Source organism: Flavitalea flava (genome assembly GCF_054461575.1).
On sequence record NZ_JBTLQH010000001.1, the window covers coordinates 288,358 to 519,043 of the forward strand.

The following is a 230,686-nucleotide window of genomic DNA, read 5'->3' on the forward strand; positions in this document are numbered from 1 at the left end:
GTTTTCCGGTCCAGCAGATTGAGTCCTCCGTAATAAGTCGCTACCCATAAATTACCCTTACTGTCCTCAAGTACCTTCTGTACATAATCGGAGCTGATCGAATTGGCATCTTTGGGGTCATGTTTCAAACGGGTGAACATGCCGGTCCGGGGATCGAACAGATTTAATCCCCCTCCCCAGGTACTTATCCATAACCGCCCTTGTCTGTCCTCCATAATATCCAGTACGGCATCGGACCCGATACTTTTTGTATTAAATGGGTCATACCTGAAATGCCGGAAACTTTTCTTTTCCCGGTCGAACAGATCCAATCCCCCGCCATCGGTGCCCACCCATATTTTGCCCTGACTGTCCTCACAAAATGATTTGACATCATTATAACTCAGACTTGTGGGGGAAGATCCTTGTCTGATCACCCCGAATTTTTCATTGCCCGGCATCCAGATATTGACACCGGCCCGGTGGGTGCCTACCCATAAATTCCCCTGATTGTCTTCGAATATGGCGGATATGGTTCGTTGGGACAGACTGAACGGATCACCCGGTTCATTCTGGTAACGATAAAAAGAATGGCTGCCGGAATTATATAATTCCAGTCCGCCATTGATACTGCCGATCCAGCAATTTCCTTTTCGGTCGACCCAGATACTCCTGACCAGGTTACTGCCCAGACTGGAAGGATCCTTTTCCTGATGCTGGAACGATTGAAAGGATCCGGTAAGCGGGTCGAACAGGAGTAGCCCTCTGTCTTCCGTACCTAGCCAAAGGGCACCCTGCAGGTCTTCCCGGATGATCCGGATTACTTTATTTCCTGCTTTGTCATTTTCATCCGTAGCATTTTTATAGGAACGGAACGTTTTATGCTCCCTGTCAAAAAGATTAAGCCCATTTTCGGTACCGATCCAGCATTGGCCCTTCCTGTCCTCATAAATAGTATTCACCCGATCGTCACTCAGGCTAAATTTTTCATCCTGGTCATGCCGGAAATGGGTAAAATTCTGTTTCTCACGGTTGAACTGATTGAGGCCCCCTCCGAATGTACTGATCCAAAGCTGCCCTTTTTTATCTTCATTTATACAGGTAATCAGGTTTTGACTTAGGCTTTGGGGATTGCCCGGATCGTGTTTGTAACGGACGAAATTATTCCCCGTTTCATTGAAACAATTTAACCCATTGAGGGTGCCGATCCATAAATGATGCTCCTTGTCTTCATAGATACAACGGATATAACCATCGCTGATACTGGTGGAATCTCCGGGATCGTTGCGATAAACGACCATTCCGTATCCGTCAAAACGATTCAGCCCGTCCCTGGTACCTAACCAGATGAAACCTTTACTGTCCTGGTAAATACATTCAATGGTGCTATTGGATAATCCTTCCCCGACGGTGAGGTGCTTAAAATGAAGTTCGGGCGCCTGAGATATCCCTGTACCCGGGAGCAGGAACAAGAGGCTGGCTATCCATCCGGTAAGGCAGAAGGCATAAACACGCTTTTTCATCCTTTACTTTTTGTTATTTACCCGTCGGATGGACGACGCATATGGCTTAAAAAATGTCTTCCTTCAAATGTAGAGCTAGTTTACCGGATGCAGAAATCGGGGATGGCGGGGAGGCCCTGACCGGCAGGCATTTTTCCCTGAACGGAATGATAGGCGTAAAAAAATGAACAATAGGACCAGTCTTAAAACGGTGTGCAGGGTAATTTGCCGGTACACGTTTAACTGGGTTCTATTATGCGCTATATTATCCGTTATTGTCTTTTATCCGTCTTATTTCAAACTGGTTTATTTCTTCCGGTATCCTCGCAACCTTTATCCCGGATGAAAACAAATTTTGACGAGGACTGGAAATTTAACCTGGGCCACGCGTCAGATCCGTTAAAGGATTTTAATTATTCACTGGTCTCTCTTTTCTCCAAATCCGGGAAAGGGGAGGGAACGGCGGTTGACCCTCATTTTGTGGACAGCACCTGGGAAACTATCCAATTGCCACATGACTGGGCTGTCCGCCTGCCCTTTGTCTATTCCTCCGATCCGGATGTCAAAGCCCATGGATACAAGCCGGTAGGCGGGCTTTTTCCGGCCTCCAGTATTGGATGGTATCGCAAACATTTTTCCATTCCGGCAACAGATTCCGGAAGCCGGTATTTGCTAAAATTTGACGGGATATTCAGGGATGCCAGGATCTGGATCAATGGCTATTATCTGGGAAATAATGAGAGCGGTTATGTCGGTGTATCCTATGATATTACCAATTATCTGAACTTTCACGGGGAGAACGTAATCGTGGTCCGGGCAGATGCCACCCAGTATGAAGGCTGGTTCTATGAAGGGGCGGGAATTTACCGTCATGCCTGGCTTTGCCGGTATAATGACCTGCATGTCGCGGAGAACGGCCTGTTTATTTATCCGGAAATGGAAGGTTATCCGGGAGCAAAAGGTTTCCCCGAAGGGAAAAGGCAAAAAGCCGCTTTTCATATTGAAACCACTGTCGAGAATTCCGGGACAAAAGATTCGGTGTGTTCCGTATTTACCTTTATTACCGGCCGGGAAGGAAAAAGGGTGGGAGAGGCCCGGGACCAGGTGGTCCATGTTGCACCCGGGGAACAGATTACCCTAAAACAGCTTATCCAGGTTAACGACCCTAAATATTGGTCCCCGGATAATCCTTACCTGTATAGGGTGGTTTCGTTGATAAAATCGGGAAACACCCTGATCGATAGTGTCTCACAACGTTCAGGACTAAGAAGTTTTCGTTTTGATCCGGAACTTGGATTTTTCCTGAATGGAAAAAAGGTAAAGATTAAAGGAGTGAACTGCCACCAGGATCATGGGGGGGTAGGCAGCGCAATGCCGGATTTTCTGCAATATTACCGGGTATCCCTTTTAAAAGAGATGGGGGCAAATGCCTATCGCACCAGCCATCATGCGCCCTCACCTGAGTTGCTGGATGCTTGTGACAGCCTTGGGCTGCTGGTGATAGACGAGCAGCGTCTGTTGAACAGCAGCCCGGAATACGCCGGACAGTTCGAACGGCTGATCCGCCGTGACCGCAGCCGCGCCTGTGTTTTCCTTTGGTGCATCGGTAATGAGGAAGGTTATGCCCAGACTAATAGTATAGGAAGACGGATCGCGCTTTCCCTCCTGGCCGAACAAAAGCGGCTCGATCCTACCCGGACCAGTACCTATGCTGCCGATCTTCCGAATGTTTATGCGGGGGTAAATGAGGTGATCCCGGTAAGAGGATTTAATTACAGGCAATTTGCCGTCGAGGCCTATCATAAAGAACATTCCGGTCAACCCGTGATAGGAACGGAAATGGGCAGTACGGTCACCACCAGAGGGCAATATGTGACAGATACGATCAGGGGATATCTTCCCGATCAGGATAGCATTGCTCCCTGGTGGGCGAGCAGGGCGGAGGAATGGTGGCCGCTGGCGGCAGAGAACTCCTGGTGGCAGGGAGGGTTTGTCTGGACAGGATTCGACTACCGTGGGGAACCTACTCCTTTCAAATGGCCGAATATCAATTCCCATTTCGGTATGTTGGATATGTGTGGCTTTCCAAAGAACATCTATTATTATTATCAGTCCTGGTGGACCGGTAAAGACGTACTCCATATATCCCCGCATTGGAACCGGACAGGAAAAGAAGGACAGCCTGTCGTAGTGAAAGTGAACTCCAATGCAGCCAGTGTGGAATTATTCTTAAACGGGAAAACCTACGGGAAAAAGGATATGGAAAAGAACAGGCACCTGGCATGGCAGATCCCCTATGAACCGGGAGTATTGGAAGCCGTCGCCTATAAAGACGGCAGAAAGATCAATGCCCGGGTGGAAACGACCGGTAAACCTTACCGCCTTAATATACAAGTTGTAAAGGAAACGCTCCTGGCGGATGGTGCCGACGGAACCCTTCTTAATATCGACGTTTTGGATAGCAGCGGGCGCGAAGTTCCCGACGCTGATAACGAGATCCATTTTTCACTTAGCGGAAGCGCCTCCATTCTTGGAGTGGCTAATGGCGATCCCAGTAGCCATGAACCGGACATTTGCCATGAAGGGGAATGGCGGAGAAAATTATTTAACGGAAAATGCCAACTGATCCTAAGGGCGGGTAAACAGCCTGGCATCATCGTGATTAAAGCAGAATCCGTTAACCTGGAGCCGGGTTCCGGTATTTTGCAAAGTTACCCTGTCTCCTCAGGCAGGCAGGCGGGATATTCGGACAATTAGAACTAAAAAAACGAACGATTGGAACAGGCCCTTTTATCAGGCTAAGGTAAATTGCCCGGAAACCAAAACGATTAAATATGAAAAAACGATTGCTCTGTAAGGCCTGCAAGGCCTTCCTAACCATTCCCGGCCAGATCTTCCCTGCCCTGTTTTTATTCATTTCCTTTACCGCTTCGGCGCAAACAATGATCTCCGGAAAAGTGACTTCCGGCGATTCTGCTCTGACAGGGGCTACCATTAAAGTAAAAGGCGCTGCAACCGCCGTTCAGACAGATAATTACGGGCATTTCCAGATCAACGCCCCGGCAAATGGAGTGCTGATCATCAGTTCAATTGGGTATACAACCCGGGAGGTAGGCGTCAATCATCGTTCTGCAATATCCATACAACTGGAGAACGCTGTATCCTCTTTAAATGATGTAGTCGTGGTGGGGTATGGCATCCAGCGAAAATCGGATGTTACCGGATCGGTAGTTTCCGTTAAAACAAAGGATATTGAAAAAACACCGGCCAACCGGATTGACGATGCTTTGCAAGGCAGGGTATCCGGCCTGGTGGTTCAGCATAACGATGCTGCTCCGAACTCGACGATTACGATCCGGATCCGGGGTGTCAATTCCATCAACGGAGGGAATGATCCCCTAATCGTGATTGACGGATTGCAGGGTGGAAACCTCAATACGCTCAATCCTTCGGAGGTGGAGTCCATCGAAGTGCTGAAAGATGCTTCCGCTACTGCCATTTATGGGTCCCGCGGCGCCAACGGCGTAGTGCTGGTCACCACCAAAAAAGGCCGGACGGGCCGGTATTCCCTTACTTATAATGGCCTGTACGGCAGTACGGAAGTGAGAAGAAAGTTAGCGCTTATGAATGCGGAGCAATATGCCACTACGGTAAATGCCAACAGGGCTGAGTTTGGTTTACCCGTCGTATTCGGCAATAATGACCTGACCTCTTTTAAGAATGGGGTTGGAACCGATTGGCAGGACGCCATATTCAGGAAAGGAACTAGCCAGAATCATACGCTCAGTATCACCGGAGGCAATGAAAATACAACGTATTATGTTTCCGGAAACTTACTGAAGACCAAAGGAATTATCCTGGCTTCCGGCTATGACCGGTATAGTCTGAGGTCAAACATTAATTCAAAAATCAATAAACGGCTGAGCGTTGGCGTGAATTTGTTCCTGGGCAGGGAACTGAATCATGCTACTCCCTTGAATGGCTTTAGTAATGGAAGTCCGGTGTTTTCCGCCTTGTTATGGGCTCCCACCAAAACGATCTATGATACTTCCGGAAACTATACCCTCCCTTCCGGAAATTATGGACCGCCTACCAATTACAATCCGGTCGCACTCGCAAAAGAACCTGTCAGCGATCATTATACCAATACCACGAATATCATATCGAATATCGATTATACCCTTCTTCCCGGCCTGAAGCTAAATGTATCCGGGGGGTATAAATTGTTGGATTTTCAGAACAGGGACTATGTCAACAGCAAGGCCACCAGGCAGCATGGGACCGAGTCGGCAGGTATTTTTGATTCGACCCTGGTTTCCCTGCAGAATACGAATATGATCAGTTATGAAAAGCAGATCAGGGATCATAAACTGAAGATCACGGGTATTATGGAACAGCAATACGAACAGTTTAATTCGAACTATGCCGGTTCCGTTGGTTTTTTGACGGATGTTTTATCCTACAACAACCTGGGGCTGGGCAATAATCCACAGATCCCTTCTTCGGCAGCGCGTAAGCGGTCTTTGTTATCCTATATGGGAAGGATCAATTATGGATACAAGGACCTCTATCTGTTAACGCTGACGGCCAGGGCAGATGCCTCTTCGGTATTCGGTGCCGATAATAAATGGGGATATTTCCCATCGGTGGCGGTGGGCTGGAATATCGCCAACGAAAATTTTATGCGGGATATCCGAACATTCAGCAGTCTGAAACTGAGGGCGAGTTATGGGATAGTGGGCAACCAGGCCATTTTACCCTACCAGTCCCTGGCGTCCATGAACAGCAGCATCCCTTATTCCGTTGACGGGAGTTCGTTAGCACCCGGTGTTGGACTGGGGGGGATCGCAAATCCAAATCTCAAATGGGAAAAGACCGCTCAATTAAATATAGGAGTGGATATGCAAATCCTGGAAGGCAGATTGGATTTTGTCGCTGATTATTATAATAAGAAAACCAGCGATCTGTTGTTGGCTGTCCCCACTCCTGCCGTTGCGGGCGGTACGGGAAGTGTATTGGAAAATGTGGGAGAAGTACAGAATAAAGGAGTGGAATTTTACCTGGGAGGTAAGCCGGTTATAGGCAAATTTTTGTGGGAGTCGGGGTTAACCCTGACGGTGAACAGGAATAAAGTGTTAGCGCTTACAGGCGGCCAAAAAGAAATCAGCCTGGGAAGCCCGGGCCTGCCGAATTTCGGCAATACAATCTGGATGCAGGTGGGGCAGCCTTTGGGACTGTTCAGGGGATTACAGATGAATGGGGTTTGGAAGAGCAGTGAGGCAGCTGCTGCCGCTTCGTTCGGAACGATCCCGGGAGCGCCAAAATATGTCGATCAAACCAAAGATGGTAAGATCACCAATGACGATAAGGGCAATATCGGCAATGCGATGCCGAACTATACCTTCGGATGGAATAACACATTCTCCTTTAAGGGTTTTGATCTCAATGTATTTATTCAGGGATCGCAAGGTAATAAGATCTACAATATTTCAAGGGTGCGTTTCGAGACCACCTCCAGTGATGCTGATGCCACAAGTATACGAATTTTGAACAGATGGTCGGCTTCCAATGAGAACACGGATGTCCCTTCGTTTTCCGGAAGCGCCAAATCCGAAGATCTGCAAAGTTCCCGCTGGCTGGAAGACGGTTCTTATATCAGGGTAAAAAATATTGCCTTGGGTTATACCTTCCCGCATCTGCTCGTCAATGCGCTTAAAATTTCGGGTGCCCGGTTATACATCGGCGCGACGAACCTGCTCACTTTTACCAAATACAGCGGATTCGATCCCGAAGCCAGTACAAGCGTAGATAATTTTGCAGGAGTAGATCTGGCAACCTATCCTTCACAGAAGTCATTTACCCTCGGCCTCAATATAAATTTTTAGGAAAACAATCCGAAGGCCGACAAACTCTTAAAAAGAATTGATATGAATCCCAATAAAAATAATATACTTTCCTCTTTTATCCTATTGGCGGTCTGCAGCTTGCTGCTGACCAATTGCGTGAAGTTAAAAGAAACACCTCCGGGACAATTGTCACCGGGCAATTTTTATAAGACGACGGCCGATTTTGACGCGGCTATTATTGGCGTTTACCAACCCCTGCACCAGGGCTATTCCGCTTTCGATTTTAATGCCCCGTTCATTTTGTGTTATGGGGCTGAAGACTGTACGACCCGCCCGCAGGCCACCGACAGTAAATTGTACGATGAGTTGAAGCCATCTTCTTCCAGCAGCGCACTTAATAATTGCTGGGATATGTGTTACAATGCCATTAACAATGCAGATGCCATCCTCGGCCATTTAAAAACGACCCAAGGCATTTCCCAGACTCAATTGGATGCCTATGAAGGACAGGTTAAGTTCGTCAGAGCCCTCTCTTATTTTTTCCTGACCCGATGGTTCGGTAAAGTGCCCATTATCACGGAAGCCAACCAGGCGACTGCTTCCACGACTCCGGAAGATTCCGTATCGAATATCTATAAGCTGATCGTGCAGGATCTCCTGGATGCCGATGCCAAACTGCCGGTTTCTTTCCCTGAAGGGGGAAAGGCTACAAAAGGCGCTGCAAAAGCTTTACTGGCAAAAGTCTACCTGACCATGGCGGGATGGCCGCTGCTGGATAATACCAACTATGCGCTGGCAAGAGATAAGGCTAAGGAAGTGATGGATATGGGGGTATATAAGTTGGTTGCTAATTTTTCCGATTTGTGGCATGCCAAAAATAAATTCACCAATGGCGAATTCATCTTCACCCTTTCGGGCATTTCAACTGCCAGTTGGATACAGGGCAGCCATCATCATGTTGCTACGAGGCCCGGTGCGGAAGGTGGCTGGTCCGATATGTTTACAGAAGCCCGGTTTTTAAATGTTTTTCCTGCTGGTCCCCGCAAGGATGCCTCTTTTCATACTGTTTTTGAAGATGGCACTCAATGGCAGAACGGGCCATTTCAGCAGCCCTATATCTCTAAATACCGGGATGCCGGAGCGGCGGCCGGTTTTACCGGGGCGATCGTTAAAAATGATGGAGATGGAGCTACCTGTTTGTTACGGTATGCGGACGTACTCCTGATCTATGCAGAAGCGGCAAATATGGCTGAAGGTGGTCCCTCTGCCTCGGCGCTGGAATCTATTAATAAGGTCAGGAGAAGAGCTAACGGGAAAGATCCCAATACACCGGATGCCGCATCCGATCTTCCCGGCGGTCTGTCACAGGCGACCTTCGATCAGGATGTTTTAGATGAGCGGAACTGGGAGCTGGCCTTCGAGCTTAACCGGTGGTTCGATCTGGTAAGAAGACAATTGGTCGTTTCCGTCAATAAGGATTTATATCCTTATGTGGACGCGCATAATATGCTCCTTCCCAAACCTGCTTCCGAGATAGCCCTGTTGAAAGGGCTGTTAAATCAAAACCTGGGGTATTAGGTGTCACGCTTACCCTATAAATGTGTCGCGTGCCGAACTCAATACTCTATGCGTTGCGGAACAGCCGGGAAGGTGATTTTCCACTCTTCGATTTTACCATGTATCAATTATGTATTAATTACCCTTCCATAACGATTGTAAAACCAAAAAGTATGAAAAAAGACCATTTAACCATTTGCCTTTTCCTTACTGTTTTATTTACTTCCTGCGAAAAGAACCTGAATTCAAGACCCACTGGTATGCCCCTTACTGCGGCCACGACCACCAGCGCGGCAGTTACTCCACTGGTTTCCGTATCTTTTGCCCGGGGAGCCGATGTTAGTTGGTTGCCACAAATGGAAGCCAACGGGTATGTCTTTAAGAACAACAGCGGAGTGCAGCAGGATTGTCTCACCATTTTAAAAGGGCTCGGTATCAATGCCGTCAGGCTAAGGACCTGGGTCAATCCTTCCTCCGATCCCATAAATGGCCATTGCAGTCAGGCGGAAACGATTGCCATGGCCCTGCGATGTCAGAACGCAGGACTGGCCATCATGATCGATTTTCATTATGGCGATACCTGGAATAGTGTGGGGGTGCAGAATCCCCCGGCAGCCTGGGCCAGCATGACCTATGCCCAAATGAGTACTGCTTTGTATAATTATGTTTTTAATTTCTGTACTGCGCTGAAGAATGCAGGAGTAACTCCTCAATGGGTACAGGATGGGAACGAGATCAATTCGGGAATATGCCATCCCGTAGGCAGCATCTCCAAACCGACACAGATGACGGGTTTACTGAATCAGGGGTATAATGCGATCAAGGCGGTTTTTCCCTCTGCCAAAGTGATCATACATGTGGCCCAGCCGCAGAACTCCGGAGCGCAGACGATGCTGGATACTTATAAAGCCAATGGCGGAAAATGGGACCTGACTGGATGCTCCTCCTATGCCAGCCTGGGCAATCAACCGGGAGTTCAGTCGGCTGTTCAGGCTTTGAACACCCGGTATGGCAAAGGGGTGATCATGTGTGAAATTGGAGGAAATGAAAATAAAGCGGCCAGCACAAAAACAGTGATCACCAACTGGCTCAATATGCCCGGAGGCAGCGGCGCCTTTTATTGGGAGCCGGAAGTATATGCTCCTTTCAGTACTTATGCGGCAGGTCAATGGGACCCTGCCACAAAAGAACCTACAGTAGCCCTTACTGCTTTTTAACCTTACGATATAACACTTTATCCTGGCGCCTTCCCATGGGGGCAGGCGTCAGGTTTTTTTGTTATATTCGGGGCGGATTTACCGTCATAAAAGGGCCTGTACACCATGAAACATTCCAATATATTCGATCTGATCCGGGTGGACGAATTCTCTGCCACCCCCAAATATCTCCAGCTAACCAATTCGATCTTAAAGGCGATCGAGACGGGAAAGATCGGTAAGAACGATCTTATGCCCTCCATTAATGAGTTGAGCTTCGAATTGGAAATCTCCCGGGACACCGCTGAGAAAGGGTATAAATACCTGAAAAAAATGGGAGTGCTTGGGTCCGTTCCGGGGAAGGGATATTTTATACAGAACGCCGAATTCAGACAGACCCTCAAGATTTTCCTGCTCTTCAACAAATTAAGCGGCCATAAAAAAATCATTTATGATGCTTTTATTTCTGCATTGGGAGAATATGCCGTCATCGATTTTTATATCTACAATAATGATTTCGGATTATTCAAAAAATTGCTGGCGGGCAGGAAGGAAGATTATTCACACTATGTGATTATTCCTCATTTCCTGGAAGGAGGGGAACATGCTTCTGAGATCATTAATACCATTCCAAAGGACAAACTGATATTACTGGATAAAAAGATCCCAGGTATCGAAGGAGAGTATGCAGCCGTTTATGAAAATTTTGAACAGGATATCTACAGTGCTCTGGAAAAGGCAAGAGAGCAACTGAGCAAATACCATACGATCAAGATCATTTTCCCCGGTTATACCTATCATCCTGTCGAGATCCTGAAGGGATGCAGCCGTTTTTGCCAGGAATATGCCTTTACCTATAAAGTCGTGCATAATATCTCCGAGGAGCCGATAGGTGAAGGGGAGGTGTATATTAATTTGATGGAAGAGGACCTTGTTTTATTGATAGAGCGGATCATCTCCCTGAAGCTGGAATTAGGCAAAAATGTTGGAGTGATCTCCTATAATGAAACCCCTTTAAAAAAGATCATTCTAAATGGCATCACTACCGTTTCCACGGATTTCCAGGAAATGGGAGCGATGGCCGCCCGCCTCATCCTGGACAATAGCCGGAGCCAGAAAGAAGTTCCTTTTTACCTCACGTTGCGGAATTCGCTGTAAGAATGAGCTTCAAGCCGCAAGCTTCAGGCTTGTAGCTTATTCCGCCGGATATCTTACGCCGATCTGTTTGCGTATCGCGTCCATCACTTTGGCGAGGGTCAGGCTGAACGCATGCGACATGGACGGGCTTTCCAGTAATCCTTTTTCCAGGCATTCCTGTACTTCCCTGATCTGGTATTCGAACCCGTTGATCATGGGCTCTACCGCAATGGCCTGAGCCTCTTCGTTGGGGCGGAGAAGGGTCAGCGAATCACATTTATACCAGGCAGTGGGCAGAAGGATCATTCCCTCCTCACCGGCAATCTCTGCCGTGATCGAAGTCTGGCAGGTAAAGCTGGAGGTGATGACTGCTGACCGTCCGTCGCGGTATTGGAGGATAGCATGGCAATCCTCGTCGGCGCCGGTTGGGGCCAGGCGTGCCGCAGCCTTGATAATATCAGGTTCTCCCATCAGCTGGAGGACGAGGAATAAGGGGTAAACGCCGATATCCAGCAGCGAGCCTCCGCCCAGTTCCAGGCTATACATGCGGTTGTCCGGATGATATGGACCGGAAAAGCCGAAATCGCCCCTTATATATTTTAATTTGCCCAATTGGCCCATTTGTATAAGCTCGAGGATCTTGTCCATAATAGGCAGGAAACGGGTCCACATGGCCTCCATCAGGAATACCCCGCTATCTAAAGAGGCCTTTACCATCATTTGAACCTGGCGGGCCGAGAGTGCCATTGGCTTTTCGCAGAGAACCGCCTTTCCTTTCTGAAGACAAAGCAAAGCCTGTTCTGCATGATACCCATGGGGTGTAGCAATATAAACGACATCGATGGCAGGGTCGTCTGCCAGTTGCTCATAACTGTCATAATAACGGGCTGCTCCGAATTTTTCGGCGAATTCCCGGGCTCTGACGGAATCCCTGGATGCAACGGCCTCCAGAGAGGCATTTCCTGCCAGCGTCAGGGCGACCGCAAACTTATTCGCTATCTTGCCGGGACCGATGATCCCCCATTTATAATTCTTCATATTGATAAAAAATCGAATAGTTAAAAAAAAAGCAACAATTTACCTTACCCTGCAAACTACAAACTATGCCCTATCTTCACAAAAAATTATTAGTATCTGATGCTGAAACCGAAAGCTTTTATTTTCGACCTGAATGGAACGATGGTAGATGATATGGAATTTCATGTAAAAGCCTGGTATAAGATCCTGAATGACGATCTCAAAGCCGGCATGAACTGGGAAGAGGTAAAAAGCCATATGTATGGAAAGAATGTGGAATTACTGGACCGGGTATTCGGAAAAGGTCATTTCAGCAAGGAAAGGGAGGATCAGATCTCGATAGAAAAGGAAAAAAGATACCAGGAAGCCTTTTTGCCTCATTTGAAACTGATTACCGGTCTTCCAGCCTTTTTGGAACGGGCGGAAAAAATGAACATCCCAATGGCGATCGGATCTGCAGCCATACCGTTCAATATCGATTTTGTACTGGATAACCTGGCGATCCGTCATTATTTCAAAGCCATCGTCAGCGCCGATGAAGTAGCTGTCAGCAAACCCCATCCCGAAACCTTTCTTAAAGCCGCAGAATGGCTGGGCGTATCACCCGGATCCTGCGTTGTTTTTGAAGATGCGCCCAAAGGGGTGGAGGCATCCTGGAAAGCCGGTATGCCCTGCGTCGTACTGACGACCATGCATACCAAAGAAGAATTTTCTAAATATCCTAATGTTATCGGTTATATAGCGGATTATACGGACAATTCCCTGGAAGATTTATTCGTTTGAACCTTCCGGGCCTGACATACTCCGGAACCTAACGATTAAATGGGTCAGCAACCGCCCGATGACCTTTGTTTTGAGCGTAAATCAGCCTTAATCTTTAGTATGAAGTATTTTGCCGGGGTCCTTTTATTTTTCCTGTCCTTAAATCTGCAAGCGCAGTTAAGGTATACCGTTAATGGAACTGTACGGGATAAAAATTCAGGAGAAGTGCTCATCGGGGCCACGGTCAGCTTGCTCGAAGTTCCCCGTTCCGCCATTACCAGTAACTCCTACGGTTTCTATTCCATAAGCGCCGCCGCAGGTAAATATACTATGGTCGTTAGTTTTGCGGGTTATGAACCGGACACCCTGCAGATCGAACTCGATAAGAACAAACTTTTACCGGTAGAATTGATTTCGGGAGGAATTCAATTAACCGAAGTTGTGGTGAGTGCGCGAAAACGTAATGAGAATGTGATTAAGCCGCTCATGGGCGTACAGAAACTGACGACCAATGAGATCAGGAACATACCGGTGCTTTTCGGAGAAAAAGATGTACTGAAGACTATTCAATTGCTTCCCGGGATTCAATCCGCTGGAGACGGCAACAGCGGGTTCTATGTCCGGGGTGGAGGAGCAGATCAAAATTTAATCCTGCTGGACGAAGCAACGGTATACAATCCGTCTCATTTATTGGGTTTCTTTTCTACGTTCAACTCAGATGCGATAAAGGATATTACCGTTTTTAAAGGTGGTATGCCTGCCGAATACGGAGGACGCCTCTCTTCTGTGGTGGATATTAAGATGAATGATGGGAATAACAAAGGATATCATGTGGGAGGAGGAATCGGTCTGATCTCTTCGAGGCTTAATGCGGAAGGCCCGATCGTAAAAGATAAAGGTTCTTTTTCCATAAGCGCCCGCCGGACCTATGCCGATCTTTTCCTCAAGCTTTCCAAGGATTCATCGGTCAATAGCAACAGTCTTTATTTCTACGATCTTAATGTCAAGGCCAATTATAAGATCGATGAAAAGAACAGAGTTTATCTTTCCGGTTATTTCGGTAGGGATAATCTTGGATTCGGCAAAACCTTCGGGATCGATTATGGAAATGCCACCGGCACGGCCAGGTGGAATCATGTTTTCAACAGCCGGCTTTTTTCCAATACTTCTTTAATATACAGCGACTATAGTTATAAGATCAGGATCAACTCCAATAACAACAATATCAATATCACGTCCAAGATCAGGGATCTGGATCTTAAGGAGGATCTGCAATATTATATAAATGCAGACAACAAACTCAACTTCGGATTTAACGCAATCCATCATACGATCTCCCCGGGTGTTATTTCTGCATCCGTTTCTTCCAGTTATAACTCATTGAACCTTCAAAATAAATACAGCCTGGAAAATGCTGCCTACCTGTCCCATGAATGGTCTCCGATGGATAAGCTGCATTTTAATTACGGATTGCGTTTGACCTCTTTTTCCGTTCTTGGCCCCGGAGATTTTTATACCTATGATGCTGAAGGAAATACAAAAGATACGACGCATTACGCGTCCGGGAAATTTGCAAAGACGTATTTTAACCTGGAACCCCGCTTCTCGACCAGTATACAACTGAATGAAAAAAGTTCGGTTAAATTGTCCTACATCCGCAATGTGCAGGTATTGCACCTTTTGTCCAATTCCACTTCGGCCAATCCGACGGATATCTGGATCCCAAGCAGCATCAATGTAAAACCCGAAATAGCGGACCAGGTGGCAATTGGTTATTACAGGAACTTCCGGGATAACCAGTATGAATTATCTTCCGAAGTCTATTATAAGAACATGCAGAACCAGATCGACTATAAAAATGGCGCACAGTTGATTGCCAACGAAACGGTTGAATCCGAACTGCAGTTTGGAAAAGGAAGGGCATATGGGTTCGAGCTGTTCTTCAAGAAAAAAGTGGGCAAATTGACCGGCTGGGTGAGTTATACCTTGTCCCGCACAGAATTGAAGATCGACGGGATCAATAAAAGTAACTGGTATCCGGCCAAACAGGACAGGACCCACGATATTTCCCTGGTGGGTATGTACCAGGCGGGTAAAAAATGGACCCTTTCCGCAACCTGGATCTATTATACCGGCAATGCGGTCACTTTCCCCAGCGGGAAGTACCAGGTGGCCGGGCAGACCGCTTTTTATTATACAGAAAGGAATGGGTATCGTATGCCGGCCTATCACCGCATGGATGTGGCGGCCACCTTGCAGGGTAAAAAAACGGCAAAATTCGAAAGCAGCTGGACTTTTTCTATTTATAACCTGTATGGGAGGGAAAATGCATACAGCATTACTTTCCAGAATGACCCCAAAGATCTGAGCCAGACACAGGCGGTCCAATATGCCCTGTTCCGGTTCATTCCTTCGGTAACGTATAATTTTAAATTCTAAGCGTATGAAGCGGACCTTATTTATGAAACGGACCTTCTTTTTATATTCCGGTATCTTATTTTCCTTATTGGCCTTTTTTTCCTGCAAGAAAATTATTCATGTAGACCTTAACAATGCTGCTCCGCAGATCGTTATCGAAGGCGAGGTCACCAATCTCCCTGAACCCTACCAGGTCCGCATCACAAAAACGGTGAACTTTTCTGCCAGTAATACCTTCCCTCCCGTAACGGGTGCACTGGTACAGATTACCGACAGTAATACCGGCCTTTCGGCCACCTTGGTGGAATCGGATCCCGGCGTTTATTCCACAAATTTACTGGCAGGAATACCTTTACATACTTATAATTTATTGGTGCAGGCGGAAGGGAAGGAATATAAAGCTTCCTCTGCTATGCCACAACTGGTGCCTTTTGATTCGGTTACTTTTGCCGTGAACACCGATTTTAATAATAAAAAGGTCATCAATGCGGTGGTGAATTTCCAGGACCCTGACGGATTGGGTAATTATTACCAGTTCACCGAATACCTCAACGACAAACTGGTTCCCAATATTTTTGTATTTGAAGACCGTCTTTCGGATGGGAGACATATCGAGCACCCCTTATTTAATGATAGTTCTTATATACAGAGAGGAGATACCATGCTGGTTAAAATGTTTTGTATCGACAAACCGGTCTTTGATTATTTTAATACCCTGATTCAGGTAACGGGTAGTGGAAATTTCCAGTCAGCCACCCCCGCCAATCCAAATTCAAATATCAGTAATGGTGCTCTGGGCTATTTCAGCGCCCATACCATTCAATCGCGAAGACTGCAGGTTTACTAAAACCAAAAGGGCTAAAGCTAACGCCTTAACCCCTTCCGGTATACATTGGGTTATCTGCCTTATGGCTGATAACTCTTGATCTTGTTGTATAAAGTTTTCCGGTCGATCTTCAGGATCTCCGCAGCCCGGGATTTATTATAATTTACCTGTTTCAACACATTCATGATCGTGTCGTATTCTGCCTGTGCGGCGGCGTTCTTCAGGTCTGTCTCCTTATGTATGCCCGTATGCTGATGCGGGGTGGTGAGCGGTTCTGGTCCGGGCTGATGATAGGCATGGGGATCTACGATCTCGGGTGGCAAAACCTTGGAATTGATCAGCCCGGAAGAGGTCAGCAAGGCTGCACGGCGGATCACATTCCGGAACTCCCTCAAATTACCCGGCCAGGAATACTGCAGGAAAATCTGCATGGTTTCCGGCTCGAACCCTTCTACATTTTTATTGAGTTCTTTATTGGATTTGGCCAGAAAGAAATCAGCGAACAGGGGAATATCTTCCCGGCGATAACGGAAAGCCGGTAAAAGGATAGAAAATTCATTAAAACGGTGGAAGAGATCTTCCCGGAATCTACCTTTGCGATAAGCCTCCTGGAGATTTTCATTGGAGGCTACGATGATCCGGACATCCACATCGGCTTCCTTGGTTCCCCCTACCCGTTTGAATTTCCTTTCCTGGATCACTCTCAACAGGGCTGCCTGGATCTCATAGGAAAGATTAGCTACCTCATCCAGGAAAAGAGTTCCTCCGTTAGCCAGCTCAAAATGCCCCTCTTTGTCGTTCAGGGCTCCTGTAAAAGCTCCTTTTACATGACCGAAAAGTTCACTGCCGGCCAATTCCTTGGAAAGTGTGCCGCAATCCATGGCGATAAAAGGTTTGTCCTTACGGCTGCTGAACTGATGGATTGTCCGTGCTATTACTTCTTTTCCGGTACCGCTCTCGCCGTAAAGAATGATACTGTAATTGGTCGGGGCTACCAGCTCTATCTGGCGGTATAATTCTTTGGTAGCGGGAGCCATTCCCACCAGGAATTCATCCTCTGAGGAAGGACGGCTGCTTTTTTTGATGTTGTAGGGCGAAGCCGATTTTGAATTACCGCCCTCCGATGAAGCCGAAGCAGGCGTTTCCATGGCCCTCCCGATCACGTTCAGTACTTCTTCCGGTATCAGGGGTTTGGTGATATAATCGAATGCGCCGGCTTTGATAACATCTACTGCAGTTTTAATATCCGAATAGCCGGTAATGATAATGACGATGGCATGCGGGTCAATTGCCTTGATATCCCGGAGTACTTCCCGGCCTTCTTTATCTCCCAGGCGAAAATCACAAAGAACCACATCGAATTTGGACTCCTTGAAGCGGGCGATGCCTTTATTACCGGTATGGCTCGCTTCTGTCTCAAATCCCTTTTTTTGCAAAAAACGGCTCAATAAATTACACATATCCATATCATCATCAATGATCAGAATTCGCTTCATAAGTGATTTTTTCTTAATTAAAATTACTGGAAAAAGGTTATTCAGGGTTTAATCGATCCAAATATCTATTCATATATTGTTAAACATCTTGCCAAATTAAAAACAACGGGACTTATCGTAGGGAGGGTCCTGAATGGGGCTAAATTTCCCCAAATTGGGGTACAGGGGTCCCGGTTAAGCCGGTAATTTGCTCTTTGCCAGTCAATTAATGGGCAAACATCTATTTTTTGGCGGTAATAAACGCGGAGCGGATTATATGGCAATAAAATTGTAACTCATTTTAGCGAACGAATTGAATTTTTATAACGATGACTAAGTGGAAACCAGTATTATGACAGATATTTGTAAAGTTTTGATCGTAGATGATGAATTGGATATTTGTTACCTCCTCAGCGGTATGTTGAAACAAAGGAATTTTAATGCGGGCTTTGTGAATTCTATATCCGATGCCGTTATAGCGCTCCAGACCGATACACCTTCCCTCTTATTCCTGGACAATCATTTGCCCGACGGATTCGGATTGGATTTTATTCCTTACATCAAAAAGAATTATCCCGAAACCAAGGTCATTATGATAACCGCTCATGATAGCGCCGCAGAAAGAAATACGGCATATAAAGGCGGAGTGGACCTTTTTATTGCCAAACCACTGAATCGTAAACTGATCAATGACGCCATCGATAAGCTCCTTAATACCGATCCCACCGGGAAATTGCAGTACAGTTTGTAGATAATATTACTCAGCTATCTCTTCTTTTCCTTTCCTGGCGGCCATTTTTGCCGCCTTAACTTTCTGGCAGAATTTTTTATATATACAGGTAGAGAAATTACATAACATTTAACAATTTAAATTTTATTCAAATGGGAAATCTCCTTTACCTGATCGCAGTTATCCTGGTAATAGCATGGGCAATCGGTTTTTTAGGATATCATGCCGGTGGCATTATTCATATTCTGCTGGTCATCGCTATCATTGCCGTATTATTAAAACTTATACGGAGGGCTGAATAACCCGCTAAAAAAATCGTTAACCGGCGAAAAAGATCGTTAAAACGAATAAAATGGAAAATTGGAAACCAGCTTGAGCTGGTTTCGATTTTTTACTTTTATGCAAAATTCAGGGTGATTATAAAGGAAGCTCCTTTTCCTTTTTCACTTTCAATGTTGATCAAACCCTTATGATTGAGTATGATATTTTGCGTGTTGGTAAGTCCAAGACCCGTACCCTTTGGTTTATTGGTAAAATAAGGTTCGAAAATTTTGGACAATCCGTCCTTGTCGATTCCGGGGCCATTATCGGTGATCGTTATTACGCACTTGCCTTCCTTGGATTCCGTTTTAATTTGTAAAATTCCTTTTTCCGGCTCCATGGCTTCAATGGCATTAACGATCAGATTCAAAAAGGCGATCTTGATCTTTTCTTTATCCACGGATACGTCACAAATATCATTTGTATAATTCTTGGTAACAATAATATTATTGAGTTTGATTCTGTCTTCTGCCAATTCCAGGGTTTCATCCAGCAATAGATTGACCGACTCTTTGGTATAGCTCAGTTCCGTGAATTTTGTGGAATTCAGCAGGTCGGTGATGAGGTGGTTAATCCGTACACTATTCCGGCTGATCATATCCAGCATTAATCCCAGTTCCCCTTCCGTTCCCGGCTGTTGATTTTTAGGCTGTTCGGATTTTAGCTGGTCTACGGCCAGATTGATATTGGTAAGGGGGTTGCGTATTTCGTGGGCGATTGTCCGGGCAATCCGGCCGGTGGCTGCGAATTTTTCTATACTCCGCATCTGGATCAATTCTTTATTGGCTTTAGCCAGTTGAAGGATACGCTCTTTTAATTGTTCCTGGTATCCAAAAACCTTTTCATCGGCAATCCTTCGTGCTTTATTTTCCCTGGAATAGGTAAGGAAACCGTAAATGACCATCAGGAAAGCCAGGACGAGAGAAGTGATAATAATGGTATTTAACGCATAATAACGGGAGGCCATTTCATCCGATCTGACCTTGAGCCGCAATTGTTCCGCGTAGCGCAGATCGGTAACGGTGGACCGGATCCGGTTCATGATCTCTTTATCAAAAAAACTTTTTATCTGCAGGAGATCCGTCCATTCATAATGATTGCGGGAAAAATCCCTCACCGCATTGTCCATGAGCTCGTATTTTTTGTTGATCAGCCCATCCAATGTAGTTAATGTCGTTTGTTGTAAGGGATCTCCCTTTGTTTCTTCCTTAAAGAGATTAAAAATGGAGTCTACTTCCTGTTTACTTTCTGCATAGGGTTGCAAAAATCCTGTATCCTTCATCAATACATATCCACGGATCCCCGTTTCGGCATCTTTAAGAGAAGATAACAAGGCCTGGGTATGGATGATCACTTTATTTGAATGCTCTACCAACCTGGCTTGCTGAAGGAGCTCCGTATTGGCATACAGGGTCAGCAGGTAGGAGAGAAGCAACAGGGAAAATGCCGTCCCATAACCAACACGGATACGTAGATCAACCGCGAATTTTTTAATAACCCTTTTCATCCGGAATATTTATATTTTCAAGGGGGCGTCCTTTCTCAAATGTATGACAATCGCTTCATGGTCCTTCAATAATTCTTTGATCACTACCCTATGCGTGTAGTGGGTCGGTATCCGGCAAACCTTACGCAGATTGGGGAAAATCTTTCTCAGTACCTGAGGTTTTAAAAATGACAACCGGACAAATTATCGGAGCCGGACGCTGATCCCGTATAGGTTTGGAAGATAATTGCCTTTATACCCAAAGATGGCAAGGAATTTTAACTAAGAATAAAGGATCAGGACCATTTTAATCATAAATCTATTATTGATAGACTTGATAAACTTATTGATAAACCTAAAAAAAAACATATGGATAACTCAAAATTAGTATTAGGATTTATCGCCGGTGCAGTTGTAGGCGGCGCATTAGGGGTCTTACTGGCTCCGGATAAAGGGAGTGAGACAAGGAAAAAGATAAAGGAAAAGGGTTTCGACATGACAGACTCTCTCACCGATAAGTTCAATGAGGTGACTGACAAATTCAATGAAGTGGTTGACGGTGTAAAAGAAACCTTTACCAAGGCAAAAGGCGAGGCAAAGAGGGCAATGCCCTGATCAGTTTTAAAATTTGATCGATTTCCATCAAATGAGTTCCGGCAGCCATCAAAAAACAACTATGGAAGAACAGAAAAATGATATAGAACTGTTATTGTCAGATGCAGGTGATTTTGTGGAGACCAGTGCAGCTTTATGGAAATTAAAGACGGTGGATACCCTGACCGACTCGGTATCCACTTTGGCATCTGGGTTGGGCATTATCGGTATTATGGGGCTCTTTGTACTTACAATGAGTATTGGCTTTGCGTTATGGATAGGGGACTGGTTGGGAAAGAGCTTTTATGGTTTTTTTATCATTGGAGGGCTGTATGGTATTGTCGGACTCATTTGTTATCTCTATCGGGATCGTTGGCTTAAGGAGCCCGTTACCAATATCCTCATTCGTAAAATGTTAAAGTAAAACAGGATGAATAAAATTACGAACGTAGAAGAATTGAGAGCGGCCATACGTAAATTGGAAGACCAGCACTATATCGACAAGCAGTTTATGACCAAACGGGTCACTAAATTAGCGGATGATTTGAAACCTATTAATCTGGCAAAAAAACTATTCAGCCAGGCCTTCAAAGCTTCTGAAGTCAAGTCGAACTTACTCAATATGGCTGCCGGAATGGTTACCAGTTTCCTGGTTAAAAAATTCTTTAAGAAAAAAAGCAAACTTATCTGATCAGGTAGTGATAAGTTAAATTAAAGGTTCAGCTTACTTTGTTTTTTTATCCTTTTCCTGTTGTTTGGAAATCAGGTAATCCGAAGGTGTCATACCAAACTGTTTTAAGAAGTTCCTTCCAAAATTTGTTTGGGAACCATAACCAACTTTGTCGGCTATTTCATAGATCTTATATTTATTTTCCAATAACAGTTCAGCGGCTTTTTTCAGCCGGGTAATATTGACCAGTTCGTTTGGCGTGAGATCGGAAATTGATTTTATTTTCCGATATAAAGTTGGCCTGCTCATATTGACCAGTCGTGCCAATTTTTCCACATCCAGTTCATGATCCTCCAGGTTTTGATGGATCATTTCATTCAGATTTCCCAAAAAGAGTTCATCTGCTTTTGAGTGGGCCATACTTTTTATATGTACAAGGGGGGATCCGGCAAAATACTCTTTTATTTTGGCGCGGTTTGCCAGCAGATTGGCAATCTGTACAAGCAGGTATTCGGGGGAAAAGGGTTTTTCAATATAGGCGTCTGCCCCGATCTCCAATCCTTCTATTTTTGACTGCAAGGAGGTTTTTGCTGTCAGCAGGATAACCGGAATGTGACTGTAATCGAAATTGGTTTTCATTAAACGGCATAATTCAAACCCATCCATTACCGGCATCATTACATCGCTGACCACCAATTGGATGATCTCCTCCCGGAGTATCCTGAAAGCTTCTTCTCCGTTCTGCGCTTTAATTACCGTGTAGAGCGGGTTTAATTCCTGCTCCACGAACTCCAGTATTTCTTCGTTGTCATCCACTAATAAAATAACAGGATTCATAGTTTATTCATTGATTTTTGCCTGATGATTTAATGCCGTATCCTGGTTTACGGGCAGGATAAGCGAAAAACTATTCATGGAAGGGTCGGTATGTTTAAGTTCCAGGATGCCTTTATGCAACTGGGTAAGGGAAAGGGAAAGGGCCAGCCCTATGCCGGTTCCTTTTTGTTTTTCTGTTTCTTTAAGCCGGAAGAACGGTTCGAAGATCTTTTCACTCATTTCGGTTGGAATAAGATACCCGTCGTTTTTAATGTCAATCGTAAAACAGGAAGGATCCGGGAAGTAAGGCAACAAACTAACGGTTACCCTGCTTCCCGCGTATTTTATAGCATTACTGAACAGGTTGGTCAGGATCTTATTGAAGGCTTCGATGTCAATGGCAGCGAATAGCGGATTGGCCGGCAATTTTAACCCAAGACTGATATTTTTTTGTTCCGCCAGTGATTTAAAACTCAGCCAGGTATCATCAACCAGCTCGGAAATATTGGCCTGTACGAAATTGAGGCGAAAGCCTTTGATCTCCGTTTGCCTGAAATCGAGTAATTGATTGGTCAGATCGATTAGCCGGTTGGTATTTTTTTCCATGATCCGGAGGCTTTCCTTAACCTCGGTTACGGCTCCCAATTTCTTCATGATTTTTTCCAGAGGCCCTTTGATCAGCGTTAGCGGGGTCCTGATCTCATGGGCTACATTCGTGAAAAATTCTATTTTGGCCTGGAAAATCTCTTTTTCTTTGGCCGTTTCCAGGTGTTCGATCTTTTGCCGGCTCTTTTCTTCCTGCCTGCGGTGATAGTTCCGGATGAGGTATAAGATGATCAAAAGAAGGGTCAGGGTGTACAAACCGTAAGTGAGGGGGCTTGCCCACCAGGGTGGCCGGATCTCTATGTTCAGACTGGTTTCCTTTTCGTTCCAGGCTCCGCTGCTGTTGGTAGCTTTTACCTTAAATATATAGGAGCCTGGCGACAGTTCCGTAAAATAGGCTTTACGGTTTGTTTTGAGGTAGGTCCAGTCTCTATCCAATCCTTCCATTTTATAGGCATACTCCGACATTTCCGGGGCCGTATAATCCAGGGAGGCAAAATCGATACTAAAGGTGGATTGATCATGAAGCAGGACTATCTTTTCAGTATAGATTATTGCTTTTTGCAAGGGAGAACCTTTTTGGGCTATCGGCAGTTCCTTATTATTTACCTGGAATCCGGTGATATAGACGGGGGGTAAAAAAGTATTTTTTATAAATCCGTCGGGATGGAAGCTGATGAGCCCTTTTACGCTTCCAAAATACATAGTGCCCTGCTGATCTTTGAATGCCGAACTAAAATTGAATTGATCGTTCAACAGCCCATTTTCCTTGGTGTAGGTGATGAGTTTTTCCGTTTGGGGATTAAAACATAACAATCCTCTTGATGTGCTTATCCATAAATTTTTCTTTCCATCTTCCAGTATGCTGAGGATAAAATCGGTTGGGAAACCGTTGCGGATGGTATACTGTTTAAAATCATGGGTAGCCGGCCGGTATTTGCACAGCCCGCCTTCAGTGGCCAGCCATAGGTTTTTTTGGCTGTCTTCGAAGATGCTGTTCACCCGGTCGCTGCTGATACTGTTCTTATTTTTGGGATCGTGTCTGTAATTCGCTCCTGTTTTTGTCCCGGTATTAAAAATATTGACACCGTTGCCGTAAGTTCCCGCCCAAACAGTTCCGTTATTGTCCTTCAACAGCGCCGAATACCAATTGTTCTGCGGCATTCCGGGCAGAGGTTCGAAATTATCCCGGATCCGGTTATAGCTATAAACTCCACGGGTGGTACCAAGAAGAATATCTCCGGCATCGGTCCGGTAGATACAATATATGAAATTGCTTTTCAGGGAGTTGGCCCCCTGATCCTGAGAATAATGACGGATAACTTTTCCCGTTCTTATATCGAGGACATCCAGGCCATGTTCAAAAGTCCCTATCCATAATTCATTTCCATCGACCAGCAAACCATGAATGTTGCTATAAGATATGCTTCCCTTTTCACCCGTTGGTTGAAAATGAGTGAAGACACCGGTGACAGGATTTAATTTGTTCAGCCCGGCATCTTCGGTGCCTATCCATAAATTCCCTTCCCGGTCCTGGTGTATTTCACGGATAACGTATCCGCTAAGGGAATTCTCGCCGCTTTTCTGAAAGAATTTTGAAAAGGAATTAAACGGTTTGGGATAATAATTCACCCCCCCGAAATAGGTCCCTGCCCATATCCCTCCTTCCCGGTCCTTACAGAACGTATAAACCGCATTATCGGAGATCGAGTAGGGGTCCAATTGGCTTTTCCTCAGATTGGTAAGTTGTCCTGTTTCCAGGTTGTATATATAGATACCGGATTCTGTGGCAATCCAGCATTCCTTTTCCGAAGTCTGCACGAAATTCCGTACAAAAATGGTTGTTTTATCCGGATTATAGGTGAGGATATCGGTATAGGTGGAGTTGGATACGTCGAATCGTTTCGCGCCGTGAATCGAAGTTCCGGCCAGGATGGCACCGTTCTCCGTACTATAGATCTTTTCAATCCAGGTATTGGTTGTTTGCGGTGAATGACTGAAAAGATTAAAAGGAATAAATGAATTATGGACCGGATCATATTTTTGAAGGGACCCGGCACTGGTTGAAACCCAGAGAGACTGATCAGTGGATTGACAGATCGATGTGGCTTCAAAAAAAGAATCCGTAGGGTAATAGTTCAGCCCTTTGTTTGACGGAGAATATTTACAAAGAGTAAATCCGGAAATAAACCACAGATTACCGGACGCATCTCCATGGATATCCCTGATCTGTCCATCCGCGGTTCCCGGGAGAAGGATGAAATTTTCTTTGGTGGCGTCATGCCGGTACAAACCCTTTTCCGTTCCTGTCCATAGGGTTCCCTGGGAGTCTTCATAAAGGCAATGGATGAAATTACTGCCGATACTTCCGCTGTCATCAGGGTTATTTCGAAAAATTTTAAAGGAATAACCATCGAACCGATCCAGACCATCCTTCGTACCAAACCATAGGAACCCTTTTTTATCCTGCAGGCTGCATATGACGGCATTATTGGAAAGCCCGTTTTCCACCTGAAAATGGCGGAAATAATAAGGCTGTCCGTATGCCGCCCCGAACGGGGTCAGCATAATGACGAGCAAACAGAGAACTGGTATAAATGGATTACGCTTCATTCGGTTAAAAGAGAGGCAATAGGTTAGCAATCATTGAATTTTGCATGTTTTTTAAAGAACCGGAATTCGGAAAATGTTAAAGTTGAGATTTTTTGATGAAACTATGATACGAAACGGGAGGGAAGATAGAAATATTATACTCAATTTTAACGGTAATTAATTGACTTAACGATTTGCTATATGAGAAGTACCAGCCGGATTTCGCTTACCAGCGATTCAACTAACCTGTCGGTTTTGTTTTTTTCCCTGAGCCAATATGTTTCGGCTCATTGCATCATCAATTATTTTTTAGACGGAAGCCTGACCAGTTATAAGGCGGAACCACCGGGGACGGGGTCAATTCCTGTTATGGATACGGTCCTTGTACGAATCTAAGCAGACCTGATCCGGGAGGCCCCCGGTTTTTTCAGGGCCCGCCTAATAAGCGTTGTTATGACATTTAAAGAATTTTAAACCCAAATTAACGCTATATGAAAAAAACAAAAAAAGAAAAAGGAATAAGGGGCGCGCTGGTTGCGCTATTATTCACTTTTCTGTTCGTTTGCCCGGCTATGGCCCAGCAAACAACGTCGCTTGCCCAACACCCTGTCAAAGGAATAATAAAGGATAAAGAAGGTAAACCGGTAGCGGCCGCAACCATTTCAGTCAAGGGAAAAAAAGTAGCCACCAGTTCGGCTGAAGACGGTTCTTTTTTGATCTCAGCTGTGCCGGGCGATCTGTTGGTTGTTTCCTCGGTAGGGTTTGAGAAATATGAAATAAAGGTCAATACGAAATCATCCGTCCTGGATATCCGGCTGACTACGAAATCGGATGCCTTGAATGATGTAGTCGTAGTCGGGTATGGAACGGTAAAAAGAAAGGACCTTACCGGGTCTGTTGGAGTGGTAAGGGTCGAGGACGCTAAAAAAACGGCTACCTATGATGTGGCCAAAATGTTGCAGGGGCAGGTCGCCGGAGTGGAAGTGCAAAGCTCCGGGGAACCGGGTAGTTTTGTGCAAATAAAAATAAGAGGGGCAAGTTCCTTCACCAACAATAATCCGCTGTTTGTTATAGACGGGGTAATTACTACCGCTCCTTTTGATTTTGCTACCTCGGATATCGAGACTATACAGATCTTAAAAGATGCTTCTGCGGCGGCCATTTATGGGTCGAGTGCACTTGGTGGTGTGGTTATCATTACTACCAAAAAGGGGAGGAGCGGCCCGTTAAAAGTAAGCTATAACGGATATATGGGTACGCAAACCATCCCAAAACATATCGCAGTTACGGACCGGGTCGGCTACCAGAAGATCACCTCTGCGGCCGAAGTTAACGCCGGTCTGACCATTGCACCGGGAAATGATCCGTCCAATCCTGCTTTTATCAGTAAGGTCAACACCGACTGGCAGAAGGAATCTTTACGGACGGGTATCGTAAGCGATAATAATCTTAACCTCTCCGGCGGCAATGAATCGGCCGCTTACAGCGTCAATCTGGGCTATTTTGATCAAACCAGCGTGTACAGGGGCCCTCAATCCTACAAAAGATATAGTATCAATGCCAACCTTACCGGTAAAAAAGGCATTTTCAGTTATGGAGCAAAGATTGCGTATACCCAATCGCATAAAGTGAACCCCAATAACGGCGTACAATATCATGCCGTATTCGGGGGAAATGTAACCGGTGTATTGACAGCCATACCCACCATGCCCGTTTATGACTCCAATCGTTTGAGAGGATATGGCGGGAGTGATAATGTTACCCAAAGGGCGATTACGCTGAATGTTGTAGGGATGAACAATATCGTTACGGATTACAGCGACAGGAACAGGATGCTTGGGAATTTTTGGGGAGAGCTGGAATTAGTCAAAAATCTGAAATACCGGGTCAATGTAAGTTATGACAGGTTTGATTTCAAGAACTTTCATTTCGAACCAACCTATGACCTGGGTTTCTATTACCTGAATACGAATTCCTATATGTGGCAGCAAACCGGATCGGGTTATACTTCCCGCATCGAGAATCTGCTTACCTATAATTTGCAGACCGGAAAACACAGGGTAGACTTGCTGGGCGGATATGCCTACGAAAATAATTACGATGAAAATATTGCAGCCTCCGCAGTTGGTTTACCGGAACCCTATTATTATACCTTCAACTCGGTAGCAGATCCTACGGCAAAAGGTGTGGGTAGTTATACAGGAACGAATACGAAGGTCTCGTGGTTCGGCCGCATCAATTATAATTTCGATGACCGGTATCTGCTGACGGCGAATTACCGTAATGATGCATCCTCCACCTTCAGTCCAGCCTTCCGCAGAGGGAACTATCCATCCGTTGCGGCAGCCTGGAATATTCACAATGAAAGAGTTTTTCACCTGCCCGTTTTGATCAGCACCCTGAAATTGAGAGGAGGTTATGGAGTGATAGGACGGGAAGGCAACCGGTATGCCTATGATTCTTACGTGAATACGGCGGCCAGCTATGTATTCGGTAATACGCTGGCTCCCGGTACCACAACCATTGCTATCGTCGATAACCTGATCAAATGGGAAACCAAAACGACAACCAATGTGGCGATCGATATGGGTTTATTCAACAACGCCCTTTCTTTTACGGCCGAATATTATCGTAATAAGTCAACAGACCTGCTGAACAATATCAATACCACTTTATACGTGGGATCCGTTCCTGCATCCATTTATACCAATGCCGCTTCGGTACAGAACAACGGTTTGGAGTTTACGGCGGCTTATCACGGCAGCAGCGGAAAGGTTAAATACGATATCAATGCGAATGTCTCCACGGTAAATAATAAGGTATTGAAATTGGGTGGAACGAATAACCCTGTATATGGATCCGGAAGTAAAACGGAAGTAGGCAGATCGATAGGGGAAATTTATGGCTGGCAAACGGAAGGTTTGTTTCAGACTGCTGCCGATGTTACCAGTCATGCCACCCAGGTCGGCGCCGCACCCGGCGATATTAAATTCAGGGATATCAGCGGAAGGGGGGCCGACGGAAAACTCACCGGCAAACCGGATGGAAAGATCACGGATGACGACAGGATCTACCTGGGAAATTCCATTCCCAAGTTGTATTATGGTTTTAATTTCAATGCGTCTTACGCCAATTTCGATCTGTCGGTTTTCCTGCAGGGGAGCGCGGGCAATAAGATTTTTAACGGAGTATACCGCGATCTTATGATCGAACAATATAGCAATCATTCCGTCGACGCGCTAAATTACTGGACACCTTCCCATACCAATACCAATATTCCCCGGCCGGTGATCTACGACCCCAATGGGAATGGAAGGGTATCCAACAGATTCATAGAAGATGGTTCATACGTGAAATTGCAAAATGCACAGATCGGGTATACCATTCCTTCTTCCGTGCTTGCAAGGACTAAGGCTTTTACCAGTGTTCGTTTTTACCTGTCCGGGCAGAACCTGATCACCTTTACCAGATACAAAGGGTATGACCCGGATTTTAATGCAGTGAATAATGCCGATCCGGCCCGGGATGGACTTTTCAGCCGGGGATATGATTATGGCTCCTTCCCGAATACAAGGTCTTTAATGGTTGGCTTACAGGTTGGGTTCTAATTTGTTCATGTTTAATTCTTTTGTATGAAAAAATATATAATAAAACTGTTTTTTGGAGCTGCATTCATCAGCGTCATTCCTGCATGTACCAAAAAATTAGAACAGGTCAATCCCAATGCGCAAACTTCGGCCACTTTCTGGAAAACGGCGGATGATGCGCTTCAAGGGGTGAATGCCGCTTATGGAAGTTTGTTGATCGATGGTGCCTATATGCGCTTCACTCCTGCCTTATTGGATGTCCGGGGAGACGATGTCAAGAGTAACAGCCCCTGGACTGCTCTTGCGAATATCGGCCGTTTTGCCTTGGGCGTCAGCGATCCTGCCGGTTATGGATGGGCGTATGGTGCCTATTATGAAGGAGTATCCCGTTCGAACCAGGTATTGGATTATGTTCCGGCCATTGCCATGGATGCCGGTCTGAAGGACAGGATACTGGGACAGGCTTATTTTCTGAGGGGATTGTATTTTTTCCACCTGGTTAATTTTTTTGGAAAGGTGGCCTTACCGATGCATTATATCAACAGCAAGGATAAGTTGATCGTGGCCCAATCCTCCGAGGCGGACGGGTGGAAACAGGTAGAGGCGGATTTCAAACAGGCTGCAGACCTGCTGCCCGTATCTTATAAGGCAGTTACAGGAGCGGATAATAACCAGGTCGGCAGAGCGACCAAAGGTGCGGCCCTGGCTTTTCTGGGAAAGGCCTACCTGTTTAATAAAGACTTCGCCAGTGCAGGGGCCCAGTTCAAGGCTGTGATGGACCTGGGAATCTACAGTCTTGTCGCCAACTATAAAGACAATTTCCGGGATGGAGATGCATTTGAGAATAATTCGGAATCGGTTTTCGAAGTTCAGTTCTCCCGGGATGCAGGCGGAAAGGATCTGGGATGGGGCGGAGCTCCTGCAACAGGATGGGGTAAGACATCGGCAAGGGCCATTACCTTCGCCCCACGCAGTTTCGGATGGACCGATATCCAGCCTACCCGTTCGGTATATGATGAGTTTCAATTGGAACAAACAACAGGCGGTGCGGTAGATCCAAGGATCGATGCAACGCTTTTTTATAACAAACCCGGCGGAGAGCCGATGTATCAGACGACCTTCTTCGACCGGTATGGCAGTAATGCCGGTGACCTGAATGACCTGTTCTGCCGCAAATATGAGAATGGGGATGGAGACAGGGCGGACGAATTCGACTGGCGTTCGGGGATCAATGAGCGGATTATGCGGTATGCCGATGTTTTGCTGATGTATGCGGAATGCCAGAATGAAGGGAACCAGACAGCAGATGCGGCAAAGTATATACAGCAGGTTCGGACGAGAGTGAACCTGCCTGATCGTGAGGCTGAGTTTGCCGCATATACCCAACAGCAATTGAGGGATCAGCTTGCACATGAAAGATTGCTTGAGTTCTGCCTGGAAGGCCATCGTTTTGACGATATCCGCCGCTGGGGCTGGTTAAAGGATCCGGCGAAGCTGGCTGTTCTGAAACAAAGGGATCCGGAATTCAATTCCTATCAGCCGGGCAGGGAATATTATCCCATTCCCCAGAGTGAGCTGGATAATGATCCGGCGTTTACACAAAATGACACCTATTGATCCATTTACCTTTATATTTTTTTATGATCGGCTATCCGGACAACAACGAACAGGTATGAAAAAAACAGGAATATTTACGGGGATAGCATTGATGGTTATGGTGTCCTGTTCCAAATCAGGCGGAGCTCCGGGTGGGAATAGCGGAGGAGGGACGGATACCATACCCGTTCCTGTTTTTGATATCAATTCCATTCACGATACTTATGGGGAGATGGCCGATTTCTCCTATCATCTTCAATGGGGCAGTTATAACGTGCACGATCCCTCGGTTAAGAAATTCGGAGATACCTATTATTGTTATAGTACGGATGTAGGTTTTGGAACTACCGTGCCTGCGGGAATTCAGGTCCGCAAATCGAAGGACCTGGTGCAGTGGCAGTTCGTTGGGTGGGTATTTAACGGGGTTCCCGCCATGGGCGCACAATTCATTACTTCTTCCGGAGGAACTCCTTTTCAGGCCCTTTGGGCTCCTTATGTGACCAGGGTCAACCAGGAATACAGGTTGTACTATTCCTTATCCTCTGCGCTCCCCCGTTTGAGCGTTATCGGTCTGGCTACGGCTTCCAACCCGGAAGGCCCCTGGACGGAAAAAGGATTGGTGGTCGTCTCCAAAAATGATAATACCATGCAGACCAATGCAATTGATCCTACGGTTCTGATTGCTCCTTCCGGTGATCAATACCTGTACTATGGGTCGGCCTGGGATGGTATATACCTGTTAAAACTGGATCCGGTTACGGGATTGGCCGCCAGTAATGGGGATAAAGGCAAACGGATCGCCAACAGGGGGTTCACCAATGGCACGTATAATGGGAATATCGAAGGGGCCGAGGTCATCTACAATAAAGAACTGGGGAAATATTATCTCTTCATTGCTTATGACTGGCTGCAGACAAAATATAATGTCCGGGTCTGCAGAGCTGATAACCCCGAAGGCCCCTATACTGATTTTGACGGCGTTGATGCCAATACGAATACGGACCATAGTCCCATGATCCTCGCGCCTTACCAGTTCACCGGTCATGGCGGATGGCAGGGAACGGCGCATTGCGGTGTATTCGACGATGGCATTGGTCAGTACTATATGGCTCATCAGGGCCGCCCCGCAGTGAACAGTTATTATATGGATCTGCATGTGCGGAAAATTTTCTGGACAACGGATGGCTGGCCCATTGTCTCTCCCGAGCGTTATGCCTGGGAAGATAACAGCACAGTGGCAAAAGATTCCATCCCCGGAAACTGGGACAGGATCCAATTGAACTACCGGGTAGTACCTGGTTATGGAAACGAGCAGGTTCTCCCCGATATGCAGCAGGCAGTGGCCCTGAAGATCGGCGCTGACGGAACCCTGAATGGAGACCCAGGCAGTAAATGGGTGTATACGGCTCCCTGGTTGATAATGAACTGGAGCAATGGCGTTACGGATAAAGTAATGGTGCAGAAAGGAAGGGACTGGGAGAATGCCAGGAGCAGTATGGTCTTTTCCGGGTTAAACAATACCGGTGTTGCCGTCTGGGGAAAAAAATTGAAGTGAAATGAAAAAACGAAAGAATAGAAGTGAAAAAAATTGGTTGACTTTTTAAGAAAAATTCATGAAGAAGCGTAAATTAATCAGTTGTGTCCTTACGGCCTGTTTGTTCTTTTCCGTTGGTCATACACAATCCAGGACGATTACCGTGAAAGCCGGTCAGCCTGGGGTGTCCATCGAACCAACACTTTGGGGCGTTTTTTTTGAAGACATTAACATGGGAGCCGATGGAGGGATCTATGCCGAGTTGGTCAAGAATCGTTCTTTTGAATTTGCCAAACCGCTGATTGGCTGGAAAAGATTGGGGGAGGGGGTGACCGAAGGAGATCTGTTGGTGCTGAACCGGGGACGGGAGCATACGGCCAATCCACGTTTCCTCAGGGTAACGCTGCATGGAAATGGGAAAAAAGACGCCGGCGGAAAACCCGATACGGCAGACAAGGCAAATTGGGTGGGGATCCAGAATGAAGGTTTTCGGGGGATGGGTATAAAAAAGGGGGGGCAATATGATTTTTCTCTGATGGCCCGTCTCTCCTCGGGGCATGTAACCCTGCATATTGAGCTCGTAAACGGGAAAGGTGAAATTTTGGGAGGCGATTCATTGGTTCTTGCTTCCGTGGAGAATAATTGGAAAAAGCAGGGGGTTCGTTTTATGTCCAGCGCCACTGAACTTAAGGCCATGATGAATGTCTGGTTCGAAGGCGATGGGGTGGCTGATGTGGACATGCTCTCTTTGTTCCCGGAAGATACCTGGAAAAAGCGGCCCGGCGGCATGCGGGCAGATATGATCCAGCTGCTGGCAGATATGAAACCCGGTTTTATTCGTTTTCCAGGGGGCTGTATCGTTGAAGGCCCCGACCTGGCCACCCGTTACCAATGGAAAAAAACCATTGGCCCTTTGGAAGAACGTCCCCTGGTCGTCAATCGCTGGAATTTTGAATTTGCCCATCGTCCTGCCCCGGATTACTATCAGACCTTTGGCCTCGGATTTTTTGAATATTTTCAATTGGCAGAGGATATTGGCGCCGAACCATTGCCGATCTTAAATTGCGGGATGGCCTGCCAGTTTAATACCGCCGAACTGGTACCCATGGAGGCATTGGATCCTTATGTCCAGGATGCCCTGGACCTGGTTGAATTTGCCAATGGAGGAACGGATACCAAATGGGGAAAGGTCCGGTCGGATATGGGCCATCCCGAGCCTTTCCATCTGAAGATGATGGGGATCGGCAACGAGAATTGGGGACCGCAGTATATAGAGCGGTTGAAGGTCTTCACGAAGGCCCTTAAAACAAAATATCCAGCTATAAAACTGATCAACAGTGCGGGTACTGACCCGGACGGAGAGCGGTTCGATCACCTCAACCGGGAATTACGGGCCATGCAGGCCGATATTATCGATGAACATTATTACCGCAGACCCGAATGGTTCTTCCGGAACGCCCGGCGTTATGACAACTATCCACGGAACGGTTCCAAAATATTCGGAGGGGAATATGCCGCGCAAAGTGATAAAACAGTGAGCGTAAATAATAAGAACTGCTGGCTGACTGCCTTGTCCGAGGCAGCCTTTATGACAGGTTTGGAAAGAAATGCGGATGTCGTGAGCATGGCCTCTTATGCACCCTTATTTGCGCATACTGATGCCTGGCAGTGGACCCCGGACCTGATCTGGGTAAATAATCTGGAGTCCTTCGGTACGCCCGATTATTATGTACAGAAATTGTTCTCGCTGAATAAGGGCACCCGGGTAGTCCCCATTATCCAAAATAAAGAAGTAATAGCCGGACAGGATAGTTTGTATGCGGCAGCCTCCCTGGATGAGAAAACAAATGAACTGATCATCAAACTGGTGAACGCCTCGGGTAAGGAGCAAAACTATCCGGTCGTTTTGGAAGGAGCCCGGAAATTAGCATCAGAAGGATTCCTGACCATATTAAAAAGCGATGAGCTGTATAACGTTAATTCATTTGCAGAACCGAGGCGTATTGCTCCCGAAGAATCGGTGATTCCTGTAAAAGGGAAAAAAATCGATCTTAGACTGGCGCCCTGGTCACTCAACGTATTGCGGATAAAGTATAAATAAGCAAACATGAAGAGCCGTCCTGAAATCCTGCCGGTATGGGTTACGCATCCGGTGTCCGTTACCTGGGTAGTATTCCTTATCCAAATGTTTTTTACGAATACCGCTGTAAAGGCCCAGCAACAGATACCCGTTCATGATCCGGTGATGATCAGGCAGGACAGCGTCTATTATGTTTTCGGGACTGGCTTTGGGATCAGCGTCTGGTACTCTGCCGACCACAAGGATTGGCATAAGGAAGAACCGGTTTTTGCATCTGCCCCTGCCTGGGCGACTGCAGCCGTGCCCGGTTTTAAGGGCCATATCTGGGCACCCGATATCAGCTTTTATAACGGCAGTTATTATTTATATTATGCCGTTTCTGCGTTTGGAAAAAATACTTCCTGTATTGGATTGGCTATGAATAAAACGCTTCACTCCGCCTCCCCGGATTATCATTGGGAAGACATGGGTAAGGTGATTCAATCCGTTCCCGGACGTGACCGCTGGAATGCGATCGATCCTAACCTGGTAGTAGATGAAAAGGGAATTCCCTGGTTGACTTTTGGATCGTTCTGGGACGGGATCAAACTGGTCAGGCTGAAGGAAGACCGGAGATCGGTAGCCCAGCCTGAAGAGTGGTACTCGGTTGCCGCCAGACCGGAGAACAGGAATACACCGGATACGTCTGCAGGGGATGGGGCAATCGAAGCTCCGTTCATTTTCAGGAAGGAAAAATATTATTATCTCTTTGTATCCTTCGATTACTGCTGCCGGGGTGAAAAAAGCACCTATAAAATGATGGTGGGCAGGTCTGAAAAAATTCAGGGGCCTTATTTGGACAGGGAAGGAAAGCCTATGACATTGGGGGGCGGTTCCCTGGTATTACAAGGCGATAAGAATTGGTATGGTGTGGGACATAATGCGGTCGTATCTTTTGAGGATGGGGATTGGCTGGTATTTCATGGGTACGATGCAAAGGATAGCGGAAAATCGAAATTACGGATGGAAAAATTAAATTGGGCAACCGGATGGCCGGTTGTGGTTACTGATTTTCATTGATATTGGTTAGAATCTTTGGTATATTTAAGTATTCCTGGTCCACCGAAAAAAGCCAATATGAAAAAATACCTTAACCAATCAGTGAACGCGCCTATGAAACGGCGGAAATTCGTAGAAATGGCTGCATCGGCGGCACTTGCCTTTACGATTATTCCCAGACATGTACTTGGCGGAAAGAACTTTGTCGCACCCAGTGATAAAATTACCCTGGCCTATATTGGTTTAGGGACACAGGGGATCCGGGAGTTATTACCTCTTCTGGCTGTTTCTCAATTTCAGGTGATTGCAGTTTGTGACCCTAACCAACAGGCTATTGGATATAAGGATTGGGGTAGGGACGGTCTTAGAAACGAGATCCGCACAGCCATAAAGATGCAAGATTGGAGTTCCGGAGGAGATCAGCTTATTCCCGGGGGAAGGAATAACGGGAAATCGATCGTCGACAGTTATTATGCCAATATACGGCCGGAACAAAAATTCAAAGGTTGCGGAGCGTATGCAGATTTCCGGGAACTTTTTGCAAAAGAAAAAGACCTGGATGCGGTAAAGATCATGACACCGGATCATCTGCACGGAGTCATTGCCACAGCCGCCATAAAAAGAGGTAAACATGTTTTGATGCATAAGCCACTCTCCAACCGGTTGATGGAAGGAAAGAAATTGATTGAGCTGGCCCGGAATAAAGATAAGGTTATCACGCATTTGATCCCCTGGGATTCCAACGGATCAATGGAGACTGTAATGTCGTGGATAAACGGAGGAGCCATCGGTAAACTAACGGAGGTCCATAACTGGACGAATCGCCCGGTCTGGCCTCAATACCCTACGATTCCTACCGATACGCCGCCTGTTCCGAACGGTATGGATTGGGATCTATGGCTTGGCCCTGAGGCAGATCGGCCCTATCACCCGGCATATACCCATATGGTATTCAGAGGATGGTATGATTTCGGGGGAGGGTCAATGGCGGATATGGGTCATTATAGCCTTTGGACGGTTTTTAATGCCTTGCAATTGGAAGCACCCCTCGTCATTGAACCTAATTTAAGCCATGTTTGCGGTATGCGGGATCCTGTACCCTATCAGATCCATAATGATTTTTCTTTTCCGATGGCCAGTTCTGTACGCTTTAAATACCCGGCCAAAGGTTCCAGACCTGCTATAGATTTGTGCTGGTACGATGGGGGTATGAGACCTTCTGTACCTAATGAATTAATGGAAGCCGGCAAAGAGCTGCCTCCCGAAGGGATGTTATTTGTAGGCGATCAGGGTAAAATACTGACAGGGTTTAACCTTGAAAATGCCGAACTCCTTTCCGGGAAAAAAATGAACGGAATGGAAAGTCCGAAACCTGACCTTCGCAACCAGGTGGAAAAGGGGGCTGAAGCCTTGCGACTATTCACCGATGCCTGTAAAAGCGGTAAACAATTTCCCGGCAATTTTATGGAGGCGGATGCGCTTACGGAAGCGGTAAATTTATACGCTGTAGCCCTTAGAAGTGGCCGGTTGTTAAAGTACGATTCGGCGAATTCAAAGATTACCAATGTGCCGGAAGCCAATAAATATCTTTCCCGTGAATACAGAACCGGTTGGGATCCGGCATCAGTTTAACTATAAATTTTCATTGGTCTTTCCAGACCGGTTTTTTATTGGTCTTACCAGCCTGTAAACTTTTAAAAGATTGTCTATGAAAAAAATAAACAGGAGATCCTTTATTGGCAGGGCAGCTTTGGGTGTAGGGGCCGCCTGGACCATGGCGCAAATGCCGGCAGGATTGAATGCTGCGCCGGTTGCCGCCTTCAGCAATATGCCTGTCGGATTCCAAACCTTCCCAATCAGGGATATCCTGGCAAAAGATTTTGCAGGCACTTTAAAAATGATGGCAGGTTTTGGATACAAACTGGTGGAAATGTGTTCTCCCAAAGGGTATGCAGATATTGGTTTCGGTCCCCTTGTGAAAATGACAGCCGCTGACATGCGCAGCATTATTGGCGATGCCGGTCTTACCTGCCCCAGTTGCCATTTTGGTTTTGAAGAACTTACCGGCAAATTGGACGAGAAGATCGAATTTAGCCGGCAATTGGGTCTTAGCCAGATGATTTGCTCTACTTTTTGGCTGCCGGCAACCTCCACGCTGAAGGATTATCAGTCTGCGGCAGATAAATTGAACAAAGCTGCGGAAAAGATAAAACAGGCAGGCATGCAGGCAGGTTTTCATAACCACGAATTTGAATTTTCCAAACTGGATGGCCAGCTTATCTATGATGCACTGATGAACACCTTCGACCCGGATCTGGTTAAAATGCAATTTCAGACAGAAGTCATCAACCTGGGATTTAAGGCCTCGACCTATTTTGAAAAATACCCGGGACGGTTTATTTCTGCCCATCTGTCGGATTGGACCCCGGAAAAAAAAGAGGTCCCGGTTGGTCAGGGAATCATTGACTGGAAAGAATTCTTTAGTGCCGCTAAGACCGGAGGTGTAAAGAATTTTTTCGTGGAAATGAACCTGGATAAATTTAAGGATAGTGCTGCCTATATTCATGGGTTGTAGTCCTGGTGGCAATCCTGGTTGCATTCTTAGTTGTGGCGTGTTGATTAGCAAGGAGATACGGTAATTTGTCTCCTCATTCCCCCATTTTAGCTAATAAATTTTTTAATGATTTCCGGAATTTATTTTATCCGGGACTAGTTCTTTTATTGATATTAAGTGTTTTTACTATAAGACTAAATAGTTTTCTCATGTGAATTATAACGAAGCCGGCGGGTTGTTCTCAACCTGCCTTTCTTTTTTTAGTTTTTAATACCGAATTTTGCAGGTATTATGACATTTTCCTCCTTTCAAAAATTCACAGGTAGTCTCCCGGATCAGGAAGAAAAGATGCCCTTGTTGTTCGTTGGGCATGGTTCCCCCATGAACGGGATTGAAGATAATGAGTTTAGCCAGCGCTGGCAGCAGATGGCAAAAGAAGTTCCTCAGCCCGAAGCAGTACTGGTTGTCTCGGCTCATTGGTTCACCAGGGGGACACATATTACGGCCATGGACCATCCCTCGACTATTCACGATTTTGGAGGATTTCCTCCGGCCTTGTCCGAAGTGCAGTATCCGGCTCCCGGCAATCCGCAACTGGCAAAAGAAACCGCCACCCTTTTCCAGCCCACGCCGGTCGGCCTCGATCATGAATGGGGCCTTGACCATGGCACCTGGTCAGTTGTCAGGCATATGTATCCAAAAGCAGATATCCCCGTTCTTCAACTAAGCATCGACTTTACCAAGGGTGGAAATTATCATTATGAGCTCGCCAAACAACTTTCAACTTTACGCAAAAAGAAGGTACTCATCATCGGGAGTGGAAATATGGTACACAATTTGCGGCTTATTTCCTGGGAGATGATCCGGGGTGGTGGATACGATTGGGCGATCGCGATGAATGAAAGGTTAAAAAAGCTGATACTCGATGGCGATCATGCAGCCCTGGCGAATTTCGAAGGGCTGGGAAAAGAAGGGAAATTAGCCATACCAACTCCGGAACATTATTTACCCTTATTGTACATTTTAGCCCTACAGGAAAAAAACGAAACGATCGCTTTCTTTAATGACAAGGCGATCGGTGGCTCACTGACCATGACTTCGTTAAAGATTGGTTAATCTGAGCAAGGTGAAAAACCGCATTAACCGTTGAGATAGCTCCTAAACTGATGAAAATCAGTCAAATAATTTTTCCTGTGATCAACCTGTAATACCCGATTTATTATTGCCTGTTAATGAATTGTCGTTATCCGCGTCAATCAGTTTAGGGTAATGTACGGTACACCCCCCGGTACATTACCCTTTTTTTGTACGGGGTTTTTAGCAAAACTTAACCCCGTACAAAAAATCTAACGATGGGCCTTCCGGCCAATGGACCCGTGGTCCATTTTGGGCTTTACACGGCAATATGAAATTTACTGCCCATACGAAAAATCTAATGATGGACCCCTGTCCGGTGGGACCCGTGGTCCACCCTTTTGCCCACGCGCGGTTTTTAGCAAAACTTAACGTGCTAAAACACTTCTCCGAGATTTACGAAAAAGCCCCTGGATCCATTGGTGCCCCAGCCGTAATCGATGCAAAGATTGGTGCGGGAGAATTTATTCAGACTGATCCTTATGCCGGCTCCATACCCGGGAATAAGATATTCGAAACGACCGGATGCAGGTTCAGAGAAGGTCTGGGTATTGACGAAGGCTACGCCACCCAATAAACCGTTTGGGGTTATTCCGAACCGGTATTCCGATTCCAGGTATAACATATTCCGGCTTCGGTACCGTCCCTGGATATACCCTCTGGCCATATTGTTATAAGCATCCCAGCCTGTGCCCGGTAAAAGAAGGTAAGGAGGATTGCCTCCTCCGGGTGTAAGCCAGTCATAACTCCAGAAAGCCAGCACATTATGCGTGCGGCCGGGAAGCCGGATGAACTTACGCAGGTCCAGGATAAGGGATTGCCAATTGGCGTCGCTGCCCAGGAAGGTAAAATTCGGCCGGTAACTGATACTGGCATAGTTCGCGTTTTCAGGATTGATCTGATTCCTTCGGGAATCATACAAAAAATGAAGGGAAATTCCGGAAGAGACGGATGTCGTGGTCAGCCCATATTGCTCGAAATCTGTTTTTTTTCCTGCAGGAGGATCTATTTCCCGGATATTCCAGAATAGATCCAGGTCATAACCCAATCCCAGGTAAATGTCTTTGGCAACCGTTTTCATAATGGCCTGATGCAGCTTTAAATAGGTATAATCGATATTATAGCCGCTGTCGGTGGCTGTTCCTCCGCCCAATCCGTAGGTGAGGGAAGGGTATTTCAGATAACGCCAGTCCGTTACAATATTATATTTGTTTCCTTTCGTCCAGATATCAGCCTGAATGGGGAAAATGATCTGTTTATATTGAGAATAGGTAATGCTGGTCAGGACACTGGAAAGATTCGCCTGCGATTGCTCGCTGGTATAGAATGCAAAATTAGAACTGACCACCGCTGCAAAACCCGTTTGCAGCGTATAACCGGCTACCGGAAGGGCGGAGATATGTAATTTCCCTGTTTTTTGCCGGAGGGTATCGGATCTTTTACTGGCCCTGTTCTTTAAAAAAGACCGCCCAAGATCAACCAGATCGATCTGGTCATTGGGATCGTAGGAAAAGAGCCGGAATTTTTCGGAAGGGGGTTTGGTCCCCTTCCGGTTTAGGATGGAAGACAGGGAATCCTGGGCGGTGGCCGCCAGGGAAAATAAAGCCAATACGGATAACAGGAAATGTATATTCAGGATTCTGCTCAACTGTTGTATTTAAAATATTCTTCAGCGGAACTTCGTGGTCGAACACCGTTCGACCACGAAGTTCGCAGGGTTTGTTTCACTCCCCTGGGGCTGAGTTCACGAACCAGGTAACCCGGTTAATGCGGATAGGCTGAATGGCGGTGTTTTTAAAAGCGTAGGTTCTGAACCCGGCAATTGGTTCATGGGTTAGCTGGAAGGAGTAGGAGGTCAGTGAATTCCGTTACAACATTACGGTATTTTTTCTGCAGGCGTTGTCTGCCTGTAAAAAATTAAAAAAGGTTTAATTTCTGTCGTCTTCTTTCAGCTCGATATAGTCGTTCAGTTTATGCAGCTCGAGTATAGTGGTTTTGCCGTCATCGCTTTCCCGGTACATGGGTACGAATTTTCCATTGGACAGTATCTCCTCATATGTATAAGATGTTCTTTTCTGAACGAGGTTGGAATATACATCATCAAATCCCCTTATCAATACATATAATTCTACGTCGGCAGACTTCATATCCTCTACACTTAAACCCTGAAGCGGGCTATGCTCGTCGATGGGGTGTACGACGGTCCAGTTCATGGGCAAACTCTCCACTTTCGACCGTTCCAGGGCGAGATCGTAATATTTGTAGGTTGGCGACCCGTTCTCCTGTACCTGCAAACCGAGATTGACCCTGATTTCCACATCCGTCAGGGTGTGGTTGTTTTTAAAAGAGGCAAAACGGAACATAAGGGCCTTTCCTCCTTTGTATGGGCTGATAAGGGCTTTTTTGCTAAAGGTTACATAGGCCCTGGGACGGGCGAATCGTCCAAAGATCAGACCGGTAGCGAGCGCAAAGGAGAGGAACCCATTCATGCTTTCGATGGCCGCTATAAAATTTGCCCAATCCCCAATGGGGTTCACCCGCCCATATCCGACTGTGGTAAAGGTTTCCGTACTGAAAAAATAGACCTCCTTGAATTTTCCCCAGGGAGATAAAGCTACCATTCCTTGCAATTGTTCGGGGCCCGCCAGAAAATAGAGCCCGGTATACAGCAGGTTAATGGTAAGATAGAACAAGACGATAAGGCAGATAAATTTCCACCTGGGCATCGTCAGCATATGATGATAAATGCTGTAGCGGTTCAGGAAAGGCATTCCTTCTTTGCGCAGGTTGAACGTTCCGTCACGGTTTATAAAACGCCCTCCATAGCTGGAAGCATTACTGCCAAAGCCAGTATCGTTATTCGTCTTTAAAAATGGATTGATCCGCTTACCTAACGCCATATTCCTGCGAAATTAATTATATTAAATCAGTTCACCGTAAAGCATCATACAAAACTTCTACCGGATGCAACGCATGCCTGCCGGTTGCGTCTTTTATCTGGTGCCGGCAACTGGTTCCGGGGGCGGCAATGATAATATCTTCAGCCTGCTGACGAATAGTTGGCAGCAATACCAGTTCCCCGATCTTTTGAGACAGTTCATAATGCTCTTTCTCATAACCAAAAGAGCCTGCCATGCCACAGCACCCCGAAGGAATGGTTCCCACGGAATAGTTTTCCGGAAGAGAAAGCATTTTAACGGAGCCTGCTACGGAAGACAAGGCTTTTTGCTGACAATGGCCATGTAATTTGATCTGTCTTTTTTCTTTGGTGAACTGATCCGGACGGATATTTCCCCGATCTATCTCCCTGGCGATAAAATCATCTATGAAATAGCTGTTCCTTGCCAATTTACGTGCTGCTTCCAGTTGTTCATCAGTCGCCAGGTCGGGGTATTCATCCCTGAACGTAAGGATAGCTGAAGGTTCGATGCCGATCAGCGGGGTATCTTCCGAGATCAGCTCCCTTAACAAACCGATATTTTTATTGGCGATTTTTTTAGCCTGACGTACCAGCCCCTTCGATAGCCATGCTCTTCCGCTTTCGGTATGTTCGGGTATAAGGACTTCGTATCCCAACTTTTCCAATAAAAGAATCGCTTTTATCCCTGTCTCCGTATCATTGAAATTGGTGAACTCGTCGCAGAAGAGATATACCCTTTTCTGCGTTTCCGCACCTGTTGTAGTTTTACCATTTTCTATTCCGGACGGCAAAGAGGGATGATGCTTTTTAAACCAACTCTTCAGCGTTGTTTTGTACAGCAACGGCATCGAACGGTCCTGCGCGAAACCTGATATTTTTTTGACTAACCGGCCGGTTACCTTATTGGTCATGATAAAATTATACAGACCGGGCGCCATGGCCCCCAGGCTAGCCGACCGGGCAAAATTAGCGATCAGTCTGGACCGGAAAGGGACCCCGTTGGCATCGTAATAATGCTGCAGAAATTCTGCTTTTAATTTGGCTACATCCACATTTGAGGGACATTCCGATTTGCAGCCCTTACAGCTCAGGCAAAGATCCATCACTTCATAGATCTCTTTATGATCGTAGCGGTTGACCTTTCCGGAATGCGTTAGGAACTCCCGCAGGATATTGGCCCTTGCGCGGGTAGTATCTTTCTCATTGCGGGTAGCCATAAAAGAGGGGCACATCGTCCCTCCGGATAAATGGGTCTTGCGGCAGTCACCGGAACCATTACATTGTTCGGCATGCTGCAGGATATCCTGTTTGGCAAAACGGAAAAGGGTAGGAAAGGCCGGGGTTTGTTGTCCGGGGGTATAGCGGAGCATGGTATTCATCGGCGGGGTATCTACGATCTTGCCCGGGTTGAAGATCCCTGCAGGGTCCCAGGTTCGTTTGATTTCCCTGAGCAATTGGTAATTTTTTTCACCTACCATTTGCTGAATGAACTCTCCCCGCAAACGACCGTCACCATGCTCGCCGCTTAACGAGCCTTTGTATTTTTTAACCAGGGTGGCGATCTCTTCGGCAATGGTCCGGAAAAGTCGATTTCCTTCCACCGTCTTTAAATTCAGGATTGGGCGAAGATGAATTTCCCCGCTGCCCGCATGGGCGTAATGCACGGAATAAAGATTATATTTTTTCAGAATTTCATTAAAGTCCCGGATATAGGCCGGCAGGTCCTGAACGTCCACGGCAGTGTCTTCGATGACGGGAACTGCTTTTTCATCACCGGGAAGGTTGCTTAACAAGCCCAGCCCGGCCTTGCGAAGGGTCCAGATCTTTTTTGTATCCTCTCCGAATAATAAGGGGAAATGATAACCCAGACCCTGGGCCCGCATATCGGCTTCTACCCTGGAAGCGATTTCCTTTATTTCTTCCCGGGTGTTGCGGGTAAATTCCACGACCAGGATAGCGCCGGGGTCGCCTTGTACAAAAAAACGGTTCTTACGTTGTTCGATATTATCCTTTGTGCATTCCAGGATAAAATGATCGATCAGTTCACTGGCGCTGGGCAAATAGTTCAATGCGATCAGGTTGGCGCGTAGAGACTCGTCAATCGTATTAAAATGAACGCAGAGCAGCCCCGTCTCGGCAGGGGGCAAAGGAGACAGGTTTAATTTGATTTCGGTAATAAAGGCAAGGGTGCCTTCTGATCCTGCGATCAGCGTGCAAAAATTAAAATCCGGCATTCCGGCAGTAAATGGCGCAGTTTCCAGCAGAAGATCGAGCGCATATCCGGTATTCCGTCTTTCGACGCTTTTTTTCGGAAATTCCTTTCTGATCTCGTCCTGGTTACTGGTATTGCTTAACAAGCCGCGGACTGAGCGGTAAATAGTTCCTTCCAATCCCTCTTCTTCACATTTGGCATGAAAAGCATCGATACCGAGCGTGCCGAAGGTAGTTTCCTTTCCGTCACTCAGAATGGCTTTTACCTCCAGCAGATGTTCCCGGGTACTCCGGTAAACCACGGAATTGGAGCCGCAGGAATTATTGCCGACCATACCGCCGATCATAGCCCGGTTGGCCGTTGAAGTCTCCGGTCCAAAGAGCAATCCATGGGGGCGGAGGTAAAGATTAAGTTCGTCCCGGATAACGCCCGGTTGTACCCTGACCCAGCGTTCTTCTTTATTGAGTTCCAGTATTTTGGTAAAGTATTTGGAGACATCCGCGATAATTCCTTTTCCTACCACTTGTCCTGCCAGGGAGGTACCGGCCGTCCTGGGTATAAGGGATAGCTTTTCTTCCCGGGCAAAAAAGATCAGTTTTTTGAGGTCTTCTACCGATCTTGGCAGTGCGACGGCAAGCGGCATTTCGCGATAGGCGGATGCATCGGTAGCGTATAACGTGCGCATGACCTGATCTTCATAGAGTTCTCCTTCCAGTTCCCGGGCTAATTGCTCCAGCTTTTCACTCATTTTTGGCAGTATTTGGTGTTCAATATGCTGAGGGTGCAAAATTAGGCTGTTTTGACCCTTTTTTTCCTAAATTTTCATACTGATTATCAAGCGGTCCCTTCGTATTATATTTGTCCTACCTAATTTACTATTATGACAGGCTCTTTTCGTATCCCCAAACGCGTCATTTCTTATTTATTCGTTTGTCTGATTTCCATACCACTCTTTTCCCAGGTTAAATCTTCCCAAACCAAGGGGTTTGAAAAAAATTCCTCCGACAGGGTCTTCTGGCTTGCACAGCTCGACAAATTAGCCCGGCCTGTCATCTCCAGCCTGGCGCAGGATCAATTAAAAACAGTTTTTCCGGTGATTGCTTCCAAAAGGACGGATAATGCCGGTTCCCGGACTCAGGCGGCTTATCTGGAAGTTTTTGGACGGGTTCTGAGCGGTATTGCTCCCTGGCTCAACCTGGAAGGTGGCTCGCCGGAAGAGGTCGGTTTGCGTAACCAATACCGGGAATGGATGATCCCGGCCATCAAACATGCTGTGGACCCTGCCGCTAAAGATTATATGGCGTGGAAAGAACCCGTTCAGGCATTGGTAGATGCTTCTTATTTTGCTTTTGCCATTATCCGGTGTCCCTGGCTATGGGAACATCTGGATGAAACAACCCGCAAACAGGTGACGGATGCCCTGCTCCAGACCCGTAACATCCGCCCCGGGTTCAATAACTGGCTGCTTTTCTCAGGAATGATAGAAACCTTTTTTTGCCGGTTCGGTCTTCCCTGGGATGAAATGCGGGTGGATTACGGCATCCGTCAGTCCGAACAATGGTATCTGGGGGATGGGATCTATTCGGATGGGCCGCTTTATCGTTGGGATTATTACAACAGTTATGTTATTCATCCTTATCTGGCAGCCATGGTCGAAATAACGAACAAACAAAATAAAGCCTATGACTGGCTCGCGGATAAATTAAAGGCCCGCAACGAAAGGTATGCCGTTATACAGGAGCGGCTGATCGGTACCGATGGCAGTTATCCCGTAACCGGCAGGTCCATCGTTTACCGGGGTGCGGCTTTTCATCACCTGGCCGATATGGCCTGGAGGAAAAAATTGCCCGCCTCGCTGCACCCGGCCCAGGTGCGTTGCGCCTTGACTGCTGTTCTGAGAAAGACGATGGAGGCCCCCGGTACCTATACGAAGGAAGGATGGCTGAATATCGGTCTCTGCGGCGCACAGCCCGACCTGGCGGATTATTACAATACCACAGGCAGCCTGTATCTTTGCGCAAATATCCTGCTTCCGCTGGGATTGCCGGATACCGATCCCTTTTGGTCTGCTCCTGCTGAACGCTGGACTGCCCAAAAAGTATGGTCAGGACAGGATTTTCCGGGTGATCATGCGATAGATTAATTTTCAATAATCAATAATTCAATAACTCAGCTATATGTCCAGGATCCGTCAATCAATTTTTTTTCTTAGCCCTCTTTCCCTGTTTCTTGCCAGTCTGCTTTTCACCAATTCCGCGACAGCGCAAAAACCGGTACGACCTCAGCCCCGGCCTGCCCTGGTTCGCCTGATAGATGGCAATCTCCGTCAGGCGTGCAATCAATATAAGGTTTTGATGAGCCGGGTTCCCTCCGATCGTCTGCCCAAGACCTATATGGCAAATGCGGATAAGCTGGAAACCAGCGATGCCGGTTGGTGGACCAGTGGTTTCTATCCCGGAACCCTCTTTTACCTGTATGAATTTTCCAAAGACACAACTTTATTAAGAGAAGGTTTGCAAAGATTAAAGCTCCTGGAAAAAGAACAATTCAATAAAGGAACCCATGATCTTGGTTTTATGATGTATTGCAGTTATGGTAATGCACAGCGTATCCTTCCTGCTTCCGGTTATAACGAAATATTGCTGAACAGCGCCCGATCGCTCTCTACGCGTTTTTCCCCAATCGTGGGCTGCATCCGTTCCTGGGATGGAGCGCCCTGGAAATACCCGGTGATCATCGACAATATGATGAATCTTGAACTTTTGTTCTGGGCTACCCGTTACAGTGGTGATTCTTCTTTTTACCGTATTGCCTTGACCCATGCCAACACGACTCTTCGAAATCATTTTCGCCCTGACTATAGTTCTTACCATGTTATTGATTATGATTCTTCCGACGGTCATGTACTGGCCAGGAAAACGGCCCAGGGTTATTCCGATTCTTCTGCCTGGGCACGTGGACAGGCATGGGGTCTGTATGGATATACCGTACTTTACCGGTCTGCACACGACCCGAAATACCTGGATCAGGCTGAGCATATCGCTCATTTTATTCTCGCCAATCCCAACCTCCCGGCCGATAAGATCCCTTATTGGGATTATAACGCGCCTGATATTCCCCGGGCTTTGCGCGATGCCTCCGCAGCAGCGGTCACAGCTTCCGCACTGATTGAGCTGAGTCGTTATGTCTCGCCTGAAAAAGGGAAAGAATATGTGGAGGCGGCAGAGCAGATCCTTGTTTCGTTATCCTCCAATACATACAAGGCTATCGTAGGCTCAAACGGTGGATTCCTGCTCCGGCATAGCGTTGGCAGTCTGCCGGCAAAATCGGAAGTGGATGTGCCGCTTACCTATGCCGATTATTATTTTGTAGAGGCTATGCTACGGTATAAACAATTGGGGAATAATACCGGTAATTAATGTTTTCTCGCCATAAAATAAAATTGCGTTGCAATGGCGCCGATGACAAAAAGTATGAGGATAACCGTTATGCCGCGAAGGAAGACATTAAGGCGTTTCTGGTGTTTGGAATAAAAACTGCAATATCCCTGGGTGAAACGATGGGCGACAAAATAAAAGGCGCCGCCGAAAAAGATCGCGCAAAAGGCTTTCAGGAACCGGTTTTCTACTCCCAGCCCACAAAGGCCGATCAGGAAACCCGCCACAAAAACCAGGGTCGGAAAAAAATCATTCGGATAGAAGGTCTTGTTCCTGTTTTTATGCGGAGCAAGTACTGTCATCAGGCTATCTTCGATGAGCTGTGCCTTTTCTCTTGCTCCCTTATCATTAACCGTGACCGAGAATTCGGATTCTTCCCGTTCATGGCCGAAACGGATCAGGAGTTGGATGGCTACCGGTTCACCCGATGAGCCGCTTTCCACATAATTCAATTCGATCTTTGCGGACTGGATATCGTTATCAAAAAGGGGTTGGTTATAAGCCCCGATGGGTCTGTAAATAGTACTGTTATCCAATCCGTTAAGGGTGAGGATGGTATAGTCGGCAAAAGGGACAGGAATGGCTTTGTAAGATCCTCCTCCGGATGCGGAAAGAAGGGAGGGGATTTTGGTACGGATATATTCAGCAATCTTTTGGATCAGTTGCGTGTTTACTGTATAAGTGTCCAGTCTTCGCCAGGTAGTATGTTTCTGCATGCTCAAAAAAATTTTTTTAAACGGTGACAGAGTACGCTTTCTTTGGCCCGGGGTGCAGATAGGTCGATTGGGGGGTGCTTTACCGTTTAAAGATAGATTTTGTTTGGCAGACTAACAAGCCTCAGTCCCGGATCGCTTCGAGGATCTTTTTTACCATTCCGTCCGCATTTCCATTCTCCAGCCAGCGGACAACGGCCACCATCCCGTTTTCGGGATCGACATAAATGAAATTGATTCCGTTTCCCATGTGCATAAAGGCGGTAACCGGAGCACTTGGTAATAATTTGCGATCCGTATTCAGAAACCAATTCATATAACCATAGTCCTGTTTTACCGGGGTGGGCGTCAACGCTTGTTTTATCCACTGCCGGGAGATCAGTTGTTTTCCGTTCCAATTTCCTCCATGCAGGGTCAGCAGGCCAAAACGTGCCATATCATACGCATTGATGAACAGGCCTCCTCCCCAATGTCCACCGCCACTTACCGATTGAACAGGCTGACCGTCCAGTACGATCCATGAATTCCGGTATCCATTCCATCTCCAGGTATTGGAAGCACCAATTGGATCCATGATAAAGGTCTTCAGCACCTGCGGGAGGGGTTTACGCCAGACATTGGTGGCAGCAAGGGCCAGGGCGTTTACCCGGACGTCATTGTATTTCCAGACGGTTCCGGGTTTATTCCTTTTTCGGGTAAGCCATTCGCCGGTTTTTTCGTCAGGCCTGTCCGCCCAGTCAGGTTTCCCCCATAAGGTTCCTTCCCAATCGCTGGTTTGTCGCAGCATTACGTCCCAGGTCAGCGTGCGGTTATGCGGGCTGGAGAACGGAGTTAACAATTGTCCTTTACCCAAATCTTCTGCCGGTCTTGCCGGAGCGGCCGGGTTGTAGATCTCGATGGGTGGAACATAGGCTGCCACGGTATCGTCTACACTACGGATCAATCCCTGATCGACTGCAAGTCCGATCACCGCTGACAGAAAACTTTTGGTAACACTATGGGTCATGTCGACCCGTGAAGGTTCGCCCCATTCGGCCACGATATATCCCTTATAAATGATAATCCCGGTGGGGTCGCCCCTGTCTGCAAAGGGACCGATGCCTTCTCCGAAGGGGGCCTTGCCAAAACTCTCCGCCTGGGACAGTTCCATACTTCTGGGTGCCTTGGCTTCATTTTCCCGGGCGAAGCGGATGGCTTCCTGAAGCTTTAGGGAATCCAATCCCAAAGATGCCGGAGAACGATGGTCCCACCGGCCGGGAGGTGGAAAATAATCTCCGTTGTTTTTTGTTTTGGGTTGGGAATAAACGGCGAAAAGGATCAGCAGGAAAAAGGATGAAAAAGTAATCCGGTATAGTGCTCGTTTCATCTTAACAAGTTAGAACGAATCTGCCAAAAACGCGCTTACTTATTCAATTGTTTGGCCAGCTTGGCCAGATCCAGCTGTTTGTCATATGTTTTTAAGGAATTGGCCAGTTTAAGCAGGATTCCCCTGGCCTTTGAAAAATTATCCATTTTGAACAAGGGTGCATTCAGATCGATGATCTGATCGTAAAAAAGCGTGGAATAATAAATTTGCCTGCTTACCAGTTTGTAATCTTTGGGCATATCAAAGTACCATACTAGGAACAGTCGGTCCAGAATGGTTATCCATTCGGTTTGCAGGTTGGTATAATTTTGTTTGAGTTTTTTCCGGTAATACGCCAGTTCATAATTCATGTACCGGGTAAGAATATCTTTTTCCTGGGAAGTAGTCGGACTTGCCTGACCGGAAGTCTGCGCGGTTGTTTGTGTACTCTTTAAGGACGCAGGTACCAGCGTGGCTTGTACGATCTGTTTGTCGATGGTTATAAATCCCGGCACATCGGAGAGTTTAGCCGATTTGGCTGCGACCTCCATACTAAAGGAATGCTCTTTCCCCGCAAAGGCGATCAGGGACTTTTTTTTCCCCTGGATCAGACTGGCATGAACTTCTTCTTCCTGGGCATTTTTCTGGGCATAGGAGTTTGTGGCTGTTACCAGGGACAGGGATGCTGAAATCAACAGCGTAATACAAAAAGGAATCTTTTTCATAGCAGGAGGCCGTATAGATGTTTGTTAAAAAGGTGCTTTAAGGGATAATAACGGAAATAGCCTGAAAATGGTATTCCCAGGGCTGTAATTCACCTGTTAATCTGATCATTTCCAATGCTTGTCCCATCATTTCTGCCTTTTATCCTGATTATAACAACTTTAGCAAATGCATGTTTGTAGGAGCCTGAAAATAGCTATACATTTATGGCCTTAAAAATAGCCCCTTAAAAGGTATTGCTGTATTCCTAAAAATTAAATAGTCCCCTCAATTTATTCCTTACATGAAGAAGTTCATTACTATGACGGTCTTTGCCGTAGCGTTAAGTTTGGTTACGTTCGCTCAACAAAAGAAACATCAGAAACCTACCGATCCCGTTAACGACACTACCAAACCCAAACCCCCCGAAGTACCGGCACCTCCCAAAACCGGCCCAAAGCCGTATAAGGAGATTATTACCGATAAGGCTGTCAGCCGGACAGGGTTATTCAGCGTTCACAAAGTGGAGGACAAATGGTATTTCGAGATCGCCGATTCCATGCTGCATAAAGAATTTATGGCTATAACCCGCTATAGTAAGACAGCAGGTGGCGGGGTGTATGGAGGAGAATTAGCAAATGAACAGACCCTGTTGTGGGAAAAAGGACCCTCCAATAACCTTTTTCTACGCGTCGTTACCCTGATAAATATGGCCGATTCCACGAATGATATCTATAAAGCGGTTACGAATTCCAATCTTAATCCGATAGCTGCGGCCTTCGATATCAAGGCCCACGGCAAAGATTCATCCAGTTCCGTTATTGAGGTAACGGATTTTTTTAAAGGAGATAATCAGGTTGTAGGAATTCCAGCTTCGGGAAAAGGAAGGATGAAACTGGGCGGACTTGCCACGGACAGATCCTATATCGATCATATCAACACTTTTCCGATCAATACAGAAATAAGGACGGTTAAAACCTATACTTCAGGTGGAGGAGGAACGGCTTCTCCATTTATGTCACAGGCGCCTTCTCCGGGTGATGCCGCAGGGGCTATCACGCTGGAACTGAATACCTCCTTTATTCTTTTGCCGGAGGTTCCGATGACAAAGAGATTGTTCGATACCCGCGTGGGCTATTTTGCAGACGATTATACGATCTATAGCGATGAGCAGCAGAAGATCGACAATCAGAAATTCATCGTCCGGTGGAGGTTGGAACCCCGGCCCGAAGACCGGGAAAAATGGCTGAAAGGCCAGTTGGTAGAGCCGCGCAAACCGATTGTCTATTATATAGATCCCGCTACTCCCAGGCAATGGAGACCTTATCTTATCCAGGGTGTCAATGACTGGCAGAAGGCCTTTGAAAAAGCCGGTTTTAAAAATGCGGTAATGGCTAAAGAATGGCCGGAGAAGGATTCTACGATGAGTATGGAGGATGCCCGTTATTCCGTACTGCGTTATTTCGCATCAGACATCGCGAATGCCTATGGCCCGAATATACATGATCCCAGGAGCGGGGAGATCATAGAAAGCCATATAGGCTGGTATCACAATGTAATGGAACTTTTGCATGATTGGTACCTGATCCAGGCCGGCGCGGTAGATCCCCGCGCCCGCAAAATGCGTTTGGATGATTCCCTGATGGGTCAGTTGATCCGTTTCGTATCCTCCCATGAAGTAGGACATACCCTGGGCCTTCGTCATAATATGGGCAGCAGCAGTACGGTTCAGGTTGAAAAGCTACGGGATAAGTCCTGGCTTGACCAGCATGGCCATACTCCCTCGATCATGGATTATGCCCGCTTTAACTATGTTGCCCAGCCGCAGGATAACATTCCGGAATACGATCTTTTTCCCCGGATCGGTGAATACGATCGTTGGGCTATCCAATGGGGATATTCCTGGTCGGGTGGCAAGGACGAAAAAGAAGATCGCAGGATCGTCAATAAATGGATCATTGACAGTTTGAAGAGCAACCCCCGTCTTTGGTTTGGAGGCGAAGGCATGAGCCTGGACTCCAGGGCACAAACGGAAGATCTGGGAGACAACAGTATGAAGGCGGGCGAGTATGGAATAAAGAATCTGCAGCGAATCCTGCCTAATTTACCTGCATGGACCAGCGAAGAAGCCGATCGTTATGAAAATCTAAAAGAGATTTATGGCCAGCTGGTTGGGCAATTCAGCCGTTACATGGGGCATGTAATAAGAAATATAGGGGGTGTCTATGAAACCTTCCGAAGTGTGGAGCAGCCGGGTGAAGTATACGAGCCGACTCCCAAGGCCCGTCAGCAGGAGGCTGTAGCTTTTTTGAACAGGCAATTATTTGAAACCCCCCGTTGGTTGCTTGATGGCAATATTCTGAACAAGATCAGCAATCCTTCCGGAAACGATCCTGTAGGATCGATCCAGGTGAGTATATTAAACAGCCTGCTCTCCGTCAACCGGCTGAATAATCTTCTTCAGGCAGCTGGCCGTTATGGAGAGCTCCGGGTTTACACGGTGGAGAACCTCATCGACGATGTCCATAAAGGGGTCTGGAAAGAATTATCCAACCACCAGCCTATCGATTCATACCGGAGGAATCTTCAAAAGGCATATTCCGAGGCCCTGATCGCGGTTATTTCACCTGCAAATCAGCCAACGGTGTCTTTTGGCGGGATTAGTATACAATTTGGGCCCAATACAAAAAATACCGATCTGCCTTCCATTGCCAGGGCAGAATTAATCGAACTTAGAGGGCAAATCCTGGCGGCTATCCCCGCAACCGGGAATAAACTCAGCAGGTACCATTTACAGGACGTTGCAGAAAGGATAAAGCAGGCATTAAACCCCCGTTCATAGGCATGGGATACCCGTCGTTACAACGCCAGGACGATGCACGGCAATGTAATAACCTTATAATTGAGCGTAAATAATAACCAATCAGAGAAATATTAACCAGAAAGGAACTAATCAGAGAATAACATAACTAAATCAGCTGAAGACGGCTTACCGGGTAACGGGAGTCGTCTTCTTTTTTACCAACTTTCGGCAAGGGACGAGCGAATTGGCCGGAAGGGTCAGCTTAATAAACCGCCTGAGGTTATCATCGTAATATTTACACTTTGCAATTCCCTTCATTTCGTTCAATTCGACAACAATAAGCTTGATGTCCAACAAGCCGGGAAAGGTAACTTCTTCACCTGTTTTTAAAAAGTCAAACATAGGAAAGATTTTTATGGGTAAATGAATGAGGTTACAATAAACAAGTTAATAAACAGAAAGGATTCTTCCAATTATTCATTCCTGTTTACACTTATAACCTATATACATGTTTCCTGATACTAGAAACCCCTTGCCGACCATAAAGTATGGGTCTGAATCCATTTATTTTTCCACAATCTTTTTTTTCCCGAAATGGGACTAACGGGAGCTTGCCGGTTTCCTGTTTTGCCTTATCTTTAATGTCTTATAAATGATTGATTTGCGTCCGCAAAATCTTTGCAAACCAAACAAAATGATAAAAAGCAGTACGACCCTTATTTTATTATGTCTTTCTTTTTGTGCCAGCGCCCAGAAGGCCAATTGGCAGAATCTTGACCTCCAAACCGACAGCGTTTTCGGGATCAGTACAGAAAAAGCCTATCAGCAATTGTTGTCCAACAAAAAATCGGTTACTGTTGTAGTCGCAGTTATTGACGGTGGGGTGGATACCAGTCATGAGGACTTAAAGGCGGTGCTTTGGTCTAACCGGAAAGAACGCACGGGCAATGGAAAGGATGACGACCGTAACGGATATACAGACGATATCCACGGATGGAACTTTATTGGCGGGCCTAAAGGGGATGTTAACTATGATAATCTGGAACTGGTACGGATACTCCGGCGGGACAAACCAAAGTATGATGGCCTCTCCGATTCCGGCCTCTCTGCCAAAGACCGGGAAGGGCTGGAAACCTACCGAAAAATGTATACAGAATATACCAAAGACCTCGAAAGTTCGAAAGGAACCCTGAGGGGTATCCGGGGTTTTAAAGGGGTATTGGATGAGGTTACCGCTAAAATAGGGAAGGATACACCCACCTTGGCAGATTTTGAGAAATTTCAGCCCGGTAATCCGGGGGAAGGCCAGATCTGCAAAGTGGTGATCGGTATCCTGCAGAAAGATCCTGATTTTGCCCGCTTCAAAAAAGATGAACTGGGAGGGGCGCTGGATCATTTTGTGGAAAAAGTGGATTATCAATTAAACATGGATTTTGACCCAAGATCCATTGTAGGGGATAATTATACTAACAGCGGAGAACGTTTTTACGGAAATACCGATGTAACTGGCCCTAATGCCGATCATGGATCACATGTTTCGGGGATCATTGGCGCAGTAAGGGATAATGCCCTGGGGATTAAAGGGGTAGCAGACAATGTGAGGATCATGATACTGAGGGTTGTTCCTAACGGTGATGAAAGGGATAAAGATGTAGCCAATGGGATCCGATATGCAGCAGACAACGGAGCAAAAGTGATCAATATGAGTTTTGGGAAGGGATACAGCTGGGATAAAAAGGCGGTGGATGAAGCGGTTAAATATGCTTTGTCCAAAGATGTACTGCTGGTCCATGCTGCAGGAAATGAGGGGAAGAACCTCGAAACCGAGCACAACTATCCTAACCGGACATACGCTGACAGCAGTGGTGTGGCAGGTGCCTGGATCGAAGTGGGGGCTTCCGGGTTTACCGATGATTCAACCCTGGTAGCTTCCTTTTCCAATTACAGCCGAACGGGCGTGGATGTTTTTGCCCCCGGCGTTAATATTTATTCAACGACGCCTGGCTCCAAATATGCCAATCACGACGGAACGAGCATGGCTTCTCCTGTCGTAGCTGGATTGGCGGCTCTTATCCGGGAATATTATCCAAAATTGAAGGCAGCGCAGGTAAAAGATATTATCCTTCGTTCAGTGGTAAAAGTAAACCATCCGGTAACCATCCAGGTAGATGGGAAGCCAAAGCAGGTACTGCTTTCGGACATTTCCATATCCGGGGGCATAGTAAATGCCTACCAGGCCCTGCAAATGGCTGAGGGAATTAAACCATAAGAACGGTCCATCAGGATAATACACTTAACATCGAATATATAGTCCTGGCGTTCTTTGGTGCATCCTTGTCAGCCGTATTATTGAAATAGGCATAAACCTTTTTACCCTGGTCCAGCCATTGTCTTATCTGAAGGGCATATTCCGCTAAGGATTCATCCGGATAGGATCCTCTATAATCTCCCAGGACGCCATGAAATCTTACATATACAAAAGGAGCATGATCATTCAGGTGCATCGTTTTTGAGGCCGGCATGTCATGTAGAACAACACTGGCCTTGAAGTTGTCCAATAAGGAATAAGCTGCCGTCTTATACCAGGACGGGTGGCGGAACTCTACGGCAATCTTCCAGGTTTGATCCGGGTCGTTTTTTTCTATTTCTTCCAATAGTTTTTTTAGTTGAGGTAGATTTTCAAAACCTGTACCCGGAGGCAACTGTACAAGCAAGCAACCCTTTTTATTCCCCGCCTGCCCGATCGTTTGCATAAACCTGCTAACATCTTCCCCGTTGAAAGAAAGATTTTTTTTATGGGATATCTCTTTCCATAATTTAAAACTAAAGAGAAAACCGTCCGGGACTTCTGCTGCCCATTTTCCAATGGTCGCAGGCAATGGTAGTTTGTAAAAGGTCCTGTTTATCTCAACGCTGTTAAACAGGGATGCATAATAGGATAAATGACTTGCCAATCGGTAAGCTGCCGGAAAGGCTTGTTTATTCGGTTCGGAAAGCACGATATTACTGGTGCCTACCAGGAATAGTTCCTTAAGAGTTCTAGGAATGTTCGTCGTACCAACCATGAATATGATTGCTTATTTTATCTACCATAAAAGCGCATTTTGGGGAATCGGTTTCCCATTTAGCCCCCCTTCGTTGTAAAAGCCCATAATAGACATTATTCAGATATACCTGGAACCGGGTGGGCTGTCTTTTTTCAATGCCTGTGGACATTGGTTTTATTTCACCGCGGTATTCTTTACCATCATAGTTAAAGGTAATAGGGAAATTATTAAACATAAAAGGCGATTTGTAAAATATTTTTAATACAAAAAATCAATTCGGCCGGATTAATTAACACAATATATATACCAGTCTTCCCCAGTAAGCATTTACCGATAAAAGAAAACCATTACCTTAACAATCCATTTGCTAAAGCCTTCCATTGTAGTTTGGAAAGGCCGATGGCGCCTGTTGAACCTACTATCGCATTGCGGATCTTATCCGTAATACGCCTGACGGCGGTATTGGGAACTTCATTGCGACCATAAACAATTGCGCGTACATGCTGTCTGTCCCTTTCGATGACAAAAGAACTGGTAGCCGCTTCTTCCAGGAAATGAGCCGTTTCTTTTGAATCCTCTTGTTGCGGGTTTGGAGAAGGTCTTGCCTGGAGGAGGAACAGTTCATAATTTTCAGATAGGTGGTGGTGTTCTGTTTTTTCAACCCTTACCCAGTCATATCCGTTGCCTTCACTGGTTCCAGGTCCGGGGATGTCTATTTTTATATAATGTCCCGGTGCGGCTAATCCATTCACGGCGTTACCTTTGTCGTCCGTCAGCAGGAAAGTTGCTGATAAGGGCCCGCAGAGATCAGCCCAGTGGCTAACGTTCAACAATCTTTCCCTGGCTTTTGAAAATAGTTGCATGGCTTCCTGTTCTGTCGGGGCGTCCACTACCGCCGGTGTTTCGGTCTCTTCTCCGGTTTTCTGTGCAGGAATGTATGCATGTGTACGTTTCCTTTTCATACAGTAGAATTTACACTAGTGGGCTATGCAAAGGATGAGCCAGCAGTGAGCCGGCAGTGAGCCGGCAGTGAGAAGGAACATAGCAGCGAAAAGGAACATAAACGAAACCTAAAAGAAGGGAGGGAAATTTATTAAAAATTCCTTGATCTGTTCTTCGGTAATATTTGGGTGTTTGGCTTCCAGTTTTACGACGTTTTCTGTAGCATCAAAAAAGGCAGAATAATGTTCGTTGGATACCAGAAATTGACGGTTTTCTTCAGGCGGGGTCAATTCATAGGCCTTGCTCAATTTTGCGATGGTTTCCAGAGCCTTTTCCTGATTTTCAACCGGAAATCTTTTTAATTCTGTTGCCATAGGTTTACCATTTTATCGGGGAAAACAATTCACTTTTCTGTCTTTTCTCAACAAATGTACAGGTATATTGCGGATTCTCTGTAATCAATAGTGCAGGGACCAGTTGATTAGACAGGTCCTAAAATCGGGCTTAACAGATGAGTAAGGATTTCCCCATATTTTTAAAATACACTTTAATTTATCCTTTTTTCCACCTGAATTGCCTCTGGCACTATATTATATGCTTATCCTTTATTGCATTATCTATAAATCAGTCCATATGAGCAATCAAAAATTACTGGGCGGTCTACTTTTAGGAGTTGCCGTTGGCGCATTAGCCGGTATCTTACTCGCTCCTAAAAAAGGAGTTGCCACCCGGAAAAAAATCATAAAGAAGAGCAGGAAATATGCGAAAGGGGTAAAGGATAAGATTCATGACCTTTCAGATAGTGTCAAAGGCCGTTTTGCGCAGGGATAAAAGAATAATAATCACTTCTTAAAACTGAAAAAATGAAAACATTAGGCATTATCATGATCGTTGTTGGTATTGGAATGATTGTTATCCGTGGGTTTTCTGTTACTACCGAAAAAAAGGTTATCGACCTCGGACCGGTAGAAGTGAACAAAAAGGAGAATAAGTGGATAGGATGGCCAACCTATGCTGGCGGAATTGTTGCCCTTATTGGGGTTGTAGTTCTTGTTTCAGATAAAAAGAAATAGACAGCTTCAAACTTTAAATAGCATTCATGAATACTATCCTTGTGCTGACTGATTTTTCAGAAGCGTCTCTTCATGCGGCCAGGTACGCTGGAGGCCTTACCCGGCAATTTAATTCCAAACGCCTGGTTTTACTCAATGCTTATAAAACAATAACGCCTATACCAGCTTCCGAAATACCTCCTTACCAGACTTCCGTCTTCGAAGATAACAGTAAAATGATCTTTGAGGCAAGTACTGCAGAATTGGAAGTTTTTAAGGAAAAGCTGGAAGGGTTTGTTTATCCGGAAACGGAGATTGTTAGCCGGGCGGAGGATATAGACCTGGCTGAATCTATTAACGAAATTGCCGCAGAAGAAGGAGCGGATCTTGTTGTGATGGGGATAACAGGGAAAAGCAGGTTGGAACAAATGCTGATGGGCAGCAGTACGGTTAATGTTTCAGCAGAATGCCTTTATCCGCTGATCATTGTTCCGTTGGATGCTGCGATTGAACCTGTCAAACGGATCGTATTTGCCTGTGATATGGAAAAAGTTCAGGAGACTACACCGGTAGAAGATCTCAAAAAAGTATTAAATGATTTCAAGGCAGAGCTGATGGTTGTAAATGTAACCAGGAAGGGGAACGGGCAGTCTGCTGAAAAATCCGGCAAGGCTGTATTATTGGATCAGCTCATGACAGTATATAGGGCTACTTACCATTTTATTGATCATTCCGATACGGTTGAAGGGATCACGCATTTTGCCCAGGAACGGAATGCTTCCCTGATCCTGGTAATTCCAAAAAGTCATGGCTTTGTTGACGGATTATTTCACCGGAGCGTTACACAAAAATTAGCCTATCACACTTCCATTCCTCTATTGGTGATGCATGAAAAAGATGCATAAAAAAGCTGCATAAAAAAGATCTTATATAGATATGGCAAATATTCAATATGTTTGGAGCGACAAGGTCACTAAACAGTAATTTAGTAGATTGCAGTGAACAACTACGAAGAGAAATAAGAAAAAGCAGTAAATAAGAAGAAGTAGTAGTAGTGGTTGTATTAAGTATGAAAGAACTTCGATCCATTACAAGCGCATATCTATCTATTGATCTTGCTCAAACACGGGCGGCTTTGGCTACCGTTGTGAGAGTGGAGGGGTCATCTTACCGCCGGATGGGTGCCAGAATGCTCGTTTTGGACAATGGCACTTATCTGGGAGGTATAAGTGGAGGTTGTCTGGAAGGGGATGCCTTACGAAGGGCGCAAAAGGCTATTGCTCTGGGCTATCCCTCAGTCATTACTTACGACACGATGCAGGAAGATGATCATCAGGTTGGGGTAGGTCTTGGCTGTCAGGGCGTAATTGATGTTTTATTTTCTCCATTGGATAAGGACGATAAAGACAACCCTTTGCTTTTGTTAACAGGTCTTACGGATATCAGAGAACCTGCTGTGGTCCTTACGCTGGCCCGTACGGAAGGGACGGGAGGAACATTGGGGCAAACTTTTTTATTCGGGAGCGAAAAATCCTTTCTTTCCACTTTTCCTATTCCCGCAATACGAAGCAACGTCTTGCAGGACATTAATAATTGTCTTGCCGACCGTGGCTCCCGTTCCCTGTCCTATGCCTTGGATGAAGGGCAGGTGCAGGTTCTGATAGAGGTTGTCCTGCCGGCGACGCAGGTGGTTATTTATGGAGGAGGATATGATATCCCTCCCTTACTGAATATGGCCAAAGAGCTTGGTTGGGAAACTACCGTTGTTACAAATCTGGCCAAAGCAGACAAAACTTTGTGGTCCGGGGCAACACGGGTATTATCCCATACCGGGGAAGAGAAACCGGAGATCGATCTCTTTACGGCAATCCTATTAATGACTCATGATTATAAGGCGGATCTGCGTCACTTGCTGGCTTCCCTTCCAACCGTAGCTTCCTACATCGGTATTCTGGGCGCCCGGAAAAGAACCGAAAAAATGTGGGATGCCCTGGCTTTGGCAGGCACACCCTTGTCCGATAAGGATAGACAGCGTATCTATTCACCCGCCGGGCTGGACATCGGTGCCTGTACCCCGGAAGAGATTGCCTTATCTATCCTTGGTGAGATCAGGAGCCATTTTTCCGGAAGACAGGGGATGCCCTTGCGTTTAAGGAAGGGGGCCATTTATGATAATTAAGCCTGTTTCCTTTTCTAAAAGCTTTTCCATAATCTTTACGATAACGATTGCGTAAAAATAAAGACTGACAATTCCCATCTTTCGTAAAATATATTGTAGCATTGTTTGCCCTGACAGGGCCTGTTTCCGGAAAAATTTATTTTTAGATATATCGATTAAAATGTTTTCTTTCATATGAAAAGATCCCGTTCATATACTCCTTTTATTCTTATCCTTCTTGCTAACCTTTTGGTGAATACTGGTTTTGGACAAACATCCGGATCTCCGGGGAAGGGCAGGACGGTTCTTTTGGATTACTATTTTAATAATGAGCATAAAAAAGACCAAACCGGAGCTGCCATTCGTTTTCATTATACCTGGGAAGACCAGACCAACAGCGGCTTTTCGCTGTTCGGGCAGATTTTCAGACAACAGGGTATGGTAACCGATTCCCTGGCAGTGGCTCCTGATGCTGATAATTTGAAAAAGGCCTCGGTTTATATCATCGTTGATCCTGATAACGAAAAAGAGAGCCCGGCCCCAAATTTTATACAACCTGCCGATGCAGACAGGATCTATGACTGGGTTAAAAAAGGAGGTGTGCTGCTTCTGATGGGAAATGATTCCGCCAATATGGAATTCGAACATTTTAACGGTTTGGCTGAACGTTTTGGGATCCATTTTAATTGGGATGATCATCATAAAGTCATCAATAAACAATATGAAATGGGAGCTTTTTCCATCCCTGCCAAAGATGAGATCTTCAAAACTGCCGGGAAAATCTATATCAAGGAGTTAAGTACCCTGACCCTGAAAGCGCCGGCAAAGGCTCATTTTAAGGATGGTATGAAGGTGATCATGGCCGTAGCCAGGGTAGGGAAGGGTACTGTATTCGCGGTAGGAGATCCATGGTTTTATAATGAATACACCGATGGCAAAATACTTTCCGGAGAATTTGAAAATGAAAAAGCCGCCACCGACCTGGTGAAATGGCTGGTTGCACAGATTCCGTGAAACATTGATCTATGCCAAGTTAAGTTTTAAATTTCTGCAGGAGGTGGGGTAGGTGAAGGAATACGTGCCTTAAAATTAGGAGCATCCCTGAACAGGGCTCTTTCCACCGGTAGACTCTCTGGGTAATTTTCAAGTACAAACCTGATCAGCCCTTCTCTTATGTCACAACGGAGATCAAATGCATTTCCGGAACTATTGGCGCTCATCAGGGCCCGGACCTCTATAGTCTTTTCGCTTGCATTGGTTACTTGCAGTACCTTCACCCTTTTATCCCATAGCGGATTAATTTCCAGCAGGCGTGCCAGTTCCTTCCTTAATTCATCCAGCGGTATGGTATAATCCAGGTAAAGAAACACGGTTCCCATGATATCTGAGTCCGTGCGGGTCCAGTTTTGAAAGGGTTTTTCGATGAAATAATTGATGGGCAGAACCAATCTGCGCTGATCCCAGATCTTGACCACCACATAAGTCAGGGTAATTTCTTCCACTCTTCCCCATTCTCCTTCGACAACCAATACATCATCAATCCGAAGGGGCTGAGTAAAGGCGAGTTGAAACCCGGCCAGTAAATTCCCCAGGGACCTTTGTGCTGCAAAACCCAGTATGATACCCCCAACGCCAACGCCGGTGAGGAGACCGGCTCCCAGTTTTCTGAGGTTATTGAAACTCAATAAAATGATACAGGCTGTCAGGATGATGATCAGGCCGATGGCCATTCTTCGTATGAATTGAAGCTGGGTTCTTATTTTTCTTTCTTTCAGATTATCAGCCTTTTGTATATCGTAGGCATGATAAACATAATCTTCAACTACTTTTATTATTCCGATTAGTACATTCGCAAAAGAAAGGGCAAGAAGGATCTCGACGGTCTTATTAAAAGCCGGATAGATGGTGGCTTTTATCTTCATTAACGGCATCAGAAAATTCAGGGTCAGCAGGGGAAGAAAATAACTAACGGGTTTTCCAAGACGGGCAAGAATGGATCGCGTAAGGGAAAAGCCCTCTTTTCCATGTGGCGGTTTTTTCAATAAAAGCGAAAGCATGAATTTCAGGATCAGGCCTACCACAACGGCGACTGCAGCTAATATACTATCCCAGACAAAGTCGGGAAAACGATCGAATTGACTTAGAAATTGATCCGGCATACGGTCTGACTAAATGGTTTAAAGCTACAAGCCTCAAGTTACAAGCTTTAAGCCAGATTTTAAGGCTGTGTCGGAGGTGGCATGGGTTTTTTAGGTATACCTGCATAAATTCAAATAATGCCTTCTCCCAATAATGTTATGCCCGATTCCGAAATTTCCCTCTCTCATAAGGAATACCTGAAAACCGATAGGGATTATGAAGGTGCGGCAACGGCCATTAACCTGATCTATAGCAGTGATCGCCAGTCTGGAATATCACGCATAAAAAAAGGGAAAGGATTCCTTTATAGGTTGGAAGGTAAAAAAATTAGTGATAAAAAGGAATTGGAACGCATCCGGAAATTAATCATTCCGCCATCCTGGACAGGGGTTTGGATCTGCCCACATGAAAAAGGACATATTCAGGCCACTGGTCTTGACCTGAAAGGACGAAAACAATACCGGTATCATTCTTTATGGAACAGGATGCGCAGTGAAACAAAATTTCACCGCCTTTATGAATTTGGCAAGGCCATCCCGGTTTTGCGGGAAAAAGTGAGCGAAGACCTGAAGGTTAGAGGCCTTTCACAGGAAAAGATATTGGCGACAGTCATTAGTTTGATGGAAAGGACCTATATCCGTATCGGGAGTATTGAATATGAGAAAATGTACGGTTCCTACGGTTTAACGACCATGAAGAACAGGCATGTTTCCATTTCGGGGGACAAAATCATTTTTTCCTTTACCGGAAAAAAGGGTGTCCATCATGATATCACCTTACATAACAAACGATTGGCATTGATTGTAAGACAGTGCCGGGAAATCCCTGGCAAGGAGCTGTTTCAATATTATATGGAGGATGGAACTAAAAGGAATATTGATTCGGGAATGGTGAATGAATATATAAAAAGAACGGCAGCGTTTGATTTTACGGCCAAGGATTTCCGGACATGGGCAGGATCCCTTCATGCTTTACAGGCTTTCCGCGATGTCGGGGAGGCATTGAACGATACCGATTCAAAAAAGAACCTGTCTCTTGTATTGGATACCGTAAGCAAAAAACTGGGGAATACCCGGACCGTTTGCCGGAAATATTATATTCATCCCTGCCTGCTGCAATTGTATGAGGAAAATGAATTAATGAAATATTTAAGTACCGGGGATGAAGATGAATCAGTGGATAATGAAACCGGCTTAAGCACGGACGAACGGATACTGATGAAAATATTGAAAAAATATATAACCCTTTCAGCCCTGACCTGATAGGGATGCCAATCAGACAATTGGGTAAAAAAAACCGGCCAATGGCCGGCATAAGGATCATCTGAAAAAGATACCCTTTTTTACCCCTAACATAATTTTCATCAGGCTCTCCTGATTATTCCCAGAACAAGTGATATAATTGCCAATACGATCAATACATGAATGAGGCCTCCAACGCTGTAAACGAATACACCAAGAAGCCATCCTATGATCAGTATGATTGCAATTAAATAAAGCAGGCCGCTCATAAAAGTAATTTTAAGTAAAAAATATGTTTTCTAATAATGGTCTGCTGGTAAATATGAAAAATTCTTGCCAGGTTTTTTTTAAGGCTTTAGCCAGGCCTAAAGCCCTATTATGGGGAAGAAACTCTACAATTTACGAATCCCAATACATCAAACAAACTGGCATGGTCTTCCTGATAAGAAGTATATGAAGAAACTACCGCGTTATTGGAAAGTCTTAAAAAAGGCCGTCGTTGAGTTCGATAATGATAATGGATTTAAACTTAGCGCCTCCCTTTCTTATTCTACCTTATTTGCTATGGCACCTATGATCATGGTAGTTATTTCCCTGATCGGTATTTTTTTTGGCAGAGATGCGGTTCAGGGGCGGCTGTATGACCAGATAAAAAACCTGATCGGCAGTACTGCCGCTATCCAGGTTCAGGATATTATAAAGAACATTCAACAAACGAAACATTCTGTTACCGGGGCAATTATCGGTGGGGTGATCTTATTGTTTGGAGCAACAGGCGTGTTTGCGGAGATACAAGGCTCTATTAATTATATCTGGTCCATACGTGCTAAACCTAAAAAAGGATGGTTAAAGTTATTGGGGAACCGGTTGTTGTCATTTTCACTGATTGTTGCCTTTGGATTTATTTCCATGGTGTCCCTGGTGGTCAATTCACTGATGGATCTACTGGGCTCGCATTTAAAGAACTATTTCTCTGCTTTTTCGGTTTATTTTTTTTATACGGTCAATATGTTGCTTACCCTGGGTATAGTAATTATTCTCTTTGCGATCATTTTCAGGGTATTGCCCGATGCGGTCATTCGCTGGAAGGATGCCTTTATTGGAGCTTTTTTTACCGGGATCCTTTTTCTGATAGGAAAGTTTCTGATCGGTTTTTACCTGGGTAACTCCAATATCGGTCTTTTATACGGGGCAGCCGCCTCCATTATCGTCATCTTAACCTGGGTATATTATTCCTCTATCATCCTGTATTTGGGGGCGGAATTTACCAAGGTATATGCGCTGGATTACGGAGGCCGGATCAGGCCTTCCGATACTGCCGTCTTTCTGATCAAGAGGGAATCTAAGGAACTGGAGCCTGATCAAGCCTTATGAAGCTTTCCGCTTTCCTCCCGACAGGCTGGCCTTTAATTGAGATAAAAGGTCTTTGCCGGGAGAATGAACCACCCTCATGACCGGCTCCTTTTGGTTGCCGCCTTTCGCTTTCGCTTTGATTAATTTAAGGAGTTCGCTGGTATAGGTGTCTTTGTATTTTTCGATGTCGAATTTGCCGGTAAGATGATTGATAAGTTCAACGGCCATTTTTACTTCAGCCGGTTTGCTGCTTCCGCCAGGGATGGCCAGATCTCCGGCCGACCGGATTTCCTGTGCAAATCGGATTTTTTGGAGTACTAAAGATTTATCCCTGGTTTTAATCAGGCAAAGACTCTCCTTGTTCCGTAGTACAAAACTTCCGAACCCGGTTTTTCCTGTTTTTTGAAGTGCATCCCGAAGTAGCAGGTAGGCCTTTGCTCCTGATTTATCCGGCTCCAGGTAATAGGGAGTTTCATAGAACAAGGTATCTATTTCCTTTTCATCGACGAATTCCACTATTTCAATGATGCGGGTTTTTTCCGGACTTGCCTTCTGGAAATCTTCATCCGTCAAAACAACATATTTGTCATTTAATTTATATCCCTTGACAATATTTTCCCAGGCGACTTCTTTTCCGGAGCTTTCATTTACTCTTTTGAACTTAATATTGGAATGATCTTTTTTATCCAGCATATCCAGATCAAGTTCGCTTTCCTGTATGGCGCTGTACATTTTGATGGGTATGTTTACCAGGCCAAATCCAATAGCCCCTGTCCATATCGATCTCATAGTATTATAGTTTTAATGGTATATAAAGTTATACTATATAATGCAGTAAATAGTGTGCCATACTTATGGCCTGTTGCCGTTTATCCATGCTCCTGTAGGTTTTTAGCAGTAAACCCTGCCAGCGCGGCATAACAATTGAATACGTTGTGGGAAATAAAATAACCTGTTATGAACAAGAAAAACACTATGGTAAAAAAAGGATGGGCGATCGTTATGGCAACAGCGTTATTCGCCTCAGTTGGTGCCTTTGCGCAGGAGCAAAAGACAGTTGTGGAAAGCGACCTGACCCCTAAATTCGGAATTAAAGGCGGTCTGAATCTCACCAATCTCTATGTAGACAATGCATCCGATGAGCATTTAAAAGCTGGATTCAACGCGGGGGTATACGCCAAATTGCCTGTGACAAAAGGCGTGTCTATCCAGCCTGAACTTTTGTATTCTCAAAAGGGAGCAAAAGAGAACTATAATAATTTTATTGAAGGCAGCGGGGAATATAAATTTAACCTGGGATATGTGGAATTGCCTGTAGTAGCTGTTTTCAATATAGCAAAAAATTTCAACCTGCACGCGGGTGGATATGCGGCTTACCTGGTATCAGCCAACGTTAAAGATGTCAGCAACGATGGTTCCATTAACGGTGCTGCCGACCTGAAAGCTGATAATTTCAAACGTTTTGATTTTGGTTTGGTCGGAGGATTGAGCGTCGATGTTCAGAACTTTACCATTGGGGCGCGTTATAATTACGGGCTTAGCAATATCGGAAAATCGGGTAGCCTTTCGGGGGATCTGACTAAAAATTCAAAAAATGCCGGAGTCTCTGTTTTTGTAGGATTTGCTTTTTAAGGTATTCATCGGTATCTGCGAAGCCTCTTGTGAAAACAGGAGGCTTTCTGCTTTTGTGGAGATAGCGGGACAACAGTTGGGAAAAAGGGTAACGTAAAAGCCAGATTTTGATTATTTAGTATTATCTTATAATTTTCGATGCACGAATCGAAAAAACCAAGCCCGGGAAAAAGGATAATTTAATCATGCGGAAGGAAAACCATGCGGAATGAAATTCGAAGCCATCACCATAAAAGATATTGCCAAAGCTCTCGGGCTTTCCACATCTACGGTTTCGAGAGCATTGCGGGGAAGTTACGAGATCAGTACAGAAACAAAAAAACTGGTTCTTGAATATGCAGAGAAACTTAATTACCACCCCAATCCGATAGCGCTCAGCCTGAAGGAAAAACGAAGCCGTTCCATCGGCATTGTTGTTTGTGAGATCGCCAACAATTTTTTCTCTCAGGTGATCAATGGCATTGAATCGGTAGCCTATAAAAAAGGTTATTATGTGATCATTTCCCAAAGTCATGAATCTTATGAAAGGGAGGTGGCCAACACACAATACCTGGCATCCCACTCTGTGGACGGATTATTGGTCTCTCTTTCTGCAGAAACTACGGATCTGTCCCATTTTAATAAGCTACATGATAAAGGGCTTCCTATTGTATTTTTCGACCGGATAATGGAAGAAATGCAAACCCATAAAGTGATCGCCAATAATTTTCTCGGTGCTTACCAGGCTACGGAACACCTTATACAATCCGGGTTCAAAAGGATCGCACACCTGACAATAGCCTCCCACCTTTCCATTACCAGAGAAAGACTGGCCGGTTATATGGCAGCTCTTGCCGATTACGGAGTTCCTTTTGACGGGTCCCTGGTTAAATATTGTACGTATGGCGGCCTGATATACAGGGAGACGGAAGAGGCTGTCGATACTTTGCTTGCGCTGAAGAAGAGGCCGGATGCCATTGTAGCAGCCAGCGATAAATTGACTACCGGGTGTCTGACTGCCCTGGCCAAAAGAAATATAAAGATACCGGGCTCCATGGGTGTGGTTGGTTTTACCAATTCCCTGCTCGCGGAAATATTTCACCCTCCCCTGACTACGATCAGGCAGCCTGCATTCGAAATGGGACAATTGGCGATGGAAAGTCTTATACAGATTATCGAAAGTAAACATCCTGTCACAAAATTTGAAACCCAGGTTCTCAATACGGAATTGACTATCAGAGCCTCGTCCGTGAAAAAACTCCAATCCGTACTCCCTTAATTCCATAAACCCCGTATCTGGGCAACCGGGATATTCAATAATTCCCGGTATTTCGCCACCGTTCTTCTGGCGATTGAATAGCCCCTTGTGGAAAGGATCGAAACTAATTCCCGGTCGGTATAGGGGTTGCCCTTATTTTCTTTCTGAACCAACTCTTCGATAAGGGTTTGAATGACTTTATTGCTGATGCTGTTTCCTTCTTTATTAAGGATGCCTTCCGTAAACAGGTCCTTTAGCAGGATCGTTCCAAAAGAAGTTTCTGCATATTTATTACAGGTGAGCCTGGAAACGGTGGAAATATCCACCTTTACCTTGTCGGCTATATCTTTTAGTTTCATGGGCTGCAAAAGGAGAATGTCCCCGTATTTAAAGTACTCGTATTGCAAATGAACAATGGCGTTCATTATTTTCAGCATATTCGCTTCCCGTTGCTGAATAGCACTGATGAACCATTGGGCTGAAGATAATTTGCTCCGCAGATACTGTTTTGCGGATTTGTCCATCGAAACATTCTGGGTGCTGTTCTGAACCATTTCAACCCAGGACTGACTGATATGCAAATTGGAGGATCGCTGACGGTAAAGAACTACTTCCAGCGGCCCCTCTTCACCGCCCTGAACGATGAAGTCAGGAAGAATGGAAGGATTTACCTGGGTAGAGGTAACTATGGGATTAAAGGGCCGGGTTTTTAAATGAGCCAGCAAGCCAAGGACGATCTTTATTTCCTCATCATCCAGCTCAAGTTGTTTTTTTAATTTTTCCAGGTTGCAGCTCCGCAGATCCTGGAAATGATTTTCCAGCAGGCAGATGGCAGTCCGGACATCCGGACGTTTTACATTCATTTTGCGTAGTTGCAGGAGGTAATATTCCTGAACAGTCCGGCAACCTGCTCCGGCGGGATCTAATTCACGGATATATTCCAATGGCTTGTCCAGTTCGCAGGTCTCAATCCAGATCTTCCTTTTAAAGGAAAGTTCGGAGGCCAGTTCTTCCGTATCCTGGTCCAGGAAACCAGATTCATTTAAAGAATCGATCAGGAAATCAAAAAGATAATAATTGTCTTCCGCAATGGTGAGAAACCTGACCTGTCTTTTCAGATCTTCCCTGAAATCAGGGATTTCTGCCAAGGGTTTCTCCGGTATTTTATCAGTGCTGAGATAATTCTTATATTCGGTCTTATAATCGGGAATGTCATCATATCCATGTTCTTCCCAGTTTTGAAAATCCTGTACCGTATCCTTGGAATATTTGTCCCCGGAAACTTCGTCGTTGGAAGACGTTTCTTCCAGGACAGGATTCTCATTCAACTCATCCTGTATGCGCTGATCCAACTGTTGAACGTTCAAATGGAAAAGATTCAATAATTCAATCTGCTGCGGCAGGATAGTGTGTTGTTGCTTTTGCGATTGCAGTTGATTGAGCATAATCCATGTTTTTCCTGTAGTAGGACAAATCAGGAGCCAGAAATATTCCCTTCCTTAAGTGGGGATTATATTTAAGAAGAGCCCTGTTTTTTGTAGAGAAATCGAACCATTCATGGGGAAAAACGGGAACAAATTCGTTGAAGTACAACGATTTCCCCCGAATGGGCTGCCGGGAATGTCCTTGGGGCTGTTATTTGGCCTGAATTTGCCCGGAAATTGCAATTTGTTCCCCAACGGGAGCCCCGGAAAGTAAAATGGTCTGTATTTTGAAAGGTATTTAGGGTAATACGTTAATTTATAGTATGCATACCAGCCAGGCAGCACCTAAGCCACATAAATCTGTGTTCAGAAGGTTGGTAAGGGTCTTTTTTAAAATATTCGGGACCATCCTGCTCATATTGATCATTGTGATCTTTCTGATCCAGAGTCCGTTTGGGCAGAATATCATTCGGTCCAAAGCCGAAAAATATCTTTCCAGGAAACTGAATACGCGGATCGGGATCGGTAAATTGTCTATCCGCTTCCCAAAAACAATTGTATTGGGTGACATTTATATCGAAGACCGGCAAAAAGATACTCTTTTTTCGGGCGGTCTAATCCAGGCCGATCTGCGGATGTGGGGACTGCTGCATAATAAGGTCGATATCAGTTCCCTGGAGCTGAAACAACTAACCGTAAAGGTAAAACGTCCTTTACCGGATACTACCTTTAATTTTCAATTCATTGTCGATGCCTTTGCAGGGGCTCCTGAAAAAGAACCCGTTCAAAAAACCGGAACTCCCATGGAGTTCTCTCTCAAATCTCTGGTTTTGGACAGTATACGGATTGTTTATAAAGATGGTTCTTCGGGTAACGATATGGAGGCCTGGATCGGCCATAGCCAGATAAAAGACATAAAATTCGATCCCTCCGGGGCTTCCCCTTTAGGATTGGGTGCTATTGAACTATTGCGATCCAGGATCGGCTACGCAAACACGGTTAGCGGGTTTTTTACCAATGGTGAATTGGGCAGCCTGACAGCCGAACTCAGATCCCTGGATCTTTCCGGACAAAGGATCGATCTGAAAGAAATACATCTGGACAGCACCACCCTGGCTGTCCGGATCGGCAAAAGCGTTTCGGCGGGGAAAACGGTAAAGACCGTTAAAGGGAGCGTTGTGTATTTTACAGGCAGCGACTGGCATATTACAGCCGGTGATCTTCAATTGAACACGGATAATATCAGGTTTGACGATGATAATCAGCCTCATCAGGGCAAGGGCATGGATTACGGTCATTTGAAAATGGACCAGCTTTCCCTGCACATCAATCAACTCTTATATAATCGTGATTCCATCAGCGGGAATCTTTCGAAGGGGCAATTCCGGGAAAGATCCGGTTTTCAGTTATTACAATTGCAGACCCGGTTCCTGTATACGAACAGGCAGACCTGGTTCAAAGACCTCGTTTTAAGGACTCCGGGAACCCTGTTGCAGCGAACGGCCATTATTCAATATTCTTCTCTGGCGGGATTAATGAAAGATCCTTCCCGAACGGTTCTCGACCTGGATCTGTTTAATAACAAAATACAGGTAAAGGATATCCTGCTATTTGTACCGGATCTGGCAGCCCAACCTGTATTCCGGAATCCTAACGAAATCTGGCTGATCAATGGACGGGTGAAAGGAACCTTGTCCGCTCTGCGGATAGAAACGCTGCAATTCAGTGGGTTGAAGGATATAAAGGCAGACCTGTCCGGAACGGTACAGGATCTCTCCAACCCAAAAACCATTGCTGCCAACCTCGATATCAGGACCCTTAGCGGCAGCCGAAATAGTTTATCTTCCCTTCTTCCACCCCGCACCCTTCCGGAAAACATCGCTATTCCGGACCGGTTTAATTTGCAGGGCAAACTGGAAGCGGGCATGGTTCGGGTAAAGACGGATTTGAAACTGACTACAAGTTCCGGTCTGGTAACCCTAAAGGGAACCCTCTCCGATTTCAGGGATCCTAAACGAACCGGTTATGACCTTATCCTGCATACTAAAAATCTTGACCTGGGTTTCATTTTGAAGGATTCTGCCAACTGGGGGCCTGTTACTGCAGAATTTACGGCAAAGGGTAAATCCCTGGATCCTGATCTGGCCAATGCCGTTATTACCGGGCATATCGGTTCTGCCCTGATCCGGAAATATGCTTATCATGACCTTTTAGTAAATGGATCCATCGCCAACCGGCATCTGGAGCTTCAATCCTCTGTCAATGATGCGGCCATTCATTTTGATTTGAAGGCTTCCGCGGATCTGGACCCTTCACGCCGTTATCCGGCGATCCACCTGGATTGGCAGATCGATACCCTGGACCTGCTGGCACTGCATCTGCTTAAAGATACCTTGCAGCTTAAAGGTCATATGCTGGCCGATTTTGCCGATATCAACCCGGATTCCTTGCAGGGGAGCCTGAAAATTGTCAATTTTTCCCTGACCAATAGCCGGCAGACCCTGGTCACCGATAGTATCCGCCTCCTGGCAGACCGGAAGGGAGATATACAGACCATCAGGCTTTATACCGAAATGGCCGATCTGGATCTGAATGGCCGGTATAAACTGTCAGAGCTCGGTCAGGCCTTGCAGCATACCCTGAATCATTATTACCGGATCAATGGTTTTAAGGATACGGCCTTCACTCCCCAGGATTGGCAGATGCACGTGGCTTTCCGGCCTTCCCCGATGGTATTGGCCTATATACCTTCCCTGAAAGGGACGGACAGTTTGGGTCTTAACCTCTCCTTCAATAGCGACCGGAACGATCTTCATCTGGCCGTTGTCGCGCCCCGTATTCAATACGGAAAGCAAATCTTCCGGCAGGCATCCGTTACGGCGGCTACGGAAGCAAAACGGCTACAGTTTAAAGTCCAGGTGCAGGATGCATCCGGAAGCAGTTTCAAGCTTTACCAGACTTCATTGTATGGATACGTTACAGACGATAAGCTAATCTCTTCTCTGTTGGCAAAAGATGATAAGGGAAAGGAGAGATATCGTTTATCGGGGGAATTGGAGAAGGAGCAGGAAGGTTTGAAATACATCCTGAATCCTGACAGTTTGCTATTGAATTATGATAAGTGGCAGGTAAGCCGGGATAATTTTTTCCGGTATGATTCGGCAGGATTGGTGATTAATGATTTTAAGATCAGTCATGGAGATGAATCTTTGCGGATCAGTAGTGATCCTCTTGTTCCAGCTTCACCATTGGACATATCCTTTACTAATTTTAAGATCGCGACATTAACCAAACTGGCTGACGAGGATTCGCTGCTGGTGGGAGGGGTTTTGAATGGAAAGGCAACCGTCAAAGAGCTTTTGACCAACCCAGTTTTTACTTCCGATCTGCAGATCAAAGATCTTTCTTATCAGGGTGATTCGATCGGGGATCTTACTCTCAAAGTGAACAATGAAAAAGCGAATGCCTTTTCAGCGGATATCGCCCTGGAAGGACATCGGAACGATGTCCGGGTAAAGGGTGAATATTATACCGGGGAAGGGCGCATGGATATGAAACTGGACCTGATGCAATTGAACCTGGCGAGTATCCGTCCCTTTGCAAAAGAGCAACTGGAAAAGATAGAGGGTATTTTAAAGGGAAATCTGGCCATCTCCGGCACCATGGAAAAGCCGGTGGTGAATGGCCGCCTGCATTTTGACAGTGCAACCCTTACCCCATCGATTTCGGGAGAACCCCTGAAGCTCTCCAACGATAATATTGAATTCGATGCGGATGGGTTTAATTTTAACCATTTCTCTTTCCAGGATGCGGATGGGAACAAAGCTACCCTGGACGGTAATGTATATACGGCGGATCTCAGGGATTACGAATTTGATCTTAGTTTGAATGCGAATGATTTCAGACTGGTCAATGCGGAGAAGAACAGGGACCGGCAGTTCTATGGGAAGCTAAATCTGGATGCCGCAATCAATCTTACCGGAGATAAGCAATCTCCCATAGTGGATGGAGATTTACGGATAAATAAGAAAACCGATTTTACCTTTGTATTGCAGGGAACCAATCCTGAAGTGGTTAGCAGGGAAGGAGTCGTACGGTTTGTAATAAAAAACATTCTGGGTGATACCTCGGTACATAAGGTTCCCAATTTCCTGTTGCCCCGGAACACGGAAGTGGAAGGAATGGAGATCGGATTGAATATCGAAACAGATAGCAGTGCTAATTTTACTATGGTCATCGATGAAAGGAACGGGGATGCCTTAACCGCCAGAGGGCGTTCGAATCTTGTATTCGGTATCGATAAGAGCGGGAAAATGAGTCTGACGGGTGGATATGAGGTGGAAAGCGGTTCCTATAACCTGTCCCTGGAATTATTAAAGCGAAAATTCGAAATACAACGCGGCAGTACGATCACCTGGACCGGGGATCCGACGACCGCTACTCTGGATATAACAGCCACCTACACTGCGGTCACCCCCTCTATTGACCTTGTGGCAAATGAAGTATCGGGCAGACCGCAATCGGAAATTACTAAGTTCAAACAAAAACTTCCGTTTTTCGTGACCCTTAAAATGGAGGGGGAATTATTAAAACCTCAGATAACCTTCGACATAAGCCTGCCCCCTAACGTATTGTCCCTATGGCCGGATGTGGATGCCCGTTTACAACAGATCAGGGGACAAGGATCCGAACTCAATAAGCAGGTTTTCGCCTTATTGTTGCTAAACCGTTTTATCGGGGAAGACCCCCTTCAAAGTGCAGCAGGCGGGGGAATCGACGTAGGAAATATAGCCTTCCAAAGTGCCAGCCAGATATTGACCAATCAGTTGGATCAGTTGGCTGCCAGCCTGATCAAAGGGGTGGATATTCATTTCGACCTCAATAATCAGCAGGATTTCACAACGGGCCAGCAAAGGGATTATACCGAGCTGAATGTCACGGTTTCCAAAAAATTGTTTAATGACAGGATACAGGTAAATGTCGGCAGTAACTTTGACGTCCAGGGAACCGGCAATACCAATCAGAGCGCCTCTAATATAGCCGGAGATGTGGCGGTGGATTACCGGCTGACCAAGGATGGTCGTTATATGATCCGGGCTTACCGGAAGAACCAGTATGAGGCTGTTGTGGAAGGACAGGTAGTAGAGTCCGGAGTGAGCTTTATTCTTACCTTGGATTATAATAAGTTCAGGGAGATATTCGCCAGTGTTAAAAAACAGCAACTGGAAGAAAGAAATATTACGAAACCAAAAGCCGGGAAGAAGGCAAACCCATGATCATGGCAGGAAAAAAATGGATAACCTTTCTCTCTTTTACCCTTAGTCTTCTGGCTTGCCGGGAATCGAAATACCTTGGGGCTCATGAACAATTATATGCCTCAAATAAGGTGGAGGTTAAATCTTCTGTGAAAATTTCCAGGGGCAGGTCGAAGGCGATCCGTGAGGAACTGGAGGGGTTATTGAGGCCCAGGCTCAACGGAAAGTTCCTGGGCTTCCGGTTCAAACTTTGGGTATATAATATAGCCGGCACTCCCAAAAAGAAGAAGGGATTTAGAAATTGGTTGAAGACCAAAGTGGGCGAGCCTCCCGTACTGGCTTCGCCGACGCTGATTGAGAAAAACCGCGACGTATTGCAGAATTACCTGGAAAATAAAGGCTATTTCCATGATACGGTCATGGCGGAAACGCTGGATAAGAAAAAGTTATTGACAGCCATATACACGGCGCAGATCGGCCCTCAATATCTGATACGCAACGTCTCCTACCCAATGGATACAGATGCGTTGAACCGGCAAATTGACACACTTAAAAAGCGGTCTTTGCTTAAAAAGAACGATCCTTACGACCTGGACGTGATCAAGGATGAGCGTATCCGGATCGATTCCAGGCTCAAACAAAGGGGGTATTATTATTTTAATCCTAATAACCTGATCGTGGATGTGGATTCTTCGATCGGCGGGCATAGGGTGGACCTTCAGGTGCGTGTGAAACAAAGTACACCTCCTATAGCCAGACTACCCTATTACATTAATGAGGTGACCGTTTATGCGCAATACGATATCCATATGGATACCAGCGCTCAAAAAATAAAAATTACGGATGAAGGCTACAGGATAATAGATTCGACAGGTATGTTCCTTCCGGTGATCTACAAACGGACCCTGGTGTTCCACCCCGGAGACCTTTACAAAAGGAATGACCATAATCTTTCCCTGAGCCGCCTGACCAGCCTGGGGGTTTTCAAATTTGTAAAGGCCCGGTTTGAGCCGGTAGATACCCTATCCAGTAATAAATTGAATGTATTCTATTACCTGACTCCCGCCCAGAAAAAATCGATCCGGTTCGAAGCGTCCGGATTGACGCGATCCGATAATACCACGGGAGGGGAATTATCCCTGAGCTGGCGTAACCGTAACTTCTTCAAAGGGGCAGAATTGTTCTCGGCCAGCATTTACGGCGGCCTTGAAGAGCAATTCGTCGGCGGTGGGCAAAAGGTGAGCACCACAAGGGCCGGAGTAGCGTTAAATTTAGTGATCCCCCGGATTGTAAGCCCCCTGCATTGGTTTTCAGGAAGCGCATCAGTGCCCAAGACAAAAATCAGTGCGGGATATGATATATTCAACCGTAGCTCCCAATATACTCTTACCTCGATCAAAACCAGCTATGGGTTTATTTTCAAAAACAATCTTACCACCGAGCATCAGTTGACGGTACTGGGGATTAATTATGTAAGACCCACTAATATTAATCCTGCTTTCCAGCTCGCGCTCGATACCAATATTACTCTGCGCAGGAGCATTGAGCGGCAGTTTATTATTGGCTCTTCTTACAATTTCAATTATAATTCCTTAGGCAAACAGAACCGGCGCACCAATAATTTTTACTTTAACGGGAATATAGACCTGTCAGGGAATATCTTAGGACTCATCACGGGAGCAAATATTGATAAGGGAAAAGAAAAGAAAATCTTTAATACTCCTTTTTCACAATATGCCCGTTTTGAGGCCGATTTCCGGCACTACCTTAGTTTTGGTAAGTACAGCATGTTTGCTTCAAGGATTACCGGCGGGGCGGGTTTTTCATACGGGAATAGCAGCACGATGCCGTTTATTAAAGAATTCTTCGTAGGGGGCTCCAATGATATCAGGGCTTTTCGATCCAGGGCCCTGGGTCCGGGTAGTTATTTCCCAGGAGGTCAGAAAAAAAATGTTTATCTGCCTGACCAGCCGGGGGATGTCAAAATGGAAATGAATGCCGAATACAGGAATAAACTTTTTTCTATCGTACGATGGGCATTATTCGTTGATGCCGGTAATATTTGGACCTTAAAAACTGACTCCAGCAGACCGGGTTCAACCCTAAGTTCCAATTTCTTAAAGGATATAGCTGTAGGAGTGGGAACAGGGCTGCGGTTCGATCTGAGCATCCTTGTCCTTAGGATCGATGTGGCGGTGCCGGTAAGGTATCCCTGGCTGCCCGAAGGGCAAAAATGGCAGTTTAATAAGGCTGCAGATATTTCAAAGATGGTGCTGAACTTAGCTATAGGATATCCGTTCTGATTCTGCCTGGCAATGGGATATCCTTGCAAAAAACCCCTATCATACCCTGGCATTGTTTTTTATTCTTTTATCCGGTAAACAATTAATTAACCTTCAAAACCAGAATTATGAAAGATAACAAACAGATGCAGCCGTCTTCTCCGAAACTGAGCCGGGAAAATAAACATAAAGTTCAAAAAAGCACTGCCAAAGGTCATAGGAACGAATCCCATGATGCTGAGGATGAGCCGGTAACAGAAGAAAGTCCTGATACTGCAAAACCTGCTGAGATCGGAGATGATCCCGAGGGAACAAAAAAGAAGATTCCGCAATTGAAAAAATGAGATAGGTCTTAAAAGGATGAGATAAATCCGATAATTTGAGACAGATCTTAAATGATAGACCCCTGTAGAAACAGGGGTCTGTTTTTTTATTCTTTCAGGCTCATTGTCATACAAACCTATCAAAAAAGTATGCCAGAAAAAAATATCACTGCTTTCGCTATGCCAAGTATTTAAAAGTTTTGGCAAGACTTATAGTAGAATAAATGGGGATGATCCGGTAGTAGAATAAATAGAGATGATCCGGGCATTGTGCAAATTTTTCCTCATCCTTCCCAATTGGTTCATCCAATCACTAAATAAGGATTTCTGTTTACTTGCCGCATTTGGTTTTTTTTGCCTTGATAATGAATAGGTCATGCATATTCCCCAAAACCAGTAAGAGGGCTGGTATTGATTTTGAAATTAATTGTTAAAACCTCAGGATATGGAACATTCATCAGATCTCCGCTTTCTCCAGGAAAAGATACAGGATATAAGAAGTGCGCTTTTTTTTAGCCAGAACACTTCTTTGTTGAGAATTTCCACCTCAATCGTATCTGTATTAAAAGTAGACGATTTGGGACAAATGTGGTTTTTTGTACCCAGGCCAAGACAGGCCCTGCACGAATTCGACAAGGAATTCCCGGTTAAACTGGAGTTTTTCCGGAAAGGCAGGAATTTTTTCCTCCATATCAGCGGCAAAGCCTATATCGTAAATGATCCGGAAGAGATTAATAGCCTGATGGATGAAGACCTCAGGGGGTTGGCTACCGGCAATAGGGTACTTATAAAGGTAAAAATGGGTAAGGCGGATTATTTTGAAACTCTCCCTCCGGACACCATAGGGTGGTGGGGTGAGATTCGTGGGAAATTAATGGGTTGGTTATTTAACAATCGTCCCGGCTACAGGCCCTATCATGTCGATACCCATCTTGCTTTGTCTTTTTTTTAATGGCGGATCACGAATCTGGTTTTTAGGATAAGGTGGCCAGGCTGGTGGCATAGCATTTGAAGATATCCAGGAAAAACACTGAATTATGAAAAACGTTATTAACTATTGCGCTGCCGCCCTTCTGGCTCTTGCCTGTTCGAATTGTAACAACAGTGGCCAGAACGATAGCGTAAAAGAAGCAAAAGATTCCAATACTGTAAAGATGGATTCGGGGACTACTGCAGCATCCATTCCCGGTTCCGTTTCAAAAGATGATGCAAAATTTGTCGTAACGGTCGCGGATGTAGGGATGACAGAAGTCCAGCTCGGACAATTGGCGCAACAGAAAGGAATGGCTAAAGATGTAAAGGAGTATGGGGCTATGATGGAAAAAGATCATACGGCCGCCGGAGATAAATTAAAGGCAGTGGCCAGTTCTAAAAATATTACTTTACCTACGACTATTTCCCAGGAAGCACAAAAGGACATCGATGATCTCCAGAAAAAAAGCGGTAAAGATTTCGACAAGGCCTATATCGATATGATGATCGACGGTCATAAAAAGACCATCTCAAAATTTGAAGACGAATCAAAAAATGGTTCTGATGCCGATATAAGGGCATTTGCAGACAGCACACTCCATACCTTGAAAATGCATTTGAGCGAAGCCGAAAAATGCCATAACATGATGAAGAAATAAGTTCACCGTTATACAAACATTATACACTAAAATAAATTATCATGAAAAAAGTATTATTTCTGTTGTTAAGTATTTCCATAGCCGCAGGGGCAATGGCGCAAACGGATCCTCCGAAAAAAGCGGAAATGAAGGATCTTAAAACCGATGTAAGGGAAAAGAAAGCGGCCAAACACAAAGTAAATAAAGACCTTGGACATTTGAGATTAAGGAAAGCCACCAAAGATCAAAAAGTGGTAAGGGCGGAAAATAAGGACATTAACAAGGATGCCAAACGCCTGAAAAACAGAGGGGTTGAACACCCCGTAACCAAGGCCAAACGTCAGGTGAAGGTGGAAGATGATGCAAAGAAGGATCATACGAATTAGGCGGTAACAAACCTTTGCATCAGGAGTAAAAAATTAAGGAATTTACGGACATCAATAAACTAAAAAGGCCGTCTCCATGTTTGTACAAACATGGAGACGGCTTTAATTTATTCGTTTCGTAGTGCCTGGATAGGGTTTGCGAGCGCTGCCCGTATTGCCTGCACACTAATAGTGATAACTGCGATTAATATGGCCAGCACGCCAGCCAGCAGGAACACGCCTAAACCGATAGAGACACGATATGCAAAACTTTCCAGCCATTTATGCATGACCAACCAGGCTAATGGTGTGGCGACCAGGACAGCGATGGCCACCAGTTTTACCAGGTCTTTGGATAAAAGCCGGACAATGCTCATCAGGCTGGCTCCCAGAACTTTACGGACGCCGATCTCTTTGGTACGTTGTTCTGCTGTAAAGGTCACCAGTCCAAACAATCCCAGACAAGCGATGAAAATCGCCAGTGCGGCAAAAATGAACAAAATACTTCCCTGTTTTTTTTCCGCCTCGTATTGTGCTGCAAAATTCTGATCCAGAAAATGATAGGCAAAGGGGTTTTGGGCGTCAAATTGGCGATAAGTCTCTTCGATATATTTAATGGCTGCCGGAACGTTGGTCCGGTTTACCCGGACATATAAATTGTCTTCTTCGTTGGTTACCGGAGGCATTTTCAGAACAAGAGGTTCGATCCTATGCTGTAGGGAGTAAATATTAAAATCTTTTACCACCCCGATCACGAGAGACTCCGATCTGTCTTCTTGTTTTTCCCCATTTGACTGCACCCGTTTGCCTATCGGATCTGCCCAGCCCAGCTCCTTCACGAGTGTTTCATTCACCAATACAGAACCTGTTTTATCGGCAGGTCTGTCCGTTGAAAATCCTCTGCCTTTTAATAATTTGATTTGCAGGGTATGGAGGTAATCTGCATCGATCATAAAAGCCTGTACCATCCGCGGGAAAATGGCGATCTGTCCATTTTCTTCGAAGTTGAATGTGTTCGAGCCGATATTGTTATCGCCGATGGGATTGCTGGCTGCCGCCGCCGCTTCTATCAATGGATTTTGTAATAACCGGACTTTCAGGGTTTCTACCCTGGAGCGAACTGCATGATCTGAAATGTGGAAGGACAGCACCTGATCCTTATTGAACCCCAGATCCCTGTTCAGGACATAATGTAATTGTTGGTAGATGACGCAGCAAGAGGCTATCAGCATGATGGTGATCACGAATTGAAAAGTGACGAGCGATTTACGGAAAAAAACATTGAAGGACAAATTTCCCTGTTGCCCCTTGAGGGCCGGAATTGTCCGGAACCGGGAAAGGAAGAGAGCTGGATAGATTCCGCCTGCCACTCCGGTGATCAGTGTGAAAACTGCGAGGATTCCCATCGTTTTTCCTGTACCGAACTGCCATAAGGTTAGCATTTTACCCGAAAGCTGATTAAAGTAGGAGAGGATAAGATCTGATAACAAACCGGCGATGACAACGGCAAAAAGGGTGAATAATACAGATTCCGACAGGAATAGCAGGATGAGTTGTTTGCGCCCGGAACCGACCACTTTCCGGATGCCTACTTCTTTTACCCGTATGGAAGACCGGGCCGTAGCCAGGTTTACATAATTGATCAGTGCGATCAGGAGGACCAGCAGGGCTACTGATGAAAACAGGATGATATAACGGATGTCGCCATTGCGGCCGATCTCATAACCGAGGTTGGAATGCAGATGAATGGAAGGCAGGGATTGTAATTCCATCCGGTATTCCATTTTTCCTCCCTGGGCTTTTTTCAATTCGTCCTTGAAATGACGTTCATAAAAAGCGGGGAACTTTGCGGCCAGTTTGTTTGCGTCTGCTCCTTTATGTAAAAGCAGGTAGGTGTAGACATAAGAATTATTCCAGGTATCCGGCAGATCATGCGGCATGGAGCACAATGCGCTGAAAGACAAATGGGAATTCTGCGGAATATCTCGGATCACTCCCGTGACAAGGACCGGTCCGCCATTTTGGAATTGGATCGTTTTATCCAGGGCCAGTTCTGCTCTTCCAAACAGTTTTTCTGCAAGGCTTTGGGTCAATACGATCGACTGAGGTTTGGCCAGTGCTTCATGTGGGTCCCCATATAAAAAAGGATACCGGAACAGGGTGAACAGAGAGGGGTCGGCAAAAAGAATGTCATCCACTTTCAGTTTTTTTTCCTGAAAGATCAGGGTTCCGCCACCTTCAGCGTCAATCCGTGTAGCCGCTTCGACCTCTGAAAAATCATGAAGAAGGGCGGGGGCCAGCGGAGGGGCTGTAGGGGCTAATTGGAAACTTCCCGTAGGCCAGGATCCATACTGTACAACCCGGAAGATCCGGTCGGCATTTTCAAAAGACCGGTCATAACTCAGTTCATTGGCTATATAAAGGGCCATCATCCAAAAGATGGCAATCCCCACGGCCAGACCCGTAATATTAATAAACGAAAAAACTTTATGTTTTTTCAAATTCCGGAAGGCTATACGGCAATAGTTAATAAGCATAATCAATATTATGCAAAAAGGATGTCAATCCCATGCCATTGTCCTATCGTATTGGTATGCAATTATTTATTGAAAGGAAGTTCCGGGGAGAGTTCATTATTAATACATAGTATGTTCGTTTTTGATACATCGGATGTCTCATTTTTGTCTCTCATGACTCGTCCGGCTAAAACTATACAGATGGTCTTATTTTTGGCTCTCAAAATCCTGATTCGTTAAGAACTTTGTACCAAGGTGTACAAAGAAATCTCAAGAAAAAATCGGAGAACTACAGGTTGTCCCTGTAATCCTCCGGCAAGTAAGGTCCGCAAATAAGGTCCTCCGGCAAGTAACGATCCTCCAGAAATAACCATCCTAAAAGGAATAAGATCCTAAAAGGAATAACTATCCTGAAAGGAATAACTATCCTGAAAGATATAACCATCCTCCAACCCAGGGGGGTACTGGGGGCCCACCCCCAGTCGCGACGCACAATTGTATTGATAAGGGCCTGCGACACTTTTTGAAAAAAAGCAGGCCCTTATCAATACCCCTGGTTCTGTTTCAGGTTATTATTTTTATCCAGCTCATCCTGAGGGATGGGGAACAAGGTTCTGAAATCGCCATTAGGTACATGGGAAAGCCATGATTTTTTGGTAAATACTCCGAAGCGGATCATGTCGGGTCTGCGTCTTCCTTCCATGGCAAATTCCCAACCCAGTTCATCGAGGAACCTGCCGTATTGGATATCTGCACCGCCTTCAGGGTTCTGGATCACATCGTTTACGGCAACACCATAGTTATAGCTGCTGCCCGCCATAAGGTCTGCCCCGGTTACGATGGCTTTGGCCGGATTGCTACGGAAGCTTCGCTGACGGACATCGGTGACGATGGTCGCTGCATCCCCGGCCTGTCCTTTCCGCAAGAGGCATTCCGCTTTCATCATAAGCACATCTGCATAACGGAAGAAAGGGCAATCATTACTGAGATCGAACAAAGCCCCGCTTGCAAATTCGTATTTGCCCAGCCGGAAACCATTTATCTCCGTTGAGGAGTCTATGCCTGGCAATTTATTGACGAATTCCAGCAAATGCCCCTGGGTGGATAATGGAGGATATTCGCAGCCTAATTGCTGGCCCGTATTTAAATTGTACTGAGGTCCTTGTATCCAGTTCTCCTTTAACCGCAGGTCATCGGGATCATAGGTGTTGATGAATTGCGGTATAGCGCAGATTCCGCCCCATGGTGAGTTTTGCAGGTTAAACGAACTTTGGCTGATTGGCTGTAAGGTTTTTAACTGGATGTTAAACCCGGCTGCAAATTTTTCGTCGAAAGGAATGGCAAAAACAATTTCTTTTGAATTCTGGTTATCCGTTTTGAACACATCCCGCTGATTAGGTTCCAGGAGATAGTTGCCGGAGAGGATAACCGAGTCACAGGCGCTGATACAATCATCCCAGGCTGTTTGCCCGGTATAAACACCGGCATTCAGGTACATTTTGGCGAGTAGGGTATAAGCGGCCCATTTGTTCATCCTTCCATAGGTTGATTTATCGGCATCGTTTTTTAACAGGGAAATATTGTCCTTGATTTCCTTGATAATAAAATCATAGACTTCCTTTCTGGTATTCTGAGTGGGCAAAAAACCGGCGGCTACATCGTATTTGGTCACGATCGGTACATTCCCGAAATTATCGCAGAGTACATAATAATAAAGCGCCCGCAGGACTTTTAATTCTGCCAGTAAAGTCTCTTTACCGGTGGTAACGGGTATCTTCCCCGATTCGATCTGGAAAATGACCCGGTTGCAATTGGTGATTCCGGTATAACTGGGGCTCCAGACGGCCGACATATGATATTGGAGGGAATTGAAGGTATGCATGTGCATCCTTTTATAATCGCCGCCATCCACCCATCCGTTCGGACGGGCAGGGATAACAAGGGCATCTGCGGTTATTTCTTCAACGTCATAAAGGCCATCCCATCCCATCATCAGGTCCCGGAGAGTAGAATAGGTGGGACCTACCAGGGAGCTGAGATCATTTTCAGTGGGTACGAATTTATCGGAGTCGATATCAGAATATATTTTATTATCCAGCTTGGTACAACTGGCATAGGAAAAGCAAACAAACAGGATCAGCGCCCGGATAGTTTTTGCATTTATTTTTAACATACAGATTCGATTTGGCGGTTAACAATTAAAAAGTGAGATTCAGACCAAGCGTGTAGGTACGGGTAGTGGGATACTTATCCCGGTCGTCATCTCCGTAGGCAAGAGGCTGGGAAGCAGGGGTGTTAACCTCCGGATCCAATCCTTTATATTTGGTAATGGTGAAGGTGTTAAGCGTAGACACATATACTCTGGCGGCTTTAAAGATCTTATTATTGTTCAGGCCGAAATTATAACCCAGCGTAATATTGTCGATCTTCAGGAAATTGCCGTTTTCGACATAATAATTCGTATACTCCAGCACATCATTGAGGACTGCCTTTCCGTATACTTTGTCATAGGCAGATTTCAGGCTGTTATATTGTGTGACGGTAGGGTTTTCATAATACATGCGCTGGAAATTGAGGATCTGAAATCCAAATGCTCCACGCATGCTGATATTCAGGTCTATGTTTTTATAACGGAAATTATTGTTCCATCCTGCATAATACTTTGGCAAGCCGTTACCCAGGATGGCTTTGTTGGTGGGGTCTTTATCCAATGTGGTTTTTCCGTCTTTTGTCTGGTATATCCATTTGCCGTCATCGGTAATATCTACTACTTTGTATCCGTAAAAATTACCTATGTGCTTGCCCACCTGTACACGATGTGTTGCCTGCTGCACCGGCTCTCCTGTATAACCAGCGTCAAAATAATCCACAGTGGTCTTATAGAGGTCGTTGGAAAGAGAAACCAGTTTATTGCTGTTGGTGGAGAAATTGACGCTCGAACGCCATTGGAAATCTTTGGCGGAAACCGGTATGAAATTCAACAGCACTTCCAATCCCTTGTTCTGCATGGCGCCCACATTGGCCCATATAGTAGGGTACAGATAGGGCGGTGTGGGTACATTGTATTGATACAACATATCCTTTGTCTTCCGGTTGTAATAATCGATGCTGCCGCTGATTCTGTTTTTGAACAGGGAGAAATCGAGGCCGATATTGACTTCTTCTTTTTTCTCCCAGCGCAGATCGGGATTTGGATTGGAGGCGGGTAAGAGTTGCGGCATCCAGACGCCATTCACTAAGGTATAACCGGTGTAACCCAATAAAGGCAAGGCCAGGTAACTATCGGTGGGAGCTGTTCCGGTGATGCCATATCCTGCCCTTAATTTCAGATCATTAATGAAGGTCACGCCCTGCATAAAACTTTCTTTACTGATCCTCCAGCCTGCCGATATTGAAGGGAAATCCCCGAATTTATGGTTGGCGCCAAACTTGGAAGACCCTTCGTGGCGGATACTGGCAGCCAGCAGGTATTTGTCCTGGTAGTTATAATTCAGCCTGCCAAAAAAACCGATCAGGTTGGAATAATTTTTGACGCTGGACATAGGGGCCAGCCCTTTCTTTAAGGCATTACCCAACCCGATATTGTTATAGGAAAAAATATCGGTCGGGAAGTCCCAGTTTTGCATGTAGTAGTCCTCATAAGTATCGTCCTGGTAACTATATCCTCCTAATACGGTCAGTGAATGGTCGTTAATTCTTCGGCTATATTCAGCCGTTAATTCCAGAAGGTTCGAGGTCGTTGCCTGGGTGCCCCTTGATGCATAACCATTCCTGCCATCCCTGGTAGTCGAAATATTTTTCTTGGTTTCCGAATAGCCCCTGGTCTGGTTGTATTTTGTCTGGGCGCCAAGGCCCTTGAATTTGAGACCGGCAATCGGCTCAAAAAGAAGCGAACCGCTGTATCTTGTATTAGTCGCGGCATTTTCGCCGTAACTTTCTGCCAGCCTTGTTACGGGGTTGGAATAATTATAAATACTTCTTTCAATCCAATTGCCTGCGGAATCCTTTATGGCATCGGTCGGGTTGCGAAGTACAGCCTGCCGGTAGGTATAACCGTTGAAACTGGCTCCGTCTCCTGTCGTAAAATATTTATTGCTGCTGCTGACCATGTCTGCACTGACCTTTAATTTGCCGTCGAACATGCTATGGTTGACATTAATGTGAGCATTCAGGGTCTTATTGTCCGAATGGAGGAAGATCCCCTGCATACTACGGTAGTTCAGCTCAGCGACATAATTTGTTTTGGAGTTGCCGCCCCGCAGACTGAGATTATGAATTTGTGAAACCGGGGTGCGGGTAATGGCCTTTAGCCAGTCCGTATTACCTCCATAATCGATACGGGGTATCCCTTGTGCGGCCAGCCTTTTATAATCGGCGGCCGTAAGCAGATCCAGTTTTTTTACAATGGTCTGGGTACTTACATTACCATTGTATTCAAGGGTAGGCTCGGCATTGGCAGCAGCCCTCCGGGTCGTGATCAGGATGACCCCGTTTGTGCCACGGGTTCCGTAAATGGCGGCCGCGGATCCGTCTTTCAGTACATCAATGGATTCTATGTTCTCCGGAGCGACCGTATTTAAATTTCCGGGAATGCCGTCGATCAGTACCAGGGGAGCGGACCCTGATGCCAGCGTCGGAATTCCCCGGAGTATGATCGCCGAATTGGCCGTAGGATCGCCGCTGGGCATGATGACGGATACGCCTGCCACTTTCCCTTGTATCAATTGCGCTGCATCCTGTACACTGCCTTTGACAAAGTCTGCTGATTTGACACTGGCGACGGCGCTGGTCACATCACCTTTCTTCTGCGTTCCATAACCGACTACTACCACCTCATTCAGATTGGCGGCAGTGGGTTTTAATTCTATATCGATAAATGATTTGCCGGAAACTTTTATTTCCAGTTTTTCATACCCTACCGACGAGGTTACCAGCGTATTTTCGGTTCCTTCCAGTTCCAGGGTAAACTTTCCGTTTATATCCGTTGCTGTAGCCTTATTTGTTCCTTTCACCTGTACGGAAATCCCCGATAAGATCTGCCGGGTTTGAAAATCCCTTACGATACCCTGGATCTTCCGGGTGTCGTTAGCGGGGAAGTAAGGGAGCCTCCTGGTTTCCGAGGGGGGTGATGCAAAGGCGGATGACCACAACATCCCCAATAGGGCCAGAAGCGGCAGATTAAGTTTTTTTTTCATAACGTTAATTTTGTTTTGATTAAAGTATAGGCACAGTTGTACAAGGCAGGAACTTGCCCTAAATGAAAAAATGAGGATATACCCCATTGCGGATGCTTTATACGGTTATTCCTACTATCGTCGGCACTTTATCCGGACCAGCATTTTCTGGTTGACGTATCAGGCAATCGTTAAGGGCAAAACAAATTTATTGTCAAATCAACACTTTATACAACCGGATTTTAACATCTTATTGACGGGAATTAACAATAATTGTACGAATGACAATATTATTCGGATTGCAGGAATGCAGGCATAGCGCGGCAGAGACGGTACGGCAGGCAGAGTGCCTTGGCCGGAAGGGTGCCTTGACCGAAAGCTAAGAATCCTGCAGATGAAGTCCCTTGACCGGGACCTCTGCTGCAGGATTCGGTTACCTGGTTTTATCCGGAATAGTTACTCCTTTACCGGCAATAATAATTTCTGTCCTTCTGCTACGGCCATCCTGGTGATTGTTATTTCAATCGTATGCTCGAGACGGTCGTCGGAGAGAGGTACGCTGCTGCCGGTTTGTCTGACTCCATCCAGGGAAAGGATGTTTTCCGTTGCATCTTCCTTTTGTATGAATGTAATATGATAGGTTGTTTCCTTAAAACGATAATGAAGACTGAAAGAAACCCAGGCGGCAGGGATGCAGGGAACAAAACGAAGGTTGTTCCCCTCCTTCACGATCCCCAATATCGACTCCGAAATAAGCTGGTACATCCATCCTGCGGATCCCGTATACCAGGTCCATCCACCGCGACCTTTGTGGAGCGCTATGGAATAGACGTCCGCTGCGGCGACATAAGGTTCCACTTTATAGGTGGCGATCTTTTCCGGAGTGCTGCCATGATTTACCGGGTTGATCATATTGAATAGTTCCCAGGTCCGTTTGCTATCCTTTTGGGCGGCGAATGCCATAGTCAGCCATATGGCCGCATGTGTATACTGACCGCCGTTTTCTCTTACGCCGGGTACATAACCTTTGATATAGCCCGGATCGAGGGCTGATTTGTCAAATGGGGGATCGAGCAACTGAATGATTGAATTTTCCCGTCGGACCAGGTATTTATCTGCGGATTCCATGCCCATCCCGGAGTGCTCAGGAGTTCCGGCGCCGGATAGAACGGACCAGCTTTGGGAAATGGAATCGATCCTGCATTCTTCGTTCCCGGAAGAGCCCAGGGGTGTTCCATCGTCAAAATAGGCCCTGCGGTACCAATGCCCGTCCCATCCATGTTTTTCAATATTTGCGCTTAATTGCGCCGCTTCTTTCCGGCATTCTTCTTCAAAAGCGACATCATTGCGGAGATGAGCGATCTCGCTGAACCGCATGAGTACAGAATACAGGAAAAAACCGAGCCATATGCTTTCCCCTTTACCATGAATGCCCACCTTGTCCATGCCATCGTTCCAGTCGCCGGAGCCCATGAGGGGCAGCCCGTGTTCGCCATAACGAAGCCCGTGGCGGATGGCCCGTATACAATGGTCATACAGGCTGGAAGATTGATCAAAGCGGCCGGGCAGATCATAATAGGATTCCTCTTCCGGATTCAATGGACGCCCTTCAAGAAAAGAAACGGGTTGATCGAGCACGCTGATGTCACCGGTATGATGCACATAACGACCTGTTACAAAGGGCAGCCAGAGATAGTCATCCGAGCAACGGGTACGCACACCTCTTCCTGTCGGTGGGTGCCACCAATGTTGTACATCCCCTTCCTTGAACTGGCGCGACGCACAAAGCAACAGATGTTCGCGGACCAACTCCGGAGCGGTATGCAGCATGGCCAGCATGTCCTGTAACTGGTCGCGGAATCCGAAAGCTCCGCCCGATTGGTAAAATCCGCTGCGGCCTCTGATCCGGCAAGCCAGGGTCTGGTAAAGCAGCCATCCGTTAGCCAGAAGATTCAGAGCCGGATCCGGAGATTCCACTTGCAGGGCGCCAAGGGTTTTTTGCCAAAACTGGTTCACTTTGTCCATGGCCTGGGCGGCTGCGGCGCTACCTCTGAATTGGCTGACACGGTTGCTGGCTTCCTGGGGATTCCTGGCAGCTCCCAGTAAAAAAATAATTTCTTTCTCTCCCTCTTCAGGTAGTTCTATACTTACCTGTAAGGCCCCGCATGGATCGAGTGCGGCTCCGGTTCTTCCGGAGAGACGAACCCGGGAAAGGGCATCAGGGCTGCGAAGGCTTCCGTTGCGTCCTATGAATTCGGAACGATCCGCAGTAAAAGTGCGTGTGGCTTCATTAACGTCGAAGTAACACACACGTCCTGCAAATTCTATATTATACGGATTCCTGGCAAACAGGGCTCCGGTGGCAGGATCGATCTCGGTAACGACATGCATGGCGGATTTGGGACGCAGGTCTCCCAATACCCATTCCACATAGCCTGTCAGGGAAAGTTTGCGTTCCCTGCCGGATTTATTGCGGATCTTAATGACCGTGAATTTTACGGCAGCCTCCACATCGACGTAAACTTTCATTTCTGAGCGGATGCCATCTTCCGAGTAATCAAATGCGGTGTATCCGAATCCATGGCGGGTCGTATAAGAAGATTTGCCTCTGGCAGGAAGTGGTGCGGGTGACCAGATGATGCTGCTTTCTTCGTCCCTGATGTAAAAGGCTTCTCCGGCAGGATCGCTGACAGGATCGTTATTCCAGGGTGTCAGGCGAAACTCGTGCGCATTTTCCAACCAGGTATAGGATTGGCCGCTCTCTGAAATCACCGTTCCGAAATTCGCATTGGCCAGTACATTGATCCACGGAGCAGGTGTTACCTTTCCTCTCGAGGTCGTAATTACATATTCTTTTCCGTCGGCGGAAAATCCTCCCAGCCCGTTGAAGAACTGCAGACCGGCATTGCCGGGTAAAGCTGCGGGCGTTTCAATCTGCGGGAAATAGGGTTGTTTGGGTATAAGGCGGGGAATAATGGGTTTGACCATATTCCGTTTATTGACCTGGTAGGCCAGCGTGCCCTTGGTATCCGAGATCACGATACGGGCTACCGTTTGAAGTAAGATGCGGTCCTCTCCGGAGATCTGATCAGATATTCTGACAAAAATGCCGCCGGGGCGATCTGCAATATCCGTTTCAATACCGGCGCTGATCAGGCCCAATAACTGGCTTTGCAGCAACTGCCGGTAACCGCCGTGATCTTCATTCCAGATAACGAGGTCTACGATCAGCCCTTTCAGCCGCCAATAGGCATGGGCATAAACCATTTGTTTGACCAGGTCGATATTGGCCGGATCTTCAATCTGGACCAGTACGATGGGCAGATCCCCGGAGATCGAATAACTCCAAAGACCGGATTGACCCCTGTGATTCTTGATGAGGATGGCAGGATCTGCCCGGAGCAGGGAATTACCGTAAATAACGGAGCTGGCTAACCGACCATAGAGTTGGGCATCGGCTTCCGAGGCATTTATCTGCCGGAGTACTACCTGGCTATGGGTCCAGGCCAGTTCAAAGGCACGGTCGGTAAGGTGGCGGTCCTGATATTTTTCAATCAGCCCCATACTGATCTCACGGGTTTCTCCCATTCCGAAGACCATATCGACGGTGATGGATTCCATGGGATTAAGTGTGATGCGGTATCTTATGGCGACGACAGGATCCAGCACAGGACCCTGTGTGCCTGACAGGGACGGCTGATTCATGCATTGCGGGTCGGCGATGGTATTTCCCCGTCCGATGAATTGCAGGCGATCCGTTTCATAAGACACCTCTTTGATATCCGATCCATGCGCCTTCATCAGGTGGAACATCCAGGGACTTGGATCGTTTGCGGAACGGGGCCTGCGGGTGCAAAGGATCGCGTTCCGGTCCTGCAGGATCTCGGTCTCTACAAAAAGATTGCTGAAGGCTGGGTGGAGGGCATCGGCGATGCCGGACGTAAGTACCACCTCCGCATAACTGGTAACTTCGATAGACCTCCGTTTCCGGGAACGGTTCGTCAGATGTATCCTTCTCATCTCGATATCATCTTCCGGTGAAACGACGATCTCGGTATGGGTTTCGATATCATTGTCCCGGCGGCGGAATTCGGCCCGCCCCTGTGAAAATACTGCTTCATAACTCTTAGCCGCCCTAAGGGTAGGCTGATGACCGGCTGACCAGTAACCTCCATTTTCAAGGTCCCGTATATAACAGAAATTTCCCCAGTTGTCACAGGTTGAATCCTCCCGCCAACGGGTAACGGACATATCTTTCCAACGGCTGTATCCGCCCCCCGCATGAGTTACCATTACATGATATCTGCCATTCGATAATAACTGCACTTCCGGCGAAGGGGTATCGGGTGTGTTGATGACCCTCATAGCCGTATCTGTTGAGGCTACCGTGGTATCTGGGATATCTTCAGGCGGCGAAAAGAAGCCTGTCGCTTTGGGAATCCTTTCCTGGAGTAATAATAGGGTTGCCTGGAAAGAAAGCTCCGATCCGAATCGTTTTTGCATGGGTTTATCCAGCAGGAGATGGGCCAGGGAAAGCAGGCTCATTCCCTGGTGGTGAACCATAAAGGAGCGGATCAGCACGTTTGTTTGTCCCCTGGGCAAACGGGATGGGGTATAATCGATAGCCTCATAAAAACCATACTTTCCTTCATACCCTTCCTCCGATAATTGTTCCAGGTTTTCGCAGGCTTTTTCCGGGGCAACCATCAGGGCCATTACCGTGGCATAGGGAGCGATCACCAGATCTTCTGCCAGTCCTCTTTTTAAACCCAGCCCCGGTACACCGAATGCACGGTACTGGTAATTCAGATGGGCATCCACCATATTATATCCTGATTCAGATATTCCCCAGGATACGTTACGGAGATTTCCATATTCAATCTGTCTTTGTACCATGGCCTTATTGGTCTGGTCCAGGAGAGTACTTTCATATTCAGGCATAACCAGCAGGGGCATGAGGTATTCGAACATGGATCCGCTCCAGGAAATGAGAATGGAGGCGCCTCCCACATTCGTAAGTTGCCTTCCAAGGGCAAACCAGGCTTCCTGCGGTAATTTACCTTCCGCGATGGCAACGAAGATTCCCAGCCTGGCTTCTGACGCCAGGAGGTCATAGAATCCGCCATCCCGCCGGTTTTCGTCCACATTGTAACCAATGGTCAGTAATTTCTGGGCCTTGTCGTAGAGGAAATCATATTCCGTATCCGCACAGCCAAGACATTGGGACCCCATCTGATCGAGGATCTGTATTTGTTCCCTGGCGATCCGTTTGGCTCGCGTAAGGGTTTCTTTCAGACGGTTTAGCCATTCCTTTTCCTCAGCGGATGTTGCGAGGGTCAAATGATTGTCGATCTCAGGGGACCAGGCCGCTTCGACTCCTTCCAGCTCCCGCAGATTGGGGATACCCTCAGGAAGCACGATGGTGGTTAATCCGGGAGGGGGAGACGGTAATAATAACCAGGGGGCCAGCAGATAAAGATCCTCCGAATGGTCCTGAATCTGACGGGTAAGCGCTTCTGCCCACCGGTAGCCTTCCGTGTCGCGATCCATATCGGGACCGGAAAGGATCCGGGTAGAAGAAACAGCCAGTTGCTCCAATAAGGTTTTAACCGCAGTTAAACCGGCAGGGGGCAGTTCCAGAAAGTCGGCAAGCTCTTTTTTAAAAGCCCGGACCAACGTTTTGTCTTTTACTTCTTTTTCCAGGAGTCCGGCAGTATCCTGCAAACCTTCCAGGAATTTAGTTCTCCATATTTTTTGATCCGTCAGGGTAAGAATCCCCTGACGGAGCGTGATCAGGTGCCCGGCAAGATTGCCGCTGTCGACAGTCGAAATATATCGCGGAGGGAGCGGTAACAAACTGACCGTGTCATACCAGTTATAAAAATGCCCGCGAAAACGTTCCAGTTTCTGCATCGTATTAAGGGACTGGATAGTCCGCTGGCTGAATTGCCGGATAGTTATATAACCAAAATCCCAGGCAGCCAGATTGGCCAGCAGGGAAAGACCCATATTGGTTGGGGAAGTGCGGTGTGCTGTCACTTCCACGGGATGTTCCTGGTAATTGTCGGGTGGAAGCCAGTTATCCTCCTGACCTACGAAGGTCTGGAAGAAGGACCATGTTTTACGGGCCAATTGCCGGAGAAAAAGGATCTGTTCGGTTTTAAGGTCGGCCGTAGGGGATTCAAGTGGCCGGCTAAACCACCAGGCGATGAAAGGGGCGGCGATCCAGAGACCCAGTAAAATAAACGTGGTGATCACATTTATCGGGGATACGATGATCAGATAAAGCAGGACGCATACCCCTATGAAAGGCCCTATCCACATAGTACGGAAAGTGGAAGACAGGTTCTCTGGCCCTCCGTTCCCTGAATTGCGGGAAGGATTCCATTCCAGTAATTTTTTATGACTGACGATCATTCGCCAGTTGGTGCGTATGATAGCGTCCAGGGTATAAAAAGCCTCATACGGAAGACAGATGATGGTAAAAGCGACCTGGACGAGATAATTGGTAATGGAATCGATGGAATCTTCGATATGCTGCTGTAGAGATATTTCTTTTGGTTTGTTTAGTATATTCCAAACGGTAATGATCAGGGGCGGCAGGATGATGAGCAGGATGACCGATACTGTCCAGAATAATTCATCGTGCAATATTGTCCACCCTAATAATAGCAGCAGAATCAGGGAAGGGGCCACCATGCTCCGGCGAAGGTTGTCAAAGATCTTCCACCGGGAAAAACCGGTGAGCGGGTTTTTGCGAAGATGCCTTTTTTCGTTGGGTACAAAAGGGAGGAACCAGGTACCGATCTGCCAATCTCCGCGGATCCAGCGATGGCGGCGTTTAACATCGGCGCTGTAACGCGAAGGATATTCTTCATATAACTGAACGTCGCTCAGCAATCCTGAACGGAGATAACATCCTTCCAGCAGATCGTGGCTCAGGATTCTGTTTTCCGGGAACCGTCCGTTCAGACCTTTGGCAAATATATCTACTTCATAAATTCCTTTGCCGATGAAAGAACCTTCTCCAAAGAGATCCTGGTATACATCCGAACTGGCCAGCGTATAGGGATCGATACCCAGGTCATTGCCATGAAGACGGGCATAGCGGGAACGGCTGGATCCGGTAAGGCTCGTGTCTACCCTGGGTTGCAGAATTCCGTATCCTTCGGTTACCCGTTGTTCCTTTTCATTATAGAGAGCCCTGTTCAACGGATGGGCCATGGCCGCGACGATTTTCCAGGCTGCATCCCTTGGCAGTTGTGTGTCGGTATCCAGCGTTATGACATATTTGATGGCGCGAAATAAGGAGTCGTCGCCAACGATCAGGGTGAACCGGTCTTTCCCTTCGCCCCGCAATAAACTGTTTAATTCGGTGAGTTTACCCCGCTTACGTTCGTAACCCATCCAGATCTTATCCTGTGCATTCCAACGACGTGGGCGATGAAAAAGAAAAAAAATGGTATTTCCGGTACTTCCATATTTATTATTCAGGGTCTCTACTTTCTCTCTCGCAAAGTCCAGGAGGGGTTCATCTTCCGGAAGGGTTTCCTGGGAGGCATCTGCAAAATCGGTCAGGAGTCCAAAATGTAATTTTTCATCTCTGTTGGCAAGGAAACGGACTTCCAGGTCTTCCAGCAATTCTTCCAGTTCAGTTTCCTTATTGAACATCGTAGGGACAATAACCAGGGTCCTGCACTGCGGAGGTAACCCTTTTGAAAAGTCCATTCTTGGAAGGAGTCTGGGTTGGATCAGAAAGGTGATCATCCAATTGACAAGGGTCACTGCCAGCTGGCTGGCGCAAATGATAGATAAAAGGCTGACCAATACCAGCAAGGGCCTCGGTATTCCATGTGCATGTGTCCTGGTAAAAAAGCCAAAGGCGATAACCAGTGTAGTGAATGTAATGGCAAATGCGTAGAAGAAAAGAGGAAAATGCCGGACCATCTTTTCCAGGCGGTCCTTATACGGACGTTTCATCTTTGCTTCTTTTTCCGTCCTCCGGAGCCCTTTGCCAACCAGATAAAAACCAACATGAGCCGTCCTGTCCTCTTCTCCGTTACGGAGGGCGGCTTCTTTTGCCAGACGAATGGCAAGACCTGCAGTCTCCAGTTCTGATAAAGCGCCAAATCGGGCAATTTTTTCCACAACATGGCGATAATGATCCCGGGTAGTAAAATCCATTCCGGAATAGGTCTGCCCGATATCTTCCCGGAGCTTTTGTTCAACGATGCTTGTCGTTTCCACAAATTCACGCCAGTCCGTCGTTCCCAGGAAACGAAGACTGCCGATACTGTTGCTCATGGAAACCTGGTCGGCTGCCTGTTTAAAGAACTCGGCCTGAACCAGTTCATTGCTGGTCTGCCCGGTTTCGGATAAACGCTGTTCGATCCAGGTGAGCGGCAGGGCCAGGGCGGGTCCCCGCCCCTGTAACATCCGGGTAAGCTCCGCTACAAAGGAACTAACCATCGGAGGGTTTGATCTTGCCATGTCCGCAATGATCAGGATCAGGCTTTTAGGATCTTTTTCGGCTATCTCCGTCATTTGCTCGGCCCAGTGTTCTGCCAGATTCTGATTGATCCGGTCGATGGCGATCTGGGTAGCCAAACGGCGCAGATTTTCGATCAGGGCAAGCCGGAGCATGATCGGAATGGCCCATAACTCTCCCAGTTTGAGGGGAGTTATCGTCTGGTAGGCGTTAATAAAATGCTCAAGGCTTTGCAGGTCCACCCGTCCGTCGCTATGAGAGACGATCTCCACGGCGATATCGTATACGCGCGGCAAACCGGCGGATGGGCCGTTAGATAACTGAGGCAGATCTTCGCTATATCCCTTGGGCAAATGTTTTTTGCCGGTTCGGATCTGTTCCTGGATGAGATAAAAATTGTCAAGCAGCCACTCGCCGGCCGGTATGATCCGGTTGCTTTCTTTTAAAGCATCTGTCAGCAGATCGTGGACTTCCAGCAGGACTTCCTCATTATTGGCGAGGCGCTTCAGTAATTCATTGGGAGCCCGTCCCGAAACCAACTGGTGCCTTCCGGCCAGTGCAATACCATATTGGGCCATCTGATCGGCGCTGAACAGCTCGCTTCGGAGGGGAGGTTTCTCATTTACATATTTACGAAGGAGATTATCCCCCGGAAGGAATATTCTGAGATGAGATAACAGCTCTTGGATAGACGTATTTTTCACTAAAAAAGGGATTGAATGTAATAGGGTGTTCTGACCCTTAATCTAATCGTGTGCCATGTTTTTCCCTTTGCAAATCATGCACTTACAAAAAACTTACGAAGAGGGGTATTATTAAAGGATTCCGGCCTTATCCGGTAAGGAATTACGGTAAATATAAGGAAATTAAACAGATATTTTGACAACCCCTGTGCTGTACAACTGAAGCGCTTCCTGTAAAATGTTTTTAAGGGTTGTTACAGGCAGATCCTCATTCGGATCGAAGAGCATGATTTTCATCCGCGAGCGTTTTTCCCTGATAAGGAATGGATGATCGAGATATTTTCCTTCAACCAGTCCGATATAAGGCTGATGATTTTTTTTATGAACCCATAAATAACAAAACATTTTTCCTTTGTAACAGAAAAAAGGCATCCCATATTTCAAGGTGGCTGAGATTTCCTTGTCCTGGGAAAGAATGATTCCCCGCAAAGCGAGCAAACAACCCTTCACCGGTTCGTCTTTTTTTAAATAAAAATCATCGGTTTGTTTCACCCTGGTAGTTTTTAGAAGGCGGCTGCCAGCCGATTTTCAGGCTTATTAATTATGTAATGTAAATAATTACCTTTAATTTGGTATCTGTTTGTTATCCCGGCTAAGGCATCCTTTTAGTAGCTCCCCTGTTTCAACCTGTACTGACAATTCTTAACGAAATTTGTTTAATTATGATCAGGATCTTACTGGCTGATGATTATACGATCATCAGGAAGGGCGTCAGGCAAATATTAACGGAGGAATATCCAACTGCACAAATCGAAGAAATAGAAGAGGGAGAGGAATGGCTGGAAAAAATAAAAAATACGGAATGGGATATGATCATATCCGATCTGCCTATGCCGGACAGGGGCGGTCTGGATACCTTACGCAGGATCCGGCGGAGTTTCCCCGCCATCTCCATATTGATCCTCAGTCTTTATCCAAAAGAAAATTATGCGGTCAGGGCTTTGAAAGCAGGTGCTTCCGGATACTTGTGTAAAGACGCCGCCCCGGAGGAATTGATCACTGCGGTTAAAGAAGTATTGGCTGGAAAAAAACAGCTGACCATGCCATGGTCCGACTCCTTGCCTTTAAATTAAAATTCCATTAAGTATTACCTCCAATTACCTGCCGGTAAAAGAGTTGGATTGAAAAAAAACCTAATTTAGGAGGTCCCCGCTGAAAACCAAACCCAGGGGTATGATCTCTGTATGAAAAAGAAAGTAGCAACCAATGATTCCAGGCGTGATTTTCTAAGGAAAGGTTTACTGGCTGCCGCCGGTTTTTACATTGTACCCAGACATGTTCTGGGTGGGAAAGGCTTCATTGCTCCCAGCGATAAATTAGTCATTGCATCGGTTGGAGTTGGAGGTAAAGGAGAAAGCGATATCTCCGAATTTTATGAGAGCGGGAAAGCGGAAATCGCTGTATTATGCGATGTGGATGACAGAAGGGCGCTGAATACCCGTAAAAAATTCCCCAAAGCAAAATATTATAAAGATTACAGGGAGATGTTGGCCAGGGAGCATAAGTCCATCGATGCGGTTTCCGTATCGACTCCGGACCATCAGCATGCCGTAATAACGATGGCTGCTATGCAATTGGGCAAACACGTTTATGTGCAGAAACCCCTCACCCATGATATCTATGAAGCCCGTATGCTTACTCAGGCGGCTACCCGCTATAAAGTAGTGACACAAATGGGCAACCAGGGTGGTTCCGGGGACGGGGTCCGGCAACTGATCGATTGGTATCGGGCTGGTGTGATCGGGGATGTTACCGAAGTCTTTTGTTTTACTAACAGGCCAGTATGGCCGCAAGGGATTCCATGGCCGGATAAAAAGGCAGATATTCCCGCAGAACTGGATTGGAATCTGTGGCTGGGAACTGCACCTTATAAAGAATATGCAGATAACCTGATTCCTTTCAACTGGCGCGGTTGGTGGGATTATGGTACCGGCGCCCTGGGCGATATGGCCTGTCATATTGTTGCGCCTGCCTTCCAGGTACTTGAGCTGGGTTATCCTACGGAAGCTGAATGCAGCGTAGGATCCGTATATGTCGGTGAATTCAAACAAGGATATTTCCCGGAAAGCTGCCCCCCGTCCTCGCATATTACGCTGAAGTTCAAACAGAATGGCAGGCCGGATCTGAAATTACATTGGATGGATGGCGGCATTCAACCGGAAAGGCCCCAGGAACTTGGTCCCAATGAAATATTCGGGGACGGCGGCAACGGCGCCTATTTTATCGGTACGAAGGGTAAGATGATGTGTGGGACTTATGGGAAAAACCCTCAATTACTTCCAACCGCAAGAACGGCACAGACGGTTGTTCCTCAGACCATTGCCCGTGTTCCTGGAGGGGATGACGGGCATTACGCAGCCTGGGTGGAAGCCGCTATAGCAGGATATGGCTCGGATAAGGAAAAGAACCTCAGTTCGAATTTTAAGATAGCTGGTCCGCTTACCGAAACGGTATTGATGGGAAATCTTGCGATCCGGAGTTACGATGTCCGCAAACCAAAGGCAGACGGAAAAGGATTCGATTATCCCGGCCGGCATATAAAATTATTATGGGATGGCCCCAGTATGAAAGTGACCAATTTTGAGGAGGCCAATCAATTCGTGAAAAGGAACTATAGGGACGGATGGAGTCTGGGAGTGTAATTGAGCCGGATTTAACCACAGTAACTACATTTATAAAAAGGAGATTATTTAAAAATAAACTAATGAAACATTTCTGTTTCAGGGACGGCTGCTTTGTCTGTATTTTATTCCTGGCGGCCTGTTCTTCCCCGGTAGAGGAAAATCCTTCTGCGCATTATTCTTCTCTCACGGAGATAGATACCTCCAATGTGCAAAATTTGCAGATAGCCTGGACCTATCATACCGGTGATGCCGACACCGTGAATCACTCCCAAATCCAATGCAGACCGGTAATGGCGGATGGCGTCCTGTATGGAACGTCTCCCCGGCTGGTAGTGTTTGCACTTGATGCGGCAACCGGCAGGCAGAAATGGTCATTTAATCCCCAGGATTCCAATCAGAACAGGTCTTTTATGGATTTTATCCTGAATAATAACCGGGGAGTAACCTACTGGGCCGAAGGAGAAGATCGTCGTATTTTTTATACGGCCGGTCCTAAATTATATGCTTTGGATGCCAACACGGGTAAATTGATCCCTTCTTTTGGAAACGGAGGGAAAATTGATTTACATGACGGTTTGGGGCAGGATGTCCATGATCTGTATGTTGCAGCAACCTCTCCGGGTGTTGTATTTAAAAATCTGCTGATCATGGGAACACGGGTGTCGGAAGGTAGCGATGCCGCTCCTGGACATATACGGGCTTATGACCTCAGGACGGGTGAGCTTAAATGGATCTTTCATACCATTCCCCAACCCGGGGAATTTGGGTATGATACCTGGGAGGACCCCGTTGCCTGGCAGCATATCGGGGGCGCTAATTCCTGGTCCGGGTTCAGCCTGGACGAAAAAAGAGGAATGCTGTTCGCCCCGGTGGGGAGTGCATCTTTCGATTTTTATGGAGGACGGCGTAAGGGGCAGGGTCTTTTTGCCAATTGTCTGCTGGCTCTCGACGCGGCCACCGGGAAAAGGATCTGGCATTTTCAGCAGATACACCACGATACCTGGGACAGGGATCTTCCCACTCCGCCTGCGCTGGTAACCGTAATGCATGACGGCCGGCAGGTAGATGCGGTTGCACAAACGACCAAGACGGGATTTGTATTCCTGCTTGACAGGGAGACGGGAAAACCTCTTTTTCCGGTGGAAGAAGTACCGGTTCCCACTCATACCGATATAACAGGGGAGAAACTTTGGCCTACCCAACCTATCCCAAGCTTACCCAAACCCTTTGTCCGCCAAACCCTTGGAGTGGGTGACATCAACGACCTGATTTCCGATTCCTCCCAACAGGAACTAAAGAACAGGTTGAAAGGATATCACACGGGTAATATGTTCAACCCGATTTCTAAAGAAGGTACGGTAGTGCTGCCGGGGCTCGATGGGGGTGCTGAATGGGGAGGCCCTGCTTTTGACCCGGCTACGGGGATCTTATATGTCAATGCCAATGAGATGCCCTGGATCATAACCATGAAGGAACTGACACCAGGGACGGGCCAAAAACAGACTTTTCTGGAGGCGGGCCGGCAGCTCTATGCGCAGAACTGTTTAAGTTGTCATGGACCCGGGCGGAAAGGGAGCGGTAATTATCCCTCCTTACTGGGAGCCGGTAAAAAATACAATGAACAACAATTCGTTGAGCTCATCGGGACCGGCCGGAGAATGATGCCTGCCTTCAAACAATTATCCGGGGAGGAAAGGACTGCGCTTGCGTCCTTTCTCCTTGATAACAAAGCCCTGCAACAACGGGCTTTTACTGCCATCTCCAAACCGGTCGATACTTTCCGTAATCTGCCTTATACGATTACGGGATATAATAAATTCCTGAGCCGGGAAGGATATCCCGCTATCAAGCCGCCATGGGGTACATTAAATGCCATTAACCTGAATACGGGTGAAATTGAATGGAAGGTACCTCTGGGAGAATACCCGGAGTTTAAAAAAATAGGAGTGATCACCGGAACGGAGAACTATGGGGGAGCGGTAGTGACTGCCGGAGGGCTTGTTTTTATCGCTGCGACGAGTGACGGGAAGATAAGGGCTTTTTCTAAAAGGACCGGTAGGATGCTCTGGCAGGCTGATCTGCCCGATCCTGGGTTTGCCACGCCCTCTGTCTATTCGGTGAATGGCAAACAGTATATCGTCATTGCCTGCGGAGGAGGGAAATTAGGCACCCGGTCCGGAGATGCCTATGTGGCTTTTGCCTTAAAAAATTGAAACAGTTATCTTTGAGACTATGAAGATCATTATCACGGACGGGTATGCGCTAAATCCCGGAGACCTGAGCTGGAAATCTTTTGATGCATTGGGAGAAGTCATTTATTTTGACAGGACGCCGGTCGGCGAGGTCAGGGAACGTTGCCGCGAAGCAGATGTTATTATTACCAATAAGACGCCGCTGGATGAAAAAACGATAGATGGAGCTGTTAACCTGAAAGTGATTACAGTAGCTGCGACCGGTTATAATGTGGTGGATATCCAGGCGGCCCGCCGACGCGGCATACCCGTTTGTAATGTGCCGGAATATGGTACGGACTCTGTCGCTCAGCATACTTTTGCCTTATTATTGGAATTATCCAACCAGGTGGGCAGACATGCCCGAAGCGTAAGGGAGGGGAAGTGGCAGGGGGCGATCGACTGGTGTTTTGCGGAGACACCCCTCATGGAATTAAGAGGAAAGACGCTGGGACTCATTGGTTTCGGCCGGATTGCCCGGCAGGTATGCCGGATTGCCCAGGCTTTTGGGATGAATGTCCTTTATTATACCCGGTCCGGGAAACCTGCTCCCGCTTCTTTGGATCCGGCCATTCCTGCGACAGGGGCTAAACCCGTTTCCATGAAGGAGGTGTTTGAAAAAAGTGATTATATCTCCCTGCATTGTCCCTTAACACCTGAAAATCATTCCTTCATCAATACGGAGATCCTTTCACTCATGAAGCCTTCGGCATTTCTGATCAATACCGCCCGGGGACAATTGATCCGGGAAGCCGATCTGGCCGCTGCTTTACAAAGCGGGCTTTTGGCGGGAGCAGCGTTGGATGTCCTGGCCTCGGAACCTCCTCCTTCAGATCACCCCCTGATCTCCCTGGCTAATTGTTGGATTACACCCCATAATGCCTGGATGAGCTGGGAAGCCCGCCAGCGGATCATGCAAACAACGTTTGATAATGTCAGACAAGCGCTTTCCGGCACTCCTCAGCATGTGGTGAATGGATAGGGCATGATAGGGCAGGGCATTTTCACCAATGTTAATTTTTAATTTCAGGCAATCTTTGGTACGCTGAATCAGGAAAATCCCGGGAAAAAAGAATAAATTGTATACCCAGGTATTAGCTGATTTAAAGACAATGGCAGAATGCCTGTTTTTCCGTGAATGTTCTTTCATGATTCTTTGGACAACCAACATACCGAAGAAATAATTGAGAGAAAAGTAAGACTGGAAGTTGATGAGGAAAAATATACAAATACCTGTCTGGCCCCTTTTGCCTGTGGGGCTCCTGCTATTGTTTTTAATTACCGGCTGCGGACCCAAAAAAGAGGGACAAGAACCGGCAACGAACGCAGAAGAAAGTCTTGTATCCGGTCATCATCCGGCATTGCCTTTTTCTCCAAAGGATTCAGCCTTTCATTTTGATTCTGCAAAAAGATATATTTATCTGACATTCGACGATGCACCCCAACCTCCGGGAACGACTAATTGTGCCAATGTCTTTCGTAAACAGGGAATAAAAGCCACCTTCTTTCTTGTCGGTATGCATATGGAAATCGATCCTTTGCGGGTACGTATGGTAGACACCTTGCGAAAAAGTTACCCTGAATTTTTAATCGCCAATCATAGTTACTCCCATGCCTTCCGGAACAATTATAAAAAATATTATGCGCATCCTGCCAGCGCCGTTGAAGACCTGATGAAGGCCCAGGCGCTGCTGCAGATACCTGCGAGGATCATCCGGCTTCCGGGTAACAATGCCTGGGTCGGGGATGGAGAAAATAAAGGAACAGGATCAACGATGGCCGTGCGTAAAATGTTGGACTCGATGGGATATAAGGTTATCGGTTGGGATGTGGAATGGTCTCGTAAGGGAAATTCAACCCCCAAACAAAGTGCTGGTGATATGGTGAAAGAAGTCAATTCGAAATTTTCCAGTGAAACCACTAACCAGCCAAATACGATTGTTATTTTGGCACATGACCGGATGTTTGTCCGGCCGCAATATGTGGATTCATTGGCAAAATTTATTGTCCTCCTAAAAAGTGATTCCCGGAATGTATTTGAGACAATAGATCATTATCCCCTGGTTATGGGAAAGGAAATGATCAGGAAGGCTCCGGCCAGTGAGGTTCCAGGGATAAAAGATATACCTTCTTCAAAAGTATTGTCAGGGTTTTAGAAACAATCTCCAATTCTTTTTCTCCGCTGATTCCATATTTCGTTTTTAAATGAATCATCCCACCTTAAAGCCAATTATTTTGTGGCAGATAAGAAAAAAAGGAAGATAGAATATTTGAATTTTATAACTTTAGGATATGAAACAAGCAGAAACCCTTGAGGAGTTCTATCACCGCGTTCCGCAGGCAAATCCAGCGGGGCTGGGTTTACACAATGCAGGATTGGGGCATTTTAATGTGTTTCCCCGCAATGCCTGTCATCCGAACACGACCTATAGCCGCCGGGATTTTTATAAGGTTTCCCTGATCATTGGGACGGGCAAACTGCATTATGCCGATAAATGGATCTCTATCGACCGGCCTGCCCTGTTATTTTCCAATCCGGTAATTCCTTATTCCTGGGAAGCTGTTTCGGAAATTCAGGAAGGCTATTTTTGTTTATTTACAGAAGCGTTTGTTCACCCGGACGAAAAGAAGGCTACATTACAGGATTCCCCCCTATTTAAGATTGGCGGAAATCCCGTTTTTTTTATAGATGACAAACAACAACAAAAGATAAAAACTGTTTTCGAACAGATGCTGGATGAGCTGGAAACTCAGTATGTGCACAAATATGATCTCCTGCGGAATTATCTGCATTTGATCATTCATGAGGCGATGAAAATGCAGCCTGCGGTAAGTTTTGAGAAAAATACCCATGCTCCGGCCCGTATCACTTCTTTATTCCTGGAATTACTGGAAAGACAATTCCCGATCGATACACCCGAAAACGCCTTGCGGTTAAAAACCGCGAATGATTATGCCAAAAATTTGTCCGTCCACCCCAATCATCTCAACCGTTCCGTAAAGGAAATTACCGGTAAGACCACCACAGGAATAATCGCGGAAAGGATAACCAGGGAAGCACAGGCCTTGTTAAAACATACCGATTGGAATATCGCTGAGGTAGCTTATAGTCTGGGTTTCGAATACCCGGCCTATTTTACCAATTTTTTTAAAAAGCATACCGGGATCCCTCCCGGAGCAATACGGAACCCGGTTATTTGATTGATTACTGGTTGTTTGATTTTTATAAGGATCCGTTTGATTCGTGTAAACCGGAAATCCCGGATCGGTCTAATTTTGGTTTATAAAACTTATTGGATATGAAATACAGAAATTTAGGAAAAACAGATGAAAAATTGTCTGCCCTCGGGCTGGGCTGTATGGGAATGAGCTATGCCTACGGTCCAACTGATGATGAAGAGAGCATTGCTACCTTGCATAAAGCCCTTGACCTCGGAATTAATTTTTGGGATACGGCCGATATGTATGCCGATGGGAAAAATGAAGAACTGATCTCGAAAGTTTTGGTTCCGAATCGGGATAAAATTTTTATTGCGACCAAATTCGGGTTTCGTTTTAAAGGGGAGGCAGGGCCAAATATTTCTGCTGGTGTCTATATTGATTGCTCCCCGGCCTGGATAAAAAAGGCTGCTGAATTAAGTCTGAAAAGGCTGAAGATCGACACGATCGATCTTTATTATGCGCACAGGATCGATCCTTCGGTACCGGTTGAGGAAACGGTCGGGGCCATGGCAGAACTGGTAAAGGAAGGTAAGGTCCGCTATCTGGGCCTCAGTGAAGCTTCTGTGGCATCCATCCGTAAGGCGCATGCCGTACATCCGATAACTGCATTGCAAAGTGAATATTCGGTGATAACCAGGGATGTGGAAGGAGAGATCCTGGGTACGATCCGTGAATTGGGTATTTCTTTTGTACCCTATTCACCGCTGGCAAGGGGATTGGTTACCAATACACAAAGTGCAGATAACCTGACGGAAGGCGATTTTCGAAAAACATTACCCCGTTACCAGGAAGAATTTGCGGATAATAACCTGAAGCTGGTAAAAGGTTTTGCTGCCGTCGCTGCGGGTAAGAATTGTACGCCTGCCCAATTGGCATTGGCCTGGGTTCTTACACAAGGCGAAGATATTTTCCCTATCCCGGGTACTAAAAAAAGGAAATACCTGGAAGATAATGCCGGAGCTGTTGATGTAACCCTTGAAGCCGCAGATCTGAGGACCATTGATGAATTGATTGCCCGTTACCCCAATACAGGTGGACGTTACAGCGAAGCTTCCTTAAAAATGGTAAATCAATAATTCATGAATTATCAGGTTTCCTGATCGAAATAGATCTTATAAAAATGTTTCCGGAGGTCTTCGTCATAGCCTTTTTCGATCAGTTGTTTATCACCATGGATATAGATATGAAAGTTCTTATCCAGTTTAATGACGCTTTTGAAGACCCTTGCCTGTTGTTTAACGGCATGTGGTGAGATGCTGAATTCCGGGTTCGGTTCCAGTTCATGGGTCGTCCGGTATTGTTCATCGAATTTCCGGAAGGATTGAATGAAGTCATCGTGATGCAGCACTTCCGTTTCAAACTCATCTTTGGAGAAACTGTCATGGGTTTTAAAATAATCCATGGACCGGTTCAGTATATCGATCTGATCCGTTTTGGAAACCTCGAATTCACCGGGTAAGTGTTGCGTTACATAGTTTTTGGTGATCGTCAGAAATTCCTGGGTGTGCAGGAATTCATTTTGTTGGATCAGCACCCCCAGGAATTTATCCTTCCAATATTGCGCTTCCTCTCCCTTTCCGTTCCCATCGAAGATCAGGACTTCGAACCCTTTTTCTTTCTCCCGGTTAAGGATGAGGCAGCCTTTGTCGATCCTGGCCAGTTCGGCTCCCTCTTTCAGGGTGAAGGCCAACCCTTCCGAACTGGGGTCGATATCGGCAAACAAGGATTTGGTCTCCGCCTTAAAAAGCCCGATAGCGTCCATCCGGTCATCCTCGATCAGGATATCCTTAAAAAAGGCGATATATAACTCTCCCGGTTTGATCTTTGGGTGCAGGGCCGACTCGTACAGATGCGAGGCCATACGCTGGGTCTGCTCATGAAAAATTTCAGGATCTTCGAAAGCCTTGTTCGAAAAATTATAAACCTCATTGAATTCCAGCGAGGATGGATGATGGAACGAGTAGCGTTCAAATTCTTTTTGGAAACGGTTCAGCAGGAGCGGGGTTATCTTTTCCCGGCTTTCAGGGTCCAGCCCCTGTTCCTGTTTGGACAGCAGCAAGGCTTGTCCGTTTTGTTTGTTGCCGGTAAAATGAATGGCCAGCCTGGTCAGGGAAGATTCTGTAAAATTCATTGGAAAATGAAAAATTGAAAAGCGCAAATATAGGTATTCACACCTAAACTCATTTTCTAATCGATTTTGCATTTACTTTTGAGGTTCAGAAGGAATTAATTCACTAAAAAATGAAATTTGACCGCTCCCTGCTTTTAATGATCGTTTACGGCCTTTTCACCCTGCTGTATTCTATTTATATCGGCAATCACCCTGTTGTTTTCGGGAACCAAAAAGGAACCAGTTGGTGGTATTATTTAAAATTTCTGCTCATCGGCAATTATTTCTTTTTTATCCTCCAGGGCATTATCCTCCGCTCGAAGAACTGGGGCATCCTATTGCTTCTTCCCATTGGATTATTGGCAGCAACAATTATTGCCGGATATATTATGGTGGGTATTATCCGGATGGGTGGCGGGGATTTATTAGATAAGGATATTGCAGACAGGATCCTGGCAGCACTTATTTTTCTGACCGGGAGTTATTTTGCGCTAAGGTTGATAAAGCCCGGCCGGCGGGGGCGCAGACGATAGTTCTCTATAAGCGCCGACGAGGCATTTCTTTTCTGTATTACCCGTTAACATAACAATAATATGTCAGGTTGGCTCGTTTTTGGCACAGAATTCGTACATTTGCAGCATAAGTTCTTAATTATTATCTCCTTCCGATTGAATTGCTGTGATGCAACCTGCATCCTTGTCTGACTCTTGCTTCCATCCCGCTTATGTTTGTTATTTCACTTTTTCTTGCCATTCAGCTTTTCCTTGCCATTCAACTTTTCTTGCCATCGACCGGATCTTCTACTAATCATAAAAAGAAAAATGTACTACTATGGAAAAGAAAGGCTTTTTAATCGACATGGATGGGGTAATCTATAAAGGCAGCGAGCCTATACCCGGTGCGGTGGAGTTTATCAATAACCTGCGGGATAAAGGATATCCCTTCCTGTTCTTAACCAACAACTCCCAGCGTACGAACAGGGATGTCTGTTATAAACTGCGAAAAATGGGTTTTCGCGTGGAAGACGAAGATGTCTTTACCTGTGCCATGGCAACGGCGCGTTACCTGGCGTCGCGAAAGGAGCAGGGAACCGCTTATGTGATCGGAGAGGGCGGGTTGCTTACCGAACTGCATAATATCGGGTATTCCATCGTAGACGATCATCCCGATTATGTGATCATAGGAGAGGGGCGCACGATCATGCTGGAATCGGTCGATAAAGCCATCAACATGATTATGGCCGGTGCCAAATTGATCGCCACCAACCTGGATCCCAACTGTCCTGTTGGCAATGGAAAATACAGGGCCGGCTGCGGCGCCTTTGTGTCCATGCTGGAATTTGCCACCGGTAAAAAGGCCTTCAGCGTTGGGAAGCCCAGTCCTGTCATGATGCGGATGGCAAGAAAGATCCTGGGGCTTTCTACAGATGAAACGATCATGATCGGCGACACCATGGGAACCGATATCCTGGGAGCCGGATCGATGGGTTTTACCACGGTTCTTACTTTGTCGGGCGTTACCAGCGAAAGTGATCTTGACCAATATGGTTATACCCCGGATTTCATTATACGGTCAGTTAAAGATCTGCTGGATGGTGAATTATTTGCCAACGTATTGGAAAAACAGCAGGAACAACTTTCCTATAACGAATAAGGGCAAGTATAAAGGCCTGAGCACCTCCGCCTTCCGTAAACAGGCCCGGGGAAATACTCAAAATATTCCAGTATCTACTATATAGGACAAATAGGGTGATTAGCCGCATCTTATATAGGTTAAATATTGTTCATTTCTTATTATGATTAAATTTATATAAGGGCTTAAACAATAAAATATGGTTTATTTCTTTTATAAAGGATTAGTTAAGTGTTACTTGAATTAACCTAAATCCAATTCTTTAAAAACCAATTTTATGATAGCCATTCCTAACCGGACTAAACAACGAGAACCCTTCTTCGTGCAACGGACCCTACAGTCTTCTTGCTCCTGATATTCTTCTGATCATAAGGTTTTCTACGAATTATTTTTTCCTATCCGCCCCCCTGAAACCCAATAAACCATGAAACCTGATATAAAACCCTTATTGCCTTTTTTGAAGGACCAGTTTCGCCGAAGGTTCATTCCAGCGCTGGCCGGGGCACTTTTTCTTATACTGGGATCATCCGTAAAACTAGTTGCTTCTCCCATCGGGGAACCGGTAGTAAAAGATATTCCCCCTTATACGGTAACCATAACCATCATCAAAAATCGTGCGCTTGCGGACGGAAACAAACAGGATATCGTTAAGGTGCATGTTACGCCTCTTCCGGCGGGAGGAATAGTTACGTTCAGCAGTAATGGGTTGTTTCCGAATATACCGGTAGACGCCAATGGGGACGCTTATCTCGCTCTCTCCAACTCGGTAGCCGGGAATCAAACGGTTCAGGTGTTTATCGAAGGGGTGCTTTACGGCAGTGTGGACGTGACTTTTATTAGCCAGGCAGATCCACCAAATCTAAACCCGGGCGGCCCAAGTTATATTCAACCGAATTTCAGCGGTTCGATAGCCAATTATAGTGATCAGAACAGTGTATTAGCTCATCTGGTTGATCCTAACGGCAATCCGGTGGCTAATCAAACGGTTACTTTTACCATCGCATCCGGCGTAGCCGATTTTGTGGGAGGGGTTTTCACTGCCACCACCAACAGCAACGGAGATGCCATCATTTCCCTGATCAGTAAAGTGGCTGGTGACGTAACACTGACGGCAACCGTTCCTTCAGGGCCAATTGTAAATGGCAGCCCTGCAACAGTAACCTTTGTTGCGGGCCCTCCTGATGTTTCCAGACCCGAGACGGCATTGATTGTGGATGTGCCGAGTACGGCGGCAGATGGCGTTAGTACCGATAAAGTACACGCGCATCTGGTTGATAAATACGGCAACATAGCCAAAAACCAGACCGTAACGCTGAATTTCAGCGTATGGCCCGGAGGAACGGCAAATGCCAACGCCGTTTTGAACGGAGGTGGAACAGTAACTACGGATAATAATGGCGATATCTATCTTACGATCACGGACATAACGACCGGTACGGTGATGATTGGGGCAACGGTCAATGGAAATACCATTAGCAATAGCGCCGTTATGGTAAAATTTGTAACCTCGACTCCTGACCCGGGAGTCCCCGGAGATCCGGGTAATCCTGGCGGGGGTAACCCCGGTGGGGCGAACGGTGGTGATCATACGCAATTAACGATAACAAAAGATAAGGCCATTGCCGATGGATTGGATAATGACCAGGTAAATGCCCACATTACCGATAACAAAGGCAACCCGGTTGGAGCAGGAGTTATGGTAACCTTCTTCATAACGACGGGCGGAACCATCGCCTCAGGGGCGCCCCAACTGCAGACCAATGTGCAGACTATCACCTTACCGACGGATGCTTCGGGAAATATAACCGTAAACATCACCAGCCTAAAGGCCGGAACAGTGAACATAGGCGCTTCGATTCTTTTTAACGGGGCGGCGACACCTATTTTCGGAAGTCCCCAATTGGTGACTTTTTTAGCCGGCCCCCCGGTACCTGTAGATCCAAGTGATCCTGACAACGGTACCCTATTAACGGTAACAAAAGATAAGTCGCTGGCAGACGGAACCGAAGTTGACAAGGTTAATGCACATATTACCGATATCAATGGCAACCCGGTGAAAAATACACTGGTGACCTTCAATATCATAACCGGAGGAACGATCACTCCCGGTGTGCCACAGCTGCAAGGAAATGTACAAACTATAAGCTTACTGACGGATGACTTTGGCAATATCGAAACGTCCATTACCAGTACCCTTGGTGGTACGGTAATGATAGAGGCTACCATCATGTATTTAAGCTTGGAAACACCGATTTATAAAAGCCCTCAGCCGGTAACTTTCGTCAATCTGCCGGATGTGACCAATCCCCAGACAGCTCTTATCGTGCTTGTTTATGAGGCACTGGCAGACGGACAGCGATGGACAAGCGTGAAGGCGCATATCGTCGATGGCGCGGGGAATGTAATGGACGGGCAGGAAGTCATTTTCACTATCGACTCCGGTAACGCACAGATCATTACTCCCGGACCCTGGAAGACCGATGCGAACGGCGATGTGACCATTTTTTTAACCAGCAAAACACCGGGAAATGTCCTGGTGACGGCGACCGTTGGCGGCAAGTCCATCGTATATGGCAGCCCGGCAAGAATGAAGTTTGACGCGATCAACATATATGTGCCCCCGGTATTTACGCCGAATGGAGACGGTACCAACGATGTGTTGAAACCGATCCTGGTAGGGATTGCCGAATTCCATTATTTCAGTATCTACAACCGGTGGGGTAACCTGATCTTTACGACACAGGATGCGAATGCAGGATGGGATGGGAAGTTCAAAGGAGTAGCGCAACCGGTGGAGACTTATTTGTGGATCGCCGAAGGGATAGACATACAGGGAAAGAAAATCGTGCAAAAGGGTATGACGTCCCTGGTAAGGTAACGGCAGAACTGTTTTCAGCGGAATATTAATATAGTAAATCCAATATCCAGATGAGGAAGATTTTTACCATACTGTGTCTCTTTATACTGACGGACATTGCCCGCGGTCAGGAGATCAATTTTTCCCGTGTGCAGGACATGGCGCTATGGTACAACCAATCCCTGAAGACAGACAAGCAGACCAGTCTAAAATTAAATTATCGCAATGTTCAATACGGGGGTTTGATCGCCTACAACAGCGTTGCGGCCATGTTCGATATGCCGCTGCTTTCCAAGGACGGAAAGTCAAAGGCGAATTCGGGCTATTTCAGTATAAGTGCGGGCGCGGCTTCAGATAAATCCAACCAGGGGATTCTGAATAATTCCCAGGGAATGCTGGGTATCTCCTATGCAGTTCCCCTCGGCCGTAAAGAAACCTTTCTCGCTGTAGGATTCCAGGGAGCCTATTATCAAAGTAATTTAAATGTCAACGGCGTATCGAATGCCTTTGGTGATCAATTCAATAATTACGGACCCATTGAAGGAGCGCCAAGCAGCGACCGCTTCGCAAGCGGATGGTCCTATGGACATTTTAATGTCAATACCGGGGTTTCCGTTTTTAGTAATTCCCGTTACGACAAATGGTATTTAGGTGTTTCGGCGATGCAGGTCAACCAGCCTTATTCCTACAAGATCAAGGCAGATTCCACCCGGCTAAAAATGGCTATCGGGGTCCAGGGCGGGTATAAATTCACGACCAAAACAGAAGACGAAGTGGCTTTTTATATGTCCATGAGCTGGCAGGGGCCCGCTTACCGCCATTATTACGATTTTTCCTATTCAAAGGCCATTCCGGGCATCCAGGGTGGTGCAGCCGTTGGCATTGGATTAGGTTACCGGTATTCAGATGCAATCGTTCCCAATATCGAGCTGAGGTATCAGAAACTGATATTAGGCGTATTATATGATGTAAATATTTCCAGTATCAGTGCTGCCGGTGTTTCCCGCAACGGCCTGGAGCTGGCGCTTCGTATGGATTTTTAAAATACTAACCCATGAACAAGGTATTAATTTGTCTGGCTGGCTGCTTCCTGTTGATCATGCTGACCCTGCATGCACAGGTTTTTGTAAAGCAGTCGCCCGATCCCACCAGGCAGATACAGGATACGGCCAGACAGGTGGAGGATCTTCCCAAATCTGTACAGGACACTGTCCGTCAGATACAGGATTCAACCGCCCAGCCATCGGTGCAGGTGCCGGTGGATAGCACCAAACAGGTGCAGGACTCGACGATGCGGGTAAAGGACAGCGTCAGTCCGGCACAAACCGATCCTAAGCCTGCACAGGCCGATCCCTCCGCAGTCCCTCCTTATACCAGGTCTTCTCCGGATTCCGTTAAGCCATCACAGGACAACGGTAAGGATACGGTCAACAATACGATAACTCCCGATAATACCAGTCAGCCTATGGCAGACAGCGCCAAAAAAACGCAGGATACGACGACTCCGGCCGAACCCACCAAAAGGGAGCTTGACACGCGCTGGTTTATTTCACCGCTTTTGAAGGGAGGTTTCCAGGATTTTGGTTTGTTGGAAAAAAACCGCAAGGGATATCTCAGTGATGCCAATACGCTTCCTTTTGCAGACAGGGGGAACTGGTCATTTGCAGCATCCGCCTATAAAAATTTAACCGGCCGCCTTTCGGCGAGCGCAGATATAGGATTCGCATTCGGACATGTCACCAGTGACAAGGTGTTGATCAGCCAGACCAAAAAGAAAACATATAATTTGCTCAATGCTACGGTCTATTATCATTTGCTCAATGCCAGCTACCGGCTGCAGCCTTATCTGACCGTAGGTATCAATGATCTGATTAACGATGCTTCCTACGCAAGTGTTCCCATGGGACTAGGCGCCAAGTTCAATGCCAAAAAGATCATGGTGCTGGGACAGATAACCTATGGTTACGGCCTTAGTAAGAATATGTCGAGCACGACCATGTATTCTATGGGGATCTATTTGCCGATCAGGAACAAAAAACAGAAACTGGCCGAAGCGGAAGATAAATCACCTTATAACAGAAAAGGAAAAGACGATGATAAAAAGAAAGATACGACGGCTAAGAACGGTGGCATCGTAAACAATATCTATATTACGATCAATATGGATTCTGTGCTGAAGTCCAAAGGCATCGGTAATGATGACGATAACGGTAATTCCTCAGGCGGAAGGAGAAGAAAAAAAGGCGGTGGTAATGGTGGGAATGATGATCCTGCGGATGATCTGGATAATCTCAAATCTTTAAACCTCGAAGACTTCAGCTCCAATGACGTTAAAGTCGACACGGTAGATGGAAGACCGGTTATCCGGTTCCGGGTCTATTTTGAATTTAACGAATATTCCCTGAATACGAAGGCTTTCACCAGCATCGATAAGGTGATCAGCCATTTGAAATCGAAATCGAACATTGCTTCAGTTGAAATAAAAGGGTATACCGATGATGTTGGTACGGACCAGTACAATAATTTCCTGTCCAGAAGGAGGGCCAAAATGGTCCTGGATTATATGAACAGCAGGGGAATGCCTTCCGAACTGATGCAGGCGAAGGCTTATGGAAGTGATGACCCGGTCGCTGATAACAAAGATCCCAACACGGCCTGGCTTAACCGGCGGGCAGAGATCATCGTACGGCTGAAAAGAGAATAAACGGTTCTGGCCTGGAAATGTCGATGGTGACGGGAAAGTCGATGGTGACGGGAAAAATTGACCAATGCCGGAAAAAAAGTAAAAAAATAACAATTAATTACGTAATTAAAATTTATATTGCGTATCCATAAAACAATTTTCGTAAATCCAATTTCCATGTTTAATCTGAATTCTACACTCCAATTACCTCAGTCTCCGCTCAATATCATCATTCGGTTGGTGGACGAACTGGGCAACTACATCGATCCCCATCAGCTTAAAGAAGTAGAATATCTTTCGCGCTTCCAGAACAAAGCGGTGGTCAATAAAGTCTATCACAAAATGGTCGAAGATAACCGGTCTGGGACGATCGAAGTTTATCAGGATAAGATCGTAGTAAAGGAAAACTGATATTACCTTTCTGATTTGATCCTGTAACACTTTGGATCCTTCAACCTTTTCAACCTTATTATTTTATTATTACCTGGTCGTCTCAACCATTTACCGGTTAAAACGACCAGGTTTTTTTTTATTTTCAGCCTTTTAGCAGGCTTTCCCACTAATTATAGCCCAAATTCTGAGGAAAATTCACCGGGTCATTATGTACGCTGATCTCGGATTGGGGAATGGGGAACAATAACCGGTTCGTATTGAGAACAGGTGTGGTCAGACCATATTCATTCAGCAAATGGGCCTGGATAATCGCCACCCCTTTTGCATAACGTGCCAGATCGAACCAGCGGTCGTTCTCGAATGCAAATTCGATCCTCCTTTCGCTGAAAATCCCATCCCGGAAACTATCCTGATCGGGGAAATCCGTAGAAGCCCGATCACCCAGTCCGGCGCGTTCCCTTACCAGATTCAGATAATAAAAAGCGCTTCCGCTGCCTGTGGAAGGATCATAGCCCTTTTCATTGAGGGCTTCTGCCAGTAATAACAATACATCGGCATAACGCAGCACCGGGAAAGAATTGCCTTCATCGTTGGTCGCAGAAGGAAGATCCAGGTATTTCTTTACATAGGCACCTTTTACCTGTGTAGTGGCATTGGTGAAGTAAAGGGTGTCCAGGGATGCGGCAAACCTTTTGTCACCCGTCTCGTAAGCCCTTGCCAGATCATGGGTTGGCCGGTTATTATTGGACCCTCCATAGGATATGCCGTTCAGATAGATCGTGGGTACCATATCGGAAAAATAAGTATTGCCTTCCGATGGGCTTTGTCCTTTTTTGTAGCGCACCGAAAAAATGGCTTCGGCGTTTACCTGGTTGGCTGCATTGTAGAGATCCGCATAATTGGGCAGCAAAGAATAGCTGTTTAAGATCGGGGTGAGTACCTGAGCCGCCTCATTCCATTTTTTCTCCGTGACATATACTTTGCCCAATAAAGCGCTGGCGCTGCCGGAGGTGGCCCTGCCAAGATCAGCGGACCCGGAATAAGCAGCAGGAAGGATCCCTGCAGCGGTTTTCAGATCATTTTCAATTTGCGTATAAACAGCACTCACCTCATTTCTTTTGTCAGTAAGCGCCTGGTTGGAGCTTTCCGTTTTAATGACCAGGGGCACTTTTCCGTAGAGCCTCACCAGGTTGAAATAAGATAAGGAACGCAGAAATAAGGCCTGCCCTTTGTACAGATTTTTTAAAGAATCTGTGAAAGTGGCCGCGTCTATTTTATCCAATACGGCGTTTGCCCTGTTAATAATGACATAGGCTCCGGCATAGGCATCTGAAATAAAGGGATTGGTCGTGATCTCGGTAAACAGATCGAGTTGGGAAGCTACTCCTGCATTGGCTCCCCTGTCGGAAATATCCGTATTATCACTCCGGATCTCCATGAGATAATAATCAGCTTTACCATAGTTCTGGTTGGTTTGCAAACCATCGTAGATGGCCGTTACACCCTGTTGGAAATCTGATGAGGTTTTAAAAAATGTGGCACTGGTCTGGTTGGACAGGGGAGGAAGATTGATGAAGTCCTTGTTACAGGAGGAAAGACCTGTTACCAATGCCGTCACTGCCAGAAATATTGTTGGGTTATGTTTGTTCATAAGTGCTTTTTAAAAGGTGATGTTCAATCCGGCGCTGAAGGTCTTTGCCAGGGGATAGGTTCCATAATCCTCTCCCTGGGTCAGAGGGCTGTCCGGCCTAGCGTTGACTTCGGGGTTATAACCGGTATATTTTGTCCAGGTGTGCAGGTTCTGACCGCTCAGGTAGAACCGGAAACTCCTAAGTTTATCCCTGAATAAATGAGTATTCACGGTATAGCCGAGTGTGATATTGCGAAGCCTGACAAAAGAGCCATTCTCTACATGGAAAGAACTGATCTGCCCGGTATTGGCATTGGAAACCCGGTTGGCTCTCGATGTATTGCCATCTCCCGGATCGGTGGGCGATTTCCAGTAATTGACCTCTTCGATCATTTGATTGGCATTCCCTTCGCCATTATAGATGTATCTGCGTTGCAAATTCAGGATTTGGTTGCCCTGGACGGCTTGTACCGCGATGGAGAGATCGAAACCTTTGTATTTGAAATCATTGGTCAGCCCCCAGATATATTTGGGGAAATAACTGCCGGTGATCGTTCTGTCATTGGCATCTATTTTTCCATCCTTGGTATAATCCAGGAATTTCCGGTCACCGGGTTTGGCGGTGGAATAATGGGGGTTTTTATCGATGTCCGACTGGTCCTTAAAAACACCGCCATTCAGATAACCATAATAACTTCCGATGGGCGAACCGATCTTCGTAATAAAGATCTGGGAGATAGTACCGTTTCCGCCGTCGGAAATAATGGGTGCGCCATTTGGCCCTAGCTGCAATACTTTATTCCGGTTGGCCGAGATATTAAAATTCGTGGACCATTTGAAGACTCCGGTAAAATTATAGGTAGTAAGTCCGAACTCGATACCGGTATTCTGAACTTTGCCGATATTCTTTAAAGAGGTGGCAAAACCCGTACTGAGCGGGATAGGGACATTCAGCAACAGATCGGAGGTTTTGGCATGATAATAATTTGCCGTAAGGTAGATCCTGTTAGCCAGCAAACCTATATCTATCCCGGCATTCAGCTGAGCCGTTTTTTCCCAGGTGAGATCAGGATTGGCAGGTTGGGCAGGTCCGACACCATTTGCCAACGCACCGGAACCGCTTCCCAGTACATAATTGTTGGAGCCCAGCAGATCATAAGAGGCATAATTGGGGACCTGGAAATTACCGGTAGTCCCATAACTGGCCCTGAGCTTCAACTCTGAAATAACGGGAACCGAAAAGAACTTTTCGCCGCTGACCAGCCACGCGCCCGCGATGGAAGAAAAGGTGCCCCATTTATGATTGGCGCCAAAACGGGAGGATCCGTCCCGGCGGATACTGGCTGAAATAAAATATTTATCCGCGAAATTATAATTGATCCTTCCCAGATAAGATACAAGGGACCATTGAGCTGTAGTAGAGGTGCCGCTCGTAATGGTTGCTGCACTCACTGTTTGTACGGCATCGTTGGGATAACCCGTTCCATCCACCTCGGTGGCTTTGGTGGTATTTTTCTGCGAAGAATAACCAAAAAGGGCCTCCACATGATGTTGTTGTTTGATGGTTAAGGCATAGTTCAGCGTGTTTTCCCAAAGCCAGTTGGTCGAGCTGGCCGTTTGGGACGAGCCTTTGGGAACGGTTGGCGCCGCCAGTTGCAGCGGCTTATAGGAACCAAGCGTGGAAGGGCGGTAATAACTGCGGTCGAAATAATTGATATCCGTTGCAAAAAAAGTTTTGAAACGAAGACCTTTGATGAATTCATATTCGGCGGAAATATTACCCAGGTTCCGGACGTGATCCAGATTGTCTTTGATCTGTTTGGCAAGGGCAACCGGGTTTTCCCCACCGGAAAAACCATATGCCCATACATTTTGTTTGTTGACCGCCAGGGATCCGTCGCTGTTATATACAGGAAAAATAGGGGAGGCTTTCAGGGAATTGCTGACTATGCCATCGAAGGTCCAGGGGCCTTCGCTGTTCACCAGGTCATAATGGTCGAAGGTGGGGTTCAGTGTCAGACCCAATTTCAACCGGGGGGTAAGATTGGCAGTAAGATTGGCCCGTACCCCGTATCTTTTGTAGCCTGAGGCAATGACCACACCGGACTGATCGAAATAATTCCCGGAAATATAATATTGGAATTTATCATTTCCTCCGGAAGCGGAGAACGTGTGATTCTGGATGGGGGCCGACCGGAAAATGGCATCCTGCCAGTCCGTGTTCGTAAGATTTTTATCTCCGTTCAGGTAGGGCAGAATTTCCGGGGGGATCTGGTACGTGGAATTCGACCGGATGGTATTATTGTCTGTGATTTGGGCGCCGGGTACGTTATCGAGGTAGGCCGTATTCTTCGCATCATAATCCAGTTTCGACCATTGGTAGGCATCCATCAGCTTTATTTTTTTACTGACCTGCTGGAATCCGGCATAGACGCCGTATCCAAAGGTCGGCGCACCTGTCTTCTTTCCTTTTTTAGTGGTGACGAGCACGACCCCGTTCGAGGCGCGTGATCCGTAAATCGAGGCGGAAGCGGCATCCTTCAGGATTTCGATCGATTCGATATCCTCTGTATTCAGCGTGCTCAGGGGGTCGGGTGATTTCTGGAAAGAGGCCTGGCCGGTGATATTAACGACATCCGTGCTTCCCTGAAGATTTTTCAGGTCGTTGGAGAGCGGGAACCCATCTATGACATACAAGGGGTCGATGCCTGCAGAAACCGAATTAAGACCGCGAATACGGATACTGATGCTGCCTCCGGGTGCTCCTGTATTCTGCAGGACCTGAACGCCCGGGATTTTGCCGGCGATCGCCTGTTCGAAACTGGTTACCGGTTGGTCTTTAAGATCGGCGGCACGTACAGAGGAGACGGCCCCGGTGATCTCTTTTCTTTTTTGTGTCCCATATCCGATGAGAACGACCTGATCCAGGGAAGATGCGGCCTCTTTCAGCGTTGGAGTCAGCGTTAAAGAGCCCCCCGGTTTCAGGTTAAGCCCGGAAATTGACAGCGGTTCAAATCCAACGGAAGAAAAATGAAAAGTATAGGGCCCGCCGGCGGGGAGAGCGGAAAATACAAAAATTCCATTGCTGTCAGCCTGGGTCCCCTTGGAAAAACCTGTCTTTGTATTTTTTGCCGAAACTGAAATGCCGGGAAGAGGTTCGCCCCGGTCGTTCACAATTTTGCCTGTTACGGTCTGTTTAGGCTCCTGCGCGAAAAGAAGGATAGGTTGTATCAGGACCAACAGGACCAGGGCCATTTTTCCTATTTCCCTCCTTATCCTTTTGCGATTGAAAAAATCCATCATATATGTTTTGGTTATGAAACGATTAACAAAAATAAGTGTAAATATATAGTCTACCTAATTTGTAGACAAAAATGCTTTCGAATAAAACCGGCACGTCAATGGCCCGGGTCTGTTCTGCATTCAGCAGCCCCAAGGCCGGAGCGGTAATTAAACGGCATCGGATAAGGAACTGAAGGTGAATTCCCGGATCTTCATTGGAGGGATAAGTGCAGCAGGGCCGCCCTCTCCGCTTACGGTACGTTCCGGTTTGCCCAGGGCCTCTAAATTATTCAACATGATGATCGGGCTTTCATTAAACCGGAAATTCTTGATAGGAAATTTTATCCGGCCATTTTCAATATAGAATGTACCATCCCTGGTCAGACCGGTATACAATAAGGTCTGGGGATCGAGCGGCCTGATATACCACAACCGGGTTACCAGGACGCCCTTTTCTGTGCTTTGGATCATTTCCTCCAGCGTGGATGAACCTCCTGCCATAATAAATCCATCCGGGCCGGGTATGGATTTTTTTCCTGTTTTCTGAGCCCAGTAACGGGAGCAGGGTAGATTTTTTAGGATGCCCTTTTCAATCCAGGATATCTTTTCCTGGGGAAGCCCCTCATTGTTATAGTAACTCGTGGGTAATTCCGGATGAAAAGGGTCTGAATAAATAGTTACCTGTTCGTCCACCAGTTTTTCCCCAAGCCTGGTTTTTCCGCCGGGTTTACTCAGGAAACTGCGCCCCTCTTCTGCACTGCGGGCATCAAAACCGTTATAGATACCTTCCAGCAGAACGATACCGGCGGCAGGTTCGAGGATTACCGTATATTTTCCTGGTTCGATCGCCTGGGCATCGGTTGACTTGCCGGCTTTTTCCGCTGCGATCCTGGTGGCAGTCAATACATCGAGTTTACCAACGTCGTTATAGCCCCTGGCTGCATATCCTGAACCTGTGCCATCGGCCGTCCGAAGCGTAACCGAAAAATTTACATCGGTAGAAGTATGATAGGCAAATAAGCCATGTGAATTCATCATGGCCGAGAAACTGGCGCTGTTCTGTATGAATCCGGCTGCCGTCAGCTTACTGTCTTTGGCAACCTGCAGGCTTTGTCTGACGAGATCTGTACGTTGTGCGGACGTAATGGCTGCCGTTGCGGAAATAAAGGCAGGAGTCTCCGGTGCATAATGCTGCGGCTCCGGGAAAGGCATATACTCGGGGTTTTCCGGAGCCAGGCGGGCCAGTTCTTCCGACCGGAGGACACCTTTTGCCAGTATGTCCTCTTCATATTCATTAAGGGTGATGATACCTTGTTTTTTGCCGAATACCGAGGCAATGGATAGAGTGGTCTGGCTTAGCGAGCCACTGGTAGATACGGAGTTTCTTGCATACCGGATATTCCCGCCATCGCTCCCGCTGATCTGTACTTCGCATTCATCTGCTTTTGAATAGCTCAGGACTTTTTTTAATAAGGTTGTCGATTCCTCCCTGGATAAAATTGGCATATAGGATGGTATTTTCCGTTAAGTAATGGAATGGGTTAATGATTTGAATTCGTTGGGGGAATTAAATTTTCCTGGCCGTATTCAATACATTGACACCGTTAAATCGGGTAGTGGCTGCGCCATGGGAGACGGCATTGCTCTGCTCCGGTTGCCCCTTGCCGTCAAAAAAACTGCCCCCAAGCCGGTAATCGCTGTCATCACAAATCGCCGAACAGGAGTTCCAGAACTCCCTGGTATTGGATTGGTAGGCAACGTCTTTCAACATACCGGCAATTTTTCCATTCTTTATTTCATAGAACAACTGACCGCTGAACTGGAAATTATAACGTTGCTGGTCGATGGAAAAGGATCCGTCACCAAGTATATAAATGCCCTTTTCAACGTTTTTGATCATTTCGGCCGGAGATAACCGCGTTTTTCCTGGTTTAAGAGAAATATTGGGCATGCGTTGGAACTGCACATCCTGCCAGCTTTGAGAATAACAACAGCCCTGAGATTCACTCAGTCCGATAATATGTCCCTGGTCGCGAATGGCCTGATAGCCAACCAGGATACCATCTTTTATAATATCCCATTGTTTGGTTCCGACCCCTTCGTCGTCATATCCTGCGGCACCAAGGGAACCCGGTTGTAATTTATCGGCTACTATATTTACGAGGCCGCTGCCATAATTGAATTTTTTAGATTTCCATTTGTCCAGGGTTAAGAAGCTGGTGCCGGCAAAATTCGCTTCATAACCGAGGACCCTGTCCAGTTCGGAGGGATGGCCGGCTGATTCATGAATAGTCAGCCATAAATTGGTAGGGTCCAGAACCAGATCATATTTGCCGGGTTCCACCGATTTGGCGGCCAGTTTCTCACCGGCCTGTCCCGCTGCCAGCCTGGCATCCTCCAGCATATCGTACCTGTCCCGGAATAAACTGGTTACTCCTTTTATTTTTTGCCCTTCATCCGGGATAAGATATTCGTAACCCATACCCCTTGGAGCGCTTAATGCGTCACGGGTCTCGAATTTTCCGGTTTTGCTGTCGATCCTCGTTACGGAAAAGGTCGGCCAGATACGATGAATATCCTGATCGATATAGGATCCATCCGTAGAGGCGAAATATTTCTGTTCATTGACCAGGAAGAGGGCAGAATCGATATAACTGGCGCCATTTTTCATAGCGGCATTATTGATGGATAGCAGCAGGTCCGCTTTTTCTTTTACCGGAACCTCAAAACCATTTTTTTCGATCGGGGTCTTCCAGCTTACCTCCCCGTAGCCCTTTTGAGGTAACAGCTGAACGGGTTCGGACTGGATGCGTGCATTCTCCCTGGCTATGGAAACGGCTAAAGCGGCAGCATTGGCGATACTGTCTTTATCCAGCTTATCCGTAGCCGCAAAGCCCCAGCAGCCACCGGCAATAACCCGGATACCAATTCCATACGATTGTGTATCCACAATGTTCAGTACTTTATCTTCCCTGGTAATGACGAACTGGTTTAGATAACGGCCGATCCGCACATCGGTATAGGTGGCTCCTTTTGAGCGGGCCGCATTTAAGGCAATATCGGCCAGTTGTTTCTTTTGGGCCGTATCCGGGCCGGAAAGATAGGTTTGGAATGGCAGGGATGAGCCGTAGGGACCGGAGGAACCAGGAGCAGGCAACCGGCCAAGCATAGCCGCGCCCAGGCCCATGCCTGACAGGTAAAGGAAATTTTTTCTTTTCACGGGAATAGTTTGTATCCCAATTTAGCGCATTATTCCATTTTATTCAAACAATGAAGTACCGACAATAACCGATCGGAACCGCCTGTCCGCAAAACGGATATTTGTAAAAAAAACATATCTTTATAATAACCACTTTGAGGTATTGCTTATTTGGCAGGTCTGGTCTACTTTTGTATCGTTAGCAAATGGATCAGACCTGCTGTTATAAAATAAGCAACAACAGTTTATTCTCTCTCATTCAACAGTCTGTCTGAAAGGTATTATCCGATAGCATGGAAGTTATTTCTGGCCGGGACCGATAATTATCACCTTTCTGTTTTCCGATATTGACACAATTTGGTAACCAAACATATATCAGCTATGGGAAATGAGACTCCATTGGAAAAGAATGCTCTTTTGGAAAAAAATGCCTCTTTTGCACAGAACACTCCTTTTGAGCCTATCGCCGTCCCTGACATTCATTATCTGCGCAGGATCGAAGTCCTGAAAAAGCATCCGGAGGTCAGGGCGCTGATGGGATATGATATCTCTGCTGCCTTTCTTACACTTTTCATCGTCGTTGCCCAGGTCGGTTTTGCCGGGCTCATTAGCTTTTGGTTTCCTTCTTTTTCGGCCTGCTGGTGGCAGATTATCCTGCTTTCCTATGTTGCCGGGGGTACTATGAATCACTGGGCCGCCATGGCCGTTCATGAACTGGCGCACAACCTGATGCTCAGGACCCCTGCCCAGAATAAGATCTTATCGATCATCGCCAACATCCCTGTGCTCGTCCCGGGGGCTATTGCCTTCCGCCGGCATCATATGAAACACCATTCTCATCTTGGTATTGAAAAGGTGGACAATGATTTTCCCAGTCATTGGGAAGTCAAAATGGTAGGGAAGTCAGGGTTTAGAAAATTTATCTGGCTGTTTTTTTATATATTTTTTCTTTTCCTGGCCCGTGGTTTCGGTGAGAAACCGACCCGCTGGGAATGGCTGAATATTATCGTACTGGGAATTACGGGTCCTCTTATTTATATTTTCTTTGGAAAGATTGCTATTATTTACCTTTTCCTGTCAACACTATGGGCATTCAGCCTGCATCCTTCGGCAGGTCATTTTATTCATGAGCATTTCGTTTTTAAGGAAGGACAGGAGACAAACTCCTACTATGGCTGGCTGAACTGGGTATGTTTTAATGTCGGGTATCACAATGAACATCACGATATCATGAATATTCCCGGAAGACTCCTGCCCCGCTATTGGAAAATAACCAGGGGCTTCTATGAGCATCTCGATTCGACCAGGTCCTGGACAGGGATGTTCTTTGAGTTTATTACCCATCCCAGGCTGGGCGCGGACAAACGTTATGTCCGTACGGAAGAGATTCGTAAGAAGGGGCTGAAAATGGCGGAAGCCATGAAACAGAACAAAAACCTGAACCAGGTTATTCTGAATGAAAAATGCAGGGAGTAAAACCCTTGTAATGCCGGTTCTTCCATCTTCCATGTATTCGGGCCCCATGCAACATTTGGTTTTGGAGCTTGTCTTTCAGGACAAACCATGAATTATGCTCCGGAACTATTTAAAGATCGCCCTGCGGCAGTTAAATAAACAAAAAATGTATTCAGCCATCAAGATCGGGGGATTTGCCCTGAGTATTGCGGCTTGTTTGCTGATTGCTTTATTTATCCGGGATGAATTGAGGTTTGATCGGTCTTATCCCGATGGGGACCGGATTTACAGAATCATTGAGGAATACAATGACAATGGAACGATCGGAAAAGGCGCGGATATGCAGGCCGCTTTTGCCCGGGTGTTGAAGTCGGAGTTTCCGGAGGTAGAGAAATCCGGTCGCCTGATGCCGCATCCCCTGTTTTACGGGGCAGGGAGTAATGAGGTCATGAGGGGGGATAAGGAACTGAATACCTATGAGGAAGGCTTTACCTATGCTGATCAGGAATTCCTGGACATCTTTCATATCCCCATCATTTATGGCAGCAGGGAGCATGCCCTGGACGAACCCAATACGCTGGTACTTTCGAAAAGAAAGGCAGATAAATATTTTCCCCATGAAAACCCGGTTGGCAGGATCATTTACCTGAATAAGGATAAGTCCAGGCCATTTAAGATCGGGGCTGTGATGGAAAATTTTCCTTCAACCTCGCATATCCAATATGATTTTCTCCTTACACTAAAAGGAGTGGAATTCTGGCAGGGGGAACAAAATTACTGGGGCGCCACGAATTATTATACCTATGTTCTTCTTCGTCCGGGAGCAAATGCCGCGAAGTTCGAATCCAAACTGTCTTCCATCACCCGGAATTATGTGATCCCGCAAATGGTAAAGGATGGCTATAAAGATGCCGTAAAAAGAGGGAATGCGTCCAAATATCATGTGCAGCAATTGAGTGATATTCATCTTCGGTCTTATGATATGAATATTCAGGATACTTTCTCTCATGGCGATATACGCTTTGTCTGGCTGTTCGGGGGGATCGCTTGTTTTATTCTGTTTATTGCCTGTATCAATTTTATTAATCTTTCCACGGCAAGATCTGCCAACCGTGCCCGGGAAGTGGGGCTGCGAAAGGTGGTGGGATCAAGGCGCATCCAATTGGTAGAACAATTTCTTACGGAATCGGCCTTGCTTAGTCTTTTTTCGTTTGTTTTGGCGATCCTGACCGCATGGGCACTCTTGCCGTATTTTAATACCGTGTCAGGCAAATTGCTGGTTATTCCCTGGAAAGAATGGTGGCTCCTGCCGGTGATCCTGCTGGCTGCCTCACTCGTCGGGATTCTGGCGGGTGTATACCCTTCCTTTTATCTTTCCTCTTTTAAGCCGATCCAGGTATTAAAAGGGCAATTGAGCAGAGGTACCAAAAATGCGGGCCTCAGGAGTGTCCTGGTGGTTTTTCAATTTACCACATCGATTGTACTGATCATCAGTACGGTAATTATTTACCGGCAAATGCAATATATCCTGCACCGGAAAACGGGGTTTGATAAGCAGCAGGTATTGCTTATTCAGGGAACAAACACCCTCGGTAATGAAGTGGTGAGCTTTAAGAATGAACTAAAGAAACTACCCCTGGTACGAGATGCATCTGTTAGCGATTATTTACCGGTAACGGGCTCCAAAAGGAACGGGAATCAATTCTGGAAGGAAGGCAAACAAAATGAAGAAAGCGGAGTGGGGGGCCAGTTCTGGGTAGTGGACGAGAATTATATCCATACGATGGGAATGAGGATCGTGGAAGGAAGGAATTTTTCCAGGGAAATGCTCTCCGATACCCAGGCAGTAATTATCAACCAGGAAATGGTCAAAAATCTAAACCTGGTCAACCCGGTCGGAAAAATGATCACGAATGGATATGGAGCTCCCCGGCGCGTGATCGGGGTGGTGGAAGATTTTAATTTTGACTCCATGCGTGGAAATATTAAAAGTCTTAGTATGATCCTGGGAATTAGTCCCTCTGTCATTTCTGTTAAAGTAAACCCGGTCGATCTGAAGGCGGCAATAGCCTCCATTGGTTCCTTATGGAAGAAGTTCTCTCCCCAACAGCCTATCCGCTATATTTTTTTAGACGAGAGTTTTGCCAGCATGTACTCCGATGTTGAACGGATGGGAAAACTATTCAGCAGTTTTGCCTTCCTGGCCATTATGATAGCCTGCCTGGGATTATTTGCCATGTCCGCCTTTATGGCTCAACAAAGGAGAAAGGAAATAAGCATTCGCAAAGTGTTGGGCGCTTCTGTAACACAGGTTACGACCCTGTTGTCAAAAGATTTTGTAAAATTGATATTGATTTCGATCCTGATAGCCTCTCCTGTTGCCTGGTGGGCAATGCATAAATGGCTCCAGGATTTTGTTTACCGGACCGCTATCAATGGGTGGTTATTCCTGGCTGCAGGTCTCCTGGTAGTTATAATTGCCTTGGCGACCATCAGTTTTCAATCGATCAAAGCAGCAATTTCCAATCCGGTAAAGAGTTTACGATCAGACGGGTAACAAGTTCAAAGCTTATAAAGTACGGCAAACCCATGGCTATTCAACCCTCCATAAGGAAGGATGGACATTTTTTGGTCCCTGAATAATTTGGTCTTATGAAGTTTGGGCGTTAACCATCCGGTCAGGGTTCCGATGGTGGTACCCACCAGGATATCGGACGGGAAATGTTCGCCGGCCCGTAGTCTTAAATAGGCGGTGGCAGCGGTTAGAACTCCTGCCGAGCCGTAATACACCCATTTTAGTTTGGAGTCAGGATGATAATCCGCCAATACCTGCGCAATAAAAAAAGAAGAGGTGGCGACCAATGCCACATGACCTGCAAAAAAAGAATTCCGTGCATTCGAAGTAACGCGTTCGTTTAAAGGGCTTTCAGAACTATATACAAAGGGACGGTAACGATAGAAATAATGAACGGAAGATGTGTAGAAAACTCCTGTAATGGCCATTGCCTGCGTATAAAGAAAGGTCAGTTTCAAAAAATCTTTCCTTAGTTTTTTATCGGCAGTAAACACCAATAAAGGAAGGGGCATGGCTACAAAAAATGGGATATAACTTATCTTGTCCGCATTTTTAGAATAAGGACGGACAGCCCACCGGTCAAATCCGTTGATATCGCTTTTTTGTAAACTGTTGACAATTGCCTCGTTGCTGCCATCCTTTTTTGATATCCCGGCAAAACCATAAAATGTCCAGGCCGCAGTGGCAACCGTTAAAGGAATGTCTACACTTTTTTTGATGGTATAAACCTGCGGCCGGAGAGGGTTGCCAGCAACCGAATCTGTTTTGTGTTGGCCCAAAGATTGCCCGGTGATAAAAAGAAACCCAACAAGTGTAAAAATTACAGGAAGAAAAAATCTGCTTATCATACAGTTTTGGCTTTTTTGATTTTGGTTACCTGGTGTAAATTATTCAATCTCCTGCACAAATTATGTGTACGTGGGCAAAAAGGAAGTAAGTGTATCCTTTATTTTAACGGCCGTATTTTTACGGTCTGAATAATTGTGAGCAAATAAATTTGGCAGGATTTTAAATTGAAATAAATTTGGTGAGCGGTAGCCACCAAATTGACCAGACTTGCCATATGGAGCTTCTTGAGAAAAATATCACATTCAAAACCTTACCTCTTCCCAATGAGGCATATCTGCTCCTGCAAGTAGCCGATAGCGACGAAAAGGCATTCGGAACACTCTTTCATCATTATCGTAACAAGATATATTCCTACGCTTTTCACCTGTTGGAAAGCAGTGATATGGCTGATGAACTCGTGCAGGACGTATTTCTGAAAGTCTGGATGAACAGGGATCGTTTGCAAAAGATCGATAAGTTCGACAGCTGGCTGTTCATCATCGCAAGGAATATGGTTTTCGACGCGCTAAAATTATTGTCGAAAGATTTAGCAGCAAAAAAACAATGGGCGGCCATCCCGGCTGCCGAGGCGAATTCCGTACATAACCAATTGATTAATAAAGAAAATGAGCAATTGCTTCAGGATGCGCTGGACCGTCTTTCTCCCCAGCAGAAAAAAATATTCCTGCTGAGCCGTAACCAGGGAATGAATCACGAGGAGATCGCAATCCGTTTGCAAATTTCCCGCAATACCGTCAAAACCCATCTTGTACATGCACTTAAGACTTTGCGTCATACACTGCATCTCCATTCCGATAGTGCCTTGCTGGTACTTCTTTTGCTGCAATCCTTCTTTTCGTAAAAATTTATTTTTCTTTCCTATACTCCTTGTCTCCTGAATTTCAGTCTTTACAGGATATGGATTCCGCTCAACGATTTGCTTACCTCTTTCAGAGGTATTATGAAAAGAACAGTTCGCCTTCTGAAAAAGACGAATTTTTTGACATGCTTCGTCGTGGGGAGCATGATGAGATCCTTCGACGTTTATTGGATGAGACCTGGCAGCAGGACCTTCCCGGTTACCATCAGAAAAATCAAACGGCACATACCATACTTGAGCATATTATCCGGCAGCAGCCGGAGAAAACCGCTCAGGTTCCGGTCAGACCCATACCCATACCTCGGAGTCGGGTCTTTTCCCCGCGTCTGTTGCGCTATGCAACGGCGGCGGCTATTTTTGCCCTGGTTCTTATTTCTTTTTTCACCTCCCTTTTTCATGCTGACTCCCGTCCTTCCAAAATTGAAGATCCTGTCCCGAAACCATTGGCAGATCAGTATATTATTCTCTCCGAAGGAAGTAAGGTCCTGCTCCACAAAGGAGCGCATATCGAATACCAGACTGCTTTTTCCGGAGAAACCCGGGAAGTTTATCTGACCGGGGAGGCCTATTTCGATATTCGGAAAGATAAAAGACCTTTTATCGTACATACGGGCAATGTAAAAACGACCGTATTGGGAACCGCTTTTAATATCAATGCCGTCGATAAGAATATTACGGTAACCGTTACCAAGGGAAAGGTGAAAGTGGAAAATGAGAAGGGTGAATTCAGTATCATCAAACGTAACGAACAGATTACAGTGGATGTGAGCCATAATAGCCTTAAAAAGGCTGTCGTGGATGCCAACGAAGTCATTGTATGGAAAAAGCCTTATCTTTTATTAAATGATATCCGAATGAAAGAGGCCGTGCAGGAACTGGAGCAGCGTTTTCATGTGGTGATCGGTTTTGGAAATCCTGCCCTGGAAACTTGTAGTGTTACTGCTTCCTTTATTCACGACGAGTCGATCGAACAGATCATCAAAGTATTAGCGAAGATCAATAATATGGAATACAAAATAATCAACCCCGGGAAATTTGAATTGGACGGGGATGGCTGCAATTAAATTTAATACTAATACACATGAAACTTATGAGAAAAACCATTACTCCCATTTAAAAAAAACCTGCTTCGGCTGGACCCCGAAGCAGGTGAAAAAATACCTTTCATTCTTGACGAAGAAGGTATCTGTCTTAAACAACTAATCATCATTTAAAACAATTAAAACTATGAATTTTTTTTCATTGTTGGCAATTTTGCGCCATAGCACAAGCCCATGGCGCCCTAAACTGCTTACTCACAACCAAAAACGATTGCAATATTGTATGCGTATAAGCTTTATCATCCTCCTTATCTTTTTATGCAGCATGCAATTGTTGAGCGCCAGGGACGCGGGAGCACAGGATATGAGCAGGGTTTTTGTCACGCTGAACCTGAAAAATGAATCCCTGGTAAGCGCGCTGGAGAAGATCCAAAAGGCCTCCAATTTCACTTTTGCGTATAATAAAAAGGAGCTGGGAAGGGTGAACGGACTTAATTTCTCCTATGGCAACCGTTCCGTCAAAGGTCTGCTGGAAGCCTTATTGCAGGGAACGATCCTCCGTTTCGAACAGGTTGGGAGTACCATTGTCATCTCTTCCAAAAAGGGGGCGGTATCGTTAAACGAGCTATCCGGTCAACTGGGCAGGTTGCAGGGCAGGGCGTCTTCAGATGAAACTCAGAATGAAGCCAAAATGCACGCTGTCAACGGGACGGTTACGAATGAAAAGGGAGAGCCTTTGTCTGGGGTATCCGTGCAGGTAAAAGGCACCTCAAACGGTACGACTACAGATGCGGCGGGCAAATTTAAGCTGACAATACCCGATGAAGGCGTTTCCATCAGTTTCTCGTCCGTTGGCTACCGGGCCAAAACCATTAAGGTAGGTAGTGAATCGACCCTTTCGATACAATTGAAAGAAGAAGCCAGCGGCATGAACGATGTAGTAGTTATCGGGTATGGAACGGCCCGGAGATCCGATTTGACCGGATCGGTGGCGACCCTGAAAAGCGATCAGATCATGGACAGGCCGGTGGTGAATATTTCCCAGGCGCTGGAAGGCAAAATTGCCGGAGTGGACGTCAATATCAATAGTGCTGCCCCCGGAGAACCGGCAAAAGTGCGGGTTCGAGGTATTGGTTCCATCAATTCTTACCTGGAACCCATTTATGTGGTGGACGGTGTAATCGGTGTGGATATCAATACACTGAATCCTAATGATATTGCTACATTGGAGGTGTTGAAAGATGCCAGTTCTACGGCTATCTTCGGAGCAAGGGGCGCGAACGGGGTCATTATTGTCAGCACCAAGCGCGGTCATCGCGGGGAGACGAAGGTCAGTTATGAAGGGAATACGAATGTAGTCCAGCTGACCCGTCATCTGCCAACGCTGAATTCGGATCAATATGTGAAAATCTTTAATCAGTCCTATGCCAATGGTTCAAAGTTCGATCCTAATGGGGTAGGTACGGTCCCCCCGGTAGCGATGAACCATACCAGCCTTCCAAAACTATTCGACGCCAACGACAAACCTTTATACAATACAAATTGGGAAAAGGAAACCTATAAACCGGCTTTTTCCAACAGTCAATATATCAATATCCAGGGCGGAAGCGACAAATCCCTGTTCAGTACCTCCCTGGGTTATTTGAACAATAACGGGCTGATGATTCAATCCGGGTACAAACGCTATTCCGCCAGGTTTACTATGGACAATGATGTGAACAACTGGCTGAAGGTCGGAGGGAATCTTACCTTGATCAAGGCCACCCAGCGGAAAGTATCGGATGGGAACGGGGGACTGAACGTACCCAGGATGGTCTCGGAAGAAGTGCCCATCGTTCCCATAAAATATCCGGACGGCACCTGGGCGGGCAATAACGATATCGCCGGTCTCGAAGGCGGCCCCAATCCTGTACATATTGCCAAGAGCCGGTACAATCTTAACAATGTCATGGCGGCTATCGGGGAAGCTTATTTCCTGATCCATTTGACCAAGGATCTTGATTTTAAGACTGATTTCGGTTATACTACCGTTGGCAACAAGAATAATTTCTATTCCGGCATGGATCTTCCCCATTTGTCGCAGGACCAGGGCGGTGTTGCAGTTATCAACAATGCCTCCAGTTATTACTGGCAATCGGAGAACTATCTTACCTGGAATAAAAAAATCAATAGTCGTCAAAAGATGACTGCTTTGTTGGGAGCTTCCTGGCAGAAAAGTAATTCGGAAACCAACCGTTCCGAATCACAGAATTTTATCGATGATTTTTTCCAGTTCAATAATATGGGGGCCGGATCGGTTAAACAGGATATTCAGTCGACGAATAGTACGAGGACCTTTAATTCCTTTTTCGCCCGTATGACTTATAATATTGACGAAAAGTATTTGTTCACCGCTACGGGACGGGCCGATGGATCCTCCAATTTCGGACCGGACAATGTGTATGCCTTCTTTCCTTCTGCCGGCGTGGCCTGGCGTATGTCGGAAGAACAGTTCCTGAAGGGCAATCCTTCGCTTACCAATCTGAAACTCCGGGCCAGCTATGGATATTCGGGTAATTCGGAGATCGGTAATGATCGTTTTGCCGCACAGCTCACTCCGGGTCAAGTGGTATTGGGCGGGATCAATCAACCTACGTTGTTGCCGGGATATATTGGAAATTCCAAGCTGAAATGGGAGAAATCCCAGCAATTGGATATTGGCCTGGAAATAGGACTTTATCATGACCGGGTGTCGGCGAATCTGGATTATTATACCCGCGACACGAAAGATCTTTTATTGCAAACCCCCATTCCCTGGTCGGCGGGTATGAATACGCCCAATGTGTATCAGAATGTCGGCTCCGTGCGTAATACCGGTTTTGAAGTGAGCCTGCAAACGATCAATGTAAAAAGCCAGGGCCTGACCTGGACCACCAATTTTATCTTCGCCACCAATAAGAACAAGATCCTTAAGTTGAATGACGGTAACGCGGATATTTTTCCCGGCCCTAATTTCCTGGGGCAAACGAATGTATTACGTGTAGGAGAGGCCATCGGTTCTTTTTACGGGATGACGCGCCTGGGGACCTATAGTTCGAACGAAGCCGATCTGGCAGCATCACATAACCTTAAGCCCGGGGACAGGAAATATATCTATAACAAGGATGGAAGTAACTATTACAGCATCATTGGGCACGCTTATCCCAAATGGACAGGTACGTTCAGCAGCAAGCTGGAGTACCGGGGATGGGAGTTCTCCTTTGATATCCGGGTGGTACAAGGGGTGAATACGGCTGGGACCTTCAAACATTCGACGGAAGACAGACAGACCATTGCGAACAGCCTGGCCACCGTGTTGAATGGATGGACCCCGGATCATCAGAATACCATGGTATCGCAGGTACGGAATTACAAATTTGCACAGGACTCCCATTTCGATACCTGGTGGGTAGAGGATGGCTCCTTTATCAGGGGTCAGAATTTTACACTTGGCTATACCCTCCCGGATGTTACGGTACAAAAGATGAAACTGACCAAGCTCCGGATTTATGCCAGTGTGCAAAACCTGTTCTTACATACCAAGTATACCAGCTATGACCCGGAAGTGGATACCTTCAATTCCAGTTATGGATCGAACACCTCGTTCTCCCAGAACATGGACTTTTTTGCCTATCCCCGTCCCCGTGTCTGGAACTTAGGTCTGTCGATCGGTTTCTAGGAGTCCTATTCTGACAGCGCTTTTGCTGGTTTGATCTGATAAAAGCACTAATGCATCTGTTCACTCAAAATATTGGTACAATGAATTTTTTAAAATATATCGTTATCGTGTCCGCTGTTATATCGATCGGGGCCTGCAAAAAGTTCCTGACGGTGCAGCCAACGGGATTTATAAGTCCCAATTCAAATTTATCCAGCCAGAAAGTGGCCAGAGCCTTGGCGAATGGCGCCTATGCCAAATTGCAGGGCCTCCTGAACGGCCAGTCCGGTTCTTACGGCGGAAATACCTGGAACCTGATGGAATTCATGACGGGAAAAGCCAACAGCGATCTTGGCCAGACGGGTTTTGTCAATTTCCAGAACCTAAGTTATAATTCCACTTCGTTTTATGTGGATACCTGGTGGCAGCAGCTTTACCTGGGAGTGGGCGATTGTAACCTTGCCCTGGATAGAATTCCTACTATCAACGCGGCCGGCCTTACCGACTCCATAAAAACCAACTACCTGGCAGAAGCGCATACGTTGCGGGCGCTCTATTATTTTTACCTGGTTCGTATGTATGGGGCTGTTCCGAAAGTGACTTCCGTCCCCAAGGACCTCAATTTGAAAGTGTCCCGTGCCCCTGCCAAGGCTATCTATGACAGCATTATTATCCCGGACCTGCTGGCCGCGGAAAATTCTACCCTTCCCTGGAAGGATCTATCGGGGAATGTCTCCATGAGCGCCGTTAAATCCATCCTGGCGGATGTATACCTGACCTATGCCGGGGCTGCGATCAATGGAGGAACTCAGTATTATGCCGAATCTGCCAAACGGTCGCTGGATGTTATTCAGAAGGGAGGCTACTTTTTATTTCCGAATTATACGGATATGAATAAACCGTCGAACAAGAACGGGGGGGAATTTATCTTCCAGGTCCAGTATGCCGCCGCCGTACCTTCTACCAATCCGCTTACGGCACTGACTATCCCCAATTATTCCGGCATCTCGAAATATTCGGATGAGTATGGCTCCGTGTATCCGTCAGATCAGTTCACCAATTCTTTTCCCGCAGGAGACAAGAGAGTGCAGGAGCGCCAATTCTTTTATACGAGTTACCCTAATATAAAGACAGGTGCTCCTGTGGTATTCAAAGCGCATTATATCTATAAATGGTTCGATTCCGTGGCGGTGACCAGTTCGGCAAAATCGGATCTGAATTTTACCCTTTACCGGTTGGCAGATGTATACTTAATGTATGCTGAAGCATCCAACCGCGCGGAGGGTGGGCCCAACCCGGAGGCCGTCAAATATGTCAACCTGATCCGTGCCAGGGCGACTCTTGCTCCTATCGGTGCCCTTAGCCAGGCGGATTTTGAGCATGAAGTATGGCTGGAGCGTTATTTTGAATTATGTTTTGAGAATAAAATGTGGTTCGATATGATCCGGACCTTAAAAGTGCATAATGATGTCACCGGGAATTGGGATGACTTCGTGGGGCATAAGACGGTTTGGAATGCTACGTTTACGGAAAATCAGAAATTATTTCCCCTACCCAAACAGGAAACAGACGTAAACCCGAATATTTTACCGAATAATCCGGGTTTTTAAGCTAACTTGAAAGCTCCGGCGAGTGGCGGCCTGCCTGCCCTTCGCCGGACTTTTAACCGCTGCCAACCCTGATTGTTTGACTATGGCTATTTTAAACTTCCTGTACAACGAGCTTATTTCCTTTTTTGGAATAGGGAACCTCCTGAAAATGTTCCAAACGGGGGATTATTCCTCTCTGCAAACGGTAGAAGGTATTTTCAGAGCTCTTTCTCCCGTCATTCCGTTTTTATTGGTTATCGAGATTATCCGGGCATCGGTGTATAAGAAATTCCGGATCGAAGATTACCGGATGCCTTTTTTTATTTTCGTGGCCAACCGGTTCTTATCTACTTATATTTCTTTGGCGGTGACGGCTTTTTGCATTGCCAAACTGGGCAGGTTTGCGATTATCCACACGACCTTTACCTGGTATTGGTTTATCTATGGATACGTGGTCTGGGAACTTTCCCATTTTGTCTATCATTTTTTCGGGCACAAAGTGAGATTGTTCTGGTGTCTCCATTCCACCCATCATGCTCCGCAAACCATGAATCTTTCTGTTACGTTTGCCCATTTCTTTTTGGAAGGTCCATATGCAGATGTGATAAGGACCTCCATATGTATCCTCCTGGGGGTGAGCCCTCCACTGCTGTTTTTTATTATGTTCATCGATGGCACATGGGGCGCCTTTATTCATGTTGGGGAAAATATACTGAAGGATGGCCGTATAGGATTTCTGAACAGGATCATCCTGACACCTTCACACCACCGGGTGCATCATGCAAAGAATCCACAGTATATGGACACGAATTTTTGCAACCTGTTGAATATCTGGGATAAGGTTTTTAAGACCTATCAGGATGAAGAACGAACGACGAAGATTGAATATGGGATCACCCGGTCCGTTAATCCGCGGAATTTCCTGGACGTTTATTTCGGTGAGTTCTATTGTCTGGGGAAGGATATATGGAAGGCCCCGGGTCTTAAGAATAAAATTTTATACATTTTTATGCCGCCAGGCTGGAGTCATACCGGCGACCATAAGACGGCTGTTGTTGTCAGGCGGGAATATTTCGATTCCCGGGAAAATAGTACACCCGAGTCTGAAGTTGTGCAACCATCTGAAGTTGCGGGACCACCTGTTTTCATCTCTTCCCGATAAAAGCCATTACATTTTCTTTATAACTGATCCCGATGGGGATCGAAACATTTCCTAATTCTACCGTATTGCCGTAGATCGTTCGGATATGGGATACTGCGACGATATAGGATTTATGGACCCGGATAAATTGCCGCACAGGTAAAGCCTTTTCCAATTCATTCATAGTCTGATGGGTGACAAGTGTATATTCGGGAGTAAAGATCTTCAGGTAATCTTTCATGCTTTGCACATATAAAATCTCCTGAAAATCGACCTTAAAAAATTTGCTGTTTGATTTAATGAAAATATGATCGCGGCCGAAACCGCTTTGGCCTGAATGGTCACCGTCCTTACCCGGACTATCCGGTTCTTTTCCGGCCAGGGAAACCAACCGTCCGTCGGTGATCTTGTTCACTGCCTTGAAAAACCGCTCGAAGGAAATAGGCTTCAGCAGGTAATCGATGACACTGAATTCATAACTTTCCAGAGCGTATTCGGCATAAGCGGTAGTCAGCACTACCAGGGGAGGATCGGGTAAAAGACGTAATAAATGGAGCCCGGTCATTCCGGGCAAACGGATATCCAGGAACATGACATCCACTTCTTTTTCTTTCAACGCCACCAGCGCATCCTGCGCATTGCGGTAAACTCCTACCAGTTCGAACCGGTCGATCCTCTGCAAGTGGCGTTGAATCACTTCCTGCGCCAGTGTTTCATCCTCGACAATGATGCATTTAATCAAACGAATCTGGGTTTTAGGATTAAAGATACTGTGAAAAAATTCTTATTTAAAATGACATCCAACGTATGGGAGTCGGGGTATAAAGTCTCCAGTCTTTCTTTGGCGTTGCGGATCCGCAGACTGCTTTTCCTGGTTTCTTCCTTTTCGGTCTGGATGATATCGAGTTCATAAGAATCCGGATAGAGTAATTCCAGGAGGCTCCTGCTATTCGAAATTCCTTTTCCGTTTATTCTTTTTGCCTGGGTCTCCAGATTGGAATTGGTACTGTTGATCACGTTCAGTACGATCTGGCCGCTTCCCACTTTCAACGTAATATAAATAATGGGTTCGGCAAAAGAACTATCCATGGCATGTTTAAAACCGTTTTCAATAAAGGAGATGAATAAAAAGGGTTCGATAAAAATATTATCCGTTTCCCCTTCTACGGTAAACCGGATATCTGCCTTATACCGGACCTTTTCAATCTCTACATAATTACGGATGAATTCAATTTCCTTGTGGATGGGGATTCTTTCTTCATTACATTCATAGATAAGGTAACGCATGATATCCGCCAGTTTAATGATCACTTCCGGAGTCTGATCCGATTTTTGCAGACTAAGGGAATATATGCTGTTCAGGGTATTAAAAAGGAAATGCGGGTTTAACTGAGCCCGGAGCACCTGTAATTTAAAAAAATTATTTTCTTTCCGCATCAGGGATAAGATGTCTTTTTCATCGACAGCTTTTTTAATAAAGAAGATGGCCATTGCCAGACCCAGCTGAATGATCACCCACAAAATTTCGCGTAAAATCGTTCCGGAATGAAAAGTAAAATAGGTTTGAGCGGCGGGCGTTAATGGGAATTGCAGGATAAGGGAATAGAGCGCCCATAAAAAGGTCACCATGACCAGGACGGAGAACAGACTCAGCAGCACCAGGAAGGCTCTTCTTTTGGGGATCAGGAATACCGGACCCATAGCCCTTGAATAAAACAGGTAGGCAGGGAAAGCCGCTAAATTGACCAGTAATAACAATATCCCTGTTTGTATATCCGTGAAAAAAAGCGTGACGCTGTTGACCAGTGGGTTTATGAGGATAAAAAGTGTCCAGTAAACAAACTCCTCTTTACCGGTATGCTTTCTGATCCTGTCATTATCGTATTCCATAGTTCAAAGCTACTATTACCTGGAAAAATCGAAAATAATTTCGACATAATTGAATTTCCGCCCTCTGAACGGAGGAAATCGTCCTTTTTTTGTTACATTAGTATTATTAACCTTAACCATGGGCAATTCATCCTTACTCGTACTTATGATTGCTGCGGTCAGCTTTGCCGCAGGGGGGATCCTGGTTGCCAAACTGGCCATAAAGGGAACCAAAAATCCGCAAAAGGGCCAGGCCTATGAGTGCGGGGTTCCGGCCAGAGGTATCGGCTGGAATCAGTTTAATGTAGGATATTATCTGTTTGCATTAATCTTTCTGATTTTCGATGTTGAACTGATCTTTTTATACCCCTGGGCTGTCGTGGTTAAAAAGATCGGTTGGGTAGCGTTTGGCGAAATCCTGGTTTTCCTTTTTATACTTTTTATGGGTTTTCTGTATGCGCACAAAAAAGGCGCTTTAAAATGGATATAAAACCAACCATATCGGGTGTTTTTCCCGGCGAAGTGCATCCTACTGCCGGAGGGGGGATCGTGTTGAGTACAATAGATGAGATTATCAACTGGGCAAGATCCAATTCTTTATGGCCATTGGTGTTTGGGACCAGTTGCTGCGCCATTGAAATGATGTCTACGGCTGGTGCAAAATATGATTGGGCGCGATTTGGATTTGAAGTGGCCCGTGCAACTCCGCGGCAGGCAGATGTTATTATCATTGCCGGGACCATCGTCAACAAAATGGCTCCGGTGCTGAAACGTTTATATGACCAGATGGCAGATCCGAAATATGTTATTGCCATGGGGGCCTGTGCAACCAGCGGAGGACCATTTTTTTATAATACTTATTCGGTAGTAAAAGGAGCGGATCATGTGATACCCGTGGATGTATATATTGCCGGTTGCCCTCCGCGGCCGGAAGCTCTGATACATGCCTTGCTTACTTTGCAGGAGAAGATCAGGAGCGGAGCTACCCGGGAACAGATCAGAACACCTGAAGGACAACAAAAAGGGATTCCGGATGCGGAATAATAAAGATGATATGGGGAATAATACAGATTATTAAATGTTGACGCTCAACGATAATGCATGCCAATGGAAGAATGGAAAATAAAGATTGCTGAGCAGTTTCCCGATGCTATTTGGGAGGAGGGAGGCCAGTGGCCGGTCCTGCAGATAGATCCTTTTTCCTGGTTGCCGCTTGCCGGGCAGCTGCGGTCAGGCCCGGAGTTTGACCTTGATTTTCTTTTTTGCCTTACCTGTATAGACTGGAAGACACATTTTACGATGGTTTACCACCTGAGATCCACCCGACAGCTTCACTCCCTGATAGTAAAAGCAAAACTCGACCGTAATCATCCCGAAATAGAATCCGTATCGGCAATCTGGCGCACCGCTGAGTTTCATGAACGGGAAGTCTATGACCTGTTCGGCGTGCGTTTCCTGCATCACCCTGACCTGAGGAGGCTGTTGCTGACGGATGATTGGAAGGGGTATCCGCTCAGGAAAGATTATGAGGACGAGGTCAATATGATCAAACTTTGAAAAAATCAACTGTAGACTGAAGAACTATATTGAGGAATAATTCTGATGAACAATATTGAAGAAATAGGTACAACGGCAGAAGGCGATTTAATCATTAACGTAGGACCACAGCATCCTTCCACGCATGGGGTTTTGCACCTTGTCATAACACTTAACGGTGAAACCATCCGGAATGTCGAGCCCCACCTGGGCTATATTCACCGGTCCATAGAAAAAATGTGTGAAAGCCTTAGTTACAGGCAGTTCATTTACGTCACCAGCCGTATGGATTACCTGTCTTCCCATATTAATAATCATGGCTGTGCGCTCTGTGTGGAAAAGGGTTTGCAGATCGAAGTGCCTCCTCGGGCAAAAGTGATACGGATATTGATGGACGAGTTGACCAGGCTGGCCTCGCACCAGCTTTGGTGGGGAGCGCTGGCAATGGACGTAGGCGCCCTTACTCCTTTTTTCCATGCTTTCCGGGAAAGGGAAATGATCAATGACATTATGGAAGAGACCTGCGGTGCAAGATTGACTATGAACTATATGGTTCCCGGGGGAGTGATGATCGATCTGCATCCGGGATTTCAGATCCGGGTGAAACAGTTCATTACTCATTTTAAATCGAAGATCGATGAATATGATGAATTGGTGACCTGCAATGTGATCTTTCAAAGCCGCATGAAGGGCATCGGATATATATCCGCAGAAGATGCCGTATCCTATGGATGTACCGGACCAACGGCGAGGGGCAGCGGAGTCTCCTGCGATGTCCGTAAACTATTCCCTTATGAAATATACGATCAGCTGAAATTTGAAGAGATCACCGAAACGGGAGGAGATTGTTTTGCCCGTTACCTGGTCCGGATGAGGGAGATGCGTCAATCCTTATCCCTGGTGGAGCAACTGATCGATAATATTCCGGAGGGCGATTTTCAGACCAAAACAAAAGCAGTGCTGAAACTGCCCAAGGGTGAATTCTATTCCATGATCGAAACGGCCCGGGGAGAATTTGGGGTGTATATCGTGAGCGAAGGTGGGACTACCCCTTACCGTATAAAATTCCGGTCACCCGGGTTTTCGAACCTGTCGGCGCTCAATCATATGGCGCGGGGGCATAAGATCGGGGACCTGGTGGCAATCATGGGTACCTTAGATTTGGTGATACCGGATATTGACCGGTAACCCCCCAACCCCCTGAAGGGGGAGTATGAAATACGGAAGATTTTGAATGAATAAATAGAAAAATAAAATGAACGAAACTACCAGAAATAGCAGCGAGTTACCTAACTCCCCCTTCAGGGGGTTTGGGGGGGTATGTTAAGTTTAGAAGGCATTACCCGTTCCATTGATAATTGGTTGAACCATATCTTCAATCCAACGATGGCCTTATTATCCGAAATGGTAATCGTGGGTTTGTGTGTAATTGGTTTGTTCGCCGTTCTGGGGTTGGTCCTGATCATGATGGAACGGAAAGTGTCTGCCTATATGCAGATCCGGCTGGGGCCAAACAGGGTAGGCCCAAAGGGGATGTTTCAAACCACGGCCGATACCCTGAAACTAATGGTTAAAGAAGGCTTGACACCCGATGGAGCCGATCATTTCCTGTTCAACCTGGCTCCATTTGTCGTCATGGTCACCGCCATGCTGGCACTGGCGCCCCTGGCTTTTGCCAAAGGCTTCCAGATCTGGGATATCAATATCGGGGTTTTATATGTCTCTGCCATTTCTTCTGTTTCCGTCATCGGTATTTTAATGGCGGGATGGGCCAGCAACAATAAATATTCTTTGCTAGGGGCCATGCGGAGCGGGGCCCAGGTCATCAGTTATGAATTGTCGGCAGGTTTGTCCATTCTGTCTATAGTAGTACTGACGGGAAGCCTCCGGATATCCGATATCATTGCGTCACAGCAAAACGGGTGGTGGATATTCAAGGGGCATATTACTGCGATCCTGTCTTTTGTTATTTTTCTGATAGCGGTAACTGCAGAGACTAACCGCGCACCTTTTGATCTGGCCGAGGCGGAATCCGAGCTGACGGCAGGATTCCACACAGAATACTCGGGAATGAAATTCGCCTTGTTCTTTTTGGCTGAATATGTGAACATCTTTATCGTATGTGCGATCGGGGCCATTCTGTATTTTGGCGGATGGATGCCCCTTCATATCGGGCAGTGGGAATCCTTTAACCACTTAATGGATTATATTCCCTCTTCCCTGTGGTTTACAGGCAAGACATTCTTTCTTATATTCGTTATCATGTGGTTTCGATGGACATTTCCACGTTTGCGGATCGACCAGTTACTGCATTTGGAGTGGAAGTACTTATTACCGGTCAGTATGTTTAACTTATTGCTCACGACATTGATCACACTTTTGGGATGGCATTTTTAAAAAAATATATATCGGATATCTTCAACGCAGTGCGGTCCCTGTTAAAGGGGATGAGGCTGACCGGTCATTATTTCACGCATCATAAGGAGATCATTACTCAGCAATATCCCGATAACCGGGATACGCTTAACCTTCCCGAGCGTTTCAGGGGGGAAGTAGTCATGCTGCACGATGAACACAACGAACATGCCTGTACAGGTTGTACGGCTTGTGAACTGGCTTGTCCCAATGCCACCATTAAGATCATTACCAAATTCGATGTGACGCCGGAAGGGAAAAAGAAAAAGGCCCTGGATACGTTTGTCTATCACCTGGAGCTTTGTACGATGTGCAATCTGTGTATTGAGGCTTGTCCAACAGATGCGATCAAAATGGCCCAGACCTTTGAACATAGCGTGACAGACAGGAGTCAGCTTACTAAAAAATTAAATGCGCCCGGATCGAAGATCAGGGAAGGTGTGGAATAACCCCCAACCCCTTAAAGGGAGAGGGACAAACAACGTATATTGACAGCTTCGCAGATTATATTTTATATACTGGCCGCTTTTATCCTGGGAACCGGGATTTTTTCCGTTACCTCGGGGAAAATATTCCGTTCCGCTATCTGGCTGTTATTTTCATTGATGGGCATCGCAGGCCTTTACTTCTGGCTGGAAGTGGAATTCATAGCGGCGGTACAGATCGCGGTATATGTGGGGGGAATCGTGGTGTTGATCATTTTTTCCATCTTTCTCACCCACCAATCGGGTAAGGAAATGCCCAAACCACCGGTTCTCCGGAAAATAACCGCTCTGCTGGCTGTCCTGCTGGGATTTGTTTGCACGTATAAGCTGATCAGACAGTATGGTTTCCGTGCCGGGAACAAAAAATTCGACCCGGATGTGTCCCTGATAGGAACTCAGATGATGGGGATCGACGAAAAAGGGTATGCCTTGCCGTTTGAAGTGGTGAGCATTTTATTATTGGCCGCAATGATCGGTTGCATTGTGATTGCCATGAAAGCCAAACCGGACAACCCCTCGGAAAAACCACCCGAAAAAACAATTTAGCCCTATGAGCCAGGTGCCATTATCCCATATCCTATTTGTAAGCACGGCCTTGTTCTTTACAGGTATGTACGGTTTGTTCACCAGGAGGAATATGATCTCCATGCTGATGGCCGTCGAATTGATCCTGAACAGCGTGAACATCAATTTTGTAGCCTTCAATAAATATCTCTATCCGGATAAACTGGATGGAGTTTTTTTTACCCTTTTTATCATAACCATAGCGGCCGCGGAAGCGGCGGTCGCCATAGCTATCATCATCAATTTATACCGTAGCCACCGATCCATCGATGTGGAAGAGGCTACGGAAATGAAGTATTAGATCAACCGGAATGAACCATTAGATCAACAAAAATGAACTACTTTTCTTACCTCGCGTTGATTCCTCTTTTACCCCTGGCTGGTTTTGTCCTGCTGGGGTTGTTCGGCAGGAAATATTTCCCTAAAAGCGGAGGAGTATTGGCCTGCCTGGTTTTGGCGGTTTCTACGGTACTTGCTTTTTATACTGCCTGGCAGTATTTTTTCGTAGACGGAAAAGTACACGGTATTTATCAGCCGGTTATATCCCTGCGATATACGTGGTTGTATTTTTCTTCCGGTTTATCCATCGATATGGGCATCCTGGTGGACCCGGTTTCGGTGATGATGCTGGTCGTAGTTACTTTTGTATCGCTGATGGTGCATTTATTCAGCCTTGGATATATGAAAGGAGAGGAAAGATTTAGTACCTACTATGCCTTCCTGTCTCTGTTTACTTTTTCCATGCTTGGTTTGGTGCTTTCTTCCAATGTTTTTCAGATCTATATCTTCTGGGAATTGGTCGGCGTGTCTTCTTATTTGCTGATTGGTTTTTATTTTGAACGGCCTGCAGCTGTAGCGGCATCCAAAAAAGCCTTCATTGTCACCCGGTTTGCGGACCTTGGTTTTTTAGTGGGTATCCTGATCCTTTCTTTTCATGCCGGCAGCCTCGATTTTCAAACGATCATCAGACGGCTCACGGATCCTCATTCTTCCCAATTTATCAGCATCACCACGACTTCCTTTTTAGGGATATCCCTGCTTTCCTGGGGCCTTGCCCTGGTGTTTATGGGCGGGGCAGGTAAATCGGCTATGTTCCCCTTGCATATCTGGCTACCGGATGCCATGGAAGGACCAACACCGGTATCGGCACTGATCCATGCGGCAACGATGGTTGTCGCCGGTGTATTCCTTGTTGCCCGTTTGTTCCCCCTGTTTTCCCTGGAAGCCGGGATCCTGCAACTGGTTACCTGGGTGGGGGCCTTTTCTGCAATCTTTGCTGCCGTCATTGCCTGTACGCAAACCGATATCAAACGTGTCCTGGCTTTCTCTACCATGTCCCAGATCGGTTATATGTTATTTGCCTTGGGGGTTGCAGGGGATGGATATACGGCTTCACTTTTCCACCTTTTCACCCATGCTTTTTTTAAATCCCTGCTTTTTCTTTGTGCGGGGGTTATCATACACCTGGTACATAGTAATGAGCTAAAGGACATGGGGGGACTCCGGAAATATATGCCCCTGACGCATGCCGCCTTTCTGATCGCCTGTTTGGCTATTGCCGGAATACCGCCTTTCTCCGGTTTTTTCAGTAAAGAAGAGATTTTGGGTGCCGCCTGGAATGCCAACAAATGGGTTTATGGGATTGGCCTGATCACTTCCGGCATCACGGCCTTTTATATGTTTCGGTTGTATTTCTCTGTTTTCTGGAACAAAGAAACAATCGGGCCAGGTATTCCAAACGAAAAGGCAAAAAAAGAAACCTCTCCCGGCGATGGGACCCTGAGCATGAAGATCCCTCTTGTTTTACTGAGTGCAGGGGCATTATTGGCGGGGTTCATCCCATTTTCACATTTTGTGACGCCAGATGGGAAAGGGTTTGACAGCCCGGTCTCCCTGCGCTTTTCCATCGCACCGGTACTCTTGGGATTGGCAGGCATCCTGCTGGCGGCCAGGTTGTATCGTCGCCAAAATGAAGGTCCTCAACGGATCGCCGCATTATTGGGAAAATTTTATCAGGCAGCATGTAAAAAATTCTATATCGATGAATTTTACCTGTTTATTACAAAAAAGATCATATTTAATGGCATCGCCAGACCCTCCGCCTGGTTCGATACACATATAATCGACGGAATGGTGAATGGCATTGCTGCCATAATGGGGAAGATAGCGGGATGGATCAAAGGAATACAATCCGGAAAACTGCAACAATATGTTCTTTACTTTTTTGCAGGGGTGCTGGGATTGGCTATTTTATTTATTTACCGGATTTTTGGAAATTGATATAATGAACCGGATTTTGAAACATAATTTATGAATCTGAACCTCCTTGTTTTATTGCCTTTTATCACTGCCCTGACGATCCTTTTTTGTAAAGGAGTAAAGCAGGTAAGGTTGGTAGCGGTATCCGGAACTTTTCTGCAGGTCATATTAAGTTTTGTTCTGTTAATCCTTTACTGGAAAGAAAGAGCGGCCGGCAATAACGCCATTATGTTATTTGAAAGCGGGTTTGACTGGTATGCCCCGCTTCATATCCGGTATCATACAGGAATAGATGGAATCTCGATCTCGATGATCCTGCTAACAGCCCTGGTCGTATGGGCCGGGGTATTGATCTCCTGGAACATGGAAAAATTAAGCAAGGAATTTTTCTTCCTGCTTTTACTGCTCAGCGCAGGGGCTTACGGATTTTTTATTTCCCTTGACCTGTTTACCCTTTTCTTCTTCCTGGAATTGGCGGTCATTCCCAAGTTTATGCTGATTGGCATATGGGGTAGCGGGAAAGCCGTTGCCGGAAAAAGACCGGGGGACTTTGCCACCTACAGTGCGATGAAGCTGGCCCTGATGCTGATGGCTGGTTCAGCCCTTGTTTTTGTAGGATTAATGGGTATCTATTATCATTCCGATACGGGCAATGGAATACATAGTTTTGATCTGTTACAAATTGCTGCGATGCACCTGCCGCTGGAAGTACAGAAATTATTTTTCCCTTTTGCCTTTGTTGGATTTGGGGTCTTCTCCGCTTTGTTCCCTTTTCATACCTGGGTGCCTGACGGCCATTCCTCTGCACCTACTGCAGCCTCCATGTTCCTGGCCGGTATTTCCATGAAATTAGGGGGTTATGGTTGTTTGCGGGTAGCAACCTTCCTGATGCCGGAAGGAGCCCATTATTACTCAGGGATCATCGTACTGTTGTCTGTTATTGCCATTCTGTATGGCGCATTTGCCACGATGATGCAGACCGATCTTAAATATATCAATGCGTATTCATCTGTCAGTCATTGCGGATTTGTATTACTCGGTATCGGCATGCTTACCCAAACGTCTGTTACCGGGGCGGTCATGCAGATGGTCTCCCATGGGTTAATGACCGCGCTTTTCTTTGCCTGCATCGGTATGATCTATGACCGGACGCATACCCGGGAATTGGCACGTTTGGGGGGGCTTTTAAAAATGATGCCTTTTATATCTACCATTTTTGTGCTGGTTGGTTTATGTTCCCTCGGGTTACCGGGCTTAAGCGGATTTGTAGCGGAAGTGACCGTATTCATGGGTTCCTGGGAAAGGACTGATGGCTGGTACCGGCTGGCCACTATCGTTGCCTGCGCTTCTATAGTGGTGACGGCCGTATATATTCTCCGGGCTGTGGGAAAAGTGATTATGGGGCCTGTTGCCGATCCGTCATTTCATAATCTGGGGGATGCCGGATGGAATGAAAAACTGGCGGTGTTTATCCTGATGGCGGGAATAATTGCTATTGGCGTGGCGCCTTTCTGGCTGAATGAACTTATCCGGCCGGGCGCTGAATTTATCATGCAGAAATTAACTATTTATGGCGCCAACTGATTTTTTCGTTTTATTGAAACCGGAATTGCTGGTCACCCTTATCCTCTTTACCATACTATTTTTAAAGATGGCGGATAAGGATAAAGATCAGGAAGGAATGTTGAGAACGATTAATATTTTGCTTGGAGTAAATGTGGCAGTTGGATTTTTTTATAACCGTTCCGGTCAACTTTTTGGCAATACCTTTCACACGGATCAGTTGATAACGCTGGAAAAAAATATGCTCAGCCTGGGAACCCTGATCGTTTCACTCCAATCCAAACAATGGTTACGGCAGCATAAACATGTGCCGGAGTTCTATATGTTGTTATTGGCTACTTTATTAGGTATGTTCTTTATGGTATCCGCCGGGAATTTGCTTTTATTTTTTGTAGGGTTGGAGCTTGCTACCATTCCGCTTGCGGCGCTGAGTAATTTTGATCTGGACAAACGGGTTTCCTCCGAGGCTGCCTTTAAATTCATACTTTCTTCGGCCTTTTCCTCCGGTTTGCTCTTATTCGGTATTTCCCTGGTCTACGGCACAACCGGTACGCTTGATTTTGGGGAGTTAGCCATAGCATGGACAGGTGCGCCTATTCAATTATTCGCATTTGTTTTATTATTATCCGCCTTTGGATTTAAGATCTCCGTCGTACCTTTTCATTTATGGACGGCAGATGTATACGAAGGTTCTCCGGTTGCGGTGACAGCCTATCTGTCGGCTGTTTCAAAAGGGGCATTTTTGTTTGTGCTGATCCCTGTTTTATATACTGTCTTCAGATCTATGGAAGGGTTCTGGTATCCTGTCATTTGTTTGCTTGCTGTTCTGACGATGATCATTGGTAATTTATTCGCCCTGCACCAGCAAAACATGAAACGTTTCCTGGCCTTTTCCTCCATTGCCCAGATGGGGTTTATTTTGATCGGTATCTCAGGACAATCGGATACCGGCAGCACTTCGGTCATCTATTTTGTAATGGTCTACCTGTTTTCCAATCTGGGCGCTTTTGGGGTCGTTGCCCTGATGAGCACGGTTGCCGGTAAAGAAAAGATCGATGAGTATAAAGGACTTTACCGGTCCAATCCATTGTTGAGCTGGGTATTGACGATCTCCCTTTTTTCTTTGGCAGGAATTCCGCCGACAGCGGGGTTTTTTGGTAAATTCTTTTTACTGATGGCGGGTGCCGGCAAAGGTAATTATGCTTTGATCATCCTTGCTGCTTTGAATATGGTGATTTCGTTATACTATTATCTTCGGGTCGTGAAAACCATGTTCATGGATCAAAATGAAACCCCGGTTGACAAAGTGACGGTTGGTTTTTCATCGAAGATGGCACTTGTCATTTGCCTGGGCGGTATTTTGATAACTGGGTTGGCCAGTGGCGCTTATCAATACATTTATTTATTAATTACCGGATAAAATTGCCCGATAAAAATGCCTATCAATCAAAATCATTTATTTGACGAACTGGACGGTATAAAATGCGCGATTGTCGAAAAAAACGCCCTGCCCGAAAGGGTTGATTTTCTGCGACCTCTGTTAACCTGGAACGGTTATACCGTCGTCGTGGTTCCCAGCCCTCCCCCAAAATCTGCACCAGCCCCCGCTGCTGTTCCGCCGTCTCCTATTCCCGAATCTTATACGCTGGGAGTAACGGATCTGACCTTTAATCCTACCAATGCGATTTTTGGCCGTTTACTCCGAACCCAGGAAGGACATATAGTAACACTGGCCTACTGGAAACAGCAGGAAAAAAAATCCCATGACGAGGTGCCCTATTTTGAGGCATAAAGAAGAATTTTTTGCTGGTTTCTTTAAAATAGATACATTTGCATTTATCAATGTATTATGATCACTAATAAACAATTTGAAAAGATATCTAAGGCTCTTTCTGACAGCAACCGGATAAAGGTTCTGGAGGCTATCAAAAAGAATAAAGGTCAACTCCCTTGTAATGCATTATATGAAATATTGAATATTGCACAGCCATCGGTTTCTCATCATATCAAAGCTCTTACCGATTGTGAAGTTGTATTGGCCGAGAAGGACGGGCGCAATCTTACCCTGAGGATCAACGATGAATTATTGGATGGATATGTTGAGCGGATCAATAAATGGAAGAGTTGACAAAAAAAGAGCAGAGGGATAAACTTTTTTTTACTCAAAAACATAGACGTATGTCTATTCGTATATGTGATAAACAAATAAATAAGACAAAATAAAAGTTATGAAAAAAAGAACATGGTTTATAACGGGCGCATCGACAGGATTAGGCCGGAGTCTTTTAGAAGCAGTGCTGGCAGCCGGAGACAGGGCAGTAGCCGTTGCCAGAAAGATCGAAGGATTAAATGATCTGGCAGCACAGTATCCGGAACAATTACTAGCGCGGGCCGCTGATGTAACAGCCCCTGAGACTATTGAACGGGTAGTATCGGAAACGCTGAAGAAATTTGGAACGGTGGATGTATTGGTGAATAATGCCGGATACGGGGTATTCGGATCAGCTGAGGAAACCAGCATGGCCCAGATCCGCCAACAGATGGAAGTGAATTTTTTCGGAGTTGTTGCCGTTACTCAGGTCTTGTTGCCGCTCATGCGTAAACAAAGATCGGGTCAGATTTTCAATATTTCTTCCGCAGGCGGTTTTGTTGGCTTTCCCGGAGCTGCCTTTTACAGCGCGTCTAAATTTGCCATCGAAGGCCTGAGCGAATCCCTGCGGGCAGAATTGTCTTCCCTGGGAATAAAAGTAACCATTGTTGAACCAGGTGCCTTCCGGACCTCTTTTAATAAGAGCGGCTCCATGGAAATTGCCGAACGGAACATCCCCGATTACGCAGATGGCGCTTATAAAATGATTGACTGGCTGCAAGGAAATGACGGCAAACAACCTGGAGATCCGGCAAAAGCGGCCCTGGCCATAATAATGGCGGCCAGGCATGATAACCCTCCGGAAAGATTGGTATTAGGCGAAGATGCTTACAGTGTGGTAACCCAAAAGCTGGAAAAGGTCAAACTCGAAACAGAAGAATGGAAGGAGTTGGTAGGAGACCTGGCTTTCGAAGGAGTGGAAATCGTTAGTATCGGGGGGTAAGTTAACGTTTAACAAAATAAATTCAACATACCCATTCCATAGAACGGTCGGTAACCATGATCTGAAAAAATAAAAAAAATATAAACATGCAAACAGATAGTTTATTTCAGCCCTTTCATCTTAAATCTCTGCATCTTAAGAACAGGATCGTAATGGCGCCTATGACCCGCTCTTTTTCGCCAAAAGGCGTTCCCGGCGAAAATGTCGCAGGTTATTACCGGCGTCGTGCGGAAGGGGAAGTAGGACTGATCTTATCGGAAGGTACCGTCATTGACCGTCCCTCTTCTTCCAATGATCCGAATATTCCCCATTTCTACGGGGATGCGTCCCTGGAAGGATGGCAAAAAGTAATTAACGGAGTTCATACTGCCGGGGGGCAGATGGGACCACAGCTATGGCATATGGGAGTAATGGAGAATCATGCATCCGGTTGGTTGCCCCCGGTTCCCTTTGAAGGTCCTTCCTCCTTCAGGAAACCAGGTCTGGAAAATGGACGCGCTATGAACGAAACGGATATCGCAGATACTATTGCCGCTTTTGGCCGTGCAGCGGCGGAAGCCAAACGTTTGGGCTTTGATTGTATCGAGATCCATGGTGCGCACGGTTACCTGATTGACCAGTTCTTCTGGTATGGAACGAACAATCGCAAGGATGGCTATGGCGGGGGCTCCCTGGCTGAACGTACCCGTTTTGGAGTAGAAGTGATCAAAGAGGTTCGCCGTTCGGTGGGAGAAGATTTTGCGGTTATCCTTCGTCTTTCCCAATGGAAACCCCAGGACTATACGCAGCAAATGGCCCAAACACCGGAAGAACTGGAAGCCTGGCTGACACCCCTTGCGGATGCAGGCGTCGATATTTTTCATAATTCCCAGCGACGTTTTTGGGAAACCCAATTTGATGGTTCTGATCTTAATTTTTCCGGATGGACTAAAAAACTAACGGGTAAGCCTACCATTACTGTCGGCTCGGTAGGGTTGACCGGAGAATTCCTGGCTGCCTTTGCCGGTGAGAGTTCGCAGCCCAGTTCCCTGGATGAATTAGTACGCAGATTTGATCGGGGAGATTTTGACCTGGTTGCCGTTGGACGCCCCTTATTGGCTGATCCTCATTGGGTTCAGAAGATCAAGGCAGGAAGGTCGGAAGAGTTGCTGGGATTCAGCAAAGAAGCGCTTGGGGAATTGAGGTGATCTGCCGGAACTTGCCGGAATGAAAAAAGGAAATCGGAAAAAAGAAATAAAAAACCGGAAGCGCTTGTGACACTCCCGGTGATTGTCTGAGTTAATACAAGGACTTCATCTCCTCCAAGACTATATCGTTGCTCAACCCCTACTGACTAAAGTTATGGAATTAGGTTTTACAAAAATCAATTCCATAACTTTTATTGGCTAAAAAATTATCCTGTTTAATACAATTTGCGAATTCTGCATATTGTATGCAACTAACGCCCATTATCCATTCCCCTGCCTTTAACGCCCATCATCCATTCCCTTGCCTTATTTCCTGGTAATATTTCCGGTGGGCGAGGGGAGTCCTGTCCGTAATGGATTTAAAATGACGATTAAAATTGGAAAAATTATTAAAGCCGCATTCGAAGCAGATTGCAGCCACCGTTTTATGTGTTTCCGCCAGCAGTTTGCAGGCATGACCAATACGGACTTCCATTAAAAAACGCGAAAAAGTTTTTTTGATCCTCGATTTAAAGTAACGACAAAAGGCGTGCGGACTCAAATGGGCTATGCCGGCAATCTGTTCCAGGCTGATCTCCCTGGAAAAATTATCCATGATATACTGGTAGATGGTATTCATGCGGTCCGATTCGTTGGGATGATGCGGAAAGGGAAAATCTTTACTGCACACAGGTTTGGTCTCTTTGGAATGAGCGATGGTCCGCAGCACCTGCAGGAGCAGGATGATCCGCTCGCTTCCGTGCGAAATTAATAATTTGTGCATCAGGGCAGCAACGGTTTTCTTAGTGTTATTCTTAACCCTGACTCCCTGTTGTGCTTTTTCCAAAAGCCTGGCTATTTCTTTATTCTCGGGCAAACGAAAAAAATGATCCCCCAAACAGCCCGGTAAGAAATGGACGAGTATGGCTTCCACTTTCAACTTGGTTTTTTTCTTCAGGAATTTCTCATCGCTGCGCCAAAGATGTGGAAGATTGGCGCCCAGCAGGATCATATCGTCATCTTTGAAATGATGAATATTATCACCGATGAATTGTCTGCCCGATCCTTTAATGATATGAATCAATTCCAATTCCGGATGGTAATGCCATTTGTTATAAAAATGGGATACTACATCATTTCTTACGGTAAAAGATTGTTCCGGATGTAAGGCTATTTTTAATAAATGCGGCTTCATAAAAAAAGACAATCGTTTAGTGCTTTTTATGGAATGGTTTTAGTATCGGTGTATTTGATATTATAATGATCATTTAGTGTAAAAATAGGTAAAAAACAGGTTAACATAGTATAAATAGCGGGTAAGTTAGTGCCAAAGGGTTCGTCGGATAACGCCTACTTTTGATCTTTCGCTAACGATAACAACTTTTACTTCCATTATGAACAACGATTTCATCCTTGAACTCAAAGAGGTCGGCATACACGATATTGACCGGGTAGGGGGCAAGAACGCTTCCCTGGGAGAAATGATCCAGCACCTGACAGGCCTGGGTCTTAATATACCCAATGGGTTTGTCATTACGGTGGCGGCCTACAAAAAATTCCTGGAATACAATAACCTGGAAACTACGATCAGCCATATCATCAATTCCATTCAGATTGATAATTTAGAATCCCTGCGCCGGGGAGGTCACCAGGTAAGACTGCTGATCAGTAATGGCCGTTTTCCCAAGGAAATGAGCGAGGTGATCATCCAGGCTTACGAACGGTTGTCTTCGGATTATAACCAGGAATATACTGATGTTGCGGTAAGATCCTCAGCTACGGCGGAAGATTTGCCGGATGCTTCCTTTGCGGGGCAGCAGGAAACCTTTCTTAATGTAAGAGGACCGGCAACCCTGATGGATGCTGTGCGGAATTGTTTTGCCTCTCTGTTCACGGACCGGGCCATCAGTTACCGGCAGACTTTTAAATACGATCATTTTTCAGTAGGACTGAGCATTTGTGTACAAAAAATGGTAAGGAGCGATCTGGGTTCTTCCGGGGTAGCGTTTAGCCTGGATACCGAGAGCGGATTCAAAGATGTGGTCGTGATCAATGGTTCATATGGCCTGGGTGAAATGATCGTGCAGGGATCTATATCCCCCGATGAGTTTATTGTATTCAAACCTGCTTTAAGACAGGGTTTCAAAGCCATCATCGAAAAGAAACTGGGCGTAAAGGATAAGATGATGGTATATGGGGATAAATCGGATGAAAGGGTAAGGATCATTCCCACCGAAAAAAGTTACCAGCATAAGTTTTGCCTGACAGATGCAATGGTCCTTCAGTTGGCGGATTGGGTCGTGAAAATAGAGGACTATTATAGCGGGGAGAGGAAAAAGTGGACCCCGATGGATGTGGAATGGGCGGTGGATGGTTTGAGCAAAGAACTATTTATCGTTCAGGCAAGACCGGAAACGATCCATTCCCGGAAGGACCACAGCAAGATCTCTGAATATGCCATTTCAGATCCAGCAAGGGCAGATAAGATATTGTTAAAGGGGATTGCCGTAGGGGATAAGATCGGTGCCGGAAAGGTGAATATCCTTTATTCCCTCGATAAAAGGGTGATGGAAGGGCATGAATTTACTGCCGGAGATGTATTGGTAACGGATATGACGGATCCTGACTGGGAGCCCATTATGAAAAAGGCTTCAGCCATTGTCACTAATAAGGGAGGAAGGACCTGCCATGCTGCCATTGTCGCCAGGGAATTGGGAGTACCCGCTATCGTCGGTTGCGGGAATGCAACGGATATCCTGTCGGATGGAGACCTGATCACGGTTAGTTGTGCAGAAGGTGAAGTCGGTTTGATCTATGACGGGATCATCGGTTTTGAAAAGGCGGAATATGATCTGAATGATCTTCCCGCAATCAAAACCTCGCTGATGCTGAACGTGGCGACTCCTTCCATGTGTTTTAAATTCTCTCATTTGCCCAATAAAGGCGTAGGCCTTGCCAGGGAGGAGTTTATCATTAATAATTATATTCAGATCCATCCGCTGGCTTTATTGCAGCATAAGGAATTGAACGATCCTGCGCTGACCAAAGAGATCGGGGCCCGGATCATCGGATATGAAAATGAAGCGGATTTTTTTATAAAAAAATTATCTTACGGGATTGCTAAAATTGCGGCCGCCTTTTATCCGCATAAAGTCGTGGTCAGGTTCAGTGATTTTAAGACCAATGAATATTATAATTTATTGGGAGGGAAATATTTCGAGCCGCATGAAGAAAATCCCATGATCGGATGGCGGGGCGCCTCCCGGTATTATTCCGAAAAATACAAGCCGGCCTTTGGCCTGGAATGCAAGGCCATCCGGATCGTTCGTGAAGAAATGGGATTGGATAATGTGATCGTTATGATCCCCTTCTGCCGCACCGTAGAGGAATTGGTCAAGGTTAAGGATACGATGAAGGAATTTGGATTGGAACGGGGTAAAGAAGGTCTTGAGCTTTACCTGATGGCAGAAGTTCCCTCCAATATTATCCTTGCCGATGAATTTTCCAAACATATCGATGGCTTCTCCATAGGATCCAATGACCTGACGCAACTAACGCTTGGGCTTGACCGGGATTCCTCCCTGGTAGCGCATTTATACGACGAACGGAATCCCGCCGTCAAACAAATGATTGCCAAACTGATCGAATCTGCCAAAAGGAACGGAGTCAAGGTGGGGATCTGCGGACAGGGACCATCCGACTTCCCCGATTTTGCGCAATTCCTCGTAGAGCAGGGGATTGACAGCATCTCGGTGACTCCGGATTCCATCATAAAAACTATCAGGGCTATTGCTGCTGTAGAGAAAGAATTAGCAGGGGAGAAGACAAAAACAGCCGTCCCGGTTTAGAAGTACTTTTTTTCAATGTGGGATCTTCAACCCTGGATCTTCAACGTTGAAGATCCAGGGTGCGATCTTCAATGTGCGATCGCTGCCGGTTTTTTGTTGAAACTATAGATGAGATAAAATAAAGCAGGAAGAATAAAAATACTTCCGAGTAATAAGGCCCAGCCGAGGACTGCTATCGGTTTATCATAACCCTGTTGTCCCAGTAAGGAAAGAGATCTTCCGTGTGAAAGCAATACGATATTCGGATAATGGCGGTAGGTGATGGCCAGCAGTATCATGGTGACCTGGAAACCGGCCAGAACACGCAGAATTCTTGTTTTCTTCTTAAAAAGCAATATCCATAAAAGGATCAGCGATAAAGCGGCAGCCGTAATGGCGATGAGGCCGACGGGGTTTCCGAATATCCATTCGGTTAAAGGAACGCCTTCGACGGTGGAGGCTATAAAAACAAATACTCCGCAAATGATGGCTGCCGCATTGGTGCTTTTTGCCTTGGTGATAAAACGAAGCCTGTCCGTTTCATTATCCGTTTCCCCGATCAGGTAAATGGAGGCCAGGAACCCGCAAATGGAAACGGTAAAAAGGCCAACTGTAAAAGAGAACCAGTGTAACCAGCTAAAGATATAGGCATCTGCAAAAGTCCGGGCGTCGGGATCGATACGGCCGGCAACTGCGCTGCCGGCAATAATCCCCAGGAATAACGGAGTAATGACGCTGGCATAGACGAAGATGCGGCTATAAACTACCTGCATTTCATCTTTTACTGCGTCATAGTTCCGGAACGAAAAGGCCGTTCCCCGGGCAATAATTCCCAGTAGCATGATCGCCAGGGGAATATGTAAAAAGGTCGACATGGTGGTATAGATATCGGGAAAACCCACGAACAGTACCACGATCGTTATGATCAGCCACATATGATTGGCTTCCCAGATAGGCCCGATGGCCTTGTACATGGTTTTCCTGGTTTTGCTCTTGTTCTTATGGGAAGTGAACAGCTCGATGATACCTGCACCAAAATCAGCCCCGCCCATTAAGAGGTAAAGTAAAATGGCTATCCAGAGGTAGGTGATCACGACGTATAGCATAAGCTTAGTGCATTAATGATTCAATGATTCAAATAATTCAGTGATTCAATGATTCTTAGTGTGTCAAAGATTCCCCTTGGGTCAATGGTTTGGATGTTGATGGAATATCGTAAATAACCCCGACCATTTTTATCTGCCGGTACAACATATATACAACGATGAGGGACAGGGAAACATAAACACCCGTAAACAGGTAAAAAGAATACAGGATCCCGGGCATTGGGGTCACTGCATCGGCAGTCTTCATGATCCCCTGCAGGATCCAGGGCTGCCGTCCTACTTCCGTCACCGTCCAGCCTGCTTCCACGGCGATAAAACCGGCCGGTATGGCGGCTACAAAAAGTTTTAGCAGCCACCTGCTGTCCCGCCAGTTCTTTTTCTTCCATAGCGCATAAAAATACATCAGGGACAAGAGGACCATGAGCATTCCCAGACCGACCATGATCTGGAAGGCAAAATGGGTGATAACGACAGGCGGATGATTTTCAACGGGGATGGTATCGAGTCCTTTTACTTCGGAATGAAAATTCCCATCGATCATAAAACTAAGCATGCCCGGTAATTCAAGGCCATAATCAACTTTTTTGTTGGTTGGATCGGGGATCCCTCCTATCAGCAGGGGCGCTCCTTGTTTTGTTTGAAAAAGCGCTTCCATGGCAGCCAGCTTGGCTGGTTGGGTCCTGGCGACGAATTTTGCGGATATATCACCGCTCAGAGGTTGTAAGAGGGCGGCCGTTGCCGCAAATATCGCTGCTATCCGAAAGGATTGGGTATGAAAATATACATTTTTCCCACGCAGGATCATAAGGGCATGGACACCTGCTACGGCAAAACCTGTTGCAGCAAAGGCAGCAATGGACATATGCAAGGCCTGCGAGAACCAGGCATCATTGAACAGGGCCTTTATGGGGTCTATATTCAGGTACTGACCGTTCACATAATCGAATCCGGAAGGGCAATTCATCCAGGCATTGGCAGACACTACTAAAATGCCGGAGATCAGGCCGCTTATTCCGACCACTACCCCCGTGAACCAATGGAACCAGGGATTAAAACGGTCCCAACCATATAAAAAGAAACCCAGGGCGATGGCCTCGATAAAAAAGGCGGTTCCTTCCAGGGAAAAAGGCATTCCGAAGATGGGGCCGGCATGTTTCATGAATCCGGGCCATAAAAGTCCCAGTTCGAAGGATAATACCGTTCCGGAAACGGCGCCTGTTGCAAAAAAGATAGCCACTCCCTGGCTCCAGGCCTTTGTAATATTCTTATAAACAGGTTTTTTCGTTTTCAGCCAGTAATAGTGGGAAACTGCCATAAAAAAAGGCATTACCATGCCAATACAGGAGAATATAATGTGAAATCCGAGCGAAAGGGCCATCTGAGATCGGGCGGCTATAAAATCATTCATAGATACTAATTTTTGCCTGCTTTGTTCGCTTCAACCTTGGGCTGAGCTCGCGAACGGGCTCAGCTCCGGTAATAACCCCGCAAAGGTAAGGCGAAATCAAAGAGAGGAACCCTAAAATTTCTTATTTTCGGAGATACAAAGATGCCATGAATTATAATTTGCTGTTAGAACATGTTGCGAGGCATATCCTCCTCAAGGAGGAGGAAAAGGCTTTTTTTACCTCTCTGCTAAATACCCGGAAACTCAAGAAAAAACAATACCTCAACCAGGAGGGGGATGTCAGTAAAGGACCTGCATTTGTAACGGAAGGCCTCCTTCGCAGTTATTCCCTGGATAAGAACGGTTTCGAACATGTGGTCCAGTTCGCACCTCCCGGTTGGTGGATCGGGGATATGTACAGCCTGGTCAAACAGAAACCAGGAACACTTTTCGTAGATGCGATCGAAGAAAGTGAGATCTTGTGGTTGTGGAAGTCGGACCTGGATAAATTGTATGCCGAAGTGCCAAAATTCGAACGGTTTTTCCGAATCCTGGCCGAAAATGCAGTGGCTACCTATCAAAGCCGACTGGTAAGTTTTCTTAGCCTTCCTGCCATGGAACGTTATGATAACTTTTGCCACCAATACCCGTCCCTGATCAAAGGTCTTGCCCAAAAACAGGTAGCTTCTTATATCGGCGTTACACCGGAGTTCTTAAGTAAAATGCTGAATGCGCAGGGGAAGTAGGAAAGTGAAATTTGAAGGGAAGAAAGGAAGGGCGGTTGGGGAAAATTTAAATAAATAAACCTTTTAATAAATATGAAACCCTTATCCCCTTTTTATTTTTGTTTTGCCTATACAGGCCTTCCCCAGATTCTATTGGCATTTATTATTCCATTAGGATTTCTTTACCCGGTAAGTCTTACCGCTCAGGCCGATAAATCCCGGGACAATTCAACCGACAGTATAAAATATGATTACCGGAAAATTTATTCCTACTGCCTGGACGGGGATATTAAACCCTCTTTATTATTAGTAAGCGTTAAAGACAAAAAAATAAGTCAAAAGGATTTGGATTTTAAAACAAAGTTTGAAAGCCGGTTCAAATACCCCGCAGACAGCAGTGGTTACCTGGAAAGCAAAAGGTCTGCCATTGACGGGTTATTGAAAATATACTATGACTATTGGAGGAAATCATTGCTGGATAATTCCGTTAATTACGACTCTGCCTTTAAAAGCCAGTTATGCAGCTTTTTAAAAACGAACTATCTCCCGGCCGGTAACCTGACAGTAAACGAGGATAGTATTGATCTTTATTTAAACCATTACCTAGCCTCTTTGGGATTACATACTACCGGTTTTGGTAAAACAGGACGACTTATTGATCTGTTAGTTTGGAGAACGGAAAAAGATACTACCTATACCTTTAAACTGTACGATGAAAAGACCAGTTCCCGCGTGATTCTTATGGATGATTTTATTACATTGGGCTGGGAGGAGTATGCCACGCTTGACAGGTATTATCCCGGTGGCTGGGCCACCAAAGAAGCGCTGTACTGTGTGGCAAAAGGATATGACCTGAATAGCGAGGACTTTATGATCAGTTATCTTGCGCATGAAAGCCGTCATTTTGCCGATTATAAATTGTTTCCCAAATTGGTAAGTGCTGATCTGGAATACCGGGCAAAGCTTACCGAACTAAGCATGGCGCATGAAACCCTCTATAAAATAATTGAGTTTTTTATCGGTAATAGCAACTACGCAAGCGATAATGGTCATTCCGTGGCCAACTATTGCGCCATCCGGGATTTGTCAAAGATTTTATTTAACGTTGATTTTGAAAGGGATATTCAAAAATGGAAGAACGCAGGCCCGGATAAAATTAACAAGGCTGCCTATGAGGTCTTAAAGGCAAATACAAAGGCTTTAACCAGCAAGGGGGCTGAAGTTGAGAAGTTAATTAACCTACATTAAGTATTCCACTTAATCAACCTTATTTTTTGCCGCTTTACTTCAGCTTACTTTTGTTCTACAATAAAAAAGGAGCAATATGAAAGCAGAAATAATGATACTCGGAAAAGATGACAGGACCATACAGAATATGGCTTCGTCCCTTAGCCAGGAAGAGTGGAATGTTACGCTGGCTTCCAATGGAGAAGATGCCATTACTGCGTCTTTCCTGAAAAATTTCGATGCTGTATTATTTACCGGTGAATTAGCGGAAATGGAAGAATTGAAGTTGAGAAAGGTTTTTGCCTATACCAATCAGAGCATGCTTGTTCTGAAATATAACGCAACGAACGATCTGGATGCCTTTAAAAAGGGAATGAAAGAAGTTGGTGCTGAGATTTCAAAAATACGCAAGGTGCAAAACAGACCGGTATATACCATCACGGATGATGCCTTAAAGAACGCCAGGCTGAATATAAGGCTCAGTTAAGAAGTTAAAAATATCGTTTTACAAAATAAAGTATAAGGAAATCAGTATATGAACAAACAAATTGACAGGATCGTCAAAAAACCGGCACAGCCGGGCATGGTAGGGGATGGGTTCAGAGTGTACAATTACATTCCGGGCACGGTTATTCCCCAGCAACGGATAAGCCCTTTTTTAATGCTTGACTTTGCTGCTGAATTTAATTTCCCGCCTTCCGAAACGCTTCGGGGCGTGGATGTGCATCCGCATAAAGGATTCGAGACGGTAACGATTGCCTATAAGGGCAGCGTGGCCCATCACGACAGTTCGGGGAACAGCGGAATTATTCATTCCGGTGATGTGCAATGGATGACAGCAGGTGCGGGTATATTGCATAAGGAATACCACGAGCAGGAATATTCCAAAAAAGGCGGCCCGTTTGAAATGATACAGCTTTGGGTCAATCTTCCTAAAAAGGATAAATTGACGACACCTCATTACCAGGCCATCACGAAGGAACAAATGGGAAAGGTTGAATTACCGGGAGATGCCGGAGTAGTGAATGTGATTGCCGGAAGGTTTAATGATGTTAAAGGCCCCGCTGAAACCTATTCACCGGTGAATCTTATCGATATTAAACTAAAAAAGGATGGGGAATTCTCAACCTCCTTACCAGAGGGTTATAATACGGCTATCCTGATAGTTAAGGGTAGTATTGAAGTAAATGGTGAAAAGGCCAAAGAACATGAATTTATCCTTTTTAAGAATAGCGGAACGGATATTTCTATAAAGGCTGCTGAAGATAGTGTGTTATTGTTATTGAGTGGTGAACCGCTGAATGAACCCATTGCCAGTTATGGACCCTTTGTTATGAATACGCAGGAGGAGATCATGGAATCGATTCATGAGTATCAGGCCGGCAAGTTTGGGGTGCTGGATTAATAAAATAGAGTATGCATAAGCGTATCGAGCATATCCTTTCAGGGCTGCTGCATAACGAAGAGCCGCCGGCAGAATGGCTAAAAAATGCAGGGGTGCAGGAACTTATCCGGCTTTGGATAAATGTGCCTGCACCCTGCAATGGTGAAGATCCCTCCTTACAACCGGCAACCTTTACCGAAAGACCGCAAGTATTGGAACAGGAAGGGGTAGATCTCTGCCTGAGCAGTGGTACCTTTGAAAATAAAACCGGTCCTTTAAAATGTTTCAATCCGGTAATCTCCATTTCTGGAGTGGTCCAAAAAGGGAAAAGAGTACAATTTTCCGCCACTCCCGGATACAGGGCCCTGTTATGCCTGATAAAAGGAGTGATCAATGTGAATTGTGAAACAGTCGGCCAATACCATGTTATCGTTTTTGAAAAAGAGAATGATGAGATTATCATAACGGCCGAAGAAGAAACAGAGTTATTGTTCCTCTCCGTTGAGCCAACCCTTATTCCTTATCCCTGATCTTTGGCCAATTCATATCCGCCTGTTTGATCCGTGTTTGCTGATCCTTGGACCATTTTACCTTAATGTCCTTGTCGTAGTTCAGGTATAATTTGTTGCCCACGATCGTCCATGCCTGCGGATCGATTGGAGCCTTATGTCCTTCGGATGTACCATAGGCACAATATCCTCCGTATTGAGGAGCATACTTTACGGGATCAGCCTTAAAACTGGTCAAATTCTGCTGGTTTGAAAAATACCAATCTGCACCTTTCCAGTTATAACTGAATTTTTTATCGCCTTTTACGGGTTTTCCTTCCGTGAAATAGGCAACTGCATCATAACCTTTGATCGCTGCCCCGGAGGATACAAAGACTTCTGATTTCTGCGCGTTAACCTGGGTGAAGGCTAATAGAAGAAGACTGAATGCAAATAACTTCATGACTGGATCTTTTAAGATTGAATAATTTTTTTATTATCCCTCAAAAGTACCCGAAGGCAGGATTGTTCATTGTCCGTAACCTGACAAAAACAGATTATGTCAGGTTATTTATTCTGCCAGTTCCCAGGCGCTTTGCCAGGCATTATGGTGTTCCGCATAGGTAATAAAATTGGAATAAAAAGAATGTTGGGATAAGGTGGCGCTGTCCCCGATGACAACCAGTTTTTTTCTGGCCCGGGTCATAGCCACATTCATCCGGCGGATATCGGAAAGGAAACCAATTTTATTGTCCGTATTGCTCCTGGTCATGCTGATATAAACAATATCCCGTTCCTGTCCCTGGAAGCTGTCGATGGTATTGACAGAGAGTTTATCGCCGTAGGCCAGCAGATCCGGCCAATGTAATAGTTGTTCTTTCAGCACCTGGATCTGTTGCCGGTAGGGGGAGATAACCGCGATAGAGGGATAATTCTGCAAGTCTTGACTCTTTATTTCCCTGACTAGCTTTGTCAGGTGTTTGAACAGGAAGACAGCCTCTTCCGGGTTGCTTATGCTGGTGCCTTCGATCTTCTCCTCAAAACCGCAACCCGCAGTATCCACAAAAACGAGCGGACCATCATCCGGGAACAATACATGTCTCGCAACGGAGGGATGCGCTTTTAATCTGTTGTGATAAAATATAGCAGAAGAATACCCCATGATGGTTTCATGCATGCGGTATTGTTCTTCCAATAGCACGACCGCTTCGGGGTGTAAGGCAACAGTTTTTTCCAGAAGAGTGATGATCAGCCCTTTTTTTCCCGCTTCTGCCGATTTAACCGTTGGGGGTAATTGGCAATGATCACCTGCCAGGACCAATTTTTGCCCTTTTAGGATGGGAATCCAGCAAGCTGGTTCGAGCGCTTGTCCGGCCTCATCGATCACCACCGTGTGAAACTTCAGATTTCGTACTGTATAATGATTGGCTCCAACCAGGGTGGCCGTAATTACCTGGGCCTTCGTTATCAGATCATCGATAATATATTGTTCGGTATTCCCAATGCTTTTCAGAATATTTCGCGCTTCGTCAAAAAGTGCCTTTCGTTGATCCCGTTCGGCTCTTCCAAAACTGCGTTTGTACTTATGCGCCATATCCCGGAATTCATTGGCTTGTTTTTTAAGTTTCCGGATTTCTTTCATTCCGGGGTGTTCCGCCATTTTACTGTCCAGGGTCAGGGCCATCAGTTTTTGCGAAACCCGGGCGGGATTACCGATGCGAAGGGTGTTCAGTCCTTCATTCGATAATTTTTCGCTCAACAGATCGACGGCTGTGTTGCTGGGGGCCACGACCAGGATTTGTTGGCCTTCCTGTTTGATCAGGGCTTTGATCGCCTGAACCAGGGTGGTGGTCTTACCTGTACCCGGAGGGCCATGTACGATGGCCAGTTCATTGGCAGCGAGGATCTTTGTAACGGCCGCCTGCTGAAAAGGGTTCAGCATAACAAATCCAGCCCTCTGCGGAGCTATATGGGGATCAACTGCCGGCGTTTCTGATCCGGACTGGAAAGTAGGTGTGTTTTCCCCGGTCAGGATTCGGATCAGCCGGCCTTCTTCTTTTTTTTCATGAAGGGCGGAAGCCAGTTTAAGAGCGCCTTGCATTTCGTCGTAACTCGAATCGTCAAAAAGCAGATCGACGCCTAATTTTCCATCCCGGGACCATTCAGGCAGTTCATCGGTATTAAGAGTGAGTTTAAGACGGTTCCCGCTTAAATAGGAAATGACCCCTTCCACTCTGTCCTGGGCAGCGTTATGATTGGAGAAAAGCGCTGCGGATGCACCAAAACGGAGCTGATGGGAGAGGTCCTGGTGGGTGGTACGTTCCATCTCCACGATCAGGTAATCTCCCCTGCCCATTTCCGAGCCCCTGATGGCAATCGGATACCAGGTCAGGCCTGCGGTCCTTCGGCTGGATACGGATGCCGATTCAGTCAGTTTCAGGTAGGAAAGCCGGTCCTCTTCCTGTTCCAGCTTCAGCAATTCCTGAAGCTTTTTAAAATAATCCATGCAGCAAATTACTCTTTCTTGAATTTTTCCTTAAGTTTATTGCTCAAATGATTGTTATTCCCTGAGCCATATGCATCCATCCAACTTTTTCACCTATATAAGCAACTCCATTCCAGGAGGTTTTCCAGGCCTTCCCGACAAAAAACAGAATTTGAGCCCGGATTTTAATGCAGAGCGGACCGGGACAGGCACCGGATCTGAAGGTATTCCGGGCATTACGCTGGCTCCGGGCGGAATCTTGTCCTCTTTTGGAACTTCATCTTCCGATGAAAGGCAGGGAAAGTGATTATTTGCGCAAAAAATGAGTATACATCAATAAAAAGGATCTCTATCCTTTCTATATTACGGCATTACCCTTGTTAGCATTTTTATAAAAGCAAAAAAAGCTTTAAGAGGCATTAAATTTTTTTTATGAGCGATATTGAAATCAAGAAATCAACGGAGGTCTATGATGTGGTCATCGTGGGATCCGGGGCAGGCGGAGGGATGGCAGGCTATGTATTTGCGAATGCGGGTTTAAAGGTATTGATGCTGGAGGCAGGACCTTTTTTCGATCCTGCCAAAGATTCCCAGCAATTAAAATGGCCATGGGAATCTCCCCGCCGCGGAGCGGGAACAACCCGGGCTTTTGGGGATTTTGACGGAGCTTTTGGCGGTTGGCAGATAGATGGTGAACCTTACACCACAAAAGATAAGACGGAATTTCAATGGTTCCGGTCCCGTATGTTGGGGGGCAAAACCAATCATTGGGGCAGGATATCCCTGCGAATGGGTCCACTGGATTTCAAAAGCCACCAGTTAGATGGTCTGACGGACGATTGGCCGATAACGTATGAAGAGGTAAAACCTTTTTATGATAAGGTAGACCGGTTGATCGGGATCTATGGTACGGTGGAAGGGCTGGAAAATGAGCCGGACGGAATATTCCTTCCTCCTCCCAAACCCAGGCTCAATGAACTGTTCATAAAAAAAGCCGCTTCAAAGACCGGCGTAAAAGTAATTGCCGGAAGAGGATCGGTCCTTACCGAGGCCTTGCCGGGCAATAAAGATCGCGGTAATTGTTTTTTCTGCGGCCAATGCGGCCGCAGTTGTAAAGTCTATGGAGACTTTTCGGCTTCATCCTGTCTGGTCATTCCCGCCATAAAGACCGGTAACCTGACCGTAAAGACCAATGCGATGGTCCGTGAAGTGATCACCGGGGATAATGGTTTGGCGACAGGAGTCTCTTATGTGGACAAGGACGATCTTCAGGAATATGAAGTAAGGGGGAAAACGATCGTATTGGGAGCCAGTGCCTGTGAATCTGCCAGGATTTTGCTGAATTCCAAATCTGCCAGTCATCCCGGAGGATTAGCCAATAGCAGCGGCATTGTAGGGAAATATCTGCATGATTCGACCGGGGCCAGCATGTCCGGATTTATCCCGGAACTGATGGGGCGCAAGCGGTATAATGAAGATGGAGTGGGGAGCGTACATATCTATTCTCCCTGGTGGCTCGATAATAAAAAACTCGATTTTCCGCGGGGATATCATATCGAATACGGAGGAGGAATGAATATGCCTTCTTATGGTTTTGGCAACGGGATCCAGAAATTAAACGGCCTGGTACCAGGGGCGGATGGTAAAATGAAGGACCCAGGCGGGTTCGGTAAATCATTGAAGGAAGATCAGCGGCGCTTCTTTGGAACCAGGGTGGGAATGGCCGGTCGTGGAACGGCTATCGCCAGGGAGGATAATTATTGTGAGATCGATCCGAATGTTGTGGACAAATTTGGCATACCTGCCTTGCGGTTCAATTATACATGGTCTGATGCCGAGATCAAACAGGCCAAACATATGCAGGATACCTTCAAGGGACTCATGCATGAAATGAAGGCGATTGTTACATCGACGGTCGAAGGTCCGGAAACGAACTACGGGCTGGAAGCGCCCGGAAGGATCATTCATGAGGTCGGCACGATCCGGATGGGGGATGACCCCAAAAAATCCGCACTCAATAAATGGTGTCAGGCACACGATTGTAAGAATCTTTTTGTCGTCGATGCGGCGCCATTTGTACAGCAGGGAGACAAAAATGCCACCTGGACTATTCTTGCCTTATCGATGCGTACCGCGGAATATATTCTCGATCAGAAAAAGAAAATGAATATTTAAATTAACTTTCAATAGCCGATCATCATGAACAGACGCGAATCATTAAAAGCATTGGGGATCACCGGGCTGTCTGCCGGTGTGTTACTGGATGCCTGTAAAACCGATACGAAGGCCAAACCTGCCGAAACTACCGATAATGCGGCTGCGGCACGGGAAGTAGGCCGCCAGCCTTTTGAGATAGAGAGGGATAAGAAACTCATGGCCGAAAAGTTCTTCACGGATCAGGAAATGGCGACCATAACCGTACTGGCAGATATCATCATTCCGAAAGACGAACATTCCGGCAGCGCCTCCGAAGCTAAGGTTCCCGATTTTATTGAATTTATCGTAAAAGATATGCCCTCGCATCAGGTCCCAATGCGCGGAGGACTGAGATGGCTGGATCTGACCTCGTTGAAACGTTACGGTAAGACCTTCAGAGAGGCCGGAGAAGAGCATCAATTAGAACTGGTCAGGGATATCGCTTATCCGACCAAGGTCAAACCGGGAATGGAACAGGGAGTGGCATTTTTCAACAAGATGCGTGACCTGACCTGTTCCGGATTCTATACTACCGAAATAGGTATCAAGGATCTTGGTTTTGCAGGCAACGCTCCAAATATCTGGAAAGGCGTTCCTGCGGATGTTCTGGCACAGTATGGTTTTAAAGACGCCTGATCTGCCGGCTGAACATTATTTGATCTCCACTCCAAACCTATACAGACAAAGGCCCCGACCCTTAATAGTCGGGGCCTTTGTATTTCACCCGGTGGATTAAAACTTTTGGTCCTTTTGTTTTGTTTATATATTTTTGATAAAATTTAAACAAAATCAATGGATCTCTTCTCCATTTCCCAATTAGCTCAATATTCCGGTGTAAAACCACATACGATCCGTATTTGGGAGAAAAGGTATAATGCATTGAAACCCAATAGATCAGAGGGCAATACCCGTTATTATGATAATTCCCAGTTGCGCCGGTTGCTGAATATTGTCGGTTTAATGGATACGGAGTATAAGGTATCTGAATTGTGCGCGATGCCGGATGAAAAAATATTCAGGTTATTGGAAGAATGGAAAGTGGTTACCCATTCTGAAACGGCGGGCTTATTCGTATCGCAATTGATCGCTGCGGGAATGGAATATGATGAACCCCGGTTTTCAGCCCTGTTTGCACAATGTCAGCATCGTTATGGGATGCTGGATACTTATTTAAAAGTGGTATACCCCATGTTAGTCAGGATAGGGTTAATGTGGTCCTGTGATACCCTGCCTGCCGCCCATGAACATTTTATCAGTAACCTGCTCCGGCAAAAACTGTTTTCAGCCATCGACACGCTGCCGCCTGCAGTTTCTTCACCTGAAACCTGGCTGCTTTTTCTGCCCGAAAATGAATTTCATGAGATCGGTTTGCTTTTCGCCCAATACCTGATCCGGCTTTCGGGGAAAAAAGCCATTTATCTTGGGGCGAATGTTCCGCTTATTTCCCTTAACGCTGCACTTAAAGACCTTTCTCCCGACAATTTGCTTTTATTCCTGGTTCATCATGACCTGCCGGAGGATGCGCAGCAATATCTGGATGGGATCCGGACAAGGTTTGCAGGAAAGAAAATGTTCGTAGCAGGAAGCCACGCCTTGATCGGGCATTTACGCACCGGTAAAAAGATTCATTGGCTGCAATCTGTGGAAGATCTGGAAAGTCAGTTAAAATAAGAAGCTATATGTCCAGTATTGTCGTCATAGGCGCCGGTTTTTCCGGGTTAAGTGCAGCAGCTTATTTGTCTGCCGCAGGACATACTGTGCATGTGTATGAAAAGAATAGTTCCCCGGGAGGAAGGGCAAGGCAATTCCGTACCGATAACGGATATGTGTTTGACATGGGGCCGAGTTGGTATTGGATGCCGGATATATTTGAAAAATTCTTTTCAGATTTTGGCTATGAAGTTGTCGATCTCTATGAACTGAAATTATTGGATCCATCCTTTGATGTGGTATTCGGAAAGGGACAAACCATGCATGTACCTGAAAATTACGATGCCCTTTGTCAGCTTTTCGAATCGATTGAAAAGGGTAGTTCGCAGCAGCTGGGGAAATTTATGGAGGAAGCGAAATATAAATATGATACGGGAATGGAAAATATAATATACATGCCCGGTCTTTCCCTGACAGAATTTGCAGATACTGGCCTTATCAAAGGGGCCATGCGTCTTCAGGTGTTCTCCTCTTTCAGCAAACACGTGCGGAAATATTTTTCGCACCCGAAACTGATCGCCCTAATGGAGTTCCCGATATTATTCCTTGGCGCCATGCCTCAAAAAATGCCTGCCCTTTATAGTTTAATGAACTATGCCGGTTTAAAATTGGGAACCTGGTATCCCAAGGGTGGGTTTGGAAAAGTAATAGAAGCCATGGAGATGGTTGCCCGTAAGAATGGGACCCTCTTTCATTATAATGCCCCGGTTCAACAAATTCTGGTAACGCAGGCCAGTCTTAAAGCCAGGGGAATTTTGGTGGATGGAAAGGAAATTCCCTGTGATGCGGTGATCGGGTCAGCCGATTATCATCATGTGGAAAATGAATTACTGTCTCCCGCTCACCGCAATTATAAAGAAAGTTACTGGAACAAAAAGACCTTTGCCCCTTCCTGTCTTATTTATTATATCGGGCTGAACAAACGGATCGGTACTCTGGAACATCACACCTTATTCTTTGAAGAGGATCTCCTGCAACATTCAAGGGAGATTTTTATGGATCCTCAGTGGCCTTCCCGGCCTTTGTTTTATGTGTGCTGCCCTTCCCGTTCGGATGATGGAGTTGCCCCACCAGGCCATGAAAATCTGTTCTTATTAATGCCGGTCGCGCCTGGTCTTCCAGATACAGATGAATTGCGGGAGAAATATTATCGGATAATGATGGACCGGCTGGAGCTCCATACCGGTGAGGAAATCCAGGCCTTTGTAGATTACAAACGCAGTTATTGCATAAACGATTTTATTTCTGATTATCATTCTTATAAAGGCAATGCCTATGGGCTTGCCAACACACTGATGCAGACCGCCATACTAAAGCCAAAGATCAGGAACAAAAAAATAAAGAACCTTTTTTACGCGGGCCAGCTTACCGTTCCCGGACCCGGTGTTCCCCCATCCCTGATTTCCGGAAAAATTGTTGCCACCCAACTGAATACCTACCTGAAACATATCCATGAACCGGCTCAAGCTAAAACAATAACTGATGAAGTCGCTTTATGATAAATTATCGGTGGAAACCAGTAAGATGACTACCGGGATCTATAGCACCAGTTTTTCTTTGGGGATATATTTCCTGAACAACCGGCTGCGAAATCCCGTCCATTCCATCTATGGATTTGTCCGGCTGGCAGATGAAATTGTGGATAGCTTCGATGGATACGATAAAAAGAACCTGTTGGCCAGGCTGGAACAGGATACCTATGAGGCCATGGTAAGCGGGATTTCCATTAACCCGATCTTAAACTCTTTTCAGCAGGCGGTCCATCAATACCATATCGATCCTGTTTTAATTTCGGTATTTTTACAAAGCATGAAAATGGATCTGGAAAAAATGGATTATACCGTTGAAAAATACCAGCAATATATACTTGGATCCGCAGAGGTGGTCGGTTTAATGTGCCTCCATGTTTTCACGGAAGGAGATCTGGATATGTATGAAGAATTGAAACCCTATGCCATGAAATTAGGCGCGGCCTTTCAGAAAGTAAATTTTTTAAGGGATATTAAAGACGATTACCAGGTATTGGGAAGGGTTTATTTTCCGGAGGTGGATATGAGCGAATTTACCTGTCAGGCAAAAAAACAAATTGAAAAGGATATCGAAGCCGATTTCAAAATTGCCCTGGCAGGAATATATAAATTACCGGCATCTTCCAAAAGAGGAGTATATCTTGCCTATGTATATTACCAATCCTTATTCACTAAAATAAAAAAAATTCCAGCCCAGCAGTTATTAAAAGAAAGGATAAGGATCAATAATGGCAGGAAAATTGGATTGATGATCAATAGTCTTTTCCCAAAAAAAGTGAATTGGGTATGAGCAACCTTCTTATAAATCTTGCCATTACCCTGGCTGCTTTTATCAGCATGGAGGCGGTAGCTTGGTTTACCCATAAATATATTATGCATGGCTTATTATGGAAACTGCATAAGGATCACCACAAAAAGGAAACCAATGTTTTTTTCGAACATAATGATTTTTTCTTCCTGATCTTCGCCCTGCCGGGGATCATATCGCTGTTTTTGGGCATCCAACAACAATACAATTACCTTTTCTGGATCGGTGCGGGTATTACCGTGTATGGAATGACCTATTTCCTGATCCATGATATTTTTATTCATCAGCGGTTCCGGATCTTCCGTAACGCAGATAATACGTATTTAAAAGGAATTCGCAGAGCACATAAAATGCATCACAAACACCTGGATAAAGAAGAAGGGGAATGTTTCGGCATGTTGTGGGTACCCTTTAAATATTTTCGCGAATTAAGAGCTAAAAAGGCTGTATGAGATCCCTTTACCTCCTGATCGATTTTTTTACGGTAATTGTACCCTTTTTGTTCTCCTTTCATCCCCGGATAAAATTTTATCGGGAATGGAAAGCGTTTTTTCCGGCAACCCTCTTGGTTGCCCTCCTTTTTATTATATGGGATTCTCTTTTTACCCGGCTGGGAGTTTGGCATTTTAATCCCCGTTATGTTATGGGCTTATATTTTTGGGAGCTGCCCGCAGAAGAGATCCTTTTCTTTTTATGTATCCCTTATTCCTGTGTATTTACCTATTTCTGCCTGGATTACTATTGCCGGGAGAACAAAATTAACCTGGCCTGGAAAATGCAAACGGACCTTATTTTTTGTACAGCATTCTCCGTCCTGCTTTTGTTTACCGGGTTTTGGTTCCTGCGTAACTTATATACATCGGTTACTTTTATCACTACGGCCATCCTCTGTCTTTTTTTAAAATTCATTCTTAAAATCGATTGGTTTGGGAAAGCGGTTATTGTATATGCTCTTTTAATGATCCCTTTTTTTATCGTAAATGGACTGCTCACTGGCACAGGTCCGGATGAACCGGTAGTTATCTATAATAATGCGGAAAATACCGGTATCCGCCTGTTGACTATCCCTGTGGAAGACTTTGTTTACGGATTTGAGCTAATCCTGCTTAATCTCCTCTTTTACAAGGTTTTTAGGCGGTCAATTCACAAGGGGTTTAATGAGAATAATTAATTTTTTTCTTAAATTATTTTCCGCGTACATTTCGGAGTTTTTCGGAGATATCCTCCGAAGTTTCGGAGTTTATCATTTCTTGGGTCGTTCAATTTGCTGATTGACAGCAGTTTAGATTTATGGCATGAGGTTGGTTTCAAAAAGACAATTCATTCCATAAAATAAAAATATAAGAAATGAAACTCCTTAACAAAAAATCGTTCAAGCTGTTGGTGACGGCCCTCTTTACCTTATTTTTCCTGGTTTTATCCCGGAACCCGTTGATCGGCCAACCTTTAGCCGGCGCAAAGAATATCGTGATCGTTCATGGGGCTTTTGCAGACGGATCCGGCTGGGAAGGTGTATATAAAATTCTTGCAGCCAAAGGATATAATGTTACCCTGGTGCAAAACCCGTTGACCTCCCTTGAAGATGATGTGGCGGCGACCAACAGAGCCTTGGACAAACAGGATGGCCCTGTTATTTTGGTCGGGCATTCCTGGGGCGGATCGGTAATCACACAGGCAGGGGGATCTCCGAAGGTGGCAGCCCTGGTCTATGTAGCTGCCTTTGTCCCGGAAATAGGGGAGAGTACCCTTGATCTGGCCAAGACTGCTCCGCCTGCTCCCGAAAATGGGATCCTTCCTCCGGATGAAAAAGGTTTTATTTATTATGACAAGGCAAAATTCCATGCAGGATTCGCAGCGGATCTAAGCAAAGAAAAATCAGATTTTATGTATGCGTCTCAGGGACCTGTTACCGGAAAAGCCTTTGTAACTCCTCTAACGGTAGCGGCCTGGAAATTAAAACCTTCCTATGCAATTGTCGCAACAGAAGATAAAAGTATCAATCCTGACATCGAACGTAGTATGTATAAAAGGGCAGGGTCCGTAGTGACCGAATTAAAAGGATGTCATGTTTTATTTATGACCAGGGCCAAAGAAGTCGCGGAGGTAATTGAAAATGCTGCGAAGGCCGCTGGAAAAGTCGCAGCTAAATAAAATTTTAATTTCAAAAAACAGTATATGTCTGCTATTACCCGTAAATCAAAAAAATTCAATACCCGTGGATCCGGGTTGCTCATTTTATGTCTATCCTTTTTTCTCCCGGTTATGCAAATGGCCTGCAATAATGCAAGCAAGCCTGCCGAACCCAATGCGGCGGAAGCTGCAGTTGCACCTTCCGGCATTACCAAAGTTGCGGATTCGTCTTTAAAACCTGCTAATCCTCCCGCCAATTTTAAACACCAGGTAGCGAATGTCAATGGCGTTAATATCCATTACGTGATAGGTGGCGAAGGTGAGCCCCTGGTTCTGATTCATGGTTTTGGACAGAATTGGTTTATGTGGAACCGGTTGTTACCGGAGCTATCCAAACATTTCACCGTAATTGCTCCTGACCTGAGAGGAGTAGGGGAATCTTCCAAACCTGAAGGTGGTTATGATAAAAAGAACATGGCGGTGGATATACATGAACTGGTAAAGAAGCTGGGTTACCCAACGATTAACCTGGCTGGTCATGATATCGGGTTGATGGTCGCCTATGCCTATGCAGCGCAATTCCCGGCCGAAGTGAAAAAGGTGGCCCTGCTGGATGCCCTTTTACCTGGCATCGAACCTGTCTGGACCAAGGTATATACTTCGGCCTGGTGGTTTGGTTTTTTTGCAAGGCCGACATCGGGTGACCTCGTGGCCGGAAGGGAAAGATTATTCCTGACTGATTTCTGGACAGTGGTTGGACATAAGAACGATGCCTTCACGAAGGAAGAGACCGATGAATTCATCCGTGCTTATGCACAGCCGGGGGCAACGAAAGGAGCCTTTCATTGGTTTGGAAATTTTCCGCAGGATGCAAAGGATAATCTCGAATTAAGCAAACAAAAATTAAAGATGCCATTTCTTACGCTTGGCGCGGAATTTCAATCTGCATCTTTTTTGGGAGATCATACCCGGCATGTAGCTGTAAATGTAACGGATATAACCATTAAAGGAGTTGGACACTGGATTGTACAGGAGGGAACGGATCAGGTGCAGAAGGCATTGCTTGATTTTTTTGTTGCCAAATAAGGCGATTTACTTCATTATCTTGAGGTATGCAAACAAAAACAAACTGGGCAGGTAATTATAGGTATAGTACTTCACCGGTAAAGGAGGTTGCTTCTCCGGAAGAACTCATAGACCTGGTAAAAAGATACGACAGGCTCAAGATCCTGGGAACCCGGCATTGTTTTAACCATATTGCAGATTCGAAAGATCATCTCCTGTCCCTTATTGCATTTAATAAAATAGATGGAATAAATAAAGATAAACTTACGGTTACGGTTGAGGCCGGCGTTCGTTACGGGGAGCTGGCCGTTTACCTGGAAAGCCAGGGTTACGCTCTGCATAACCTGGCTTCCTTACCCCATATTTCTATTGTCGGAGGTTGTGCGACCGCAACCCATGGTTCCGGCTGGAAAAATGGCAATCTTTCTACCGCTGTCCGTGCCATGGAAATGATAACCGCTGATGGAGAACTAGCCGTTCTGTCTATAGATAAAGATAGCGTAGAATTTGCCGGCGCTGTGGTACATCTCGGGGGCTTGGGTATAATTACAAAGATTACCTTAGCGATAGAACCAACTTACACGGTAAGGCAATTCGTCTATGAAGAGTTGCCACTACAGGTATTGGAACAAAACTTCGAACAGGTCATGTCAGCCGGTTACAGCGTGAGTCTTTTTACCGATTGGCGAAGTCCTTTTTTCAACGAGGTATGGATAAAGAGCAGGGGTGAACAATTTTTTACAGGCGATTTTTTTGGTGCCAGGGCTGCCAGGAGAGATCTTCACCCCATCGGGGATCTGTCACCGGAGAATTGTACGGGCCAAATGGGAGTGCCAGGTCCCTGGTATGACCGGTTGCCGCATTTTCGTATGGGCTTCACCCCCAGCAGCGGCAAAGAATTGCAGACTGAATATTTTGTACCCCGGGACAGATCGGTCGAAGCGATAAAAGCCATTTCCGGTTTGCAGGAAAAAATAGCTCCCCATTTATTGATTTCCGAGATCCGCTGTATAGCCGGAGACGATCTTTGGATGAGCCCATGCTACCGTCAGGATAGTACGGCTATTCATTTTACGTGGAAACAGGACTGGCCAGCCGTAGCACAACTTTTACCCCTTATCGAGGTGCGGCTGGCCCCTTTTAACGCAAAACCGCACTGGGGGAAGCTATTCACCACCCCGCATCAACGGATACAATCGTTGTATGATAAACTGCCGGATTTTAAACAAATGTTACAACACTATGACCCAAAAGGAAAATTCAGGAATGAATACCTGGATAACCTACTAACATTCTAATTGTGTATGTCAACATTAAAATCGACATTTTGCTCATCCGTCAGGATTATTATTCTGTTATGGTTCTCCACCCGATTATTATTCTGATATAAAATTTTCATAGTTTTAGGCTCCAAAACAATTGACATTCTCTTGTCTCCGGATTCATCACATAGCCCAAAAGATCTTTTTTCGCGCATCGCTTCCGGTGATGAAGCTGCTTTCGGGGAACTTTTTCACCTATGGCGGGATAAGCTTTATTATTATATTCTCAGGATCACCAACTCTCCCGAAATGGCCGAAGATATTCTGCAGGATGTATTTGTAAAACTTTGGGTCAATCGAAAGGAATTCGTTGATTTTCAAAATTTTGAAGGTTATTTCTATAAGATGTGCCAGAACCGGGCTATTTCAGGTATGCGTCGTATGGCTCAGGAAACCCTGATCCTGGCAGAATTAAGAAAAGAACCAGCTACCTTCGGGCTTGCGGTCGATGAAATCCTGAATCAAAAAGAATTGAACAAAGAACTCCAGGAAATCATCCGCAGGTTACCCAATCAACAGCGCCAGGTATATTCCCTCTGCCGGGAACAGGGTTTGAAACATGAGGAAATAGCTGGCATTTTAAAAATATCCGCTTCCACGGTTAAAAACCACCTGACCATAGCGCTTCGAACAATACGGCAGGAACTCAGCCGGGACTACCGAACGACTACTCTTTGTTTTTTGTTGGCCATTGCCTTCGCTCTCCTGATGGCCTAACATTGATTTCCTTAAAAAAAATTTCTGTCCGGACTGGGAGTTTGTTCTTTCCCGTGCGTCTTATGATAATAGATCATTATGCCGGAACAGGATATTACTGAACTTTTTAATCGTTTTTTCCAGGGCACGATCACGCAGGAAGAAAAAGAAGTATTAACAGAATGGATTCAGCGTTCACCTGACAACGAGGAATTGTTTTCGCTGATGAGGAATTCCTGGCAAAACTTTGAGACAAGGCAATCTCTCCCTTCTGATAAAGCCAAGAAACTATTGGCCACTATATTACAAAAAGGAAAAAAGGAAGAATCGAAAGAAAATAAAGCAGAACCAGTTCCCGCCCTTCTTGTTCCGATATGGTCCCGAAAGTGGTACAGAATTGCTGCTGCAGTAATGATCATAGGGGTGGTTGGTGCGGCAGGTTATATTTTTCAGCATCGTCACGGTTTGTCCGGGACCGGTCAGCTGCAGCCTTCCTTTGCAAAAAAGGATGTGACCCCGCCTTCTTCCGTCAATGCCGTACTGACCTTAGCCAATGGCCGGAAGATCATCCTGGATAGCGTGGCAAACGGCACCTTGGCCATGCAGGGGGGAACGGGCATTCTGAAAACAGAAGAAGGCAGAATCATTTATCAGGGCAGGGAGACAACGGTTGAGCTTCAGTATAATACGCTTACTGTTCCCAGGGGAAGCCGCATAGCGTCCATAACGCTTTCGGACGGCAGTAAAGTGTGGCTGAATGCAGGCTCCTCTATGACCTATCCCGTGGCTTTTTCCGGTTCTGAAAGAAAGATATCCATTACCGGGGAAGGATATTTCGAAGTGGCGCAAAACCCTTCTGCTCCATTTATCGTAAGCAACGGAGACAAAGAGATCAAAGTATTGGGTACACATTTTAATGTGAATGCCTATGAAGAGGAAAGTGATATGAAAGTAACCCTGTTGGAAGGATCGGTAAAGATAACGGCAGGAGCCGGGAATATCCTTCTGAAACCGGGACAGATGGCAAAGGTGGATCAGGGACTGAAGATAAAAATGGTGAGAAATGCAAATCTCCCTCAGGTCATGGCCTGGAAGAACGGCTTGTTTGATTTTGAAGGAGCGGATATCCGTACGGTGATGCGTGAATTATCGAGATGGTATGGCGTTCAGGTGGAATACAAAGATGAAATAACAGAAAAATTTTATATAGAGACGAACAGGAATGCCAATGTTACCGAGGTATTTAAAATATTGGAAACAACGGGTGGCGTCCATTTTAAGGTTGAAGTTGGGAAGATAATCGTTATGCGCTGATCCATTTTATTTTTTCTTTCAGCTAACACATCCATTAAATAATACCCAGAACTTATGCAAAAGGCTCTTGCTGCTCTTATTTTTTTCGCAGCTTCACTTCAGGTATCTGCCAGCACATTTGGGCAGCAGATCAGTATTTCCGAAAAAAATGCACCGATCGGAAAGATTTTCGACGCTATCAAACAACAAACAGGATATACGTTTGCCTACACCGCACGGGTCCTGGCCGATGCCAAACCAGTTTCTATGGAAATTAAAAAAGGAACCCTGGAGGAAGCCTTGCGTGCCTGTTTCCTGGGGCAGCCCTTCAGTTATGCTGTGATTGACAGGACAATTGTTGTCAAACCGTTGGACAACTCTATTCCGGAGAATGTTCATCCCCGTGATACAGTACCCTCTCTATCATTGATTGAGATCCGGGGAAAGGTTACCGATAGCCTCGGCAAATCGCTGGCGGGAGTTTCTGTGACCGTAAAGGGTTTTCGGAGAGGAACCTCAACCGATGCGGAAGGTAATTTTACCGTTGGTGTCAAAGACGAGCGATCTGTGCTGATTTTCAGTATCATCGGCTATGGCAGGAAAGAAATACCCGTGGGCAGGCTCCGGTCGGTAACGGTAGTCATGAATGTGGCTTCCGCCGATCTGAATGATGTCGTAGTGACAGGTTATCAGAACAAATCACGAAGATTAAGCGCCGGCTCGACATCTACGGTAAACTTTCAAACGGTAGCGGTACAGCCGGTGGCTTCCTTTGACCAGATGTTGCAGGGGCAGGCCCCGGGGCTGAATATCAAAACCGGCAGCGGCCAGCCGGGAAGATCGGCCGATGTAGTGATCCGGGGCAAGGGTTCTATCAATGGATCGACCGATCCCCTCTATATCGTAGATGGGGTTCAGTTGGAAACCAAAGATTTTACCGCTCTGAACCCCGCGGATTTTGAGAATATCACAATTCTGAAAGACGGGGCCTCTGCCAGTTTATATGGCTCGCGCGGCGCGAATGGGGTAATCGTGATCACTACCCGGAAGGGGCGGGAAGGACAAATGGTGGTCTCCTATACAGGCCAGACCGGGTTTTCCAAACTGCCCCCCAGCAAATTAAAACTGATGAACGGCCCGCAACATGTCGATTTTGAAATGAATATCGCCGGTAATCCTTATGGCTGGACAACGGGCCAGGCCGATAGTCTGCGGAAAATAAATTTTGACTGGCAGGACGCCATGTTCAGATCGGCGACCATGCAGGAACATCAGTTGTCGGCCAGCGGTGGCAATAATAAGACCCGTTACTTCAGTTCCCTTTCTTACCTGGATCAGGATGGTATTTTAAGGAATACTGGTCTGAAACGGTACACCGGCCGTTTTAATATTGAACATACCGCCAACCATTTTAAATTCGGTACCAATATAGCGGGCGGCTGGAGCAAGTCCATCCAGGTGAAGGAGGGAAATGAAAATATCACGGCCTTGAATAATTTATTGTGGGCACTCCCTTATGAAGTCCCCTATACCTCGACCGGTCAGTATACCCTGAGCGTACAAGGCGTAGGAAGCTGGACCAATCCCATTGAGGAGGTCAATAAAAATATGGGGCATACTGACTATGCCAAAGCCTATGGGAACGGATTTGTGGAATATAGATTCCCGATGATCGAAGGACTTACCTGGCGTACGAACATAGGAGGCGATTACAGTCAAAACGAATATTTTACCATTGTAAATAATGGTACCCAGGGGGCCCAGCATGATGGACAAGCCACCTCTCCAAAATACGGAGAAGGCAATTTAAGCCAGGGGTTTAACAAAAAATTCCGTTATACGCTTACCAATTCATTTTCTTATAAACATCAGTTTGGTAAAGAAGGTGAGCATGATTTAAGCGCCGCCGTATATCATGAAACAGTCCGTACGCAAGCCTCCAGTTTTGGCTATCAGGCCTTTGGTCTGCTCAATCCATTTCCCAATGCAGCAGGATTGGTGGCCGGAACTACGACCAACGGTTATATACCGGTGATCAATAATATCAATTATACCCCGGATAATGGAATTGTCTCCTTTTTCGGAATTGTCGATTATGTGTATAAGAATAAATTGATCCTGGGCGGTTCGGCACGAAGGGATGGATCCTCCCGTTTGAGCAAGGATAACCGATGGGTGAACTATGGAGGGATCAGCGGAGCCTATATCCTGTCGGAAGAAAATTTCCTGAAGAACGTGAGCGCCATCAGTCTGCTCAAGGTCAAAGCCAGTTATGGCACTGTTGGTAACCAGGATGGAATCGGGGATTTCCCCTATCTGCAACAATACTCATCCGGCACTTTTGGCGGCGGATCATCGCTGGGTATATCGGCATTTGGCAATACTAATCTGAAATGGGAGACCCGGAGTACCCTCAATACGGGTTTTGAGCTGGGATTATTCAGGAACCGGATTGTCGCCAACCTGGAATATTATAACTCCATAACGAATAATCTTTTTTTCAACCTGACCACACCGGCTACCAGTGGAGGACCGGGAGTGGCACTGGGCAATGCCGGGAGTATGCGCAACCGCGGTTTCGAGGCCAGTCTGGAGCTGGCTGTTGTCCGCACTTCGGATTTCGATTGGAATATCAATGCCAATTACAGTCTTAACCGGAATACCCTGTTGTCCCTGCCGCAAGGTCAGCAGTTTCAGCTATACAACAAATACCAGATATTGCAGGTGGGTAAACCGTTCAATAGTTTCTACCTGGATCGTTTTCAGGGAGTGGACCCCCAGACCGGAAAGGCCATTTATCTGAAAAAGGATGGAAAGACCACGACCAATACCTATGATCCTAATGACCGGGTGACCCTCAGTACGGCCGATGCTCCCTTTAATGGAGGCCTTAACAATAGTTTCCGGTACAAAAACTTCAATCTTAGCTTCTCCTGGGTATATTCTTATGGCAACTCGATCTATAACTATGCCCTGACGCAGGTGGAGATCCCTGGTTATTATACCGCCGGTTTTTCAGCCAATGCCCTGAATGCATGGACCAAACCGGGTCAGATCACCAATTTTCCCAGTATGGACGATCCTTTCAAACAAAACACGACCCGTTATCTGGAAAATGATAATTTCTGGCGGTTGCGCAATGTCATGCTTTCCTACAATCTGCCCCAAAGTTATTGCAGAAAGCTGAAGCTCAATTCGCTTCGGATATTCGCTCAGGGACAGAACCTGGTTACCCTTTTTAACGTCCGGGCATTTGACCCGGAAATTTCCAGTCTTAACAGCAGCACCAGTAATTCCAATGCCGATTTAACCGGAGCGCAATACCCGCCGCTGCGTTCTTATACCTTCGGCGCCTCTATCAGTTTCTAATCCTCCACAATTCCTGAATATGCAAAAACGTCTTATACTAAAGATTTCGATGGGAGCGATCCTGTGTTCGCTGTTATTGGGCTCCTGTCTGAAGAACCTGGATACCAAACCACAGACATTCCAAACGGGTATCGATGATTTCGATAATTTGACGGCCGCAATGGCCGGTGCTTACGGCAATTTGAAAAGCGACAGGTATTATGCCGGCAGCGGTCGTTCGGCGATGGCCTGGAGCAGTCTTCCGGACATAATGGGCGATGATTTCATCGAAGCCTATGAATCCATCGGCGACTGGAAAAATGCATCCGAATGGAGTTATGCCTCCGATGATGGGATCATCAGCGGGGCCTTTTCACAAGCCTATGTCGTTATCAATGCCGCAAATAATGTGATCCGGAATTGCCAGGGATATGAGGCGGGAAGCACGCTCGCCCGGGCCTTTCAGCTGGAAGCACAGTCAAGGGCCCTTCGGGCGCATTGCCATTTCGATCTGATGCGTTATTATGCCCAGTCCTATCAACGTAATTCCGATAGCCTGGGAGTTCCATATGTGAGCGTCTTCAGCCCGGACAATCCCCTGGCCGCCAAACCATCCCGGATCTCCGTCAAAAATGATTATGACAGTATTTATAACGATCTCAACAGGGCCCTGGCTATTTACCGGCAATATGGAGACCCCGCCAATGGCAACCGGTTCTATATCGATTCCCTTTGTATCCATGCCATGCTGGCCCGGATCGGTTTGTATTGCGGCCAGTACGATCAGGCGCAGGCCGATGCATCGGTGGTCATCGACAAAATACCCCTGGCCGGTGTCGCCGATTATCCGAAGATCTGGCTCGATAATACGACAGCCGAAATTGTCTGGCAGGTACCCAATGACCAGACCATGCGGCCGGGCGTCTCCAATAACGGCATCCGCGCCGCCTACCGGGTAGCCAATACTTTCCGCGACCTGATCTATTCGCCGGCAGGGGGTATCCGTAACGATACCAATGTCATCCGGCGCGATATTCCCGGTCTGAGCAGTGTAAGCCGCACCTTGCTGTATAAATATATCGGCACGAAAAACTTTAAAGTGTATCGGGCCAGCGAAATGTACCTGATCCGTGCCGAATGCAAATACCGGCTGTCGCCCGGTACGGGCCTGGATGATCTGAATGCGCTTCGTTCTGCCCGGGGGGCTGCCCTGGGAACCGAGACAGGCAGCGATGTCTTTACTGCCGTATTTACGGAGCGTCGGCTGGAACTGATCGGGGAAGGGCATCGTTGGTTCGATGTCAAACGAACTTCCCGGACATTGGCCCGTGACGAATGTGGAACGGCAGGTCAATCCTCCTCAAATGTATGTTCGATAGGACCCGATTCCCGCAGTTGGATATGGCCGATACCTTTCAATGAAATCAATCTGAATAGTAACCTGAAGCAGAATCCAAACTACTGATGAGAAACCGCAGTGCTTAATGAAACCGCAGTGCTTAATTTCCCTATTAGTAAACGAAAGGGGGGAAGCAGGAACCGGTTCCTGCTTCCCCCCTTCTTTATTTATGGGAAGTATTTATGTAAAATCTTACAACGCTACATTCCAGCCGCTGCGGTATTCTCTTTTTACAAACTGATTGGCTTCCTCGAAATTGGTGATCCGCATTTCCTTGGCATCCCATAGCAGTTTTTTTCTGCCCAGAAAACGGTCATGCCTGTTCTTGGCGCCTTTCGTTTCCAGGTTCCAACTACGAATGGCCAGGTTCCCGATCAGGATACTTTCAGCGAAAGGTCCGGCATATTCAAATGGAGAACTGGTGGTAGCATTTCCCACACCGGCTATACAGGCATTTACCCATTGAAGATAATGGCCTTCCGGTACGCGGGGTAATGCCGCCTTGGGCATTTCCAGTTCCGTCATCAGTTTGGTTGGTAGTAACCTGGGGTTTTCGCCATAACAATCAACCAGCAATTTTCCCTTTGTTCCTTCGAACAGGGCGCCGCCATCGCTATTTCCAAAAGCTTCTCCGGGCAATAATTCATCCGGCAGCCTGGGTAACAGTCCTCCGTCCAGCCAGCTGACTTTAATATCCCCTTTACCATCCTTACGCGGATAATTCAGATGAATAATCGAAGCAGCCGGGAATCCATCGGGGTATTTCGCTTCCTTGCCTTCGTCGGTCCAGGAAGTAGGTACGCTGCATTCCACGGAATTGGGGAAATCGATAGGAAGCAGACGGAAAACGGGGTCCATCATATGACAGGCCATGTCGCCCAGGGCGCCGGTACCGAAGGCATTCCAGCCCCTCCAACTAAAAGGAAGATAAGAAGGATGGTAATCGATATATTGAGCCGGACCGAGCCAGAGATTCCAGTCCAGTTCTTTCGGAGCATCGAATTTGCCGGTTGGTGTAGCCAGCCCTTGCGGCCATACCGGGCGGTTCGTCCATACCTGGACGGAAAGGACTTCACCGATCATGCCGGCGTCATAAATTTCCCTGGCTTTCCGGACGCCATCGCCCGAGCCGCCCTGGTTGCCCATTTGGGTTACGACCTTATACCGGCTGGCAGCCTTGGCCAGGAGACGGGCTTCATATATGTTCTGGGCCAGCGGTTTCTGGGTATATACGTGTTTGCCCAATTGCATGGCTGACAGAGTAGCAATTCCATGAACATGATCAGGGGTAGATATGGAACAGGCGTCTATGTTGTTTTTCTCTTTGTCCAGCATTTCCCGGAAATCCTTGTAATATTTGGCTTTCGGGAACCGTTTTCTTGATTTTTCCGATTGGCGGTCATCCACGTCGCAAAGGGCTACTATATTCACTTTTGGGCTGTTGGAGAATTCCCGCAGATCACCTTCTCCCTTACCCCCAACCCCGATACCCGCAATATTCAACTTATCGCTGGGTGCGAGAAATCCACGTCCCAGCACATGCCTGGGGACGATGAAAAAGCCTCCTGCCGCCAGGGTGGCTCCCCTCACAAAATCTCGTCTGGAAACATTTTTTCCTTGATTTTTTTCATTTGACATAGTTGTTCGTTTAGTGTTTAGGTTGAATACCTGTCAAAGAGAAGAAATCTGAACGTGGATACTCAGGTAACAGCAAAATTAATTATCGCCTTCCCCGATAAAATCCGAAAGAATCTCCGGATCCATGAAAAAGAAATCCGCTTCCGTAATCTTCCCATTTTCTGATTTCCAGACATCTGCAAAAGGGAACGTAACAAAAAGAGCATTACTCTCAAAAATTTGAGTGTTACCCAGGACAACAATGTCATTTTGGAAATCGATATAACTGGTAATCACTTTTTTGATTCTCCCGCTGGTATTGCACATCTTGGAAACCAGCTCTAATATCCCTTCCCTTCCTTTATAGGCTCCACCCAATGAGCGTGCCAAACGTATTACAAAATTTTCATCTAATGCGCTTATGATCTTTCCGATATTCCCCTGTTCAATGGCTTCATAAATAGCCTTTACCTCATTTAATACCTGAGACATAATTTCTCCTTAATTTTTAATAATAGGACAATATGAGATTATGATTAAGGTAACAACTGCTGTACCATCATTCTGTATGGTCGATGTTTGTCCAGGGGAAGGATAGAAGCCCTTGCTGCCTATACAGTTGACCGGGTAGAACCTAATATCCCATCAGATTTTGCTTTTTAAAAATCAGCTTCCCTCCGGCTTTTTCGGGTTTCTCCGGAATTTCCTCCGAATTCCACGTAGTTTTGAGAGGAATCGCCGCTAAACGCGGGTTTTTATTTTGGAGTCTTTTTTGACGTTGAAAACAAGGGGATTTTACTGACTGTTAATGACCATTACTAATTATATCAGCCGTTTTTTTGTCCTTTTGCTTATGGTATTGGGGGGAAGTACGCCATTCTATGGTCAGTCCTATAAGAATCCTGACAAAGGGCGGTGGGAACCTGTTCTTACCGATGCCGAAGCCAGACCGGATTCGGTTAAGGTGAACAGGTTGTTGGAAATAGCAGACTCTGCGCTTATCATCTTTCTTAATGGAAAAGATACCAGGGATCTGGCCTATTTCCGTAACCTCCTTAAGGAGATTGGCCAGATAAGTTCCCGGCTGGGTTATACAAAAGGAATTCACCAGGCCCAGCTGCTTAATGGCAGGCTTTTGTTTGTTCAGGGAAATGTAGATGCGGGCAGAGGAGTATACAAGCAGGCAATGAGCTATTACAGGTCTGCTTCTGCCGGGGAACTATCCAATGCCATTTATTTTTTAAGTAATGCCTGGCGATACCGGACCCACCGGGTTGAAATAGAGGTTAGGGATAGTACTTCCTTCGCTGTAGCCTTAGCCTATTATCAATCGGTAAACGATAGATTCAGGGCGGTCGCCGTAGCCCAGGCTTTAGCCTTCATTCATATTCAGAGCGGACAGGTGAACAGGGCCATCGGGGAATTGGCAGATGTGTATGCACAGCAGCTTCGGTTAAATGACAGAAGCAGGCATCGGACTACAGACATGCTTGCCCATTCGCATGCTGTTACTGGCAAATTCAAGGAGGCGTTGGACTATGCGTTCCAGAGCCTGAAATTTGCAGGGGAAATAAAAGACAGCCTGGATTTAGGGATATATTATTACCGCATCGGCCGGATAAGTTATAACCTTCATGAAGTTGAAAAAGGAACTTTTTACCTGAGGCAATCCCTTCACCAGTTTGAGATGCAAAAAGATACTCCCCTGTGTATAAATGTAAGTTTAACGATCTGCGATGAAGGTATGATGGGAATCGGAAAATATAAAGAAGCCCTTGATGCATCCCTGGCGATCTTAAAAAAATATCCGGGTGCCGCAATAAATGATTATGTGCTCAGGGAAGAAATGCTTAGGGAGATTGCGGGTTGCTACTTTCACACCAAACAATATGTTTTGGCTGAAAAATATTATCTGCAGGCCTTTGACCTGACAGAACAAAGAAATGACATGCCGCATGATAAAATTCCGATATATTTTGATCTGGCTATGTTATACCTGGCGCAAAATAAACTGGATCAGGCAGATGATCTTTTAAACAAGACCTTGAAATTTTCTGAACAGACCAATTCATGGCCGGCCATAAAGGATGTGCAATTACAATTGTTCAGGATCGATTCCATACGGAAGAATTATTTGGCGGCCATAGGGCATTACCAGGTATATAAGGCCATAACGGATTCCATGTTCAACGAATCTAAAAGCAAACAGGTTTCCGAACTCGAAGTTCAATATGACACTTATCAGCGGGAAAAGGAGGTTCTTTTGCTGACTAACCAAAGTAAGCTGCAGGAAGCAGCCTTGAAACAACAAAAATTTGTACAGGATACTATTATAGCAGGTGCGGGTTTGTTATTGCTTCTCCTATTGGTGGGTTATAACCGATATCAGTTGAAACGGCGTGCCAATGTACAATTACGGCAGAAGCAGGAAAAGATAAATGAGCAGAATCAGGCTCTTGAAAAATTGGTGCAGGACGAAAAAAGATTGCTGTTGGATAAGGACAAACTCTTAGAGGAAAAGGAATGGCTGATCAGGGAGATCCATCACCGGGTGAAGAATAATTTACAGATCGTCATGAGCCTGCTTAATTCCCAATCGGCTTATTTAAAGGATGAATCAGCATTGGCGGCTATCAGGGAGAGCCAGCACCGGGTCCATGCCATCTCGCTGATCCATCAGAAGTTATACCAGTCCGAAAAACTATCGGTAATCGATATGGAATTTTATATTAAAGAGGTAGTGGATTATCTTGCGGATAATTTGGATGCAGACCGGCGTATTAAATTTAAAATGAATATAGAGGCAATCGAGTTAGAAGTAGCTCAAGCCGTTCCGTTGGGTCTGATCGTTAATGAAGCCATCACCAACTCGGTTAAATATGCTTTTCCGGATGGCAGAAATGGTGAAGTCGGCATTTATATGGAGAAGGTCTTGTCCGGGTTTATAACGTTGACCATCCGTGATAACGGTGTAGGCTTGCCCCCGGATTTTGATTGGAAACAAACCCAGTCCTTAGGTATGAGTCTGATGAAGGGCCTGAGCAAACAACTGGATGCCGAGTTTGAAATTATAAATAAGGAAGGATTGACCATCGGGATAAAGCTCTTCCCGGTCATGATTGAAACTGGTGTCACACTTACATCATACTGAATCGTATTGCTATGGATAAAAAAATACTTATTGTAGAAGACGAGTTTGTGGTAGCCAATGATCTCAGCCTGATCCTTCGGAAAGCAGGATTTGAGGTTTGTGGCATAGCCGACTCCTTTGCAGAAGCAATGACCCTTGTGGACAAGTACGATCCTTCCCTGGTATTGTTGGATATTTATCTTAAAGGCAGCAAAACCGGTATTGATCTTGCCCATTACCTGACCGAAAAAAATATTGCCTTTGTTTATCTTTCAGCCAATAGCAACCAGACTGTAATGGAGGCGGCCAAAGCGACCAATCCTTATGGTTTCCTGATAAAACCCTTTAGGGAAAAGGATGTGCTGGTTACGTTGGATATTGCCAACTACAGGCATGCCCATAGCCTTGAATTCAAAATGCGGAAAGAACAATCTCTCCAACTTGCCCTGACCAATATTATTGCAGACAATATCTCCTGGGAACAGCGGTTGCAGAAAGTCGCAGCCACCCTCCAGCAATCTATTCCCTTCGATTTCATTTATCTGGGGTTAAAGAAAGTTGAAGAAATACCCCGGTCATGCACATTTTTCCGGACCGGGTTTGACGAATACCAAACCATCCGGATGCCGGAGTTTTTTTCTATTTCCGGTGCTTCAGAAGGGCAATATGATGAATTGAGGGAAAAAGCTATTTTAGAAGGCCCGGTAATTTACAACGATGCTGACTTTGAGAACTCCTGCAAAAGATTTCCTGTTAAACGGATACTTGCCAGGAAATTTCAACTGCAAAGCAATTTTGTGATGTCCCTGAATATGGCCCGGGAAGGGGCTTTTCTTTTTTCCTTTTATAGCCGCCGCCCGGATGCCTATACTCCCGCCCACCTGGAATTGTTCAAACGTTTGCAGCCGGCGTTGGAGTTAACGATAGACCGTTTGCTCGCCTTTGATGAGATCAAACGGCTGAGCGAGCAGTTAAAAAGAGAAAAGAATTATTTGCAGGAGGAAGTAAAGACCAACTCCAATTTTGAGGAGATCATCGGGACGAGTCATTGTTTGTTACATGTTTTTGACCAGGTAACGCAGGTGGCTTCCCTGGATACATCCGTGTTTTTATTAGGAGAGAGCGGGACGGGGAAAGAACTGGTGGCAAGAGCCATCCATAATATATCTCACCGAAAAGGTAAATTATTGGTTAAGGTTAATTGTGCCACCTTACCGGCTAATTTAATCGAAAGTGAATTGTTCGGTCATGAAAAAGGAGCATTTACCGGTGCTATAGAGAGGCGTATCGGAAAATTCGAACTTGCCCAGGGAGGGACCATATTTTTAGACGAAATCGGGGAAATGCCTATGGATCTCCAGGCAAAGCTTTTACGGGTGCTTCAGGAAAAAGAAATTGAACGGATTGGTGGAAAAAATACCATTAAAATCGATGTTCGGATCATTGCTGCTACTAACCGGGACGTAGAGAAAGAAATTGCCGATAAAAAATTCCGGCTTGACCTGTATTACCGGCTGAATGTATTTCCCATCAATTTGCCTCCCTTACGGGATCGGAGGGAGGATATTCCTTTGCTGGTCAGTTTTTTTGCCCACAAGTTTTCCAAAAAGACCGGTAAGCCCTTCTATGGCATTAAACCAACTGCGATGGAAGAATTGATGCGCTATAACTGGCCGGGTAATATCCGGGAGATGGAGAATATTGTCGAGCAGGCCTTCGTATTAAATGACGGAAAGAGCCAGCTCCAATGGGGGCGCCAGTTGACAAATAGTGCATCATCGATTCCGGCGGCTTCGCCAATGGAGAATTCTCCGAGAACGCTAAACGATGTCAGGGAAATGCAACAAACCACGGAACGGGAATATATCTTTTCCATCCTCAAACAAACCAATGGCCGTATCCGCGGCGCAGGCGGGGCAGCCGAAATCTTAAATCTTAAGCCAACAACCCTTGAATCCCGGATGGAAAAATTGGGCATCAAGAAAATGTTTAAAATAAAGGACGTCGATGATTAAGCGGGCATCCCTTATATACTTACCGCCTAATCATAATTTTACGGGTTTCCATTTGCCCCGCACCGCTGATCTGAAGGAAGTAAATTCCGGCCTTATAATTCGATACATCCAGTTGGCGGCTGGATTCATTTACGGAGGTAAAGGCAACAATCCTTTGACCGGCTTCGTTGATCAGTGACAATTCATATCTGGCTATTCCGGCTTGGCCCAGACCCGTTGAGAATTGTATGATCAGATAATTTACGGATGGATTGGGATACACTGTTATACCGGCTATTTTTCCTGAAAAATTAATAGTATTGATTACTGAATAACTAATAACTCCGTTGCGGTCGGTAGTCTTTAACCGATAATAAGACTTTCCGGACAGGGGAGACGGATCAAAGGCAGAATAATTCATACCGGCAGGTGCCTTGTCAGAGACGTCTGCCGCGTTTGTTGCGGCTGTCGCACCTGTCGCATCGATCCTTTGCAAATCTTCCCAAACTCCATTGTCTCCGGCGCGTTGAATCGTAAAATAATCCCCGGTCGTTTCCCCTGCGGAAATCCATTGCAGATTTACGCCGGAATTGACGGCCATTGCGGTAAAGGAGATAAGCGTTGCAGGTAAAGTGGTCATGCCGGGATTGACCGAGCCCAGGTAAAAGATATTTGATAAATTGGCTACGGTAAGGCCGGTCCGGTTGACCTGCGGATTGCTGGTCGTTCCAGCGTTGGTTCCGGCCGTTCCTGTTACACTGCCAACGAGGGTCAGGCGTAGATCTGCAACAGCGCCGATCTGTCCATAACCTGTTCCGGAGATCCCCAGATTATATGAACCTCCAGCCAGGCCATTACCCGTGGACAAGGCCCAATTCAGGTTTTTCCTGACGGCTACTGTAGAACCACCGTCCGGAAAGGAAACATTGGTATTGGTAACCCCGTCCGTGTAGGAAAGCGTTATCGTACCACCGGTGGTGGGACCTGTGGTGGGGGCTGTTACCGTAAAGGGCCGGTAATCCGTTGTTGTACCTACGGGAAAAAGCCCCGCGGTGGATCCAGTCGCAATTGTGCCGGTCTTGAACCAGCGGGTAAATGATCCGCTGCCCACAATGGTACCTGTTGTACGGGATAATGTGCCCGGGTTGGCGGTATTGATTCCAAGGGTGAGCGTATTGCTGTTCAGGTCGATATTACCCTGGGTCATGGTCAGGGTTTTGGCTACGGTTACATTATTGCCTAACCGCATGCTGAATCCGTTGTTGTTGATGGTAAGACCGGAAAAATTCTCTCCGCCAGGGGATGAAATGGTTTGAACGGTGGAACCTATAAGATTAAGGGTACTGGTAGCTTCGGTAAAACCATTCGATCCCCAGTTGTTCCAGTTTCCTGAAAGATTGATCGTATTTGCTCCTCCCGATAGTACACCCGGAGAGCTGATCGTCAGATTATTGTTCACCGTTAAATCGTTGCCAAGTGTACTTGTGCCGTTAGCGACTGTAAAGTTATAAAAGGCCATGCCAGCACTCTTGATCGTATTGTTATTCACAAACGTAATGTTGGATGCAGCGCTGGCCGCATCTACTGTGCCCGCCGTATAAGTCCAGGAATTTCCCCCGATTGTCAGCAAGGCAGGAAAGCTGAGTGTGCCGGATGTTTTATTGATAGCTACAGAGGGCAGGGTACTCTGGTTGACGGCCAGGGAACTGTTGATGTTTTGATTGGTGGTGCCGGTAAAGCCTATTACCGTAGTTCCTCCGCTGCCGGTAGCGGTATTGGTCAGATTAAGATTCTTCAGCAGATTTATGTTGCCACCGGAAAAAGTCTGGTTAGCCCCCCCGCTGATATTCATATCTCCTCCGGCAGTCAGGGTAGTTCCTGCAGCCACCGTATAGGTCATTCCCCAGGGAGTGGTATTCGAAAAAGTCACCGTATTTAAGGTATGGCTTCCCGTTATGGTGGTATTCCCGCCAAATACAACGTTGGAATTATTCGTGGTTACGTCAAGGGCCCCGGTGGTATAAGTCCAGTTGGTACCCGCCATGGTCAGCAGGGGTGGGAAGGTGAGTGTCCCGGATGCCTTATTGATATTAATGGAAGGTAATGCACTCTGATTGATGGCCAGTGAACTGGTGATACTTTGGTTGGTAGTTCCGGTAAAGGCTATAACCGAAGAACCTCCGCTTCCGGTAGCGGTATTGGTCAGGTTCAGATTTCCCAGCAGATTGATCGTGCCACCGGAAAAAGTCTGGGTAGCCCCTCCGCTGATATTCATATCGCCACTGGCGGTAAGAATTGTTCCTGTTGCCAGTGTATAAGTCATTCCCCAGGGAGTGGTATTCGAAAAAGTCACCGTATTTAAGGTATGGCTCCCCGTTATGGTGGTATTCCCGCCAAATACGACGTTGGAATTATTCGTGGTTATATCCAGGGCTCCGGTGGTATAAGTCCAGTTGGTACCCGCCATGGTCAGCAGGGGGGGAAAGGTGAGTGTCCCGGATGCCTTATTGATATTAATGGAAGGTAATGCACTCTGGTTGATGGCCAGTGAACTGGTGATACTTTGGTTGGTGGTTCCGGTAAAGGCGATAACCGAAGAACCTCCGCTTCCGGTAGCGGTATTGGTCAGGTTCAGATTTCCCAGCAGATTGATCGTGCCACCGGAAAAAGTCTGGGAAGATCCTCCGCTGATATTCATATTGCCACTGGCGGTAAGAACTGTTCCTGTTGCCAGGGTATAAGTCATCCCCCATGGGGTGGTATTGGAAAAGGTAACCGTATTCAGGGAATGGCTGCCTGTAATGGTAGTATTTGCGCCGAATACGACATTGGAATTATTCGTGATGACGTCAAGAGCCCCTGTAGTATAAATCCAGTTCGTGCCGCCCATGGTCAGCAAAGAGGGAAAGATGAGCGTTCCCGATGGTTTGCTGATAGTAATGGAAGGCAGAGCACTTTGATTGATGGCCAGTGAACTGGTGATACTTTGGTTAGTGCTTCCGGTAAAAGCTATGATGGTAGAACCTCCACTTCCGGTAGCGGTATTGGTCAGGTTCAGGTTTCCCAGCAGATTAATCGTGCCGCCGGATAAGTTAAGGGCTGCAGAGCCGCTCATCGTCATATTTCCAAATGCGGTAAGCGTAGTGCCTGATGCCAGGGTATAGGTGACCGGCCAGGGGGTGGTATTGGAAAAGAAGATATGATTCAAGGTATGGCTTCCTGTTATCGTCGTATTTGTCGTAAATACAACGGTGGAATTATTGGTTGTCGCGTCGATCGTTCCAGTCGTATAGGTCCAGTTATTACCTCCCATCGTAAGAAGGGCAGGAAGGATCAGGGACCCTGTAGTTTTGTTGATCGTGACAGACGGGAGACTGCTTTGTCCGGTGGGCAGGCTGCTGGTGATCTGCTGATTCGTCGATCCGCCGAAGTTGAGGATGGTGGATCCGCCGCCGCTTGCGGTATTGGTCAGGCTCAGGTTTCCCAGGAGGTTGATGGTTCCTCCGGAAAAATTAAGGGCTGCCGTCCCTGTCATATTCATATTCCCGGTTGCCGTAAGCGTAGTGCCAGCTGCAAGCGTATAGGTCAGGGGCCAGGGGCTAGTATTTGAAAAACTGATATTGTTCAGTGAATGGCTTCCGTTGATCGTTGTGTTGCCATTGAAAACAACGGTTGTATTATTGGTGGTCAGGTCCAGGGATCCTGTAGTATAGGTCCAACTGCTACCTGCCATATTCAGGGTAGCCGGAAAAGTAAAGGTCGTTCCTGAAAAGGTTAGCGAGCCATTGACAGTGATCGTTCCTGAGCTTCCTACCAGGGTTCCACCTGCCAGTATAACGGCTCCTGAAATAGTGACCGGGTTACTGCTCTGGGTTATTGTCCCTGTATAACTGCTGTTTAGCGTCAGACTGGAAATGGTGATAGTAACAGGAATGCTGCAATTGCCCGGACCCAGATTATCGAAATATACATTATCGCCTATTGCGGGAACGCCTGCTCCTCCGGCCCCTCCCGACGTAGCTGACCAGTTGGCGGAAGTATTCCAGGAAGAAGAGCCTGAAGCGATCCAATAACGGTTTGCTGCGGACAGAGACAAAGAAGATCCGGTAAAGGAAAAAATGATCAGGGCGTAATAAAGGGCTTTCATGGGTAATCGTATTAATTTCAAAAGGGTATTCGGATCGAACGATTAGTAGGATACAAATTCAGAACCCTAATTGCAATTAATTGATTATCAATATTTTATAAACAGTCCACAAGATGGAAAATTCTTTATTCCGGATTGTTTTTCCCTGATTGGGAATGGACGGAGGGTGGCAGGCCCACCCTGTTTATTTCCGTTTTAAACCCGATAAGTATTCCAAAAGGTTGGCCAGATCCTGATCGGACATAGTTTCATTCAACCCTTCGGGCATCATGGATGTTTTCATTTCCTTCATGGATTGGACATCGCTGGTTTTGATATGTTGTTTGCTGCCTCCCGGGAATTTCAGGTAAATATCCGTTTCTGTTTTGCTGGCAATAATACCCGAAAGGGTGGATTTATCTTTCATGTTCAGCATCCATCCTTCGAATCCGAAACTGATACCTGAGGAAGGCTGCAAAATGGCTTTTAACAATCCATCTTTAGGATATTTTGCACCGATCTCCGTCAGTGCAGGCCCGAAATCGAATCCTTGATCTCCGGCTTTATGGCAGGTGGCACAGGATCTGATAAACACCTGTTTCCCGGAGACTGCATCCGCTTTTAAGGCCAGCAATTCGGACAATACAGGGGCTTTCCTTTCTTTTCCGGTCTGTTGTTTGGGCAGATAGGATAATGCTTCCTCACGCACTGCTTTTCTCCAGGATTCCTGAACACTGGCTACCAGGTCAGGAATGGCTTCCCGGGGAACGGTTTTATTTTTTAAAAGTGCAAGCACCCTTTCTTCGCCATTATCGCTTTTCCCGATCCTGGAGGCAGCTTCTTTTCTGACTGAAATATTGTATTTGGCGGATAGGATGATACCCTGCAGCATATCGACGGATTCCCTGGTGCCTACTTCTCCTAAACTATAGATAATTTTTTTGACGCGGGCCGTATCTTTTTCATCAATGACTTTTCGCACAAGCGGACCCCCTCCCTGGTATAATAATAATCTGGCTGCATCCCGGGAAAGAGAGGCATTACCGGAACCAATAGCCATTTCCAAAAGCGCAGGATTTTGTGATAAGAGGGCATATCTTCTGACCAGTTCGAGATATTCAGCAGAGCCGGCTTCGGCATGTACCAGGTCCAACAACGCTTTTTTGGCTATGGAAGAACTATTGACCGCCCTGACATCCAAATGTTGCAATACTTCTTTGTTAAGCGCACTATCCCCGTCATGATTATCCTCGATCATTTTTATCAATAGCCTTGCTTTTTCCGGGCCGGGATTAAAATCAAACGCCCGGAAATATTTAAGTCTTTTAACTAATGGGGTGTTTTTATCGGCGGCCATATGCGCCAGAAAAGGGAGGGTAACGTCAGTACGTGAACGCCAAACGATATCGCGCCCTGCATCGGAGGCGAGCGGGTCTTTTACTTTTTGGGCATAAGCGGCAAAAAAAGGAGCCCATTGTTTGTCGGCGCCTATCCCGAGAGCCTCCAGGTACCAGCGGTCTTTCCCATCGTATTGGCTGGCCAGGGTTGCCCATAATCCGGCTGCTTCAGGCTGTTCCAGGTGATGTAAGGCAAGCGCGCATTCCCTTCTTACCTGCCCCTCCGGATCATTTACCAATAGAGAGAGGACGTCCGTAACTGCACGTGGAGAACTTTCTTTAATTTCCCTGGCTGCTCTGATGGCCGTCATACGCAGGTTTGGATCCTTATCTGCGGCGGCCTGCGCGAGGTATTTTCGGGCCGTTGGTTTTTGTGTTTTTACCAAAACCCAAAGGGCTCTTGCCCGCATCCGGGGGTTTTCGCCCGAATGCCATAATTTTTCCAGCTCGGGAATGGCGGCCGTTCCCATGGCTTGCAGACTGGTCCAGGCATGATACCGCACGGCCAGGTTTGGATTTTGCAGGGCTTTTACGGCCCCTGCAGCGTTCGTGTAATCTTCTTTCTCAAAGGTATATGCCGCTCCCCTGGGAGCAACCCGGTAGATCCTGCCGCGTGTCTGATCTCCGGCCTGATGACCGCCGACACCCGGATCATACCAATCCGCCACGATCAGGGAACCGTCAGGTGCAACACATACGTCAGCGGGACGGAACCACTGATCTTTTTCTCCTTTCAGGATATTAATCGTATCCGCGATGTACCCGGCCCCCGCATTTTTTACCGGGTATGCCCGTACTACGTTTACCAGAGCATCACAATGAATGACCTGATTGCGGTATTCCGCAGGCAACAGACTACCTTCATAGACTACCATTCCGGTTGGAGATCCGGCTCCTGTCTGCAATAGATTTGGTACGACGCCGGGGTCATTTAAATGCCAGTGACGATAGGGGATCGAATCTTCTATATTGGTGCGGTTAGCCTGCCATCCTGCCCCGGTCATTTCGTCGGTATACCCGTAATTGCCATAATCCATCACATAATTGATCCGTACCCCGCGATTGCCATCATCGTCATTGTCACTTTGCCAAATGATGCCATAACTGTCGACAGCCAGTTCATAGGGATTGCGAAAATTATGTCCCAGACATTCCACCTGCGATCCATCCGGGTTGCAGCGGAATACCATGCCCTGTTTGTATTTTTTAGGACCGATCTCATCGCCATCCTGGTCAAGTACCGGTTTGCCGTGTTTATCTTTTAACGTTTTTCCTTCGTTGCCAAAATTGAAATACAATTTTCCATCCGGTCCAAAACTTAACGAGTGTATACCATGATCATGCTGTTCCCCGCCTATTCCCTGGAAGAGGATCTCTTTTCTATCCGCTACATCATCTCCATTGTCATCATAAAAGGCCCATATATAAGGACTTTGTGAAATGATCACCTTTTTGCCCAATACGCATATGCCAAGCGGGGCATTGACTTCCGGACCCTGGTAAAAAACTTTTGCGGTATCGGCTATCCCATCTCCGTTCCTGTCTTCCAGGATCATAATGCGGTCCCCTTTAGGATTGGAAGGATTGCCATTGATGGCAGGCCTGTAGTTATAAGCCTCTGTCACCCATATTCTGCCACGTTCATCGACATCTATATTCGTTGGATTTTTCAACATCGGTTCGGAAGCCATTTCCTGTACATTAAGATCGGAGGCCGCTACCAGGCCCTTTAAGCCGTTTTGCGGGAGACGTTGCTGGTCGGGGGTCAGAGAGTCTCCGGCATTTGCGGCTTTTGCCAGGGAATCCTGTCCGCTTTTATCTCTTGCTCCCTGATCGGGGTTGTTGCAGGAAAACAAAAAAAGCTGGCAGCTAAGGATCGATGCAAGGCAAAATAAAGCACTAGGGTTGGAGAAAGGATGGAGTCTTATTTTCATGTCTGGCTATTAATCGTTTATTTGACGATTATAAATATAGGGGTAAACGACGAATTAATTGGGCTCCTGATTTTTTTTTTTACAAGCTTCCATTTATCAATTGTTTGATAGCCAGCATTAGTATCATTTTGGTAACCAGGTACCTAATTAGTACATACTTGTTTGGGGAAGGCAAGGACGATACCTTTGTGGCAAATTTGACAAACATGGAAAGACGGGCATTGTTGATAGATATTTTTTTATTGGGTCTTGGAGCTTCTCTTCCTTATAAGAAGCTTTTGGCAAATGCGCCACTCAGGGACCTGGAGTATAAAAATGACGGACCGGCTGCATTTGAACGCCCGTTTCATCATTTTACATTAGGGGATTTGGAAATGACGGTCGTTACGGACGGATCGATCCGGGAGAGTCCGGTACAGCCGGACTTCGCACCCGGTATCCCATCCGCATCGGTCGACAGCCTGCTGGCAGAAAGTTTCCGGTCCACCAGGGAAATAAACCTGGCGGTAAACATTCTGGTCATACGAAAGGACAAACGAACGATCCTGGTAGACACAGGTTGCGGTACCGGTTTCGGTATGGATTTTGGAAGTTCCTGCGGCTGGCTTCCCGGATCATTGACAGCGGCAGGAATTCAACCGGAGCAGGTTACCGACATAATCATCACACACGCACATCCCGATCATATCGGGGGACTTTTCCACCGCGATGGTAGCCCGGTCTTTCCCCAGGCGCAGGTCTATATATCCGCCATCGAACATCAATTCTGGCTTTCTGAGAACCCTGATTTTTCCAAAAGCCAGCTGAATCATACCGATTTATTGAAGCTGGTACTCTCATCGACCCATAAGACCCTACTGGCCTTAAAACCAAACTTGCATTTTTTCGAAGATCAGGCCGAACTTTTCGGTTGCATACGTCTCCAAAAGGCTGCGGGGCATACTCCCGGGCACACATTGGTCCATGTTTATTCCGGAGGGGATGAACTGGTTCACATAGCCGATTTGCTGCATTCCGACGTTTTGCAATTCCCTCATCCCGAATGGGGATATGCCGGGGATACCGATATGACCCTTGCCGCCTCCACCAGGGCTCAGGTCCTTTCCGTCCTTTCGGAAAACAAAACAAAGGTTTTCGCTTATCATCTTCCCTGGCCTGGGATCGGCCATGTGCGTAAAAAAGGCGCTGGCCGGGAATGGGTGGCCGAGGTGTACCCCGTCCCGGGTTGATCCTTTGTTATTTCAAACTTCCTGTAGGGTTAAGACCCTGGATCCATACGGAAATGGCTGTTCCAATCTCGTCCGGTGAATCTTCCTGCAAATTATGATGACCTTTTACCTTTATATGGATCTGGTTAGGCCATGTTCTGCAAAAAAGTTTATCCTTTTCTGAGAGGGTCCCGGGGCTGCCCTCGATAAATAATTTGGGAATGGTACTATGGGAAAGAAAGTCTCCATAGGCATTGACTATTTTTTCTATGTTTGCCGGCTGGCCTTCGATCGGTAACTGCCGGGCCCAGCTTAACATCGCTCTCCGTCCTTCCCCCGTCTCCTGGAAAGGGCGCCGGTATTCATCCATTTCTTCCTTCGATAATTGGCGGAGAACTGTTTTGGGTAAATTGCCTTCTATAAAGGAATTCTGCTGCAACACCATTTCTTCCCCTTTTTCAGAGCGTAGATTTTTGAATATCGTTTGCGCCGTTGGAGAGATTTCTGCCCAGGTACGGGGTTTTAGGATGGCTTCCATATATACGATCCCTCTGACGGCACCGGGATGCCGGCGTGCCCAGTCAAATGCCAGCGCGGAGCCCCAATCATGTACAACAAACAGGATGTTCTTATTGATCTGTAAAGATTCCAGCAGGGCTTCCAGATATTTTTGATTTTCACTAAAGTTATTAGAGGCGCTGTCCGGGAATTTATCCGAATCTCCCATACCCATCAGGTCGGGAGCGATACAACGTCCAAAATCCTGGACATAGGGAATAATATTACGCCATATATAGGAAGAGGTGGGATTTCCATGTAAAAAAACGATCGGTTCACCTTTGCCTTCTTCGGTATAGGCCATTTTAAGTCCATGTATCGTCTGAAATTTTTTCTCCATTTTTTTTTCATTTTTTGAATTTGTTAAAGATTGATCGGATACTTTCATTTTACCGTTTTTTATTAAGCAAAATTCAGTTTATCCGGGCCCGGGGAATTGTAAAAAATCATTGATTTTTGAATTTGAGGAAAATAGAGCGCACAAAAAAGCCCCCGTTTTCCAGAGAAAACAGGGGCTCAAAATAATCTGTCTTTATCCTTTTTTTGAAACACACACATTATACAATTTAACCTTTTGAAAAAAAAGTGATAAAAAGTATAAAGAAATAAAGAAGACCTTTGACGATTTACGGAAGGCCCTTTATTTCTGGCTGTTATTTTTTTAAACCAATCCAATTGACATTCAAAATTTATTTGAAATTATATAAGTTGGCCAGGTCGCTTAAATTTCTCCAATTCATTGTTTGGGTCTTATTGAAGATCTCTCGTTTGTGGGTGGAAATGGTTGTTATTTTTAAATTTAATGTCCTGGCGATCTCATTGGATCCGCAGCCTTTGAGCACATAATGTAATACCTCCAATTCCCGGGGAGATAAGCTGGAAAATGGATTGCTTCGGTGGTCCTTCTGGGAATTGGCCGGAGCGGGATGCTCATTGTGAAGAAACTGGCAAAGTAATTTAAGGACATCCTCTTCCGGAAGCTCCTTGGAAACATAAAAATCTATATTATACTGTTTCAGGGCTTTTTCATAAATGACTGCGGGTTGCATGGAAAAAACAAGGATTTGCAGCCTGGGATAAAGACTTCGGATATTAGGCAGAATTTCCAGTGAACATCCATCCGAAAGATTTATATCCAGGATCAAATGCGTAAATATCTTTTTTTGGAGTTCCTTCATTAATTGGTTACAACTTGGAACACCGCACATTTCCAGGTTAGTACATCCTAAATGGAATTCCAAAGTAAGTCTCATCGCCTTTCGCATCATAGGATGATCATCCGCCATGATAATTACCGGTGGTTGCATAGGTCTGTTTGTTTGTATTTAATCATGTGACCTCGGTTAGTATATTTTAAGAACACTTCTATTTTTGGAACACTTCTATTTTTGGAACCTTCTATTTTAAGAACACTTCAGTCGGAATAAAGTACTAGTTCAGCATGGTGTTTTTCTCAAAATAATTCGCAGGTTCTACCCTACTGGTTATTTAAATGGTCGGTAAATAAATGATAAATAGACGATAAGTATATGATAAATAGGCTATTGCGTTATTTTTGTCCTGTTTTTGAGACTTTTGCTCCGCCAACTCTCCCTCTGGTCCGTTGGTCGGTATTTGCCTATAATTAATTAAAATAATATTATAATATGCAAGCACTATTTACCAATTTCATCCTACTGGGTTCCACCCGGTTTTGGCTTACCTAAATTGCTCCTGTATGGGTAAATATTTTTCTGACCGGCTTGAAAATTTAAACGAACAACACGCCCATCTTTTACAGCGCAGGAACGAACCTTTGCCGGAGAGCAACGGTGTCTACGTGCGTTACCGCTATCCGATTGTTTCTGCACAGCACACGCCATTGTTCTGGCGTTATGACCTGGATAAAGAAAGAAATCCTTTCCTTATCGAACGGTTCGGCATCAATGCGGCATTTAATGCGGGTGCCATAAAATGGAAGGATAAATATTTATTGATCGTCCGGGTGGAAGGTACCGACCGGAAATCTTTTTTTGCTATTTGTGAGAGCCCCAATGGGGTAGATGATTTCCGGTTCTGGGATTATCCGGTTCAGATACCCGAAACCGATGTGCCCGACACCAATATCTACGATATGCGTATCGTGCTTCATGAGGACGGATGGTTATACGGCCTGTTCTGTACGGAGCGAAAAGACCCGGCTGCAAAGGTGGGAGATGAAACGGCCGCTGTCGCGCAATGTGGAATTGTCCGTACCCGGGATTTAGTCGAATGGGAGCGGTTGCCCGATCTGGTAACCCCCTCGCCCCAGCAACGCAATGTGGTTCTCCATCCGGAATGGGTAAATGGCCAGTATGCCTTTTATACCCGCCCGCAGGACAGTTTTATCGGAGCCGGCAGCGTTGGGGGAATAGGATTTGGATTATCCCCTTCCATCGACCCGGCTGTCATCGAAAAGGAATGGATCATCGATGAAAGGATCTATCATACCGTCAATGAACTCAAGAATGGTTTAGGGCCTTCTCCGCTTAAAACCGGATATGGATGGTTGCACCTGGCCCATGGGGTACGTAATACAGCAGCCGGGATGCGGTACGTACTCTACCTTTTTATGACGGATCTGAAAGACCTTACCCGGGTAACTCATAAACCTGGAGGGTATTTTCTTGCTCCCGAGGGGGAAGAGCGGATCGGTGATGTATCCAATGTCGTATTCAGTAATGGCTGGATAGCAGATGAGGACGGATCTGTCTATATATATTATGCCTCATCCGATTCCCGGATACATGTGGCTGTTTCAACAATCGACCGGCTTTTGGACTATGTATTAAACAATCCTGCCGATGGCCTTAGTTCGGCTCAATCCCTGAATACGCTTGTTTCTATTATCCGGAAAAATAAAAACAACGAAACATTAGCTTTTAATTAAAACCTTTTCAGGTCATTCCCTTAATGTCAATACGACACTTTTATAAGTGCGGGAGGAATTTGATGCCTGATTATTAATAGATGTGACTTGTGCAGAGTAATATCTGATAAAAAAGTATTAGGAAGAGGCTGTATACATGCACTAATTTTATCCTAACTAAACTTGCTTGCTTATGAGAGTCGTTTCTGTCTCTGCGTTCAATCCGAATATTAGCCGGTACACCCCCTGTACGTTCCCTGTTCATTTATTCATTGCCGAAAAAAAATCAGTCATCTGATCTTTTTCCTGATTGCAGGAGAAGTCATCCGGAAAATAAACGTCTACGCATTTAAATAAAAATAAACCCAATAAAATGAATAAAGTAATAAGGTCTGGTTTGAGAGCCGTTAATAGAATGTTGGTCTTAGTCCTTCTATTAACAGGGGCTGTGCATATTACCGCTCTGGCACAAAGCGGCAAGGTCACTGGTAAAGTGCAGGCAGAGGATGGAACTCCTCTCCAGGGTGTGACGGTAAGTATAAAAGGGAACAAAGGTGGAACTGTTACCTCATCTGACGGATCTTATTCTATAACCGTTCCTGCCAATGCCACCCTGCGTTTCAGTACCGTAGGGTATGCGACTCAGGAGCTTGCCGTTAGCGATCGGGCTACTGTGGACTTGAAATTGGTACGCAATAATAAAGCGCTCGATGAAGTCGTGGTGATCGGTTATGGTACGACAAAACGTAAAGACCTGACCGGGGCCATCAGCAGCGTAACGGCCGATCAGATCGCAAAAGTTCCGGTAACTACCCTGGATCAGGCGCTTCAGGGAAGAGCTCCGGGTGTGCAGGTGACCAATAACGATGGTGCTCCGGGGGGCGGCGTACAGGTCCAGATAAGGGGGGTCGGTAGTTTCGGATCGAACGACCCTTTATATGTAGTGGATGGTTACCCGGTAACGGGTGGTATCAATACACTTAATCCCAGCGATATTGCTTCGATAGATATCCTTAAAGATGCATCTGCCACCGCCATTTACGGTAACAGGGCATCTAATGGCGTGGTGATCATTACTACCAAAAGGGGAAAAAGAGGGGGCGTTCAGGTATCAGTAGATGCCTCAACGTCTGTTCAGACAAGACCCAAAATCTATAAAGTATTAAATGCCCAGCAATTCGGGGCGCTTGCATTTAAGCAGGCTGCCATTGATGGATATACCGCCCTGCCTAACTGGGCGAATGCAGATACCTTACACGAAGCCGACTGGCAACAGGCCATTTTTCAAACAGGTCTCAGGCAAAGTTATAATGTAGCCATTCGCGGTGGCAGTGATAAACTGGTAACCGCTTTTTCTGCCGGTTATTTCGATCAGAAGGGTATCGTATTGGGATCGAGTTTTAAAAGAGCCAATTTAAGCGCTAACCTGGATTATACGCCTACGACATGGCTCAAATCCCAATCTAGTTTTAAATATAGCCGGGGAGATACGAAACTTCCCTTTGCCACCGGTGGTCAGGGAGCAACTGCGGGGATAGGTTATTTAAGCAAATTACCGCCAACGCTGGACGGAGGCAACCTGCGTACCAGCCTTATCCAGGACGGGAATGGCAATTACGGCTACTTTAACCCGAATAACCAGGCCGTCAGGAACTGGGGCAACGGGCCGGCTTATTCTATCGGAACACAGGATCAGAAAAATCTGACCAATTTTTTTCTGGGATCTACTTCTTTAGAGGTAACGATTCTTCCCGGGCTCAGAGTGAAGACAAATATCGGGATCAACACCAACGATTATTCGGGATACTATTTTACCCCTTCCGATACCCGCGCCCTTGCCCAATATGGAGCGGGGACCCAGACAACCCTGAATTTCTATTCTCAATCAGCTAATAATACTTTCGAATGGCTTTGGGAGAACACCATTGCCTATACCAAGACCTTCGGAGATCATACCATCGATCTTTTAGGTGGTTACTCTGCACAGGATAATACTTTCCGGCAGATCGGCGCTCAGGGGAACAACCTGGTGAGCGATGTATTAAGGGATCTGCGGGATCTTCCCGCCATAACAAAGATTTATGGCGACCAGGTGACCAATACCCTTGTCTCCCAATTCGGCAGGTTGGCCTACAATTATAAAGGAAAGTACTTTGTTACCGGTACGGTTCGAAGGGATGGATCATCCCGTTTTGGCCAGGACCATCAATATGGTGTTTTCCCTTCCGGGTCCATTGCCTGGAAAGCCAAAGAAGAATCTTTTTTGAAAAATGTTAACTTCTTATCCGATCTGAAATTCAGGGCTGGTTATGGCCAGGTAGGCAGCCAGATCAATGCAGGAAATTTTAAATTCTTATCCCAGTATACGTCCGGTCCGGGCGCCGGAGACGGTGGGAACAATGGTTACCCTTTTAATAAAGTGTATCAACCCGGTCTGGTGTTACAGGCCTTGCCTAACCCCAATCTGAAATGGGAGACTTCCGACCAGACGGATATAGGCATGGACGCAGCATTTTTAAATGGCAGCCTGACTCTGACCGTCGATTATTATAAAAAGAAATCCAGGGATTTCTTATTGGATATCCCCGTATCCTATCAGTCCGGATTTACACATGCCCAAAGGAATGTGGGCAGTGTCTCAAACAGCGGAGTGGAATTTGCGATAGCCTATGCACATTCCTCCGGGGCCTTTCATTATAATATCGGGTTTAATTTGACAACAGTCAATAACAAACTGTTAAGCCTGGCCGATGGCGTGACCTCTGTACCCAATCTGGCAGATCTCGGCTTTTCCCAAACCGGCAGCAATAACTGGGGACAGTATAGCCAGTCGAACGTAGGTGGCCCTATCGGAGAATTTTATGGGTACAAATCCGCCGGAATCTTCCAAAACCAAAAAGAGATCGATGCCCTGAATGCCATAAGTCAGGCCAAATATGGTGCCGGCAACAATTATCAGCCTACAAATGGCCCTGGTAAAAGTGCTATTCCCGGTGACCGTAAGTTTGTCGATGTTAACAAAGATGGCCGGATTACCGCAGACGACCAGGTCGCCTTGGGGAGCCCGCTTCCCAAATTTTTTGGGGGGGTGACTTTCGATGGTTCCTATAAGGCTTGGGATTTTAGTCTATTCTTTTATGGCACTTACGGAAACAAGATCTTCAATTACCAGGAAAGAACCCTGGAAAGTTTTGGAAGTTCTACAGGATCCGTGGGGATTGAAAATATCGGCAAGAAGTATTACGATAACGCTTGGACTTCGGCAAATGGGTCTAACCGGTATGCGCTCATAACAGCGAATGAATTTAATGCCAATACCCGTCCATCCGATGTGTATGTGGAAAATGGCAGTTATATACGTCTGCGGAATCTGACTTTAGGTTATACCTTGCCTTTGAAAATATCCACAGGAGCTTCTCCGCTTAAGATCAGGGTTTATTTTACGGGACAGAATCTTTTCACGATTACCAAATACAGCGGGCTTGATCCGGAGATAGGATTACCGCAGGGGACGGACGTAAATGATAAAAATAATACCACCTATCGTAATGTAACGGCTTCCGGAATAGATGTAGGCACTTATCCTTCGTCAAAATTCTATACGTTCGGATTAAATGTGACGTTTTAATTAAATACAAGAAGTCCTAAAAAAAGAGATATGAAAAGTAAAAAAAATATTTATATAATTGTCCTGGTCTTTCTGGTGTTTGGCCTCGCCTGTTCAAAAAATTTCCTGAATCAAAAAAATACAGCAGCAGTCAGTGAATCGTCCCTTTTCCATACCCCACAGGATGGGATAAGCCTGGTGAATGCCATTTATGATGGTTTTCAGCACGACAATCAGAGCTTTGTCCTAAAAGCACTTTGGTACAATGCGAATTACACATCCCAGGATTTTTTCAACTGGGGAGCGGATGTGTCTTATAATACTTACCTGTTCCCGGTAGATTTCGGATCGCTTAAAGCCTATTGGCAGCTTTCTTACCAGGGGATCGGAAGGGCCAATGCTGCTATACCGATTATTGCCAAAATGCACACCGACGGCGTAATAACCGATTCTCTGGCTAATTTTTTAACGGGTCAGACTTATTTTTTACGTGGTGTCTATTACTATTACCTGGCCTCTACGTTTGGTGGTGTTCCGTTGGAGTTGAAGGTTGTGACCAACGGCCTCCATCCGAAGAGCAGCCAGGATTCCGTATTTATGCAGGTGGTGTCCGATATGACTATTGCTGCAGGTTTATTACCCTGGCCGGAAAATCTGGCGGCAGCTGACCTGGGAAGGGCGACAAAAGGCGCAGCATTGGGTTATCTGGGTAATGCGCAGATGTGGCTGAAAAAATATTCGGATGCGGCGGCAACCTACAAACAAATTCTTCCGCATTACTCGCTGATCCCAAAATTCATGGACATTCATGAATATAATCACCAGAATAATTCCGAATCGATCTTTGAACTGCAGTTTGCCCTCCCCGGAGGATCCACACCGGATTGGAGCTATAACAACAACGAGGTGACCTGGATGTCCTCCTTTATGTGGCCCTGGGAAACGTCGAACTTTGGGTATACCTATGCCAATAAATTATTGTACACTTCATTTGAGCCCGGTGATACCCGCAAGGCGGCAACGGTGATCGGACCCGATGATACGATCGCCAGTCCCGGGATTGTTGCCATTGGAGGGATCAAGGCCTATGCGCAGGTGATTTCCGGATTTAACGGTAAGCTTTCCCTGCCCGCCTCCCATTTTACCGGTACCGACGGGAAAATAATGAATACCTGCGGTAAAACAGGGGATCTGTGGACGGGTGATCAGCCCGGTCAGCCACGGTCCGGGTATTATGGAATGAAATTCTGGCGTGATCCGAATGTCAGTGGTAATACTGCCAGTGCTGCCGATAAGAAGAATCATATTTTCGGGGATCAGAATGTAACCATGTTGCGATTGGGAGAAATCTATCTCAGCCTGGCAGAGGCGCAATCCAAGAGTGGCGATCAGCCGGGTGCGGATGCCTCCCTGGCCGTCATCAGGAACAGGGCTTTCGGCGGAGCGGCACCTCCCTCTCCGTTTGGACCCGATTTTATGCAAATCATGTTGAATGAATACCGGCACGAGCTGTCAGGAGATATGTCCTTATGGTACAATCTCCGCAGAACAGATCTGCATATCGCCTATATTCAAAATACATTTGGGGTTGCTATACCGGCAGGTCATGACCTGCTGCCTATTCCACAGTCGGCCATTGCACTTAACCCGTCATTAAAACAGAACCCTAACTATTGATACAAAAGCGGTGCTATTCTTTTAAAGGTGTCGCACCGCTTTTGTATCATCTATGCGTTGCTGAACAGCCATCTTTGCGTCGCGGAACAGCCATCATGGCGAACCCTGATGCAACAGAGTTGACTTAATAGTTGTTTAATGCAATTGAAATAAATTTTTTGAAATGAAGGCTTTGTATACAAGGCCTTCATTTCCCTTTTTAGAGTTACCTTGCATTTGGCTGTTCTGAACCTGGAAGTGCAACACGTACCGAAAAAAATAAAAACGAACGGATGAAAGTATCTTTCTATAGCCGCGACCCTCTCTTCAATCTCCTTTCTTTCCTGTTGCCGGTATGTTTTTTAGTCGCATGCAAAGGTTCACCTCCCCGCACTTTATTCGAGAAGATCTCTTCTTCTCATTCCGGTATCACCTTTAATAACAAGATCACGGAGAACGATTCGGTCAATCCGCTGGATGTGGTGAATGTCTATAATGGAGGAGGGGTCGGTATCGGGGATTTTAACAACGATGGGTTATCCGATATTTATTTCGGCGGAAATATGGTTCCCGGCCGGCTATATCTGAACAGGGGCGATTTTAAATTTGAAGATATCACTGAAAAGGCCGGTGTCGAAGGATTGGGCAGATGGGAGAGAGGGATATCGGTCATCGACATCAATAATGACGGGCTGATGGATATCTATATTTGTAATACCATCCTGAAAGATCCGCTGCAACGCCGGAATATATTATATATCAACCAGGGGTTGGATAAAGAAGGCATTCCGCATTTTAAGGACATGGCCACTGCTTACGGATTGGATATCAATGTACAGTCCACGATGGCCAGCTTTTTTGATTATGATAACGACGGGGATTTGGATATGTACCTGACCGTCAATGAAGCTTCTAACGGAACGAATCCCTCCGTATTTTTGCAGCGCAATAATAAAAATGGAAACCCCAGCTTCGGAAGGTTGTACCGTAACGATTGGGACAGTCTGTCGGGGCATTCTTTGTTTAAGGATGTTTCGAAGGAGGCGGGTATAAAATATGATGGTTACGGTCATGCGGCAACTATTTGTGATATCAACCACGACGGATGGAAGGATATTTATATTTCTGACGACTTCGTATCGAGCAATATCCTTTACATCAATAATCATGACGGCACCTTTACCAATAAACTAAAAGAGTACTTCAAACATACGTCCTACAATTCGATGGGGCAGGATATCGTGGATATTAATAATGACGGCCTTCCGGATGTGATAGAACTGGATATGAATCCCGAGGATAATTACCGGAAAAAAATGATGCTGGCTTCCAATAGTTATCTCACGTATCAGAACTTCGATTTCTATGGTTACCATTATCAGTATGTGCGCAATACCCTGCAGCTAAATCAGGGATCACGGATCGGGGAGAATGACTCCATCGGGGATCCCATTTTCAGCGAGATAGCTTTTATGAGTGGTGTGGCGCAGACAGATTGGAGCTGGAGTCCTTTAGTGGCTGATTTTGATAATGACGGATACCGCGATATAGTTGTTACGAACGGATTTCCCCGTGACGTGTCCGATCACGATTTTATGACCTACCGTGACCAGGCAAAAGGGGTTACCGCAAAAAGCGAGATCCTGAAACGGATACCAAAAGTAAAATTGCATAACTATGGCTTTAGAAATAAGGGAGATCTGACCTTCAGCGATGAAACGGCGGCCTGGGGATTAACGGTGCCGACTTTTTCCAATGGGGTTGCTTATGCTGATTTTGACAATGACGGAGCGATGGATATGGTGATCAACAATATCAATGACGAGGCTTTGCTTTACCGGAATACCTCGCTGGAAAAGGAAGCCTCACGGGAAAGAAATACCTCACTGGAAAAGGATACATTGCGTACCCATTTCCTGAAGATAAAATTCAAAGGCGATCAACGAAATACAAATGGGATCGGTGCCCTGGCCAATATTTATTATGATCATGACAAACAGCAGGCTTATGAGAATAATCCTTACAGGGGGTATTTGTCTTCTATGGAAGGGATAGCACATTTTGGCCTGAACCGGACTTCGCTTGTGGATTCAGTAGTAATTAAATGGTACAATGGCAAACAACAGACCTTAAAAGATATAAAGGCGGATCAGGTAATCTCCGTCAGTCTGGCTGATGCGAAAGAGGATTATTCAGTGAAGGGTCCTGTCATTGCGGCTAATGCCCTTTTCAAAGAAGTAACCCAGGCATTGGGGATCACGTACCGGCATCATGATTATGACTTTATCGATTTCGACGTTCAGCATTTGTTGCCGCACAAACTATCGGAATATTGTCCAGCCGTCGCCGCAGGCGATCTGGACGGCAATGGGACGGATGATCTGATTATTGGGGGTAATGGTGTCTATGGTACACGTGTATTGCTCCAACAGAAGGATGGTCATTTCCTGGAAAAGGAATTTTTGCCGGGTTCGGAATTTAAACCCAATACCACCAAGGATGAAGGAATATTGCTTTTTGATGCGAACGGAGATGGCCGGACGGATGTGTATATTGCCAGTGGCGGATATGAGTTAAAGGGGGGCAGTCAGAATTACCTGGACAGGTTGTATATCAACGAGGGCCATGGAAATTTTACCAGGGACTCCCTGGCATTGCCGGTTAATTTTACCAGTAAGTTCTGTGTACGGGCAATGGATTTTAACAAGGACGGGAAACCGGATCTATTCGTATCCGGTCGTATGGAACCCTGGAAATATCCCAAACCCGTGAGCTGCTTTTTCTTCCGCAACGACTCCGAAAAAGGGAAGGTCAGATTTACCGATATAACTGAGGAGTTGGCACCGGAACTAAAAAATATCGGAATGATCTGCGATGCCCTGTTCACCGATTTTGACGGCGATGGCCAGACCGATCTGATCGTTGTCGGAGAATGGATGGCCGTAACCTTTTTTAAAAATCTAAACGGAAAATTCAAAAATGTAACCTCCGCTTCGGGGATAGCCGGTCAGACAGGCTGGTGGAATTCTATTATTGCCGGCGATTTCCGGCATACCGGCCGGACGGATTATATAGTCGGTAATACCGGATTGAACACCTTATATAAAGCAAGCGAACAATATCCGGTGTACATAACGGCCAAAGATTTTGATAATACCGGTGGTTATATCGGCATAACCTCCTTGTTCCTGCCGGATCAGCATGGCGTGAAAAAAGAATTTCCTGCGCAGGGGAGGGACGATATTGCCCGGCAGTTGCCTGTGTTGAAAAAGAGGTTCGATACGTACAAACCATTTGCCCTGGCCACCATGAACGATTTATTGACACCGGAACAAGAACAAGGGGCAATACGTTTAAAAGCCACTATGCTGCAATCCTGTTTTTTACGTAATGATGGTGGTGGGAAATTTACCATGATCCCTTTGCCGAATGAAGCCCAGGTCTCGGTGATCAACGGAATGGTAGTGGATGACTTTGACGGTGATGGAAACCTGGATGTTTTGATCAATGGAAATGATTATGGAACGGAAGTGGGGATTGGTCGGTATGATGCCCTCAATGGTCTTTTATTAAAAGGTGATGGAGCAGGTGGTTTCCATCCGCAATCCATCCTTCAAAGCGGGATCTGTATCCCCGGCAATGGGAAGGCCCTGGTAAAATTAAGGGGAGCCTCGGGCAATTACCTGGTGGCTGGCAGCCAGAACAAAGAAGCGCTGAAAGTATATACGCTGAACAAACAAAGAAGGACCATAGCTGCCGGGCAGGAAGATGTCAGTGCCCTGATCCGTATGAAGGACGGAAAGAGCCGGAAAGAAGAATTTTATTATGGCGCCTCCTTTCTGTCCCAATCCGCCCGTTTCATCTTAGTGGACGATAATATGGTTAGCGTGATGATCACGGATAGTAAGGGGAAGACTCGGGAAGTAAAGATGCGGTAATTTGTACCTTATGCCTTCTCTATAAGATTTTCTGTTGGTTATGGGCTTTGATGCTTTTGACAGGGATATGCTAAAATTTGACTGGGCCTTCGGTCTCAACACTGTTGAGGCCTCGCCCGTAACCTTCGCTATGCTCGGTTATCTCATCAACAAATGAATGGCCCAGCATAGATAAAATCGTTCGCCCAAACCAATATGAGCAGTTGAATCCGCTCGAACACAACTGAGCGAAGCGAAAGTTGCGGGCGAGTAGAAGCGAGGAACGATGCTTCGACGAAGCTCTTCATTTCCTCCGTTCATTTTATGATAGTCAAAGCTTTTTCTTCACTTCTTCAAGTTCAGGCGTAAAGTTATTTCTTTAAAAAAGCTGAAATCTTGCGCAGGGTTATGGCAGGGGTGGGTATAAAAATTTGACATTTTTTTCGAGTAGTCACTGAAGTCGATAATGGCTCGGATGATAATAGTACAATGCTCGGCTATTGCCTTAGATGATGAGAAAAATCAGTCAAATTTTTATACCCACCCCTGCCAGGCTAAGCAAAAATCAAAAAGCCGTCTTGTGCATCCCGTTTTTCAACTTCTCCAAAAATGCCTTCGTCTGCTGCGGATAGATGGCGATATGATGCGTCCGCACGAGATTGGAAATGGATTGACTGGGGTTGGATCGATTGGCGAGGGTAAGGACGATCTTTTGGGAAGAAAGAGAAGGCATATGGCAATCGATACAGTTATTGGCAAGTACAGGACCAGGAACGTCCTTTAAGGTGCAGGTATTATGAGCGGCTTCGGTGTGGCAGTTCATACATCGTTGGGAGAATAATTGGGGATTGCCTGCTTCATTGGCATGAGGGTTGTGACAGGTGGAACAATCCATCTTCGATTGCAGGAAACAGCGGCTGGAAGTTAGCAGACCATATTGATTGCCATGGACATCCAGGGTGGATACACTGTCAGGACTGTATTTGGCGGAGGAAAATTTATCCAGTGTATCCCCTGCTCTGAAACTGAATGCAGGTCGCAGGCGGTATCTTGATCCGGAATGACAAAGGCCACAGGCATCCAGCCTTTGCTGCCTGGTTAGAAGATGGGTATTGATAATATATCTGCCCGTCTTTTCCCCGGGATTGGCTTTGTGAAAAGCCACATGTTCCGCTCCCGGTCCATGACATTTCTCACAATCGATCCCATACAGGATCTTGTTTTTGTCAAAGGAGTTCTCGTAGTCCGACATGCTTGACTGGGCTATCCGCACATAGGTGCTATGGCATTCCATGCAATATGAAGGCACCCGTCTGTCAAAAAATGGCTTGTTAATAGGGTACCCCGGGCTGTTGCACCAACTGTCTTCCGGAGTAAAATACGAAACAGGCAATTGAAATAGTTCCCTACCGTTCCAATACAAATAGGTTTGTCCTTTGCGGCCCGAACCGATCACCATGTCAAAGGGCTCCCGTTGGCTCTTTTTTCCTGATTTAAAGGAGGTTTGAAAAAAACGTTCATTTTCTTTTTCCATCAAGACTTCCGTCCCATCCGTGTATACTACCCGGTTCCGTCCACTGTCCATACTTCCCCGGATATATTCCCTGGATGCAACCCTGGAATCCCGGTAATGGGCGGTCCCGATATGGGTCTTATAAATTTCCTCGTGACAGGATTTGCAGGCGGCGGATCCGGAAAACTCCTTTCCATTAGTATCCGTAATGGCGGCCTTTTTTCCGGGATCATTTAGCGAAGTACAGGTCAGGTTACCTAAATAAAGGAGGACTGATAAGATCAGGAATGCGTATTGATATTTCTTTATTTTTCTTACCGGCATGGCCATCGCCGACAAATCTATAGGTATTGAGCCTGATTTAATGATACTATTTTAGCAAAATATCTTTATCCACTCTTGCCGGGAATGCAGGATTTTTTATACCTTGGTATAAGTTGAACCAAAACATGGATCTCTCTCTACAAAATGACCTTGGGCTGCTTATGCTGATGAAGCAAGGAGATGTGGCTGCATTTACCGAGTTATACAACAGGCATTGGAAGCCTTTATATATAGCTGCCAGGAATGTTCTCCGCACTCCTGAAGGCGCCAAGGATATCGTGCAGGAGGTATTTACCAGTCTTTGGCAGAACAAGGCCCATCTGGACATTCAGCATCCCAGGGCCTATTTACAACAAGCTGTTCGTTTCCAGGTGTTTAAAGCTATCCGTTCCGGTAAGACCAGTGCTGATTTCCACCGCCGCCTGGCCATGGCATCCAATGAAATTATAATCGAGAATCATTTGCTGTTCAAAGAATTGCAGCATTTAGTCGCAGATTTGATCCAATCCCTGCCGGAGGACTGCCGTCAGGCCTTTCTGTTAAGTCGTGATCAGAATCTTTCCTACAACCAGATCGCCCAACAGCTCAATATATCCGTCAAAACCGTGGAGAAAAAGATGTCCCGGTCGCTAAAATACCTTCGGGTAAATCTGGGCAAATCTGCTATTTTCTTTTTCTTCCCCCTCCTGTTAAGCTGGCTGCAACGGATTTTTTAAATATTTTTCTTTTTTCGTAGGGTAAGGCATCTTTTCGGGTACTATAATAAATATAACCTCATGAGGAAAGAAGATTTTATAAGGATTATTGACAAATATTTGTCCGGAACTGCTACTCCGGAAGAACGCTTATTATTGGAGGAATACTATTCTCACCTTTCCTCCCAGGAAAAGAAACTACCCCAACAGGAAGACCTGAATAAGATAAAGGAAGAATTGCTGGAAAGGATTATTCCTTCGGTGCAGCCCTTGCACCAGGACCGGTCCCCGGAAATTCCTCTTATAAGAATAGCTGGTAGACGCTTGCGGTGGATAGCCGCAGCCTCTCTTTTGGTCGTTGTTTGTATTACCGGGTATCTCAAGCTGCATGTTAGGGCAGAAGTGCCAGCGGATCTGGCACTCCAATCCCCTTCACCCCTTAAAGATATCTCGCCGGGAACGAATAAAGCCGTGCTGACACTGGCAAATGGGGAACAGATTGTTTTGGACACTGCTAAAGGCGGGGCGATCACCAAACAAGGGGATATCCGAATAATTAAACACGAGGGGGGACTGCTTACTTATAAAGGAGGAGATAGTAGGGAAGGAACTGAGGCATCCGCCAGTACGACAGCAATCACGTACAATACGCTTACTACTCCGCGTGGAGGCCAGTATAAGGTCACTTTATCGGATGGGACCAGGGTATGGCTGAACGCCGCCTCTTCCTTGCATTATCCCACTGCTTTTGCGGGCAGGGAAAGGAGCGTGGACGTTACGGGTGAGGCCTATTTTGAAGTAGAAAAAAATCCAACGATGCCTTTTATCGTCAGGGTGAACGGCGCGGAAGTGCGCGTACTGGGCACCCAATTTAATATAATGGCTTATGGAGAGGAGGGGGAAGTAAATACTACCTTAGTAGAAGGGGGGGTAAAGATCAGCAAAGGCAACAACTCGGAAACGCTGAAGCCAGGACAGCAAGCCAGGTTTACTCCAGGCGGCGTGCTCACTCTTGTCGACGATGTGGATGTCGAGGATATCATTGCCTGGAAGAATAATCTATTTTCTTTTAACGATGCTGACATTCAAACGGTTATGCGGCAAATAGCAAGATGGTACAATATAGAGGTAAAATACGAGGGAAAGGTTACGCAACATTTCAATGGAAATATATCGCGAACGGTAAACGTATCAAAGGTCTTTTCCATGCTGGAGTTGACGGGAAGTGTACATTTTAAGATCGGGGACAAACAGGTCATGGTGAATCCCTAAAAGAATAAAGATGAAAAACTAAGATAAAAATCGTGGTGAGTCTAAAAAAGCCGGATTCCGGAGCGAACGGAATCCGGTGAAAGGTGTCTGAATTTTCAGCCACCCCATTTTAGGTTAACCTGTAAGGCAATCTGGTAACTGCTTATTTTTTAACCCAAACACAGCAAAAGTATGAAATTTTCCTTTTGTAAGGACCGCTATGGGGCGGAATTACTTGCCAAAACTACACAGGTTATGAAATTAACCATCCCATTATTACTTCTAGCCTGTTTACAGGTAAATGCAAAAAAGGGATACACGCAAAAAGTAACCCTAAATGAACGAAACGCCTCCTTAGAAAAAATATTCCGGGAAATCCGGAAACAGACGGATTACCTGTTCCTCTACACAAAAGAGGGGGTGCAAAACGCAAAAAAAGTAAATATTGAAACCAAGGGAGCTTCTATCGAGGAGGTCTTAGCGCTTTGTTTCAAAGATCAGCCCCTGGTGTATAGCATCGTGGAAAAAACGGTGATCATCAAACAACGGGAAACCGCAAAGAATGAAATATTAGCTCCCCCGATAATTATAATTGGAATGGTCACTGATTCTTTAGGCAGACCGCTGCCGGGTGTTACCATAATTGTAAGAAACACCAGAATACAAGGTCTCACCGATGTAGAAGGAAAATTTAAACTTTCCGTACCCTCCTCCAACTCGATACTTCTTTTTACCAGTATAGGTTATATATCGAAAGAAATGGCGGCCGGTACGGCTGGCTTTTTGACGGTCACCCTATTCAATAATCCCAGGGAACTAAATGAAGTGGTGATCACCGGGTTTGGTGAAAGCCGGAACAAAAGATCACTGGGTTATTCCGTTACACAGATCACGGGGGATGAGATTCGCAAAACAGCGCAGATAAATCCCATTAACGCGCTACAGGGAATGGTTACCGGCCTGCAGGTGCAGCCGGGCGTAGCAGGGGCGGCTTCTTCTCCAAAATTGTTACTCAGGGGGGCCAATTCGTTACTCACCTATAAAAATACCCCACTGATCGTAGTAGACGGGATGATCCTGGACGAACAATCCGTAGGGCATAATGAGGGGGCCAATACGGATTTTGGAAACATCCTGAAAGACCTGAATCCTGACGATATAGAATCCATCAGTGTATTAAAAGGGGGCGCCGTAACCGCCTTGTATGGCAGCCGGGCTAATAATGGAGTGCTTCTTATAAAAACAAAAAAAGGATCGGCCCAGAAAGGAATCGGGGTCTCCTTATCTCAGAACCTGTTATTCGATAAGGCCTACAAAACGACCGATTTCCAGAATGTATACGGAGCAGGTTTGTTTGCAACCGATTGGAGTACAGGTCCGCAGGGTCAGTTAATGATCAATCAATCGGATAACGGTATCAGCTATGGACCGGCAATGACGGGGCAGCTCTTTCTGGATAATACGGGTCTGACGAGGAAAAATGATCCAAGACCCAACGATCTCCTGGACTTGTATCGGACAGGCCAGACTTCCAATACGAATCTTGCCCTGTCCGGAGGTAATGAGACGAGCACTTTCCGTATGTCTTATTCCAGGCTGGGTTCCAATACTGTCTTGCCCAATAATAAATTTGACCGGAATAGCTTTACGCTACGGGGCACCCACCGTATAGGGAAAATATTGTTGTTGGATGGAAATGCAAGCTATGTTCATTCTTATAACCTGAATCCTGCCCAACAGGGAGGGAGCAGCCCTATGTATCAGTTTGGGTATAGTGGCGCCCGAAATTGGGATGCGAAATATTGGTCGACCCATTATATAGATCCTGTTAACGGAGGCCCAACCCTTTATGCTGCAGATGGAACGAACATCTCGCAGACCATCTTTTACCCCTTGTATGAAAATAAAGCCTTCCAATCAGAAAATAACTTACGGGCAGGTGTCGATGTGACGGCCAATATTCTTCCCTGGCTGGTCTTCCAGGGTAATGCCAGCCTGAACCTTTACGATAGAACCAACGAGAAAGATGAAAGGGGCCAGGATCCCGGATTCGGCAATCCAAAATATTCAGGATCATTCCATAATTTATTACAGGCCCGATACAGAGGCGACCTTGGATTTATCAAAAGGATCTACGATTTTAATACAGCTCTCCATGTGGGAGGGGAAGTATTCACCTCAGGGCAGTCGGCAGCCACATATAATACCAATGGCGGCGTTTTGCCGGATGTATACAGGCTCTCAAATTCCAGGTCTCCTGCTTCTGTCTCTAGTAATAATCCTGATGAAAAACCGAATAAATCCCGGCTTAGTTCGGCCTACTTCCAGGCCAGCGTCGACTATAGAAGTTTTTTATATCTTAATCTATACGGCAGGAATGACTGGAATTCTTCCCTGGTCTACAACGATGGACATGGGAAGTACTCTTATTTTTACGGGGGCGCCGATGTGGCCTGGGTGTTCACCGAGTCGTTCCAGCATTTACCAAAGTTTGTTAACTATGGAAAACTGAGACTGTCTTATGCACAGACAGGTAATGGCACGGACTCCTATACTGCGAATACCGGAAGTTACGGGGCAGGTAGCGTATACACTCCTTATTCAGGAAGTTCGGTCAATCAATACTCTTATTCCTCCCAGACCCTGGGCAACCAGTCGCTGGTCCCGGAACAGGGGTCCAAGATAGAAGCCGGTCTTGATTTCAAGTTATTTCATAACCGACTCGGGGCCGATATCGCCGTATACACACAGGATACAAAGCATCAAATCATTCAATTCACGGTACCAAGTACTTCCGGTGTAAATAAGGCCTTGCTGAATGGGGGCTTAGTACGTAACCGGGGTATTGAACTGTCGGTATACGGCACGCCCCTACAAACCAGGGATTTTTCCTGGTTCAGCCGGTTTAATTATACCCATAACCGTAATACGGTGCTTGACCTCCCTTTCGGAACTGATAATGTGGGATTAAACGGAGAAGACGGGATACGGACCATCGCCACCAAGGGTGGTGAATATGGATTGTTGGTTGCCTCTTACGGATATGCTCGTTACCAGGCAAAAGATGGCAGTGGTAATAATACGGCCAGCCCTCTTAACGGACAACATGTGCTGGGCATGGGCGGAAATGGCACACAGGCTTTTTATGTCAGGGCAGGGAGTTACGGGTCCGATCCGGCTTCCCGTGAACCTGTGCTTGGTTCCATTCAACCCAAATTCCTGGGGAGCTGGAACAATACCTTCACGTATAAAGGCTTCTCTCTGGGGATATTTATCGATGCCCGGTTCGGCGGTCTCGAATATTCTACCACCGAGTTCTATGGCAAGCAGAGCGGGAATATAAAAAGTTCCTTGTTTGGCAGAGATGCTGCACATGGCGGGCTGACCTTTACGCCGACGAATGCCAATTCGCAATACCTGGGTTTCCCCTTGGGAACAGATCCCAGGAATGATGGTATTGCTTTAAACGGGATATTCCAGGCTGGTTCGATCAGCGTTGGTACGGATGGTGCTAACCATGACGTATCGGGTATGACTTTTTCTCAGGCTTATAAACAAGGTTATGTTACCCCGGTTAATGCCGCAGATTATTATGTCAAGACCTATAGCTGGAGCAGAGGGATCCGTGAAGCAGGCGTATTCACGAATTCATGGGTTTCCTTAAGGCAAGTGACCTTTGGATACGATCTCCCTTCCTCCTTAACCAGGAAAATAAAATTGAACAATTTAAGAGTTTCTTTAGTGGGCAGGAATTTGGTATACCTGTACAATAGCGCACCGGATCATATCAATCCCGAGAACCAGAATGACACAGGCGCCGGTAACGCCTTTGAGGAAGGGGGCGTGCCTTATGTGCGGAGCTATGGGTTCACCCTGAATACCAACTTTTAATTATCCCAAACAATTTTACCATTAAAAAAAGAATTATGTATACGGTAATAAATTTTAAGTACAGGTATGCTTTTTTTGGATTATTGCTAATGACCATTTTTTCGTGTAAAAAGACAGATTTTGCCAAATTGAATACCGACCCGGACGCAGTATTGACCATTGATCCGAAAACGGAACTTACGCCAGGCGAACTGTCCATCCATAATAATGATTTCGAGGTATTCTATGATTTTATCAGGAATATAAAACCCTGGACCCAGCAATATGTTTTCACCACGGGCAATACGGCAACTTTTCAAACTTCCGGCGGCAATATCAATAACCGGTGGGGCAATTTTTATGGCGGTGTTGGGTATAACCTGGCAGATGTGCTTCATATTATCGATAATATGCCTGATGACAAGAGGGCTCAAAATCAATTTTTAAGAGCTATTACTACGATCCCATTCGCCTACTATGCTTTTTTTGTATCCGATGCCAATGGGAGTATGCCTTATACGCAGGCATTTAAGGCCAGATATACCATTCCGCCCTTGCTCACCCCGGTATATGATCCCCAGGAAGCTTTGTTCGATACATTAGATACTCAGCTAAAAGCTGCAGTAGCCGTATTGGAATCTTCTCCGGGAGTAACACAGGTCAGCCCGCTTAATAACGATGTTTATTTTCAGGGAGATATTAATCATTGGATCAAGGCGGCCAATAGCCTTCGGTTAAAGATGGCGATGAGGCTGATGAAAAGGAATCCTTCCAAATTGACCTCCATAGCCAATGAGGTATTAAACGACAAGGTAGGCCTGATCGCTTCCATAGCGGATGATTGGATACTCTATGCCGGAACTACCACAGATAAGATTGGGAATGGCGGTAATTCCAACCCGGTTGGCCAGGGCAATTATTCCGGGGCATTTAATACGGTCAATTTTATGTGGAATACGATGGATCCCCGTACCCGCATCTTTTATCAGAAGAGTGGTATCAGTTCCCAGGCCATATTCGATTCGGCTAAAGCCCAGGGAGCGCTCCCTGCTTCGCTGACCTGGGACGGACATGTATACAGAGGGCAATATGCGTCCCCTGCGGCCTCACAGGACCCCTCCAAGAATTATTATTTCAATCAACTTAAATTTAGTTTCAACGGGCAACCTCAAACCGTCACCTATCCCTCCGTCATCCAGCCCAGGTTGACGTATGCGGCCTATTCATCCGGAAACGGCAACAATGTATTCCCGGTGATCACTTATGCGGATGTCTGTTTGATGCGTGCAGAATTAGTAGCAAGAGGACTTAGCAGCGATCCCCTTACCGCGGACCAATTGTATTACAGTGGGATCACCGCCTCCATTACCAATTACGATAATTGGGGCAAGATCACACAATTGGCTGATTATTCTCCTTTGGACCCTGCGGAGATCTCCACTTACCTGGCGCAGCCCGGCGTAGTCTATGATCCTGCAAACGCATTGGAGCAAATTTGCGTACAGCAATACCTGAACTTTTATATTAATGCCAACGAGACCTGGGCCTTGATCAAAAGGACCGGTTATCCGAACGCATCGGGTGTTATCATGCCCCTGGAAGATGTCAGTACCTTTGGCGCCATGCCCCGCAGGTATTTGGTATCCTATCCGTCTATCGGTGATCTGAATTACACTAATGCAACCAAAGCGATCGACGACATGCGGAAAGATGCGAGTTTCGGTGATCCTTCAGATATGACCGGAAGGGTTTGGTGGGATATGCCATAGGGATCCTGCCATCCGTGAATACGGTGATTTATGAATAAAAACTTCCATTTGGGGTTGTGTAAAAGAGTTGTTTTTTGCCAACCCCAAATGGCTTTTTAAAAAGCTGCCATTCAGATGCAAAAAAATCAACGTTCAATCCTTGTGGTTATTTTGTCTTTTCTGGGATTTTCGGCGCTTAACGGTCAACAGTTAACTTATAAGGAAGTTGAACCGATTTTTTTAAATAAATGCGTGGCTTGCCATAGAGCCGGTGATGCCGCTCCGTTTTCGTTGACCAGCTATGAGGATATTACGAAAAGATCATCCTTTATTAAAGAGGTGATTACCAAAGGATATATGCCTCCCTGGAGAGCCGATAACCACTACAGGGATTTCGCGAATACACGTTTTCTTTCGGAAGAGGAGAAAAAGATCATTCTGCAATGGATTTCCGATAAAACGCCCAGGGGGAATTATAAGGAACCAACAGGGAATAAAAGTGCTTTGGTAAAATTGACTACCTATAATCGCAAACCGGATCTTACTTTAAAAATAGATGCTGCCTTTTTCGTAAAAGGAGATAATGTGGAGAAGTTTATCGATTTTAAAGTACCATTTGAGTTTGCCCAAACCCAAAATATTGAGGCGATTGAATTTTACACTACTAATAAAAAGATCATTCATCATATCAACTACGGGTTCTATGAAGTGGCAGACACCTCGCTGGCTATTTACGGAGGGCGAAGCCTGATCAATTCTGAAGATGTTGACAGGACCAAACCGGATCCTTATAAACCGTTAAAAAAGAAGATGGTCTATTATACCGGTTGGATACCCGGAACTTCTTTTGAAAATTATCCAAAAGGGTTTGGGTGGGCCCTCCCCAAGCGAGGGGTATTAATTTTAACAGCGCATTATTCGGCAATAGCCGCGGATGAACGATCGATCGTAGGTGTCAACTTGTTCTTCCGGAAGGATTCGATCAAAAGGCCTATTGAAATTATCAGTTTGGGTTCGGGCGGAGTAGCGGAGAACGATATCACTCCTCCTTTATTCATTCCCGCCAAACGGGTCAGTACTTTTCATTTGAAAGTAAAAACACAGGAGGAACAATCCTTATTGTGCGTCTGGCCGCATATGCATCTGTTGGGTAGTGAGTATTATGCTTACGCCGTAACGCCGGCGGGAGACACGGTCAACCTGGTGCATATTCCCCATTGGGATTTCCGTTGGCAGGAATTGTATAAATTTAAAAAACTGATCAGGATACCAAAGGGGTCAGTAATAAATATGGACTGCACCTATGACAATACCATCGATAACCCTTTTAATCCCAACAATCCGCCAAGGGGAGTATTTTCGCTGGGTGATATGAGTTCGACCAATGAAATGATGACCTTATTGCTGATTTATACCACCTACCGGGATGGAGATGAAAACCTGAATCTGGAGGAATAATGATTGGATCCCGGGAGGGATTATCCGTTATACATTTCCATGGTTAGTCTGGTCTCTTCCAGATCGAGTTCTCTTTCGATCTTGCGTAATATTTCTTCGTTGGTCCCGCCTTTACGATGCATCTCTTCCAGGGAAGCTCTTTCCCGGTTGATCATATCGATCTGCAATTTCGAGAACTCATTGAATATATTCCCCGAGAGAGTTTTTCCCTTTCCAAAATAATTGGAAGGCAGATCGGTTTTTTGCAAACGGTTATATTTTACCTCATATTTACTTTTAATATTGTCCAAAAGATCGTCCTGCATCAGGGAAAGATTTTCTTCAATATAAGTTATGGCAAAGGTGACCACTCTTGTCCTGATCTCGTATTCTTCTGCATTTACCGAGTATCGTTCAATTTTTAATTTACGAATGACCCAGGGCAGTGTAAGGCCAAGCAGGACAAGTGTTGACAGGATGACGCAGAATACGAGATAGATCACGAGATTACGATGTGGAAAAGCCGTGATTCCATCCGGCATGGTAAGCGGTAACGCCAGTGCGGCAGCCATGGACACCACCCCTCGCATACCGGCCCAGCCGAAGACGATAAGATTACGGCCGTCGAAAGTTTCCTTTTTTCGTATCCGTTTGCTGAGGAAGCGGGGCAAGAGGGCTGCAGGGACTACCCAGATAAATCTTACGAGGATTACTACAAGACTGATCACAAATCCCCAAAGGAATAGAGAACGGGTGGAATAGGTACTTATGCCCTGCATCACGCTGCGTAATTGCAGACCGATCAGAATAAAGATCAGGCCGTTTAAAACATAGATAACCACCTGCCATACGGAGACGGCCATAATCCGGCTTTGATGCGTCAGAATTTGTCCGGACCGGAAGGAAAGATACAAACCCGTGGTAACGACGGCCAGGACACCGGAGAAATGAAAATGTTCGGCGAGCAGATAAGAGGCAAATGGGGTAAGTAATGTGAAAGTTGCTTCTATGATAGGGTCACAAACAAAATTCTTATGTACGAGATACATGATATATCCGATGGCCAGTCCAATGGCTATACCTCCGCTGGCTACCAATAGAAAATCCAGGCTTGCCTGCCAAAGGATAAAATTACCGGCAGTGATGGCGGTGAGCGCATATTTGTAGGCTATAAGTCCGCTGGCATCATTGACCAGGCTTTCTCCTTCGAGTATAGTGAGCAGTCTCGGGTGCAGCCCCAGACCCTTCGTCACAGAAGAGGCCGCCGCAATATCCGGAGGTGAAACAATGGCTCCAATCAGAAACGCCAAAGGCCAGCTGATATCGGCAATCAGGGAATGGGCGGCAATGGCGACGGCTATCGTGGTAAATAAGACCAGTCCGATCGCGGCCAGACTGATTGACCGGAAGGCTCCTTTGAACTCGTGCCAGTCCGTATTCCAGGCAGCGCCATACAAAAGTGGAGGCAGGAACAGAATGAATACCACATCGGGACTAAGGGCGATTACCGGCAAGCCGGGTATGATACTGATAATCACCCCGCAGATGACCAGGGCGATGGGGAAGGGGAACTTGAACCGGTTGCTTAGGATCCCCAGAAAAGCGACCCCGAATAATAACATGATAATGACCGTAATATTTTCCATACTGTGCTGGTAAAAATAGGAAAATTATCCCGGGGAAGTTTTTATCTTGGTAATGGATCTTCTTCTTGAAAAAAAGTAAATAACAGGTATGAGAAAAATTGAACCGTTATTCAGCCATGTAAATTTGCAATATAAAATGGCCAAAAGACCCGATTGGGGCAAACCGGTCAAGCTCGATCAGATCCTGGAAGCACCGCCAATGGTCGTTAAAAATTATGACGAACTGGTCAGGTATGTAGCGCAGATACTCCATTATAACAGGAACCTCACTTTGTTTTACCGCGGGCAGAATACAGAGCGCCAATTCAAGGGAAAGACACAATTATTGCCTTCTATCTTCCGGAAATTTCCCGGGGAGAAGAAACTGTTGTTAAAAGAACGTTTCGTAACCCTGGAAGAAAAAGCAGAATGTTTACGGGAAAAATTATCGGAACAGGATAACAAACTGGCGGGGACTGCCCTGGTTTATAAATACCCGGAGATAGCTTGGAGCATCCTGCAGCATTACCAGGTTTGCGCCACCCCATTATTGGATTTGACACATTCTCTTCATGTCGCCTGTTCATTTGCCTTTGATGGCAACAAGGGTAAGACCGGTATGATCTATGTACTGGGCATGCCCTGGGCCAATGATGCCATCGGGTATAATACGTATGAAGAGTTGGTCAATATACGGCTGTTGAGTATTTGCCCGCCCCAGGCCCAGCGTCCTTTTTTTCAGGAAGGTTACCTGGCCTGTCATTTTCCCAATTACCGTATGGATTCTCCCGAAAGGGTCGATCAATTTGATGTTGCCAGGAGGCTGATCGCCAAATTTGAAATCCCTGTCCGGGATAGTTTCTGGGGTAAGGATTTCATGGCTATTCCTCATAGCAAATTATACCAGGGAGAAGATATCGTTGATGAGATCTGCACGGGACTGAGGATTAACTATTAAAAATAGTGCCTGGGCAGATGTCTATGGCCCAGTAACTGGCAGTCATTTTGAAACAGGTAGAGTGAGGTAACGATATAATCAAACAACAAAACCCCTGTTAAGGGGTCTTGCTGCCGTAAATGTGACCTATGCTGCTATTGTTTAATGAGATATCCAAAAAGGCCATCTCTTTCACTATCCGGCCCTGCGGAGAAATACAACCGTTTGGGATCAAGCCCGGAAGTAGTTGGAGGAAAGGTGAGCGCCCAGAGTCCGTCGATCACAATCGTATGTTTATGAGACTGTAACTGACCAAGATATTTACCCTCCTGGGTGAATACATTGATTCGGCCATTTCCGAAATTCCCTACGAGGATCACGGGATCCTTCGGATCATGACGGCCATTAGAAACGATACTGCTATTGCTCTGGGTTTCGTATCCTCCGTGACCGCCCCCGTTATCGTCTCCCATATCATTGTCTTCCAGGAAAGAACCTGCAGCCATAGTGATACCCCAGGGAATGTCCAGGGAGCCGCGTGAAGCGAATCGTTTAATAAATGAGCCATCTGTGTTAAAGACACTCACGAACCCGTTTCCAGGCCCCTCTACTCCATGTCCTTTTCCCGGGACATCCCTTTTTTCGAGTTTGGCATAGACAACGAAAAGCCAATCCCCGACAGCCTGAATATTGTAAGGCGAATATCCGTCCGGGAGATAAGGATCCTTGAAAGGCATCCGGACAGGTCTAAACGCGCTGTCCCATACATCGATCCTTTCGGCCCCAAAATTAGCTCCGTAAATATAATTTTGTCCACCGGATGCACCGATAGCCAAACCCGTATAACTGGCATTGGCTGGTTTACGAAGAAACTGGGCATTATTGCCGGAGGCGCCATTCCAACCTGACAGGACTCCGTCAAATCCTGTAAAAAGGAAGACAGAGTTGCCATTGGGCAGGGCAAAATTTTTGTTTCCGCTGAAAACGATACCGCAGGGAAAACCGGTTGCCGTATCTGTCGCCGAACCGGGAATATTTATACCCCTAAGTCTCGTTATATTGTCACCATTCTCTTTATAGAGTTCACTGACATGCCCTCCCACGGAATTCACCCAGGGAATGCCGGTAGGAGACCAGGCCACGCCAAAACCATTGATCAGGGTAGGATCCACCAACTTGGGGTGATATTCTTCTTCCTTATTGGCTACCAGGTTTACCTGCGTAAAATCCTTCAGATCCTTGTCGTGTACATTTGATTTATGACAGCCGAAGGAGAGTCCTATTACTGTTACCATCAGCACGGCTTTTTTCCCTGGTCTTATCCCCAAATGCGTAAATTTCTTGTTGTTCATACTTAGCAATTTTTTAAGGTTGACATTTTTTATTACATTTTCTCAATTGCCTGGCAAACCTACAAACCCTCCGGCCGGGTTCGGGTCCTCAACTTCCGAACGGCCTTCTTTACCTTCCGAACGATTGAGACGGCCTACGGCAATTGGTTGGGAAAGGAGGAATAGTAATACAAAAGGGGGTAATAAAAAAAAGGGGATAAGAAAGCAATACTGCTAACTTATCCCCTTTCGGAAGGCGGACTCCAGGTCCGCTATAATGGTTGGGTTAATACTAAGGCTTTTCTACAGTGACATCCTGGGCCAATGTGGCATCGTCTGGTGTATTTTTCAAATCCTGATCTAATGAATATAAAGCGTCATCATTGGCTTTTTCGCCCCCTGCAATTTTAATTCTGTCTAACAGCTCCATCGCCAGGGTTTCTTCTTCGGTTTGTTCTTTTACAAACCATTGGATGAAATTCCAGGTAGCCCAGTCTTTTTCCGCCATGCTCATTTCCAGGATGCGGTATATTTTTGAGGTGTTTTCTACTTCCGATTGAAAGACTTTTTCAAAACAGTTATTGACACTGGTAGGATCGGGACCGGGAGCGGGTATGGCGGTGACCACCACCTTAGCGCCTCTTTTTAGAATGTATTCGAGAAATTTCATCATATGATTGCGTTCCTCGTTCTCATGCCGGAATAAGAAGTTCGCAATCCCGTCGTATCCCTTTTCGCTGGCCCACGAAGCATAAGAAAGATAGATCTGAGCATTATGCGCTTCATTGGTCATCTGGTCATTCAAGGCTTTTGCAAGCGTAGGAGATAACCTGTTCGTTTCCATAAAAATTTTTTAGAAAATATGCTTATTTGGATTAATGGTATGGTAAATGTATGGAAAAAAATACGCATTTCTCTCCTCCCCTCCAAAAGATATCCTGAAGTTATCCTCTTAATGTTGAGGCAAAAAGAGAAATAAACAGATCAGATTTTTAGGTGGCACCCGATTTGCATATGTACCATAAATTCTACCATGGAAAAAAGAATCTTAGGCATCGTGTTGTCCCTATTGGGGGTGATCGGTCTTATCCTTGCTGCCGTTCGGTTCGCAAATGGGGGAAGCAATGGACAAAGCATCCGTATGATCTTTATTTATTCAATTTTGGGAGCGATTTTTTTCTTTGCCGGCATTGGGCTGATCCGGAATACAAAGGACCGGCCTACTTAATTTATTTGGTCATACTACCCCCAAACATAATAAGGATCTGTTCTAAACTGCTTTTTTATGCTGTTCGGTTTTCACCTCTACATGCCGCGCTACGGGATGATTGCATTGCCCCAGGGCATAATAGATAATTACAAATACGATAATTGTGCTAAAACAACCTCCCCCCAGTTTTTTAGCACCGTAGCCGGCGATCAACGCTCTTAACCAATTAGGCATAAGTATATATTTTCTAAAAGGTAGGTCTTTGTTTTTTGTTTTTAAAATAAATTAATGACAGGGAAAGATTGAAAACACCCATACTTGTTAATTCCGGGATTTATGATTTCTGATAATTAAATACCCAGTGTTTGCCATACTTGTCGGTAAGGGCTCCATACCGGCCACCCCAGGGCATATCCGCTAAAGGATCGGTTATTTTACCTCCGGAGGAAAGTTTTGAGAAAAAGGAATTTAATTCATCCTCGTTTTGGCAAATGATGCAAAGATGGAATGTATTTCCTTCAATACGTTTTTCTCTGCTCATATCGGATGCCATAATGATCATATCCCCGCTGGTTAATGTCGAATGGAGGATGCTGTCTTTCATTTCCGGGGGCATATGGGCAGCCATCTCAGGGGATTCACCGACCGTTTGCAGGACCAGGTCTCCACCCAAACAGTCCTTGTAAAAATTCATGGCTTCCCGGCAATTGTTATCGAAATTTAAATAAGGATTTAGTTGTGCCATAGTTTAAGTTTTTATTTATCCAAAACTAATCTATGATTATTGAACGGGAGGAGTGTAAAAACGACATTCTGAGGTGTGGAATACGACAAATTTGTGTTTTTGTCAGGGTAATTTGTGGTAATCCGGAAGGAAATTATTTTGAACCAAACTTTTTGGCAAGTGCAAAGACCTGCCCCATTCGTACTCCGATAAAAACATCTCGTTTTACCATAGTTTTTACAGTAGCTTTTGAAGGAGTTTTGATGGCGGTTTTTGGCTGATCAGATTTTGGCATGGCTATTTCCTTGATGGAGATAAAGTTCCGCAGAACTAATAATAAGGAGATTTCCCCCGGTAAACCTAATTAATTTATCTTTACCTGAGTACAAAATTTCACCAACCTATATGTTGAACATTTCCAAATGGAGCTGATCGAAAGATCAGGGTTTTTAGCCACCCTGCATTCCGAATTTGAAAAGATCGCTGGCGGGGAGGGGCATTGTATCCTGGTCAGCGGAGAGGCTGGTATTGGGAAGACCTCCCTGGTACGGGCTTTTTGTAAAGAGCGGGAGAAGGATAGCAGGCTATTTCAGGGAACCTGTGATGCCTTATTCACCCCACGACCATTGGCACCCCTGCATGATATCGCCTGGCAGATCCGCAGTGATTTCTGGGAAGAAGGCCATGACCTCGCAGACAGGGCTGGATTATTTGCCCGCTTCTTTCATGAATTTGCCAGTCAAAAGGGTACTACTCTTATCGTCATGGAGGATATCCATTGGGCGGACGAGGCTACCTTGGATTTTATAAAATTTCTGGCCAGAAGGATCACCCGCATTCGCTGTCTTTTTATACTCACTTTCCGGAGCGATGAAATACATGCCCGCCATCCGTTAAGAAATGTCCTGGGGCAGCTTCCTCCCGATTCCTTTACCCGTTTGCAACTGGCTCCCTTATCCAGGCAGGCGGTTGAAAAAATGGCCGTAGAAAAAGGATATAGCGGAGAAGATGTTTTCAGCATATCGGGAGGCAATCCTTTTTATGTCAATGAGATCCTGGCCAGTTATAGCCCTGGTGTACCCGATAATATTAAGGACACTATCCTGGCGGTATTTAACCAGAGTGCGGAAAATACCAGGCAGCTGTGGGAAATCCTATCTGTTCTTCCTACCGGTTTTGAAGATAAATATCTCGAAAAAATAGATCCGGAATATTCGGCCGCAATTCAAAATTGTTTAGGAGTCGGAATATTGATCCGTAAAGATGGCCTCATCTCCTTTAAACATGAATTATACCGGAGAACGATCGAGTCTTCCTTATCTCCTTTTGTAAGGGTCGAGCTGAATAAAAGGATCCTGGATCTTTTCCTGGAAAGCTTTGAAGAGAACCAGGAGACCGAACGGATCATTCATCACGCCAAAAATGCCAATGAATATGAGATCGTTGTGCATTATGCCCCCCTGGCGGCAAAACAGGCGGCATTTCTGGGCGCTCATTTGGAAGCCTGTAAATTGTATTTGACGGCCATTGAATATTATCAGGGGAAGGATAAGGACAAATTGGTTGGCTTTTATGAAGGTTATGCCTACGAATGTTATTTGACAAATAAAATCAAAGATGCTATCATTTACCAGGCTAAGGCGTTAAATATCAGGAAGGAGAAAGGAGATAAGGAAAAAACGGGTAGTTGTATGCGGTTGTTATCCAGGCTCTGGTGGTTTGACGGCAACCGTAAACAGGCTGAAAGTTATGCCATCCAGGCGATTCAGGTCCTGGAGGATCAGCCTCCTTCCACGGCGAAAGCTATGGCCTTCAGTAATATGTCACAATTAATGATGCTTTCCTCCCAAACGGTTGAATGTATTAGCTGGGGGGGAAAGGCAATCGCTATGGCCCGGGAATTACGGGATGAAGAGACCCTTTCCCATGCCCTGAATAATGTCGGAACTGTGCAAATGAATAATATCCCATCCTCCAGGCAGGAAGGCCGGGAGCTGCTGCAGAAAAGCCTGGAACTTGCTCTTAAAAATGGCCATCACGAGCATGCTGCCCGTGCCTATACCAACCTGGGTACCTGTAGCGTAGAAGCGAAAGAATACCTGTTTGCCAGGCAAATCATCGAAGCCGGAATCCGTTTTAGCGAAAATAGGGAACTGGATTCCTGGAGCAGCTATATGTTATCTTTTCAATCGAGGCTGAATCTCGAAACCGGAAATTGGGACGAAGCCAGCCGGATCGCCGGCAACCTGCTTAAAAATGAAGACCAGGGTACCCTGGCAAAAATTGTCGCCTTGGTAATTCTGGGAACGATAAAAATGAGAAAAGGGCAAACGGATGCCCTTCCCTTGCTATTGGAAGCAAAAGAAATTGCATTCGACATCCGGGAATTACAACGGATAATTCCTGTCATGACGGCTTTATTGGAATATGAATGGATAACCGGAAAAACCTGTTTCGAAAAAGAAGATCTTGACCAGGCCTTGAAAATGGTTGACCAGTTGGACAGCAGGAGGGAATACAATGAATTTTCGCTTTGGTTATCAAAAACGGGGAAATCTCAGGATTCTCTATCAAAGGGGAAATCAGCATATATCGGGGCGGGATCCGCTGAACAATGGGCTCAATGGGGCTGTCCTTATGAACAGGCTCTTGCCCTTTTTGAAGGAAACGAATCTGAAAAAAAACAGGCTATATCTCTCGTTCATAACCTGGGAGCTCATGCCGTATATGAAAAATGGAAACAGGATATGAAGGCTTCCGGGATTAAGAACATTCCCCGTGGCATTCGGAAATCCACTCAGGCAAATCCGGCACTTTTAACGGATAGGGAGCTGGATGTCCTACGGTTGTTGCAGGAAGGGCGGCAAAATAAAGAAATAGCCGCCGGCCTTTATATATCTCCCAAAACTGTTGATCATCATATTTCATCCATCCTTTTCAAACTCGATGTACCCTCCCGCATGAAGGCTGTACAGGAAGCCACCCGCCTGGGAATCCTAAAATAGGGAACCATCAGCAATTAAATAGGGAATACCCCTGGCCTGTATTACGGATAATCCCCTCAAATTTGCCCTTGTTATTCAATTGTAAAATTAATGGGCATGAAAAAGTTCATAGTGGAAAGAATTTTTCCAGGCGCAGGAAACCTTTCCCCGGAAGAGTTACAGGCTATTTCCCAGGCTTACTGTAAGGTGGTCATTCAATTGGGCAGACCTTACCACTGGATACAATCTTTTGTAACGGAGGACAAGATCTTCTGTATTCATGTAGCGGAAAACGAAGAAATGGTCAGGGAACATGCCAGGCTGGGCAAATTCCCCATAAATACCATTTCTGAAGTGAAATTTGTCATAGATCCATCAAAATATACTTAAACATGAGAACGATGCTTGTGAAAGAGAACCCCCGGGGATTCCGGACTATAGGAAAGCTTCTGGAATTTAATGGCCGGGAGATGGAAGAAACTGCTGTGACCAGGGAGATGGAAGAAACTGCGGTGACCAGGGAGATGAAAACAATGGGCGGTGCTATCACCAATCCATTGGAAATGCGGCTTTGCCTGCCTACGCAGAAAGGATTCACCATTGTCAAACTGGACGAGATCGTTTATTGCCAGGCCAACAGAAGTTATTCGGAGTTCCATTTTACCAATAAAAGGATGATGGTCATTTGCAAACCCTTGTTCGACTATGACCGGATTTTGTCCGGAACCCAGTTCCTTCGCGTACATAAATCATTCCTGATCAATCTTGCGCATGTAAAAGAATATATTCGTGGCGAAGGCGGCACGGTTATAATGAGCAATAACATGGAGATAGAAGTAAGCCGGCGGAGAAAAGAATTGTTCCTGGATCAATTAAAACGGCTTTTTTAAACGTGAATCTTTGTACGGTTGTTATTGAGCCTTCCTCTTTAATTCCCGCCACCTGGTGCGCAGGTGTTCCAGTTCTTTGCGATTCCGTTTGAGCCAGGGCGTTATTTTTCTGAGCAAAGGAAAGCTAGTCTTCATACTGAAAGGTAAATTACGGATTGGGATCCATTAATCTTTCAATAATAGGGCTAAATTTGCCGGTAGGAGCCAGTTTCCAGCCCGGTAATACTTTGGGTTCCTTTTACTAACTTTCCTTATCAAAAAAGCAGCATGGAACATATACTTGATAATCCAATCTGGAATGCTTCAATTACAGGCAATAAGGAGATATCTTTCGGATCGGAGGATGTAAAATATCTCGACAGAAAAATGTCTGTATTTTCCGGCCTTCGGGAGAACACGGAAAAAAATTTAAACGAGCTTTATACGCTCACCCCATTTAATACAACAACTATCCTTTTTATCGAAAAAGAAATTATTGTACCTGCCCCCTGGGAGATTCTGCTGAAAAAAGGGATCTTGCAAATGGTCTATGGGCAGTCCTGGCCTGCCGACGAAGATACTGGTTCCCTGATCCCACTCAGGGATAAGGATATTCCTGCGATGATGGAATTGACGGACTTAACCAAGCCGGGCCCTTTTTTGACCCGTACCCTTGATTTTGGGAATTACGAAGGGATCTTTGCAGAAGGTAAACTGATAGCCATGTGCGGGCAAAGACTTCAACCTGATCCTTACAGTGAATTAAGTGCGGTATGTACTCACCCGGATCACCTTGGTAAGGGGTATGCAAAATTGCTTATCCGGAATCAACTACGGAAAATATTAAAGGCCAACCGGATCCCCTTTCTGCATTTATATGCTGACAACGTGGCTGCCTGTAAACTTTATGAAAAGATGGGCTTTACAACCAGGAAAGAAATGCTTGTTTACATGCTGGAGAAAAAACCTGGGAAAGGAATTATTTAAGAAGGTATTGGGCCCCTCCGGATAGTAGCATTTATGTATCTTTACCCTGCCAACTGACTAAACTTATCCTCCCGGATCAGATAACCCGGCGAAGCCTGGTTCTGAATAATACCCAAACAACGCCTTATTGCCTTGCCAATGGAAAGATTTCACGGTGAAGAGGAACTGATATTACGTTTTAGAGGAGGAGATCCTGAGGCCTTTACATTGATATACCAAAAATTTTATTCCCGGATGTATCATTTTGCCAGACGCTATGTCATGGACAGGCAGGATGCGGAGGACATTACAGCCGATACTTTTGTTAAATTATGGAGACAAAAGGCAACGTTCCCGACGGAGGATGCCATATCCGCATTTTTACACGTCACCACCAGGAATGCCTGTTTCGATTTCCTGAGACATACCCGCGTTAAGACTGCCAAACATCAGGAACTGCTGCAATTGCTGGAAGAAAGTAAAGAGGCCGGTTTTGGCCTGGAAGAGATCAGGGAACAGCTGATGAAAATGATCTATGCGAAAGTAGAGACCTTCCCGCAAAAGATAAAAGAGATCTTTTATCTTTCTTATGTAGAGGGGTTAAAACCCGCTGAAATAGCCGAACAATTGAACCTGAGTGTTCAAACGGTCAGCAATCAGAAGAGCAGCGCCCTCAAACTGCTAAAACTGGCCAGGTTCAACCTCCCCCTGATTGTTTTCCTTTTTTTCTAAAAATAGTCTTCAGTTATATAGTAGGATGGGAAGGCCCGATCGTAGTACTTATGATAATCTATTGCATATGGCCGAATCCCAAAGAATCGCATTTCTGCTTTTTAAACATTTGCAAGGAGCCTTGAACGAGGAGGAAAAAGAGGAACTGAGCCGAT

Annotated in this window: 169 protein-coding genes and 1 pseudogene (2 of these 170 running past the window's edge); 117 read left to right on the forward strand and 53 right to left on the reverse strand. The window is 46.0% G+C overall.

The genetic code is table 11. The annotated features are described in order from the left end of the window. Both ACX0G9_RS01020 and ACX0G9_RS01025 read right to left on the reverse strand, forming a co-directional pair. On the reverse strand, positions 1-902 hold the 5' portion of the coding sequence (locus ACX0G9_RS01020) for a hybrid sensor histidine kinase/response regulator transcription factor (protein WP_459063283.1). 2,656 nt of this gene lie to the left of the window's left edge; 902 of the gene's 3,558 nt are visible here — the first part of the coding sequence; the start codon lies at positions 900-902; its stop codon lies beyond the left edge, outside the window. Between the two features lie 18 nt (positions 903-920). Beyond that, positions 921-1,502: pseudogene (locus tag ACX0G9_RS01025) on the reverse strand (ligand-binding sensor domain-containing protein); the annotation flags it as partial. 321 nt (positions 1,503-1,823) lie between these two features. On the opposite strand from ACX0G9_RS01025, the gene galA reads away from it, so the two are divergent. The 5 genes from galA to ACX0G9_RS01050 all read left to right on the forward strand — a co-directional run bounded on the left by galA (position 1,824) and on the right by ACX0G9_RS01050 (position 11,238). Continuing rightward, positions 1,824-4,238, forward strand: coding sequence for a beta-galactosidase GalA (galA, locus tag ACX0G9_RS01030; RefSeq protein WP_459062974.1), 2,415 nt, complete (start codon positions 1,824-1,826; stop codon positions 4,236-4,238). Between the two features lie 77 nt (positions 4,239-4,315). After that, complete coding sequence (locus tag ACX0G9_RS01035; RefSeq protein ID WP_459062975.1) at positions 4,316-7,366, forward strand: SusC/RagA family TonB-linked outer membrane protein; 3,051 nt, start codon at positions 4,316-4,318, stop codon at positions 7,364-7,366. Between the two features lie 42 nt (positions 7,367-7,408). Further along, positions 7,409-8,905 (forward strand): RagB/SusD family nutrient uptake outer membrane protein, encoded by a 1,497-nt coding sequence (locus ACX0G9_RS01040; protein WP_459062976.1) that lies wholly within the window; start codon positions 7,409-7,411, stop codon positions 8,903-8,905. A gap of 29 nt (positions 8,906-8,934) precedes the next feature. Next, a complete protein-coding gene (locus ACX0G9_RS01045) occupies positions 8,935-10,101 on the forward strand; it encodes a glycosyl hydrolase 53 family protein (RefSeq protein ID WP_459062977.1) in 1,167 nt (388 codons plus the stop codon). Between the two features lie 105 nt (positions 10,102-10,206). Continuing rightward, positions 10,207-11,238 carry a GntR family transcriptional regulator gene (locus ACX0G9_RS01050; RefSeq protein WP_459062978.1) on the forward strand — a complete coding sequence of 344 codons (1,032 nt, stop codon included), beginning with the start codon at positions 10,207-10,209 and terminating at the stop codon, positions 11,236-11,238. Positions 11,239-11,274: 36 nt separating this feature from the next. Here the strand turns inward: ACX0G9_RS01050 and ACX0G9_RS01055 are convergent, their stop codons facing one another. Beyond that, positions 11,275-12,255 carry a Gfo/Idh/MocA family protein gene (locus ACX0G9_RS01055; protein ID WP_459062979.1) on the reverse strand — a complete coding sequence of 327 codons (981 nt, stop codon included), beginning with the start codon at positions 12,253-12,255 and terminating at the stop codon, positions 11,275-11,277. Between the two features lie 99 nt (positions 12,256-12,354). On the opposite strand from ACX0G9_RS01055, the gene ACX0G9_RS01060 reads away from it, so the two are divergent. From ACX0G9_RS01060 to ACX0G9_RS01070, 3 genes are all read left to right on the forward strand, one after another. Next, positions 12,355-13,017 carry an HAD family hydrolase gene (locus ACX0G9_RS01060; RefSeq protein ID WP_459062980.1) on the forward strand — a complete coding sequence of 221 codons (663 nt, stop codon included), beginning with the start codon at positions 12,355-12,357 and terminating at the stop codon, positions 13,015-13,017. A 99-nt stretch (positions 13,018-13,116) separates the two neighbouring features. Continuing rightward, positions 13,117-15,435, forward strand: a complete 2,319-nt coding sequence (locus tag ACX0G9_RS01065; RefSeq protein WP_459062981.1) for a TonB-dependent receptor — start codon at positions 13,117-13,119, stop codon at positions 15,433-15,435. Positions 15,436-15,439: 4 nt separating this feature from the next. Further along, positions 15,440-16,261, forward strand: coding sequence for a DUF4249 domain-containing protein (locus ACX0G9_RS01070; RefSeq protein ID WP_459062982.1), 822 nt, complete (start codon positions 15,440-15,442; stop codon positions 16,259-16,261). A gap of 59 nt (positions 16,262-16,320) precedes the next feature. Here the strand turns inward: ACX0G9_RS01070 and ACX0G9_RS01075 are convergent, their stop codons facing one another. Continuing rightward, positions 16,321-17,736: a sigma-54-dependent transcriptional regulator gene (locus tag ACX0G9_RS01075; protein WP_459062983.1), complete on the reverse strand. Its 1,416-nt coding sequence runs from the start codon at positions 17,734-17,736 to the stop codon at positions 16,321-16,323. Positions 17,737-18,067: 331 nt separating this feature from the next. Between ACX0G9_RS01075 and ACX0G9_RS01080 the strand changes: the two genes are divergently transcribed. After that, on the forward strand, positions 18,068-18,466 hold the full coding sequence (locus tag ACX0G9_RS01080) for a response regulator (protein ID WP_459062984.1): 399 nt from the start codon (positions 18,068-18,070) through the stop codon (positions 18,464-18,466). A 131-nt stretch (positions 18,467-18,597) separates the two neighbouring features. Beyond that, positions 18,598-18,747 (forward strand): lmo0937 family membrane protein, encoded by a 150-nt coding sequence (locus tag ACX0G9_RS01085; RefSeq protein WP_459062985.1) that lies wholly within the window; start codon positions 18,598-18,600, stop codon positions 18,745-18,747. 95 nt (positions 18,748-18,842) lie between these two features. On the opposite strand, the gene ACX0G9_RS01090 is transcribed toward ACX0G9_RS01085, so the two are convergent. Beyond that, a complete protein-coding gene (locus tag ACX0G9_RS01090) occupies positions 18,843-20,273 on the reverse strand; it encodes a CHASE3 domain-containing protein (RefSeq protein WP_459062986.1) in 1,431 nt (476 codons plus the stop codon). A gap of 348 nt (positions 20,274-20,621) precedes the next feature. On the opposite strand from ACX0G9_RS01090, the gene ACX0G9_RS01095 reads away from it, so the two are divergent. The 3 genes from ACX0G9_RS01095 to ACX0G9_RS01105 all read left to right on the forward strand — a co-directional run bounded on the left by ACX0G9_RS01095 (position 20,622) and on the right by ACX0G9_RS01105 (position 21,537). Beyond that, entirely contained in the window at positions 20,622-20,867 is a 246-nt protein-coding gene (locus tag ACX0G9_RS01095) for a YtxH domain-containing protein (RefSeq protein WP_459062987.1), read from the forward strand. A 61-nt stretch (positions 20,868-20,928) separates the two neighbouring features. Continuing rightward, positions 20,929-21,270 carry a hypothetical protein gene (locus tag ACX0G9_RS01100; RefSeq protein ID WP_459062988.1) on the forward strand — a complete coding sequence of 114 codons (342 nt, stop codon included), beginning with the start codon at positions 20,929-20,931 and terminating at the stop codon, positions 21,268-21,270. Between the two features lie 6 nt (positions 21,271-21,276). Beyond that, the gene (locus ACX0G9_RS01105; protein WP_459062989.1) at positions 21,277-21,537 is read left to right on the forward strand and encodes a hypothetical protein; all 261 of its coding nucleotides are present in this window, start codon (positions 21,277-21,279) and stop codon (positions 21,535-21,537) included. A gap of 33 nt (positions 21,538-21,570) precedes the next feature. Here the strand turns inward: ACX0G9_RS01105 and ACX0G9_RS01110 are convergent, their stop codons facing one another. Both ACX0G9_RS01110 and ACX0G9_RS01115 read right to left on the reverse strand, forming a co-directional pair. Further along, positions 21,571-22,353 carry a response regulator gene (locus ACX0G9_RS01110; protein ID WP_459062990.1) on the reverse strand — a complete coding sequence of 261 codons (783 nt, stop codon included), beginning with the start codon at positions 22,351-22,353 and terminating at the stop codon, positions 21,571-21,573. Between the two features lie 3 nt (positions 22,354-22,356). Continuing rightward, positions 22,357-25,548 carry a ligand-binding sensor domain-containing protein gene (locus tag ACX0G9_RS01115; RefSeq protein WP_459062991.1) on the reverse strand — a complete coding sequence of 1,064 codons (3,192 nt, stop codon included), beginning with the start codon at positions 25,546-25,548 and terminating at the stop codon, positions 22,357-22,359. Positions 25,549-25,728: 180 nt separating this feature from the next. Between ACX0G9_RS01115 and ACX0G9_RS01120 the strand changes: the two genes are divergently transcribed. From ACX0G9_RS01120 to ygiD, 9 genes are all read left to right on the forward strand, one after another. Beyond that, positions 25,729-25,923, forward strand: coding sequence for a hypothetical protein (locus tag ACX0G9_RS01120; RefSeq protein WP_459062992.1), 195 nt, complete (start codon positions 25,729-25,731; stop codon positions 25,921-25,923). Positions 25,924-26,018: 95 nt separating this feature from the next. Continuing rightward, positions 26,019-29,135 carry a SusC/RagA family TonB-linked outer membrane protein gene (locus tag ACX0G9_RS01125; RefSeq protein WP_459062993.1) on the forward strand — a complete coding sequence of 1,039 codons (3,117 nt, stop codon included), beginning with the start codon at positions 26,019-26,021 and terminating at the stop codon, positions 29,133-29,135. 24 nt (positions 29,136-29,159) lie between these two features. Beyond that, entirely contained in the window at positions 29,160-30,731 is a 1,572-nt protein-coding gene (locus ACX0G9_RS01130) for a RagB/SusD family nutrient uptake outer membrane protein (protein ID WP_459062994.1), read from the forward strand. A 55-nt stretch (positions 30,732-30,786) separates the two neighbouring features. Beyond that, positions 30,787-32,265, forward strand: coding sequence for a family 43 glycosylhydrolase (locus tag ACX0G9_RS01135; protein ID WP_459062995.1), 1,479 nt, complete (start codon positions 30,787-30,789; stop codon positions 32,263-32,265). A 58-nt stretch (positions 32,266-32,323) separates the two neighbouring features. Further along, on the forward strand, positions 32,324-34,345 hold the full coding sequence (locus ACX0G9_RS01140) for an alpha-L-arabinofuranosidase C-terminal domain-containing protein (protein WP_459062996.1): 2,022 nt from the start codon (positions 32,324-32,326) through the stop codon (positions 34,343-34,345). A 6-nt stretch (positions 34,346-34,351) separates the two neighbouring features. After that, positions 34,352-35,383 (forward strand): family 43 glycosylhydrolase, encoded by a 1,032-nt coding sequence (locus ACX0G9_RS01145; RefSeq protein WP_459062997.1) that lies wholly within the window; start codon positions 34,352-34,354, stop codon positions 35,381-35,383. 57 nt (positions 35,384-35,440) lie between these two features. After that, a complete protein-coding gene (locus ACX0G9_RS01150; RefSeq protein WP_459062998.1) occupies positions 35,441-36,994 on the forward strand; it encodes a Gfo/Idh/MocA family oxidoreductase in 1,554 nt (517 codons plus the stop codon). A gap of 76 nt (positions 36,995-37,070) precedes the next feature. Beyond that, entirely contained in the window at positions 37,071-37,937 is an 867-nt protein-coding gene (locus ACX0G9_RS01155) for a sugar phosphate isomerase/epimerase family protein (RefSeq protein WP_459062999.1), read from the forward strand. A gap of 270 nt (positions 37,938-38,207) precedes the next feature. Then, the gene (gene ygiD, locus ACX0G9_RS01160; RefSeq protein ID WP_459063000.1) at positions 38,208-39,032 is read left to right on the forward strand and encodes a 4,5-DOPA-extradiol-dioxygenase; all 825 of its coding nucleotides are present in this window, start codon (positions 38,208-38,210) and stop codon (positions 39,030-39,032) included. 394 nt (positions 39,033-39,426) lie between these two features. Here the strand turns inward: ygiD and ACX0G9_RS01165 are convergent, their stop codons facing one another. The 3 genes from ACX0G9_RS01165 to ACX0G9_RS01175 all read right to left on the reverse strand — a co-directional run bounded on the left by ACX0G9_RS01165 (position 39,427) and on the right by ACX0G9_RS01175 (position 44,930). After that, a complete protein-coding gene (locus tag ACX0G9_RS01165) occupies positions 39,427-40,698 on the reverse strand; it encodes a hypothetical protein (RefSeq protein WP_459063001.1) in 1,272 nt (423 codons plus the stop codon). Between the two features lie 280 nt (positions 40,699-40,978). After that, positions 40,979-41,950 (reverse strand): ion channel, encoded by a 972-nt coding sequence (locus ACX0G9_RS01170; protein WP_459063002.1) that lies wholly within the window; start codon positions 41,948-41,950, stop codon positions 40,979-40,981. A 31-nt stretch (positions 41,951-41,981) separates the two neighbouring features. Then, positions 41,982-44,930, reverse strand: a complete 2,949-nt coding sequence (locus tag ACX0G9_RS01175; protein WP_459063003.1) for an FAD-binding and (Fe-S)-binding domain-containing protein — start codon at positions 44,928-44,930, stop codon at positions 41,982-41,984. A gap of 132 nt (positions 44,931-45,062) precedes the next feature. On the opposite strand from ACX0G9_RS01175, the gene ACX0G9_RS01180 reads away from it, so the two are divergent. Beyond that, complete coding sequence (locus ACX0G9_RS01180; protein WP_459063004.1) at positions 45,063-46,325, forward strand: DUF2264 domain-containing protein; 1,263 nt, start codon at positions 45,063-45,065, stop codon at positions 46,323-46,325. Positions 46,326-46,359: 34 nt separating this feature from the next. Next, positions 46,360-47,601, forward strand: coding sequence for a glucuronyl hydrolase (locus ACX0G9_RS01185; protein ID WP_459063005.1), 1,242 nt, complete (start codon positions 46,360-46,362; stop codon positions 47,599-47,601). Here the strand turns inward: ACX0G9_RS01185 and ACX0G9_RS01190 are convergent. The 3 genes from ACX0G9_RS01190 to ACX0G9_RS01200 form a co-directional block, all read right to left on the reverse strand. Further along, positions 47,598-48,335, reverse strand: a complete 738-nt coding sequence (locus tag ACX0G9_RS01190) for a hypothetical protein (RefSeq protein WP_459063006.1) — start codon at positions 48,333-48,335, stop codon at positions 47,598-47,600. The genes ACX0G9_RS01185 and ACX0G9_RS01190 overlap by 4 nt on opposite strands. 121 nt (positions 48,336-48,456) lie before the next feature. Beyond that, the gene (locus ACX0G9_RS01195) at positions 48,457-49,698 is read right to left on the reverse strand and encodes a serine hydrolase domain-containing protein (protein WP_459063007.1); all 1,242 of its coding nucleotides are present in this window, start codon (positions 49,696-49,698) and stop codon (positions 48,457-48,459) included. A 35-nt stretch (positions 49,699-49,733) separates the two neighbouring features. Then, a complete protein-coding gene (locus ACX0G9_RS01200) occupies positions 49,734-50,402 on the reverse strand; it encodes a hypothetical protein (RefSeq protein ID WP_459063008.1) in 669 nt (222 codons plus the stop codon). A 281-nt stretch (positions 50,403-50,683) separates the two neighbouring features. Between ACX0G9_RS01200 and ACX0G9_RS01205 the strand changes: the two genes are divergently transcribed. After that, entirely contained in the window at positions 50,684-53,221 is a 2,538-nt protein-coding gene (locus tag ACX0G9_RS01205; protein ID WP_459063009.1) for a zinc-dependent metalloprotease, read from the forward strand. A 147-nt stretch (positions 53,222-53,368) separates the two neighbouring features. Here the strand turns inward: ACX0G9_RS01205 and ACX0G9_RS01210 are convergent, their stop codons facing one another. Further along, entirely contained in the window at positions 53,369-53,584 is a 216-nt protein-coding gene (locus ACX0G9_RS01210; RefSeq protein ID WP_459063010.1) for a hypothetical protein, read from the reverse strand. Between the two features lie 292 nt (positions 53,585-53,876). On the opposite strand from ACX0G9_RS01210, the gene ACX0G9_RS01215 reads away from it, so the two are divergent. After that, positions 53,877-55,451, forward strand: a complete 1,575-nt coding sequence (locus tag ACX0G9_RS01215) for a S8 family peptidase (protein ID WP_459063011.1) — start codon at positions 53,877-53,879, stop codon at positions 55,449-55,451. 10 nt (positions 55,452-55,461) lie between these two features. On the opposite strand, the gene ACX0G9_RS01220 is transcribed toward ACX0G9_RS01215, so the two are convergent. The 4 genes from ACX0G9_RS01220 to ACX0G9_RS01235 all read right to left on the reverse strand — a co-directional run bounded on the left by ACX0G9_RS01220 (position 55,462) and on the right by ACX0G9_RS01235 (position 57,545). Then, positions 55,462-56,247, reverse strand: coding sequence for a DUF72 domain-containing protein (locus ACX0G9_RS01220; protein ID WP_459063012.1), 786 nt, complete (start codon positions 56,245-56,247; stop codon positions 55,462-55,464). Next, positions 56,222-56,464 (reverse strand): hypothetical protein, encoded by a 243-nt coding sequence (locus ACX0G9_RS01225; protein ID WP_459063013.1) that lies wholly within the window; start codon positions 56,462-56,464, stop codon positions 56,222-56,224. The genes ACX0G9_RS01220 and ACX0G9_RS01225 overlap by 26 nt, the downstream gene beginning before the upstream one ends. A 112-nt stretch (positions 56,465-56,576) precedes the next feature. Beyond that, complete coding sequence (locus ACX0G9_RS01230; protein WP_459063014.1) at positions 56,577-57,191, reverse strand: hypothetical protein; 615 nt, start codon at positions 57,189-57,191, stop codon at positions 56,577-56,579. Between the two features lie 108 nt (positions 57,192-57,299). Further along, positions 57,300-57,545 carry a hypothetical protein gene (locus tag ACX0G9_RS01235; RefSeq protein WP_459063015.1) on the reverse strand — a complete coding sequence of 82 codons (246 nt, stop codon included), beginning with the start codon at positions 57,543-57,545 and terminating at the stop codon, positions 57,300-57,302. Positions 57,546-57,804: 259 nt separating this feature from the next. On the opposite strand from ACX0G9_RS01235, the gene ACX0G9_RS01240 reads away from it, so the two are divergent. The 5 genes from ACX0G9_RS01240 to ACX0G9_RS01260 all read left to right on the forward strand — a co-directional run bounded on the left by ACX0G9_RS01240 (position 57,805) and on the right by ACX0G9_RS01260 (position 61,395). Then, positions 57,805-58,002 (forward strand): YtxH domain-containing protein, encoded by a 198-nt coding sequence (locus ACX0G9_RS01240; RefSeq protein ID WP_459063016.1) that lies wholly within the window; start codon positions 57,805-57,807, stop codon positions 58,000-58,002. Positions 58,003-58,034: 32 nt separating this feature from the next. Then, on the forward strand, positions 58,035-58,244 hold the full coding sequence (locus ACX0G9_RS01245; RefSeq protein ID WP_459063017.1) for a hypothetical protein: 210 nt from the start codon (positions 58,035-58,037) through the stop codon (positions 58,242-58,244). A 26-nt stretch (positions 58,245-58,270) separates the two neighbouring features. Then, positions 58,271-59,128, forward strand: coding sequence for a universal stress protein (locus ACX0G9_RS01250; protein ID WP_459063018.1), 858 nt, complete (start codon positions 58,271-58,273; stop codon positions 59,126-59,128). A gap of 164 nt (positions 59,129-59,292) precedes the next feature. Then, complete coding sequence (locus ACX0G9_RS01255; RefSeq protein WP_459063019.1) at positions 59,293-60,402, forward strand: XdhC family protein; 1,110 nt, start codon at positions 59,293-59,295, stop codon at positions 60,400-60,402. 174 nt (positions 60,403-60,576) lie between these two features. Next, positions 60,577-61,395, forward strand: a complete 819-nt coding sequence (locus tag ACX0G9_RS01260; protein ID WP_459063020.1) for a hypothetical protein — start codon at positions 60,577-60,579, stop codon at positions 61,393-61,395. Positions 61,396-61,421: 26 nt separating this feature from the next. Here the strand turns inward: ACX0G9_RS01260 and ACX0G9_RS01265 are convergent, their stop codons facing one another. Then, positions 61,422-62,540, reverse strand: coding sequence for a mechanosensitive ion channel family protein (locus ACX0G9_RS01265; RefSeq protein WP_459063021.1), 1,119 nt, complete (start codon positions 62,538-62,540; stop codon positions 61,422-61,424). Between the two features lie 117 nt (positions 62,541-62,657). Between ACX0G9_RS01265 and ACX0G9_RS01270 the strand changes: the two genes are divergently transcribed. Further along, on the forward strand, positions 62,658-63,782 hold the full coding sequence (locus ACX0G9_RS01270; RefSeq protein ID WP_459063022.1) for a DNA topoisomerase IB: 1,125 nt from the start codon (positions 62,658-62,660) through the stop codon (positions 63,780-63,782). A 101-nt stretch (positions 63,783-63,883) separates the two neighbouring features. On the opposite strand, the gene ACX0G9_RS01275 is transcribed toward ACX0G9_RS01270, so the two are convergent. Beyond that, a complete protein-coding gene (locus tag ACX0G9_RS01275; RefSeq protein ID WP_459063023.1) occupies positions 63,884-64,030 on the reverse strand; it encodes a lmo0937 family membrane protein in 147 nt (48 codons plus the stop codon). A 184-nt stretch (positions 64,031-64,214) separates the two neighbouring features. Between ACX0G9_RS01275 and ACX0G9_RS01280 the strand changes: the two genes are divergently transcribed. Beyond that, positions 64,215-65,135 carry a YihY/virulence factor BrkB family protein gene (locus tag ACX0G9_RS01280; protein WP_459063024.1) on the forward strand — a complete coding sequence of 307 codons (921 nt, stop codon included), beginning with the start codon at positions 64,215-64,217 and terminating at the stop codon, positions 65,133-65,135. On the opposite strand, the gene ku is transcribed toward ACX0G9_RS01280, so the two are convergent. Further along, the gene (gene ku, locus ACX0G9_RS01285; protein WP_459063025.1) at positions 65,130-65,903 is read right to left on the reverse strand and encodes a non-homologous end joining protein Ku; all 774 of its coding nucleotides are present in this window, start codon (positions 65,901-65,903) and stop codon (positions 65,130-65,132) included. The two genes, ACX0G9_RS01280 and ku, sit on opposite strands and share 6 nt — an antisense overlap. Positions 65,904-66,071: 168 nt before the next feature. On the opposite strand from ku, the gene ACX0G9_RS01290 reads away from it, so the two are divergent. Continuing rightward, positions 66,072-66,746 carry a porin family protein gene (locus ACX0G9_RS01290; protein WP_459063026.1) on the forward strand — a complete coding sequence of 225 codons (675 nt, stop codon included), beginning with the start codon at positions 66,072-66,074 and terminating at the stop codon, positions 66,744-66,746. Positions 66,747-66,954: 208 nt separating this feature from the next. Then, the gene (locus tag ACX0G9_RS01295) at positions 66,955-68,004 is read left to right on the forward strand and encodes a LacI family DNA-binding transcriptional regulator (protein ID WP_459063027.1); all 1,050 of its coding nucleotides are present in this window, start codon (positions 66,955-66,957) and stop codon (positions 68,002-68,004) included. Here the strand turns inward: ACX0G9_RS01295 and rpoN are convergent. After that, on the reverse strand, positions 68,001-69,428 hold the full coding sequence (rpoN, locus tag ACX0G9_RS01300; RefSeq protein ID WP_459063028.1) for an RNA polymerase factor sigma-54: 1,428 nt from the start codon (positions 69,426-69,428) through the stop codon (positions 68,001-68,003). The genes ACX0G9_RS01295 and rpoN overlap by 4 nt on opposite strands. A gap of 302 nt (positions 69,429-69,730) precedes the next feature. Here rpoN and ACX0G9_RS01305 point away from each other — a divergent pair, with 302 nt between their 5' ends. From ACX0G9_RS01305 to ACX0G9_RS01330, 6 genes are all read left to right on the forward strand, one after another. Then, on the forward strand, positions 69,731-74,683 hold the full coding sequence (locus ACX0G9_RS01305) for a translocation/assembly module TamB domain-containing protein (RefSeq protein ID WP_459063029.1): 4,953 nt from the start codon (positions 69,731-69,733) through the stop codon (positions 74,681-74,683). A gap of 2 nt (positions 74,684-74,685) precedes the next feature. Continuing rightward, positions 74,686-76,965 (forward strand): translocation and assembly module lipoprotein TamL, encoded by a 2,280-nt coding sequence (tamL, locus tag ACX0G9_RS01310; RefSeq protein WP_459063030.1) that lies wholly within the window; start codon positions 74,686-74,688, stop codon positions 76,963-76,965. Positions 76,966-77,072: 107 nt separating this feature from the next. Next, positions 77,073-77,288 (forward strand): hypothetical protein, encoded by a 216-nt coding sequence (locus tag ACX0G9_RS01315; RefSeq protein WP_459063031.1) that lies wholly within the window; start codon positions 77,073-77,075, stop codon positions 77,286-77,288. 424 nt (positions 77,289-77,712) lie between these two features. After that, the gene (locus tag ACX0G9_RS01320) at positions 77,713-78,219 is read left to right on the forward strand and encodes a pyridoxamine 5'-phosphate oxidase family protein (RefSeq protein ID WP_459063032.1); all 507 of its coding nucleotides are present in this window, start codon (positions 77,713-77,715) and stop codon (positions 78,217-78,219) included. Positions 78,220-78,304: 85 nt separating this feature from the next. Then, positions 78,305-78,898 carry a DUF4142 domain-containing protein gene (locus ACX0G9_RS01325; RefSeq protein ID WP_459063033.1) on the forward strand — a complete coding sequence of 198 codons (594 nt, stop codon included), beginning with the start codon at positions 78,305-78,307 and terminating at the stop codon, positions 78,896-78,898. 41 nt (positions 78,899-78,939) lie between these two features. Continuing rightward, on the forward strand, positions 78,940-79,263 hold the full coding sequence (locus ACX0G9_RS01330; protein ID WP_459063034.1) for a hypothetical protein: 324 nt from the start codon (positions 78,940-78,942) through the stop codon (positions 79,261-79,263). 107 nt (positions 79,264-79,370) lie between these two features. Here ACX0G9_RS01330 and ACX0G9_RS01335 read toward each other — a convergent pair whose 3' ends face one another. The 5 genes from ACX0G9_RS01335 to ACX0G9_RS01355 all read right to left on the reverse strand — a co-directional run bounded on the left by ACX0G9_RS01335 (position 79,371) and on the right by ACX0G9_RS01355 (position 96,655). Further along, positions 79,371-81,779, reverse strand: coding sequence for an ABC transporter permease (locus tag ACX0G9_RS01335; protein ID WP_459063035.1), 2,409 nt, complete (start codon positions 81,777-81,779; stop codon positions 79,371-79,373). Between the two features lie 523 nt (positions 81,780-82,302). Continuing rightward, entirely contained in the window at positions 82,303-83,931 is a 1,629-nt protein-coding gene (locus ACX0G9_RS01340; RefSeq protein WP_459063036.1) for a RagB/SusD family nutrient uptake outer membrane protein, read from the reverse strand. A gap of 25 nt (positions 83,932-83,956) precedes the next feature. Then, positions 83,957-86,953 (reverse strand): SusC/RagA family TonB-linked outer membrane protein, encoded by a 2,997-nt coding sequence (locus ACX0G9_RS01345; protein ID WP_459063037.1) that lies wholly within the window; start codon positions 86,951-86,953, stop codon positions 83,957-83,959. A 435-nt stretch (positions 86,954-87,388) separates the two neighbouring features. After that, positions 87,389-96,124 carry a GH36-type glycosyl hydrolase domain-containing protein gene (locus ACX0G9_RS01350; protein ID WP_459063038.1) on the reverse strand — a complete coding sequence of 2,912 codons (8,736 nt, stop codon included), beginning with the start codon at positions 96,122-96,124 and terminating at the stop codon, positions 87,389-87,391. A gap of 162 nt (positions 96,125-96,286) precedes the next feature. Beyond that, on the reverse strand, positions 96,287-96,655 hold the full coding sequence (locus tag ACX0G9_RS01355; protein ID WP_459063039.1) for a DUF1801 domain-containing protein: 369 nt from the start codon (positions 96,653-96,655) through the stop codon (positions 96,287-96,289). A 170-nt stretch (positions 96,656-96,825) separates the two neighbouring features. Between ACX0G9_RS01355 and ACX0G9_RS01360 the strand changes: the two genes are divergently transcribed. From ACX0G9_RS01360 to ACX0G9_RS01390, 7 genes are all read left to right on the forward strand, one after another. Beyond that, the gene (locus tag ACX0G9_RS01360; protein ID WP_459063040.1) at positions 96,826-97,236 is read left to right on the forward strand and encodes a response regulator; all 411 of its coding nucleotides are present in this window, start codon (positions 96,826-96,828) and stop codon (positions 97,234-97,236) included. A 111-nt stretch (positions 97,237-97,347) separates the two neighbouring features. Further along, the gene (locus ACX0G9_RS01365; protein ID WP_459063041.1) at positions 97,348-98,805 is read left to right on the forward strand and encodes a Gfo/Idh/MocA family protein; all 1,458 of its coding nucleotides are present in this window, start codon (positions 97,348-97,350) and stop codon (positions 98,803-98,805) included. 62 nt (positions 98,806-98,867) lie between these two features. Beyond that, positions 98,868-101,000, forward strand: coding sequence for an outer membrane protein assembly factor BamB family protein (locus ACX0G9_RS01370; protein WP_459063042.1), 2,133 nt, complete (start codon positions 98,868-98,870; stop codon positions 100,998-101,000). Between the two features lie 19 nt (positions 101,001-101,019). Continuing rightward, on the forward strand, positions 101,020-102,000 hold the full coding sequence (locus ACX0G9_RS01375; protein ID WP_459063043.1) for a D-2-hydroxyacid dehydrogenase: 981 nt from the start codon (positions 101,020-101,022) through the stop codon (positions 101,998-102,000). A 229-nt stretch (positions 102,001-102,229) separates the two neighbouring features. Continuing rightward, positions 102,230-103,174: a polysaccharide deacetylase family protein gene (locus ACX0G9_RS01380; RefSeq protein WP_459063044.1), complete on the forward strand. Its 945-nt coding sequence runs from the start codon at positions 102,230-102,232 to the stop codon at positions 103,172-103,174. 136 nt (positions 103,175-103,310) lie between these two features. Beyond that, positions 103,311-104,219: a helix-turn-helix domain-containing protein gene (locus ACX0G9_RS01385; RefSeq protein WP_459063045.1), complete on the forward strand. Its 909-nt coding sequence runs from the start codon at positions 103,311-103,313 to the stop codon at positions 104,217-104,219. 98 nt (positions 104,220-104,317) lie between these two features. Beyond that, positions 104,318-105,316: an aldo/keto reductase gene (locus ACX0G9_RS01390; protein WP_459063046.1), complete on the forward strand. Its 999-nt coding sequence runs from the start codon at positions 104,318-104,320 to the stop codon at positions 105,314-105,316. 11 nt (positions 105,317-105,327) lie between these two features. On the opposite strand, the gene ACX0G9_RS01395 is transcribed toward ACX0G9_RS01390, so the two are convergent. After that, on the reverse strand, positions 105,328-106,371 hold the full coding sequence (locus ACX0G9_RS01395; protein WP_459063047.1) for a nucleoid-associated protein: 1,044 nt from the start codon (positions 106,369-106,371) through the stop codon (positions 105,328-105,330). 110 nt (positions 106,372-106,481) lie between these two features. Between ACX0G9_RS01395 and ACX0G9_RS01400 the strand changes: the two genes are divergently transcribed. The 6 genes from ACX0G9_RS01400 to ACX0G9_RS01425 all read left to right on the forward strand — a co-directional run bounded on the left by ACX0G9_RS01400 (position 106,482) and on the right by ACX0G9_RS01425 (position 113,933). Further along, a complete protein-coding gene (locus ACX0G9_RS01400) occupies positions 106,482-106,883 on the forward strand; it encodes a hypothetical protein (RefSeq protein WP_459063048.1) in 402 nt (133 codons plus the stop codon). A gap of 298 nt (positions 106,884-107,181) precedes the next feature. Further along, positions 107,182-108,003: an HAD-IIA family hydrolase gene (locus tag ACX0G9_RS01405; RefSeq protein WP_459063049.1), complete on the forward strand. Its 822-nt coding sequence runs from the start codon at positions 107,182-107,184 to the stop codon at positions 108,001-108,003. Between the two features lie 403 nt (positions 108,004-108,406). Continuing rightward, a complete protein-coding gene (locus ACX0G9_RS01410) occupies positions 108,407-110,860 on the forward strand; it encodes an Ig-like domain-containing protein (RefSeq protein WP_459063050.1) in 2,454 nt (817 codons plus the stop codon). Between the two features lie 50 nt (positions 110,861-110,910). Next, positions 110,911-111,882 carry a PorP/SprF family type IX secretion system membrane protein gene (locus ACX0G9_RS01415; protein ID WP_459063051.1) on the forward strand — a complete coding sequence of 324 codons (972 nt, stop codon included), beginning with the start codon at positions 110,911-110,913 and terminating at the stop codon, positions 111,880-111,882. A gap of 11 nt (positions 111,883-111,893) precedes the next feature. Further along, complete coding sequence (locus ACX0G9_RS01420; protein WP_459063052.1) at positions 111,894-113,543, forward strand: OmpA family protein; 1,650 nt, start codon at positions 111,894-111,896, stop codon at positions 113,541-113,543. A 156-nt stretch (positions 113,544-113,699) separates the two neighbouring features. Further along, the gene (locus ACX0G9_RS01425; protein WP_459063053.1) at positions 113,700-113,933 is read left to right on the forward strand and encodes a hypothetical protein; all 234 of its coding nucleotides are present in this window, start codon (positions 113,700-113,702) and stop codon (positions 113,931-113,933) included. 148 nt (positions 113,934-114,081) lie between these two features. Here ACX0G9_RS01425 and ACX0G9_RS01430 read toward each other — a convergent pair whose 3' ends face one another. The 4 genes from ACX0G9_RS01430 to ACX0G9_RS01445 all read right to left on the reverse strand — a co-directional run bounded on the left by ACX0G9_RS01430 (position 114,082) and on the right by ACX0G9_RS01445 (position 122,047). Next, on the reverse strand, positions 114,082-115,566 hold the full coding sequence (locus ACX0G9_RS01430) for a RagB/SusD family nutrient uptake outer membrane protein (RefSeq protein ID WP_459063054.1): 1,485 nt from the start codon (positions 115,564-115,566) through the stop codon (positions 114,082-114,084). 9 nt (positions 115,567-115,575) lie between these two features. Continuing rightward, positions 115,576-118,848 (reverse strand): SusC/RagA family TonB-linked outer membrane protein, encoded by a 3,273-nt coding sequence (locus ACX0G9_RS01435; protein ID WP_459063055.1) that lies wholly within the window; start codon positions 118,846-118,848, stop codon positions 115,576-115,578. Positions 118,849-118,995: 147 nt separating this feature from the next. Then, positions 118,996-120,333, reverse strand: a complete 1,338-nt coding sequence (locus ACX0G9_RS01440; RefSeq protein WP_459063056.1) for a TldD/PmbA family protein — start codon at positions 120,331-120,333, stop codon at positions 118,996-118,998. A 61-nt stretch (positions 120,334-120,394) separates the two neighbouring features. After that, complete coding sequence (locus ACX0G9_RS01445) at positions 120,395-122,047, reverse strand: TldD/PmbA family protein (protein ID WP_459063057.1); 1,653 nt, start codon at positions 122,045-122,047, stop codon at positions 120,395-120,397. A gap of 360 nt (positions 122,048-122,407) precedes the next feature. On the opposite strand from ACX0G9_RS01445, the gene ACX0G9_RS01450 reads away from it, so the two are divergent. Next, positions 122,408-123,502 (forward strand): fatty acid desaturase, encoded by a 1,095-nt coding sequence (locus ACX0G9_RS01450; protein WP_459063058.1) that lies wholly within the window; start codon positions 122,408-122,410, stop codon positions 123,500-123,502. A gap of 94 nt (positions 123,503-123,596) precedes the next feature. Further along, positions 123,597-126,038 (forward strand): ABC transporter permease, encoded by a 2,442-nt coding sequence (locus ACX0G9_RS01455; RefSeq protein ID WP_459063059.1) that lies wholly within the window; start codon positions 123,597-123,599, stop codon positions 126,036-126,038. Between the two features lie 5 nt (positions 126,039-126,043). Here the strand turns inward: ACX0G9_RS01455 and ACX0G9_RS01460 are convergent, their stop codons facing one another. Further along, a complete protein-coding gene (locus ACX0G9_RS01460; protein WP_459063060.1) occupies positions 126,044-126,904 on the reverse strand; it encodes a phosphatase PAP2 family protein in 861 nt (286 codons plus the stop codon). A 215-nt stretch (positions 126,905-127,119) separates the two neighbouring features. On the opposite strand from ACX0G9_RS01460, the gene ACX0G9_RS01465 reads away from it, so the two are divergent. The 5 genes from ACX0G9_RS01465 (at position 127,120) to ACX0G9_RS01485 (ending at position 135,231) form a co-directional block, all read left to right on the forward strand. Next, entirely contained in the window at positions 127,120-127,746 is a 627-nt protein-coding gene (locus tag ACX0G9_RS01465) for an RNA polymerase sigma factor (RefSeq protein WP_459063061.1), read from the forward strand. Positions 127,747-127,772: 26 nt separating this feature from the next. Then, positions 127,773-128,828 carry a FecR family protein gene (locus tag ACX0G9_RS01470; protein ID WP_459063062.1) on the forward strand — a complete coding sequence of 352 codons (1,056 nt, stop codon included), beginning with the start codon at positions 127,773-127,775 and terminating at the stop codon, positions 128,826-128,828. 259 nt (positions 128,829-129,087) lie between these two features. Continuing rightward, positions 129,088-132,501 carry a SusC/RagA family TonB-linked outer membrane protein gene (locus ACX0G9_RS01475; RefSeq protein ID WP_459063063.1) on the forward strand — a complete coding sequence of 1,138 codons (3,414 nt, stop codon included), beginning with the start codon at positions 129,088-129,090 and terminating at the stop codon, positions 132,499-132,501. Between the two features lie 80 nt (positions 132,502-132,581). Then, positions 132,582-134,090: a RagB/SusD family nutrient uptake outer membrane protein gene (locus ACX0G9_RS01480; RefSeq protein WP_459063064.1), complete on the forward strand. Its 1,509-nt coding sequence runs from the start codon at positions 132,582-132,584 to the stop codon at positions 134,088-134,090. Between the two features lie 82 nt (positions 134,091-134,172). After that, positions 134,173-135,231 carry a sterol desaturase family protein gene (locus tag ACX0G9_RS01485; RefSeq protein WP_459063065.1) on the forward strand — a complete coding sequence of 353 codons (1,059 nt, stop codon included), beginning with the start codon at positions 134,173-134,175 and terminating at the stop codon, positions 135,229-135,231. On the opposite strand, the gene ACX0G9_RS01490 is transcribed toward ACX0G9_RS01485, so the two are convergent. After that, positions 135,215-135,952 (reverse strand): LytR/AlgR family response regulator transcription factor, encoded by a 738-nt coding sequence (locus tag ACX0G9_RS01490; protein ID WP_459063066.1) that lies wholly within the window; start codon positions 135,950-135,952, stop codon positions 135,215-135,217. The genes ACX0G9_RS01485 and ACX0G9_RS01490 overlap by 17 nt on opposite strands. Beyond that, positions 135,949-137,100: a sensor histidine kinase gene (locus ACX0G9_RS01495; protein WP_459063067.1), complete on the reverse strand. Its 1,152-nt coding sequence runs from the start codon at positions 137,098-137,100 to the stop codon at positions 135,949-135,951. The genes ACX0G9_RS01490 and ACX0G9_RS01495 overlap by 4 nt, the downstream gene beginning before the upstream one ends. A 118-nt stretch (positions 137,101-137,218) precedes the next feature. Here ACX0G9_RS01495 and ACX0G9_RS01500 point away from each other — a divergent pair, with 118 nt between their 5' ends. The 15 genes from ACX0G9_RS01500 to ACX0G9_RS01570 all read left to right on the forward strand — a co-directional run bounded on the left by ACX0G9_RS01500 (position 137,219) and on the right by ACX0G9_RS01570 (position 150,180). Next, the gene (locus tag ACX0G9_RS01500; RefSeq protein ID WP_459063068.1) at positions 137,219-137,569 is read left to right on the forward strand and encodes an NADH-quinone oxidoreductase subunit A; all 351 of its coding nucleotides are present in this window, start codon (positions 137,219-137,221) and stop codon (positions 137,567-137,569) included. Beyond that, on the forward strand, positions 137,560-138,123 hold the full coding sequence (locus ACX0G9_RS01505) for an NADH-quinone oxidoreductase subunit B (protein WP_459063069.1): 564 nt from the start codon (positions 137,560-137,562) through the stop codon (positions 138,121-138,123). The genes ACX0G9_RS01500 and ACX0G9_RS01505 overlap by 10 nt, the downstream gene beginning before the upstream one ends. A 57-nt stretch (positions 138,124-138,180) precedes the next feature. Next, positions 138,181-138,636, forward strand: coding sequence for an NADH-quinone oxidoreductase subunit C (locus ACX0G9_RS01510; RefSeq protein ID WP_459063070.1), 456 nt, complete (start codon positions 138,181-138,183; stop codon positions 138,634-138,636). Between the two features lie 45 nt (positions 138,637-138,681). Then, entirely contained in the window at positions 138,682-139,803 is a 1,122-nt protein-coding gene (locus ACX0G9_RS01515) for an NADH-quinone oxidoreductase subunit D (RefSeq protein ID WP_459063071.1), read from the forward strand. A gap of 132 nt (positions 139,804-139,935) precedes the next feature. Further along, positions 139,936-141,012, forward strand: coding sequence for an NADH-quinone oxidoreductase subunit NuoH (nuoH, locus tag ACX0G9_RS01520; protein WP_459063072.1), 1,077 nt, complete (start codon positions 139,936-139,938; stop codon positions 141,010-141,012). Continuing rightward, the gene (locus tag ACX0G9_RS01525; protein WP_459063073.1) at positions 141,000-141,479 is read left to right on the forward strand and encodes a 4Fe-4S binding protein; all 480 of its coding nucleotides are present in this window, start codon (positions 141,000-141,002) and stop codon (positions 141,477-141,479) included. Before nuoH ends, ACX0G9_RS01525 begins: the two co-directional genes overlap by 13 nt. A gap of 39 nt (positions 141,480-141,518) precedes the next feature. Continuing rightward, positions 141,519-142,061 (forward strand): NADH-quinone oxidoreductase subunit J family protein, encoded by a 543-nt coding sequence (locus ACX0G9_RS01530; RefSeq protein WP_459063074.1) that lies wholly within the window; start codon positions 141,519-141,521, stop codon positions 142,059-142,061. Positions 142,062-142,065: 4 nt separating this feature from the next. Beyond that, positions 142,066-142,380, forward strand: coding sequence for an NADH-quinone oxidoreductase subunit NuoK (gene nuoK, locus ACX0G9_RS01535; protein ID WP_459063075.1), 315 nt, complete (start codon positions 142,066-142,068; stop codon positions 142,378-142,380). Positions 142,381-142,412: 32 nt separating this feature from the next. Beyond that, positions 142,413-144,359, forward strand: a complete 1,947-nt coding sequence (nuoL, locus tag ACX0G9_RS01540; RefSeq protein ID WP_459063076.1) for an NADH-quinone oxidoreductase subunit L — start codon at positions 142,413-142,415, stop codon at positions 144,357-144,359. A gap of 30 nt (positions 144,360-144,389) precedes the next feature. Next, positions 144,390-145,922, forward strand: a complete 1,533-nt coding sequence (locus tag ACX0G9_RS01545; RefSeq protein ID WP_459063077.1) for a complex I subunit 4 family protein — start codon at positions 144,390-144,392, stop codon at positions 145,920-145,922. Beyond that, positions 145,909-147,321: an NADH-quinone oxidoreductase subunit N gene (locus ACX0G9_RS01550; protein WP_459063078.1), complete on the forward strand. Its 1,413-nt coding sequence runs from the start codon at positions 145,909-145,911 to the stop codon at positions 147,319-147,321. Before ACX0G9_RS01545 ends, ACX0G9_RS01550 begins: the two co-directional genes overlap by 14 nt. Before the next feature lie 15 nt (positions 147,322-147,336). Further along, the gene (locus ACX0G9_RS01555; RefSeq protein ID WP_459063079.1) at positions 147,337-147,693 is read left to right on the forward strand and encodes a hypothetical protein; all 357 of its coding nucleotides are present in this window, start codon (positions 147,337-147,339) and stop codon (positions 147,691-147,693) included. Positions 147,694-147,750: 57 nt separating this feature from the next. Continuing rightward, positions 147,751-148,029, forward strand: a complete 279-nt coding sequence (locus tag ACX0G9_RS01560) for an ArsR/SmtB family transcription factor (protein ID WP_459063080.1) — start codon at positions 147,751-147,753, stop codon at positions 148,027-148,029. Between the two features lie 100 nt (positions 148,030-148,129). Further along, on the forward strand, positions 148,130-148,993 hold the full coding sequence (locus tag ACX0G9_RS01565) for an oxidoreductase (RefSeq protein ID WP_459063081.1): 864 nt from the start codon (positions 148,130-148,132) through the stop codon (positions 148,991-148,993). An 86-nt stretch (positions 148,994-149,079) separates the two neighbouring features. Continuing rightward, entirely contained in the window at positions 149,080-150,180 is a 1,101-nt protein-coding gene (locus tag ACX0G9_RS01570) for an NADH:flavin oxidoreductase (protein ID WP_459063082.1), read from the forward strand. 289 nt (positions 150,181-150,469) lie between these two features. Here ACX0G9_RS01570 and ACX0G9_RS01575 read toward each other — a convergent pair whose 3' ends face one another. Next, the gene (locus ACX0G9_RS01575) at positions 150,470-151,354 is read right to left on the reverse strand and encodes an AraC family transcriptional regulator (protein WP_459063083.1); all 885 of its coding nucleotides are present in this window, start codon (positions 151,352-151,354) and stop codon (positions 150,470-150,472) included. A gap of 199 nt (positions 151,355-151,553) precedes the next feature. Here ACX0G9_RS01575 and ppsA point away from each other — a divergent pair, with 199 nt between their 5' ends. Beyond that, positions 151,554-154,007: a phosphoenolpyruvate synthase gene (ppsA, locus tag ACX0G9_RS01580; RefSeq protein ID WP_459063084.1), complete on the forward strand. Its 2,454-nt coding sequence runs from the start codon at positions 151,554-151,556 to the stop codon at positions 154,005-154,007. Between the two features lie 68 nt (positions 154,008-154,075). Here ppsA and ACX0G9_RS01585 read toward each other — a convergent pair whose 3' ends face one another. Together ACX0G9_RS01585 and ACX0G9_RS01590 are read right to left on the reverse strand one after the other, a co-directional pair. Next, a complete protein-coding gene (locus tag ACX0G9_RS01585; protein ID WP_459063085.1) occupies positions 154,076-155,092 on the reverse strand; it encodes a cytochrome d ubiquinol oxidase subunit II in 1,017 nt (338 codons plus the stop codon). A gap of 55 nt (positions 155,093-155,147) precedes the next feature. Beyond that, positions 155,148-156,500, reverse strand: coding sequence for a cytochrome ubiquinol oxidase subunit I (locus ACX0G9_RS01590; RefSeq protein WP_459063086.1), 1,353 nt, complete (start codon positions 156,498-156,500; stop codon positions 155,148-155,150). A gap of 146 nt (positions 156,501-156,646) precedes the next feature. Between ACX0G9_RS01590 and ACX0G9_RS01595 the strand changes: the two genes are divergently transcribed. The 5 genes from ACX0G9_RS01595 to ACX0G9_RS01615 all read left to right on the forward strand — a co-directional run bounded on the left by ACX0G9_RS01595 (position 156,647) and on the right by ACX0G9_RS01615 (position 160,345). Next, positions 156,647-157,225 carry a Crp/Fnr family transcriptional regulator gene (locus ACX0G9_RS01595; RefSeq protein WP_459063087.1) on the forward strand — a complete coding sequence of 193 codons (579 nt, stop codon included), beginning with the start codon at positions 156,647-156,649 and terminating at the stop codon, positions 157,223-157,225. A gap of 72 nt (positions 157,226-157,297) precedes the next feature. Next, positions 157,298-158,452, forward strand: coding sequence for a hypothetical protein (locus ACX0G9_RS01600; protein ID WP_459063088.1), 1,155 nt, complete (start codon positions 157,298-157,300; stop codon positions 158,450-158,452). Positions 158,453-158,528: 76 nt separating this feature from the next. Then, a complete protein-coding gene (locus ACX0G9_RS01605) occupies positions 158,529-158,918 on the forward strand; it encodes a response regulator (RefSeq protein ID WP_459063089.1) in 390 nt (129 codons plus the stop codon). Between the two features lie 48 nt (positions 158,919-158,966). Further along, positions 158,967-159,836: a pirin family protein gene (locus ACX0G9_RS01610; protein ID WP_459063090.1), complete on the forward strand. Its 870-nt coding sequence runs from the start codon at positions 158,967-158,969 to the stop codon at positions 159,834-159,836. 11 nt (positions 159,837-159,847) lie between these two features. Beyond that, entirely contained in the window at positions 159,848-160,345 is a 498-nt protein-coding gene (locus ACX0G9_RS01615; protein WP_459063091.1) for a pirin-like C-terminal cupin domain-containing protein, read from the forward strand. Here the strand turns inward: ACX0G9_RS01615 and ACX0G9_RS01620 are convergent. Together ACX0G9_RS01620 and ACX0G9_RS01625 are read right to left on the reverse strand one after the other, a co-directional pair. Further along, complete coding sequence (locus tag ACX0G9_RS01620; protein ID WP_459063092.1) at positions 160,329-160,766, reverse strand: YHS domain-containing (seleno)protein; 438 nt, start codon at positions 160,764-160,766, stop codon at positions 160,329-160,331. The two genes, ACX0G9_RS01615 and ACX0G9_RS01620, sit on opposite strands and share 17 nt — an antisense overlap. Positions 160,767-160,874: 108 nt before the next feature. Continuing rightward, the gene (locus ACX0G9_RS01625) at positions 160,875-162,809 is read right to left on the reverse strand and encodes an AAA domain-containing protein (protein ID WP_459063093.1); all 1,935 of its coding nucleotides are present in this window, start codon (positions 162,807-162,809) and stop codon (positions 160,875-160,877) included. A gap of 70 nt (positions 162,810-162,879) precedes the next feature. Between ACX0G9_RS01625 and ACX0G9_RS01630 the strand changes: the two genes are divergently transcribed. The 15 genes from ACX0G9_RS01630 (at position 162,880) to ACX0G9_RS01700 (ending at position 180,350) form a co-directional block, all read left to right on the forward strand. Continuing rightward, positions 162,880-163,095: a hypothetical protein gene (locus ACX0G9_RS01630; RefSeq protein ID WP_459063094.1), complete on the forward strand. Its 216-nt coding sequence runs from the start codon at positions 162,880-162,882 to the stop codon at positions 163,093-163,095. Between the two features lie 125 nt (positions 163,096-163,220). Beyond that, positions 163,221-164,963, forward strand: a complete 1,743-nt coding sequence (locus ACX0G9_RS01635) for a GMC oxidoreductase (protein ID WP_459063095.1) — start codon at positions 163,221-163,223, stop codon at positions 164,961-164,963. Between the two features lie 24 nt (positions 164,964-164,987). Beyond that, complete coding sequence (locus ACX0G9_RS01640) at positions 164,988-165,620, forward strand: gluconate 2-dehydrogenase subunit 3 family protein (RefSeq protein WP_459063096.1); 633 nt, start codon at positions 164,988-164,990, stop codon at positions 165,618-165,620. A gap of 156 nt (positions 165,621-165,776) precedes the next feature. After that, the gene (locus ACX0G9_RS01645) at positions 165,777-166,655 is read left to right on the forward strand and encodes a MerR family transcriptional regulator (protein ID WP_459063097.1); all 879 of its coding nucleotides are present in this window, start codon (positions 165,777-165,779) and stop codon (positions 166,653-166,655) included. Positions 166,656-166,663: 8 nt separating this feature from the next. Further along, on the forward strand, positions 166,664-168,193 hold the full coding sequence (locus tag ACX0G9_RS01650) for a phytoene desaturase family protein (protein ID WP_459063098.1): 1,530 nt from the start codon (positions 166,664-166,666) through the stop codon (positions 168,191-168,193). Next, the gene (locus ACX0G9_RS01655; RefSeq protein ID WP_459063099.1) at positions 168,177-169,013 is read left to right on the forward strand and encodes a phytoene/squalene synthase family protein; all 837 of its coding nucleotides are present in this window, start codon (positions 168,177-168,179) and stop codon (positions 169,011-169,013) included. The genes ACX0G9_RS01650 and ACX0G9_RS01655 overlap by 17 nt, the downstream gene beginning before the upstream one ends. After that, on the forward strand, positions 169,010-169,483 hold the full coding sequence (locus ACX0G9_RS01660) for a sterol desaturase family protein (RefSeq protein WP_459063100.1): 474 nt from the start codon (positions 169,010-169,012) through the stop codon (positions 169,481-169,483). Before ACX0G9_RS01655 ends, ACX0G9_RS01660 begins: the two co-directional genes overlap by 4 nt. Then, positions 169,480-170,202, forward strand: a complete 723-nt coding sequence (locus tag ACX0G9_RS01665; protein WP_459063101.1) for a lycopene cyclase domain-containing protein — start codon at positions 169,480-169,482, stop codon at positions 170,200-170,202. The genes ACX0G9_RS01660 and ACX0G9_RS01665 overlap by 4 nt, the downstream gene beginning before the upstream one ends. 176 nt (positions 170,203-170,378) lie before the next feature. Further along, positions 170,379-171,182: an alpha/beta hydrolase gene (locus ACX0G9_RS01670; protein ID WP_459063102.1), complete on the forward strand. Its 804-nt coding sequence runs from the start codon at positions 170,379-170,381 to the stop codon at positions 171,180-171,182. A 24-nt stretch (positions 171,183-171,206) separates the two neighbouring features. Continuing rightward, positions 171,207-172,247: an alpha/beta fold hydrolase gene (locus tag ACX0G9_RS01675; protein WP_459063103.1), complete on the forward strand. Its 1,041-nt coding sequence runs from the start codon at positions 171,207-171,209 to the stop codon at positions 172,245-172,247. Positions 172,248-172,273: 26 nt separating this feature from the next. Beyond that, positions 172,274-173,524 carry a D-arabinono-1,4-lactone oxidase gene (locus tag ACX0G9_RS01680; protein WP_459063104.1) on the forward strand — a complete coding sequence of 417 codons (1,251 nt, stop codon included), beginning with the start codon at positions 172,274-172,276 and terminating at the stop codon, positions 173,522-173,524. 132 nt (positions 173,525-173,656) lie between these two features. Beyond that, positions 173,657-174,265: an RNA polymerase sigma factor gene (locus tag ACX0G9_RS01685; protein WP_459063105.1), complete on the forward strand. Its 609-nt coding sequence runs from the start codon at positions 173,657-173,659 to the stop codon at positions 174,263-174,265. 78 nt (positions 174,266-174,343) lie between these two features. After that, on the forward strand, positions 174,344-175,558 hold the full coding sequence (locus tag ACX0G9_RS01690) for a FecR family protein (protein WP_459063106.1): 1,215 nt from the start codon (positions 174,344-174,346) through the stop codon (positions 175,556-175,558). Between the two features lie 54 nt (positions 175,559-175,612). Beyond that, positions 175,613-178,906, forward strand: coding sequence for a SusC/RagA family TonB-linked outer membrane protein (locus ACX0G9_RS01695; protein WP_459063107.1), 3,294 nt, complete (start codon positions 175,613-175,615; stop codon positions 178,904-178,906). Between the two features lie 19 nt (positions 178,907-178,925). Then, entirely contained in the window at positions 178,926-180,350 is a 1,425-nt protein-coding gene (locus tag ACX0G9_RS01700; RefSeq protein ID WP_459063108.1) for a RagB/SusD family nutrient uptake outer membrane protein, read from the forward strand. Positions 180,351-180,476: 126 nt separating this feature from the next. Here ACX0G9_RS01700 and ACX0G9_RS01705 read toward each other — a convergent pair whose 3' ends face one another. Next, on the reverse strand, positions 180,477-181,922 hold the full coding sequence (locus ACX0G9_RS01705) for a Gfo/Idh/MocA family protein (RefSeq protein ID WP_459063109.1): 1,446 nt from the start codon (positions 181,920-181,922) through the stop codon (positions 180,477-180,479). A 78-nt stretch (positions 181,923-182,000) separates the two neighbouring features. Further along, positions 182,001-182,393 carry a nuclear transport factor 2 family protein gene (locus tag ACX0G9_RS01710; RefSeq protein ID WP_459063110.1) on the reverse strand — a complete coding sequence of 131 codons (393 nt, stop codon included), beginning with the start codon at positions 182,391-182,393 and terminating at the stop codon, positions 182,001-182,003. A gap of 316 nt (positions 182,394-182,709) precedes the next feature. On the opposite strand from ACX0G9_RS01710, the gene ACX0G9_RS01715 reads away from it, so the two are divergent. Continuing rightward, positions 182,710-185,052 carry a tetratricopeptide repeat-containing sensor histidine kinase gene (locus ACX0G9_RS01715; RefSeq protein ID WP_459063111.1) on the forward strand — a complete coding sequence of 781 codons (2,343 nt, stop codon included), beginning with the start codon at positions 182,710-182,712 and terminating at the stop codon, positions 185,050-185,052. An 11-nt stretch (positions 185,053-185,063) separates the two neighbouring features. Then, on the forward strand, positions 185,064-187,046 hold the full coding sequence (locus ACX0G9_RS01720) for a sigma 54-interacting transcriptional regulator (RefSeq protein WP_459063112.1): 1,983 nt from the start codon (positions 185,064-185,066) through the stop codon (positions 187,044-187,046). Between the two features lie 19 nt (positions 187,047-187,065). Here ACX0G9_RS01720 and ACX0G9_RS01725 read toward each other — a convergent pair whose 3' ends face one another. Both ACX0G9_RS01725 and ACX0G9_RS01730 read right to left on the reverse strand, forming a co-directional pair. Then, a complete protein-coding gene (locus tag ACX0G9_RS01725) occupies positions 187,066-191,172 on the reverse strand; it encodes a beta strand repeat-containing protein (RefSeq protein WP_459063113.1) in 4,107 nt (1,368 codons plus the stop codon). Positions 191,173-191,356: 184 nt separating this feature from the next. After that, the gene (locus tag ACX0G9_RS01730) at positions 191,357-194,482 is read right to left on the reverse strand and encodes a PVC-type heme-binding CxxCH protein (protein ID WP_459063114.1); all 3,126 of its coding nucleotides are present in this window, start codon (positions 194,480-194,482) and stop codon (positions 191,357-191,359) included. Positions 194,483-194,688: 206 nt separating this feature from the next. Between ACX0G9_RS01730 and ACX0G9_RS01735 the strand changes: the two genes are divergently transcribed. Then, complete coding sequence (locus ACX0G9_RS01735) at positions 194,689-195,711, forward strand: MBL fold metallo-hydrolase (RefSeq protein ID WP_459063115.1); 1,023 nt, start codon at positions 194,689-194,691, stop codon at positions 195,709-195,711. Positions 195,712-195,718: 7 nt separating this feature from the next. Here ACX0G9_RS01735 and ACX0G9_RS01740 read toward each other — a convergent pair whose 3' ends face one another. Together ACX0G9_RS01740 and ACX0G9_RS01745 are read right to left on the reverse strand one after the other, a co-directional pair. Then, positions 195,719-196,636, reverse strand: coding sequence for a haloalkane dehalogenase (locus ACX0G9_RS01740; RefSeq protein WP_459063116.1), 918 nt, complete (start codon positions 196,634-196,636; stop codon positions 195,719-195,721). Positions 196,637-196,937: 301 nt separating this feature from the next. Further along, positions 196,938-197,555 (reverse strand): LuxR C-terminal-related transcriptional regulator, encoded by a 618-nt coding sequence (locus ACX0G9_RS01745; protein WP_459063117.1) that lies wholly within the window; start codon positions 197,553-197,555, stop codon positions 196,938-196,940. Positions 197,556-197,965: 410 nt separating this feature from the next. On the opposite strand from ACX0G9_RS01745, the gene ACX0G9_RS01750 reads away from it, so the two are divergent. The 4 genes from ACX0G9_RS01750 to ACX0G9_RS01765 all read left to right on the forward strand — a co-directional run bounded on the left by ACX0G9_RS01750 (position 197,966) and on the right by ACX0G9_RS01765 (position 208,336). After that, positions 197,966-199,156, forward strand: coding sequence for a glycoside hydrolase family 130 protein (locus ACX0G9_RS01750; RefSeq protein ID WP_459063118.1), 1,191 nt, complete (start codon positions 197,966-197,968; stop codon positions 199,154-199,156). Between the two features lie 352 nt (positions 199,157-199,508). Next, complete coding sequence (locus ACX0G9_RS01755; protein ID WP_459063119.1) at positions 199,509-202,763, forward strand: SusC/RagA family TonB-linked outer membrane protein; 3,255 nt, start codon at positions 199,509-199,511, stop codon at positions 202,761-202,763. 30 nt (positions 202,764-202,793) lie between these two features. Next, complete coding sequence (locus tag ACX0G9_RS01760; protein ID WP_459063120.1) at positions 202,794-204,419, forward strand: RagB/SusD family nutrient uptake outer membrane protein; 1,626 nt, start codon at positions 202,794-202,796, stop codon at positions 204,417-204,419. Positions 204,420-204,691: 272 nt separating this feature from the next. Beyond that, entirely contained in the window at positions 204,692-208,336 is a 3,645-nt protein-coding gene (locus ACX0G9_RS01765) for a VCBS repeat-containing protein (RefSeq protein ID WP_459063121.1), read from the forward strand. Between the two features lie 544 nt (positions 208,337-208,880). On the opposite strand, the gene ACX0G9_RS01770 is transcribed toward ACX0G9_RS01765, so the two are convergent. Next, positions 208,881-210,152 carry a multiheme c-type cytochrome gene (locus ACX0G9_RS01770; RefSeq protein ID WP_459063122.1) on the reverse strand — a complete coding sequence of 424 codons (1,272 nt, stop codon included), beginning with the start codon at positions 210,150-210,152 and terminating at the stop codon, positions 208,881-208,883. Positions 210,153-210,277: 125 nt separating this feature from the next. Here ACX0G9_RS01770 and ACX0G9_RS01775 point away from each other — a divergent pair, with 125 nt between their 5' ends. The 5 genes from ACX0G9_RS01775 to ACX0G9_RS01795 all read left to right on the forward strand — a co-directional run bounded on the left by ACX0G9_RS01775 (position 210,278) and on the right by ACX0G9_RS01795 (position 219,174). Next, on the forward strand, positions 210,278-210,868 hold the full coding sequence (locus ACX0G9_RS01775; protein ID WP_459063123.1) for an RNA polymerase sigma factor: 591 nt from the start codon (positions 210,278-210,280) through the stop codon (positions 210,866-210,868). 60 nt (positions 210,869-210,928) lie between these two features. Then, complete coding sequence (locus ACX0G9_RS01780; RefSeq protein WP_459063124.1) at positions 210,929-212,119, forward strand: FecR family protein; 1,191 nt, start codon at positions 210,929-210,931, stop codon at positions 212,117-212,119. A gap of 171 nt (positions 212,120-212,290) precedes the next feature. Further along, the gene (locus ACX0G9_RS01785) at positions 212,291-215,989 is read left to right on the forward strand and encodes a SusC/RagA family TonB-linked outer membrane protein (protein ID WP_459063125.1); all 3,699 of its coding nucleotides are present in this window, start codon (positions 212,291-212,293) and stop codon (positions 215,987-215,989) included. Positions 215,990-216,024: 35 nt separating this feature from the next. Continuing rightward, entirely contained in the window at positions 216,025-217,737 is a 1,713-nt protein-coding gene (locus ACX0G9_RS01790) for a SusD/RagB family nutrient-binding outer membrane lipoprotein (protein WP_459063126.1), read from the forward strand. A 231-nt stretch (positions 217,738-217,968) separates the two neighbouring features. After that, positions 217,969-219,174: a monooxygenase gene (locus ACX0G9_RS01795; RefSeq protein WP_459063127.1), complete on the forward strand. Its 1,206-nt coding sequence runs from the start codon at positions 217,969-217,971 to the stop codon at positions 219,172-219,174. A gap of 20 nt (positions 219,175-219,194) precedes the next feature. Here the strand turns inward: ACX0G9_RS01795 and ACX0G9_RS01800 are convergent, their stop codons facing one another. Further along, on the reverse strand, positions 219,195-220,799 hold the full coding sequence (locus tag ACX0G9_RS01800; protein ID WP_459063128.1) for a Na+/H+ antiporter: 1,605 nt from the start codon (positions 220,797-220,799) through the stop codon (positions 219,195-219,197). A gap of 88 nt (positions 220,800-220,887) precedes the next feature. Here ACX0G9_RS01800 and ACX0G9_RS01805 point away from each other — a divergent pair, with 88 nt between their 5' ends. Further along, entirely contained in the window at positions 220,888-221,736 is an 849-nt protein-coding gene (locus ACX0G9_RS01805; RefSeq protein WP_459063129.1) for an FRG domain-containing protein, read from the forward strand. A 134-nt stretch (positions 221,737-221,870) separates the two neighbouring features. Here the strand turns inward: ACX0G9_RS01805 and ACX0G9_RS01810 are convergent, their stop codons facing one another. After that, the gene (locus ACX0G9_RS01810) at positions 221,871-223,067 is read right to left on the reverse strand and encodes a TIGR03118 family protein (protein WP_459063130.1); all 1,197 of its coding nucleotides are present in this window, start codon (positions 223,065-223,067) and stop codon (positions 221,871-221,873) included. Between the two features lie 271 nt (positions 223,068-223,338). Next, on the reverse strand, positions 223,339-223,890 hold the full coding sequence (locus ACX0G9_RS01815) for a ferritin (protein ID WP_459063131.1): 552 nt from the start codon (positions 223,888-223,890) through the stop codon (positions 223,339-223,341). A gap of 189 nt (positions 223,891-224,079) precedes the next feature. Here ACX0G9_RS01815 and ACX0G9_RS01820 point away from each other — a divergent pair, with 189 nt between their 5' ends. Then, positions 224,080-224,274 (forward strand): hypothetical protein, encoded by a 195-nt coding sequence (locus tag ACX0G9_RS01820; RefSeq protein ID WP_459063132.1) that lies wholly within the window; start codon positions 224,080-224,082, stop codon positions 224,272-224,274. A gap of 42 nt (positions 224,275-224,316) precedes the next feature. Here the strand turns inward: ACX0G9_RS01820 and ACX0G9_RS01825 are convergent, their stop codons facing one another. From ACX0G9_RS01825 to ACX0G9_RS01835, 3 genes are all read right to left on the reverse strand, one after another. Next, positions 224,317-224,490: a hypothetical protein gene (locus ACX0G9_RS01825; protein ID WP_459063133.1), complete on the reverse strand. Its 174-nt coding sequence runs from the start codon at positions 224,488-224,490 to the stop codon at positions 224,317-224,319. 100 nt (positions 224,491-224,590) lie between these two features. After that, positions 224,591-225,001, reverse strand: coding sequence for a VOC family protein (locus ACX0G9_RS01830; RefSeq protein ID WP_459063134.1), 411 nt, complete (start codon positions 224,999-225,001; stop codon positions 224,591-224,593). A gap of 133 nt (positions 225,002-225,134) precedes the next feature. After that, positions 225,135-225,275, reverse strand: coding sequence for a hypothetical protein (locus ACX0G9_RS01835; RefSeq protein ID WP_459063135.1), 141 nt, complete (start codon positions 225,273-225,275; stop codon positions 225,135-225,137). Positions 225,276-225,402: 127 nt separating this feature from the next. Between ACX0G9_RS01835 and ACX0G9_RS01840 the strand changes: the two genes are divergently transcribed. The 6 genes from ACX0G9_RS01840 to ACX0G9_RS01865 form a co-directional block, all read left to right on the forward strand. Continuing rightward, a complete protein-coding gene (locus ACX0G9_RS01840; RefSeq protein ID WP_459063136.1) occupies positions 225,403-227,985 on the forward strand; it encodes a helix-turn-helix transcriptional regulator in 2,583 nt (860 codons plus the stop codon). Between the two features lie 96 nt (positions 227,986-228,081). Next, on the forward strand, positions 228,082-228,354 hold the full coding sequence (locus ACX0G9_RS01845) for a DUF4242 domain-containing protein (protein ID WP_459063137.1): 273 nt from the start codon (positions 228,082-228,084) through the stop codon (positions 228,352-228,354). A gap of 2 nt (positions 228,355-228,356) precedes the next feature. Further along, complete coding sequence (locus ACX0G9_RS01850; RefSeq protein WP_459063138.1) at positions 228,357-228,854, forward strand: LytR/AlgR family response regulator transcription factor; 498 nt, start codon at positions 228,357-228,359, stop codon at positions 228,852-228,854. A 267-nt stretch (positions 228,855-229,121) separates the two neighbouring features. Beyond that, positions 229,122-229,820 carry a GNAT family N-acetyltransferase gene (locus ACX0G9_RS01855; RefSeq protein ID WP_459063139.1) on the forward strand — a complete coding sequence of 233 codons (699 nt, stop codon included), beginning with the start codon at positions 229,122-229,124 and terminating at the stop codon, positions 229,818-229,820. Positions 229,821-229,958: 138 nt separating this feature from the next. Continuing rightward, positions 229,959-230,531: an RNA polymerase sigma-70 factor gene (locus tag ACX0G9_RS01860; RefSeq protein WP_459063140.1), complete on the forward strand. Its 573-nt coding sequence runs from the start codon at positions 229,959-229,961 to the stop codon at positions 230,529-230,531. Between the two features lie 67 nt (positions 230,532-230,598). Beyond that, positions 230,599-230,686, forward strand: the 5' end (the start) of a protein-coding gene (locus ACX0G9_RS01865; RefSeq protein ID WP_459063141.1) for a FecR family protein. Its footprint extends 1,139 nt past the window's final position; the window shows 88 of its 1,227 coding nt (coding positions 1-88); it begins with the start codon at positions 230,599-230,601; its stop codon lies beyond the right edge, outside the window.

What these genes read in the sequence shown, in the direction of transcription:
- galA (WP_459062974.1), top strand. Translation starts at nt 1,824, where the DNA reads ATGAAAACAAATTTTGACGAGGACTGGAAATTTAACCTGGGCCACGCG.
- ACX0G9_RS01035 (WP_459062975.1), top strand. Translation starts at nt 4,316, where the DNA reads ATGAAAAAACGATTGCTCTGTAAGGCCTGCAAGGCCTTCCTAACCATT.
- ACX0G9_RS01040 (WP_459062976.1), top strand. Translation starts at nt 7,409, where the DNA reads ATGAATCCCAATAAAAATAATATACTTTCCTCTTTTATCCTATTGGCG.
- ACX0G9_RS01050 (WP_459062978.1), top strand. Translation starts at nt 10,207, where the DNA reads ATGAAACATTCCAATATATTCGATCTGATCCGGGTGGACGAATTCTCT.
- ACX0G9_RS01055 (WP_459062979.1), bottom strand. Translation starts at nt 12,255, where the DNA reads ATGAAGAATTATAAATGGGGGATCATCGGTCCCGGCAAGATAGCGAAT.
- ACX0G9_RS01060 (WP_459062980.1), top strand. Translation starts at nt 12,355, where the DNA reads ATGCTGAAACCGAAAGCTTTTATTTTCGACCTGAATGGAACGATGGTA.
- ACX0G9_RS01065 (WP_459062981.1), top strand. Translation starts at nt 13,117, where the DNA reads ATGAAGTATTTTGCCGGGGTCCTTTTATTTTTCCTGTCCTTAAATCTG.
- ACX0G9_RS01070 (WP_459062982.1), top strand. Translation starts at nt 15,440, where the DNA reads ATGAAGCGGACCTTATTTATGAAACGGACCTTCTTTTTATATTCCGGT.
- ACX0G9_RS01075 (WP_459062983.1), bottom strand. Translation starts at nt 17,736, where the DNA reads ATGAAGCGAATTCTGATCATTGATGATGATATGGATATGTGTAATTTA.
- ACX0G9_RS01080 (WP_459062984.1), top strand. Translation starts at nt 18,068, where the DNA reads ATGACAGATATTTGTAAAGTTTTGATCGTAGATGATGAATTGGATATT.
- ACX0G9_RS01085 (WP_459062985.1), top strand. Translation starts at nt 18,598, where the DNA reads ATGGGAAATCTCCTTTACCTGATCGCAGTTATCCTGGTAATAGCATGG.
- ACX0G9_RS01090 (WP_459062986.1), bottom strand. Translation starts at nt 20,273, where the DNA reads ATGAAAAGGGTTATTAAAAAATTCGCGGTTGATCTACGTATCCGTGTT.
- ACX0G9_RS01095 (WP_459062987.1), top strand. Translation starts at nt 20,622, where the DNA reads ATGGATAACTCAAAATTAGTATTAGGATTTATCGCCGGTGCAGTTGTA.
- ACX0G9_RS01100 (WP_459062988.1), top strand. Translation starts at nt 20,929, where the DNA reads ATGGAAGAACAGAAAAATGATATAGAACTGTTATTGTCAGATGCAGGT.
- ACX0G9_RS01105 (WP_459062989.1), top strand. Translation starts at nt 21,277, where the DNA reads ATGAATAAAATTACGAACGTAGAAGAATTGAGAGCGGCCATACGTAAA.
- ACX0G9_RS01110 (WP_459062990.1), bottom strand. Translation starts at nt 22,353, where the DNA reads ATGAATCCTGTTATTTTATTAGTGGATGACAACGAAGAAATACTGGAG.
- ACX0G9_RS01115 (WP_459062991.1), bottom strand. Translation starts at nt 25,548, where the DNA reads ATGAAGCGTAATCCATTTATACCAGTTCTCTGTTTGCTCGTCATTATG.
- ACX0G9_RS01120 (WP_459062992.1), top strand. Translation starts at nt 25,729, where the DNA reads ATGAGAAGTACCAGCCGGATTTCGCTTACCAGCGATTCAACTAACCTG.
- ACX0G9_RS01125 (WP_459062993.1), top strand. Translation starts at nt 26,019, where the DNA reads ATGAAAAAAACAAAAAAAGAAAAAGGAATAAGGGGCGCGCTGGTTGCG.
- ACX0G9_RS01130 (WP_459062994.1), top strand. Translation starts at nt 29,160, where the DNA reads ATGAAAAAATATATAATAAAACTGTTTTTTGGAGCTGCATTCATCAGC.
- ACX0G9_RS01135 (WP_459062995.1), top strand. Translation starts at nt 30,787, where the DNA reads ATGAAAAAAACAGGAATATTTACGGGGATAGCATTGATGGTTATGGTG.
- ACX0G9_RS01140 (WP_459062996.1), top strand. Translation starts at nt 32,324, where the DNA reads ATGAAGAAGCGTAAATTAATCAGTTGTGTCCTTACGGCCTGTTTGTTC.
- ACX0G9_RS01145 (WP_459062997.1), top strand. Translation starts at nt 34,352, where the DNA reads ATGAAGAGCCGTCCTGAAATCCTGCCGGTATGGGTTACGCATCCGGTG.
- ACX0G9_RS01150 (WP_459062998.1), top strand. Translation starts at nt 35,441, where the DNA reads ATGAAAAAATACCTTAACCAATCAGTGAACGCGCCTATGAAACGGCGG.
- ACX0G9_RS01155 (WP_459062999.1), top strand. Translation starts at nt 37,071, where the DNA reads ATGAAAAAAATAAACAGGAGATCCTTTATTGGCAGGGCAGCTTTGGGT.
- ygiD (WP_459063000.1), top strand. Translation starts at nt 38,208, where the DNA reads ATGACATTTTCCTCCTTTCAAAAATTCACAGGTAGTCTCCCGGATCAG.
- ACX0G9_RS01170 (WP_459063002.1), bottom strand. Translation starts at nt 41,950, where the DNA reads ATGGCGTTAGGTAAGCGGATCAATCCATTTTTAAAGACGAATAACGAT.
- ACX0G9_RS01175 (WP_459063003.1), bottom strand. Translation starts at nt 44,930, where the DNA reads ATGAGTGAAAAGCTGGAGCAATTAGCCCGGGAACTGGAAGGAGAACTC.
- ACX0G9_RS01180 (WP_459063004.1), top strand. Translation starts at nt 45,063, where the DNA reads ATGACAGGCTCTTTTCGTATCCCCAAACGCGTCATTTCTTATTTATTC.
- ACX0G9_RS01185 (WP_459063005.1), top strand. Translation starts at nt 46,360, where the DNA reads ATGTCCAGGATCCGTCAATCAATTTTTTTTCTTAGCCCTCTTTCCCTG.
- ACX0G9_RS01190 (WP_459063006.1), bottom strand. Translation starts at nt 48,335, where the DNA reads ATGCAGAAACATACTACCTGGCGAAGACTGGACACTTATACAGTAAAC.
- ACX0G9_RS01195 (WP_459063007.1), bottom strand. Translation starts at nt 49,698, where the DNA reads ATGAAACGAGCACTATACCGGATTACTTTTTCATCCTTTTTCCTGCTG.
- ACX0G9_RS01200 (WP_459063008.1), bottom strand. Translation starts at nt 50,402, where the DNA reads ATGAAAAAGATTCCTTTTTGTATTACGCTGTTGATTTCAGCATCCCTG.
- ACX0G9_RS01205 (WP_459063009.1), top strand. Translation starts at nt 50,684, where the DNA reads ATGAAGAAGTTCATTACTATGACGGTCTTTGCCGTAGCGTTAAGTTTG.
- ACX0G9_RS01210 (WP_459063010.1), bottom strand. Translation starts at nt 53,584, where the DNA reads ATGTTTGACTTTTTAAAAACAGGTGAAGAAGTTACCTTTCCCGGCTTG.
- ACX0G9_RS01215 (WP_459063011.1), top strand. Translation starts at nt 53,877, where the DNA reads ATGATAAAAAGCAGTACGACCCTTATTTTATTATGTCTTTCTTTTTGT.
- ACX0G9_RS01220 (WP_459063012.1), bottom strand. Translation starts at nt 56,247, where the DNA reads ATGGTTGGTACGACGAACATTCCTAGAACTCTTAAGGAACTATTCCTG.
- ACX0G9_RS01225 (WP_459063013.1), bottom strand. Translation starts at nt 56,464, where the DNA reads ATGTTTAATAATTTCCCTATTACCTTTAACTATGATGGTAAAGAATAC.
- ACX0G9_RS01230 (WP_459063014.1), bottom strand. Translation starts at nt 57,191, where the DNA reads ATGAAAAGGAAACGTACACATGCATACATTCCTGCACAGAAAACCGGA.
- ACX0G9_RS01235 (WP_459063015.1), bottom strand. Translation starts at nt 57,545, where the DNA reads ATGGCAACAGAATTAAAAAGATTTCCGGTTGAAAATCAGGAAAAGGCT.
- ACX0G9_RS01240 (WP_459063016.1), top strand. Translation starts at nt 57,805, where the DNA reads ATGAGCAATCAAAAATTACTGGGCGGTCTACTTTTAGGAGTTGCCGTT.
- ACX0G9_RS01245 (WP_459063017.1), top strand. Translation starts at nt 58,035, where the DNA reads ATGAAAACATTAGGCATTATCATGATCGTTGTTGGTATTGGAATGATT.
- ACX0G9_RS01250 (WP_459063018.1), top strand. Translation starts at nt 58,271, where the DNA reads ATGAATACTATCCTTGTGCTGACTGATTTTTCAGAAGCGTCTCTTCAT.
- ACX0G9_RS01255 (WP_459063019.1), top strand. Translation starts at nt 59,293, where the DNA reads ATGAAAGAACTTCGATCCATTACAAGCGCATATCTATCTATTGATCTT.
- ACX0G9_RS01260 (WP_459063020.1), top strand. Translation starts at nt 60,577, where the DNA reads ATGAAAAGATCCCGTTCATATACTCCTTTTATTCTTATCCTTCTTGCT.
- ACX0G9_RS01265 (WP_459063021.1), bottom strand. Translation starts at nt 62,540, where the DNA reads ATGCCGGATCAATTTCTAAGTCAATTCGATCGTTTTCCCGACTTTGTC.
- ACX0G9_RS01270 (WP_459063022.1), top strand. Translation starts at nt 62,658, where the DNA reads ATGCCTTCTCCCAATAATGTTATGCCCGATTCCGAAATTTCCCTCTCT.
- ACX0G9_RS01275 (WP_459063023.1), bottom strand. Translation starts at nt 64,030, where the DNA reads ATGAGCGGCCTGCTTTATTTAATTGCAATCATACTGATCATAGGATGG.
- ACX0G9_RS01280 (WP_459063024.1), top strand. Translation starts at nt 64,215, where the DNA reads ATGAAGAAACTACCGCGTTATTGGAAAGTCTTAAAAAAGGCCGTCGTT.
- ku (WP_459063025.1), bottom strand. Translation starts at nt 65,903, where the DNA reads ATGAGATCGATATGGACAGGGGCTATTGGATTTGGCCTGGTAAACATA.
- ACX0G9_RS01290 (WP_459063026.1), top strand. Translation starts at nt 66,072, where the DNA reads ATGAACAAGAAAAACACTATGGTAAAAAAAGGATGGGCGATCGTTATG.
- ACX0G9_RS01295 (WP_459063027.1), top strand. Translation starts at nt 66,955, where the DNA reads ATGAAATTCGAAGCCATCACCATAAAAGATATTGCCAAAGCTCTCGGG.
- rpoN (WP_459063028.1), bottom strand. Translation starts at nt 69,428, where the DNA reads ATGCTCAATCAACTGCAATCGCAAAAGCAACAACACACTATCCTGCCG.
- ACX0G9_RS01305 (WP_459063029.1), top strand. Translation starts at nt 69,731, where the DNA reads ATGCATACCAGCCAGGCAGCACCTAAGCCACATAAATCTGTGTTCAGA.
- tamL (WP_459063030.1), top strand. Translation starts at nt 74,686, where the DNA reads ATGGCAGGAAAAAAATGGATAACCTTTCTCTCTTTTACCCTTAGTCTT.
- ACX0G9_RS01315 (WP_459063031.1), top strand. Translation starts at nt 77,073, where the DNA reads ATGAAAGATAACAAACAGATGCAGCCGTCTTCTCCGAAACTGAGCCGG.
- ACX0G9_RS01320 (WP_459063032.1), top strand. Translation starts at nt 77,713, where the DNA reads ATGGAACATTCATCAGATCTCCGCTTTCTCCAGGAAAAGATACAGGAT.
- ACX0G9_RS01325 (WP_459063033.1), top strand. Translation starts at nt 78,305, where the DNA reads ATGAAAAACGTTATTAACTATTGCGCTGCCGCCCTTCTGGCTCTTGCC.
- ACX0G9_RS01330 (WP_459063034.1), top strand. Translation starts at nt 78,940, where the DNA reads ATGAAAAAAGTATTATTTCTGTTGTTAAGTATTTCCATAGCCGCAGGG.
- ACX0G9_RS01335 (WP_459063035.1), bottom strand. Translation starts at nt 81,779, where the DNA reads ATGCTTATTAACTATTGCCGTATAGCCTTCCGGAATTTGAAAAAACAT.
- ACX0G9_RS01340 (WP_459063036.1), bottom strand. Translation starts at nt 83,931, where the DNA reads ATGTTAAAAATAAATGCAAAAACTATCCGGGCGCTGATCCTGTTTGTT.
- ACX0G9_RS01345 (WP_459063037.1), bottom strand. Translation starts at nt 86,953, where the DNA reads ATGAAAAAAAAACTTAATCTGCCGCTTCTGGCCCTATTGGGGATGTTG.
- ACX0G9_RS01360 (WP_459063040.1), top strand. Translation starts at nt 96,826, where the DNA reads ATGATCAGGATCTTACTGGCTGATGATTATACGATCATCAGGAAGGGC.
- ACX0G9_RS01365 (WP_459063041.1), top strand. Translation starts at nt 97,348, where the DNA reads ATGAAAAAGAAAGTAGCAACCAATGATTCCAGGCGTGATTTTCTAAGG.
- ACX0G9_RS01370 (WP_459063042.1), top strand. Translation starts at nt 98,868, where the DNA reads ATGAAACATTTCTGTTTCAGGGACGGCTGCTTTGTCTGTATTTTATTC.
- ACX0G9_RS01375 (WP_459063043.1), top strand. Translation starts at nt 101,020, where the DNA reads ATGAAGATCATTATCACGGACGGGTATGCGCTAAATCCCGGAGACCTG.
- ACX0G9_RS01380 (WP_459063044.1), top strand. Translation starts at nt 102,230, where the DNA reads ATGAGGAAAAATATACAAATACCTGTCTGGCCCCTTTTGCCTGTGGGG.
- ACX0G9_RS01385 (WP_459063045.1), top strand. Translation starts at nt 103,311, where the DNA reads ATGAAACAAGCAGAAACCCTTGAGGAGTTCTATCACCGCGTTCCGCAG.
- ACX0G9_RS01390 (WP_459063046.1), top strand. Translation starts at nt 104,318, where the DNA reads ATGAAATACAGAAATTTAGGAAAAACAGATGAAAAATTGTCTGCCCTC.
- ACX0G9_RS01395 (WP_459063047.1), bottom strand. Translation starts at nt 106,371, where the DNA reads ATGAATTTTACAGAATCTTCCCTGACCAGGCTGGCCATTCATTTTACC.
- ACX0G9_RS01400 (WP_459063048.1), top strand. Translation starts at nt 106,482, where the DNA reads ATGAAATTTGACCGCTCCCTGCTTTTAATGATCGTTTACGGCCTTTTC.
- ACX0G9_RS01405 (WP_459063049.1), top strand. Translation starts at nt 107,182, where the DNA reads ATGGAAAAGAAAGGCTTTTTAATCGACATGGATGGGGTAATCTATAAA.
- ACX0G9_RS01410 (WP_459063050.1), top strand. Translation starts at nt 108,407, where the DNA reads ATGAAACCTGATATAAAACCCTTATTGCCTTTTTTGAAGGACCAGTTT.
- ACX0G9_RS01415 (WP_459063051.1), top strand. Translation starts at nt 110,911, where the DNA reads ATGAGGAAGATTTTTACCATACTGTGTCTCTTTATACTGACGGACATT.
- ACX0G9_RS01420 (WP_459063052.1), top strand. Translation starts at nt 111,894, where the DNA reads ATGAACAAGGTATTAATTTGTCTGGCTGGCTGCTTCCTGTTGATCATG.
- ACX0G9_RS01425 (WP_459063053.1), top strand. Translation starts at nt 113,700, where the DNA reads ATGTTTAATCTGAATTCTACACTCCAATTACCTCAGTCTCCGCTCAAT.
- ACX0G9_RS01430 (WP_459063054.1), bottom strand. Translation starts at nt 115,566, where the DNA reads ATGAACAAACATAACCCAACAATATTTCTGGCAGTGACGGCATTGGTA.
- ACX0G9_RS01435 (WP_459063055.1), bottom strand. Translation starts at nt 118,848, where the DNA reads ATGATGGATTTTTTCAATCGCAAAAGGATAAGGAGGGAAATAGGAAAA.
- ACX0G9_RS01440 (WP_459063056.1), bottom strand. Translation starts at nt 120,333, where the DNA reads ATGCCAATTTTATCCAGGGAGGAATCGACAACCTTATTAAAAAAAGTC.
- ACX0G9_RS01450 (WP_459063058.1), top strand. Translation starts at nt 122,408, where the DNA reads ATGGGAAATGAGACTCCATTGGAAAAGAATGCTCTTTTGGAAAAAAAT.
- ACX0G9_RS01455 (WP_459063059.1), top strand. Translation starts at nt 123,597, where the DNA reads ATGCTCCGGAACTATTTAAAGATCGCCCTGCGGCAGTTAAATAAACAA.
- ACX0G9_RS01460 (WP_459063060.1), bottom strand. Translation starts at nt 126,904, where the DNA reads ATGATAAGCAGATTTTTTCTTCCTGTAATTTTTACACTTGTTGGGTTT.
- ACX0G9_RS01465 (WP_459063061.1), top strand. Translation starts at nt 127,120, where the DNA reads ATGGAGCTTCTTGAGAAAAATATCACATTCAAAACCTTACCTCTTCCC.
- ACX0G9_RS01475 (WP_459063063.1), top strand. Translation starts at nt 129,088, where the DNA reads ATGCGTATAAGCTTTATCATCCTCCTTATCTTTTTATGCAGCATGCAA.
- ACX0G9_RS01480 (WP_459063064.1), top strand. Translation starts at nt 132,582, where the DNA reads ATGAATTTTTTAAAATATATCGTTATCGTGTCCGCTGTTATATCGATC.
- ACX0G9_RS01485 (WP_459063065.1), top strand. Translation starts at nt 134,173, where the DNA reads ATGGCTATTTTAAACTTCCTGTACAACGAGCTTATTTCCTTTTTTGGA.
- ACX0G9_RS01495 (WP_459063067.1), bottom strand. Translation starts at nt 137,100, where the DNA reads ATGGAATACGATAATGACAGGATCAGAAAGCATACCGGTAAAGAGGAG.
- ACX0G9_RS01500 (WP_459063068.1), top strand. Translation starts at nt 137,219, where the DNA reads ATGGGCAATTCATCCTTACTCGTACTTATGATTGCTGCGGTCAGCTTT.
- ACX0G9_RS01505 (WP_459063069.1), top strand. Translation starts at nt 137,560, where the DNA reads ATGGATATAAAACCAACCATATCGGGTGTTTTTCCCGGCGAAGTGCAT.
- ACX0G9_RS01510 (WP_459063070.1), top strand. Translation starts at nt 138,181, where the DNA reads ATGCCAATGGAAGAATGGAAAATAAAGATTGCTGAGCAGTTTCCCGAT.
- ACX0G9_RS01515 (WP_459063071.1), top strand. Translation starts at nt 138,682, where the DNA reads ATGAACAATATTGAAGAAATAGGTACAACGGCAGAAGGCGATTTAATC.
- nuoH (WP_459063072.1), top strand. Translation starts at nt 139,936, where the DNA reads ATGTTAAGTTTAGAAGGCATTACCCGTTCCATTGATAATTGGTTGAAC.
- ACX0G9_RS01525 (WP_459063073.1), top strand. Translation starts at nt 141,000, where the DNA reads ATGGCATTTTTAAAAAAATATATATCGGATATCTTCAACGCAGTGCGG.
- nuoK (WP_459063075.1), top strand. Translation starts at nt 142,066, where the DNA reads ATGAGCCAGGTGCCATTATCCCATATCCTATTTGTAAGCACGGCCTTG.
- nuoL (WP_459063076.1), top strand. Translation starts at nt 142,413, where the DNA reads ATGAACTACTTTTCTTACCTCGCGTTGATTCCTCTTTTACCCCTGGCT.
- ACX0G9_RS01545 (WP_459063077.1), top strand. Translation starts at nt 144,390, where the DNA reads ATGAATCTGAACCTCCTTGTTTTATTGCCTTTTATCACTGCCCTGACG.
- ACX0G9_RS01550 (WP_459063078.1), top strand. Translation starts at nt 145,909, where the DNA reads ATGGCGCCAACTGATTTTTTCGTTTTATTGAAACCGGAATTGCTGGTC.
- ACX0G9_RS01555 (WP_459063079.1), top strand. Translation starts at nt 147,337, where the DNA reads ATGCCTATCAATCAAAATCATTTATTTGACGAACTGGACGGTATAAAA.
- ACX0G9_RS01560 (WP_459063080.1), top strand. Translation starts at nt 147,751, where the DNA reads ATGATCACTAATAAACAATTTGAAAAGATATCTAAGGCTCTTTCTGAC.
- ACX0G9_RS01565 (WP_459063081.1), top strand. Translation starts at nt 148,130, where the DNA reads ATGAAAAAAAGAACATGGTTTATAACGGGCGCATCGACAGGATTAGGC.
- ACX0G9_RS01570 (WP_459063082.1), top strand. Translation starts at nt 149,080, where the DNA reads ATGCAAACAGATAGTTTATTTCAGCCCTTTCATCTTAAATCTCTGCAT.
- ACX0G9_RS01575 (WP_459063083.1), bottom strand. Translation starts at nt 151,354, where the DNA reads ATGAAGCCGCATTTATTAAAAATAGCCTTACATCCGGAACAATCTTTT.
- ppsA (WP_459063084.1), top strand. Translation starts at nt 151,554, where the DNA reads ATGAACAACGATTTCATCCTTGAACTCAAAGAGGTCGGCATACACGAT.
- ACX0G9_RS01585 (WP_459063085.1), bottom strand. Translation starts at nt 155,092, where the DNA reads ATGCTATACGTCGTGATCACCTACCTCTGGATAGCCATTTTACTTTAC.
- ACX0G9_RS01590 (WP_459063086.1), bottom strand. Translation starts at nt 156,500, where the DNA reads ATGAATGATTTTATAGCCGCCCGATCTCAGATGGCCCTTTCGCTCGGA.
- ACX0G9_RS01595 (WP_459063087.1), top strand. Translation starts at nt 156,647, where the DNA reads ATGAATTATAATTTGCTGTTAGAACATGTTGCGAGGCATATCCTCCTC.
- ACX0G9_RS01600 (WP_459063088.1), top strand. Translation starts at nt 157,298, where the DNA reads ATGAAACCCTTATCCCCTTTTTATTTTTGTTTTGCCTATACAGGCCTT.
- ACX0G9_RS01605 (WP_459063089.1), top strand. Translation starts at nt 158,529, where the DNA reads ATGAAAGCAGAAATAATGATACTCGGAAAAGATGACAGGACCATACAG.
- ACX0G9_RS01610 (WP_459063090.1), top strand. Translation starts at nt 158,967, where the DNA reads ATGAACAAACAAATTGACAGGATCGTCAAAAAACCGGCACAGCCGGGC.
- ACX0G9_RS01615 (WP_459063091.1), top strand. Translation starts at nt 159,848, where the DNA reads ATGCATAAGCGTATCGAGCATATCCTTTCAGGGCTGCTGCATAACGAA.
- ACX0G9_RS01620 (WP_459063092.1), bottom strand. Translation starts at nt 160,766, where the DNA reads ATGAAGTTATTTGCATTCAGTCTTCTTCTATTAGCCTTCACCCAGGTT.
- ACX0G9_RS01625 (WP_459063093.1), bottom strand. Translation starts at nt 162,809, where the DNA reads ATGGATTATTTTAAAAAGCTTCAGGAATTGCTGAAGCTGGAACAGGAA.
- ACX0G9_RS01630 (WP_459063094.1), top strand. Translation starts at nt 162,880, where the DNA reads ATGCATCCATCCAACTTTTTCACCTATATAAGCAACTCCATTCCAGGA.
- ACX0G9_RS01635 (WP_459063095.1), top strand. Translation starts at nt 163,221, where the DNA reads ATGAGCGATATTGAAATCAAGAAATCAACGGAGGTCTATGATGTGGTC.
- ACX0G9_RS01640 (WP_459063096.1), top strand. Translation starts at nt 164,988, where the DNA reads ATGAACAGACGCGAATCATTAAAAGCATTGGGGATCACCGGGCTGTCT.
- ACX0G9_RS01645 (WP_459063097.1), top strand. Translation starts at nt 165,777, where the DNA reads ATGGATCTCTTCTCCATTTCCCAATTAGCTCAATATTCCGGTGTAAAA.
- ACX0G9_RS01650 (WP_459063098.1), top strand. Translation starts at nt 166,664, where the DNA reads ATGTCCAGTATTGTCGTCATAGGCGCCGGTTTTTCCGGGTTAAGTGCA.
- ACX0G9_RS01655 (WP_459063099.1), top strand. Translation starts at nt 168,177, where the DNA reads ATGAAGTCGCTTTATGATAAATTATCGGTGGAAACCAGTAAGATGACT.
- ACX0G9_RS01660 (WP_459063100.1), top strand. Translation starts at nt 169,010, where the DNA reads ATGAGCAACCTTCTTATAAATCTTGCCATTACCCTGGCTGCTTTTATC.
- ACX0G9_RS01665 (WP_459063101.1), top strand. Translation starts at nt 169,480, where the DNA reads ATGAGATCCCTTTACCTCCTGATCGATTTTTTTACGGTAATTGTACCC.
- ACX0G9_RS01670 (WP_459063102.1), top strand. Translation starts at nt 170,379, where the DNA reads ATGAAACTCCTTAACAAAAAATCGTTCAAGCTGTTGGTGACGGCCCTC.
- ACX0G9_RS01675 (WP_459063103.1), top strand. Translation starts at nt 171,207, where the DNA reads ATGTCTGCTATTACCCGTAAATCAAAAAAATTCAATACCCGTGGATCC.
- ACX0G9_RS01680 (WP_459063104.1), top strand. Translation starts at nt 172,274, where the DNA reads ATGCAAACAAAAACAAACTGGGCAGGTAATTATAGGTATAGTACTTCA.
- ACX0G9_RS01690 (WP_459063106.1), top strand. Translation starts at nt 174,344, where the DNA reads ATGCCGGAACAGGATATTACTGAACTTTTTAATCGTTTTTTCCAGGGC.
- ACX0G9_RS01695 (WP_459063107.1), top strand. Translation starts at nt 175,613, where the DNA reads ATGCAAAAGGCTCTTGCTGCTCTTATTTTTTTCGCAGCTTCACTTCAG.
- ACX0G9_RS01700 (WP_459063108.1), top strand. Translation starts at nt 178,926, where the DNA reads ATGCAAAAACGTCTTATACTAAAGATTTCGATGGGAGCGATCCTGTGT.
- ACX0G9_RS01705 (WP_459063109.1), bottom strand. Translation starts at nt 181,922, where the DNA reads ATGTCAAATGAAAAAAATCAAGGAAAAAATGTTTCCAGACGAGATTTT.
- ACX0G9_RS01710 (WP_459063110.1), bottom strand. Translation starts at nt 182,393, where the DNA reads ATGTCTCAGGTATTAAATGAGGTAAAGGCTATTTATGAAGCCATTGAA.
- ACX0G9_RS01715 (WP_459063111.1), top strand. Translation starts at nt 182,710, where the DNA reads ATGACCATTACTAATTATATCAGCCGTTTTTTTGTCCTTTTGCTTATG.
- ACX0G9_RS01720 (WP_459063112.1), top strand. Translation starts at nt 185,064, where the DNA reads ATGGATAAAAAAATACTTATTGTAGAAGACGAGTTTGTGGTAGCCAAT.
- ACX0G9_RS01725 (WP_459063113.1), bottom strand. Translation starts at nt 191,172, where the DNA reads ATGAAAGCCCTTTATTACGCCCTGATCATTTTTTCCTTTACCGGATCT.
- ACX0G9_RS01730 (WP_459063114.1), bottom strand. Translation starts at nt 194,482, where the DNA reads ATGAAAATAAGACTCCATCCTTTCTCCAACCCTAGTGCTTTATTTTGC.
- ACX0G9_RS01735 (WP_459063115.1), top strand. Translation starts at nt 194,689, where the DNA reads ATGGAAAGACGGGCATTGTTGATAGATATTTTTTTATTGGGTCTTGGA.
- ACX0G9_RS01740 (WP_459063116.1), bottom strand. Translation starts at nt 196,636, where the DNA reads ATGAAAGTATCCGATCAATCTTTAACAAATTCAAAAAATGAAAAAAAA.
- ACX0G9_RS01745 (WP_459063117.1), bottom strand. Translation starts at nt 197,555, where the DNA reads ATGCAACCACCGGTAATTATCATGGCGGATGATCATCCTATGATGCGA.
- ACX0G9_RS01750 (WP_459063118.1), top strand. Translation starts at nt 197,966, where the DNA reads ATGGGTAAATATTTTTCTGACCGGCTTGAAAATTTAAACGAACAACAC.
- ACX0G9_RS01755 (WP_459063119.1), top strand. Translation starts at nt 199,509, where the DNA reads ATGAATAAAGTAATAAGGTCTGGTTTGAGAGCCGTTAATAGAATGTTG.
- ACX0G9_RS01760 (WP_459063120.1), top strand. Translation starts at nt 202,794, where the DNA reads ATGAAAAGTAAAAAAAATATTTATATAATTGTCCTGGTCTTTCTGGTG.
- ACX0G9_RS01765 (WP_459063121.1), top strand. Translation starts at nt 204,692, where the DNA reads ATGAAAGTATCTTTCTATAGCCGCGACCCTCTCTTCAATCTCCTTTCT.
- ACX0G9_RS01770 (WP_459063122.1), bottom strand. Translation starts at nt 210,152, where the DNA reads ATGCCGGTAAGAAAAATAAAGAAATATCAATACGCATTCCTGATCTTA.
- ACX0G9_RS01775 (WP_459063123.1), top strand. Translation starts at nt 210,278, where the DNA reads ATGGATCTCTCTCTACAAAATGACCTTGGGCTGCTTATGCTGATGAAG.
- ACX0G9_RS01780 (WP_459063124.1), top strand. Translation starts at nt 210,929, where the DNA reads ATGAGGAAAGAAGATTTTATAAGGATTATTGACAAATATTTGTCCGGA.
- ACX0G9_RS01785 (WP_459063125.1), top strand. Translation starts at nt 212,291, where the DNA reads ATGAAATTTTCCTTTTGTAAGGACCGCTATGGGGCGGAATTACTTGCC.
- ACX0G9_RS01790 (WP_459063126.1), top strand. Translation starts at nt 216,025, where the DNA reads ATGTATACGGTAATAAATTTTAAGTACAGGTATGCTTTTTTTGGATTA.
- ACX0G9_RS01800 (WP_459063128.1), bottom strand. Translation starts at nt 220,799, where the DNA reads ATGGAAAATATTACGGTCATTATCATGTTATTATTCGGGGTCGCTTTT.
- ACX0G9_RS01805 (WP_459063129.1), top strand. Translation starts at nt 220,888, where the DNA reads ATGAGAAAAATTGAACCGTTATTCAGCCATGTAAATTTGCAATATAAA.
- ACX0G9_RS01810 (WP_459063130.1), bottom strand. Translation starts at nt 223,067, where the DNA reads ATGAACAACAAGAAATTTACGCATTTGGGGATAAGACCAGGGAAAAAA.
- ACX0G9_RS01815 (WP_459063131.1), bottom strand. Translation starts at nt 223,890, where the DNA reads ATGGAAACGAACAGGTTATCTCCTACGCTTGCAAAAGCCTTGAATGAC.
- ACX0G9_RS01820 (WP_459063132.1), top strand. Translation starts at nt 224,080, where the DNA reads ATGGAAAAAAGAATCTTAGGCATCGTGTTGTCCCTATTGGGGGTGATC.
- ACX0G9_RS01825 (WP_459063133.1), bottom strand. Translation starts at nt 224,490, where the DNA reads ATGCCTAATTGGTTAAGAGCGTTGATCGCCGGCTACGGTGCTAAAAAA.
- ACX0G9_RS01830 (WP_459063134.1), bottom strand. Translation starts at nt 225,001, where the DNA reads ATGGCACAACTAAATCCTTATTTAAATTTCGATAACAATTGCCGGGAA.
- ACX0G9_RS01835 (WP_459063135.1), bottom strand. Translation starts at nt 225,275, where the DNA reads ATGCCAAAATCTGATCAGCCAAAAACCGCCATCAAAACTCCTTCAAAA.
- ACX0G9_RS01840 (WP_459063136.1), top strand. Translation starts at nt 225,403, where the DNA reads ATGGAGCTGATCGAAAGATCAGGGTTTTTAGCCACCCTGCATTCCGAA.
- ACX0G9_RS01845 (WP_459063137.1), top strand. Translation starts at nt 228,082, where the DNA reads ATGAAAAAGTTCATAGTGGAAAGAATTTTTCCAGGCGCAGGAAACCTT.
- ACX0G9_RS01850 (WP_459063138.1), top strand. Translation starts at nt 228,357, where the DNA reads ATGAGAACGATGCTTGTGAAAGAGAACCCCCGGGGATTCCGGACTATA.
- ACX0G9_RS01855 (WP_459063139.1), top strand. Translation starts at nt 229,122, where the DNA reads ATGGAACATATACTTGATAATCCAATCTGGAATGCTTCAATTACAGGC.
- ACX0G9_RS01860 (WP_459063140.1), top strand. Translation starts at nt 229,959, where the DNA reads ATGGAAAGATTTCACGGTGAAGAGGAACTGATATTACGTTTTAGAGGA.